General features: G+C 65.4%; 201 protein-coding genes, 4 tRNA genes, 2 rRNA genes, 1 other RNA gene, 2 pseudogenes and 2 riboswitches (2 of these 212 cut by a window edge). Of the genes and pseudogenes, 90 read left to right on the top strand and 120 right to left on the bottom strand.

Annotated features, from left to right (window positions below):
- The 7 genes from KT882_RS23695 to KT882_RS23665 all read left to right on the top strand — a co-directional run.
- A 23S ribosomal RNA gene (locus KT882_RS23695) occupies positions 1-2,390 on the top strand (it extends 483 nt beyond the left edge of the window).
- A gap of 137 nt (positions 2,391-2,527) precedes the next feature.
- Positions 2,528-2,640 (top strand): 5S ribosomal RNA (gene rrf / locus KT882_RS23690).
- 68 nt (positions 2,641-2,708) lie between these two features.
- Positions 2,709-3,398 (top strand): response regulator transcription factor, encoded by a 690-nt coding sequence (locus KT882_RS23685; protein ID WP_161075606.1) that lies wholly within the window; start codon positions 2,709-2,711, stop codon positions 3,396-3,398.
- On the top strand, positions 3,385-4,635 hold the full coding sequence (locus KT882_RS23680) for a sensor histidine kinase (RefSeq protein WP_228893471.1): 1,251 nt from the start codon (positions 3,385-3,387) through the stop codon (positions 4,633-4,635). The genes KT882_RS23685 and KT882_RS23680 overlap by 14 nt, the downstream gene beginning before the upstream one ends.
- A gap of 96 nt (positions 4,636-4,731) precedes the next feature.
- Positions 4,732-6,369: a phosphoethanolamine transferase gene (locus tag KT882_RS23675; protein ID WP_161075604.1), complete on the top strand. Its 1,638-nt coding sequence runs from the start codon at positions 4,732-4,734 to the stop codon at positions 6,367-6,369.
- Complete coding sequence (locus KT882_RS23670; protein ID WP_228893470.1) at positions 6,362-7,123, top strand: phosphatase PAP2 family protein; 762 nt, start codon at positions 6,362-6,364, stop codon at positions 7,121-7,123. The genes KT882_RS23675 and KT882_RS23670 overlap by 8 nt, the downstream gene beginning before the upstream one ends.
- A 97-nt stretch (positions 7,124-7,220) precedes the next feature.
- A complete protein-coding gene (locus KT882_RS23665; RefSeq protein ID WP_161075602.1) occupies positions 7,221-8,159 on the top strand; it encodes an exopolyphosphatase in 939 nt (312 codons plus the stop codon).
- Positions 8,160-8,230: 71 nt separating this feature from the next.
- On the opposite strand, the gene KT882_RS23660 is transcribed toward KT882_RS23665, so the two are convergent.
- Both KT882_RS23660 and KT882_RS23655 read right to left on the bottom strand, forming a co-directional pair.
- Positions 8,231-9,490 carry a nitronate monooxygenase gene (locus KT882_RS23660; RefSeq protein WP_228893469.1) on the bottom strand — a complete coding sequence of 420 codons (1,260 nt, stop codon included), beginning with the start codon at positions 9,488-9,490 and terminating at the stop codon, positions 8,231-8,233.
- Positions 9,491-9,582: 92 nt separating this feature from the next.
- Positions 9,583-10,068, bottom strand: a complete 486-nt coding sequence (locus tag KT882_RS23655) for a YajQ family cyclic di-GMP-binding protein (RefSeq protein WP_025595779.1) — start codon at positions 10,066-10,068, stop codon at positions 9,583-9,585.
- Positions 10,069-10,219: 151 nt separating this feature from the next.
- Between KT882_RS23655 and murB the strand changes: the two genes are divergently transcribed.
- On the top strand, positions 10,220-11,248 hold the full coding sequence (gene murB, locus KT882_RS23650) for a UDP-N-acetylmuramate dehydrogenase (protein WP_161075600.1): 1,029 nt from the start codon (positions 10,220-10,222) through the stop codon (positions 11,246-11,248).
- Positions 11,249-11,358: 110 nt separating this feature from the next.
- On the opposite strand, the gene KT882_RS23645 is transcribed toward murB, so the two are convergent.
- The 17 genes from KT882_RS23645 to KT882_RS23565 form a co-directional block, all read right to left on the bottom strand.
- Positions 11,359-12,372 carry a diguanylate cyclase gene (locus tag KT882_RS23645; protein WP_161075599.1) on the bottom strand — a complete coding sequence of 338 codons (1,014 nt, stop codon included), beginning with the start codon at positions 12,370-12,372 and terminating at the stop codon, positions 11,359-11,361.
- A gap of 17 nt (positions 12,373-12,389) precedes the next feature.
- Positions 12,390-13,412, bottom strand: a complete 1,023-nt coding sequence (gene cheB, locus KT882_RS23640) for a chemotaxis-specific protein-glutamate methyltransferase CheB (RefSeq protein WP_228893468.1) — start codon at positions 13,410-13,412, stop codon at positions 12,390-12,392.
- Positions 13,409-15,712 carry a hybrid sensor histidine kinase/response regulator gene (locus KT882_RS23635; protein WP_228893467.1) on the bottom strand — a complete coding sequence of 768 codons (2,304 nt, stop codon included), beginning with the start codon at positions 15,710-15,712 and terminating at the stop codon, positions 13,409-13,411. Before KT882_RS23635 ends, cheB begins: the two co-directional genes overlap by 4 nt.
- Complete coding sequence (locus tag KT882_RS23630; protein ID WP_228893466.1) at positions 15,709-16,392, bottom strand: chemotaxis protein CheW; 684 nt, start codon at positions 16,390-16,392, stop codon at positions 15,709-15,711. The genes KT882_RS23635 and KT882_RS23630 overlap by 4 nt, the downstream gene beginning before the upstream one ends.
- Positions 16,389-17,696, bottom strand: a complete 1,308-nt coding sequence (locus KT882_RS23625) for a CheR family methyltransferase (protein WP_228893465.1) — start codon at positions 17,694-17,696, stop codon at positions 16,389-16,391. The genes KT882_RS23630 and KT882_RS23625 overlap by 4 nt, the downstream gene beginning before the upstream one ends.
- Positions 17,693-18,157, bottom strand: coding sequence for a chemotaxis protein CheW (locus KT882_RS23620; protein WP_228893464.1), 465 nt, complete (start codon positions 18,155-18,157; stop codon positions 17,693-17,695). Before KT882_RS23620 ends, KT882_RS23625 begins: the two co-directional genes overlap by 4 nt.
- 10 nt (positions 18,158-18,167) lie before the next feature.
- Positions 18,168-19,988, bottom strand: coding sequence for a methyl-accepting chemotaxis protein (locus KT882_RS23615; RefSeq protein ID WP_161074870.1), 1,821 nt, complete (start codon positions 19,986-19,988; stop codon positions 18,168-18,170).
- Between the two features lie 79 nt (positions 19,989-20,067).
- Positions 20,068-21,900 (bottom strand): methyl-accepting chemotaxis protein, encoded by a 1,833-nt coding sequence (locus KT882_RS23610; protein ID WP_187358846.1) that lies wholly within the window; start codon positions 21,898-21,900, stop codon positions 20,068-20,070.
- 47 nt (positions 21,901-21,947) lie between these two features.
- Positions 21,948-23,759 carry a methyl-accepting chemotaxis protein gene (locus tag KT882_RS23605; protein ID WP_228893463.1) on the bottom strand — a complete coding sequence of 604 codons (1,812 nt, stop codon included), beginning with the start codon at positions 23,757-23,759 and terminating at the stop codon, positions 21,948-21,950.
- A 121-nt stretch (positions 23,760-23,880) separates the two neighbouring features.
- Complete coding sequence (locus tag KT882_RS23600; protein WP_161074868.1) at positions 23,881-25,113, bottom strand: argininosuccinate synthase; 1,233 nt, start codon at positions 25,111-25,113, stop codon at positions 23,881-23,883.
- A gap of 43 nt (positions 25,114-25,156) precedes the next feature.
- Positions 25,157-26,083 (bottom strand): ornithine carbamoyltransferase, encoded by a 927-nt coding sequence (gene argF / locus KT882_RS23595; RefSeq protein ID WP_161074867.1) that lies wholly within the window; start codon positions 26,081-26,083, stop codon positions 25,157-25,159.
- A 232-nt stretch (positions 26,084-26,315) separates the two neighbouring features.
- Positions 26,316-26,945, bottom strand: a complete 630-nt coding sequence (locus KT882_RS23590; protein WP_161074866.1) for a PEP-CTERM sorting domain-containing protein — start codon at positions 26,943-26,945, stop codon at positions 26,316-26,318.
- A 9-nt stretch (positions 26,946-26,954) separates the two neighbouring features.
- Positions 26,955-28,400, bottom strand: coding sequence for a pectate lyase family protein (locus tag KT882_RS23585; RefSeq protein WP_161074865.1), 1,446 nt, complete (start codon positions 28,398-28,400; stop codon positions 26,955-26,957).
- Between the two features lie 327 nt (positions 28,401-28,727).
- Entirely contained in the window at positions 28,728-31,568 is a 2,841-nt protein-coding gene (locus KT882_RS23580) for an ATP-binding protein (protein WP_228893462.1), read from the bottom strand.
- Positions 31,569-31,664: 96 nt separating this feature from the next.
- Entirely contained in the window at positions 31,665-32,597 is a 933-nt protein-coding gene (gene rsgA, locus KT882_RS23575) for a ribosome small subunit-dependent GTPase A (RefSeq protein WP_161074863.1), read from the bottom strand.
- Complete coding sequence (locus KT882_RS23570; protein WP_228893461.1) at positions 32,594-32,947, bottom strand: 4a-hydroxytetrahydrobiopterin dehydratase; 354 nt, start codon at positions 32,945-32,947, stop codon at positions 32,594-32,596. Before KT882_RS23570 ends, rsgA begins: the two co-directional genes overlap by 4 nt.
- A 10-nt stretch (positions 32,948-32,957) precedes the next feature.
- Positions 32,958-34,226, bottom strand: a complete 1,269-nt coding sequence (locus tag KT882_RS23565) for a M48 family metallopeptidase (RefSeq protein ID WP_161074861.1) — start codon at positions 34,224-34,226, stop codon at positions 32,958-32,960.
- Between the two features lie 47 nt (positions 34,227-34,273).
- Here KT882_RS23565 and orn point away from each other — a divergent pair, with 47 nt between their 5' ends.
- Entirely contained in the window at positions 34,274-34,858 is a 585-nt protein-coding gene (gene orn, locus KT882_RS23560) for an oligoribonuclease (protein ID WP_161074860.1), read from the top strand.
- A 24-nt stretch (positions 34,859-34,882) separates the two neighbouring features.
- Here the strand turns inward: orn and KT882_RS23555 are convergent, their stop codons facing one another.
- The 6 genes from KT882_RS23555 to KT882_RS23530 form a co-directional block, all read right to left on the bottom strand.
- On the bottom strand, positions 34,883-35,287 hold the full coding sequence (locus KT882_RS23555) for a hypothetical protein (protein WP_228893460.1): 405 nt from the start codon (positions 35,285-35,287) through the stop codon (positions 34,883-34,885).
- 64 nt (positions 35,288-35,351) lie between these two features.
- Positions 35,352-35,783, bottom strand: a complete 432-nt coding sequence (locus KT882_RS23550; RefSeq protein ID WP_161074858.1) for an STY0301 family protein — start codon at positions 35,781-35,783, stop codon at positions 35,352-35,354.
- 8 nt (positions 35,784-35,791) lie between these two features.
- Positions 35,792-36,181, bottom strand: coding sequence for a BPSL0067 family protein (locus KT882_RS23545; RefSeq protein ID WP_228893459.1), 390 nt, complete (start codon positions 36,179-36,181; stop codon positions 35,792-35,794).
- A gap of 111 nt (positions 36,182-36,292) precedes the next feature.
- Complete coding sequence (locus tag KT882_RS23540) at positions 36,293-37,669, bottom strand: DUF1501 domain-containing protein (protein ID WP_228893458.1); 1,377 nt, start codon at positions 37,667-37,669, stop codon at positions 36,293-36,295.
- Positions 37,670-37,683: 14 nt separating this feature from the next.
- On the bottom strand, positions 37,684-39,531 hold the full coding sequence (locus tag KT882_RS23535) for a DUF1800 domain-containing protein (RefSeq protein ID WP_228893457.1): 1,848 nt from the start codon (positions 39,529-39,531) through the stop codon (positions 37,684-37,686).
- 174 nt (positions 39,532-39,705) lie between these two features.
- Entirely contained in the window at positions 39,706-40,404 is a 699-nt protein-coding gene (locus KT882_RS23530; RefSeq protein WP_161074854.1) for a UPF0149 family protein, read from the bottom strand.
- Between the two features lie 81 nt (positions 40,405-40,485).
- Here KT882_RS23530 and KT882_RS23525 point away from each other — a divergent pair, with 81 nt between their 5' ends.
- The 3 genes from KT882_RS23525 to KT882_RS23515 all read left to right on the top strand — a co-directional run bounded on the left by KT882_RS23525 (position 40,486) and on the right by KT882_RS23515 (position 44,868).
- The gene (locus tag KT882_RS23525; protein WP_407682022.1) at positions 40,486-41,490 is read left to right on the top strand and encodes a serine/threonine protein kinase; all 1,005 of its coding nucleotides are present in this window, start codon (positions 40,486-40,488) and stop codon (positions 41,488-41,490) included.
- A gap of 160 nt (positions 41,491-41,650) precedes the next feature.
- Positions 41,651-42,421, top strand: a complete 771-nt coding sequence (locus KT882_RS23520) for an SDR family oxidoreductase (protein WP_228893455.1) — start codon at positions 41,651-41,653, stop codon at positions 42,419-42,421.
- A 116-nt stretch (positions 42,422-42,537) separates the two neighbouring features.
- Positions 42,538-44,868, top strand: a complete 2,331-nt coding sequence (locus tag KT882_RS23515; RefSeq protein ID WP_228896835.1) for a hypothetical protein — start codon at positions 42,538-42,540, stop codon at positions 44,866-44,868.
- 101 nt (positions 44,869-44,969) lie between these two features.
- Here the strand turns inward: KT882_RS23515 and KT882_RS23510 are convergent, their stop codons facing one another.
- On the bottom strand, positions 44,970-45,344 hold the full coding sequence (locus KT882_RS23510; RefSeq protein WP_161074851.1) for a hypothetical protein: 375 nt from the start codon (positions 45,342-45,344) through the stop codon (positions 44,970-44,972).
- 36 nt (positions 45,345-45,380) lie between these two features.
- Positions 45,381-46,412, bottom strand: a complete 1,032-nt coding sequence (locus KT882_RS23505) for a DUF475 domain-containing protein (protein ID WP_161074850.1) — start codon at positions 46,410-46,412, stop codon at positions 45,381-45,383.
- A 101-nt stretch (positions 46,413-46,513) separates the two neighbouring features.
- Here KT882_RS23505 and KT882_RS23500 point away from each other — a divergent pair, with 101 nt between their 5' ends.
- The 4 genes from KT882_RS23500 (at position 46,514) to KT882_RS23485 (ending at position 53,067) form a co-directional block, all read left to right on the top strand.
- Positions 46,514-46,933, top strand: coding sequence for a divergent PAP2 family protein (locus tag KT882_RS23500; RefSeq protein WP_161074849.1), 420 nt, complete (start codon positions 46,514-46,516; stop codon positions 46,931-46,933).
- A 171-nt stretch (positions 46,934-47,104) separates the two neighbouring features.
- Entirely contained in the window at positions 47,105-48,277 is a 1,173-nt protein-coding gene (locus KT882_RS23495; protein ID WP_161074848.1) for an efflux RND transporter periplasmic adaptor subunit, read from the top strand.
- A gap of 3 nt (positions 48,278-48,280) precedes the next feature.
- Entirely contained in the window at positions 48,281-51,493 is a 3,213-nt protein-coding gene (locus KT882_RS23490; protein ID WP_228893454.1) for an efflux RND transporter permease subunit, read from the top strand.
- Positions 51,494-51,654: 161 nt separating this feature from the next.
- Positions 51,655-53,067 (top strand): OmpP1/FadL family transporter, encoded by a 1,413-nt coding sequence (locus KT882_RS23485; protein ID WP_228893453.1) that lies wholly within the window; start codon positions 51,655-51,657, stop codon positions 53,065-53,067.
- Positions 53,068-53,197: 130 nt separating this feature from the next.
- Here KT882_RS23485 and KT882_RS23480 read toward each other — a convergent pair whose 3' ends face one another.
- From KT882_RS23480 to KT882_RS23420, 13 genes are all read right to left on the bottom strand, one after another.
- Positions 53,198-53,515 (bottom strand): hypothetical protein, encoded by a 318-nt coding sequence (locus KT882_RS23480; RefSeq protein ID WP_161074845.1) that lies wholly within the window; start codon positions 53,513-53,515, stop codon positions 53,198-53,200.
- 99 nt (positions 53,516-53,614) lie between these two features.
- Positions 53,615-54,547 (bottom strand): NAD(P)H-hydrate dehydratase, encoded by a 933-nt coding sequence (locus KT882_RS23475; RefSeq protein WP_228893452.1) that lies wholly within the window; start codon positions 54,545-54,547, stop codon positions 53,615-53,617.
- Positions 54,548-54,575: 28 nt separating this feature from the next.
- The gene (locus tag KT882_RS23470; RefSeq protein ID WP_161074843.1) at positions 54,576-55,337 is read right to left on the bottom strand and encodes a histidine phosphatase family protein; all 762 of its coding nucleotides are present in this window, start codon (positions 55,335-55,337) and stop codon (positions 54,576-54,578) included.
- Between the two features lie 68 nt (positions 55,338-55,405).
- Positions 55,406-56,818: an L-cystine transporter gene (locus KT882_RS23465; protein WP_228893451.1), complete on the bottom strand. Its 1,413-nt coding sequence runs from the start codon at positions 56,816-56,818 to the stop codon at positions 55,406-55,408.
- Between the two features lie 132 nt (positions 56,819-56,950).
- Positions 56,951-58,291 (bottom strand): sensor histidine kinase, encoded by a 1,341-nt coding sequence (locus KT882_RS23460; RefSeq protein ID WP_407682057.1) that lies wholly within the window; start codon positions 58,289-58,291, stop codon positions 56,951-56,953.
- Positions 58,291-59,763, bottom strand: coding sequence for a sigma-54-dependent transcriptional regulator (locus KT882_RS23455; RefSeq protein WP_228893449.1), 1,473 nt, complete (start codon positions 59,761-59,763; stop codon positions 58,291-58,293). Before KT882_RS23455 ends, KT882_RS23460 begins: the two co-directional genes overlap by 1 nt.
- A 10-nt stretch (positions 59,764-59,773) precedes the next feature.
- Positions 59,774-60,985, bottom strand: coding sequence for an ABC transporter permease (locus KT882_RS23450; protein WP_228893448.1), 1,212 nt, complete (start codon positions 60,983-60,985; stop codon positions 59,774-59,776).
- Positions 60,985-62,223 (bottom strand): ABC transporter permease, encoded by a 1,239-nt coding sequence (locus tag KT882_RS23445; RefSeq protein ID WP_228893447.1) that lies wholly within the window; start codon positions 62,221-62,223, stop codon positions 60,985-60,987. The genes KT882_RS23450 and KT882_RS23445 overlap by 1 nt, the downstream gene beginning before the upstream one ends.
- Positions 62,224-62,232: 9 nt before the next feature.
- Complete coding sequence (locus KT882_RS23440) at positions 62,233-62,898, bottom strand: ABC transporter ATP-binding protein (protein WP_161074838.1); 666 nt, start codon at positions 62,896-62,898, stop codon at positions 62,233-62,235.
- A gap of 10 nt (positions 62,899-62,908) precedes the next feature.
- Positions 62,909-64,156, bottom strand: a complete 1,248-nt coding sequence (locus tag KT882_RS23435) for an efflux RND transporter periplasmic adaptor subunit (protein ID WP_228893446.1) — start codon at positions 64,154-64,156, stop codon at positions 62,909-62,911.
- Between the two features lie 196 nt (positions 64,157-64,352).
- The gene (locus tag KT882_RS23430; protein ID WP_161074836.1) at positions 64,353-65,924 is read right to left on the bottom strand and encodes an ATP-binding response regulator; all 1,572 of its coding nucleotides are present in this window, start codon (positions 65,922-65,924) and stop codon (positions 64,353-64,355) included.
- Positions 65,921-67,051, bottom strand: coding sequence for a response regulator (locus tag KT882_RS23425; RefSeq protein WP_161074835.1), 1,131 nt, complete (start codon positions 67,049-67,051; stop codon positions 65,921-65,923). Before KT882_RS23425 ends, KT882_RS23430 begins: the two co-directional genes overlap by 4 nt.
- Positions 67,048-70,806, bottom strand: coding sequence for a response regulator (locus tag KT882_RS23420; protein WP_161074834.1), 3,759 nt, complete (start codon positions 70,804-70,806; stop codon positions 67,048-67,050). The genes KT882_RS23425 and KT882_RS23420 overlap by 4 nt, the downstream gene beginning before the upstream one ends.
- 123 nt (positions 70,807-70,929) lie before the next feature.
- Here KT882_RS23420 and KT882_RS23415 point away from each other — a divergent pair, with 123 nt between their 5' ends.
- Positions 70,930-74,010 (top strand): diguanylate cyclase, encoded by a 3,081-nt coding sequence (locus KT882_RS23415; protein WP_228893445.1) that lies wholly within the window; start codon positions 70,930-70,932, stop codon positions 74,008-74,010.
- Between the two features lie 18 nt (positions 74,011-74,028).
- Here the strand turns inward: KT882_RS23415 and sigJ are convergent, their stop codons facing one another.
- Positions 74,029-74,913 (bottom strand): RNA polymerase sigma factor SigJ, encoded by an 885-nt coding sequence (gene sigJ / locus KT882_RS23410; protein WP_228893444.1) that lies wholly within the window; start codon positions 74,911-74,913, stop codon positions 74,029-74,031.
- Positions 74,914-75,077: 164 nt separating this feature from the next.
- On the opposite strand from sigJ, the gene KT882_RS23405 reads away from it, so the two are divergent.
- A complete protein-coding gene (locus KT882_RS23405; RefSeq protein ID WP_228893443.1) occupies positions 75,078-75,977 on the top strand; it encodes a helix-turn-helix transcriptional regulator in 900 nt (299 codons plus the stop codon).
- Between the two features lie 93 nt (positions 75,978-76,070).
- On the top strand, positions 76,071-76,505 hold the full coding sequence (locus KT882_RS23400) for a hypothetical protein (protein ID WP_161074723.1): 435 nt from the start codon (positions 76,071-76,073) through the stop codon (positions 76,503-76,505).
- A gap of 28 nt (positions 76,506-76,533) precedes the next feature.
- Here KT882_RS23400 and ypfJ read toward each other — a convergent pair whose 3' ends face one another.
- Both ypfJ and KT882_RS23390 read right to left on the bottom strand, forming a co-directional pair.
- On the bottom strand, positions 76,534-77,421 hold the full coding sequence (gene ypfJ / locus KT882_RS23395) for a KPN_02809 family neutral zinc metallopeptidase (RefSeq protein WP_161074724.1): 888 nt from the start codon (positions 77,419-77,421) through the stop codon (positions 76,534-76,536).
- A gap of 39 nt (positions 77,422-77,460) precedes the next feature.
- Positions 77,461-78,378 carry a sensor domain-containing diguanylate cyclase gene (locus tag KT882_RS23390; protein WP_228893442.1) on the bottom strand — a complete coding sequence of 306 codons (918 nt, stop codon included), beginning with the start codon at positions 78,376-78,378 and terminating at the stop codon, positions 77,461-77,463.
- A 145-nt stretch (positions 78,379-78,523) separates the two neighbouring features.
- On the opposite strand from KT882_RS23390, the gene KT882_RS23385 reads away from it, so the two are divergent.
- Complete coding sequence (locus tag KT882_RS23385) at positions 78,524-79,063, top strand: PEP-CTERM sorting domain-containing protein (RefSeq protein WP_161074726.1); 540 nt, start codon at positions 78,524-78,526, stop codon at positions 79,061-79,063.
- 8 nt (positions 79,064-79,071) lie between these two features.
- On the opposite strand, the pseudogene KT882_RS23380 reads toward KT882_RS23385, so the two are convergent.
- Positions 79,072-79,206: pseudogene (locus tag KT882_RS23380) on the bottom strand (YciI-like protein); the annotation flags it as partial.
- A 123-nt stretch (positions 79,207-79,329) separates the two neighbouring features.
- Here KT882_RS23380 and KT882_RS23375 point away from each other — a divergent pair.
- The 3 genes from KT882_RS23375 (at position 79,330) to KT882_RS23365 (ending at position 80,805) form a co-directional block, all read left to right on the top strand.
- Positions 79,330-79,620: a type II toxin-antitoxin system Phd/YefM family antitoxin gene (locus tag KT882_RS23375; RefSeq protein ID WP_223149394.1), complete on the top strand. Its 291-nt coding sequence runs from the start codon at positions 79,330-79,332 to the stop codon at positions 79,618-79,620.
- Positions 79,607-80,023 carry a putative toxin-antitoxin system toxin component, PIN family gene (locus KT882_RS23370; RefSeq protein WP_161074728.1) on the top strand — a complete coding sequence of 139 codons (417 nt, stop codon included), beginning with the start codon at positions 79,607-79,609 and terminating at the stop codon, positions 80,021-80,023. Before KT882_RS23375 ends, KT882_RS23370 begins: the two co-directional genes overlap by 14 nt.
- Before the next feature lie 74 nt (positions 80,024-80,097).
- Positions 80,098-80,805, top strand: coding sequence for a DNA alkylation repair protein (locus KT882_RS23365; RefSeq protein WP_161074729.1), 708 nt, complete (start codon positions 80,098-80,100; stop codon positions 80,803-80,805).
- 27 nt (positions 80,806-80,832) lie between these two features.
- Here KT882_RS23365 and KT882_RS23360 read toward each other — a convergent pair whose 3' ends face one another.
- The 5 genes from KT882_RS23360 to KT882_RS23340 form a co-directional block, all read right to left on the bottom strand.
- On the bottom strand, positions 80,833-81,261 hold the full coding sequence (locus KT882_RS23360; RefSeq protein ID WP_228893441.1) for an STY0301 family protein: 429 nt from the start codon (positions 81,259-81,261) through the stop codon (positions 80,833-80,835).
- Positions 81,262-81,264: 3 nt separating this feature from the next.
- Positions 81,265-81,681, bottom strand: coding sequence for a BPSL0067 family protein (locus KT882_RS23355; RefSeq protein WP_161074731.1), 417 nt, complete (start codon positions 81,679-81,681; stop codon positions 81,265-81,267).
- Positions 81,682-81,732: 51 nt separating this feature from the next.
- The gene (locus KT882_RS23350) at positions 81,733-82,224 is read right to left on the bottom strand and encodes an Hcp family type VI secretion system effector (protein WP_161074732.1); all 492 of its coding nucleotides are present in this window, start codon (positions 82,222-82,224) and stop codon (positions 81,733-81,735) included.
- Between the two features lie 200 nt (positions 82,225-82,424).
- A tRNA-Lys gene (locus KT882_RS23345) sits at positions 82,425-82,500 on the bottom strand.
- Between the two features lie 50 nt (positions 82,501-82,550).
- Positions 82,551-83,156, bottom strand: coding sequence for an IMPACT family protein (locus KT882_RS23340; protein WP_161074733.1), 606 nt, complete (start codon positions 83,154-83,156; stop codon positions 82,551-82,553).
- A gap of 55 nt (positions 83,157-83,211) precedes the next feature.
- On the opposite strand from KT882_RS23340, the gene KT882_RS23335 reads away from it, so the two are divergent.
- On the top strand, positions 83,212-85,170 hold the full coding sequence (locus KT882_RS23335; protein ID WP_228893440.1) for a helicase-related protein: 1,959 nt from the start codon (positions 83,212-83,214) through the stop codon (positions 85,168-85,170).
- A gap of 7 nt (positions 85,171-85,177) precedes the next feature.
- Here the strand turns inward: KT882_RS23335 and KT882_RS23330 are convergent, their stop codons facing one another.
- Positions 85,178-88,492, bottom strand: coding sequence for a DUF4450 domain-containing protein (locus KT882_RS23330; RefSeq protein ID WP_228893439.1), 3,315 nt, complete (start codon positions 88,490-88,492; stop codon positions 85,178-85,180).
- 273 nt (positions 88,493-88,765) lie between these two features.
- Between KT882_RS23330 and KT882_RS23325 the strand changes: the two genes are divergently transcribed.
- Positions 88,766-89,206, top strand: a complete 441-nt coding sequence (locus tag KT882_RS23325; RefSeq protein ID WP_228893438.1) for a hypothetical protein — start codon at positions 88,766-88,768, stop codon at positions 89,204-89,206.
- A gap of 2 nt (positions 89,207-89,208) precedes the next feature.
- Here the strand turns inward: KT882_RS23325 and KT882_RS23320 are convergent, their stop codons facing one another.
- Positions 89,209-89,997, bottom strand: a complete 789-nt coding sequence (locus tag KT882_RS23320; RefSeq protein WP_161074735.1) for a substrate-binding periplasmic protein — start codon at positions 89,995-89,997, stop codon at positions 89,209-89,211.
- A 134-nt stretch (positions 89,998-90,131) separates the two neighbouring features.
- Between KT882_RS23320 and KT882_RS23315 the strand changes: the two genes are divergently transcribed.
- A complete protein-coding gene (locus KT882_RS23315; protein WP_228893437.1) occupies positions 90,132-93,092 on the top strand; it encodes a two-component regulator propeller domain-containing protein in 2,961 nt (986 codons plus the stop codon).
- A 4-nt stretch (positions 93,093-93,096) separates the two neighbouring features.
- Here KT882_RS23315 and KT882_RS23310 read toward each other — a convergent pair whose 3' ends face one another.
- Entirely contained in the window at positions 93,097-93,687 is a 591-nt protein-coding gene (locus tag KT882_RS23310) for a hypothetical protein (RefSeq protein ID WP_161074737.1), read from the bottom strand.
- A gap of 133 nt (positions 93,688-93,820) precedes the next feature.
- Between KT882_RS23310 and KT882_RS23305 the strand changes: the two genes are divergently transcribed.
- The 4 genes from KT882_RS23305 to KT882_RS23290 all read left to right on the top strand — a co-directional run bounded on the left by KT882_RS23305 (position 93,821) and on the right by KT882_RS23290 (position 97,147).
- On the top strand, positions 93,821-95,371 hold the full coding sequence (locus KT882_RS23305) for a helicase HerA-like C-terminal domain-containing protein (protein ID WP_228893436.1): 1,551 nt from the start codon (positions 93,821-93,823) through the stop codon (positions 95,369-95,371).
- 76 nt (positions 95,372-95,447) lie between these two features.
- The gene (locus tag KT882_RS23300) at positions 95,448-95,666 is read left to right on the top strand and encodes a hypothetical protein (RefSeq protein ID WP_228893435.1); all 219 of its coding nucleotides are present in this window, start codon (positions 95,448-95,450) and stop codon (positions 95,664-95,666) included.
- Positions 95,659-96,234, top strand: coding sequence for a nucleotidyl transferase AbiEii/AbiGii toxin family protein (locus KT882_RS23295; protein ID WP_228893434.1), 576 nt, complete (start codon positions 95,659-95,661; stop codon positions 96,232-96,234). The genes KT882_RS23300 and KT882_RS23295 overlap by 8 nt, the downstream gene beginning before the upstream one ends.
- Positions 96,235-96,457: 223 nt before the next feature.
- On the top strand, positions 96,458-97,147 hold the full coding sequence (locus KT882_RS23290) for a pentapeptide repeat-containing protein (protein WP_161074741.1): 690 nt from the start codon (positions 96,458-96,460) through the stop codon (positions 97,145-97,147).
- Positions 97,148-97,156: 9 nt separating this feature from the next.
- Here the strand turns inward: KT882_RS23290 and KT882_RS23285 are convergent, their stop codons facing one another.
- Together KT882_RS23285 and KT882_RS23280 are read right to left on the bottom strand one after the other, a co-directional pair.
- Positions 97,157-97,630: a DUF6130 family protein gene (locus KT882_RS23285; protein ID WP_308807778.1), complete on the bottom strand. Its 474-nt coding sequence runs from the start codon at positions 97,628-97,630 to the stop codon at positions 97,157-97,159.
- A 29-nt stretch (positions 97,631-97,659) separates the two neighbouring features.
- Positions 97,660-98,649 (bottom strand): AraC family transcriptional regulator, encoded by a 990-nt coding sequence (locus tag KT882_RS23280; protein WP_228893433.1) that lies wholly within the window; start codon positions 98,647-98,649, stop codon positions 97,660-97,662.
- A gap of 101 nt (positions 98,650-98,750) precedes the next feature.
- Here KT882_RS23280 and KT882_RS23275 point away from each other — a divergent pair, with 101 nt between their 5' ends.
- Positions 98,751-99,497 (top strand): SDR family oxidoreductase, encoded by a 747-nt coding sequence (locus KT882_RS23275; RefSeq protein WP_161074743.1) that lies wholly within the window; start codon positions 98,751-98,753, stop codon positions 99,495-99,497.
- Between the two features lie 46 nt (positions 99,498-99,543).
- Here the strand turns inward: KT882_RS23275 and KT882_RS23270 are convergent, their stop codons facing one another.
- From KT882_RS23270 to KT882_RS23180, 19 genes are all read right to left on the bottom strand, one after another.
- A complete protein-coding gene (locus tag KT882_RS23270) occupies positions 99,544-100,296 on the bottom strand; it encodes an MCP four helix bundle domain-containing protein (protein ID WP_161074744.1) in 753 nt (250 codons plus the stop codon).
- A 200-nt stretch (positions 100,297-100,496) separates the two neighbouring features.
- Positions 100,497-101,831, bottom strand: a complete 1,335-nt coding sequence (locus tag KT882_RS23265; RefSeq protein WP_228893432.1) for a pectate lyase family protein — start codon at positions 101,829-101,831, stop codon at positions 100,497-100,499.
- 11 nt (positions 101,832-101,842) lie between these two features.
- On the bottom strand, positions 101,843-103,405 hold the full coding sequence (locus KT882_RS23260) for a family 43 glycosylhydrolase (RefSeq protein ID WP_228893431.1): 1,563 nt from the start codon (positions 103,403-103,405) through the stop codon (positions 101,843-101,845).
- A 221-nt stretch (positions 103,406-103,626) separates the two neighbouring features.
- Positions 103,627-103,890 (bottom strand): hypothetical protein, encoded by a 264-nt coding sequence (locus KT882_RS23255; protein WP_228893430.1) that lies wholly within the window; start codon positions 103,888-103,890, stop codon positions 103,627-103,629.
- Between the two features lie 89 nt (positions 103,891-103,979).
- Complete coding sequence (locus tag KT882_RS23250) at positions 103,980-105,602, bottom strand: ATP-binding protein (RefSeq protein WP_228893429.1); 1,623 nt, start codon at positions 105,600-105,602, stop codon at positions 103,980-103,982.
- A 2-nt stretch (positions 105,603-105,604) separates the two neighbouring features.
- Complete coding sequence (locus KT882_RS23245) at positions 105,605-106,408, bottom strand: alpha/beta fold hydrolase (protein ID WP_161074749.1); 804 nt, start codon at positions 106,406-106,408, stop codon at positions 105,605-105,607.
- A gap of 109 nt (positions 106,409-106,517) precedes the next feature.
- Entirely contained in the window at positions 106,518-107,303 is a 786-nt protein-coding gene (locus KT882_RS23240; protein ID WP_228893428.1) for a substrate-binding periplasmic protein, read from the bottom strand.
- 158 nt (positions 107,304-107,461) lie between these two features.
- Positions 107,462-108,010 carry a hypothetical protein gene (locus KT882_RS23235; RefSeq protein ID WP_161074751.1) on the bottom strand — a complete coding sequence of 183 codons (549 nt, stop codon included), beginning with the start codon at positions 108,008-108,010 and terminating at the stop codon, positions 107,462-107,464.
- 9 nt (positions 108,011-108,019) lie between these two features.
- Positions 108,020-108,715, bottom strand: a complete 696-nt coding sequence (locus KT882_RS23230; protein WP_161074752.1) for a hypothetical protein — start codon at positions 108,713-108,715, stop codon at positions 108,020-108,022.
- A 341-nt stretch (positions 108,716-109,056) separates the two neighbouring features.
- A tRNA-Lys gene (locus KT882_RS23225) sits at positions 109,057-109,132 on the bottom strand.
- 29 nt (positions 109,133-109,161) lie between these two features.
- Positions 109,162-109,237: transfer RNA gene (locus KT882_RS23220), tRNA-Lys, on the bottom strand.
- A gap of 77 nt (positions 109,238-109,314) precedes the next feature.
- On the bottom strand, positions 109,315-110,085 hold the full coding sequence (ybgF, locus tag KT882_RS23215; protein ID WP_371869393.1) for a tol-pal system protein YbgF: 771 nt from the start codon (positions 110,083-110,085) through the stop codon (positions 109,315-109,317).
- Between the two features lie 87 nt (positions 110,086-110,172).
- Positions 110,173-110,700, bottom strand: a complete 528-nt coding sequence (gene pal, locus KT882_RS23210; protein ID WP_161074754.1) for a peptidoglycan-associated lipoprotein Pal — start codon at positions 110,698-110,700, stop codon at positions 110,173-110,175.
- 37 nt (positions 110,701-110,737) lie between these two features.
- Complete coding sequence (tolB, locus tag KT882_RS23205) at positions 110,738-112,012, bottom strand: Tol-Pal system beta propeller repeat protein TolB (protein ID WP_161074755.1); 1,275 nt, start codon at positions 112,010-112,012, stop codon at positions 110,738-110,740.
- An 8-nt stretch (positions 112,013-112,020) separates the two neighbouring features.
- On the bottom strand, positions 112,021-112,971 hold the full coding sequence (tolA, locus tag KT882_RS23200; RefSeq protein ID WP_321170289.1) for a cell envelope integrity protein TolA: 951 nt from the start codon (positions 112,969-112,971) through the stop codon (positions 112,021-112,023).
- A gap of 3 nt (positions 112,972-112,974) precedes the next feature.
- Positions 112,975-113,415, bottom strand: a complete 441-nt coding sequence (locus KT882_RS23195) for an ExbD/TolR family protein (RefSeq protein WP_228893427.1) — start codon at positions 113,413-113,415, stop codon at positions 112,975-112,977.
- A gap of 15 nt (positions 113,416-113,430) precedes the next feature.
- Complete coding sequence (gene tolQ / locus KT882_RS23190) at positions 113,431-114,120, bottom strand: protein TolQ (RefSeq protein WP_161074756.1); 690 nt, start codon at positions 114,118-114,120, stop codon at positions 113,431-113,433.
- A 4-nt stretch (positions 114,121-114,124) separates the two neighbouring features.
- Positions 114,125-114,580, bottom strand: coding sequence for a tol-pal system-associated acyl-CoA thioesterase (gene ybgC / locus KT882_RS23185; protein ID WP_371869394.1), 456 nt, complete (start codon positions 114,578-114,580; stop codon positions 114,125-114,127).
- Positions 114,581-114,654: 74 nt separating this feature from the next.
- The gene (locus KT882_RS23180) at positions 114,655-115,401 is read right to left on the bottom strand and encodes an SDR family oxidoreductase (RefSeq protein ID WP_228893426.1); all 747 of its coding nucleotides are present in this window, start codon (positions 115,399-115,401) and stop codon (positions 114,655-114,657) included.
- A gap of 85 nt (positions 115,402-115,486) precedes the next feature.
- Positions 115,487-115,606, top strand: a riboswitch (ZMP/ZTP riboswitch).
- Positions 115,607-115,696: 90 nt separating this feature from the next.
- On the opposite strand from KT882_RS23180, the gene glyA reads away from it, so the two are divergent.
- Entirely contained in the window at positions 115,697-116,941 is a 1,245-nt protein-coding gene (gene glyA, locus KT882_RS23175) for a serine hydroxymethyltransferase (protein ID WP_161074758.1), read from the top strand.
- Between the two features lie 77 nt (positions 116,942-117,018).
- The gene (gene nrdR / locus KT882_RS23170) at positions 117,019-117,480 is read left to right on the top strand and encodes a transcriptional regulator NrdR (protein WP_161074759.1); all 462 of its coding nucleotides are present in this window, start codon (positions 117,019-117,021) and stop codon (positions 117,478-117,480) included.
- 6 nt (positions 117,481-117,486) lie between these two features.
- On the opposite strand, the gene KT882_RS23165 is transcribed toward nrdR, so the two are convergent.
- On the bottom strand, positions 117,487-118,197 hold the full coding sequence (locus KT882_RS23165) for a DUF4351 domain-containing protein (RefSeq protein ID WP_228893425.1): 711 nt from the start codon (positions 118,195-118,197) through the stop codon (positions 117,487-117,489).
- A 144-nt stretch (positions 118,198-118,341) separates the two neighbouring features.
- Between KT882_RS23165 and pilV the strand changes: the two genes are divergently transcribed.
- The 8 genes from pilV (at position 118,342) to KT882_RS23125 (ending at position 125,467) form a co-directional block, all read left to right on the top strand.
- Positions 118,342-118,896, top strand: a complete 555-nt coding sequence (pilV, locus tag KT882_RS23160) for a type IV pilus modification protein PilV (protein WP_228893424.1) — start codon at positions 118,342-118,344, stop codon at positions 118,894-118,896.
- Positions 118,893-119,873 carry a PilW family protein gene (locus KT882_RS23155; RefSeq protein ID WP_228893423.1) on the top strand — a complete coding sequence of 327 codons (981 nt, stop codon included), beginning with the start codon at positions 118,893-118,895 and terminating at the stop codon, positions 119,871-119,873. Before pilV ends, KT882_RS23155 begins: the two co-directional genes overlap by 4 nt.
- A complete protein-coding gene (locus KT882_RS23150; RefSeq protein WP_228893422.1) occupies positions 119,873-120,505 on the top strand; it encodes a pilus assembly PilX family protein in 633 nt (210 codons plus the stop codon). The genes KT882_RS23155 and KT882_RS23150 overlap by 1 nt, the downstream gene beginning before the upstream one ends.
- Positions 120,506-120,567: 62 nt before the next feature.
- A complete protein-coding gene (locus KT882_RS23145; protein ID WP_228893421.1) occupies positions 120,568-122,697 on the top strand; it encodes a pilus assembly protein in 2,130 nt (709 codons plus the stop codon).
- 5 nt (positions 122,698-122,702) lie between these two features.
- Complete coding sequence (locus KT882_RS23140) at positions 122,703-123,167, top strand: type IV pilin protein (RefSeq protein WP_228896742.1); 465 nt, start codon at positions 122,703-122,705, stop codon at positions 123,165-123,167.
- Positions 123,095-123,712 (top strand): GspH/FimT family protein, encoded by a 618-nt coding sequence (locus tag KT882_RS23135; RefSeq protein WP_228893420.1) that lies wholly within the window; start codon positions 123,095-123,097, stop codon positions 123,710-123,712. Before KT882_RS23140 ends, KT882_RS23135 begins: the two co-directional genes overlap by 73 nt.
- Positions 123,713-123,733: 21 nt before the next feature.
- Complete coding sequence (gene ribD / locus KT882_RS23130) at positions 123,734-124,831, top strand: bifunctional diaminohydroxyphosphoribosylaminopyrimidine deaminase/5-amino-6-(5-phosphoribosylamino)uracil reductase RibD (protein WP_228893419.1); 1,098 nt, start codon at positions 123,734-123,736, stop codon at positions 124,829-124,831.
- Positions 124,832-124,840: 9 nt separating this feature from the next.
- Positions 124,841-125,467 carry a riboflavin synthase gene (locus tag KT882_RS23125; protein WP_161074766.1) on the top strand — a complete coding sequence of 209 codons (627 nt, stop codon included), beginning with the start codon at positions 124,841-124,843 and terminating at the stop codon, positions 125,465-125,467.
- Between the two features lies 1 nt (position 125,468).
- On the opposite strand, the gene KT882_RS23120 is transcribed toward KT882_RS23125, so the two are convergent.
- Both KT882_RS23120 and KT882_RS23115 read right to left on the bottom strand, forming a co-directional pair.
- A complete protein-coding gene (locus tag KT882_RS23120) occupies positions 125,469-125,891 on the bottom strand; it encodes an OsmC family protein (protein WP_161074767.1) in 423 nt (140 codons plus the stop codon).
- 106 nt (positions 125,892-125,997) lie between these two features.
- Positions 125,998-126,888 carry an SMP-30/gluconolactonase/LRE family protein gene (locus KT882_RS23115; RefSeq protein WP_161074768.1) on the bottom strand — a complete coding sequence of 297 codons (891 nt, stop codon included), beginning with the start codon at positions 126,886-126,888 and terminating at the stop codon, positions 125,998-126,000.
- Positions 126,889-127,064: 176 nt separating this feature from the next.
- Here KT882_RS23115 and ribBA point away from each other — a divergent pair, with 176 nt between their 5' ends.
- The 3 genes from ribBA to nusB are packed head-to-tail and all read left to right on the top strand — an operon-like array spanning position 127,065 to position 129,218.
- On the top strand, positions 127,065-128,174 hold the full coding sequence (gene ribBA / locus KT882_RS23110) for a bifunctional 3,4-dihydroxy-2-butanone-4-phosphate synthase/GTP cyclohydrolase II (protein ID WP_228893418.1): 1,110 nt from the start codon (positions 127,065-127,067) through the stop codon (positions 128,172-128,174).
- A gap of 49 nt (positions 128,175-128,223) precedes the next feature.
- The gene (gene ribH / locus KT882_RS23105) at positions 128,224-128,718 is read left to right on the top strand and encodes a 6,7-dimethyl-8-ribityllumazine synthase (RefSeq protein WP_161074770.1); all 495 of its coding nucleotides are present in this window, start codon (positions 128,224-128,226) and stop codon (positions 128,716-128,718) included.
- Positions 128,719-128,747: 29 nt separating this feature from the next.
- Complete coding sequence (gene nusB / locus KT882_RS23100; protein ID WP_161074771.1) at positions 128,748-129,218, top strand: transcription antitermination factor NusB; 471 nt, start codon at positions 128,748-128,750, stop codon at positions 129,216-129,218.
- Positions 129,219-129,275: 57 nt separating this feature from the next.
- On the opposite strand, the gene KT882_RS23095 is transcribed toward nusB, so the two are convergent.
- Positions 129,276-130,172: a lytic transglycosylase domain-containing protein gene (locus tag KT882_RS23095; RefSeq protein WP_161074772.1), complete on the bottom strand. Its 897-nt coding sequence runs from the start codon at positions 130,170-130,172 to the stop codon at positions 129,276-129,278.
- A 509-nt stretch (positions 130,173-130,681) separates the two neighbouring features.
- Between KT882_RS23095 and ubiD the strand changes: the two genes are divergently transcribed.
- Both ubiD and ffs read left to right on the top strand, forming a co-directional pair.
- Positions 130,682-132,166 carry a 4-hydroxy-3-polyprenylbenzoate decarboxylase gene (ubiD, locus tag KT882_RS23090; protein ID WP_228893417.1) on the top strand — a complete coding sequence of 495 codons (1,485 nt, stop codon included), beginning with the start codon at positions 130,682-130,684 and terminating at the stop codon, positions 132,164-132,166.
- 154 nt (positions 132,167-132,320) lie between these two features.
- An RNA gene (gene ffs, locus KT882_RS23085) (signal recognition particle sRNA small type) lies at positions 132,321-132,419 on the top strand.
- 40 nt (positions 132,420-132,459) lie between these two features.
- Here the strand turns inward: ffs and KT882_RS23080 are convergent.
- The gene (locus KT882_RS23080; RefSeq protein WP_161074774.1) at positions 132,460-133,122 is read right to left on the bottom strand and encodes a hypothetical protein; all 663 of its coding nucleotides are present in this window, start codon (positions 133,120-133,122) and stop codon (positions 132,460-132,462) included.
- Between the two features lie 98 nt (positions 133,123-133,220).
- On the opposite strand from KT882_RS23080, the gene dnaX reads away from it, so the two are divergent.
- Genes dnaX through KT882_RS23055 form a run of 5 tightly spaced genes read left to right on the top strand, consistent with a single transcriptional unit; the run spans position 133,221 to position 138,336 of the window.
- Positions 133,221-135,854 carry a DNA polymerase III subunit gamma/tau gene (gene dnaX, locus KT882_RS23075; protein WP_228893416.1) on the top strand — a complete coding sequence of 878 codons (2,634 nt, stop codon included), beginning with the start codon at positions 133,221-133,223 and terminating at the stop codon, positions 135,852-135,854.
- Positions 135,855-135,885: 31 nt separating this feature from the next.
- The gene (locus KT882_RS23070) at positions 135,886-136,212 is read left to right on the top strand and encodes a YbaB/EbfC family nucleoid-associated protein (protein ID WP_228893415.1); all 327 of its coding nucleotides are present in this window, start codon (positions 135,886-135,888) and stop codon (positions 136,210-136,212) included.
- Between the two features lie 2 nt (positions 136,213-136,214).
- Positions 136,215-136,505, top strand: a complete 291-nt coding sequence (locus tag KT882_RS23065; protein ID WP_161073098.1) for a YciI family protein — start codon at positions 136,215-136,217, stop codon at positions 136,503-136,505.
- 11 nt (positions 136,506-136,516) lie between these two features.
- Complete coding sequence (recR, locus tag KT882_RS23060) at positions 136,517-137,107, top strand: recombination mediator RecR (protein WP_161073097.1); 591 nt, start codon at positions 136,517-136,519, stop codon at positions 137,105-137,107.
- The gene (locus KT882_RS23055) at positions 137,107-138,336 is read left to right on the top strand and encodes a CaiB/BaiF CoA transferase family protein (protein ID WP_228893414.1); all 1,230 of its coding nucleotides are present in this window, start codon (positions 137,107-137,109) and stop codon (positions 138,334-138,336) included. Before recR ends, KT882_RS23055 begins: the two co-directional genes overlap by 1 nt.
- Before the next feature lie 16 nt (positions 138,337-138,352).
- Here KT882_RS23055 and KT882_RS23050 read toward each other — a convergent pair whose 3' ends face one another.
- From KT882_RS23050 to KT882_RS23030, 5 genes are all read right to left on the bottom strand, one after another.
- The gene (locus tag KT882_RS23050; RefSeq protein WP_161073096.1) at positions 138,353-139,108 is read right to left on the bottom strand and encodes a hypothetical protein; all 756 of its coding nucleotides are present in this window, start codon (positions 139,106-139,108) and stop codon (positions 138,353-138,355) included.
- A gap of 126 nt (positions 139,109-139,234) precedes the next feature.
- Positions 139,235-141,343 (bottom strand): putative bifunctional diguanylate cyclase/phosphodiesterase, encoded by a 2,109-nt coding sequence (locus tag KT882_RS23045; RefSeq protein ID WP_161073095.1) that lies wholly within the window; start codon positions 141,341-141,343, stop codon positions 139,235-139,237.
- A 1-nt stretch (position 141,344) separates the two neighbouring features.
- The gene (locus KT882_RS23040) at positions 141,345-144,302 is read right to left on the bottom strand and encodes a hybrid sensor histidine kinase/response regulator (protein WP_228893413.1); all 2,958 of its coding nucleotides are present in this window, start codon (positions 144,300-144,302) and stop codon (positions 141,345-141,347) included.
- 139 nt (positions 144,303-144,441) lie between these two features.
- Positions 144,442-144,642 carry a YbdD/YjiX family protein gene (locus tag KT882_RS23035; RefSeq protein WP_161073093.1) on the bottom strand — a complete coding sequence of 67 codons (201 nt, stop codon included), beginning with the start codon at positions 144,640-144,642 and terminating at the stop codon, positions 144,442-144,444.
- Positions 144,642-146,702 (bottom strand): carbon starvation CstA family protein, encoded by a 2,061-nt coding sequence (locus KT882_RS23030; protein WP_161073092.1) that lies wholly within the window; start codon positions 146,700-146,702, stop codon positions 144,642-144,644. Before KT882_RS23030 ends, KT882_RS23035 begins: the two co-directional genes overlap by 1 nt.
- Before the next feature lie 236 nt (positions 146,703-146,938).
- On the opposite strand from KT882_RS23030, the gene KT882_RS23025 reads away from it, so the two are divergent.
- The 7 genes from KT882_RS23025 (at position 146,939) to KT882_RS22995 (ending at position 154,406) form a co-directional block, all read left to right on the top strand.
- Complete coding sequence (locus KT882_RS23025; RefSeq protein ID WP_161073091.1) at positions 146,939-148,306, top strand: cache domain-containing protein; 1,368 nt, start codon at positions 146,939-146,941, stop codon at positions 148,304-148,306.
- 4 nt (positions 148,307-148,310) lie between these two features.
- Positions 148,311-148,931, top strand: a complete 621-nt coding sequence (locus tag KT882_RS23020; protein WP_161073090.1) for a response regulator — start codon at positions 148,311-148,313, stop codon at positions 148,929-148,931.
- Between the two features lie 305 nt (positions 148,932-149,236).
- Entirely contained in the window at positions 149,237-150,340 is a 1,104-nt protein-coding gene (locus KT882_RS23015) for an EAL and HDOD domain-containing protein (protein ID WP_321170287.1), read from the top strand.
- A 2-nt stretch (positions 150,341-150,342) separates the two neighbouring features.
- Entirely contained in the window at positions 150,343-152,385 is a 2,043-nt protein-coding gene (locus KT882_RS23010; protein WP_161073088.1) for a putative bifunctional diguanylate cyclase/phosphodiesterase, read from the top strand.
- A 22-nt stretch (positions 152,386-152,407) separates the two neighbouring features.
- Positions 152,408-152,497 (top strand) — tRNA-Ser (locus tag KT882_RS23005).
- 319 nt (positions 152,498-152,816) lie between these two features.
- Positions 152,817-153,074, top strand: coding sequence for a helix-turn-helix domain-containing protein (locus tag KT882_RS23000; protein WP_161073087.1), 258 nt, complete (start codon positions 152,817-152,819; stop codon positions 153,072-153,074).
- A 3-nt stretch (positions 153,075-153,077) separates the two neighbouring features.
- Positions 153,078-154,406, top strand: coding sequence for a type II toxin-antitoxin system HipA family toxin (locus KT882_RS22995; RefSeq protein WP_228893412.1), 1,329 nt, complete (start codon positions 153,078-153,080; stop codon positions 154,404-154,406).
- Between the two features lie 81 nt (positions 154,407-154,487).
- Here the strand turns inward: KT882_RS22995 and KT882_RS22990 are convergent, their stop codons facing one another.
- The gene (locus KT882_RS22990; protein WP_161073086.1) at positions 154,488-155,378 is read right to left on the bottom strand and encodes an MBL fold metallo-hydrolase; all 891 of its coding nucleotides are present in this window, start codon (positions 155,376-155,378) and stop codon (positions 154,488-154,490) included.
- 86 nt (positions 155,379-155,464) lie between these two features.
- Here KT882_RS22990 and KT882_RS22985 point away from each other — a divergent pair, with 86 nt between their 5' ends.
- The 5 genes from KT882_RS22985 (at position 155,465) to KT882_RS22965 (ending at position 158,115) form a co-directional block, all read left to right on the top strand.
- Positions 155,465-155,782, top strand: a complete 318-nt coding sequence (locus KT882_RS22985) for an ArsR/SmtB family transcription factor (protein ID WP_161073085.1) — start codon at positions 155,465-155,467, stop codon at positions 155,780-155,782.
- A 2-nt stretch (positions 155,783-155,784) separates the two neighbouring features.
- On the top strand, positions 155,785-156,222 hold the full coding sequence (locus KT882_RS22980) for a YeeE/YedE family protein (protein WP_161073084.1): 438 nt from the start codon (positions 155,785-155,787) through the stop codon (positions 156,220-156,222).
- A 9-nt stretch (positions 156,223-156,231) separates the two neighbouring features.
- A complete protein-coding gene (locus KT882_RS22975) occupies positions 156,232-156,669 on the top strand; it encodes a YeeE/YedE family protein (protein ID WP_161073083.1) in 438 nt (145 codons plus the stop codon).
- A gap of 6 nt (positions 156,670-156,675) precedes the next feature.
- On the top strand, positions 156,676-157,320 hold the full coding sequence (locus tag KT882_RS22970; protein WP_161073082.1) for a DUF599 domain-containing protein: 645 nt from the start codon (positions 156,676-156,678) through the stop codon (positions 157,318-157,320).
- A 117-nt stretch (positions 157,321-157,437) separates the two neighbouring features.
- Entirely contained in the window at positions 157,438-158,115 is a 678-nt protein-coding gene (locus KT882_RS22965) for a substrate-binding periplasmic protein (protein WP_228893411.1), read from the top strand.
- Positions 158,116-158,138: 23 nt separating this feature from the next.
- On the opposite strand, the gene KT882_RS22960 is transcribed toward KT882_RS22965, so the two are convergent.
- Genes KT882_RS22960 through KT882_RS22945 form a run of 4 tightly spaced genes read right to left on the bottom strand, consistent with a single transcriptional unit; the run spans position 158,139 to position 161,120 of the window.
- Entirely contained in the window at positions 158,139-159,413 is a 1,275-nt protein-coding gene (locus KT882_RS22960) for an RNA polymerase sigma factor (protein ID WP_228893410.1), read from the bottom strand.
- Complete coding sequence (locus tag KT882_RS22955) at positions 159,410-160,159, bottom strand: YciI family protein (protein ID WP_228893409.1); 750 nt, start codon at positions 160,157-160,159, stop codon at positions 159,410-159,412. Before KT882_RS22955 ends, KT882_RS22960 begins: the two co-directional genes overlap by 4 nt.
- A 29-nt stretch (positions 160,160-160,188) precedes the next feature.
- Complete coding sequence (locus KT882_RS22950) at positions 160,189-160,623, bottom strand: YciI family protein (RefSeq protein WP_228893408.1); 435 nt, start codon at positions 160,621-160,623, stop codon at positions 160,189-160,191.
- 11 nt (positions 160,624-160,634) lie between these two features.
- On the bottom strand, positions 160,635-161,120 hold the full coding sequence (locus KT882_RS22945; RefSeq protein ID WP_161073077.1) for a VOC family protein: 486 nt from the start codon (positions 161,118-161,120) through the stop codon (positions 160,635-160,637).
- 215 nt (positions 161,121-161,335) lie between these two features.
- Here KT882_RS22945 and KT882_RS22940 point away from each other — a divergent pair, with 215 nt between their 5' ends.
- Together KT882_RS22940 and KT882_RS22935 are read left to right on the top strand one after the other, a co-directional pair.
- Positions 161,336-162,721 (top strand): MFS transporter, encoded by a 1,386-nt coding sequence (locus tag KT882_RS22940; protein ID WP_228893407.1) that lies wholly within the window; start codon positions 161,336-161,338, stop codon positions 162,719-162,721.
- The gene (locus KT882_RS22935; protein WP_228893406.1) at positions 162,721-163,857 is read left to right on the top strand and encodes an aldose epimerase family protein; all 1,137 of its coding nucleotides are present in this window, start codon (positions 162,721-162,723) and stop codon (positions 163,855-163,857) included. Before KT882_RS22940 ends, KT882_RS22935 begins: the two co-directional genes overlap by 1 nt.
- Here KT882_RS22935 and KT882_RS22930 read toward each other — a convergent pair.
- Entirely contained in the window at positions 163,841-164,752 is a 912-nt protein-coding gene (locus KT882_RS22930; RefSeq protein ID WP_228893405.1) for a hypothetical protein, read from the bottom strand. The two genes, KT882_RS22935 and KT882_RS22930, sit on opposite strands and share 17 nt — an antisense overlap.
- Positions 164,753-164,756: 4 nt before the next feature.
- Entirely contained in the window at positions 164,757-165,629 is an 873-nt protein-coding gene (locus KT882_RS22925) for a heparin lyase I family protein (protein WP_228893404.1), read from the bottom strand.
- A 219-nt stretch (positions 165,630-165,848) separates the two neighbouring features.
- Between KT882_RS22925 and KT882_RS22920 the strand changes: the two genes are divergently transcribed.
- Together KT882_RS22920 and KT882_RS22915 are read left to right on the top strand one after the other, a co-directional pair.
- Positions 165,849-167,699 carry a hypothetical protein gene (locus tag KT882_RS22920; RefSeq protein ID WP_228893403.1) on the top strand — a complete coding sequence of 617 codons (1,851 nt, stop codon included), beginning with the start codon at positions 165,849-165,851 and terminating at the stop codon, positions 167,697-167,699.
- A gap of 46 nt (positions 167,700-167,745) precedes the next feature.
- Positions 167,746-170,301, top strand: a complete 2,556-nt coding sequence (locus tag KT882_RS22915; protein ID WP_228893402.1) for a TonB-dependent receptor — start codon at positions 167,746-167,748, stop codon at positions 170,299-170,301.
- 66 nt (positions 170,302-170,367) lie between these two features.
- Here KT882_RS22915 and KT882_RS22910 read toward each other — a convergent pair whose 3' ends face one another.
- Entirely contained in the window at positions 170,368-171,186 is an 819-nt protein-coding gene (locus KT882_RS22910) for an NAD-dependent epimerase/dehydratase family protein (protein WP_161073069.1), read from the bottom strand.
- Between the two features lie 148 nt (positions 171,187-171,334).
- Between KT882_RS22910 and KT882_RS22905 the strand changes: the two genes are divergently transcribed.
- The 3 genes and pseudogenes from KT882_RS22905 to KT882_RS22895 form a co-directional block, all read left to right on the top strand.
- Positions 171,335-172,327, top strand: a complete 993-nt coding sequence (locus KT882_RS22905) for a LacI family DNA-binding transcriptional regulator (RefSeq protein ID WP_161073068.1) — start codon at positions 171,335-171,337, stop codon at positions 172,325-172,327.
- A 32-nt stretch (positions 172,328-172,359) separates the two neighbouring features.
- The gene (locus KT882_RS22900) at positions 172,360-172,743 is read left to right on the top strand and encodes a 5-carboxymethyl-2-hydroxymuconate Delta-isomerase (protein WP_161073067.1); all 384 of its coding nucleotides are present in this window, start codon (positions 172,360-172,362) and stop codon (positions 172,741-172,743) included.
- Between the two features lie 145 nt (positions 172,744-172,888).
- A pseudogene (locus KT882_RS22895) lies at positions 172,889-173,227 on the top strand (flavin reductase family protein); the annotation flags it as partial.
- A gap of 15 nt (positions 173,228-173,242) precedes the next feature.
- Here the strand turns inward: KT882_RS22895 and KT882_RS22890 are convergent.
- From KT882_RS22890 to ompR, 3 genes are read right to left on the bottom strand one after another with little or no spacing between them, the layout of a single operon-like run.
- Complete coding sequence (locus KT882_RS22890; RefSeq protein ID WP_161073066.1) at positions 173,243-174,247, bottom strand: sensor domain-containing diguanylate cyclase; 1,005 nt, start codon at positions 174,245-174,247, stop codon at positions 173,243-173,245.
- A gap of 25 nt (positions 174,248-174,272) precedes the next feature.
- On the bottom strand, positions 174,273-175,631 hold the full coding sequence (locus KT882_RS22885) for an ATP-binding protein (RefSeq protein ID WP_161073065.1): 1,359 nt from the start codon (positions 175,629-175,631) through the stop codon (positions 174,273-174,275).
- Positions 175,632-175,651: 20 nt separating this feature from the next.
- Positions 175,652-176,353, bottom strand: a complete 702-nt coding sequence (gene ompR / locus KT882_RS22880; RefSeq protein WP_228896741.1) for an osmolarity response regulator transcription factor OmpR — start codon at positions 176,351-176,353, stop codon at positions 175,652-175,654.
- 248 nt (positions 176,354-176,601) lie between these two features.
- Between ompR and KT882_RS22875 the strand changes: the two genes are divergently transcribed.
- From KT882_RS22875 to KT882_RS22865, 3 genes are all read left to right on the top strand, one after another.
- Positions 176,602-176,979 carry a hypothetical protein gene (locus KT882_RS22875; protein ID WP_228893401.1) on the top strand — a complete coding sequence of 126 codons (378 nt, stop codon included), beginning with the start codon at positions 176,602-176,604 and terminating at the stop codon, positions 176,977-176,979.
- Positions 176,980-177,136: 157 nt separating this feature from the next.
- A complete protein-coding gene (locus KT882_RS22870; RefSeq protein ID WP_228893400.1) occupies positions 177,137-179,017 on the top strand; it encodes a flagellar assembly protein A in 1,881 nt (626 codons plus the stop codon).
- A gap of 10 nt (positions 179,018-179,027) precedes the next feature.
- Positions 179,028-180,905 carry a flagellar assembly protein A gene (locus KT882_RS22865; protein ID WP_228893399.1) on the top strand — a complete coding sequence of 626 codons (1,878 nt, stop codon included), beginning with the start codon at positions 179,028-179,030 and terminating at the stop codon, positions 180,903-180,905.
- A gap of 102 nt (positions 180,906-181,007) precedes the next feature.
- Here KT882_RS22865 and arfB read toward each other — a convergent pair whose 3' ends face one another.
- Genes arfB through KT882_RS22850 form a run of 3 tightly spaced genes read right to left on the bottom strand, consistent with a single transcriptional unit; the run spans position 181,008 to position 183,474 of the window.
- On the bottom strand, positions 181,008-181,400 hold the full coding sequence (arfB, locus tag KT882_RS22860) for an alternative ribosome rescue aminoacyl-tRNA hydrolase ArfB (RefSeq protein WP_161073062.1): 393 nt from the start codon (positions 181,398-181,400) through the stop codon (positions 181,008-181,010).
- Positions 181,397-182,485 (bottom strand): CaiB/BaiF CoA transferase family protein, encoded by a 1,089-nt coding sequence (locus KT882_RS22855; RefSeq protein ID WP_161073061.1) that lies wholly within the window; start codon positions 182,483-182,485, stop codon positions 181,397-181,399. Before KT882_RS22855 ends, arfB begins: the two co-directional genes overlap by 4 nt.
- Complete coding sequence (locus KT882_RS22850; RefSeq protein ID WP_161073060.1) at positions 182,482-183,474, bottom strand: HDOD domain-containing protein; 993 nt, start codon at positions 183,472-183,474, stop codon at positions 182,482-182,484. Before KT882_RS22850 ends, KT882_RS22855 begins: the two co-directional genes overlap by 4 nt.
- Before the next feature lie 162 nt (positions 183,475-183,636).
- Between KT882_RS22850 and KT882_RS22845 the strand changes: the two genes are divergently transcribed.
- Positions 183,637-184,125, top strand: a complete 489-nt coding sequence (locus KT882_RS22845; RefSeq protein ID WP_228893398.1) for a chemotaxis protein CheW — start codon at positions 183,637-183,639, stop codon at positions 184,123-184,125.
- Between the two features lie 11 nt (positions 184,126-184,136).
- Here the strand turns inward: KT882_RS22845 and KT882_RS22840 are convergent, their stop codons facing one another.
- From KT882_RS22840 to dapC, 10 genes are all read right to left on the bottom strand, one after another.
- Positions 184,137-186,131 (bottom strand): ATP-binding cassette domain-containing protein, encoded by a 1,995-nt coding sequence (locus KT882_RS22840; RefSeq protein ID WP_228893397.1) that lies wholly within the window; start codon positions 186,129-186,131, stop codon positions 184,137-184,139.
- 21 nt (positions 186,132-186,152) lie between these two features.
- Positions 186,153-187,040 (bottom strand): 50S ribosomal protein L3 N(5)-glutamine methyltransferase, encoded by an 888-nt coding sequence (gene prmB / locus KT882_RS22835; protein WP_228893396.1) that lies wholly within the window; start codon positions 187,038-187,040, stop codon positions 186,153-186,155.
- A 29-nt stretch (positions 187,041-187,069) separates the two neighbouring features.
- Positions 187,070-188,215: a succinyl-diaminopimelate desuccinylase gene (gene dapE / locus KT882_RS22830; protein ID WP_228893395.1), complete on the bottom strand. Its 1,146-nt coding sequence runs from the start codon at positions 188,213-188,215 to the stop codon at positions 187,070-187,072.
- Positions 188,212-188,565, bottom strand: a complete 354-nt coding sequence (locus KT882_RS22825) for an ArsC family reductase (protein ID WP_228893394.1) — start codon at positions 188,563-188,565, stop codon at positions 188,212-188,214. The genes dapE and KT882_RS22825 overlap by 4 nt, the downstream gene beginning before the upstream one ends.
- 120 nt (positions 188,566-188,685) lie before the next feature.
- Positions 188,686-189,837 carry an MFS transporter gene (locus KT882_RS22820; protein WP_267478622.1) on the bottom strand — a complete coding sequence of 384 codons (1,152 nt, stop codon included), beginning with the start codon at positions 189,835-189,837 and terminating at the stop codon, positions 188,686-188,688.
- 52 nt (positions 189,838-189,889) lie between these two features.
- The gene (locus tag KT882_RS22815) at positions 189,890-190,276 is read right to left on the bottom strand and encodes a hypothetical protein (protein ID WP_228893392.1); all 387 of its coding nucleotides are present in this window, start codon (positions 190,274-190,276) and stop codon (positions 189,890-189,892) included.
- Positions 190,273-190,629, bottom strand: a complete 357-nt coding sequence (locus KT882_RS22810) for a hypothetical protein (RefSeq protein WP_228893391.1) — start codon at positions 190,627-190,629, stop codon at positions 190,273-190,275. Before KT882_RS22810 ends, KT882_RS22815 begins: the two co-directional genes overlap by 4 nt.
- Positions 190,630-190,694: 65 nt before the next feature.
- Complete coding sequence (locus KT882_RS22805) at positions 190,695-191,831, bottom strand: PilT/PilU family type 4a pilus ATPase (RefSeq protein WP_228893390.1); 1,137 nt, start codon at positions 191,829-191,831, stop codon at positions 190,695-190,697.
- 101 nt (positions 191,832-191,932) lie between these two features.
- Entirely contained in the window at positions 191,933-192,760 is an 828-nt protein-coding gene (gene dapD / locus KT882_RS22800; protein WP_056397036.1) for a 2,3,4,5-tetrahydropyridine-2,6-dicarboxylate N-succinyltransferase, read from the bottom strand.
- Positions 192,761-192,772: 12 nt separating this feature from the next.
- Positions 192,773-193,987, bottom strand: a complete 1,215-nt coding sequence (gene dapC, locus KT882_RS22795) for a succinyldiaminopimelate transaminase (RefSeq protein ID WP_228893389.1) — start codon at positions 193,985-193,987, stop codon at positions 192,773-192,775.
- Between the two features lie 139 nt (positions 193,988-194,126).
- Between dapC and KT882_RS22790 the strand changes: the two genes are divergently transcribed.
- From KT882_RS22790 to KT882_RS22780, 3 genes are all read left to right on the top strand, one after another.
- Positions 194,127-195,980, top strand: coding sequence for a DUF4153 domain-containing protein (locus KT882_RS22790; protein ID WP_228893388.1), 1,854 nt, complete (start codon positions 194,127-194,129; stop codon positions 195,978-195,980).
- Between the two features lie 85 nt (positions 195,981-196,065).
- A complete protein-coding gene (locus tag KT882_RS22785) occupies positions 196,066-196,563 on the top strand; it encodes a VOC family protein (protein ID WP_228893387.1) in 498 nt (165 codons plus the stop codon).
- A 32-nt stretch (positions 196,564-196,595) separates the two neighbouring features.
- Complete coding sequence (locus KT882_RS22780; RefSeq protein WP_228893386.1) at positions 196,596-196,985, top strand: VOC family protein; 390 nt, start codon at positions 196,596-196,598, stop codon at positions 196,983-196,985.
- On the opposite strand, the gene KT882_RS22775 is transcribed toward KT882_RS22780, so the two are convergent.
- A complete protein-coding gene (locus tag KT882_RS22775; RefSeq protein ID WP_161073046.1) occupies positions 196,986-197,876 on the bottom strand; it encodes a LysR family transcriptional regulator in 891 nt (296 codons plus the stop codon).
- Between the two features lie 88 nt (positions 197,877-197,964).
- Here KT882_RS22775 and KT882_RS22770 point away from each other — a divergent pair, with 88 nt between their 5' ends.
- Positions 197,965-199,134, top strand: a complete 1,170-nt coding sequence (locus tag KT882_RS22770) for a mandelate racemase/muconate lactonizing enzyme family protein (protein WP_161073045.1) — start codon at positions 197,965-197,967, stop codon at positions 199,132-199,134.
- A gap of 12 nt (positions 199,135-199,146) precedes the next feature.
- Here KT882_RS22770 and KT882_RS22765 read toward each other — a convergent pair whose 3' ends face one another.
- Genes KT882_RS22765 through KT882_RS22755 form a run of 3 tightly spaced genes read right to left on the bottom strand, consistent with a single transcriptional unit; the run spans position 199,147 to position 202,411 of the window.
- Positions 199,147-200,055, bottom strand: coding sequence for a hypothetical protein (locus tag KT882_RS22765; RefSeq protein ID WP_161073044.1), 909 nt, complete (start codon positions 200,053-200,055; stop codon positions 199,147-199,149).
- The gene (locus KT882_RS22760; protein WP_228893385.1) at positions 200,049-201,431 is read right to left on the bottom strand and encodes a hypothetical protein; all 1,383 of its coding nucleotides are present in this window, start codon (positions 201,429-201,431) and stop codon (positions 200,049-200,051) included. Before KT882_RS22760 ends, KT882_RS22765 begins: the two co-directional genes overlap by 7 nt.
- Positions 201,428-202,411 (bottom strand): dipeptidase, encoded by a 984-nt coding sequence (locus KT882_RS22755; RefSeq protein WP_161073042.1) that lies wholly within the window; start codon positions 202,409-202,411, stop codon positions 201,428-201,430. The genes KT882_RS22760 and KT882_RS22755 overlap by 4 nt, the downstream gene beginning before the upstream one ends.
- A 134-nt stretch (positions 202,412-202,545) precedes the next feature.
- Between KT882_RS22755 and KT882_RS22750 the strand changes: the two genes are divergently transcribed.
- Positions 202,546-203,814: a DEAD/DEAH box helicase gene (locus KT882_RS22750; protein ID WP_228893384.1), complete on the top strand. Its 1,269-nt coding sequence runs from the start codon at positions 202,546-202,548 to the stop codon at positions 203,812-203,814.
- A gap of 24 nt (positions 203,815-203,838) precedes the next feature.
- On the opposite strand, the gene KT882_RS22745 is transcribed toward KT882_RS22750, so the two are convergent.
- Genes KT882_RS22745 through KT882_RS22730 form a run of 4 tightly spaced genes read right to left on the bottom strand, consistent with a single transcriptional unit; the run spans position 203,839 to position 207,163 of the window.
- Positions 203,839-204,513: a hypothetical protein gene (locus tag KT882_RS22745; protein WP_161073040.1), complete on the bottom strand. Its 675-nt coding sequence runs from the start codon at positions 204,511-204,513 to the stop codon at positions 203,839-203,841.
- On the bottom strand, positions 204,510-205,463 hold the full coding sequence (locus KT882_RS22740) for an MlaD family protein (protein WP_228893383.1): 954 nt from the start codon (positions 205,461-205,463) through the stop codon (positions 204,510-204,512). The genes KT882_RS22745 and KT882_RS22740 overlap by 4 nt, the downstream gene beginning before the upstream one ends.
- A gap of 13 nt (positions 205,464-205,476) precedes the next feature.
- A complete protein-coding gene (locus KT882_RS22735; RefSeq protein ID WP_228893382.1) occupies positions 205,477-206,274 on the bottom strand; it encodes an MlaE family ABC transporter permease in 798 nt (265 codons plus the stop codon).
- Between the two features lie 22 nt (positions 206,275-206,296).
- Positions 206,297-207,163, bottom strand: a complete 867-nt coding sequence (locus KT882_RS22730) for a LysR family transcriptional regulator (RefSeq protein WP_161073038.1) — start codon at positions 207,161-207,163, stop codon at positions 206,297-206,299.
- 104 nt (positions 207,164-207,267) lie between these two features.
- Between KT882_RS22730 and KT882_RS22725 the strand changes: the two genes are divergently transcribed.
- Positions 207,268-208,671 (top strand): MFS transporter, encoded by a 1,404-nt coding sequence (locus KT882_RS22725; protein WP_228893381.1) that lies wholly within the window; start codon positions 207,268-207,270, stop codon positions 208,669-208,671.
- A 28-nt stretch (positions 208,672-208,699) separates the two neighbouring features.
- Here KT882_RS22725 and ribB read toward each other — a convergent pair whose 3' ends face one another.
- Positions 208,700-209,356 carry a 3,4-dihydroxy-2-butanone-4-phosphate synthase gene (gene ribB / locus KT882_RS22720; protein WP_161073036.1) on the bottom strand — a complete coding sequence of 219 codons (657 nt, stop codon included), beginning with the start codon at positions 209,354-209,356 and terminating at the stop codon, positions 208,700-208,702.
- Positions 209,357-209,458: 102 nt separating this feature from the next.
- Positions 209,459-209,601, bottom strand: a riboswitch (FMN riboswitch).
- A 103-nt stretch (positions 209,602-209,704) separates the two neighbouring features.
- Between ribB and KT882_RS22715 the strand changes: the two genes are divergently transcribed.
- The 3 genes from KT882_RS22715 (at position 209,705) to KT882_RS22705 (ending at position 215,614) form a co-directional block, all read left to right on the top strand.
- The gene (locus KT882_RS22715) at positions 209,705-212,512 is read left to right on the top strand and encodes a M16 family metallopeptidase (protein WP_228893380.1); all 2,808 of its coding nucleotides are present in this window, start codon (positions 209,705-209,707) and stop codon (positions 212,510-212,512) included.
- Between the two features lie 25 nt (positions 212,513-212,537).
- Positions 212,538-215,348, top strand: a complete 2,811-nt coding sequence (locus tag KT882_RS22710) for a M16 family metallopeptidase (protein WP_308807731.1) — start codon at positions 212,538-212,540, stop codon at positions 215,346-215,348.
- 65 nt (positions 215,349-215,413) lie between these two features.
- A complete protein-coding gene (locus tag KT882_RS22705) occupies positions 215,414-215,614 on the top strand; it encodes a hypothetical protein (protein ID WP_057157919.1) in 201 nt (66 codons plus the stop codon).
- Between the two features lie 9 nt (positions 215,615-215,623).
- On the opposite strand, the gene KT882_RS22700 is transcribed toward KT882_RS22705, so the two are convergent.
- Positions 215,624-216,013: a VOC family protein gene (locus KT882_RS22700; protein WP_228893379.1), complete on the bottom strand. Its 390-nt coding sequence runs from the start codon at positions 216,011-216,013 to the stop codon at positions 215,624-215,626.
- Between the two features lie 66 nt (positions 216,014-216,079).
- Here KT882_RS22700 and KT882_RS22695 point away from each other — a divergent pair, with 66 nt between their 5' ends.
- The 3 genes from KT882_RS22695 (at position 216,080) to KT882_RS22685 (ending at position 218,666) form a co-directional block, all read left to right on the top strand.
- On the top strand, positions 216,080-217,534 hold the full coding sequence (locus tag KT882_RS22695) for a cytochrome P450 (RefSeq protein WP_228893378.1): 1,455 nt from the start codon (positions 216,080-216,082) through the stop codon (positions 217,532-217,534).
- Between the two features lie 102 nt (positions 217,535-217,636).
- Complete coding sequence (locus KT882_RS22690; RefSeq protein WP_228893377.1) at positions 217,637-218,164, top strand: SRPBCC family protein; 528 nt, start codon at positions 217,637-217,639, stop codon at positions 218,162-218,164.
- A gap of 61 nt (positions 218,165-218,225) precedes the next feature.
- Positions 218,226-218,666 (top strand): hypothetical protein, encoded by a 441-nt coding sequence (locus KT882_RS22685; RefSeq protein ID WP_228893376.1) that lies wholly within the window; start codon positions 218,226-218,228, stop codon positions 218,664-218,666.
- Positions 218,667-218,701: 35 nt separating this feature from the next.
- Here the strand turns inward: KT882_RS22685 and KT882_RS22680 are convergent, their stop codons facing one another.
- The gene (locus KT882_RS22680) at positions 218,702-219,742 is read right to left on the bottom strand and encodes an AraC family transcriptional regulator (RefSeq protein ID WP_228893375.1); all 1,041 of its coding nucleotides are present in this window, start codon (positions 219,740-219,742) and stop codon (positions 218,702-218,704) included.
- Positions 219,743-219,829: 87 nt separating this feature from the next.
- Here KT882_RS22680 and KT882_RS22675 point away from each other — a divergent pair, with 87 nt between their 5' ends.
- Genes KT882_RS22675 through KT882_RS22665 form a run of 3 tightly spaced genes read left to right on the top strand, consistent with a single transcriptional unit; the run spans position 219,830 to position 224,599 of the window.
- Positions 219,830-221,434 carry an FAD-binding oxidoreductase gene (locus KT882_RS22675; protein ID WP_228893374.1) on the top strand — a complete coding sequence of 535 codons (1,605 nt, stop codon included), beginning with the start codon at positions 219,830-219,832 and terminating at the stop codon, positions 221,432-221,434.
- The gene (locus KT882_RS22670; protein WP_228893373.1) at positions 221,431-223,035 is read left to right on the top strand and encodes a glycerol-3-phosphate dehydrogenase/oxidase; all 1,605 of its coding nucleotides are present in this window, start codon (positions 221,431-221,433) and stop codon (positions 223,033-223,035) included. The genes KT882_RS22675 and KT882_RS22670 overlap by 4 nt, the downstream gene beginning before the upstream one ends.
- A 1-nt stretch (position 223,036) precedes the next feature.
- Entirely contained in the window at positions 223,037-224,599 is a 1,563-nt protein-coding gene (locus KT882_RS22665) for an FGGY-family carbohydrate kinase (RefSeq protein ID WP_228893372.1), read from the top strand.
- A gap of 144 nt (positions 224,600-224,743) precedes the next feature.
- On the opposite strand, the gene KT882_RS22660 is transcribed toward KT882_RS22665, so the two are convergent.
- Positions 224,744-225,412, bottom strand: coding sequence for a Crp/Fnr family transcriptional regulator (locus tag KT882_RS22660; protein WP_161073027.1), 669 nt, complete (start codon positions 225,410-225,412; stop codon positions 224,744-224,746).
- A gap of 77 nt (positions 225,413-225,489) precedes the next feature.
- Here KT882_RS22660 and KT882_RS22655 point away from each other — a divergent pair, with 77 nt between their 5' ends.
- Positions 225,490-226,245 carry a class II aldolase/adducin family protein gene (locus KT882_RS22655; protein ID WP_161073026.1) on the top strand — a complete coding sequence of 252 codons (756 nt, stop codon included), beginning with the start codon at positions 225,490-225,492 and terminating at the stop codon, positions 226,243-226,245.
- Between the two features lie 155 nt (positions 226,246-226,400).
- Here KT882_RS22655 and KT882_RS22650 read toward each other — a convergent pair whose 3' ends face one another.
- Positions 226,401-226,591: the final stretch of a diguanylate cyclase gene (locus tag KT882_RS22650; RefSeq protein ID WP_228893371.1), read on the bottom strand. Its footprint extends 1,171 nt past the window's final position; 191 of the gene's 1,362 nt are visible here — the last part of the coding sequence; its start codon lies off the right edge, out of view — the gene reads right to left on this strand; the stop codon is at positions 226,401-226,403.

Raw genomic sequence — 226,591 nt, 5'->3', positions numbered from 1 at the left:
CGGGAGGGGAGTGAAATAGATCCTGAAACCGTGTGCATACAAACAGTAGGAGCGGACTTGTTCCGTGACTGCGTACCTTTTGTATAATGGGTCAGCGACTTACATTCAGTGGCAAGGTTAACCAGATTGGGGAGCCGTAGAGAAATCGAGTCCGAACAGGGCGCCAGTCGCTGGGTGTAGACCCGAAACCAAGTGATCTACCCATGGCCAGGTTGAAGGTGCGGTAACACGCACTGGAGGACCGAACCCACTAATGTTGAAAAATTAGGGGATGAGCTGTGGGTAGGGGTGAAAGGCTAAACAAACTTGGAAATAGCTGGTTCTCTCCGAAAACTATTTAGGTAGTGCCTCAAGTATCACCATCGGGGGTAGAGCACTGTTATGGCTAGGGGGTCATCGCGACTTACCAAACCATTGCAAACTCCGAATACCGATGAGTGCGAGCTTGGGAGACAGACGTCGGGTGCTAACGTCCGGCGTCAAGAGGGAAACAACCCAGACCGCCAGCTAAGGTCCCAAAGATTGGCTAAGTGGAAAACGAAGTGGGAAGGCTAAAACAGTCAGGATGTTGGCTTAGAAGCAGCCATCATTTAAAGAAAGCGTAATAGCTCACTGATCGAGTCGTCCTGCGCGGAAGATGTAACGGGGCTAAGCCAGTCACCGAAGCTGCGGATATCCGCAAGGATATGGTAGGAGAGCGTTCTGTAAGCCTGCGAAGGTGTCTTGTAAAGGATGCTGGAGGTATCAGAAGTGCGAATGCTGACATGAGTAGCGATAATGGGGGTGAAAAGCCCCCACGCCGTAAGCCCAAGGTTTCCTGTTCAACGTTCATCGGAGCAGGGTGAGTCGGCCCCTAAGGCGAGGCAGAGATGCGTAGCTGATGGGAAGCAGGTTAATATTCCTGCACCGTCGTATGATGCGATGGGGGGACGGATCGCGGAAGGTTGTCTGACTGTTGGAATAGTCAGTTTCTGCTTCATAGAAGGCGCTTAGGCAAATCCGGGCGCGTAATTCAAGGGAGTGGGACGAGTGAACTTGTTCACGTAGCAATCGGAAGTGGTTCCAAGAAAAGCCTCTAAGCTTCAGTCATACGAGACCGTACCGCAAACCGACACAGGTGGGCGAGATGAGTATTCTAAGGCGCTTGAGAGAACTCGGGAGAAGGAACTCGGCAAATTGGTACCGTAACTTCGGGAAAAGGTACGCCCCGGTAGCTTGGCTGATTTACTTCAGTAGGGCGAAAGGGTTGCAATAAACTGGTGGCTGCGACTGTTTAATAAAAACACAGCACTCTGCAAACACGAAAGTGGACGTATAGGGTGTGACGCCTGCCCGGTGCTGGAAGATTAAATGATGGGGTGCAAGCTCTTGATTGAAGTCCCAGTAAACGGCGGCCGTAACTATAACGGTCCTAAGGTAGCGAAATTCCTTGTCGGGTAAGTTCCGACCTGCACGAATGGCGTAACGATGGCCACACTGTCTCCTCCCGAGACTCAGCGAAGTTGAAGTGTTTGTGATGATGCAATCTACCCGCGGCTAGACGGAAAGACCCCATGAACCTTTACTGTAGCTTTGCATTGGACTTTGAACCAATCTGTGTAGGATAGGTGGGAGGCTTTGAAGCGGGGACGCCAGTTCTCGTGGAGCCAACCTTGAAATACCACCCTGGTTTGTTTGAGGTTCTAACCTTGGTCCGTAATCCGGATCGGGGACAGTGCATGGTAGGCAGTTTGACTGGGGCGGTCTCCTCCTAAAGTGTAACGGAGGAGTTCGAAGGTACGCTAATTACGGTCGGACATCGTGATGATAGTGCAATGGCATAAGCGTGCTTAACTGCGAGACCGACAAGTCGAGCAGGTACGAAAGTAGGACATAGTGATCCGGTGGTTCTGTATGGAAGGGCCATCGCTCAACGGATAAAAGGTACTCTGGGGATAACAGGCTGATTCCTCCCAAGAGTTCATATCGACGGGGGAGTTTGGCACCTCGATGTCGGCTCATCACATCCTGGGGCTGTAGCCGGTCCCAAGGGTATGGCTGTTCGCCATTTAAAGTGGTACGTGAGCTGGGTTTAAAACGTCGTGAGACAGTTTGGTCCCTATCTGCCGTGGGCGTTGGAAATTTGAAGGGGGCTGCTCCTAGTACGAGAGGACCGGAGTGGACGAACCTCTGGTGTACCGGTTGTCACGCCAGTGGCATTGCCGGGTAGCTAAGTTCGGAAGAGATAACCGCTGAAAGCATCTAAGCGGGAAACTTGCCTTGAGATGAGATTTCCCGGAGCTTTAAGCTCCTTGAAGGGTCGTTCGAGACCAGGACGTTGATAGGCTGGGTGTGGAAGTGCAGTAATGCATTAAGCTAACCAGTACTAATTGCCCGTAAGGCTTGTCCCTATAACATTGATGGTTATAGGCGAGAAGTGCGCATGTTGTGCGTATGTTGATACGCAATCGCTACATAATAAATCTGAATTCTTCCAAGTTTTAAAGCTGTTGTGGCGCCCTAGCGCTGCAAAGCTTACAAGTCAAAGCCTGATGACCATAGCAAATCGGTCCCACCCCTTCCCATCCCGAACAGGACCGTGAAACGATTTTGCGCCGATGATAGTGCTGCAACCAGTGTGAAAGTAGGTTATCGTCAGGCTAGTTATAAAGAAAAACCCCGTCAGGTGATCCTGGCGGGGTTTTTCGCATTTGGAAGTAAAATACCGCATGCGCCTGCTCATCATCGAAGACAATCCCGACATTGTCGCCAACCTTTACGAATTCTTTGAGCCCAAGGGCTATGTGCTGGACTCCGCCGTCAACGGTTACGCCGGGCTGGGCCTGGCCTCGCAGAACCGCTACGACGCGGTGGTGCTGGACGTGATGCTGCCGGGCTTGAATGGTGTGGAGCTGTGCCAGAAGCTGCGCGGCGAACTGAACGACCCCACGCCCGTGCTGATGCTGACCGCGCGCGACACCCTGGCCGACAAGGTGGTCGGCTTCGATGCCGGCGCCGATGATTACCTGGTCAAGCCCTTCTCCCTGGTGGAGCTGGACGTGCGCCTGAAGGCGCTGGTGCGGCGCGCCAAGGGCAGCCATGCGGCGGCGCCCGTGCTGCGCGTGGGCGACCTGACTTTCGATACCAGCACCTATACCGCCACGCGCGCCGGCCGCCCGCTGGTGCTGACCAAGACCGGCTACGTGCTGCTGCGTTGCCTGATGCGCGAAGCGCCGCGCCTGGTGCCGCGCGAAACGCTGGAGCAGGAAGTCTGGGGCGAGGACCGGCCCGACAGCGACGCGCTGCGCACCCATTTGCACGCGCTGCGCCAAGCGCTGGACAAACCCTATCCCTTCGCCATGCTGCGCACCGTGCCCGGCATAGGCTACAAACTGGTCAGCCACGATGAAACCGTTTAATTCCCTGCGGCGGCGCATCGTCGTTGCCTACACCACCTACGCCTTCGGCTTCGTGCTGTTTTTTGCGCTGATCGCCGCGTTCGCGGTGGAGGGCATAGAGGAGCACCTGGTCGATAACCGCCTGCGCCAGGTGGCGGCCTGGGCCGCGCCGCGCGCGGCAGGCATGCTGCCGGTGGAAATGCCGGCCGGACTGAGCTTCCACCGCGGCGCGGATATTCCAACGTCGCTGCGCGGCCTGCCGCCCGGCGTGCAGGAAAAAACCGTGGACGGCGTGGGCCTGCATATCCTGGCCGGGCACGACGCCCTGGGCGAGTACGTGGCGGTCGATCATGAAAGCGACTACGAAAAAGTGGAGCTGGCGGTGTATTCCCTGTTCGCCATCGGCTTCCTGGGTTTCCTGCTGTTCTCCTATTTCCTGGGCGGCTATGTGGCGCGCCGCCTGGTCACGCCGATTATGGATATGGCTGAGGCGGTGAGTTCCGACCAGCCCAATGTGTCGCTGGAAGGGCGCCGCGACGAGCTGGGCATACTGGCGCGCGCCTACGCCGCCCATACCGCGCAGCTGCGCGACGTGCTGGAGCGTGAGCGCTTCTTCACCGGTGACGTGAGCCACGAATTGCGCAGTCCGCTCACCGTCATCATGGGCGCAGCGGAAGTGCTGATGGCGCAAGGGAAGGGCAGCGCCAGCTACGCGCCGGCGGCGCGCATCTACCGCGCGGCGCAGGAAGCCGCCGAGTGCGTGACGGTGCTGCTGCTGCTGGCGCGCGCGCCGCAGCTCGACGCGCTGGCCCTGGTCGATGTCGGCCAGGTGGCGCGCGGCGAGACGGAACGCCACCAGCACCTGGTGGCGGCTCGGCCGGTGCGGCTGGAGTTTGCCGGCGGCGAGGACTTTACGGTGCGTGCGCCGCGCGAGCTGTGCATGAGCGCGATAGGCAACCTGGTGCGCAACGCCTGCCAGTACACCGACAGCGGCACGGTGACGGTGCGCATGGGACGCAACAGCGTCAGCGTGGAAGACACGGGGCCGGGCTTGCCCGCCGCTGTGCGCGCCGCGCTGGAAGGGCAGGCGCACGGCGCGGTGCTCGGTTCAGGCGCGGGCGGTTCGTCCGGCACAGGGCTGGGGCTGGCCCTGGTGCGCCGCATTTGCAGTTATCTGGGCGCCAGCCTGGCGCTGGAGGATCGTCCCGGCGGCGGCAGCATCTTTATCATCCGCTTCACTCCCGCAGGCTCAAATTAAGGCGATTTAACGGTTTCCTAACGCGCGGTTGACGCGGCCTTGACCGGCCGCTGGCTATAGTGGCAGCGTGCTATTGCCAATCTGCCTGGAAACCGAGTGACTGTTAAATTTGCCCCGCGCCTGAGTGCGCCCGTATTCACGCTGGCCGCGTCCTTTTTCCTGGTGGCCGCCTATAACTACAGTTTCTGGCAACGCTTCCTGCTGGCCACCGGCGGCTTCAGCGTCGCCAATCTGCCGCTGTTGGCGGCCACCTTCCTGCTGCTGGTACTGGTGTTCAATGCCTGCCTGAGCCTGGTCAATTTCCGCTTGGTCATCAAGCCGGTAGTCATTGCGCTGCTGCTGGCCACGTCGGCCGCCACCTACTTCATGAACCAGTACGGCACGCAGATCGACAAGGCCATGATACAGAACGTGGTGGAGACCGATGTGCGCGAAGCGGGCGAGCTGTTCAGCCTGAAAATGCTGCTGACCATAGGCCTGCTGGGCGTGCTGCCCGCCGTGCTGGTGGCGCGTACCAAGCTGACCTTCGCGCCGCGCGGACGCCACCTGCTCACCAGCGCCGGCATCGTGACCGGCTCGCTGCTGCTGGCAGCCGGCATCCTGATGCTGTTCTTCAAGACCTATGCGCCGGCCATACGCGAACACCGCGAACTGCGCTTCCTGCTCACGCCGACCAACTACATCCAGGCCACCAACGGCTACCTGAAGCAGAAGTGGGCCAAGCCACAGGTGGTGGCGCCGCTGGGCCGCGACGCGGCCAAGGGCGTGACCTGGGCCGGCCAGGCGCGCCGCACCGTCACCGTGCTGGTGGTGGGCGAGACCGCGCGCGCCATGAATTTCTCGCTCAACCGATATGGGCGCAATACCAACCCGCAGCTGTCGCAGCAGGCCGGCCTGATTAACTTCAACAATGTGTCCTCCTGCGGCACGGCCACCGCCGTTTCCGTGCCCTGCGTGTTCTCCGCGCTGGGCCGCGAGAACTATTCCGACACCAAGGCGCAGGGCCAGGAAGGCCTGCTCGACGTGCTCAAGCACGCCGGCTTCGACGTGCTGTGGCGCGACAATAACTCCGGCTGCAAGGGCACTTGCGCGCGGGTGGAGTACGAGGACTGGTCGGAGCCGGTGGCGGGCGATCCGCTGTGCAATAGCGAAGAATGCTACGACGAGAAGCTGCTGGAGCGCTTGCCCGAACTGATACGCAAGCCGGGCAAGGACCTGGTCATCGTGCTGCACCAGAAGGGCAGCCATGGTCCGGCCTATGCCAAGCGCTACCCGGCCAGCTTCGGCAAGTTTGGCCCGGTGTGCAATACCAATGAACTGGAGAAATGCACCCAGGAGCAGATTACCGCCGCCTACGACAACACCATCCTGTACACCGACTACTTCCTGGACAAGCTGATCAAGCTGCTGCAGCAGAGCAACGCGGTGGACGGCGTCGATACCGGCATGGTGTATTTCTCAGACCACGGCGAATCGCTGGGCGAGAAGAATATGTATCTGCACGGCGCGCCCTACATTATTTCGCCGCCTGAGCAGCGCCGCATTCCGATGATGATGTGGTTCTCCGACGCCTACGCGGACCGCTTCAAGATCGACCGCCGCTGCCTGGCCGCCCGCGCCAGCCAGCCCTTCTCGCACGACAATGTGTTCCACTCCGTGCTGGGCATGCTGGACGTGAGCACGGCCGTCTACAACCCCGCGCTTGACATGTTCAACGCCTGCACCCATGGATAAGACCCTCGTCGGCTGGCACGTACTGCGGCGCGCAGCCTGGCTGCTGGCCGCATCGGCGGCGCTGATACTGCTGATCGGCATGGGCGACATCGACCTGTGGCTGGCCGACCTGATGTTCGACTTCCATGTGCACGAATTCCCCTGGCAGCACGTCTGGCTGACCGAGGCCTTTGGCCACGGCACGCTGAAAACCCTGCTGACCGTGCTGGGCGCGCTGCCGCTGGCGGCCTGCGCCTGGGATCTGTGGCGCCTGGCGCGCCGCCGCCGGGCGCTGCCGGACTGGTGGCGCCTGCGCGTGCGGCTGATGTCGCTGTGCGTGATCCTGATCCCGCTCATCACTTCCCTGCTGAAACGCGCCAGCCGCTCGCATTGCCCCTGGGACCTGGAGCGCTACGGCGGCTACCAGCCGTATTACAGGCTGCTCGAGCACATACCGGGCTGGGTGGAGGCGGGCCATTGCCTGCCGGGCGGGCATGCGTCCAGCGCTTTGTGGCTGGTGGGGCTGGCCGTGTTCTGGCTGCCGCACAATCCGCGCAAGGCGGCCGACGTGGCGCTGTCCGCGCTGGCCTTCGGCGCTGCCGTGGGCTGGATGCAACAGATGCGCGGCGCCCACTTCCTCACCCATACGCTGTGGTCGATGTGGGTAGCATGCGCGGTGCTGGCCGCCTTGCTGGCCGCGAACAAAGCCCTGCGCGCGGCACGGCGCGGCGCAGCCGAGACAGAAAATACCGCCTCCGGCCAGGCCCCCGCATAAGTGCTGGGCAAGCCGGGGAGTTGAGTTGTATTATTCATCATTGCATCTTTTCCCATAGGATGCGCTGGTGAATGTCACTCTACGAAAAAGGTATCCCATGTCAGCTGAAGCAAAAAAATTTCGCCTCGTAACCCGCAGCGACTTTGACGGCCTGGTGTGCGCTGTGCTCTTGAAACACCTGGACATGATCGACGATATCCTGTTTGTCCACCCCAAGGACATGCAGGACGGCAAAATTGCGATCAGTGACAAGGACATCACGACCAATCTGCCCTATGTGGCCGGGGCCCATCTGGCTTTCGACCACCACCTGTCCGAAACCATCCGCAACACCGGCGAACGCAGCAACCACATCATCCACCCGGACGCGCCGTCTGCCGCGCGCGTGGTGTATGACTACTACGGCGGCCTGAAAGCCTTCCCGGCCTCGTGGGAGGGCATGATGGCGGCGGTGGACAAGGGCGATTCGGCCCAGTTCAACCGCGAGGAAGTGCTCAATCCGGAAGGCTGGGACCTGCTCAATTTCCTGATGGACGCCCGCACCGGCCTGGGCCGCTTCCGCGAATTCCGCATCTCGAACTACAACCTGATGATGGACCTGATCGACTATTGCAAAAACCATACGATCGAACAGATCATGGAATTGCCGGACGTGAAGGAACGCAAGGACCTGTACTTCGAGCACAGCGAAAAGTGCAAGGACCAGATCAAGCGCTGCTCCACCATCCATAAAAACCTGGTGGTGCTGGACCTGCGCAACGAGGAAACCATCTACGCGGGCAACCGCTTCATCATCTACGCCATGTATCCGGAGACCAATATCTCCATCCATGTGCTGTGGGGCCTGAAGAACCAGAACACGGTATTTGCCACCGGCAAGTCGATCCTGAACCGCACGTCCAAGACCAATATCGGCGCGCTGATGCTGGAATACGGCGGCGGCGGGCATGAGAACGCCGGCACCTGCCAGGTGGACAATGAACGTTCGGAAGATGTGCTGGGCGCGCTGATTGCGCGTATTACGCACGAAGGCTAGTTCTAAAGGGCTGGGGTCAGACCTCACGGGTCTGACCCCAGGTGCGGAAAAGGCGCCTGGGGCGCCTTTTTTTATGCTTCTTTTTCCGGCAGGGCCACTTCGTTGCCCGTGCTGAACTGGTAATCCTTGAAGACGTGCTCGGCGGTGAGCAGCTGGTAGCTGCCGTCTTCCTTCTTGTGCGTGGTGTCCTTCAGGCGGTAGGTGTAGTGGCCGCAGGTCCAGCAGTTGAAGTTGCGCATGTGGGTGCACAAGCAGGTCTTGTCCATCACCGAAATGCCCTTGTCGCTGCCGCCGTTGGCGTTGACTTCGCGGTTGTAGGCATTGATGTAGGAGCAGTTGCCGGTGGCGTCCAGCAGGTAGCCGTAGGACTCGCAGCCGGGACGGATGCCGGCGCCGATGGCGGGCGTGTTCTTCAGCATGCGCATCGGGTAGCCGGTCGGCGACACGCCATTGACGATGATGTCTTCCTCACTGGCCTTGTAGTACTCCTGCTTGACCTTGTCCGGCAGGCCGCATTCCTTGGTCACCGTGAAGCGCGTGGCCACCTGTACGCCGGCCGCGCCCACTTCCAGGAAGGACACGGCGTCGCCGCCGGTGAACACGCCGCCCGCCGCGATGACGGGGATGGCCAGGTTCTCGCCCTTCAGGTACTCCAGCACCTCGGCCACGATGGTGTGCAGGTCATAGTTTTTCCAGTCGTCCATGCCGAAGCCCAGGTGGCCGCCGGCCAGCGGGCCTTCCACGATCACGTAGTCGGGTGCGCGGTCCAGCTTGGCGTTCTTGCGCAGGAAGATCTGCAGCGCGCGCACCGAGGACACGATGATGCCCAGCTTGGCCTCGCGGAAGCGCCGATTGTCCGCCATCAGCGCGAAGGAGCCGAAGTGCAGGCCGGCCGACAGGGTGATGCCGTCGATGCCCGCGTCCAGCGCCGCGTTCAGGCGGGTGCGCAGGGTTTCCTTCGGGCCGTTCATGGTCAGCTTTTCCATGCAGTTCACGAAGATCAGGCCGGGGCCTTTCTTCGCCGCCATGGTGGCGCCGATGTGGCGGCGCTGCGCGTCGGCCAGGCGTTCGAGGTCGAACTGCACCACGGCCTTGTCCATATTGAAGATGTTGTACTTGTAGAGCTTGGTCTTGTCCTTGACGAAGGTGGTGTCGAACTTGCGGTCCGACACGTCTTCCACCATGGCGTCCGAAATATGGCCGATGCCGCCCAGGCGCGCCGCCTCCAGCGCCAGCTCGGACGTGGAAATGTCCACCCCCATGCCGCCTATCATGATGGGTACGTATTCCTTGTCGCCGAAGCGCAGGCGGAAGTCGTCTACTCGTTTCATCTGCAGTCCTTAACTACGTGGCGCCGCAGGGCCGGAGCGGCCCGCGGCAGGGTGCGGCATGCGCACCGGATCGGTATTGATGGCTGGTCCGCTTAGTCGCGGAAGTTGTTGAATTCCAGCGGGGTGTCTTTGACTTCCTTGCGCAGCATGGCCATGGCGGCTTGCAGGTCGTCGCGCTTGGCGCCGGTGACGCGCACGGACTCGCCCTGGATGCTGGCTTGCACCTTCATCTTGCTGTCCTTGATAATGCGGGTGATTTTCTTGGCCGCTTCGGTTTCCAGGCCGTTCTTGATCTTGATGACCTGCTTGACCTTGTCGCCGCCGATTTTCTCGATCTTGCCTTCGTCCAGGAAGCGCACGTCCACGTTGCGCTTGCCCAGCTTGTTGATCAGCACGTCCTTGACCTGGGTCAGCTGGAAGTCCGAATCGGCGTAGGCGGTCAGTTCGGCCTCCTTTTGTTCGACATTGGCGCTGCTGCCCTTGAAGTCGAAACGGGTGGTGATTTCTTTCTTTGCCTGATCGACGGCGTTGCGCACTTCGATCATATCGGCTTCGGAGACTACATCAAACGACGGCATGTTACTTTCCTTTAGTTAGTGCGGTGGGCGCGTGCTGCGGCGCCTCGTAAAAAGATGTGCCATTTTAACGGACAACGGACCGAACGCTCGGTCGTTTTTGACGCGATTTTCCCACTTTCACACTATAATCCCCCAAAATACTTACACGCCTATGCACTCGAACCTAGCCCTCAGCCACGACTACTCCCTCCGTTCGCTTAACACTTTCGGCATAGACGCCAAGGCGGCGAACTATTTGCGGGTGGCGTCGGCGCAGCAGCTGCAGGCCGCGCTGGCCGACCCGGCGCTGGCCGCGCTGCCGCGCCTGGTGCTCGGCGGCGGCAGCAATCTGCTGCTGACGGGCGACTTTCCCGGCCTGGTGCTGCATATCGCCATCCAGGGCCGCAAGGTACTTGAGGGCACGGCCACGCACCACCATGTGCGCGCGGCGGCCGGCGAGAACTGGCACCAGTTCGTGCAGTGGACCCTGTCGCACGGGCTGGACGGGCTGGAAAACCTGTCGCTGATCCCCGGCACGGTGGGCGCCGCGCCCATCCAGAACATCGGCGCTTACGGCGCCGAAACCAAGGATTTTTTCCACAGCCTGACCGCCTACGATCCGGCCAGCGGCGCGCTGCTGGAAATGAGCGCGGCCCACTGCCGCTTCGGCTACCGCGACAGCGTGTTCAAGCAGGAGGCGCAGCGCGGGCTGATTATCGTGGACGTGACCTTCGCGCTGCCGCGCGCCTGGCAGGCCAATCTGCGCTACGCCGAGCTGGCGCAGGCGCTGGCGGAGCAGGGCGTGGACGCGCCCAGCGCGCAGCAGGTGGCCGACGCGGTGATCGCCGTGCGGCGCCGCAAGCTGCCGGACCCGGCCGATATCGGCAATGCGGGCAGTTTTTTCAAGAATCCGGTGGTCAGCGGCGCGCAGTGCGAACGGCTGCTGGAGCAGTTTCCGGCGCTGGTGCACCACCGCCAGGCCGACGGCAGCGAAAAGCTGGCGGCCGGCTGGCTGATCGACCAGTGCGGCTGGAAGGGCCGCAGCCTGGGCGCGGCGGGCGTGTATGAGAAGCAGGCGCTGGTGCTGGTGAACCGGGGCGGCGCCAGCGGCGCCGACGTGCAGCGCCTGGCGCAGGCGATACAGGCGGACGTGGAGGCGCGCTTCGGCGTGCGCCTGGAGCCGGAGCCGGTGTTTGTCTGAGCTTTGGCGGGTTACGCTGCGCTAACCCGCCCTACGATGACGCCGATATTCCGGGATTGGTGAGATTGCGTAGGGCGGGTTAGGCGCGCAGCGCCGTAACCCGCCGAACTTCACGCCGACACGACGCGGTTGCGCCCGGCTTTCTTGGCGGCGTAGAGCGCCTGGTCGGCGCTTTCGATCAGCCGCTCGATGCTGGAGTGCGGCGAGGGCACCACGCTGGCCACGCCGATCGACATGGTCACCACGCCGAACGGCGCCGCTTGCGGATTCTCGATGGCCAGCTTTTCCAGGTGCTGCACGCAGGAGTTGGCCAGCTTGAGCGCCCCTTCCAGCATGGTGTCCGGCAGGACGATGGCGAATTCCTCGCCGCCGTAGCGCGCCGCCAGGTCGGCCGGGCGCTTCAAATGCTCGGTCAGCACGGCGGCCGTCTTCTTCAGGCACAGGTCGCCGCTCAGGTGGCCGAAGGTGTCGTTGTAGATCTTGAAGAAGTCCACGTCGCACAGTAGCAGCGACAGCGGCTGGCGCTCGCGCTGGCCGCGCTGCCATTCCACCGCCATGTATTCGTCGAAGCGGCGCCGGTTGGCGATGCCGGTCAGCCCGTCCAGCGCGGCCAGCTTTTGCAGCTCGATATTGGCGTCGGCCAGGTTCTTCTGGCTCTCGCGCAGGAAGCGGAAGGCCTGGTCGCGCTGCAGGCGGCTGATGTGCGCGTTCGAGTGGTAGCGCACGCGCGCCAGCAGCTCCAGCTTGTCCGGCAGCTTGACCATGTAGTCGTTGGCGCCCACGGCAAAGCTGTGGGCTTTCAGTTTCGGGTCGTCCTTGGCCGACAGCACGATCACCGGCACGTTGCGCACCAGTTCGTCCTCGCGGTAGGCCTGGATCAGCGCAAAGCCGTCCACCGACGGCATCACCAGGTCTTGCAGGATCACGGTGGGCTGCAGCTGGCCGGCGGTCTGTTGCGCCAGCGTGGCGTCGGTCACGTAGTGGAATTCGATGTCCTGCTGGTCGCTCAGCATGCGGCGCACCGCCTCGACGATAATCAGCTGGTCATCGACCAGCAGCACGCGCACCTTGAAGACGGTGAGGGCCGGTTCCAGTTCGGCTGGAACGGAAAAGCTTTCGGACATTGACGCTCTCTTGGTTGCTAGCCCCGGCTGCCGGTGGTATTGCGCAGCATGGGGCCTATTTTATCTAACGGCAGTATCAACTGTGCCGCATCCAGCTCGGCCGCCGCGCGCGGCATGCCGTACACCGCGCTGCTGGCCTGGTCCTGCGCGATGGTGGTGTGGCCCGCGCGGCGCATTTCCAGCAGGCCTTCGGCGCCGTCGCGGCCCATGCCGGTCAGCAGCACGCCCACCGCGTCGCCGCGCCAATGCTGCGCCACGCAGCGGAAAAACACGTCGACCGAAGGCCGGTAGGCATAGTCCTTCGGTGTGGCATCGTACCCCAAGCGGTAGTCTTTATCCAGCACCAGGTGATCGTTGCTCTTGGCGATAAGGACGGTGCCGGGCGCCAGCTCGTCGCCGTGCTCGATGGCGCGCACCGGCATCTCCAGCTGTTCGCCCAGCCACTTGGCGAAGTGCTCGGCGAAGTTTTCGTCGATGTGCTGCACCACCACGATGGCGCAGCCGGGCGGCGGCAGCCAGCCGGCCAGGATCTTGGACACGGCCAGCGGCCCGCCGGTGGACGCGCCTATCGCCACCAGCTTGGTGGTTTTCGCTTCCCGGCGTTCGGGCGCGCTGGCGCTGCGCGGCAGCATGGCCTGGCTGCCGCCGCTGTGGCGTATCAGCTTGTCCATGGTCTTGATCTTGGCCAGCAGTTCCACCGCGCCGTCGGCCTTCCCCTGCAGCATGGGGGTGGCGGTCACGTCGAGCGCGCCGGCGCCCAGCGCGCGGAACACCTGGTTGACGTTGTCCTGCGGGCGCCCGGTCACCACCAGGATGGCGCAGGGGCTTTGTTCCATGATCTGGCGGGTGGCTTCCACGCCGTCCAGTTCCGGCATGTTCAGGTCCATCAGCACCAGGTCGGGCCGGTTCTCGGCGCACATGCGCACGGCCTCGCTGCCGGTGCGGGCGATCCACAGCACCTGGTGCTCGCTGGTGCTGGCCACCACGCGGCGCAGCGCTTCGGCCGCCATGGCGACGTCGTTGGCTATGGCGATTTTCATTTGTGCGCATCCCCTATCAGGTCGGCCACCGCGTCCAGCAGGGTCTCGTCGTGGAAGCTGCCCTTGGTCAGATAGTAGTCCGCTCCGGCGGCCATGCCGCGCGCCCGGTCTTCCGGCCGGTCCTTGTAGGAGACGATCATGACGGGCAGCTTGTGCAGGTGCAGGTCTTTCTTGATCAGGTTGACCAGCTCGATGCCGTCCATGCGCGGCATGTCGACGTCGGTGATGACCAGGTCGTATTCGCCGCTGCGCACCACGTTCCAGCCGTCGATGCCGTCGATAGCGATGTCCACGTCGAAGCCGCGTCCGACCAGCAGCTTGCGCTCCATTTCGCGCACGGTGAGCGAGTCGTCCACCACCAGGATACGCTTCATGCGGCGCTTCTCGCCGCCGGCGCCGCGCGCCAGCTGGTGCAGGCCGCCCTCGTGCAGCAGCTTGTCGATGGACAGCAGCAGGTCGGGCACGTCAAGTATCAGCACCGGTTCGCCGTCGTCGAGCAGGGCGGCGGCGGAAATGTCGCGCATCTTGCCGAAGATGGGGTCGATGGCTTGCACCGCCAGGCTTTGCTCGCCGCGTATCGCGTCCACCACCATGGCGTAGCGGCGCGTGCCGTTGCCGATCAGCACCACGGGCAGCTCGGCGCCGGTGGCGCTGCTGTCGCCCAGCTCCAGCACCTGGGCCGCCGACACCAGTCCCAGGTGCTCGCCGCCGTGCTCGAAGAACTGCTTGTTTTCCAGCGTGTGGATGTCGGCCTGCGCCACCTTGATCACGCGCTCGACCTTGACGATGGGGACGGCGTAGGCCTCGCCCTTGATGTCGACCACCAGCGCGCGCACGATGGATTGCGTCAGCGGCAGCGTGATATAGCTGCGGAAGCCAACGCCCTGTTCGGACTCCAGCCGCACGGTGCCGTTCTGCTGGCGCATGACGTCGTGCACGATGTCCAGGCCCACGCCGCGCCCGGAAATCTCGGTGGTGTTTTCCTTCAGGCTGAAGGCGGGCAGGAACAGGAATTCAAGCAGCTCGGCCTGCGACATGGCGGCGGCCATGGCGGCGCTGGCCATCTTGCGCTCGACCACGGTGCGGCGGATTTTTTCCAGGTCCACGCCGCGCCCGTCGTCGCTGATCTCGATGCTGAGCATGCCTGCGCGGTGGCGTGCTTCGAGTACGATGGAGCCGCAGGCCGGTTTGCCCAGCGCCACGCGCTCGGCGGGCGGTTCCATGCCGTGGTCGATGGCGTTGCGCAGCATGTGGTTGAGCGGGCTTTCGATCTTGGCGAGGATGTCGCGGTCGACCAGCGTGTCTTCGCCGTCGATGCGCAGCTGGACGTCCTTGCCCAGGCTGCGCGCCAGGTCGCGCACCATGCGCGGGAAGTGCTGCACGCCGTCGCGGAAGGGGCGCATGCGCAGCGCCAGCACTTCGTCCACCATGTTTTGCGACACCGTGAGCAGGCGCCGCTCCCAGTTTTCGAAGTCGGTGATCTGCTCCAACACGAACTGCTTGAGCGGCTGGGCCTTTTGCAGGGCCAGCAGGGATTTCTCTTTCAGGCTGGCGTCGGCTGTGCCGGACACCGCTTCGTGCAGCTGCTCGATCACCGTGAACAGGCTGGCCTGGTTGCGCTTGAAGCGCTGCATGGCCTGCAGGAAGGGATGCATCTGGTGCGCGTTGATGCGCGATTCGCTGGCTAGCGACAGCAGGCGGTCGAAGTTCTGCGCGGACTTCATCGGCGCCATGCCGCGCGCGCCGGGCACGGCGACGGCTTCCTCCGGCTCGGCCAGCAGGGCGGCCACGTCGGCCGGCGTCGGAATGGCGGGCGCGGGGACTGCGGCGGCGGCAGGCTGGGACTGCGGCGGTGGCGGGCTGTAGCTGTCCAGCGGCTCCGACAGGAAGGCGATGGTGCCGATGCTGTCCATGGTCTGTTGGATCAGCGACCCGTTGGCGGCCAGCCAGGGCGTCACGCCGTTGTCGTCCAGGCGCGAGACCTGCAGTATCAGGTCCACGCCGGCCAGCAGCACGTCCACGCGGTTGGGCGTGAGTTTCAGCTTGCCGTTCTGGGCGGCGACGAAGGCGTCCTCCATGCCGTGGGCCAGCTGCACCACCACGTCCAGGCCGACAATGGCGGCCGCGCCCTTGATCGAGTGCGCCGCGCGCATCATCGCTTCCACCGCGCCGGCGTCGCCGCCGTGGCGTTCCATGGCCAGCAGGCCGTCGGTCAGGATCACGGTCTGCGCGTCCGCCTCCATGCGGAACAGCTCCTGCATGGAGAACTGGCTCAGATCGCCGTTATGGTCTTGGCTCATCGCAGTGTCCTCGCCAGCTGGTAGCCGAGCAGGCCGGCGTCAAGGCAGCCGATCTGCATGCCGTCGTGGCTGACCACGCCGGTCAGGTAGCGCGACAGACCTTTGTTGATGGTGGCGGCGGGCGCCTGCACGCTGGCCGCCGCGTAGCGCAGCAGGCCGTGCAGGTCCGCCACGGGCAGCGCATAAGGCTGGCCTTCCCACTGCACCAGCAGCAGGCGGGCGAAGGTGTGGCGGCCGGTACGGACCTCGGTTTCCGCCTCGTCGATGTCGAGCAGCGCGCCCAGCGCGATGCAGGGATAGAGCTTGCCGCCCACATTGACCACACCGGCCAAGCCGCGCGCATTGCGGTGCGGCAGGCGATGCGGCTTGGCTTGCGGCGCCACCGACAGGAAGGCGGAAGTGGGCAGCGACAGCCATTCGCGGCCGATGCGGAACACCAGGCAGGAGCTGTCGAGCTGCGCGCCGTCGTCCGCCGGCTTGCGGAAATGGGCGGCCCATTCTTCCTTGTAGGCGGCGTCCACGGGGCGCTGCAGGTTGCGCTGGGCGGCGCCGGCGTAGACGTCGCAGTTGCGGCAGTGGACGAATTGCTGCAGCTTCTCGCAGCTATGGTCGCCGGAGACGCCGATGCGGTTCCAGCAGTCGTGGATGCCCTGGATGGTTGGTGCGGCGGTGGTGGTCATGGTTCAGCTCTCGCGGTGCCGGCGTTTTGCTGGCGCTGGTAGATGCGGGCCGCGCGCGCCTTGAGCGTGGCGGCGCCGCTGCTATTGCCGGACTGCTCGGCCAGCAGGGCCAGGTGGCATAAGGCTTCGTAATGGTCGGGCCGCAGGTAGATGCAGCGGCGCCAGTGTTCTTCCGCTTGCGCGGCCTGTCCGGCGTGCTCGCTCAGCATGCCGAGGATGAAGTAGGCTTCGGCGGTTTCGGGCGCGCGCGCCAGCACGGCGTGGCAGGCTGCGGCGGCGTCCTTGTTCTCGCCGCGGTCAGCCAGCTTGCGCGCCTGCGCCAGCAGCTCGGCCGGGGAGGGCGCGCCGGCGGCGGCCTTGCCTGGTGTGCTGGCTGGCGTTCCGGCCGGCGCGCGCGCGGGAGCGGGAGCTGCGGCGGGCGCCGCAGTGCGGCTGGCCTTGCGCCGTTCGACTTCGAATGCCGGCCGTGCGGGCGGTGGCGCACGCAGAGACATGGGGAGGCGCGGCGGCGCGGGCACGGCCGTGGGCGCGGGCTGGGTATCCTTTTTCAGGCCGAAGGCTTGCCGGTGCTGCAGCGGCGTGAAGCCGTGCTGCGTGAACGATGGCACTTCGGCGTAGCCCGCGAACAGGATGCCGTCGTCCGAGAGCAGCGCGGACAGGCGTTCGATGGCGGCCTTGGTGGTCGGCTTGTCGAAGTAGATCAGCAGGTTGCGGCAGAAAATAATGTCGTACAGGCGTCCGCCCGGATCGAGTTCCAGCAGGTTGCCCTGGTTGAAGCGCACCTGCGCGCGTATGGCTTCGTCTATCAGGTACTCTTCCTTGCCCAGGCTGGTGAAGAAGCGGTCGCGGAAGGCCAGGTCCTGCGCGCGGAAGGCGTTGCGGCCATATACGCCGCTGCGCGCGCGCGCCACGCAGCCGGGGCTCAGGTCATAAGCGTCGATACTGAAGGCGCTGCGCGGCACGCCCGCGTCGCACAAGGCCATGGCCATGGAGTAGGGCTCCTCGCCGCCGGCGCAGGGAATGGACAGGATGCGCACCGGGCGCAGCGGCGCACCCTGGCGCGCCATGCGCGCTTGCACGAACTCCACCGCCACATGAAAAGCCTGCGGGTCGCGGAACAGCCACGACTCCGGCACCACCACCAGTTCAACCAGTTCGGTCAGCTCGTCCGGGCACAGCTTGGCCAGGTACTCTTCGCGGTTGACTTCTCCGGTCAGCGCCATGCGCTCGCGGATGGCGCGGTCGGCCGCCGCCTTGGAGACGGTCAGGCCGGTCACCCGGCGCAGCATGGCTTGGGCGCTCATGGCGCGGCGTCCCCTGACTGTGCCTGGAACAGCGTTGCGCGCAGATCGGGCGGCAGCAAACGGGCCAGCTCGACCAGCTGCACCATGCCGGCGCCGTCGCCCGCCACCTGGCCCAGGAAGGGCGCGGCCTGCACGCCGCTGCCGGCCAGCGCGTGTTCGTCCAGCTCCTGCACGCCCAGCACCCGTTCGGCCAGCAGGCCAAGCGCGTGCACGCCGCCTTCGGGGCTGACATAGTCCACCACCACGATGCGGGTGTCGACGTGTTCAGCGCTGGCGGCGCCGCCGCCCAGGCGGGCCAGGTCGATCACCGGCACCGCGAGGCCGTGCAGATTCATCAGCCCGGCCACGGCCTGCGGCGCCAGCGGCAGGCGCTTGAGTTCCATCAGCGGCAGCACGCGCTGCACCGCGCCCAGGCGCAGCCCGTAGCGGTCCTGGCCGATGTGGAATACCAGCAGTTTCATTGGGGCCGCCTCAGACCGCGACGGCGAAGGTGGCCACGCTGGCCTGCAGGTCGCCGGCCGCGTACTGCAGCTGGTGCACCGCTTCGCTGGTGGCCCTGAGCGATTCCACGGTTTGCTGGGTGGCGTCGTTCAGCTGCATCATGGTCTCGGTGATCTGCTGCGCGCCCACGGCCTGCGACTGCATGCCTTGCAGCACGGCGTCGAACTGCGGCGCCAGTTTCTGCACCTGGTCCATCACGCCCGATAGCTGGTCCGTCACCTGGCGCACCTCGCCCACGCTGCGGCGCACCTCCTCGGAGAATTTGTCCATGCCCATCACGCTGGCCGACACGGCCGACTGCATTTCCTTGAGCATCTGCTCGATGTCCCAGGTCGATACCGAGGTCTGGTCCGCCAGGCGGCGGATCTCGGTGGCCACCACCGAGAAGCCGCGCCCCGCCTCGCCGGCCTTCTCGGCTTCGATGGCCGCGTTCAGCGACAGGATGTTGGTCTGGTCGGCCACCTTGGTGATGGTGGTCAGCACGCTGTTGATATTGCTGGCCTTCTCGGACAGGGCGGCCAGCTTGGCGCTGATCGAGTCGGTGGCCGAGACCATGTGCTGCATGGTTTCGTCCATGCGCTTGAGATTGTCCTGCGCTTCGGCGGTGGCGCTGGTGGTGTAGTCCGCCACGACGGTGGCGCCCTCCATGGTCTTGAGCAGCTGCGAGGTATTGGCGGAGATTTCCTTGGTGGTGCTGAGCACCTCAACGCTGGTCTGGGCCTGCTCCACGCCGGTGGCTTCCTGCTGCTTGGCCGAGGCGGCGATTTCGGTGGCCGAGGTGGTGACCTGGATGCCTGCCTTCTGAATGTTGTTGAGCAGGACGCGCAGATTGTCGAACATCTTCGACAGGCCGTGGCCCAGCTGGCCGATGGCGTCGGTGCCGCCCACCGTCACCTGGGCGGTCAGGTCGCCCGAGGCGGCCTTGCTCACCACTTCCAGCAGCGAGTCCACCTTGGACTTGAGCAGATTGGTGTCGGCCAGCTCCCTGGCCTGGTTGTCCTGGATGGCCTGCGCCATGCGGTTGAATTCCGTGCTGACCTGGCCCAGTTCGTCGCCGGAGATGACCGTCGCGCGCGCCGACTGTTCGCCGGCGGCGATGCGGCCGACCGCCTGGGTCAGGCTGTTGAGCGGCGAGAGCAGGGCGTTCGACAGCATCCAGGCGATTGCCACGCCCAGCGCAATACAGGCGGCGCCGCCCGCCGACAGTACCAGCACCATGGAGCGCTGCAGGTCGGCGGAGTTTTGCGTGCGCGCCGCCAGCAGGCGGTTTTCCTCGGCGGCAGCCTCGGCCAGTTCCTTGTGCACGGCGCTGATCACCGGACTGCCTTGCTTGAGCTGTGACTGCGGCGCGCGGCCGATGGCGTCCGCCGCGCCGGGCGTGTCGCCCAGTTCCTGGCGGCGTATGAGCTGCACCTCCACCACGTCCTTGACCCAGGTGTCGAGCAGGGCGCGCACTTTTTTCAGGCGCTCGAACTGGACCGGATTGTCGGCGATAAGCGCCTGCAGTTTTTGCATGGCGGTGGGCAGGTCGGCCAGCTCCCTTTTAACGCGCTCGAGCCGCGCCGCGTCACCGGTCAGGTAGTAGCCGCGCGTTTCATTCTGCGCTTCCAGAATGTCGTTGCTGACGGCGTCGATGGCCAGCAGCACTTCCATCGTGTGCCTGTCCCAGCCATTGGCCTCGGACAGGCGGGAAAAATTGTTGTACGCCACCAGGAGCAGGGCCACGATGATGGCCAGTATGGCGGCAAAGCCGGAATACAGTTTCTTCTTGATACTCAGGTCTTTGAGCATGTCTGTTCCATGGTTCGGTAGCAATGTGTCATTCTGCCATGCCCGGCTTGCGGATGGCAGGGAAACTGTGGTGAAGCGGTCACGCCGCCTGCGCCGGCCGGGCCGCGACGTCGAAGCGGCTCACACTCGCTTGCAGGTCGCCAGCCGCGTATTGCAGCTGCAGCACCGCCTCGCTGGTGGAGCGCAGCGAGGTCACGCTTTGCTGGGTGGCGTCGTTCAGCTGCATCATGGTCTCGGTGATCTGCTGCGCGCCCACGGCTTGCGACTGCATGCCTTGCAGCACGGCGTCGAACTGCGGCGACAGCTTCTGCACCTGGTCCATCACGCCCGAAAGCTGGTCCGTCACCTGGCGCACCTCGCCCACGCTGCGGCGCACCTCCTCGGAGAATTTGTCCATCCCCATCACGCTGGCCGACACCGCCGACTGCATCTCCTTGAGCATCTGCTCGATGTCCCAGGTCGACACCGAGGTCTGGTCCGCCAGGCGGCGGATCTCGGTGGCCACCACCGAGAAGCCGCGTCCCGCCTCGCCGGCCTTCTCGGCCTCGATGGCCGCGTTCAGCGACAGGATGTTGGTCTGGTCGGCCACCTTGGTGATGGTGGTCAGCACGCTGTTGATATTGCTGGCCTTCTCGGACAGGGCGGCCAGCTTGGCGCTGATCGAGTCCGTGGCGGAGACCATGTGCTGCATGGTGTCGTCCATGCGCTTGAGATTGTCCTGCGCTTCGGCGGTGGCGCTGGTGGTGTAGTCCGCCACGGCGGTGGCGTTTTCCATCGCTTGCAGCAGCTGCGTGGTGTTGGACGAGATTTCCTTGGTGGTGCTGAGCACTTCCACGCTGGTCTGGGCCTGTTCCACGCCGGTGGCTTCCTGCTGGCGCGAAGCGGCCGCGATTTCGGTGGCGGACGTGGTGACCATGATGCCGGCCTTCTGCACATTGCCCAGCAGGGTGCGCAGATCGCCCAGCATGGCTTCCAGGCCGTGGCCCAGGCGGCCGATGGCGTCGTCGCCGCCGACGGTGATGGCGGCGGTCAGGTCGCCGGCGGCGGCCTTCGAGACCACTTCCAGCAGGGAGTCCACTTTCGACTTGAGCAGGCGCGTGTCCGCCAGCTCGCGCGCCGTGTTGTCTTCGATGGCCTGCGCCATGCGGTTGAATTCCAGCGTGACCTGGCCCAGCTCATCGCCGGAGACCACTTCCGCGCGCGCCGACTGCTCGCCCGCCGCGATGCGGCCCACCGCCTGCGACAAGGCGTTCACCGGCGCCATCAGCGTGCGGGTGAGCTGCCAGCCCACGGCCGCCGCCAGCGCAACGCACAGCGCGCCGCCCCCGGCCAGCAGCAGCGCCAGCGTGTGCTGCAGCGACTCGGTGCGCGCCGCGCGTTCGGTTTTCAGGCGCTGTTCCTCGGCGGTGGCGGCGGCGATCAGTTCGCGGATGGCCGCCACCGTGGCGCGGCTGTTGCCCACTTCCGGCTGTTTGGCGGTGGCGTCCGCGCTGCCCAGTTCGCGCCGCTTGGCCACCAGCGGCTCGATGGCGGTGGCGATCCATTGCCGCACCAGCCGGTCCAGCTGCTGCATGCGCTGCTGCTGGTCCGGATTGTTGCGGGTGAGCGCCGCCACTTCGGCAATGTGTTCGTGGATGCCGGCCATGCCGGTTTGCGGCAGCGTGTAGCTGGTGTCGCTGCCGTTCAGCAGGAAGCCGCGCGCCTGGATCTGGATGGTCTGGATGGCTTGCGTAACCTGGTCGATCCGCAGCAGCACTTCCATGGTGTGGTTGTCCAGCTCACTGGCGTGCGACAGCCGCGCGAGGTTGTAATAGGCGCCGCCGAGCAGCAGCAAGATGATGGCGATGATGGCGCTCAGGCCAAGCTGAAGCTTGCGCTTGATACTGGTCCTGGAAATACTGGTCTTGTTCAATCTGGTCTTCCGCAGTGGGGGCTGCGGAATTATAGGCTATCTATATGCTAGAGATTGACCGCGAACGAGGAGACGCTGCTTTGCAGCCCGTCGGCCGCGTATTGCAGCTGCTGCACCGCCTCGCTGGTGCTGCGCAGCGATTCCACGCTTTGCTGGGTGGCGTCGTTCAGCTGCATCATGGTCTCGCTGATCTGCTGCGCGCCCACGGCCTGCGACTGCATGCCCTGCAGCACGGCGTCGAACTGCGGCGACAGCTTCTGCACCTGGTCCATCACACCGGAGAGCTGGTCCGTCACCTGGCGCACCTCGCCCACGCTGCGGCGCACCTCCTCGGAGAATTTGTCCATGCCCATCACGCTGGCCGACACGGCCGACTGCATCTCCTTGAGCATCTGCTCGATGTCCCAGGTCGATACCGAGGTCTGGTCCGCCAGGCGGCGGATCTCGGTGGCCACCACCGAGAAGCCGCGTCCCGCCTCGCCGGCCTTCTCGGCCTCGATGGCCGCGTTCAGCGACAGGATGTTGGTCTGGTCGGCCACCTTGGTGATGGTGGTCAGCACGCTGTTGATATTGCTGGCCTTCTCGGACAGGGCGGCCAGCTTGGCGCTGATGGAATCGGTGGCCGAGACCATGTGCTGCATGGTTTCGTCCATGCGCTTGAGATTGTCCTGCGCTTCGGCGGTGGCGCTGGTGGTGTAGTCCGCCACGGCGGTGGCGTTTTCCATGGTCTTGAGCAGTTGCGAGGTGTTGGCCGAGATTTCCTTGGTGGTGCTGAGCACCTCAACGCTGGTCTGGGCCTGCTCCACGCCGGTGGCTTCCTGCTCCTTGGCCGAGGCGGCGATCTGGGTGGCCGAGGTGGTGACCTGGATGCCGGCTTTCTGCACGTTGTTGAGCAGCGTGCGCAGGTTGTCGAACATGGTGGCCAAACCGTGCGCCAACTGGCCGATGGCGTCGCTGCCGGTCACGGTAACCCTGCCGGTCAGGTCGCCGGAGGCGGCCTTGCTCACCACGGCCAGCAGCGAGTCCACCTTGGACTTGAGCAGATTGGTGTCGGCCAGCTCCCTGGCCTGGCTGTCCTGGATGGCTTGCGCCATGCGGTTGAATTCCGTGCCGACCTGGCCCAGTTCATCGTTCGAGATCACGTCCACCCGGGCCGACTGCTCGCCGGACGCGATGCGGCCTGCGGCCTGCATCAGCAGGTTCAGGGGCGTGAGCAGGGCGCGCAGAAGCAGCCAGGCGACGGCGACGGCCAGCAGCACCACCAGCGCGCCGCCGCCGCCCAGCAGCCAGTTTTGGGCTTGCTGCAGCTCGCGCGCCTCGGTGGAACGCTGCGCCAGCAGGCGGTTTTCGTCTGCGCTCATGTCGGCCAGCAGCTTGCGCACGTCGGCGATGATCTTGGAGCCATTGAGCACGTCCGCCGCCGTCGCCACCTGCTGCGACACGCCGGCCTGCTTGTTCAATTCGCGCCGCTTGTCGAGCAGGGGATGGATGATGTTCTGCACCCAGTCCTCGGCCATGGGGCCGAGCTTTTTCAGGCGCTCCTGCTGAACTGGATTGTCGCCGGTCAGCGCGAGGGCGCGCGCAACGTGGCGGCGCATGGATTCTTCCTCTTGTGGTATGACCTGCACCAGGCTCTCGTTCCCGGTCAGCATGAAGCCGCGCGTGGAATTCTGGACCTGCAGCACCGCGTTGGCGATCTGGTCGGCCTCCAGCAGCACTTCCAGCGTGTGGCGGTCCCACGCGTTGGCCTCGGAGAGCTGGTTGAACTGGCGGTAGGATAGCCCCAGTAGTATCAACAGCACTGCGACGATGGCGGCAAGGCCGCCGGCCAGCTTGGTTTTGATGCGCAAGTCGTTCATGTATGTTCTCCGCTGTCGATATGGCAATGTAGCATTGCAGCCGGAGAAAGCACAACGGGCCGCACAAGGCGGCCCGTTAATTCTGGTACAGCGTGTTGTAACGCTGTACGGCGTTGCGGTATTACTGGCCGCGCTTCAGGCGGGCGTTGGCGGCGATGCGCATGCGCAGCGCGTTCAGCTTGATGAAGCCGCCGGCGTCGGCCTGGTTGTAGGCGCCGCCGTCTTCGTCGAAGGTCGCGATGTTCATGTCGAACAGCGAGTCGGTCTTCGAATCGCGCGACACCACGATCACATTGCCCTTGTACAGCTTGACGCGTACCCAGCCGTTCACGGTGGCCTGGGTGTGGTCGATCAGGGTCTGGATCGCGACGCGCTCGGGCGCCCACCAGTAGCCGTTGTAGATCATGGATGCGTAGCGCGGCATCAGGTCGTCCTTCAGGTGGGCCACTTCGCGGTCCAGCGTGATGGATTCAATGGCGCGGTGGGCCTTGAGCATGATGGTGCCGCCCGGGGTTTCGTAGCAGCCGCGCGACTTCATGCCGACGTAGCGGTTTTCCACCAGGTCCAGGCGGCCGATGCCGTGCTTGCCGCCCAGGCGGTTCAGTTCCGTCAGCACGGTGGCAGGCGACATGCGCACGCCGTTCAGGGCCACGATGTCGCCCTTTTCGTATTCGATGTCCAGGTACTCGGGCTGGTCGGGAGCCGCTTCCGGGCTCACGCTCCAGCGCCACATCGATTCCTCGGCTTCGGCGCTTGGGTTTTCCAGGTGGCGGCCTTCGAAGGAGATGTGCAGCAGGTTGGCGTCCATCGAGTACGGCGCGCCGCCGTTCTTGTGCTTCATGTCGATGGCGATGCCGGCGTCTTCCGCGTACTTCAGCAGTTTTTCACGCGACAGCAGGTCCCACTCGCGCCACGGGGCGATCACTTTGACGCCTGGCTTCAGCGCGTAGGCGCCCAGTTCGAAGCGCACCTGGTCGTTGCCCTTGCCGGTGGCGCCGTGCGAGATGGCGTCGGCGCCAGTCTCGTTGGCGATCTCGATCAGGCGCTTGGCGATCAGCGGACGCGCGATCGAAGTGCCCAGCAGGTATTCGCCTTCGTACACGGTGTTGGCGCGGAACATGGGGAACACGAAGTCGCGCACGAATTCTTCGCGCACGTCGTCGATGTAGATGTTCTCAGGCTTGATGCCGAACTTCAGCGCCTTGGCGCGCGCCGGTTCCAGTTCCTCGCCCTGGCCCAGGTCGGCCGTGAAGGTGACGATTTCGCACTGGTAGTTATCCTGCAGCCACTTCAGGATCACGGAGGTGTCCAGGCCGCCCGAGTAGGCGAGGACTACTTTTTTGATGTCGCTCATGGTCGTTCCATTCTTGGTCAAAATTAGAATTCGTTGTTGCCGCTTACTTGCCGTCCAGGCGGCCCAGCAGCAGGTACTCGATCAGCGCCTTCTGGATATGCAGGCGGTTCTCGGCTTCGTCCCACACCACGGACTGCGGGCCGTCGATCACGTCGGCCGACACTTCTTCGCCGCGGTGCGCCGGCAGGCAGTGCATGAACAGCGCGTCCGGCTTGGCGCGCGCCATCTTGGCCGAGTCGACGATCCAGCCGTCGAAGGCCTTCAGGCGGGCCGCGTTCTCGTCCTCGTAGCCCATGCTGGTCCACACGTCGGTGTTGACCAGGTCCGCGCCTTCGCAGGCGTCGGACGGATTGGCGAAGAAGGTGTAGCGGTCGGTGGAGACCAGCGACATGTCCATGTCGTAGCCCTTGGGCGTGGACACGTTGACGTGGAAGCCGAATACCTCGGCCGCCTGCAGCCAGGAGTACAGCATGTTGTTGGCGTCGCCGACCCAGGCCACGGTCTTGCCGGCGATGGAGCCGCGATGCTCGTAGTAGGTGAAGATGTCGGCGAACACCTGGCAGGGGTGGTGCTCGTTGGTCAGGCCGTTAATCACCGGCACGCGCGAATGGGCGGCGAAACGCTCGATGATGTCCTGGCCGAAGGTGCGCACCATCAGCACGTCGCACATGCGCGACATGACCTGGCCTGCGTCTTCCACCGGTTCGCCGCGGCCCAGCTGGGAATCGCGCGTGTTCAGGTAGATGGCGGCGCCGCCCAGCTGGTGCATGCCGGCCTCGAAGGAGAGGCGGGTGCGAGTGGAGTTCTTGTCGAACACCATCACCAGCGTGCGGTCGACCAGCGGGTGGTAGATCTCGTAGTTCTTGAATTTGCGCTTGATGACGTGGGCGCGTTCGATCACGTATTCGTATTCATCCAACGACAAGTCGGAAAACTGCAGGTAGTGCCGAATCGGTTTTTGGGTAGACATAGTGACAACGATTTGTTGGGCTGGCAGGGGCGGGGGTGCCGGAAACGCCAGCTTAGCAAAACATTATACGGCTAAATTCCGGCTATAGCGATGTGGCTGGCTTAACTGGCCGGCTGCGGGCCGGATGGCGGCGGGTACGGCGCGACACGTCAGCTGCACAGACGCCTTTTGGCCATGGCAGGATGCCGCGCGCAGCCTCAAGGTGCTGGCGCGCGGCATGCCCTGCGGGGCGTCAGTCCTGCTTGCGGCGGCGCAGCGCGCCGGCGGCGACCAGGCCCAGGGTGAACAGCGCGATGCTGCCCGGCTCGGGCACGCTGGCGGCGGCCGCCGCGGCGCTGGCGTTCACGCGCAGGCCCATACCCAGTTCCAGGTCGGCCGCGTCATACCACTGGCCGCCTTGCTGCAGCGCGTAGCGGTTCAGCGGCTGGGCGGCCCAGCCGGGCATGCTGGCCTGGCTGGCGCTGCTGTAGCTGGGGCTGAACACCACCCAGTAGGCGCCAGGTCCCACGGCCCAGTCCAGCGCCGAAGCGCCGGTCCAGGCCAGTGCACCGGCCGCCGTGGCGATGCTGGCCGTGCGCAGCGCGCTGCCGGGGATGAAGCCGCCGTCGCCGTCCTCCACGCTGCTGAACAGGCTGATGCCCACCGTGCCCGCGTCCGTGCTGAAGTAGCCCTGGATGCTGTCTATGGTCATGGCCTCCAGCAGCGAGAACTGGCCGGCGTAGGAGTGGCCGCTGTTGAAGGCCCAGCCCGCGCCCACGGCGTTCGACGGGGTGCCGGTGTTGACCACCACGGTGGCCTGCGCCGTACCTGAGATGAGTGCCAGCATCATTGCCAGCTTGCCTGCCCAATGTTGGAATCGCATGGCTGCTCCTTATTTCAGTTTGCCGGCGCCGGCAGCGGCGGGCACGGCGGTGAGGGTGGAGGTGGCCGTTTGCAGCGCGTACAGATACGGCGGCGTCCACAGGTTGGCGGCGGCGGGCAGGGCGTAGCCGCACTGGCCGTCCACCGCGTTGGTGCCGGCCTTGTCGCTGGTGAAGATGTGGCCGGACGAGCGGAAGCCGATAAAGTCCTTGCCCTTGATGGCCTTGCCGCAGAACTCGCTCAGTTTCAGGCCGGTGATGTTGTAGTAGTTATTCTCCAGCAGCATATTGGAGCGGTAGCGCGCGTCGGTGCCGCTGGCGAACTTGATGTCGGCGTTGGTGGTGGACACGCTGCCGGTGATCAGGTTGTTGAACAGGTGCACCTGGCCGTAGCGGTTCAGCGGCAAACGGGTGGTGGCGCCGTCCCACCAGTTGCCGCTGAAGGTCACGTGCAGGCGGCCTTCGTCGCTCCAGGCGCGGCCGGAATCGCCGTTGCCCACCAGCGTGGTCTTGTGGTGCTTGTTGAACACGCTGTTGGAGATGGTCACGTAGTCGCTGCCGCGCACCACGTCGAGCGCGCCGTCGTGGCGGGTCTTGAAGGTGCCGGTGGCCATGGACTCGGGCGTGTCGCCGTCGCTCATGGTGATGTGGTCCAGGTAGATGTTCTGCGCGCGCGAGACGGTCACGCCGTCCGCATAGGCATTGGCCGAGTCTTCCGGGTTGACGTCCCACGGCGTGTCGATGACGAGGTTGCGCACGATGACGTTGCGGGTCCAGGTCGGATAGTCGTCGCCGTCCTTGCCGGCGGCGATCCAGTTCTTGAAGTCGGTCTCCTCGCTGCCGCCGGGCGTGAGCGCCAGTTCGCCGCCTATCAGCAGCGCAGTGCCGGTGATGCGCGCCGGCCGGCCCTGGGCGTCGTTGATGCCCACCAGCGTGGTGTTGGACGGAATGCTGATGGAGCCGCCGTATTTCTGGTCGGCGTAGCTGGTGTACTCGCGGAACACGGTGTTGTTCTCGCTCCAGCGCAGGTCGATATGGCCGATCACGCGGATGATCTTGGCGTCGTTGCCGGCCTCGTTGATGGCGGCCACCAGCTGCTGGCCGTTGTACACGGTGTAGACGCGGTTGGCGGTGGCGGCGCTGCCGCCGGTCACCAGCACTTTGCCTTTGCGCGACCAGCTGTGCCAGCCGGTGGCGGGGGCGGTCTGGCGCTCGAAGGTGAGCACGCCGCCGGTGGGGTCGCCGCTGGCGAATTGCCAGACCGGCAGCGCGGGCGCGGCCATATAGCTGGCCGGGTCGTGCAGGCCGTCCACCAGCACCGGGGCCGAGTAGTTGCGCACGCCGTATTGGGCGGTTTGCAGCGGGGTGCTGGGGCCGGTCAGGCTGGCGGCGTTGATGGTGGCGGCGTGCGCCGACGAGGCCAGCAGGATGCCGGCAGCGAACAGGGTAGATTTCAAGGTTGGTCTCCGTTTATAAGTATGTACGGTCCGTACCCGCGTGACTGCGCCTTGCCTGGGGCAATAGCAAAAGAAACGGGAGGGTAGGGAAAACTTCCAGCATTGCGGCCGCTTGTCTATGCGAGCGGACCGCCACGCTGATGCAGGCACCTTGCGTACCTGCTGCCTTTGCAAAGAGGGCGGGGAGCCGAGTTTGCTCAGGTTGGAACCGCCGCTCGCGCCGGTGGGCGCATCGCAGTGGTCAGGCCAATCCTACGTTGGCGCGGAAAATTATGCAATAGTCAACGCAAGCACTGTGGTTTGTTTGCCAAGCCCGCCTGCGCGGCGTCAGTGGTAAATGGCCACCGGCCCGGTGTCGTCCGGCAGCGGCGCCGTCAGCGGCAGGTCCAGCGTGAAGCTGGTGCCGGCCGGGCTGCTGTTCACGCTGATCTGGCCGCCCAGCAGCGAGGTGACGATGTTGTAGCTGATCGACAGCCCCAGGCCGCTGCCACCCTGGCCCAGCTTGGTGGTGAAGAAGGGGTCGAAAATGCGCGACTGGTTCTCGGCCGGGATGCCGCCGCCGTTGTCGCTGAACACCACCAGCGCGCGGCCTTCAAACGGCGTGCCGGCGCTGAGCCGCATGCGGCCATGCGAGCGCCCTTCAAAGGCGTGCAGCAGCGCGTTGTTGATGAAGTTGGCCAGCACCTGGCCGAAGGGGCCGGGGTAGCTGTCCATGGCCAGCGCGTCCGGTATGTCGTATTCGATGCTGTGGTTGGCGTTGCGGATGCGGTTCATCATGGTGGCCACCACTTCGTGCACCACCTGCTGCAGGTTGAACATGCGGCGCTGCTCGGTGGTGCGGTCCACCGCCACCTGCTTGAAGCTGTTCACCAGGTCGGCCGCGCTGGTGAGACCGCGCATCACCAGTTCGGACGCCTTCTGCGCGTCGGCCACGTAGGCGGCCAGTTCCGAACGGCGCAGGCCGGGGCCGTTCAGCTGCTGCTCGATCTCGGCGGTCTTCTGCTGCAAGGTGCTGGCGATCAGCAGGCTGTTGCCGATGGGCGTGTTCAGCTCGTGCGCCACGCCCGCCATCAGCGAACCCAGCGCGGCCAGCTTTTCCTGCGACACCAGCTGGGTCTGCGCGTCCTGCAGCTGGCGGTAGGCTTGCGCGTTGTCCAGCGCGATGGCGCCATACGCGCACAGGGTGCGGAAGATCAGCCGTTCGCGTTCACCGAAGGCGTTCACGGCCAGCGACTGCACCGTCATCACGCCCAGCGCGCGCTCTCCCACCAGCAGCGGCACGTACAGCGCGCTGTGGTTGGGGCAGGTGCCGGGGATGACGAAGCTGTTGGCCGTTTTGGCCAGGTCTTCCACGTACACTTCGCGCCGCTCGTTCAGGCTGCGCACCGAGAAGGAATGCGGGTGGGACAGCGGGATCACATTGGTGGGCAGCGCGCGGCCGCCTTCCACGCCGAAGGCGCGCGTGAGCGATTGGGCCGCCGCGTCGTACAGGTAGATGGCGAAGGTGTGCGCGTCCAGCAGCGCCCCAACGTGCCGGTCCAGCGCCTGGAACACGGCCGCCGCGTCCAGGTGGATGGTGATGTCGCGGCCGATGGCGGACAGGCGCTCCAGCATGGCGCTGGTCTGCTGCAGCACTTCCGCGCGGCGCGCTTCGGACGCGGCCAGTTCGCGGTGGTGCAGGCCCTCGGCGCGCGCGTGCTCGGTCTGGTGGTGCACCTGCATGGCCACGGCGCGGTTGGTGGCTTCCTGGCTGTGCGTCTTGTCGCGCGCCGCGCTGGCGGCCACCGCCATCTGGTAGGCCTGCTGGTAGCTGCCGGCGCAGGCGTATTCGCGCGCCAGCGCGTCCAGCAGGTCGCCCGGCACGGTGTACCCGGCGATGGTGGAGGCCAGCGCGAGGGCCTGGTGCAGATAGTGCAGCGTGGCGTTGAGTTCGGTCATGCCCTGCGGGCTGGGCAGCGCGTGGCGGCTGTGCAGCAGCGACAGCACGCGCAGCGCGGTGATCTGGTGGTGCGCGTTGCGCTGTTCGCCGGCCAGGCGCACCGCTTCCTGCGCGGCGCGCAGCGCCTCCTGCGGCCGCTCCAGGCCGGACAGCGCGTGCGCCTGGCCGCGCCGCGCCACGGTCTGGAAGTCCGCCTGCTGCAGCGCGTCGGCGCGGCCCTCCAGGCGGACGAAGGCGTCCAGCGCGGCGGCGTAGTCGCCCCGGTCCAGCGACAGGTCGCCCAGGTATTGCAGGGCGATGGCGTAGCTGCGCGCGCCCGACAGCGGGGCCAGGATGATCAGCGCCTCGTGCAGCAGTTCCTCCGCCGCGTCCAGCCGGCCCAGGCGGCGCATGGTGTCGGCCGTGTGCATCAGGCAGGCGCCCACGCTGCGCGGCCAGCCGGTGGGGCGCGCCAGGTCCAGCGCGCACTGCATCCATTCCAGCGCGGCGTGGTGGTCGTTCAGATTGGTGAAGTCCTCGCCGATATTGGTGGCCGAGGTGATGGCCGCGCGCAGCTGCCCGGTGGCCAGCGCGCTTTCATAGCTGCGGATGTAGTGGCTGGCGGCGCTGCCGAAATCGCTAGACAGGGTGGCCGCCACGCCCAGGTAGTCGTGGCGCCAGGCGGCATAGGCGGCAGGGCAGGCCAGCGGCTCCGGTTCCGGCGCCAGGTGCGTGTTCCAGCCGGCCGCGCTGTGCGGGTCGCGCAGGATGGCCCAGCGCGCGGTGGCGGCCTCGATGATGCGCTGGCGCTGGCGGTCTTGCGCCTTTTCGGCGGCGGCCATGGCCAGCGCCAGTTCGGCGTCGCGCCGTTCGTGGTCGCCCCGGTCGATGGCGATCCAGGCCTGCAGCCAGTGCGCGTCCGCGCAGCCGGCGTGTTCGTCCAGCGCGCACAGCTGTTCGAAAGCCAGGTGGGCCGCCGTTTCCGCCGCGTCCAGCGCGCCGCGCAGCCACAGCACTTCGGCTTGCGCCAGGTGCATGCGGGCGGCCAGGGCGGTACGGGCGGGGGCGTCGAGGGTGGTTTCTGGCAGCAGGGCCAGCGCTTCCGCGGCCAGGGCATCGGCGCGTGCGCTGTCGCGCTGGCGCAGATGCCAGGCCAGCGGCAGCAGGACAGGCAGGCGCGCAACGCCGCGCAGGGGCAGTAGTGCTACCTCCCAATGCGCAACGTCATCCTCGCCTGCGAACATGTCCATGGTCTTGCCCCTGATTTGCCACTACCCGCTAATCATGCTCCAGAGCATCGAAAGGCGCAATCGACTTTTTAGGTAACTGCCAAGTAAATTGTTTTTTTAGTACAGGGTTTGCGCCGATTCGTGCAGCAGCTGGCCGTACAGCTCGTGCCGCAGCTTGGCGATTTCGCCCGCCTTGACCGCGTCCAGCACCGGGCATTGCGGCTCGATCAGGTGGCGGCAGTTGTAGTACTTGCAACCGCCCAGATAGGGCTTGAAGTCGCGGAAGGCGCGCTCCAGCATGCCTTCGCTCAGGTGGTAGAGGCCGAATTCCTGGAAGCCGGGCGAGTCGATGATGGACGTGTCCGGCCCCAGGTCGGGCATGCTGTACAGGCGGGTGAAGGTGGTGGTGTGCTTGCCGGTGTCCAGCGCGGCCGAAATTTCGCGCACGGCGATGTCGGCGCCCGGCACCAGCAGGTTGATCAGCGAGGACTTGCCCATGCCGGACTGGCCGATCAGGATGGACGAGTTGCCTTTCAGTAAAGGCTGCAGGGTGGCCACCGCATGCTCGGGATTGCCCTTGGCCGATACCTCGTGCACGGGGTAGCCCAGCTTGGAATACATCTTCAGGCGCTCGCGGGTGCGCTCCAGCGATTCGGTCACGTCCACCTTGTTCAGTATCAGGTGGATTTCAATGCCGGCCGCCTCGGCCGCCACGGTGGCGCGCGAGACCAGGTCGTCGGTGTAGCCGGGCTCGGTGGCCACCACGATGAACAGCTGGCTCACATTGGCGGCCAGCAGCTTGGACTTGTACTGGTCCGAGCGGTACAGCAGCGTCTTGCGCTCGGTGATCTCGTCGATGACGGCCTGGTCGGCCGAGGTGGCCGTCAGCTTGACGATATCGCCCACGGCCACATTGGTCTTCTTGCCGCGCGTAACGCATTGCACGCGCTCGCCGTTCACCTCGGCCAGGTAATGGCGGCCGTGGGCGGCGATGATCACGCCGGTCATCTGGCCGGGCTTGCTGGCATGCGCCTTGGTCGATTGCTTCATGCGCGCTCCGCCAGTGCGTCCGCCTTGGCGGCGCAGATGAAGTCGTTGAGCGACAGGCCGCCCTGGCCCTGGTTCACGGAGTGGGTGTCGTAGCGGGCGATGCAGCGGTTATAGGTCACAGTCAGTTCCGGGTGGTGGTCTTCGGCGTGCGTGATATAGGCCAGCGCGTTGACGAAGGCCAGCGTTTCATAATAGTCGGCGAAGCGGAACTCGCGCAGCAGCTTGCCGTTTTCCAGGCGCCACTGCGGCAGCAGGGCGGCCAGGCGCTGGGCCTCGGCCGCGTCCAGCGCATCCTTGGCGGGGGCGCTGTGCAGCGCGAGCAGGTCCTGGGCGTTGGCGATGGTGGTCATGATGGTGTCCTCACTGGGCCGCCAGGTTCAGCTGGCGGATGCGCACGCTGGCCGGCGGGTGGGAATCGTAGAACGCCGAGTGCAGCGGGTCGGGCGTCAGGGTGGAGGCGTTGTCCTCGTACATTTTCACCAGCGCCGACACCAGGTCGCGCGCGTCGGTGTGCTTGGCGGCGAAGGCGTCCGCCTCGAACTCGTGCTTGCGCGAGCTGAGCGAGGTGAGCGGGCCGAGCAGGAAGGTGAACACCGGCAGCGCCAGTGCGAACAGCAGCAGCGCCATGGCGTTGTTGCTCTCGCCGGCCAGCAGCAGCGGGTCCACGCCCAGGCCGGTGTAGAACCACAGCTGGTTCTTCAGCCAGCCCAGCAGCGCCAAAAAGGCCAGCGAGATGGCGAACATCATGGCGATGCGCTTGATGATGTGCTTGAGCTTGAAGTGCCCCAGCTCGTGCGCCAGCACCGCCTCGATTTCCTGCGGCGCCAGGCGCGACAGCAAGGTGTCGAAGAACACGATGCGCTTGTTGGCGCCAAAGCCGGAGAAATAGGCGTTGCCGTGCGCGCTGCGCTTGGAACCGTCCATCACGAACAGGCCCTTGGAGGCGAAGCCGACGCGCTGCATCAGGCCCTCGATGCGCGACTTCAGCGACTCGTCCGCCAGCGGGGTGAACTTGTTGAACAGCGGCGCGATCACGGTGGGGAACAGCACCATCATCAGCAGCTGGAAGCCGCTCCACACGCACCAGGCGTACAGCCACCACAGGCCGCCGCTTTTTTCCATCAGCGTGAGCACCACCCACACCAGCGGCAGGCCGATGACGGCGCCCAGCGCGATGCCCTTGACCATGTCGGCAAAGAACAGGCCGCGGCTCATCTTGTTAAAACCGAAACGCTGCTCCAGGCCGAACTGCTTGTAGTAGTCGAAGGGCAGGTCGATCAGGCCGGAAATGGCGGCATAAGCCACCAGCAGGCCGATCTGGTAAGCCATGCCGGGGCCGGCCAGCTTGTACACTTCCACCGACAGCCACTGCAGGCCGCCCAGCAGCGTGAAGCAGACCAGCACGGCGGCGTTGACCGCCACGCCCAGCATGCCGAACTTGGTGCGGGCGATGGTGTAGTCGGCCGCCTTCTGGTGGGCGGCGAGGGGGATTTTTTCGGCGAATTCGGGCGGCACGGCGTTGCGGTGGGCCAGCACGTGGCGGATATGGCGCGAGGCCAGCCAGAAGCGCGCGGCCAGTGTCAGGACGAGGAAAGAAACGAACAAAATCGAAAACGCGTGTGAATACATTCTATGCCTGTGAGAAAATGGCGGATTGTTTAGGCCAAGAGAGAATTATGTCACAAGCGACCGAAATCCCAACTACTACTCCGCAAGAGCGTCCTAATGAGACCAATCTGGTGTGGGTGGACATGGAAATGACGGGCCTGGAGCCGGAAACCGACCGCATTATCGAAGTGGCCATCATCGTCACCGACATGCATCTGAATTTCCTGGCCGAAGGCCCGGTGTTTGCCATCCATCAGACCGATGAAACGCTGGACAAGATGGACAACTGGAACAAGGGCACCCACGGCCGTTCCGGTCTGACCGAGCGCGTGAAGGCGTCCACCATCACCGAAGCGTTCGCCGAAGCCGAGCTGATCGCCTTCCTGAAGAAGTGGGTTCCCGCCGGCAAAGCGCCGATGTGCGGCAACACCATCGGCCAGGACCGCCGCTTCATGGTGAAGTACATGCCCAAGCTGGAGGCGTTCTTCCACTACCGCAATATCGACGTATCCACGCTGAAAGAGCTGTGCAAGCGCTGGAAGCCGGAGATCGTCGGCGGCTTCAAGAAGCACCAGAAGCACACCGCGCTGGCCGACATCGTCGAGTCCATCGAGGAACTGAAGTACTACCGCGAGCACTTCATCAAGCTGTAATGCCGAGGCGGGAGGTCACGGCGCTCAGTCGCTGGAGACCTCCAGCAGCGCCTCGAAGAAGTTATCCTCGTTGAATTCTTCAAGAGCGGGGTATTCGCCCGCCTTGGTGGCGATTTTCCAGTCGGCGGCAAGGTCGGGCAGCACAAAGCGCACGATGCCGCGATGCCCCTCCAGGTCCATGCGGCCGCCGCTGCTGTCGAGCATCACGCCGACAGTGCGCAGCAGCACATGCTGGCGCCCCAGGCTGATGCCCAGGGTGCGGGTGGTGTACGTGCCTAGCATCTCCTCGGTCAGCACCAGCGCGTGCAGGTCATACTTCACCTGGCCTTTCTCCGCATAGCGCGCCAGCCACAGCTGTACCTGGCCATAAAAGCCATCGATACGCGCAAGCCACTGCTGCTTGCGCTGCTGATAGTCGTCATGCCCCATGGCTAGCCCGCTGGAAGTCGCTCCTGATTAATTGTATGCCTTCCCGCGCCGCCCGTGGCGCGCACTACTCGCAAACGAAAGACTCGATGCCATTGCGCCGGCCATTGGACAACAGCTTATCGGTTTGCGTACATCGATGCGTCTCCTTTGGAAGCGGCTTGATCAAAAGGATGCGGGAATTGTCGTACACACAGGCTATCCAGTAGCGCTCCGGGTCATCCGGTAGCTGCCAAGTATGCACTTCCTTACGGCCTATACGGCGGCTGACGGGAATGAGGCTCCCGAGGCGTGACGGATGGCCTGTGTAGACTGCGATATTGGTGAGTGAAGGCTGTGCGAGACCGGCATCTTGCAGGGCCTCCCAACCTTCGTGTGGACTTGTGACTGTCTGATCCACGACCAAGGCATGCGGGCAGTCGAGTGGGATAGGTGTGGCGAATGCCAGGCAGGGGCGGAGCATTGCTGTGAAGACGCCAAGCGAGAGGAGGTATTTCATGAGCCGCTCTATTCGATGACAAAGTAGAATTTGGCGCTGTCCACGCGATGAGTCGCGAGTTTTTTATTGAAAATGGTCCGTTCGCTTACTCGTCCTTTTCTGTTCCACTGATCGAGTACACGTATGCCTCCCGGGCCATGCCCCAGATACACAGCCGCATGTTTTCCTTTGGTATCTGTAGGATATTTTCCGTTGTCGTCAAACGTTGCTATTGCCGTACCTGATGGAATGGTTCCGGGTGTCGCCAAGAGGACGTTGACTCCCTTTCTCCAGGTGCTGGTGCGTGGTGCACCGCAGGCCTGACGGACGAATTCCACGCATTCGGTATTGCCGGCAGCATTCGCAAACTTGCCTGGATCTTGGATTGCGTCTAATGCAGGATTGAGTTGATAAGACATGTCAGCTCCTTAGGGAATTGGAGCTGACAGTTATAAAGATGAAGCGATCCCGATGTATTGACATACCACAAGCTCCCTCCCAAATCAGGGAGGGGCGAGTCCACCCTGGTGTCAACCCATGAAGCCGAGGTCTTTCAGGGCGAAGTTGGCGAGCTCGTTTTTGAACACTTGCGTTTCGAGCATGGCGTCGTCGGCGCCGAACCAGCGGCCCAGGGTGGCGCCGTATTGCTGGTTGGAGATTTGCGGGATCCATACGCCGCGCCCGGTGGCGTCGTCCTTGCCGCCCAGCGTGAAGTCGGGGAACTGGCCGTACAGGCCGCCCTTGACTGCGCCGCCGACGATCAGGTGGTGGTTGCCCCAGCCGTGGTCGGTGCCGCCGCTGTTGGGCTGCAGGCTGCGGCCGAAGTCGGACAAAGTGAACGTCGTCACCTGCTGCTGCGCGCCGATCTCGCCCAGCGCGAGCTGGAACGCCGCCAGCGACTGCGATACCTGGCGCAGCATGCTGAACTGCTGGTAGGCCTGGCCACCGTGCGTGTCGAAACCGCCTTGCGACACGAAATAGACCTGCCGGCCCGGCCCCTGCGTGGCGCGCAGGCGGATCAGCTGCGCCACGGTCTTGAGCTGCTGCGCCAGACCGTAGCCGGGGAAGGTGGTGGCCAGCGCGCCGCCGCCGGTGGCCGCTTTCAGGTCGGACACCAGTTCCATGCCGTTGAGCAGGGTGCGGTTGGCGGTGGCCGCCATCATGTTCGGGTTGTTGGCCGACAGCAGCGCCGTCAGCGCGGCGCGGCGCTTGTCCGCCTCGGCTTGCGGCCAGAAATTCATGCCGGCCAGGTTGAGCTGGCCATTGGCGGGGATGAGGTTGCCGTGCGTCTTGGCGCCTTCGATGAACAGGCCGCCGCCGCCCAGCGCCACCGCGTCCAGGTCGCCGCCCGTGCCGAGCAGGTCGACCAGGCGGCCGCCCCATCCGGTGCCGGCCAGCGATGGCGTGCCGGCCTGGTTCTGCAACTGCTGGTCCGGGTGCGAGAACAGCTGCGGCGGCACCGCCACGCCGGACTGGTATTGCGCCTTGCTCAGCGGCTGGCGCAGGCTGCCCACGTTGAGCACGGCGGCCACCTGGCCCTGGCCGTACAGCGCGTCCAGTTCGGGCATGCCGTAGTGGAAGGCGAACGGCTGCTCCACCGTGTCCGCCACCGCCTGCAGGCGGGCGCTGCGCTCGGACACCAGGGTCTTGCTGGCGACCGACAGAGCCAGGCCGTGGCTGCCGCGTATCGCGTTGTATTTGCCGTAGCGAACGGAGTCCAGCGGCACGATCATATTGTTGCCGTCGTTGCCGCCGAACATATACAAGCACACCAGCGCCTTGTAGTCGCCGACGGCGGCCTGGGCGGGCCGTGCGCTCAGCAGGCCCAGGGTGGACAGGGCGCCCAGCATGCCGGCTTGCGCGCCGAGTCCGAGGAAGCCACGGCGTGACAGGTTGTTATTGTTCATGGTGATGTCCTCGCTTATTGCTGAACTGCGAATTCGGCAGTGATGGCGGTCAGGTAGAGCGCGGTCAGGGCGCGCTGGGTCTTGTCGGTGGTGGCGCTGACGGAGCCGGCGATGGCGCTGCGCGCGGCCGGCGACATGCGCCCTTGCAGCAGCTTGGCGTCCACCAGGTTCATCAGCGCGGTCACGTCGCCCGCCACGCCGACGTAGGGGGCGATGTCGATGGCGACCATGCCCTTGTATTCGCCGGACAGGAAGCGGTACAGGAAGTTGGCGCGCGCCACGGCCAGCGCCGGGGCGTAGACCTGGAACTCGGGGCCGAACTGGCCCGGCGTGCCGGGCAGGCCGGTCATCGGCGAGTAGAAGTTGAACACGCTGGGCGCGTTCAGCAGCTTCTGGCCCAGCTGCGAGTATTCCCAGAAGGCGTTGTTGGGGTTGACCACGGTGGCGTCCAGCGCGTGGAACAGGCTCAGTGAATGCAGCACGGGGTCTTTCAGCTTGCCCTGGCTGGCGCCGGGGGTATCCTGGCGCGCTTCGGCGTCGGTCAGCACGGCGGTCAGCGTGGCTTTCAGGTCGCCGCGTCCGGTCGGGCCGCCGGCGAACACATTGGCTACGCGTTCGATGTAGGCGGGGCTGGGGTTGCTGGTGGTGAAGGCGCGGATCAGCCGCGTGGCGATGAAGGGCGGCAGGTTGGGGTGGGTGAACAGGTTCTCCATCACGGCGTCGAAGTCCTGCACGGTGCTGCGGCCGGCCGGCAGTACGGTGCCTTGCAGCAGCGTCTTGCTGCCCTTGTCGTGCAGGCGGTCGCGCGGCTCCAGCGGGCCGCTGAACTTTTCCCAGTTGGCGCCGGTGGTGCTGGCGCCGGTGTAGGTCCAGCCGCTCAGGGCGCGCGAGATGTCGGCGATGCGCTCCTGGTTGTAGCTGGGGATGGGGTCGCCGTAGCGGTCGGTCTGCACGCTGCCGTCCTGGTTCAGCATGACCGGACCGATGGTGAACAGCTGCATCACTTCGCGCGCGTAGTTTTCGTTCGGCGCGGGCGTCTTGCTGTTGGCCAGGTCCAGGTATTTGCCCATGGACGGGTTGAGCGTCATTTCGCGCAGCAGGGTGTTGAAGTTGCCGAAGGCGTTGGCCGACAGGGTGGCCAGCCAGGGCTGCATTTCGTTGGCGTAGGGGTTTTTGTCGGCGGAAACCACGAACAGCTGGGACAGCGCGAAAATCATGCGCTGGCGCAGCTGGTCCTGGCCGCCCGCCATATTGTTGAACCAGGTGGCGCGCAGCACGTTCATGTCTTCGGTCGCCGGGATGGCGCTGGCCGGCAGGACGAACTGCTGGGCCAGCCAGGCGGCCTGGCCCAGGGATTTGACTTTGGCGATGTCCGCCGCAGTGGGGCCGAAGGTGGCTTGCTCGAGCAGGCGCGCGGCGGCCACGGTGGCCGGGTCGATGGCGGGCTGGGCGCCCAGGGGCGGAACCGGCGTGGGGGTGGGCGTTGGGGCGGGCGTGGGTGTCGGCTTGGGCGCCGTGGCGCCGGTTTTGAGCGTCAGCGTGGTGGTGGCGCTCAGCTTGTCCGCCGTGGCGGTGGTGCCGGTGATGGTGATGACGCGGTTGGCCGGCATGGCGGCGGGCGCCTTGTATTCGCCGTTCTGGGAATTGAGCGTGCCGAATGTGGCATTGCCGCCGGCGATGCCGTTCACGGTGAAGTTCATGAACTTGCCGACGCCATCGACTTTGCCCACGAACCAGACTGTGCTGCCCAGGGCGACTTCGCCCTTGGCCGTGTTTTCCAGGGTGGCGGTGGCGGCCCAGCTGCTGGCAGCCAGGCTGATCAGGCAGGCCGCCGCCCAGCCCCGGCATAGTAATCGCTGCATGGAATTCTCCTTGTTGTTGGATGCTTATTTCCAATCAGCAAGTCGCGTGCCATGCAAAATGTCACGTCGATGTGACAATTTTTGGCCGCCTCCATCATGCCGGGCGACAAAAATTGTCAGTCCAGTGGACGGAGTGGCAAAAAATGTCAGCGCGCCGCAGTGGCGCGCGGGGAATTACTCGGCGCCGTTTTCCGCGCCGTGGCACTTCTTGTACTTCTTGCCGCTGCCGCAAGGGCAGTCGTCGTTGCGGCCGACCTTGGGCTCGTCGCGCACCAGCGTGGCCACCGGCGCTTTGCGGCGCGGCACCCAGAACTTGTGGATGGCCGGCAGGTTGGCTTCCAGCTCCTGGCCCAGCTTGTGCGCCTTGACCGGATCTTCCACCAGCGGCAGCTCGTCTTCTTCGATCTCGTCCGCGCCCAGCAGGTAGATCGGACGCATCAGGTCGCCCACTTCCGAATCCCAGATCGCATCCCACGAGCCCGGACGCAGTTCCATGCCTTCCCAGAAGCCCCAGCACCAGGCTTCGGCGTCGATCAGGGTCTGGCCTTCGACTTCGTGCTCGACGAACAGCGGTTCGAATTCTTTCGGCGCCACTTCGAACGTCACCAGCACTTCGTTCATGAAGCGCATGATGAGGTTGACGATGCGCTCTTCTTCCTTGGCGTTCTTGAACTTGGGCGCGTCCTTGCCGTCCGGGCCCCAGACGCGCGACAGCCACTCGTTGGGCATGATGGGCTCGGGACCGATGGCGATGGCCGTCAGGTAGCCGTGCAGGTGATCCATGGTCATGGAGTCTTCCGGGCTGCGGTCCGACAGCAGGAAGTTGTCCAATTCGTCGAATTCTTTTTCGCTCAGAGGCTGATCGAGTTGCATATGCTTAATCCTTCTTGTTTGAAGCCGCCAGTATACGCTGCGGCGCAATGTTACGGGCGGAAGAATGCTGCGGCGCTTACAATGGCGGCCATGACTACCGATAATCCAGACTCCGTCCATCCCTACGCCGCCCTCGGCCCAGACTGCGTGCTCGACGCGCTCGACAGCATCGGCCTGTATGGCGACGGCCGCCTGCTGGCGCTGAACAGCTATGAAAACCGGGTCTACCAAGTGGGCATAGAGGACAGCCAGCCGCTGGTGGCCAAGTTCTACCGCCCGGGCCGCTGGAGCGACGCCGCCATCCTGGAAGAGCACGCTTTTGTGGCCGAACTGGCGGAGCGCGAGATCCCGGTGGTGCCGGCGCTGGCCGTGAACGGCAAGACCTTGCATGAATACCAGGGCTACCGCTTCTCGGTGTTCCCGCGCCACGGCGGCCGCGCGCCGGAACTCGGCGACCCGGCGGTGCTGGAGTGGACCGGGCGCTTTATCGCCCGCATCCACGAGGCGGGCAAGCTGGCGGCCTACAAGGAGCGCCCGGCGATCGATCCGGCCACCTTCGGCGCGGAGCCGCGCGATTATCTGCTGGCCAACAACTTCATCCCGCCCGAGCTGCTGGCGGCCTGGAGCAGTGTGTCCGAGCAGGCGCTGGACGGCGTGCGGCGCTGCTATGACAGGGCAGGGGACGTGGCCACGCTGCGCCTGCACGGCGATTGCCATGGCGGCAACGTGCTGTGGACCGACGCCGGCCCGCATTTTGTGGACTTCGACGACAGCCGCATGGGTCCGGCCATCCAGGACTTGTGGATGATGCTGTCCGGCGAGCGCCACGAGCAGGTGCGCCAGATGGGCGACATCCTGGCCGGCTACGAGGATTTCTGCGACTTCGACAGCCGCGAAATGCACCTGGTGGAAGCGTTGCGCACGCTGCGCCTGATCCACTACTCGGCCTGGATCGCGCGCCGCTGGGACGATCCGGCCTTCCCGGTCGCCTTCCCCTGGTTTAACACCCAGCGCTACTGGCAGGACCGCATCCTGGAGCTGCGCGAGCAGATCGCGCTGATGGACGAGGCGCCGTTGCCGGTCTAGCAAGGGCGGCGCCGGGCTTGCACTGGCCGTGCCCCCACAGGTCGCGGCCAGCCCACCGTTTTCAAAAAATTCTGTGTGCCTGTCACAAACCGTTTCCTTGCCTCGTCTAATAAGCAAGGGAGCACCCTGGACAGCATCCAACCTCATTGAAAGGCACACTATGAAAATCGTCGTTATCGGTGGCACCGGCCTGATTGGCTCGAAAACCGTCGCCATCCTGCGCCAGGCAGGCCACGAGGCCATTGCCGCTTCGCCGTCCAACGGCATCAACAGCTACACCGGCGAAGGACTGCGCGAGGCCATGGCCGGCGCACAGGTGGTGATCGACGTGGCCAACGCGCCGTCGTGGGAGCCGGCCGCGGTGCTGGACTTCTTCCAGGTCACCAGCCGCCAGCTGCTGGCGGCCGAAGCGGAGGCCGGCGTGCAGCACCACGTGGCGTTGTCCATCGCCGGCACCGACCGCATGCCGGACAACGGCTATTTCCTGGCCAAGGCGGCGCAGGAGCGGGTCATCATGGCCTCCGGCATACCCTACACCGTGGTGCGCGCCACGCAGTTTATGGAATTCCTGGGCGGCATCGCCGACGCGGGCGCTGACGGGGCGGCCGTCAAGCTGGCGCCCGGCCGGTTCCAGCCGATCGCGGCGGACGACGTGGCCGCCATAGTGGCCGATCTGGCGCAGTGCGCGCCGCGCAACGGCACGGTTGACATCGCCGGCCCGGAACGCGCGCCGCTCAGCCAGTTCATCGCCCGCTACCTGAAAGCAGTGCAAGACCCGCGCCAGGTTGTCGGCGACCCGGAGGCGCGCTACTTCGGCGGCCGCGTGGAGGAGCTCTCGCTGGTGCCGCTGGGCGAGGCGCGCCTGGGCAGTATCGGCCTGGACGAATGGCTGCGCCGCCGTTCGACCGTGCCAGGCCGCCCCGCCATGTGATGAAATAACGGGTTTTTCCCGCTCTGCTTGGGGTTCGGCCGGCGGGCAGCCTGTTTGATAATGCTTATTCAGAAGTCCCGGCGGGTGCCGGGGCGCAAGATTAAGCGAGAAATCTCATGCAAGCACAACCGGCACAGTCCTTCGAACCAGTCATTCCGGCCCTCGATGTTCCCGTTCCGCTCCTGCAAGAGTCCGCTGAGCCTGCACCGCGCGGCGCCATGGACATGAACGCCATCAAGGAAGCCATTGCCAGGGTGGAGGCCGAAGCGAAGGCCAATTGCGCCGCCGAGAGCCGCGCCCACGCCGAAGCCCGTGCCCGCGCCCTGGCCGACGACCGCGCCGCCATCGACGCCGCCGCCGCCGCCGCCGCCCAGCAAAGCGCGCAAGTGGCCGAGGAAGCCATTGCCGCCAACCGCGAACGCCTGGAAAGCCTGCGCGCCGCCGCCCAAGCCAGCGTGGCGCGCCTGGAAGCGGTCAAGATGGAAACCGCCGAACTGCGCGCCCGTGCCGAGGCCGACACCCAGATCCGCCTGGCCGCTGAACAGCGCGCCCGCGCCGAAGAGGAAAGCCGCAAGCGCGCCTCCGAACAGATCGCCACCGAATCCGAACTGGCCGAGCAGGCCGCGCGCGCCGCCGACGAGCTGACCGTGCAAACCGAACAGGCCCGCAAGCAGGCCGCCGAGCGCCTGGCCGCCGTGCAGGCCGCCCGCGAAGAAATGGTGGGCATTGCTTCCGCCGACGCCCGCCTGGCCACGCTGGCCCGCGAGCGCGAGCGCCATGCCCACGGCGCCCGCCAGACCGCCGATGCGCTGGCCACCGCCGAAGCCGAAGCGCTGGAACTGACCGTGCAGCGCGAGCGCGCCGACCAGATCGCGCTGGAAGCCGCCTTCAACCGCGCCGCCGCCGAAGCGCGCGCGCTGGAAGAAGCCCGCGCGCTGGCCCACCTGGAGCAGGAGCGCGAAGCCATCGCCCTGGCCAAGGCCGAATCCGAACGCAGCGCCGCGCAGTCGCTGCACCTGCGCCTGCAGACCGAAAAAGAAATCCGCGACGCCGCTATTCAGCGCGAGCGCCTGGAAGCGGTGGCCGCCGCCAGCGCCCAGGCCCGCCGCGACGCGGACGCCAGCATCATCAGCGCCACCGAAGCGCGCATCGAAGTGGACCGCCAGCTGCGCGCCGTGGCGCTGGTCCGCTTCGAAGCCGAACAGCAGGCCGAGATGGAAACGCTGGCCAAGGTGGAGGCCGAATCGCAGGCGCTGGAGCAGGCCCGCCTGCGCCAGATCGCCGAGCAGGCCGCCGCCGAAGCCGCCCGCGCCGACAGCCTGGAGCAGCAGCGCGCCGCGCAGCTGGCCAATGAACGCGCCTCGCTGTCGCGCGCCGCCGTGGAGCTGGCCGCAGCCCAGAACGCCGCCGAGCAGGCGGAAGTGGCCACGCTGACCGCCCATGTGGACGCGCAGCAGACCGCCACCGCCCTGGCCGAGGAAAACGCCGCCCGCGCGGCCGACCTGCTGGCCGCCGAACAGCACCGCGCCTCCGCCGAGCAGCAGGCCATTGCCGCGCTGAAGCAGCGCCTGGAAGCGGAAGAAACCGCCGCCGCCGCCGCCCAGGTGCGCGCGGCCGCCGAACAGCAGCAGGCTGAAGCGCTGCGCCAGCAGCAAGCCGCCGACGAGAGCCTGGCCGCCGCCGCCGGCAAGGAAGCCGCCGCCATGCAGCTGATGGCCGAGCAGACCGCCGTGGAAGCGGAGCAGAAGGCCGCCGCCGCGCAGGCCATCACCGCGCAGGCCCGCCTGGCGGTGGAGCTGAGCTCCGTGCACGTGGAGCGCGCTGCGGTGGAGCAGGAAAAAGCGGCCAAGGCTGCCGAGCTGCTGAAGGCTGAACAGGAATTCGTCGAGACCGAGCGCCAGTCGCTGGCGCTGATCGAGCAGAAGCTGACGCAGCAGCGCCTGGCCAATGCGGCCGAGCAGCGCGCCGCCAAGGCGATCGAAAGCCGCCTGGAGTCGGAGAAGGCCGCCACTGCGGCGCTGCGCGCGCAGGCGGATGCGGAGCAGGAGCTGGCCGAGCTGGCGCGCCAGCATGAACTGGCCGTGCAGGCTGCCGCCAAGGCGGTGCAGGACAAGGCGGATGAACAGAAAGCGCTGGTCGAAGCCGCGCAGGCGCATGCAGCGATGCAGCGCAAGGTGGCCGACACCACGCAGGCCATGACGGCCGCCAAGCACAAGGCGCTGGAGCTGGAAACCCGCCGCCAGCACGCCGCGCAGAACGCGCTGAATGCGATTGAGGAAAAAGTGGCGGCGGAAGTGGTGCAGACCGCGCTGGTGGAAGAGAACGCATTCGCCGCCACGCTGGCCGCAGCCCGCGCCCGCGCCGAGCACGAGCAGTCCGAAACCATGGCGCGCGACGTGATCGGCCGCTTGAAGGATACGGCCGGCGCTGTGTGGCGCGGCCGGTGATGTTCGGCGGGTTACGCGCTGCGCGCTAACCCGCCCTACGCTGTGTCACATTGCGGGGGAATCGTAGGGCGGGTTAGCCGGGACGGCGTAACCCGCCTTTTTTATTGCGCGGGAACTTGCAGCTTTTCCGCGTAGTACTCGGTTTCGCCGAAGCAGGAAGTCGGCACGCCCTTGTGCTGGGCGTAGCTGAGCAGGACGCGCTTGCCGGTGGCTTCGGACATCCGCTTGGCCAGTTCCGGATCGCGCACGCTGAACTGGAACTTTTCAGGGATGGCGCCCGGCATGGACGTCAGCAGCAGCTCGCCTTCCCAGGTCTTGCAGACCCAGCCGCGCTTGGAGAACTTCTGCAAATAGCCGGCCCGCTCGCCTTCCGAGTAGGACACGCTGAGCGTAATCCACACGTAGGCGGCGAACAGCAGTCCGGCGCCCAGCACGAGCGCGACCAGGATGAGTTTGATGCGGGATGAAGTAATCATGTGTTTTGCTGATGTGGTGGCAATCTTGCGATCTTATCATTCCCCGGCCATGCGGCGGCGGTATCGCACCGACGACCACAGCGACACCACGATAAACGCCACCCCGGACAGCCCCGTGAACCATTCCGGGATATGGTATTTCACGCTGGCCAGCATGATCAGCGCCAGGATGCCGATGGCGTAGTGCGCGCCGTGTTCCAGGAACACGAACTCGTCCAGCGTGCCCTTGTGCACCAGATAGACCGTCATGGAGCGAACGAACATGGCGCCGATGGCCAGCCCGAGCATGATGATGACCACGTCCGAGGTGATGGCGAAGGCGCCGATCACGCCGTCGAAGCTGAACGAGGCATCCAGCACTTCCAAATACATAAAGCCGCCTATGCCGCCCTTGGCCAGCGCCACGCCGGTGGACGGGTCGTGTTCCTCGTCTTCCAGCAGGCTGCTGATCCAGTCCACCGCCACATACACGGCCACCCCGATCACGCCCGAGGTCAGCACGCTGAACTTCTTCGCTTCCGGCACCAGCCCCACGCAGGCCAGTATGCCCAGCAGGGCCAGCAGGATGGCCAGGCCGCTGGTGCCCAGCGCGCCCAGCTTTTCCTCGATCCAGCCCAGCCAGTGCAGCTCTTTTTCCTCGTCGAACAGGAAGTTGAGGAAGACCAGCAGCAGGAAGGCGCCGCCGAAGGCCGCCACCTCGGCGTGCACGCCGGTCAGGTAGCGCGAATAGTCGTCCGGGGTGTCCAGCGCCATGGTCCACACATCGCCCAGGCCCAGGCCGGTGGCGAAGGAGACGATCAGCAGCGGGAACAGCAGCCGCATGCCGAACACGGCGACGATGATGCCCACCGTGAGGAAGAGCTTTTGCCAGAACGCGTTCCAGTCCTTGAGCACGGCCGCGTTGACCACCGCGTTGTCGAAGGAGAGCGAGACTTCCATCACGCCCAGCACGGCGGTAATCCATAGCGCGGTCAGCATGCCGCTCGCGCCGCCCCGGCTATACCCCCACCAGCCGGCCAGCGCCATCAGCACGATGCTGACCAGGATGGATATTCTGAAGTGTTTCATGTGGTTCCTTTGCAATGTTGGCGTGCCGATTTTAGCTGGTTTGCTTCCGTCGGCCACGTCCATTCTGCGATAATGGTCGGATTGCCATAAAGGAATTTTCAATGGATCTCGCTTATCTGCTTACTCCCGTCATCACCTGGGCCGCTGTCGGACCGATCAAATTCTTGATCAGCAGCGCGCGCAACCGGCGCTGGGCCTTCAACCTGGTCGGCAATGGCGGCTTTCCGAGCAATCACAGCTCGGTGGTGACGGCGATGGCGACCCTGATCGCGCTGCGCGAGGGCATGGGCCATCCGGCCTTCGGCGTGGCCGTCACGCTGTGCTTTATCGTCATGATCGATGCGAACAGCCTGCGCCAGCACGTGGGACGGCAGGCCAGGGCCATCAACCGCATCGCCAAGGACGACGGCGCCCACACCTGGCTGCGCGAGCGCATGGGCCACACCCTGGTGGAAATCGGCGGCGGCATCGCCACCGGCATCGCCATGGGGCACCTGATGTTTGCCTTGTTCAGCCGTTAATGATCCACCAGGCCATATCGGCCGTTTTTTGCAGTTCGCCCCCGTTATTTGCATTTCAGTCGCGTATTCCGGCGTTCCGTCTTTCACTGATTGACCTGGCAGCGCCGTTATCTGATACTGCGCAGCTTGTAGTTTTGTAAATTCAGCATCCTTTATACTCGGAGACACTTTATGTTGCGCAAAACCATCTTGGCGCTCGCCGTCGCTTCAGCCTTGGTCGCCTGCGGCAAGCCTGGCAAGGAACCTGAAAAAGACGCCAGCGCCTCGGCCACCGCCAAGGCTGGCGACAAGAAGGCGCCTGCCTCGCTGATCGCGGCGCCTGAAGACCTGGTGACGGTGGAAACCAACGCGCTGGCGTCCGGCCCGGTCATCACCGGTTCGGTGCAGCCTGAGCGCAAGGCGGACCTGCGCGCCGAGGTGAGCGCGATTGTGCTCCAGGTAATGAAGGAAAACGGCGAAGCCGTGAAAAAGGGCGATCTGCTGGTGCGCCTGGACGACACCTCGATCCGCGACGGCCTGAATTCGGCCGACGAGGCGATGCGCGCGTCCACCCAGTCGCTGGAGCAGGCCACCCGCATGCTGGAACGCCAGAAAACCCTGCGCGCTTCCGGCATGACCTCGGCCCAGGCGCTGGAGGATGCTGAAATCCGCCGCAACAACGCCCAGAGCGACCTGGCAGCGGCCAAGACGCGCACCGTCACCGCCCGCCAGCAGCTGCACCGCACCGAGGTGCGCGCGCCGTTCGACGGCATCGTCAGCGAGCGCAAGGTGTCGAACGGCGACACGGCCCAGATCGGCAAGGAGCTGATCAAGGTGATCGATCCGACCTCGATGCGCTTCGAAGGCCTGGTCTCGGCCGACAAGATCGGCGTGGTGAAAGTGGGCCAGACGGTGGTGTTCCGCATTAACGGCTATCCGGGCCAGAGCTTCAACGGCAAGGTTAAGCGCGTCGATCCGGCCGCCAATCCGGTCACCCGCCAGGTGGAAGTGCTGGTGGACTTCGCCGAGAAATCGCAGTCGCGCGTGGCCGGCCTGTACGCCGAAGGCCGCGTTGAAGCTGAATCGACCTCCACCCTGATGATGCCAAGCTCGGCCCTGGTGCTGAACGGCGACAACAGCTACACCTGGCGCGTCAAGGACCGGACCCTGGTGAAAACCCCGGTCACGCTGGGCGTGCGCGACGATCGCAGCGGCAACTGGCAGGTCAAATCCGGCCTGGCCAGCGGCGACGTGGTGATGCGCACGCCGGGCTCGAACTTCAAGGATGGCCAGAAAGTGGAGCTGTCGGCGCCGAAAGCGGTCGCCTCGGCTTCGACGCCTGCGGCTGGCAACAAAGGAAACTAATCCATGTTCTTATCCGATTTCAGTATCAAGCGGCCCATTGCCACCATCGTGATCATTATCGCGCTGATGTGCGTGGGCCTGATGGCCCTGTCCAAGCTGCGCGTCAACCAGCGTCCGGACGTGGAAGTGCCGATGATCTTCGTCACCGTGCCGTACCCGGGCGCCTCGCCCGAGACGGTGGAGCGCGAGATTATCAACCGCCTGGAAAAATCGCTGCAAAGCATCACCGGCGTGACGGAAACGGTCAGCACCGCGTCCGAAGGCCAGGCGCGCATCCAGATGAAGTTTACCTTCAGCAAGAACCTGATCGAAGCGACCGACGAGATCCGCAACTCCATCGCCTCGGTGCGCTACAAGCTGCCGACCGAGATGCGCGAGCCGGTGGTGCAGCGGCTGGACCTGTCGGCCGAGCCCATCATGCAGATGTCGGTGTCGTCCAAGACCCAAAGCCATGCCGTGATTTCGCGCCTGGCCGAAGACCAGCTGGCGGACCGCTTCCGCGCCATCGACGGCGTGTCCACCGTGACTGTCAACGGTTCGCTGCGGCGCGAGCTGAGCGTGCTGCTGCGCGCCGAGAAGTTGCGTGAATACAATGTGTCGGTGGGCGACGTCACCAATGCGCTGCGCATGCAGAACACCAATGCGCCGGTGGGCAAGGTGCGCGGCTCGCTGGACGAGAAGAGCATCCGCCTGGTCGGCCGCATCGAGCGTCCGGAAGACTTCCAGGCCGTGGTGGTCAAGCGCCGCGGCGACGAGATCATCCGCCTGGGCCAGCTCGCTACCATTGAAGACGGCTTCGCGGAAATCAACAACGTCAGCCAGCGTTCCGGCAAGCCCAATGTGGGCATCTCGGTCACCCGCTCGCGCGACGCGTCCACCGTCAAGGTGGCCAACGCGATCCGCGAGATGGTCAAGACCGTCAACAAGGAACTGCCGCAGGGCACGGAAATCGAAGTCACGCAGGACGGTGGCGAAGAGTCCGAAAGCAATCTGAACAACGTGATCGAATCGCTGGTGTTCGGCGCCGTGCTGACCATTTTCGTGGTCTACGCCTTCCTGAACTCCTGGCGCTCGACGCTGATCACCGCGCTGTCGCTGCCCACCTCCGTGATCGCGGCCTTTATCGCGGTCTGGCTGTGCGGCTTCACGCTGAACTTCATGACGCTGCTCGGCCTGTCGCTGGCGATCGGCGTGCTGATCGACGACGCCATCGTGGTGCGGGAAAACATCGTGCGCCACATGCAGATGGGCTCCGACCGCCGCAAGGCCGCGCTGGAAGGCACGGCCGAGATCGGCCTGGCCGTGGCGGCCACCACCTTCTCCATCATGGCCGTGTTCATTCCGGTGGCGGTGATGCCGGGCGTGTCGGGCGAATGGTTCCGTCCGTTCGCGCTGACCGTGACCTGCTCGGTGATGGTGTCGCTGTTCATCTCCTTCACGCTGGACCCCATGCTGTCGGCCTTCTGGGGCGACCCGCCCGACCACCACACCGCGCCGAAGAAGGGCCTGAGCAAGGTGCTGGCCCGCTTCAACGACTGGTTCGACCACCAGGCCGACCGTTACGGCAAAGTGATCGGCTGGGCGCTGCACCACCGCCGCTGGATGACCGCGATCGCGCTGCTGACCTTTGTCGGCGCCATCGTGCTGCACGCCAAGTTCGGCGGCTCGAGCTTCCTGCCGCAGTCGGACTACGGCACCATCATGATCGACGTGCGCACGCCGTCTTCGAGCAGCCTGGACTACTCGCGCCTGAAATTGGAAAAAGCGGCGGAAATCGCGCGCAGCCTGCCTGAGAATCCGAAGACCAATGCCTATATCAACCTGAGCGGCGGCCGCGTGTATGTGGACCTGGGCAAGAAAAAGGAGCGCAAGCGTTCCGCCGCCGAGGCGGCAGCCGAGCTGCGCACCAAGCTGAGCGGCCTGGTGGGCGCCGAGTTCGTGGTGCTGGACGATTTGAGCAACGGCAACCGCAAGCCCATCCAGGTGGAGTTCACCGGCGCGGACACCCGCAAGCTGATGGCCATCACCAGCGCCTATATGGACAAGCTGCGCCAGGTGCCTGGCGCGGTGGACGTGGGCCTGTCCGAACAGGATCCGAAGGACGAGCTGCAGATCGAGCTGGACCGCGGCCTAGCCAACTCCATGGGCATTTCGGCGGGCGACGCGGCGCAAGCGCTGCGGGTGGCGTTCGCCGGCATCGAAGTGGGCGACTGGGTCGATCCGACCGGCGAGTCGCGCGACGTGGCGGTGCGCCTGCATCCTGAAGACCGCACCGGCTCCGAGAACATCGAGCGCCTGCCGATCGCCGTCACCGGCACGGCCCAGATGGTGCCGCTGGACCAGATCGCCCGCGTCACCATGGGCAAAGGCCCGGCCACCATTACCCACAAGGACGGCAAGCGCCTGATTTCGGTGTCGGCCAATGCGCAGGGCCGCTCGGTGGGCGAAGTGACCACCGACGCCATGAAGCTGGCCAAGGAAATCGACTTCCCGCCAGGCTACGGCCTGTCGCTGGGCGGCGCCGGCAAGGACCAGAAAGAGCTGTTCACGGAAATGACCATCGCGCTGGTCGCGGGTATCGGCCTGATGTATCTGATCCTGGTGATGCAGTTCGGCTCCTTCACCGCGCCTATCGCCGTGATGCTGTCGCTGCCGCTGTCGCTGATCGGCGTGGTGCTGGCGCTGCTGCTCACCAAGGGCACGCTGAACCTGATGAGCTTTATCGGCATCATCATGCTGATGGGCCTGGTGGCCAAGAACGCCATCCTGCTGCTGGATGCGGCCCGCAAGCGCGAGGAAGAGGGCTACGGCCGCGAAGACGCGCTGATGCACGCCGGCCGCATGCGCCTGCGCCCCATCCTGATGACCACCTTCGCGCTGATCGCGGGCATGTTCCCGGTCGCGCTGGGCCTGGGAGAGGGCGGCGAGTTCTACCGTCCGCTGGCGGTCGCCATTATCGGCGGCACCATCACCTCGACCATCCTGACGCTGCTGGTGGTGCCAACCTTCTACGACAGCATCGAGATCGCGCGCGACCGCGCCGTGGCCAAGTACGGCCGCCGCGCACTGCGCTGGCCTACGCTGGTGGCCTTCCTGGTGACCTTCGTGGAAGCGCTGCTGACCCTGACCTTCATCCGCCTGGTCTACCGGCTGCTGAAATGGGTGGTGCTCAAGCTGACGGGCCGTGGCGGCCCCAGCCTGAAACCGGCCGCATAAGGCCTTGGCTTCTCCGGAAAAGGGACCCCGAGCGGGTCCCTTTTCTATTGGCGCGCCTTATTGTTGCTTCACAAATGTAGTATGCTACGCCCCCGCCCGGCGCCGGCTGGCCGCTGCCGGGATATGACCAGCAACTACATAGCAAAAAGCAGAGACTCACATTGAAATCTAAACACCTGACCCTGATCGTGGCCGCCGCCCTGGCCGCCCTGTCCACCTCCGCCATGGCATCCGGCTACCGCTTTGGTTCCCAGAGCGTGGCCGCGCAAGGCACGGCCGACGCCAACGCCGCCGAAGCCGACGACGCGAGCGCGCTGTACTACAACCCGGCCGGCATGAGCCGCCTGCAAGGCCAGAACTTCAGCGCCGGCGCCACCGCCGTGGTGCCGCATTCGACCTACAGCGACACCGGCTCCAAGCGTTTCACCGGCACCAGCAGCGGCGGCACCGCCACCGACGGCTACGCGCCGGACGTGGTCGTCGCCCCGTCGCTGTACTACACCAGGCAGATCAACAGCCAGTGGAGCGCCGGCCTGGGCATGTTCGTGCCATACGGCACCAAGCTGAACTACGGCGACAACTGGACCGGCCGCTACGCGCTGACCAATATCAAGCTGGAAGCCATCGCGCTCAACCCGTCGGCCTCGTTCAAGCTGAATGAGCAGCACTCCTTCGGTTTCGGCCTGACGGCAGAGTACATGAAGGCCGAGCTGGGCCAGGCCGTGGACGTGCCGGGCACCGTGGCCGCGCTGGCGGGCACCCCGAACAGCGCTGCACTGGTCAAGCAGATCATGGCGCTGGGCGGCAACCCCGCCGCGCTGGCTGCGGTCAAGGACGGCCGTGGCGAGAACGACGGCAAGGACTGGGGCTTTGGCTTCAACCTGGGCTATATGTTCCAGCTGGACAAGGACACCCGCTTCGGCATCGCCTACCGTTCGTCGATCTCGCACAAGCTGAAAGGCTCGACCGTGTGGGACTTCTCCAACGTGACCACGGACGCGGTAGTGAACAAGGTGCTGGCCGCCAGCTCGCGCAAGGTGAACTCGGCCGCCCTGGTGGCGCTGCGCACGCCGGAAACGCTGTCGGTGAACGGCTTCCACCAGATCAACGCGCGCTGGGCCGCCATGGGCGACGTCACCTGGACCCGCCATGACCGCATGGGCGACCTGCACATCCAGTTCCCGGGCACGGACGAGGGCGACGAAGTGATCCGCCAGCAGTGGAAGAACAGCGTGCGCGTATCGCTGGGCGCCAACTACAAGTACGACGACAAGCTGACCCTGCGCGGCGGCGTGGCCTACGACCAGACCCCGGTGAACAGCGACGAGCTGCGCCACCCGGCGCTGCCGGACAGCGACCGCAAGCAGTTCTCGGTTGGCGCCAACTACAAGCTGTCGCCGCGTTCGTCGATCGACCTGGCGTACAGCTTCCTGGACTTCAAGGACGCCAACACCAACTACCGCAACAACTGCTCGCCGCTGACCGCAGGCTGCACCGGCAACGGTGAAACCACGCGCGGCACGTACCAGACCCATTTGCAATTGCTGGGTGTGGCGTACAACTACCAGTTCTAAGCTGGTCCGCCAGCACGGCGGGTTAGCGGGGCTGCGCCCCGCTAACCCGCCCTACACTTGTATCGATATCGTAGGGCGGGTTAGCGGCGCAGCCGCGTAACCCGCCATGCGCAGCCGCGCAAGCTCCCCTTTATTGCTGTTTCGCCGGCGGCGTTTCCTTGCTGCCGCTGCCCGTGGCGCCCGTCGTCCCCGACGTGCCGCTGCTGGGCGGCTGGGTGGTGGCGGGCGGCGTGGCGTTCGGGTCGGTTGGCGTGGTGGGCGCAGGCATGGTGGTGTCAGGTGCAGGCGTGGTCGCAGGTGCTGCCGGCGGCGGCGTCGTGGCCGGCGTCGTGGCGCTGTCCGTGGTGCCTGTGCTCGTGCCGGTGTCTGTGGTGCGGTTTTTGCAACCAGCCAGCGTGCCGGCGGCGAGGATCGCGCTCAGCAGCAGCGCGGTGCTTGAAGCTTTCATGGTGTTTCCTTTCACGGTGAGTAAAGTGTTTTTACGAATGCTCGCCAGAGTAAGTCCCATTGCTTTGATACGTATGCGGCACAAAGGTTCCAGCTTGTTTTACGCCGGCGCCAGCGTGCGCAGCAGCGCCGGCACTTCCGCCGAGATTTCCCGCGCCAGATAGCCCAGAATGCCGTAGCGCAGCGCCAGTTGCTCGCCGGCCGCCGCGTGCAGCGCCACGCCCCAGGCCGCCGCCTGCTCCAGCACGCAGCCGCGCGCCGCCAGCCCGGCGATGATGCCGGCCAGCGCGTCGCCCGAGCCGGAAATGGCCAGGCCGATATTGCCGCCCATGTGTTCCCACAGCTGCCCGTCCGGCGCGGCGATCACCGTCAGCGGCCCCTTCAGCGCCACTACCGCGTTCCAGCGCGCCGCGCAGCGCTGCGCCACGCTGTGCGGCTCGGCCTGCACCGCTTGCCGCGACAGGCCGCACAGATGGGCCAGCTCCCCCGCGTGCGGCGTCAGCAGCACCGGCTCGCTGAAACGGAAGTGTTCGCTCTCCACCGGCTCGGCCAGCAAGTGCGGTTCGGCGGGCGGGCGCAGCAGTTCCATGGCGCCGGCGTCCAGTATCACCTTGCGGCCCGCGCAGCGCGGCAGCAGCGCCCGCACCAGCTCGGCGCTGGCCGTCTCGTCCTGCATGCCGGGGCCGATCAGCACCGCGTCCGCCCGGTGCGCCGGTTCCCCCAGCTTGCGCGCCGCTTCGATGGAGAAGCCGCCGCCGGCCGTTTCCGCCAGCGCGATCACGCGCGCCTCGGGCAGGGCTGCGGCCACGTGGGCCGCCGTGCCGGCGGCGGTGGCCAGCGTGAGCTTGCCCGCGCCGGCGCGCAGCGCCGCCGTGCCCGCCAGCAGGGCGGCGCCCGGCATCTCGCGCGAGCCGGCCACGATCAGCATGTGGCCGCGCACTTCCTTGTCGCTGTCGAAAGTGGGCATGGGCAGCGGCCATTCGCGCAGCGTGCGCAGGCTGATGTCGATGGCGTCGCGGTGGCTGCTGGGCATGCTGGCTCCCGGTATGGCTCTGCGGCGCTCAGGACTTGGGCGCGGCCGGCATGTCCGGCTTGGCCGTCACCGGCGTGCCGCTGTCTTCCAGCGGCGCCACGAAGTTGGCCGCCTGCAGCACCAGCTTGCCGTGCTTGCCCGCCGCCGGGTCGAACAGATAGGAGGTCACGCCGCAGTTGGGCACGTCCGCATCGCGGTCCACCGCCAGGATCTCGGCCTCGTCCATGCGTTCCAGCAGGTAGCGGAAGCAGTTCACAATGACCTGGTGGCCGACGATGAGCACGCGTTCGCCCCGGTACTCGCGCGTGATGGTGTCGAGCACGCTGCGCAGGCGCAGGATGACGTCGCACCAGCTTTCGCCGCCCGGCGGACGGAAATAGAATTTGCCCACGTGCCGGCGTTGCTCGGCCAGTTCGGGGAATTTGTCGGCAATGCCCAGCGGCGTGAGCCGGTCCAGTATGCCGAACTCTTTTTCGCGCAGGCGCTCGTCGGCGATCACGGTCAGGCGCGCGCGGCCCAGCTGTTCAATCACGGCGGCGGCGGTGCCGCTGGCGCGCACATAGGGGGAGTGCAGCACCACCTCGGGCTGCTGATCGGCGGGCAGGGCGCCGAACCAGGCCGCCAGTGCGCGCGACTGGCGCTGGCCCAGTTCGGACAGCGGCACGTCGACATCCCGGTGGGCTATGTCGATCAGGAACTGCGAGGCCGCTTCGGCGGCTTCGCGCGCCACATTGCCTGCGCTCTGTCCATGCCGCACCAGCCAGATCTGCTGGGGCCACTTTTGTTCCATGCCGGCCGCTCCCGTAACGTCGTGCAGCCCATGCTAGACGAATTTACAAAAGCGCGGCGCAAGCGTGCTTAGGCGGCTTTGCTGTCCTGCCCGGCGTCGGCTTCCTCGCCCAGTTCGGCGTTGCTGTTGAACACGGCCATATCGGTTTCGCCCAGCACGCGGCTGGTGAGGGCGCCGGCCGTGACGGAGCCGCTGACGTTGAGCGCGGTGCGGCCCATGTCGATCAGCGGTTCGATGGAAATGAGCAAGCCCGCCAGCGCCACCGGCAGGTTCATGGAGGACAGCACGATCAGCGCCGCGAAGGTGGCGCCGCCGCCCACGCCGGCCACGCCCACCGAGCCGATGGCGATAATGGCCAGCAGCGGCGCGATAAAGGCGGCCGTGAACGGATCCACGCCCACGGTGGGGGCGATCATCACCGCCAGCATGGCCGGGTAGATGCCGGCGCAGCCGTTCTGGCCTATGGTGGCGCCGAACGAGGCCGCAAAGTTGGCGATGCCTTCGGAGGTGCCGAGGCGGCGCGTTTGCGTCTGCACGCTCATGGGAATGGCGCCGGCGCTGCTGCGCGAGGTGAAGGCGAAGGCCAGCAGCGGGAAGATCTTCTGCACATAGCGCAGCGGATGCAGGCCGGCCGCCGACACCAGCGCCAGGTGCACGCAGAACATGAGGATGAGCGCACTGTACGAGGCCAGCACGAAGCTGATCAGCTTGAGGATGTCGGCATAGCTGGAGCTGGCCACCAGGACCGCCATCAGCGCGTACACGCCGTAGGGTGTCAGGCGCAGCACCAGCGTGACCATGCGCATGACGATGGCGTGCGCCACCTTGATGAAGTGGTCGAAGGAGGCGAACAGCTCCGGCTTCTTGTCGTGGATGCCGATGGCCGAGATGCCGATAAAGATGGAGAAGATCACCACCGCGATGGTGGAGGTCTTGCGCCCGCCGGTCAGGTCGAGGAAGGGATTGGCGGGAATAAAGCTGATGAGCATGCCGGGCAGGTTGATGGCCTGCGCATCGCCCAGCTTGCCTTGCAGATAGGCACCGCGCGCCGCTTCGGCCGCGTTGGCGGTGATGCCGACCGCGCTCAGGCCGTACACCTTGGCCATCAGGATGCCGATGCCGGCCGCCACGATGGTGGTGGCGATCAGCGTGCCTATGGTCAGCGCACTGATCTTGCCCAGCGAGGACGCGTTCCTGAGCTTGAGTATGGCGCCGATGATGGACACCATAATCAGCGGCATGATAATCATCTGCAGCAGCTTCACGTAGCCGGTGCCGATAATGTCCAGGTAGTCGGTGGTGGTTTTCAGCTCCGGGCTGGCCGCGCCGTAGATGGCTTGCAGGCCGGCGCCCAGCAGCACGCCCAGGCCGAGGCCGCTGAATACGCGCACGGTGAAGCTGGCGTTCTTGCGCTGCTGGGTAATCATGAAGGCGAGCAGCGCGAGCGTCACCGCCAGGTTGAGGATTACATTGATTGCCATGGGCCGGCCTTATAAGGAAAAACAATAAGCCGGGCCATTTTAATGGGAAATCCCGAGGCTTGTGCGGCAGGGGCCGGTTGCCCTATGGAATATTTGCGTATTTCCATATCTGTTTTTTGTTGGAAAAATGCTTCAGGCAGGCGCAAGCCAGATATCGAAACTGGTTTCGCCCGCGCCGGTGGAGGCCAGCTTGTGCGCGTAGCCGTGCCGGTTCAGCACTTCGCGCGCGAACAGCAGGCCTATGCCCTGGCCGCCTTTCTTGGTGGTGAAGAAGGGCGTGAACAGCTGGCTGGCCGGCACGCCGCCCAGGCGGTCGCCCGAGTCGGCGATGCTCAGGCGCGCGCCGCGTCCATCGCCGGCCGCCGTAAGCGACAGGTGGACGTGGCCGCTTTGCAGGCCCTGTTCCTGCATGGCCGCTTCCACCGCCTCCATGGCGTTCTTGACGAGGTTGAGCAGGGCTTGCTCCATGAGCTGGCTGTCCATGGGCAGCAGCGGCACCTCGTCGCGGCGCGTCCACGCCAGCGTTATGCCACGGCTGCGGCAGGGCTCGCGGTACAGGCCCACGATGTCGTCCAGGATGGCGCCGATCGCGGCGGGGCGCAGCTCGGGCGCCGGCATCTTCACCACGCGGGTAAAGCGCTCGATGAACTCGCCCAGCCGCACATTGCGTTTCTTGACCGCCACGATGGCGGTGCTGAAGTCCTCCGCGTCGCGCTCGGCCAGCTGGCTGCGGTAGTACAGCAGCGATTCCAGCACGGACGCGGTGGCGGCCACGGTGTTGTTCACCTCGTGGCCCAGCACGCGTATCATTTTTTCATAGGTGGCGTGTTCGGAGTCCGCCAGCTCGGCCGTCAGTTCGTCTATCAGCAGGAAGTGGCGCGCGAAGCCACGGTCGTAGAACTGGCCGCGCTGGCCCCGGTAGCGGCGGCCGTCCTGGTCGCTCAACAAGCGGCTTTCGCCCAGCGGCAGCGCGTCCAGCTGCTCCAGCAGGCTGTGGCTGCGCAGCGTGCTGCCTTCGGGCGCGTTGAGGCCGAGCAGGGCGCTGGCGCTGGCGTTGGCCAGGCTGATGCGGCCGTCGAAGTCGTACACCACCACCGCGCTGGGCGTGGCTTCCAGCAGGCGGTCGAGGAAGCCTTGCTGTTCGCCCACGCGCAGGCGCTCCTGGTAGAGCGCGTCCAGCATGCCGTTGAACAGCTTGAGCAGTTCGCCCAGCTCGCCCTGTTCCGTGCTGGCGGAGCTGCGCAGGCGCGCGGCGTAGTCCTGGTCTTGCAGCAGGCCCTGGAAGCGCTGGGTGTAGGCCAGCGGCTCGAGCGCCTGGCGTATCAGGCGCAAACCCAGCGCCCAGCTGGCCAGCAGCGCGGCCTCCAGGCCGATAAAGACCAGCGGCTGCGCGCGGTAGTGCAGCAGCACCAGGGCCAACAGCAGCAGGTGCAGGGTGGCGAGGTAGAGCTGCAGGCGGCGCCGCAAGCCCATCATGTTCCCGCGCCTGCGCTTCCGCCGTCCGCGTCGCCCGGCGCGCTGCCCATGCCGTGGCGTTCGAGCCGGCGGTACAGGGCGTTGCGGCTCAGTCCCAGCGTCTTGGATACGCGCGAGATATTGCCCTGGTGCTGCTCCATCGCCTTTTCTATCATGTGGCGTTCGACCTGTTCCAGCGTCATGCCGTCCACGTCCAGGCCCGAGCCGCGCGCGGCGGCGGCGTCGCGCTGTTCGGCGTCCACGAAGTCCGCCTGCGCCAGCATGCGCTTGCCGGACAACAGCATGGTGCGCTCCAGCGTCTGCTTCAGCTGGCGGATATTGCCGGGCCAGGGCTGCGCGCCCAGCCAGTCCAGCGCGGACTGCGCCAGGCTGACGTCGGCCAGGCCGTAGCTGGCCGCCACCTCGGCCGTGATATGGCGCGCCAGCAGCGCAATGTCGCTGCGGCGTTCGCGCAGCGGCGGCAAGCGCAGCGTGATGAGGTTGAGCCGGTAGTACAGGTCTTCGCGGAACTCGCCGGACGCCACCTGTTCCGCCAGTTCGCGGTTGGTGGCGGAGACCACGCGCATGTCCGCCTGCTCGCTGCGGCTGGCGCCCACGGGCAGGTAGCTCTGGTCCTGCAGCACGCGCAACAGCTTCACCTGGCCGGCCCGGTCCAGCTCGCCGATTTCGTCCATGAACAGCGTGCTGCCGTGCGCCGCCGCCACGTGGCCCTTGCGGTCGGCCTTGGCGTCGGTGAAGGCGCCGCGCACGTGGCCGAACATTTCGCTCTCGAACAGCGAGGGCGTGATGGCGCCCATATTGATCTTCACCGGCGCCTGCGCGGCGCGCGGGCTGTTGCGGTGGATGGCGTCGGCAATGAGCTCCTTGCCGCAGCCGCTTTCGCCCAGGATCAGCACCGGCGCGCGCGTGGCCGCCACCTGGCCCACAGTGGCCAGCAGCTTGAGCAGGGCAGGGTGCTCGCCGATGATGCCGCTAAAGTCGAACTGGCGGTCCAGCGCGGCGCGCGTGAGGGCGGGCTGCGCGCCCGCATAACCCGCATCGCCCGCCGCATCCGCTGCTGCATCGCTTGCGGCATTGCGCTGTCCCAGCTCCAGCGTGGCGCGTATCAGCTCCACCAGCTGCGCGTTGTCCCACGGCTTGGTGAAGAAGTTGGCCGCGCCGGCCTGCATGCCTTTCACCGCCAGCGCAATCGAGCCCCAGGCCGTCATCAGCAGCACCGGCATTGCGGGGTGCTGCTGGCGGATGCGGCCCAGCAGCGCCAGGCCTTCCTCGCCGCTGGTCTGCAGCGAGAAGTTCATGTCCTGCAGCACCAGGTCAAACGGTTCGGCGGCCAGCAGCGCCAGTGCCTGGCGCGGGTCGTCGCAGCTGTGCGGGTCCAGGCCGGACTGCTTGAGCAGCAGGGCCAGGGAGACCAGCACGGCGCTGTCGTCGTCGATGATGAGGATGCGGGGCTTGCGTGATGATTCCATTGATATCGTTCTATTCGTAATGCAGTGCGTCGGTGGGGCTCAGGCGGCTGGCGCGCCAGCCGGGGTATAGCGAGCAAAGCAAGGATAGCAGATAGATAATCAGCATCGCCAGCGCAGCGGCCACAAAAAACACCGGCCAGTTCAGGCTGGCGCCCAGCGCGCCGGTGAGCGGCAGCTGCACCAGCAGCGCCAGGCCGGCCAGCATGGCCACGCTGCTGAGCAGGAACTGTTCGGCGATGATCTGGCGGCAGATGTCGCCCGCGCTGGCGCCCACGGCGCGGCGCAGGCCGATTTCGGGGATGCGCCGCGTGGTGTTCTGCCACAGCACGCCGAACAGGCCGAAGGCCACCATCAGCAGCAGGAAGGCCGCCACCACCGACAGCACCATCAGCGGCGCCATGTCCATCTTGTGCTTGCTGGCGCGCAGGTCGCTCAGCGGCGCCACCGTGTACGACCAGTTGCCGCGCACGCCCTTGAGCTGGCGCTGCAAGGCAGCCTCGAAGGCGCGCGGCGTATCCGGCTTCAGGCGCAGCAGGATGGTGCGCAGGCCATGCACGGTGCCGCTCGGGCTGTAGCGCAGGAACATGAAATTGGACGGCGTGCCGAACTCGCCGCCGCGCCGGTAGTCCTCCACCACGCCGCGCACGCGGTAGCGCTCCGGCTCGGCCGAGCTGCTGGTGCTGGTGATGAAGGTCTTGCCTACTGCCGCGCGCACGGCGTCCGGCCCCGGGAACAGCGCCTCGGCGAAGCGGCGGTTGATCACCACCGCGCCAGCGGCGGCGCCATCGTCCGCCGCCGAGTACCAGTCGCCCGCTTCGAGCGACATGCCCAGCACGGAGAAGGCCTCGTCGCTCGCCTCAATGAAGGAGGCGGGCATGGTGGGGCCGCCCGGCACCTGGAAGGTGCTGCGCATGTCCGAGTTCTGGAAGGGCGCGAAGGTGGTGAAGGCCGCCTGTTCCACTTCCGGCATGGCTTCCAGCACACGCCGGAACTGGCCGCGCAGCGGCTCGTCGTCCTTCTGCGCCTCGTCCTTGCCGGTCTGGATGGTGACCGCCCATACGGTGGCGTGCTGGAAGCCCAGCGGCATGCGGTAGAGCTGCCAGCTGCGCGCGGCGAAGGCGGCGATGGCGAACACCAGCACGAAGGCCAGCAGGATTTCCAGCGTCAGCATCAGGTTGCGCGATTTGCGCTTCCAGATCAGTTTAAGCAGGTGGCGCAGCATCAGGCGGCTCCCTTCAGGGCGTGGACAGGATCGAGGCGGGACATTTTCCAGGCCGGCGCCACGCCGGACAGCAGCCCGAACACGATGGTGACCAGCAGGCCGTAGGCAAACACGGTGAAGTTCAATTGCACTTTCAAGTAGGGGATGAGGGCGGACGCTTCCAGCCACGCCAGCACGCCCCAGGTGCACAGCAGGCTAAGCGCGCCGCCTGCAAGGCACAGCAGCACGTTCTCCAGCAGCAGCTGGCCGGCCAGCTGGGCGCTGGTGGCGCCGAAGGCCTTGCGCACGCCGATCTCGCTGCTGCGCTCCATGATGCGGCCCATGTTGAGGTTCACCAGGTTCAGCGCGGGCAGCAGCATGAACAGCAGCATCAGCACGCTGATGACCGCCAGCACCATGGCCGAGCCGGAGTCGGCGCCTTCGCTTTGCGTCACCATGCGCGAGAACAGTCCCAGCTTGGTGTCGGCCCAGAAGCGGGCCGAGTTCCACTCGCGCGGGTCGTCGAACTGCACGCTGCGGGCGATGCGTTCCACTTCCTGCTGGATCAGCGGCAGGTCGGCTTCGGTGCGGCCCAGCAGCAGGGCGGTGAACTCGCCAGACATCTGCGTGCGGTATTCGCTGGAAGGGAAGGTGGTGATGGGCGCCCAGATGTCGGATAGTGCGTTCAGTTGCAGCGCGTCCTCCACCACCCCCACCACCTCGAACACCTGGCCGCCGGCGTTGATCTTTTGGCCCACGGCGGCGGTACCCGGGAACAGCTTGCGCGCGCTCGATTCGTTGATGACCGCCGCCATGCGGCCTTGCGCCATATCGTCCGCGTTCAGCACGCGGCCGGCCAGCACCTTGAAGTCCAGGATCTGCCAGTATTCGGCGTCGGCGCGGCGCAGCAGCAGCTGGCTGACGCGGTCGCCCTGGTAGACCGAAACATCCTCCGGGCCGGTGACGGCGGCCACCAGCTGGGCGGTCTTCATCGGCTTCAGGTATTTTTCGATCAGCTTGTAGCCCAGCGGGCTGCGGCGCACCTTGTGTTCGCCCGCGAGGCGAGACTCCAGCATGTGCACCTGCAGGTAGCGGTTGCTGCGGCCTTCCACGCCGCTGGGCTGGAAAGCGTTTTGCAGCAGCGCCGTCACCACCAGCAGCACCACCAGCGTGAGCATGATGCAGGCCAGGTTGATGGCGGTGAACAGCTTGCGCCGCATGAAGACCTTGAAGGCCGTGAGCAGATAGTTGCGCAGCATGCGGCCTCCTTACGCGACCAGCTGGCCGTCGAACACGCGCACGATGCGGTTGGCGCGGCGCGCTTCCGTTTCGTCGTGCGTCACCATCACCACGGTGGTGCCTTCGGCGTTCAGCTTGAGCAGGATGTCCATCACCTCCGCGCCCATTTTGCTATCGAGGTTGCCGGTCGGTTCGTCGGCCAGCAGCACCTGCGGACGGCCCACGATGGCGCGCGCGATCGCCACGCGCTGCTGCTGTCCGCCGGAGAGCTGGTTGGGGTAGTGTTCCATGCGCGCGCCCAGACCCACCTTTTCCAGCGCCTCGCGCGCCAGGCGCTTGCGCTCGGCCGCCGTGATGTTGGCGCGGTAGAGCAGGGGCAGTTCCACGTTGTCGATCACGCGCAGGTCGCTTATCAGGTGGAAGTTCTGGAAGATGAAGCCGAAGGTGCGGTTGCGCAGCGTGGCCACGTCCTTGTCGCGGTAGGATTTCACCGGCGCGCCGCCCACGCGGATGGCGCCCGCGCCGGGGCGGTCCAGCAGGCCGATCAGGTTGAGCAGGGTGCTCTTGCCGCAGCCGCTAGGTCCCATGATGCAGACGAATTCGGCCTCCTTCACGTGTAGGTCGATATCCTTCAGCGCCAGCGTTTCCACCTTGTCGGTCTGGTAGGTCTTGCTTACTTTTTCCAGCTGTATCATGGTTTTTCCCTTATTGTTGAATGCGTATGCTGTCGAGTTCCTTGTAGCGGCTGACGTCGGAAATGATGACGCGCTCGCCCGCCTGCGCGCCGCCGGCGATCTCCACCGCCTTGCCGTCGCTGGCGCCGATGTCGAGCATGGCCTTGTGCGCCGTGCCCCCGCGCAGCACGAACACGGCCTGCCGTCCCTTGCCGTTGAAGGCCGGGCCGCTGTCGGCCACCAGTACGTTGGTTTTTTGTTCGGTGACGATGTTCACGTCCACGCGCAGCTTGTTGCGCAGCAGGGCGTGGCTGGGCTGCTCCAGCGCCACCAGCAGCTTGACGGTGCCGTTCTGGATCTCGGGCAGGATGGTGTGCACGCGGCCCGCCAGCACCTGCTTGCCCTGTTCCACGCGCACGGCCTGGCCGGGGCTGAGCAAACGGGTGTGGAAGTCGGACAGCGTGGCCTCCACGCGGTAGTTGCCCAGGTCGGACACCTTGGCCACCAGCTGGCCCACGGCGACGGCGGCGCCTTCCTCGGCGGCGAGGGAGGTCAGCATGCCGGCGAAGGGTGCGCACACCTGGGTCTGCGCCAGCAGGATCCGCTGCTGGTCCAGCTGCTTTTGCAGGATGGACTTCTGCAGCCGCGCGCCTTCGACGCCGCTGGCGGTGCTGCGGCGGTTGTCCTCTATCAGTTCCTTCTGCTGGCGCAGCTGCACCTCGGTGCGCTGCACGTTCAGTTCCGCCGTCAGCATGTCCTCGCCGGAGACGGCGCCCACGGCGCGCAGCGTGGCGTAGCGTTCGCGCTTGGCGCGCGTGCTTTGCAGGTCCAGCTCCAGCAGCTCGATGGCGCTGGCGTACTGCTTGCGCTTCTGGTCCATGTCCAGCGTCAGCCCGAGGATGCGGTTGTCCTGCTGCGCAATCTGCTCGCGGATGCCGTCCAGCGCCAGGCGCACGTTGCGGTCGTCCAGTTCCAGCAGCAGTTCGCCGGCCGCCACCTGCTGCCCCAGCTTGGCGTGCACCTTGGCCACGCGGCTCTGGATGGGGCTGGGCACCAGTTCCTCGTGTTCCGGCACCACCACGCCGGCCGCGCTGACGGTGTTGGCGATGCTGCCGCGCCGGATCTCGGCCACGGCGATATCGCTCAGGCTCACGCTGGGACCGGCCGCACGGTTGATGCCCCACGCGGCGGCGCAGGCCAGTGCCAGCGCGGCGGCGGCTGCAGCCAGCGTGCGGCGCCGGCGGCGGCGGATGATGTCGGGGGCGAGGGCAGTGTCCATGTGGCGGCGTTCAGCAAAAGAATGCAGCTTCCATTGCAAAGGCCGTGCCAAGGACGGGGCGGCGGAGAATCCGCCGTGGAATCAAGGGCTTGCATGCGCAGCATGGGGCTGCGCGGGGGCGCGCTGCCGTCGCGGATTGCCCGCCTCGGGGCAGCACTGCCCGGATCCGGGCAGTGGCTTTGCCGAACCGCTTCGGTCAGGCGGGGGCTACTGCGCGCGGCAGCGTTACCGTCAGGGTGGTGCTGTTCCGGCCGTCGTCCGTGCTCATGGCGAGGCTGCCGCCTTGCGCTTCGGCCAGCAAGCGGGCCGAGTAGGTGCCGATGCCGCTGCCGCCTTGCTTGCCGAAGGAGGCGTAGCGCTCGAAGAAGCGCTCGCGCATGGCGGCGGGCACGGCGCCGCTGTTGTCTATCGTGACCACCAGCGGGCCGCCGTCGTGCAGCTTGATGGCCACCTGGCCGCCCGGCACGGCGGCGGCGGCTTCGCAGGCGTTCTTCACCAGGTTGTGCAAAATGGCCTGGCACAGCGTGGCGTCGCCCAGCGCGTGGCCGGCGCCGGCGGGGGCGTCCACGGTAATGGCGACGTTGCTGCCTGCGCAGGCGGCGCGCACGGCGTGCGCCACCTTGTGCAGCGCTGCGGACAGGTCCAGCGGCTCGGCCACCAGCTGGAAGGTGCCGGTTTCTATCATGAACAGGTCGGCCGAGAGCTTGACGGTGTCCAGCGCCTGCTGCGCCGTGGCGGCGATGAGCTGGGCTTGCTGCGCGTGGTCCGCAGCGGTTTGGGCGGCGGACGGGTTGGCGAGCTGCTGCGCCAGTTGCTGCGCCAGCCCGAGCACGCCGGCCAGCGGGCCTTTGATGTCGTGCCGCAGCATGCGTTCCACGTCTTCCCGCAGGCGGGCCGTTTCCAGCAGCGCGTCGTATTCGGCCTGGCGCTGCAGGTGCACGGCGATGTAGCGCATGAAGTTGTTGACGCGCAGCTGCAGCACGTCCGGGTCCACCGGTTTGCTGACGAAATCGACCGCGCCCAGGGTCAGGCCGCGCCGCCGCGCCGCCTCGTCGGTCAGCGCGGTGACGAAGATGATGGGGATGTGTGCGCTGCCCGGATGCTCGCGCATGCGCTGCGCCACTTCGAAGCCGTCCATGCCGGGCATCATCACGTCCAGCAGCACCAGGTCGGGCGGGTTGTCCGAGCTGCACATGGCCAGCGCCTTGGGGCCGTTGTGCGCCACGCGCACGCGGTACTGGCCTTCGAACAGGTCTGCGATCAGGCGCAGGTTTTCCGGCGTGTCGTCCACCACCAGCAGGGTGGGCTGCGGGGCGGCCGCCTGGCTTTGCGGACGCGCCGCTGCGGCGGCGGAGGCTGCGGCTGGTGCTGCGCCGGGCACGCGCACGCGGCGGCTGAGCGCACCGGCGATCTTGTCTTCCAGGCGCTGGCGCGTGTAGGGCTTGACCAGCAGGTCGGACACGCCGCTGGTAATGGCTTGCGCAATGCGGTCGCGGTCCGCTTCCGCCGTGACCATCACCATGGGGATGCCGGCCAGCTTTTCGTCGGCGCGGATATGGCGCAGCAGTTCCAGGCCGTCCATCAGCGGCATGTTCCAGTCCGACAGCACCAGGTCGATGGGGCGGCTTTGCAGCAGGCGCAAGGCGTCCGCGCCGTTGCTGGCGGTCTGCACGTCGAGCGCGCCCAGCGCGCGCAGCTGGTTGGCCGTGATCTGGCACATGGCGGGGACGTCGTCCACCACCAGGAAGTTGAATTTTTCGAGGTTCATTGCGTGCGTGGCTTCAGGTCTTCATCGCTGTCGATGTAGCGGTCGGCGATGGCTTTGCATTCGGCTTCCAAGGCCACGAAGGCGTCCAGGATGTCGGGGTCGAAGTGGCTGCCGCGTCCTTCCCGCATCAGCGCCACGGCCTGCGCGTGCGGCATCGCTTCCTTGTAGACGCGGCGCGAGATCAGCGCATCGTACACGTCGGCCACCGCCATCAGCCTGGCGGACAAGGGGATGGCGTCGCCGGCCAGGCCTTCTGGATAGCCGCTGCCGTCCCACTTTTCCTGGTGCGAGTAGGCGATCTCCTTGGCGCAGCTGAGGAAGGGCACGTCCACGCCCAGGCGGTGTTCGGCGTGTACGATGGCGTTGCGCCCCAGCGCGCAGTGGGTCTTCATGATTTCCCATTCGTCCGGCTCGAAGCGGCCGGGCTTGAGCAGGATGCGGTCCGGTATGCCGACCTTGCCGATGTCGTGCAGCGGCGCGGACTTGAACAGCACGTCGATGTAGGCGGGTGTGAGTTCGGCGGCAAAGCGCGGGTGGTGGCGCAGGTGGTCGGCCAGCAGCTTCACGTACCACTGCGTGCGCAGGATGTGGTTGCCGGTGTCGTTGTCGCGCGTCTCTGCCAGCGAGGCCATGGTGAGGATGGTGACGTCCTGCAGCGCGCGCACTTCACCGGTGCGGCGCTCCACTTCCTGCTCCAGGTAGGCGTTTTTGTCGCGCAGGAAGTCGGACGAGGCTTTCAGCGTCAGGTGGGTGCGCACGCGCGCCAGCACGATGGGCGGGCTGATAGGTTTGGTGATGTAGTCCACCGCGCCCAGCTTGAAGCCGAGCTGCTCGTCCCGGGTTTCGGATTTCGCTGTCAGGAAGATGATGGGGATGGCGGCGGTGAGCGGGTCGGCCTTGAGCTGGCGGCAGACTTCGTAGCCGTCCATTTCCGGCATCATGATGTCGAGCAGGATCAGGTCGGGCTGGGTGTCGCCGTGCGCAATCTTCAGCGCCTTGGCGCCGTTCGGGGCCACCTTGACGGTGTAGTCGCCCGACAGCAGGCCGCTCATCAGCGAGAGATTGTCGGGGGTGTCGTCCACCACGAGGATGACGGGTTTGCGCGGGAAACCGGTAGATTGGGTCATGGTTGCACTTCCTCAAGAACGGCCAGCGCCGTTTCAAAGTCGAACTGGCCGATAGCTTGCTGAAGGCGGCGGATGTGGTGGGGGTAGGCGCTGGCGAGCAGCGCCTGGTGTTCTAGCAGTACGCGTTCGGCCTGGGCGTCGTCGTCGGCCAGCAGGCGGACCAGCTGGGCGTGGACGTCGTCGCGCAGGGCGGTGTCGATGGCGGGCGGCGTACCCGCTGCATTTGCTGCATCTGTTGCGGCGCCCGATTCCGGGGGCAGGGCGGCGGCGATGGCGGCCAGTTGGACTGCCAGCTCCTGCGCCAGTGCGGCTTGCAGTTCGCCGGTGGCGCCGCCCGCGTTGATGGCGTGCTCCAGCGCCGCAGCGGCTTGCTGCAGGGCGTCCGCGCCGATATTGCCGGCCAGGCCTTTGAGGGTGTGGGCCAGGCGTTCAGCGTCGCCGTTGTCGCCCACGGCAATGGCGGCGGCGATGCGCGCGTCCGCGCCGGACTGGTTGGCGACAAAGCCGCGCAGCATGGCCAGGTAGCGTGGCCGCTTGCCCAGCACGCGGCGCAGGCCGGCCTGCATGTCCAGCCCGGGAATGGCGGCGGGCAGGCCGCAGTCGTCTTCGGCCGCCGCTGCTGCTGCCCCCGCTCCCACCGCTTCATTGCCTGCCGCATGGCGCGGCGGTATCCAGCGCAGCAGGGCGCGCCACAGTTCGTCCGGCTCGATAGGCTTGCTGACGAAATCGACCATGCCGGCCTCCAGGCACTGTGCGCGGTCGCTTTGCATGGCGTTGGCCGTCATGGCGACGACGGGCAGTGCGTCCAGCTCGGGCATGGCGCGCAGCCTGCGGGTGGCTTCGATGCCGTCCATTTCCGGCATCTGCATATCCATCAGCACGATGTCGTAGCGCTCCTTGCGCACCATGTCCAGCACCGCCAGTCCGTTGCCGGCCACGTCCACCAGCAGCCCGGCGTCGAGCAGCAGTTCGGTGGCCACCTGCTGGTTCAGTTCATTGTCCTCCGCCAGCAGCACGCGCGCGCCGGCGATGGTGCTCAGCGCCTCGGCGGTGGACTGCAGCAGCGGCAGTCCCACCAGGCTTGCGTTGTCCGCAGCGTTTTCGTACTCGCCGCCGAGCAGGCGTATCAGGGTGTTCAGCAGCACCGAGGCGTTGACCGGCTTGATCAGCACGTCCTCGATGCCGGCGGCGCGCGCCTGCGCCATCACTTCCTCTCGGCCGAAAGCGGTCACCATGGCCAGGCGCGGCGGGCGTTCCAGTTGCAGTTCGCGTGCCAGCGCCTGCAGCGCGGCGGCGGTTTCCGGGCCGTTCATGCCGGGCATCTGCCAGTCCAGCAGCACCACGTCGAACGCTTCCGGCGTGCCGGCCGTGGCGCGCACCCGCTCCAGCGCTTCCGCGCCCGAGGCCACGGCGCTGGCGGCGAAGCGCATCGACTCCAGTATGCCCGTCAGTACGGCGCGCGCGCTGTCGTTGTCGTCCACCACCAGGATGCGGCGCCCGCGCAGGTCCGGATGCGGCAGCAGCAGGCGGCGCTCGCCGGCGCCTATCGCCAGGCTGGCGGTGAACCAGAAGGTGGAGCCCTTGCCATGCTCGCTCTCCACGCCCACCGCGCCGCCCATCAGCTCCGCCAGTTTCTTGGAGATTGCCAGGCCCAGGCCGGTGCCGCCGTACTTGCGGGTGGTGGAGGAGTCGGCCTGCTGGAAGCTCTGGAACAGCTGCGCCATCTGCTGCTGCGTGAGGCCTATGCCGGTGTCGCGCACGGCGAAGCGCAGCAGCACCTTGCCGGCGGAGCTGGCCTGCACGCGCACGATGATGTCCACCTCGCCGCGCTCGGTGAACTTGACGGCGTTGTTGGCGTAGTTGATGAGGATCTGGCCCAGGCGCAGCGGGTCGCCCACCAGGCTGTCCGGCACGTCGCTGGCGACGTCGAACACCAGCTCCAGGCCTTTGGCGGCTATCTTGTCCGCGATGACCGTGCTGACGTTCTCCAGCACCTGGCCCAGCTCGAAGGGCGTGTGCTCCACCTGCAGCTTGTCGGCCTCGATCTTGGAGAAGTCCAGGATGTCGTTGATGATGCCCAGCAGATGCTGGCCGGCGCGCTGGATCTTCTGCACATAGTCGTGCTGGCGTGGCGTGAGACCGGTTTTCAGCGCCAGGTGGCTCATGCCGATGATGGCGTTCATCGGCGTGCGGATCTCGTGGCTCATATTGGCCAGGAACATGGACTTGCTGCGCGTGGCGTCTTCCGCCGCCTGCTTGGCCGCGCCCAGCGCCTGCGCCGCAATGTGTTCGGCGGTGACGTCGGCCAGGTAGCCGTTCCATACGTCCTGGCCGTCCGGCTGGCGCGCGCAGCTGCAGTGCAGCTCCACCCAGCGCGTGCCCAGATGGCCGTTGCCGCCGCCCGCGTGGCCGCCGCCAAAGGCCAGCCGGCGGTGCAGCGGCAACTGGTGCAGCGCCGCTTCGGACACTTGCGACAGCAGTCCGCCCGCGCCGTCCCGGCTGTCCGGGTCCAGCAGCGAGAACAGCACGCTGCCATTGGCCAGCACGTCGTTGGCCTGCAGTCCGGTGATGGCGGTAATGGCCGGGCTCATGAAGTTGAACACGGGCTTGCCGTCCAGACCCACGCGGAACTGGTACACGGCCACCGGCAGGTTGTTGGTGATTTCACGCATGCGCTTCTCGTTCTCGAAGCGCAGCCGGCGGGTGGTTTCCTGCTGGCGCTGGCGGCCGGTGACCACCAGTGCCAGCAGCCACATGGCCAGCAGCGCCGCGGCGGCTGCGGCCAGGTCGCGCCACAGCGGCAGCCAGGCGTTGCGGTCCTGCAGGCGCAGCACGCGCCAGTGGCCGCCGCTGTCGTCCGGCCAGTTCAGCTGCGCCGAGGCGACCGCGTGGAAGGAGCCGTTCAGCCATACCGCGCCGCTGTCCAGGTTGAAGGGCAGGTGCTCGGGGCCGTCGTCGTCGAACAGGGCGCCGAACTGCTTGCCGCGCACCAGCTCCTCGCGCCGCTCCACGCTCACTTGCCCGGCCAGCTTGAGCAGCCAGGGCGCGCGGTTGCTGGCGAAGACCACGCCGTCGGGCGACAGCAGCAGCACCGGGTCGTCGGTGCTGTCGAGCAGGCGGTCGATGTCGGCCACCGGCATCTTGACGGCGTAGGCACCGGTGATGGGGGTGTCGCGGCTGTTGCCGCCGTGGACAGGGGCGGCGAAATACAGGCCGCGCTCGTGCGAGGTGCCGCCGATGGCGGGGTAGACCGTGGCCTGGCCTGCCAGCGCGCGCCGCACGTAGGGGCGGAACGCCAGGTTGCGCCCCAGGCCGGTGGCCTTGCCTTCCCGGTTCAGATAGGCCAGCGTGGTGCCGTCGCCGGAGACCACGAAGACGTTGTCGGCGCCGTACTGGTCGATGATGGCGGCGAAGTCGGCGTGGATCTCGTTGGAGTCGAAGGCCAGTTCGCCGTTCAGCAACTGCTTGATGCTGGATTCGACCAGGCCCATCAGGATAGCCCCGCCGATGACCTTGTTCTCGCTGCTTTCGCCCTGCACGCGGGCGGCCAGTTCGGTGGTGGCGGCGGCCAGTTCGCTGCGGTGCTGCTGGAACACCAGCTGGCGCTGCGCCAGCACGCACGCCGCCGCCATGCCGACCGCCAGCGCGGCCCAGCGCAGCGTGGCGTTGCGCGGCCGCAGCGCGCGCTGCAGCAGCTTGCGGGCGCTGGCGCGCGGTTCTTGCGCCGGTGACGGGGACGGATGATGAACGTTCATTGCGGCCGGATTTGCTTTACTTGAGGAAAGTATAACGAAAATTCAACGCCGTGGGCGGATGGCGATATTTATATGTCGGGCTGTTGCTTGACTGAAAGCTCTGTGCTTATACTGGCTGCGACCATGAAACTCGCGCCGACCCTTCTTGCCTTCCTGCTGGCCGCCGCCGGCCCGCCACCTGCCGCCGCCGCGCCGCAGGCGCTGGCTTTCAAGCGCATCGACACGCTGGGCTCCGACGCGCAGTCCATCGTCTCCATGCTGCAGGACCGGCAGGGTTTCGTGTGGATAGGCACCATCGAGGGCGGCTTGTTCCGCTACGACGGCCGCCAGTCGGTACACTACCAGAATGACCCGCTCGACCCGCGCAGCCTGCCGGGCGGGCGCATCGCCGCGCTGTACAACGACGAGCAGGGCCGCATCTGGGCCGGCACCGACGAGGGCCTGGTGCGCTACGACCCGGCCACCAACGGCTTTATCCGCTACGTGCCGGACTCGGGGCCGAAGAACTACCGCATCGTGCGCCGCATTATCAGCGACGGTGCCGGCGGCATGTGGCTGGCCACCTGGGGCGGCTTGCAGCGCTTCGACCCGAAAACGGGCCGTTTCAAGATCTACCAGCACGACCCGGCGCGGCCGGACAGCCTGGCGCACAACGACATCAACGCGCTGGCCATGGACGCCAAGGGCGGCGTCTGGGCCGGCACCTGGCCGGGCGGCCTGGACTACCTGGCGCCGGGCAGCGAGAGCTTTGTGCACTACCGCGTGGACGACGAGGCCGCGCCCAGCGTGAAGGGCAACGACGTGCGCTCGCTGCACGCGGACAGCGCCGGCAAGCTGTGGATAGGCACGGACGACGGCCTGGTGGTCTGGAAGGCCGGCGAACCGTGGCAAACGCGGCGCCGCCTGCCGCAGCAGACCGGCCGCGTGACCCATATGGACGAGGACCTGAGCGGCGACCTGTGGATCAGCACCCGCACCGCCGGCGTGTGGCGCTGGGACCGCGAAACCGGGGACTTCCAGGTCTACCAGCGGCGCGCCGAGGACAGCCACAGCCTGTCCACCAACGCCATCAACCTGACCATGCACGACCGCACAGGCACGCTGTGGGTGGGCAGCTTCACCGACGGCGTGAGCCGCGCCAACCTGGGCTACCACGGCTTTGAGCGCATCGTGCCGCGCGACGTGGCGCCGGACGTGTTCAAGGCCAGCAATTTCGTGCGCAGCCTGGGCGCGGCGCCGCAGGGCAGGCTGTGGCTGGGCGTGGACGACGGCCTGGTGCTGTTCGATCCCGCCGAGCGCAAGCTGCTGCGCCACTACGCGGCCGATGCGAAGCGGCCCGGCACACTGAGCAACAACGTCATCTACAGCCTGTACCAGCAGCCGGGCGGTCCGCTGTGGGCGGGCACCTCGCGCGGCCTGAACCGGCTGGACAAGCTGGACGGCCCCTTCCAGGCCATCCATTTCGGCAGCGGCGCCATCGACTTCATCAACCGCATCGCGCCCGGGCGCGGCGGCCTGCTGTGGCTGGGCACCAGCGCCGGCCTGGTGCGCTACGATATTGCCAGCGGCGCGCACACCGTGCACGCGCATGACCCGGCCGACCCCGGCAGCCGCAGCGTGGACGGCGTGACCACCTTGATGGAGGACAGCGCGGGCCGGGTCTGGACCGGGGAATTCTTCCGTGGCGGGCTGGACGTGCGCGACCCGGAAACCGGCAAGTTCACCCGCGTGCGCAGCGACCCGGCGCGCGCCGACACGCTGAGCAGCGACCGCATCAGCTGCCTGCACGAGGACGCCAGCGGCGCCATCTGGGTGGGCACCGCGCGCGGCCTGAACCGCATCCGCATCCGCGACGGCAAGCTGGAGGTGAAGCGCTACAGCCACAAAGGCAGCGTGGGCACGCAAATGGTGGAAGCGATACAGTCCGACCGTGCCGGCATGCTGTGGGTGACGACTGTTGCCGGCATGTCCAAGCTGGAGCCGCTGAGCGAGAACGTGACCAACTACTCGGTGGAGGACGGCCTGACCGAGGGCTTCTACCTGGACGCGTCGGTGCGCGGCAGCGACGGCAGGCTGTATTTCGGCAGCACCAGCGGCATCACCAGCGTCAACCCTGCGATACACAGCAGCGTATCGCGCCCGCCGCAACTGGCCATTACCGGCATCAGCCTGTTCAACAAGCCGCTCCGGCCGGGCGCGGCGCCGCCGGGCGTGACGCTGGAAGGCAGCCTGACGGCGCCGCAGTCGCTCACCTTGCCGTGGAACGCGGACGTGCTCACCATCGAGTTCGCGGCGCTGCATTACGCCGAGCCCAAACGCAACGGCTACCGCTACAAGCTGGAGGGCTTCGACCAGGACTGGGTGCAGGCCGACGCCAGCCGTCCCGCCGCCACCTACACCAATCTGAACCCGGGCAGCTACCGCTTCCGCCTGATGGGCAGCAACAACAAAGGCGTGGAGAGCAAGGCCGAGGTGACGCTGCCGATCACCATTACGCCGCCGCTGTGGCAAACCTGGTGGTTCCGCGCGGCGGCTGCCGTGGCGGCCGTGTCGCTGCTGGCGCTGCTGTACCGCTGGCGCGTGCGCAGCCTGACCTCGCGCGCCACCCGGCTGGAAAGCATCGTGGCCGAACGTACCCGCGCGCTGCAGGAGTCCAACCAGAAGCTGGCGGCGCTGTCGGCCACGGACGCGCTGACCGGCATTGCCAACCGGCGCAGCTTCGACGACGCGCTGGCGCGCGAGTGGCGGCGCGCGGCGCGGCGCGGCGAGCCGCTGGCGGTGGCCATGTTCGATGTGGATTTCTTCAAGCCCTATAACGACCACTACGGCCACGCCGCCGGTGACGACACCCTGCGCCGCGTGGCGCAGGCGCTGGCGGGTGGCCTGCACCGCGCGGGCGACCTGGTGGCGCGCTACGGCGGCGAGGAGTTCGTCTTTATCGCGCCCGGCGTGTCGCCCGAGGAAGCGCTGCGCATGGCGGACGGCCTGCGGCTGGCCGTGGAGGCGCTGGCGCTGCCGCACGCGCTGTCATCCTTCGGCCGGGTGACGGCCAGCGTGGGCGTGGCGTCCATCGTGCCGGCGCAAGGAGCTGCGGTGGACGGCGCCAAGGAGGGCGCAGGCGGCGCGGCGGCGCTGATGCACGCGGCCGACCAGGCGCTGTACCGCGCCAAGGCGGACGGCCGCAACCGCTGCGTGCTGGCCTGAGCTACCAGGCCGGCCTGCTTAGATGGTCTGCGGCACGCCGGTCAGCTTGTCCGGATTGCGCACCGCGTAGATGCCGGCGATAAGACCGTCCACCACCAGGATGGCCTGCGCCGATTCCAGCTTGCCGCCGATGTAGCGCAGGAAGCCCGGCTCGCCGTTCAGCATGGCGGTGCGGTATTCCACCTGGCCTGGATACTTGTCCAGCGTGCGGCAGAACAGGCGCGTCACGGCGCCCATGCCGTGGATAATGCGCGGGAAGGACGGCACTTTGCCGCCGCCGTCGCTCACCAGCTCCACATTTGCCGCCAGCAGCGCCTGGATGGCGGCGGCCTGCCCGGTGTGCGCCGCGTCCAGGAATTTGCCCAGCAGGCTGCGGTGTGCTTCGTTGTTTACCCCATAACGCTTCTTGTCCTGCTGCACGCGCTCTTGCGCCCGGTGCACCATCTGGCGGCAGGCCGCTTCGCTTTTGCCCAGCAGCGCCGCCACTTCGCCGTAGTCGTAGTCGAACACTTGGCGCAGCAGGAAGGCGGCGCGCTCGTCCGGCGACAGGCGTTCCAGCACCCACATGAAGGCTACGCCCAGTTCGCCGGCCATTTCCGCCTGTGTTTCCGGTGTGCGCTCGTCCATTTCCACCAGCGGTTCCGGCAGCCACCAGCCGGCATAGGATTCGCGCTCGGCCTTGGCCACGCGCAGGCGGTCGAGCGCAAGCCGGGTGACGATGGTGACCAGCCAGGCCTCGGGCGATTGCAGCGCGGCCTGGTCGCTGCCGTCCCAGCGCAGCCAGGCGTCCTGCACCACGTCCTCTGCGTCGGCGCGCACGCCCAGCATGCGGTAGGCGATCGAGAACAGGCGCGGACGCAGCGCGGAGAAGGCGAGGGCGGAAGGGGTGGCGGCTTGTGGCATGGCGGGACGGTGAAAAAGCGATACAGCTATTGTGACATATACGTTTCCAGTGTAACTGGCAGCGCCGCCATCATCGATAAAAATACCGATTGTTACCTTTGTCGTGGAAATTTCAGGTGCTGCGTCCTAAGCTGCTAGGTGCGGAAGCAGTAGTAGGAGGCACCATGCAAGAAAAAGAACTGGCTTTGCAATATGACTTGATCGGCCGTTTGTATGAAGCGGCCCTGCACGAAGAACATTGGCCCGCCCTGTGCGAGGATATCGCCGCCGCCATCGGGGCCAATGGCGCCAATGGCGCCGGCAGCGCCGCAGCAATGCTGCAGGCCAGCGCCGGCGCCGTGGCCGCCGTCGCCAGCGAGGACAACGGCTGGATGGGTGTGCTGAAGCCCCACCTGGAACGCGCGCTGAAATTGCGCAGCCGCCTGGCCCATAACGACCTGGCGGAGCATTGCAGCGTGGCCGCGCTGGACGCGCTGGCCACGGCGGTGGTGCTGCTGGACAGCGGCCTGACGGTGCTGTACGCGAACGGCGCTGCCGGCTTGCTGTTCGGCGCCGAGTCGCCGCTGCAGCTGCGCGGCGCGCGGCTGGCGCAGACCGCCTCGCGCGGCGCGCAAACGCTGGCGCACATGGTGCGGCGCGCGGTGCGCTGCCTGGAGCCGGACAACCTGGGCGGGCCGGCGCAGGGCACGCAGTCGCTGTGCCTGCCGCGCGGCGGCCGCCTGCCGCTGACGCTGTCCGTGGCGCCGTTCATGCTGGCGGGCGGCGCCGCCGGCGGGCGCGCCTGCGCCATCGTCATGGCGCGCGATCCGGAGGCGGTGACCGCATCGGCCGCCGTACTGCAGCAGCTGTTCGAGCTGACGCCGGCCGAGGCGGCGGTCAGCTGCGCGCTGGCGGCGGGCGCTTCGCTGGAGGACATTGCGGCGGCCAGCAGCGTGAGCGTGAACACCGTGAAGACCCATTTGCACCGGGTCTACGGCAAGACGTCCACGCGGCGGCAGGGCGAACTGATCGCGCTGATCCACGGTTCCACGGCGACTTTGCTGCCGCCTCATTCAGTCGGATGACGCCAGCACCAGCATGCCTGCCTACAATGGGTTCGACCGGTGCACACAGGCCGGCGCGAACCTTAATCCAGTTATCCAGGGATGGTGCATATCATGAAAAAATTACTATTGGCGGCATTGATGGGCGCAGCATGCGTGGGCGCGGTAGCGCAGCAGAGCGAAACGGTGACCATCCCGGCGCCGGCGCAGACAATCTCGGCGATCGAGGCGCCCACGCAGCGCGTGTACCTGACAGATATGGAATTCGGCAGCTACAAAGGCGGCTATGACTTGTCGAACGGGCAGGTGCTGACGCTGACGAAAAAAGGCAGCCGCATGTACGCCCAGGTGGGCGACATGGACGAGCACCAAGTGGTGGCCGTGGCGCACAATACCTTTGTGGCGCTGGACCAGAAACTGAAAGTGCGCATCGACCTGGATACGGGCATCGGCAGCGGCATCGGCGGCGAGCTGCTGATGGTGGTGCCTGGCCGCAGCATAGCCGGCATGCCTGCGCAGGATACGCTGATGCGGGTGGCCTTCCGCTAACAAGGGCGCGCGGCGGCGCCCGGGTGGCTTACAGCTGCTGCTGGGCGTCGAAGGTGTTGCAGCGGCCGGTGTCGCCGCTTTCCAGGCCGCGCTTGAACCAGCGCACGCGCTGCTCCGAGCTGCCGTGCGTGAAGGAGTCCGGCACCACGCGGCCCTGGGACTGGCGCTGCAGCGCGTCGTCGCCGATGGCGGTGGCGGCGCTCAGCGCCGTTTCCACGTCGCCCTGCTCCAGTATGCTGCGTGAGCGGTTGGCGTGGAAGGCCCACACGCCGGCGAAGCAGTCGGCCTGCAATTCCAGCCGCACCGACAGCGCATTGGCCTGCCGCTCGGAAGCGCGGCGGCGCTGCTGGTCCACCTTGTCCGAAATGCCGGTCACGTGCTGCACGTGGTGGCCCACTTCGTGCGCGATCACATAGGCTTGCGCGAACTCGCCGTTGACGTGGAAGCGTTCCTGCATCAGCCGGTAGAAGCTCAGGTCGATATACACTTGCTGGTCGCCGGGGCAGTAGAAGGGGCCGGTGGCGGACTGGCCGGTGCCGCAGGCGGTATCGGTGCTGCCGCTGAACAGGATCAGCCTGGGCTTGACGTAGCTGCCGCCCTTGGCGCGGAACAGCTCGGTCCACACGTCCTCCGTGTCGGCCAGCACCACCCTGACGAACTTGCTTTGCCGGTCGGACGCGGGAGGCGTGTGCGACGGCGCCTGCTGCTGCACCTGGGCCGGACCGCCGCCACCGCCGCTGAGCAGGCTGAGCATCGTGAGCGGATTCACGCCGAACACATACGAGCCGATGAGCGCCAGCACCACGGTGCCGATGCCGATGGAGCGGCCGCCCAGGCCAAAGCCGCCACCGCCGCCGCCGCCATCGCCGCGCCGGTCTTCAACGTTGTCGCTCTCGCGGTTGCCTTCCCATTTCATGGCGTGCTCCTGTTCTGCAGTCTTATAGGTTTGTAGCCACTATACGCTAGCAATGCGGTTGCGGCCGCCGCGCTTGGCGCGGTACAGTGCGTCGTCCGCACGCTTGAGCACGTCCTCGGCGTGGGCGTCGCCCGCAAGGAACTCGCTCAGGCCGCCGCTGATGGTGGCGCCGCCGCCCACCGCGCCCAGGCGCAGCAAGGCCTCCGCCACGCGCAGGCGCAGCCTTTCGGCGATGGGGGCGGCCTGGTCGCGGTTGGTGTGCGGCATGAGCACCACGAATTCGTCGCCGCCGAGGCGGGCCGGGAAGTCGGTGCTGCGCAGCTCGTCGCGGCAGACGTCGGCGGCGGCGCGGATGGCCTTGTCGCCGAACAGATGGCCGAACTGGTCGTTGATATTTTTAAAGTGGTCGATGTCGAAGATCAGCAGCGTGGTCGGGGTGCCGTAGCGTGCGAACACTTGATAATGTTCGGTCAGCGATCCCATCAGCTTGCGCCGGTTGTACAGGCCGGACAGCTCGTCGATCTCGCTGTGCAGGCGCAGCTGGGCTTCCAGCTGGTGGCGCGCGGTGATATTGCTGGCCACCCACAGCACCGCGTCCTCGCCGTCCACCTGGAATTCGAGCGCCTGCGCGCGGCCCTCGAACCAGCTGGCTTTCAGCGGCGGCCGGTTGCCCTTGTACAGGATGTCGCCGCTGTCCAGGCCGTATTCGACCACGTGCAGGCTGCGCGTGGCCAGCGCCTTGTGGATTTCGCCCACAAACCACTCGGCCTTGGCCGGCACCAGCAACTCGGCCATGGTTCTACCCGCGAGAAAGCCGATCTCGTCGTAATAACGCACGTCCGCCCCGCCGAAAATGGCCGCGTAGCGGCCGCTGCGGGTGAGCAGGAAGGCCGGGTCGGGCAGGGCTTTCAGGACCGAGGCAATCTCTTGGCTCGACAGGGCAGGCAGGTGCGGCATGGAAAATCCGGGGTCTTGTTTAACTAGCATTCAATTTTTGTGCAGCGCCGCAACGGTAGCAGAGGTATGGCCTTAAGGCAAGATAGCGCCGCCTGCGGCCGGGTTCGCATAGCATGCAGGTTGAGCTTGTATCGGGAGGCTGGCCATGTTGATTTTACTGAAACGCGCGCTGTGCATGCTGTTGCTGGCCTGCGGCGCCGGCGCATCCGCCGGCACGGTGGGGGACCGCGTGGCGCTGCAATATTTTTACCCTGACCTCGACACGCCCACACGCAGCTACGCGGCCCAGCTGGTGGACGGCGACGGTGCGCTGTTCCGCAATGTGGCAGGCGTGTTCGACCTCACCATTACCGACACGCAAGTTATCGCCAGCAACTTCAACACCCGCGCCATGTGGCTGGGCGGCGCCTTCAACGGTTTCGCCCTGACCGACCTGGACCATGGATTTCATCCCTTTGCGGCGCTGGGACGGGAAACCAATATGGCGGGCTTCTCGCCGGCCAACGTGACCTTCAGCGGGAACGTGGCCTATGTCAATTGGCAGGGGCTGTCCTTTGACGAGGACACGCGGGTGGTACTCTACCTGAGCGCCGTGCCGGAACCTGCCGCCTACGTGCTGATGCTGGCGGGCGGCCTGATCCTGCTGCTGGCGCTGCGCCGGGGCCGGGCGGTTCAGGCCGGGTAGGCGGGCGCGTCGGCCAGCACGCCGGCCAGCTGAAGCTCGCCGCGCGCATGCGGCTCCCACGCCAGCTTCAAGTGCGCATCCCGGAACTGCCCCCGGCGCTCCATATAGTCTGCTGCGTAGTCGTAGAACAGTACATAGTGCATATCGTCCCTTTGTAGCCATGGCCGAGCAGGAATGCTAACATTTTGCTTGGCTAGGTGCCGGGGCTCGCGGGTGATCCCGCTATAATGAGCCTATTTGCTGCCAAGGATCTGGACATGCGAACCATGACATCCCTCGAAGCGCAAAACCACTTCGGCGAAATGATCGACACTTCTCAACGGGAACCTGTCCTCATTACCAGGCGAGGTCGTCCGGTCTCCATCGTAATATCTTCGAACGGAGACTCCAGCGACTCCCTCTTTCAGTACATGAAGGCGGTACGGGAATTGGCTCCTCTGCAAGGCAAGGAAGCTTCCGATGCCCTCGCTGATGTGCTGTCTCGCATGGGAGCCCAGGCGGAAATAGACGGCTTGACGGAAGCAGACATAAGTAAATTGATTAATGACGCAGAGTGATTTGCGTCGTATCGTTTTCGATACCAATGTACTTGTCAGTGCGGCGATCCTTCCGGTCTCGGTTAGCCGGAAAGCACTGTTGCATGCTGTCGAGCACTTTCAGCTTGTCCACTCCGATCAAACGTGGGCTGAGTTCACTGAAGTTATTTGCCGGAAGAAATTTGATCGATATTTCCCAGACTTGAGCCGCCACGAATTCCTTCTTGTCGTAGCCAGAGCCAGCGAGTTCTTGAACGTCTCTACAATTGTTTCCGACTGTCGAGACCCCAAGGACAACAGGTTCCTTGCTTTGGCAATCGATGCCGGAGCGGCCGCGATAGTCAGCGGTGACAGCGACCTTTTGATGCTGAATCCTTATCGCGGAATTCGAGTGATGTCGCCATCCGATTTTCTGGGGATTTGATCAGCGCGAGTAGAATTGCCGTGCTCCATATCTACGCCGCGCTGGGGCGGCGAAACTAATACAGGGAGAGCCGCGTGACTGCCGACGAGATCATCGAACAACTCAGGCCCTTGGGCCGCGATTCCTATAAAAACGTGATGTTCAAGCATGGCGTGCCGGAACCGCTGCTGGGCGTGAAGATCGAGGATTTGAAAGTCTTCCAGAAGAAAATCAAGAAGGACTACCAGCTGGCGCTGGAGCTGTACGACAGCGGCATCTACGACGCGCGCTACCTGGCCGGCCTGATCGCCGACGACCGCGCCATGAGCCGCGCCGACCTGCAGCACTGGGCGGACACCTCCAGCTGCCTGGCCACCAGCGAATACACCGTGGCCTGGGTGGCGAGCGAAAGCCTACACGGGCGCGAACTGGCGCTGGCCTGGATAGACTCCGGCGAAGAAAAAATCGCCACCGCCGGCTGGGCCACCCTGAGTGGGCTGGTGGCGATCACCGACGACGGCAAGCTGGACCTGGAGGAGCTCAGGTATCTGCTGCTGCGTGTGCAGGAAACCATCCACCGGCAGCCGAACCGTGTGCGCTACGTAATGAATGGTTTCGTGATTGCCGTGGGCTGCTACGTGGCCCCGTTGACCGCGCTGGCCGAGCAAGTGGGCAGGGCGCTCGGCGCCGTCACCGTCGACATGGGCGACACCGCCTGCAAAGTGCCGCCGGCGGTGGATTACATCGACAAAGTCCGGCAGCGCGGCACGCTGGGCAAGAAGCGCAAGACCATTAAGTGTTGAACCGATGTGGGAATTTGGGCGCAGGACTTACCAAATGCAGCTTATCTCCAGACGCTTAACGCCTTGCTTGTCTTTTTTGGAAACAACTGTGCATGCCAAAGTGTTGTCAGCTATGCGCTTGGCGAGAATGACCTCGCCGCGTTCGCCATAGCGGCAAGCGATCCACTTTCCGCCCTCGATCATGCCTTCAAGCTCCTCCCAAACATCGCCTGACGCCGTCGAACGGCTTGGCTTGAGAAATCCTTTTGCGGCTGGCGGACCGAACATGGGCTCGGCGTAACTCAGGCGCAGGCTGGTTCGGGCGAACGGGGTCCAGCCGGTGGGAGGATTAGTGATGTACACAGAGTCTTGAGGTATCTCCGGTGGGCATTCGATCAAGTGCTGCGTAGCGGCTGAAGCCATCAGCGTTACTGAAGTGCCGAGCGCCGCAGCGAGGTAGAGGTGATAGTGAGCCATATCTCACCTCATCTCAATAACGCTGTAGGCGTCGGCATTATTGCTGGCATTTGGCCATGCCCCACTTTTGCGTTGCTTGAGGCCTCTGGAGGGGATGAAGCGAGAGGAAATTGTCGGTTTGTTGTTCTGGTCGGCGGGACGGTCATCTTTCCATTGGTCCATTACCCAGATTCCCTTGATGCCGTGCCGAAGGAAGAGTGCCGCGTGGTTGCCCTTAGAGTGGCTAAGATAATGGCCGTTGACGAACGTGGCGATGGCTGTGCCGGGTTGGATATCCTTGTTGTTCATGACGGCCGCACCGGCTTTCCAGCCTCTATGGTTAGGGGCTCCACCGTAGAACTGAACTAGTGCAACGCATTGAGTTGTCCCTACTTTTGCTTTTCCTTCCAAATCAGACACTTTTGAATAGACGTATGCCATTTCAGTCTCCATGCGTGGGGATGTGGTCGAACTGGTGGAACGGGAGATGATTCAGGCGATTCGGTTACTCGAGAGATCCCAGCCGCCTACGGTATTGCCAGCGATGCCGCCGCCTATTCGCTGCTGCACGTATTTCCAGTTCACCCTGGAGAACTTCAGGCCGACGTGCTCAGTAAGGATTTCGCCTTCCTCGATGCCTGGCGTGACATGGCCGATCAGGACGTCTTCGAGGTCGATCTCGAAATACTTGATCCGTTCACCCTGTCCATCCGCACGCATGAATTCGAGCTTGGCCTTAGGAATGGTTTTTCCTGCCGAGCACGTCTGCAGCAGTAGCGGAGAGGAAAGGTCCGCTAGCTTGGTTAAGCTGATTTCTGAATGTTCACAGCGCTCTGCCGTATGACCACCGCCTGTGGATGCGGTTGCGCTCTTGGGTTGCGCAATGCCCCAGTGGACTGAGGTGCATTCAATCCAGCTGCGGTGTTTGTCGTCGTTCGATTCGCCGTTGATGCCGTCGATTTGCAGGTATACATCGATTGCCATGGTTCTCTCCTGGGTAAGCAATAGGACGAGGCCTATTGTTACTTGATGGTGAGAAATATTCTGTGCGGAGGATCAAAGAGATAGCAGGCCGATACTGCGTCACAGCAAGGTCTATTCCGTTTTTGAGTCGGATGTTTTGCGAAGCGGCCGGAAACAAAAAAGCCCACGAACCGAAATTCGTGGGCTTCCTTGAGTATTCGTGGTAGGCCGTGCGGGATTCGAACCTGCGACCAACGGATTAAAAGTCCGCTGCTCTACCAGCTGAGCTAACGACCCGAAAGAGGCAGCATTATAGGGCGGCTTGCGCGTTTCTGCAAGCGCGGTTTTTATTCTTCGCTTTCTTCCGGCACGTCCAGCCAGGCGATGCGGCCGCCTCCGGTTTCGGCCAGGCGCGCCGTCAGCGCCACGGCGGCGCTGTCCGGCAGGCTGAAGTCGAAGCGCACCAGGTCCGCGTGCTGCACGCCGTCCAGCCGTGCCTCGGCCAGTTCGATTTCGCGCCGCATCAGCCCTTCCAGCGCATACGGCACCTCGCAGCGCAGCGCGCGCAGTTTGACGATGGCGATCTTCTCCGCCCCCAGCAACGCTTGCGCCACGCTGTCGGTGTAGGCGCGCACCAGGCCGCCCGCGCCCAGTTTCACGCCGCCGAAGTAGCGCACCACGGTGGCTTGCACGCCTTCCAGGTCCTGGTGGCGCAGCACGTCCAGCATGGGGCGGCCGGCGGTGCCGCTGGGTTCGCCGTCGTCCACGGCGGCGGACTGGCCGCCTGCCAGCAGCGCCCAGCAGACGTGGGCCGCGCCCGGATGTTGCGCCCATAACTCCGCCACCACTTTTTGCGCCGATGCGCGGTCCGCCATCGGCTGCACGCAGGCGATGAAGCGGCTCTTTTTGATGATCAATTCGTGATGGACGGCGGTGGTAATGGTCTGCGGCATGGTGCGATTGTACAGGCTTGCTATACTCGCCCTCAACTCAACCTAGCGACACGATATGACCAGCACCACCGAAGAACACGACCTGGGCGACGACGATCTCCTGTGCCAGCAACTGGGCTTGCCCGCACGGGGCGTGAGCCTGGTGAAGATGGAGGGGCGGGTGTTCCTGCGCATCGCCGGCGAGGTGAAGGCCGAGGGCCTGACCGTGCCTTACCAGCTGGTGCCCGCGCAGGGCGTACTGGCCAAGCCGTCCAAGTGGCGCAAGATGGACACCGAGGCGCGCAGCGCGCTGCTGCGCGAACGCAGCGGCGACAAGGCGATCCACGACCTGCATGAACAGGCGACCGGCTTTGTGCACGAAATCGCCGCCGCAGCCGAGGACTACGATTTCGACGCGATGAGCTTCCTGCACACGCTGGACGACTTGCAGACATCCCTGATGGCCGGCGAGGTGTTCGACCGCATCCGCCAGCGCCTGGACCACGCCATCGAGCGCCAGACCGAGGAGCGCTACGCCGAGCGTACCAAGCAGAGCATCAACCTGGCCGAATACCCGGATTCCTTCGAGGTGGCGCGCCGCCTGCCGCGCCGCTTTGTCGCGCTGCTGGGGCCGACCAATTCGGGCAAGACGCACCGCGCCATCGAGGCGCTGGCAAAGGCGCCGAGCGGCATCTACCTGGCGCCGCTGCGCTTGCTGGCGCTGGAGAACTACGAGCGCCTGCAGGAGTTCAAGCAGCACGGCAAGCCGCTGGCTGTGAGCCTGGTGACGGGCGAGGAGCGCCGCCTGGCCGAAGGGGCAACCCACGTGGCGAGCACGGTGGAAATGCTGGATACGCGCACGCCGGTGGACGTGGCCGTGATCGACGAGATCCAGATGCTGGCGGACCGCGACCGTGGCGCCGCCTGGACCGCCGCCGTGTGCGGCGCGCCGGCGCGGACCGTGTACCTGGTGGGCGCACCGGAAGCGCGCCGCGCCATCGAGGCGCTGGCCGAGCGGCTGGAGTGTCCATTGGAAGTGCATATCCTGAAACGCAAGGCGCCGCTGTCGATGGAGGCCACCTCGGTGCGCAAGGTGCGCAACCTGCGCAAGGGCGACGCGGTGATCGCCTTCTCGCGCCGCGAAGTGCTGATGTGGCGCGACATGGTGACCGAAGCCGGGCTGTCGGTGGCCACCGTGTACGGCAACCTGTCGCCCGAGGTGCGGCGCGCGCAGGCGCAGCGCTTCCGCGAAGGGCAGGCCGACGTGGTGGTAGGCACGGATGCCATCGCCATGGGCCTGAACATGCCGATCTCGCGCATAGTGATGACCACCAGCGTGAAGTACAACGGCTACGAGGAAGAGGAAATCCCGGCCGCGCTGGCGCGCCAGATCGCGGGCAGGGCGGGGCGCTACGGCATCCACGAGGAAGGCCTGGTGGCGGGCTTTGACGACGATACGCACCAGGTGATGCGCTCGCTGCTGAAGGAGAAGCTGGCGCCGCTGAACACCAGCGGCTTCTCGGTGGCGCCCACGCTGGAGCATTTGCACCGCATCGCCTCGGTCACCAGCGAGACCTCGCTGGCCAAGCTGCTCAAGCGCTTCGTGCACAATATCGACGTGCCGGACGGCTTCTTCTATCCGCGCATTACGGAAGACCAGACCAGCCGCGCCGAATGGCTGGACAGCCTGCCGCTGTCGGTGGCGGACAAGTTCACGCTGTCGCTGGTGCCGGTGTCGAGCAAGGTGATGTCCTTGCAGCGCGCCTGGGAGCACTGGGCCTTGTCGCTGTCGCGCGCCAAGCCCACGCGGCTGAAGGCGGACGACTTTGCGCTTTCCTATCTGTCGCTGCAGGAGGTGGAGGATACCTGCCGCCTGTATTCCGCCTACGCCTGGCTGGGCTACCGCTTGCCCGAGTTCTTCCCGGACATCGAACTGGCGCAGGAGTTGTCGCGCCGCGCTTCCGAACGCGTGGACTCCGTGCTGCAGGACCAGAACGCCGTCAGCCGAAAGCGCCATCCCAAGCGCTGGCGCTGACTTCTGTTTATGGACGTTCCAGCGTCACGCTCATCAGGCCGATCACGCTGTCGTTGCTGAGCGTGCGCAGGGTCAGGCTGCGCAAGGGTTTCTTCGGATCGAGCGCGATGGCGAGCGCCGTCGCCGCGCCGCCGGGCACCACGCCGCCGCTGCTTTGCAGGCGCACCGCGCCGGTCTTCAGGTCCACGCGCGGCGGTACGGGCTGCGGGCGGCTGAACTGGTAGTCGTCGATAAAGTAGTCCTGCTCGATGGGCCACCAGTTGACCGGGTTGTGCAGCGCCAGCCGCGCGGTGGTGCCGTCCGCGTAATGCACCAGCACTTCGCCGTTGTCGATGCGGCTCTGCATGAAGTTGGTGGAGCCGGCCATCAGCAGCCAGGCCTGCCGCGCCTTGCCCGCCAGCGGGATCTCCACTGATTTTGGATAGTTGTCCCACTGCGAGGTGAAGACGATGTTGCGCGCCTGCCCGCCGGCCGGTGTGGCGAAGGGCACGCCGTTGGGCATGCGCAGCAAGCCGCCGTTGGCTGCGGCCACCGCGCGCAGGCCGCTGTCGTCAATCTCCGCCGTGGCGTTGACGTGGCCGGCCCATGCGCCTATGCCTTGCGCCGGCAGCGACAGCGAAACATGGGGCGAGCGCGGGGACTGGTATTTGCCGGGCGCGAAGATGTCCTGCACCTTGTCGTTGAAATAGGGCGCAAGGCTGACGGTTTCCAGTGTTGCGCCGCGCTTGTCGGTATTCCAGTCCGTTGCGGGCGGCAGCGCGGCGGCGCGCGGCGCGCCTGCGGCCGCAGCGTTGGCCGTAGCCGCTGCCACGGTCCTTGCGCCCGCCCATTCGATGGCGATGGCCGTCTCGCGCGCCATGGGCGCTTCGATCAGCAGCGCGGCCTGGCCCACGGATGCGGGATCGCGCCGCCACGCTGCGGGTGCGCCGTTGACGGTGACGCGCTGCACGCGCTGGTAGGCTTGCGGAATGCGCAGCGTGACGGTGCGGAAGCGCTGCGCGGACTGCGTGACCGTCCAGCGTTCGGCCTTGCCGCTGCGGGTGAAGTCCAGCCCCAGGTCTGGATGCGCAAGGCGCGCATGGTTCCATGACGCGGGGAAGCCAGGACGCACGGTGAGCGTGCCGGCCAGCGCGTCCGGCGCCACGCCGAACAGGCCTTCCACCATGGCGCGCGACATGACGCCCGCGCCGTCGGCGAAGTCGCGCTGCGATTCGCGGCGGTACGCGTCCAGGTAGTTCATGCTGCCCACGTTTCCGGGCGAGATGCCCATATACATGCTGGCCAGCAGGGCGCTTTTCGCCAGCAGGAAGGCCTCGCCGGCGCTGCCGGCCTGCCACAGCGCCAGTGCAGTATGCAGGTTCTCGCCCATCACCACGTTGTTGATGGACCAGGAGTAGGGCATCCAGTCGCTGGTGGGCAGCACATGGTAGGCCGCGTCGGCGGGCACGCCCGGCCCGCTGACCGGGATGGGCTTCAGGCGCCGCTTGAGCGCGGCGGCCATGCGCTGCGCCTCCTGCGGCGTGGGCACGCCGGAATCGATGGTGTGATAGAAGCTCCACAGGCCGTAGCTGGGGTGCAGCAGCTGCGCGCCCAGCAGGTCTTTGTATTCGGCGAAAGCGCCTTCCTCCGGCATCCACAGGTGGGCGCGCATGGCTTGCGCTATCAGCTCCGCTTCGCGCTCATAGGGCTGCGCGTCCTTGCCCAGCAGGCGGGCGATGCGTGCCGCGCTGCGGTTGGCGTACACATTGTAGGCCGATGCGTGGCTGGCGCCGCCGCCGTTGTAGTACAGGTCGTCGCTGGCCCAGATGTTGGCGTAGCCTTCGTACAGCGGCAGCTTGGCGGGGCCGAATTCGCGCCGGAACAGGCGGCGCTCCCAGGCCAGGTGGCTTTCTATCACGGGCCATGCGCTGCGCGCGTACTCCACGTCGCCTGTCCACAGCAGATGCCGGAACAGCGCGTCCATGAAGACCATATTCATGTCGTAGTGCGAGTTGGACAGGTCGCCGTTGGAATGCAGGCCGGCCTCGTTGCGCGCCAGGTTGGAAACGGTGTCCGCGCCGGGCAGCCGGTCCGGGATGGGCTGCGTGTTCTGGCGCGGCGTCCACGCGCCCAGGTTGCTGCGCGCGCGGGCGTGCCAGCCCAGCACATCCAGCGCATACGGGCCGCGCCAGCCGAGCAGCTTGGTGCGCCAGGCGATGGCGCCGTGCATGATGGCCTGGTCGGCTTCGTCCCACAGCGCGTCGGCGGCGACGTTGAGCGCGCCCACGGCGGCGTTCAGATAAGGGTCGGGCGTATCGATGCTGACCGTGCGGCGCAGCGCGGCGAAGTGCTGCTGCGTTTCGGCGAACAGCGCGGGCAGCTGGCTGCGCGCATATTGCGGGTCGAGCGGGATGATTTTTTTCGGCGCGGCGGCGGGCTTGCCTGCGGTGACGGCCTTGTACTGGTCGAGGTCCTGCGCGGGCGCACCGCCGGGCAGGCGTTGCAGGGACAGCAGCAAGGGCGCGTCGTTTTGCAGCGGCACGCGGCCAAGGACGATGGGCGAGGCAGTTTTTTCCGCAGCCGCTTCGGCGGATTGTGGTGCAAGCAGCGCGGGCAGGTCGTTCCACTGCGCGCCGTCGGCTATGCGCAGCGTGCTGCCGGCCGGCGCCACGCCTGCGATAAGGCCGGCGCGGCTGGCCAGGGTGTAGCCGTCGCCGTCCAGCGTGATGCGGTTGCCGCTGGCGTGTTCGGGTTGGAACTGGAAGTATTCGCTGATGGGAACCTTCTCGGTGCCGATGTCGCCGTCGCGCACGCCGCGCGCGCCGTTCACGCCGCCGTAGGCCCATACCAGTTCGGCCCCTGCGCCCAGTCCTTGGGCTTCGGTGCGCACGATCAGTCCCTCAGTGCGCGCATAGGCCAGCGCCACGATGCTGACGACGCCGCTGGGGCCGAAGGCAGGGTCGCGGATCTCGTAGCGCAGTTCGCCGGGCCGGTAGCGCGTGGTGATGGCGGCGGCCTGGTGCAGCCACACCGCGCCGGCGGCGGTGCGCACGGCCAGGCGCAGGTTGCCGCCACGGCCGGGCAGGTAGAGCAGGAACTCGGGCTTGTCGCCGCCGTCGGCGCGGAAGGCTGTGTTGCCGCCATAAAGCGAGCGGTTGAAGAACTCGGCGCCGTTGTCGATGACGAAGTCTTGTCCGTCCGGCCGATAACGCAGCGCCTGCTGCACGCGGCCCTCCAGGTTGGGCCGCAGCCCTCCGGTGGCGGAGGGACCGGCCCCGGCGGCAAGCCCGGCGGCCTGCGCCAGCATGGCTGCGGCGAGCGCGCGGCGCACAAAACTTTTCATTGCAACCCCAGCAGTGGATATGCACCAGATGATAGCGGCAGGCGCTTCAGCTGTGGCCGTCCGCCGGATCATCTTTGTGATTGTTGACGCTGAGGCCGCTGAGCAAACCATGCCCGCTTAACTGCATTTCATCCCCGCGAAAATGCCGTTTATCCCAAGTCCGTTGTCTGGTTTGCACGCATTGCATACAGTGTTTGAACCGGCCACAAAACAAGTGTTGGCTGGCCTTGCAACCTTTTTCGAACCGAACGAATACTAAGGATGGGCCTCATCATGAAAAAAATTATTCTGGCAGTGCTGCTGGGGGCAGCGTCGCTGGCCGCCGTTGCCCAAAACATGCAAACCGACGAGTCGGTGCAGGTTCCCGGCCGTGCGCTGAAGATAGAACTGCCAGCCCTGCCGCTGCATATGGACCGTGACCAGAGCGGCGCCTTCCGTGGCAGCTACACGCTGTCCAATGGCCAGATGCTGCACCTGCGCCAGTACGGCATCGCCGGTACGGCTTTGTACGCCGAAATCGATCAGCAAGGCCCGCGCAAGCTGGTTGCCGCTTCGCCCAATTCCTTCGTTGCGGTGGACCGTAGCCTGAAGGTGACGCTGGAACTGAAGCCGGACGGCGACGCCGGCGGCGAAGTGCTGATGCGGGTGCCCGCGCAGCGCATGGCGGACGGCACGCTGAGCCAGGCGAAAGTGATCTCGGCGACGGTGCGCTAAACCTAGGGCGCGCTGGCCTGGGGCATGGGCAGCCCGTAGCTGCGGTAGATGCGGAGCAGGGCGCCGTCCTTGGCCATGGCCTCGTAGGCCAATCGCCACGCGCCCGCTTCATGCTCGCCGAAGTCCTTGCCGCCGGCCAGCCACATGTCGGCCGATTCCACCAGCATGCCGGTCTGGAAGCTGGCGGGATTGCGGCCGGTCGCGCGTATCTTTTCCATATTGATGACGTTGCCGCCGTACAGCGCGTCGACGATGCCGCGCTCGACCATGCGCACCATGTCCTCGAGCTTGGTAGCCTGCACGATCTGCGCTTCGTTGAACTGGCGGCCGAGCAGCTGCGCCAGGTTGGGTGAGCCGCGCAGCACCACGATGCGCAGCTTGCGGGCCTGCTCCAGCGTGGTAATGGGCTTGTCGCCTTGGCGGTTGATAAAGACGAAATGCTGGGTGTCCAGCTTCACCAGCCAGGTGTACTGCGCTTCGCGTTCCGGTGTGCGGGTCAGCGGCAGGATGGCCGTGTGCGGCCCATGCTGGGCCAGCGCGATGGCGCGCGCCCAGGGGTAGAACGATACCTTGACCGGGTTGCCGGTGCGCTTGAGCAATTGCTCCACCACTTCCACGTGCAGGCCGGGGTGCTGAGGCTGGCCTTCGATGGCGTAGGGCGGCAGGTCGCCGGTGACGATGCTCAGGCGCGCGGCCTCGTCCGCCTGCGCGGGCAGCGTTCCCAGCAGCAGCGGCAGCAATAACCACATCGCCAGCACAGTACGGCCGAGGGAGTGGCGGCCCACCATCATTCTTTCACTTTCAGTATCTCCGGCATTGATACTTCCCATTCTACCTGTAGCCGTGCGGCAATGCACCCTGGCATTGTTTTTGTCTCCGCAGCCACGGTACGGTATGATCTTGCGCAATCGACAAAGGAGTTGGTTTGCGTTTCTTATTGGCATGGATTTACATGGTGGCGCTGCTGGGCGCAGGGCTGGCCGGCGCCGCCGTGGCGGCGCAGCCGGCGGTGGTGCCCGCCACGCTGCCGGCCGTGCTGATGCCGTCCGCGCCGGACAAGGCACTCAGCCAGTTCCGCCTGGACGGCTGGCAGATAGAGCAGGGCTTGCCGCAGAACGCCGTGTCGGCGCTGGCCCATACCAGCGACGGCTATCTGTGGGTGGGCACGCTGGGCGGGCTGGCCCGCTTCGACGGCGCCCGCTTCACCACCTTCGATGCCTCCGAATTCGCCGACTTGGCGTCCCAGCCGGTGCTGGGCCTGATGCAGGACGCGCAGAAAAATCTGTGGATAGGACACAACAAGGGCGCGGCCATCTACCGCGACGGCAAGTTCAAACCCATGTTTTCCGCCGGGCAACTCGGCGACCAGCGCGTGTGGGCGTTTGCCCAGGCGCCGGACGGCGCCGTGTGGGCCGCCACCAGCAATGGGCTGGTGCGCTGGGCCAAAGGCGTGACCAGGTATTACCGCGAGGCCGACGGCCTGCCCACCGACCGCCTGCGCGCGCTGGCCTTTGACCGCGACGGCGTGCTGTGGATCGCCAGTTCGGGCGGCGGCCTGGTGTCGTTCTCGGGCGGGCGCTTCACGGTGCTGAACCCGGCCAGCGGCTTCCCCCATCTGCAAGTGCGCTCGGTGCTGGCCGACCCGGCCGGCGGCGTGTGGGCCGCCACGGCGGGCGGCGGGCTGGCGCGCGTGAAGGACGGCAAGATCAAGGTGTACACCGTGGCCGACGGCCTACCCACCGACCAGCTGACAGGCATCACGCGCGACCAGCACGGCACGCTATGGATAGGCACCTGGGGCAGCGGCGTGGTGCGCATGGTGGGCGAGCATTTCAGCGCCATCGCCAGCGGCGGCGGCCTGGCGGGCGACCATATCTGGTCCATCCATACCGACCACGAGGGCAGCGTGTGGGTCGGCACCTGGGTCAGCGGCCTGGTGCGGCTGCGCGACCGCGCTTTCGGCGTGCTGGGCGTGCCGGAAGGGCTGTCGCATGACAATGTGCGCTCGGTGCTGCACGGGCGCAACGGCGTGACCTGGCTGGCCACCGCCGGCGGCGGCCTGAACCGCGTCGACGCGGCCGGCATCACCGTGCTGGGCAAGAAGGACGGCCTGCCCAGCGAGGAAATCTCCAGCCTGATGGAAGACCGCGACGGCGCGCTGTGGATAGGCAGCTACACCGGCGGCGCCGCGCGCCTGCTGCAAGGCAAGGTCACCGTGTACGGCACGGCGCAGGGCATGCCCAGTTCGGAAGTGCGGGTGCTGTACCAGGACCGGCAGGGCGTGGTCTGGGCCGGCACCCAGTCCGGCATCGCGCGGCTGGACGGCAAGGTCTTTGCGCCGCTGCGCACGCCGGGCGCGCCGTCCGGCGGCGTGTCGTCCATCCTGCAGGACAAGGACGGCAACTTGTGGTTCGGCACCACCGGCGAAGGCCTGGCGCGCTACCGCGACGGCGTCTTCAAGACACTGACGGCGGCCGACGGCCTGCTGTCGAACTGGATCATGTCGCTGTACGAGGACAAGGCCGGCACCCTGTGGATAGGCAGCAATGGCGACGGCCTGAATCGTATGCGCGGCCAGCAACTGAGCAGCATCCGCCCCGCCGACGGCCTGTGGGACGGCACCTGCCTGAGCATACTGGAGGACGGCCAGGGCTATTTCTGGATCAGCGGCAACCGCGGCTTCCACCGCGTGGCGCGCAGCGAGCTGGATGCGTTTGCGGAAGGGCGGCTGGCCAGGGTGAGTTCGGCCGGTTTCGGCCCCGGCGATTCCCTGCGCAGCACCACGTTTGCGGGCGGGCTGCAGCCGACCAGCGCCATGGATGGCGCGGGCAACCTGCTGCTGCCGTCGGCCAAGGGACTGGTGCTGGTGGATCCGCGCCATCTGCCGGAAAGCGGCCAGCCGCCCGCCGTGCGCCTGGAACGCGTGACGGTGAACGGCGCCGTTCAGCCGCTGGCGGCGCAGCTGGCCCTGCCGCCGGGGCCAGTCACGCTGGCCATCCAGTACCGCGCCGAGACGCTGCTCAACGCCGAGCGGGCGCGCTTCCGCTACCAGATGGAGGGACTGGCGCCGCGCTGGATCGACGCCGGCGAGAACCGGGAAGTGTCGTTCCCTGCGCTGGCGCACGGCAGCTACCGCTTGCGCGTCGCCGCCAGCATAGACGGCAAGAGCTGGAGCGAGGGCGGCCCTGTGCTGGCCATTACGGTGCAGCCCTTCTTCTACGAGACGTTCTGGTTCGCGGGGCTGATGCTGAGTGCCCTGGCGGCCGGCGTGTATCTGCTGTTCCGTCTGCGCGTGCGCCATCTGCGCATCCGCCACGCGGAAATGCAGCGCCTGGTGGCCGAGAAGACCGAGGCGCTGAAGCAGGCCAACGAGCATTTGTCGCGCCTGTCCTTTGTCGATGCGCTGACCGGGCTGGCGAACCGGCGCCGCTTCGACGAGGTGCTGAACGACGAGTGGAACCGCGCCGGCCGCAACAACGCGCCGCTGGCGCTGGTGATCGCCGACATCGACAGCTTCAAATCCTATAACGATGCGCTGGGCCACCAGGAAGGCGACCGCTGCCTGGCGGCCGTGGCGGCCGTGTTCGCCAGCCAGGCCCGGCGCGCGGGCGATCTGGCCGCGCGCTACGGCGGCGAGGAATTCGTGCTGCTGATGCCGGGGATGGCGCAGGCGGCCGCGCTGGCCGTCGCCGAAGAACTGCGCGCCGCCTGCGAGGCGCTGGCCATCAGCCATCCCGCCTCGCCGGTCAGCCCGGTGGTGACGCTGAGCCTGGGCGTGACGGTGTGCGTTCCTGCGGAAGGCAAGTCGATCAACGGCTTCATCCTTGAGGCGGACACGGCGCTCTACCGTGCCAAGAATGAGGGCCGCAACCGCGTGTGCGCGTGAGCGGTCAGGTTTGTTCCAGGTAGGATCTGCCGAACACGCCGATCAGCGTGAACAGCCACAGCACCGCGCCTATCACGCACCAGACGATGTTGGCGGTGGTGAGCTGGTCGTTGCCCTGGCCCTGGGCATCGCCGCAGGCTGCGTTGATGTGTTCCTGGGCGGCCAGGTAGCAAAAGCTCATCGGTGCAAGGATCAGCAGCGAGCACAGGCCTGCGATAGTGCTGCCTACGCTGGACTTGATCAGCTGCTCCAGCACCGCGCTTGCCAGCAGCAGCACAACCAGCTGCCAGGCGGTGCTGCGGTAATTCCATGGCGCCGCGCCCAGGTCTTCGGCGCGGGACGCTACCTTGCGCAGCAGCGCATGCACAAAAAAGACCGAGAAAATGGCGCGCGGCACCGGCCACACGCTGTCTGCGCTGGCGCGGCGATACTGGTTCCAGTTCTTGAAATGCCAGAACAGCTGGTAAATGCCGACGGTGGCGAAAAACAGGATCAGGAACTTGCGCTGCGAAACCACGTAAAACGGATGGCCGGCGGTGCTGTCGTGAATAGGGCTAAGTTCGGCTTTGGGCGGGGCGTAAACGTTGTCGGTCATAGGATGGGCAGATGAGGTTTGCGAATGGAAAAAGTTTCCATGTGGATATTAGCCTCTTGCGTAAAGCGCAAAACTATTCAATTGTCACGGCGGGGCGGTATGATAGTTATTCCAATCACTTGCGAGAATGATCATGCCGACGTCCCTTTTGCTTGCGAAGAATGACCAGCTGGGGCTGGAAATGCTGTCCAGCCTGGTGAACCGCCACGGCTGCATCACCGGCGCCACCGGCACCGGCAAGACGGTCACGCTGCAAAAGATGGCGCAGTCGCTGTCCGACATCGGGGTGCCGGTGTTCATGGCGGACGTGAAGGGCGACCTGTCCGGCATCGCCAAGCCCGGCGCGCTGAGCGAGAAGATGGGCAAGCGGCTGGCGGCGCTGAAGCTGGACGCGCCGCAGTGGGCAGGCTGCCCGGTGACGTTCTGGGATGTGTTCGGCCAGCAGGGCCATCCGGTGCGCGCCACCGTGTCCGACCTGGGGCCGCTGCTGCTGGCGCGCATGCTGAACCTGAACGACACCCAGGAAGGCGTGCTGCAGCTGGTGTTCCGCATTGCCGACGACAACGGCCTGCTGCTGCTCGACACCAAGGACCTGCGCGCCATGCTGCAGCACGTGGGCGACAACGCGGCCGATTACAAGACCAGCTACGGCAACATCAGCGCCGCCAGCATAGGCGCGATCCAGCGCGGGCTGATCGCCATCGAGGAGCAGGGCGGCGACCAGTTCTTCGGCGAGCCCATGCTCAATATCGACGACCTGCTGCAAACCGATGCGGCCGGCAAGGGCGTGGTCAACATCCTGTGCGCGGACAAGCTGATGAATGCGCCGCGCCTGTACGCGGTGTTCCTGCTGTGGATGCTGTCCGAGCTGTTCGAGCAGCTGCCGGAAGTGGGCGACCTGGACAAGCCCAAGCTGGTGTTCTTCTTCGACGAGGCGCACCTGCTGTTCGCCGAGGCGCCCAAGGCGCTGCTGCAGAAGATAGAGCAGGTGGTGCGGCTGATACGCTCCAAGGGCGTGGGGGTGTTCTTCATCACGCAGAACCCGCTCGACATTCCGGACACGGTGCTGGGCCAGCTTGGCAACCGCGTGCAGCACGCGCTGCGCGCCTACACGCCGCGCGACCAGAAGGCGGTGAAGGCCGCCGCCGAGACCTTCCGCCCGAATCCCGCGCTGGACGTGGCGCAGGTGATTACCGAACTGGGCGTGGGCGAGGCGCTGGTGTCCTTCCTGGACGAGAAGGGCACGCCGCAGATCGTGCAGCGCGCCTTCATCCTGCCACCGGCCAGCCAGCTTGGCCCCATCGACGCCGCCGAGCGCAAGGCCGCCATCGACGGTTCCGTGGTGGCGGGCGTCTACGAAAAAACGGTGGACCGGGAGTCGGCCTACGAACAGCTGAACAGCCGCTTGGCCAGCACGGCGCGCGCGGGCGACGACCGCCCGGCCGCCGCCGGACGCGGCAATGCGCCGCCGCAATATCAGCCGCAGTCCCAGCCCCAGGCTCAGCCAGCCCCGGCCGACGACAGCTCCATCTTCGGCGACGTGCTGGGCGGCCTGTTCGGCAAATCCGGCAAGCGCGACACTGCCGTGCAAGCGATGGTGAAATCGGCCGCCCGCAGCATAGGTTCGCAAGTGGGCCGCGAGATCATCCGTGGCGTGCTGGGCTCCATCCTGAAGAAGCGCTAGACGCGGCTGCCGACCCCAGCGGACTGATGAGAAGGGTTCGTTTGAAAACACTCATTGCATGGTGCATAATTGGTCAATGAAAGCCGCAGCTGACACCTTTGTCATTGGGGATTTGCCCCAGCTCCGACTGATCGCATGGAACCGCAATCCACATGATGCGATCACCGGAGAGGAGGCGTTCGATCTCTACGAAAGGAACTGGCGTTTTGTTGACGAAGCTGCCATGCCTGCTCGCGAGCGCGCCGTCGTTGAGTGGCTGATTCGCGAATACGGCCATGGCATCTTGCATGTTTGACCGGCCTCATCACCAACGTGTCGCCAAATTCCTCGCCTGCCTGGACGCAGAGTTCCTTGCCCAGTCCGATTGCTATTTCGGTGGCGGAACGGCTATCACCCTGTCTTTGGGCGAGTACAGGGAATCGGCGGATGTTGACTTCCTGTGCAGCTCGATTGATGGATATCGAGCCTTGCGCAATACGATCAGCAATACCTCTCTGGGGACCATTCTTGCCGGGCCTGTGGAATTGGCGCGTGAAGTACGCGCAGACCGCTATGGGATTCTAACCTTTGTTCGGGTTGATGGCGTGCCGATAAAATTTGAGATTGTTAGCGAGGGCCGAATCAATATTAGCGGCAGCATGGATCTCTTGCTTGGTGTTCCGACGCTGGCGCGTGAGGATATGTACGCTGAAAAGTTGCTTGCCAACGCTGACCGGCATGGCGATCTTTCCGCGCTGAGCCGCGATGCCATTGATTTGGCAATGCTTATTCAGCACTGGGGAGCGATCCCCGACGAGGCTTGGGCCAAGGCACGTGTGCCATACGGCCAAAGCATCGATACTGCCTACAGCCAAGCTATCTAGCTGGTGAGCGATTCTGGCTACTTGGCGTCCTGCTTGAAGAAGATGCATATGGCCCCAGCCTTTGCCGAGAGTATCCCCGAGTTGTTGCTTGGTTCTTTGCCGGACGTCTAAGGCGGCGCAAGCCGGATTTGTTCAGAAATCCGGCGTTCTGGCTAGACTGGTTAATTTTGCGTGAGGCGCGCATACTCGGCCGCTCCATCTTGCCGTCCGACCAGAACGCCTTATGAATCTGCACGCCCCTGCCACCACGATATCCGATGCCAGCCTGAGCCGCGAGGAGCTGGAACAGCACCTGGCGCTCTCCGTCCGCCATTTCTCCAACTGCGACTTCAGCGATGCGGACCTGTCGCGCCTGGACCTGCAATCCTGCACCTTTGAGCGTTGCGCGTTCGGCGAGGCGGTGCTGTATGCCTGCAAGCTGTCGCATTCCAAATGGCTGCGCTGCCGCGCCGGCGGGGCCGACTTCGAGGCGGCCGACCTGGTGGACGCGCAATTCCAGGGCTGCGACCTGAACAACACGAAGTGGCGCAGGGCCAAGCTGGCCTCGGCCAGCTATCGCGGCTGCAAGCTGACCGGCGCGTCCTTCGAGGAAGTGTCCCATCTCGGCGCGTCGTTCGAGGATTGCTTGCTGGTGGGCGCCGACCTGCGCGGCTTCTCTTTCCGCAAGGCCGAACTGAAGAACCTGGACTTCTCGGACGCCGACCTGTCCGGCTGCGACTTCCGCGACGCCGTCTTTGAAGGCGGCAGCCTGCGCGACGCCATCCTCAAGCTGTCCCGCTTCGACAACGCCGACCTGCGCAGCGCGGAGATCGGCGGCCTGAAACTGAACGACGCCAAAATGTTCCGCGGCGCCGTCATCTCCCACGCGCAGGCCGCCGCCGTGCTGAGGGAGATGGGCCTGATCGTTGCATGAACAAGGGGATTAATGCGCGTGCTCGCTGGGGCCTTGCTTCGGCGGCACGGTGAAGCTGACGGTCTGGCTGCCGAGGATTTTGTGGCTGGGGTCCGCAATCTCGAGCAGCACCTTGTGCGGGCCGGGCGTGAGGCCGACCAGGATCAGGGGATCGGTGCTGGTGTGCGCCCAGGTGCCTTTCCAGTCGTCCACCGTGACGTGGATGTGGCCGAGGTGGGGCGATACGGCCACCGCTTCCTTGCCGAACACCGGCAGCACGCGCAGGTTCTCGGTGCGGTGCTGGATGATGACCACGCCCCGGGCCAGCGCGTCCGGCAGCGGCGCGTAAGCGATCAGCTTGGGCGCCGGCTCGGATGCGAGCGGAATCACGGCGGCGGGACGGCCCGCTTCGGAAGCGGTTTGCGCTCCGGCCATGGTGCAGAGCGACGCGCCTGCGATGACGGCGGCCGCCGCTGCCAGGTGTTTCAGTAAGCTTGGCATCATGATTCCTTCGTTGTGGGCTGGGGATTCCATTAGACGCCGCTGGTGTAGCTGCCGTTTGTCCGGTTTGCGGCGGGGGGGACGGATTTTGTGTCTGCGCGCCGTGTGGACACAGAGCGATACAATCGGGCGAACCGGCTGGGCGCCAGGCCCACGTGGCGGCTGAACGCCGTGCTGAAGGTGCTGGCCGAGCTGTAGCCGACGCGCTCGGCAACCGTGGCCAGGCGCAGGTCCTGCCGGCGCAGCATGTCCTTGGCCAGCGCCATGCGCCAGGCCAGCAGATATTCCATGGGCGGCAGCCCCACCGCCTGTGAGAAGCGTTCGAAAAAGGCCGAGCGCGACAGCGCGGCGGCTTTCGCCAGCTGCGCCATCGTCCATGCGCGCGAGGGCTCGCCGTGCATGGAGCGCATGGCCGCCGCCAGCCTGTCGTCGGCCAGTCCGCGCAGCAGTCCGGGCGGTGCTTGCGCTGTGGAGGCCAGCCGCAGCGCTTCGATCAGCAGCACTTCCACAAAGCGTGTCAGCACCACGCTGCGGCCCGGCCGGTCCGCCTCGGACTCCTCGCGCACCAGCCGCACCAGCACCGCCAGCCGTTCCACACCGCGCACATGCACCAGCGGCGGCAGCAGGGACACCAGCAAGGCCGCATCCGGCGAATCGAAGGCGAAGGCGCCGCCCAGCAGGCGCACATCGGGCGCGCCGTCCTGCGTGCCGTGGCGCATGTCGGGCTGCGCCGTGTCGGCTGCATCGGCCGCGGCGGGTTCGATTTGCACGGGCAACGCGGGTTCGAAGCCGGACATGGTGAAGCCTGGCGTTTCCGGTAGTAGCACAAAGTCTCCTGCTTCCAGTGTGACGGTGTCCTGGCCGTCGACAGCGAGCAGGCAGCTCCCTTCCAGCACCGCGCAAAAACCCGGTTGGCCGAATGCCGCATAACGCACCGCCCACGCGCCAGCGCCGCTGATGCCTTTCGACAGCACCGCGCGCGGCTGTAACAGGGAAATGAGTTGGGACAGGGGATCGCTCATCGCTGGACGCTAGCAAATGAAATGTGGACTCTTTATTGTAGTTCGTCCTGCGGCGCTCCGCTATCGTTATGGCTGTCCCAACCCACACTGAAATACACACCATGAAAACCGTACTGATTACCGGATGCTCCTCGGGCTATGGCCTGGAAACCGCGCGCCATTTCCACGCCCAGGGCTGGAACGTTATCGCCACCATGCGCACGCCGCGCGAGGACTTGCTGCCGCGCAGCGAACGCATGCGGGTGCTGGCGCTGGACGTTACCAGCGCCGACAGCATTGCTGCGGCGCTTGAAGCGAGCGGGCCGATCGATGTGCTGGTGAACAACGCGGGCATCGGCTTGTTCGGCGCATTCGAGGCCACGCCGATGGCTACGGTGCGCGAGGTGTTCGACACCAATACCTTTGGCACGATGGCGATGACGCAGGCCGTGCTGCCGCAGTTCCGCACCCGCCGGTCGGGCGTGGTGGTGAATGTGACTTCCAGCGCCGTACTGGCGCCCATGCCGCTGGTGGCGGCCTACACCGCCAGCAAGATGGCGGTGGAAGGCTTTACCGCGTCGCTGGCGTTTGAGCTGGAAGGCTTTGGCCTGCAAGTCAAGCTGGTGCAGCCGGGCTATGGCCCCAGCACCGCATTCACCGCGAACACCGGCGCGCGCCTGGAGGGATTGATACCGGAAGCCTACGCGCCGTATGCGCAGAGCGTTTTCGCCGCGTTCACGCAGCCGGCCGCTGTCACCACGGAGGGGGATGTGGCGCAGCAGGTCTGGCGCGCTGCGAATGATACGTCCGGCCGGCTGCGCTTTGCTGCGGGCGCAGATGCGGTGGCGCTGGCAGGAGCCCAAGCCTAGCTTGCGCGCAGGGACTGGGGCGGGCGCATCCCGCCGCTGCCGGGTCTTATGGACCCAGGCCTTTTCCCGGGAGCGAGGCGTCTTCGCTGCGCCAGCGTGCGGCGTCGCTCATGACGCTGCCCAGCAGGACCGAGATGGGGCGGGCGATGCTGCGCGTGATGGCCCAGGCCAGCAGTATGCCGCCCAGCACCGACAGGCCGGCCAGTGCGCCCAACATCAGCCGCGCGTGCGTGGCCGCCTCTTTGCTGGCGGCCACCACCATTTCGTTCTGCTGGGTCTGGATTTGCGCCAGCCGGGACAGCGCCGCGTTCCAGCGCGCCTGTATCGGCGCCAACTGCGTGACGATGAGCGTGGTGGCTTTGCTGCTGGCGTGCTGCTGGGCGGCGCTGATGATGTCTTCGATTAGCGTTTCCGAGGCGCTGGCCGCGTTGTCGGCATCGCGCAGCGCCTGCAGCTCATCCTCGCTGGCGGACGACTCCGCCAGCATATTCTTCAGGGCGGCCTGCTCCGTTGAATACGCCTTGTCGGCCAGGTCAATCTGGCGGATTTCGGCGCTGATGTCGTTGTCCTTGCTCAGCAGGACGGCATTGCGCAGCGCGACCATGCGCTCGGCCAGGGCCATCTGCATGGCCGACGCCAGGGCTGCCTCGCGCTGGTTGACGCGGGTGATCTCGTCGAGGTTGGCCTGCATCAGGTCCATGCGGTTCAGGCCGTAGGCGGCGGTGGCCGCCAGCAGGGCGATCTGGATGGTAAAGGCCAGGGCCAGCTTGGTACCAATGCGTAAATGTGCGGTTTTCATGGCTTCCCTTCCTGCGCCGGTGCGCAGTACTGAACTAAGGTATTAGCTCGGCGAGGGTGGGGCCGGATGGAGAAAGGCAGCGCAGGCGCTGCCGTGTCGTGACAGAAGTCGGGAAACGACGGAATTCTGGTGAGGCAATGCAGCCATCGTAGCACAATTTTCTGTACGGAAACGAGAGGGCTGTGGCTGCCTGCCGACACTCAGGGGCGCTTGACCGCCAGCGACTGCCAGCCGGCCTTGGGCGACATGTCCGCCAGATTCCAATCGTCCGCCACGAAGGCTTTGCGTGTGGGCGCGTAGGCCGGATAGCCGGACGACTGCGCTTCGCTGTCGACAATGTTGCCGCGCCCTTCGGCCACGTCGGACAGGATTTTGAAGTCGATGGCGTCGCGCTGCCAAGAGCGCATGCCGGCGCTGGCGTAGATCACGCTTTCCAGGCCCTGGGCCGGCAGCGGCGCCAGGCCGGGCGGCAGGTAGGGCTGGTCCGCCTGGATCACCCGGGCGGTGTCGGCGGTGTAGCGGCCCATCATGGGCAGCGGCTCGCCGTTGGCATCAACGGCAATATTGTCCTGCATGAACAGGCTGACGTCGCCCGAGCCGCCCAGGCTGAACAGCGGCGTCTTGGGGCTGGTGTCCGGCCCGCCGCGCAGCACGTTGCCCACCATCGTCACGGCGCCGGTGCGCGGCGCGCGCTCGCCCCACTCGTGGGCGATCAGATTGTAGTGAACCGCGCGCTTGCCCGGGTTGTGGATCAGGTTGTTGACCACGGCGACCTTGGCGCCGCCCTTCACCAGCGGGTTGCGTTCGACGTTGGACGAATACAGATTGCCGTACAGGAGGATCTGCTCGGCGTTGTCGTGGATCAGCGTGCCTTTGGAATGTTCACCCTTGCCGTGGGCGGAATTGCGCAGGCCTTCGGCGATGATGTTGTGGCTGTAGGTGACGCGGTGCGAGGTGCCGTTCGGCCAGTCTTCCGGCGTCTTGCCGTTGAAGCGCGCGCCGGAGGCGGACAGGTTTTCGTCGGTGGCCCAGCTGAAGCTGCAATGGTCGACGATGACGTTGCTGGCGCCGCTGGTGGACAGGCCGTCGACCTCCCAGCCGCTCTTTTTCGGCTTGCCGTTTTCGCCGGGGCGCACGGCGATGTGCTGCACGATCACGTCGCTCGCCGAGACCGACAGGCCGCCCCGGATCAGCGTAATGCCGGGATGGGGCGCGGTCTGGCCGGCCACCGTGACGTGGGGCTTGCGGATGTTCAGGCTGGCGCCTTGCAGGTCGATCACGCCGCCCACTTCGAACACGATGATGCGGGCGCCGTCGGTGGCCAGCGCGGCGGCCAGGGAGCCTTCGCCGCCGGCGTTCAGATTGGTCACGCGCACGATAGCGCCGCCGGCGCCGCCCTTGGTGTCGGCGGCCCAGCCGCGCACGTCTATCGCGGCCCGGTCCATGCCGCTTGCCGAGGCGGAGGGATGGGCGGTCAGGGAGCAGGCGCCCATGGCAAGGGCGAGGGCGATCTTACGGATGGCGGGCAGCTTCATGGTTCTCCAGTTCAAGGCAGGGCACGGTAGACGAGGTTGGTGAAACGGACTTTGCCCTTCCCGGCGGCGTAGATGGCGGGACGCAGGCTCATGAAGCCGTAAGCGGTGTTGTGGTTGTAGCCGGACACTTCCATCTGCACGCCGTATTTGTGCCAGGTCTTGCCCTGGTCGGTGCTGGTGTGGATGGTCAGGATGTGGCGGTCGTTGGTGACGCGCATGCGCAGCTTGTTGGCCATGCCGGCCGGCTTGCCGCCGCGCGGCTGGTCCATGCCGTAGCGGTGCAGGATGAAGCCGTCCTTGTTCACGCCGACGCCGGCGTACAGCTTGTCGTTGTAGAACAGCAGGGCGCCCGCCTGCGCGCCGGGGTCGAAATCGATGTCCACCTCGAACTGGTAAGCCTGGTCGCCGGCAAGGAAGGTGAGCGGCGAGCTGTCGGCTGGCGAGCCGCCTTTCGCGTCCAGTTCCAGCAGGCCGTCGCGGTAGCGCACGCGCTTGTTTTCGTCCACGCCGCCACGGAAGAAGCTCCATTGCAGGCCGAATTTATTGCTGCTGAAATCGTCCGACAGCGCCATGCCGTGCGGGAGCGCGCTGCCGCCTGCGGGTTTGGGGATGGGCTTGCCGGCGTCAAAGGCGGCGGCCTTGAACCAGCCGTCGCTGGTCCATTCGATAGGTGCCAGCAAGGCCTGGCGGCCGAGGGCGTGGAAGCCGTTCTCGTAGCCGTGGTACATCATGTACCAGCCGGACTTGCCCGGCCCTTCGACCAGCGTTGCGTGCCCCTTGGACCACCATTTTTCCGCCGCCGATTCGGTGCGGATGATGGGGTTGTAGGGCGAGTTCTCCCAAGGCCCGTGGATGGACCTGGAGCGCGCCGACACCACCATGTGGCCGGTGGGCGGACCGGCGGTGCCGCCCAGGGCCAGCGTCATGTAGAAGTACTCGCCGTGGCGCGTCATCTTCGGGCCTTCCTGGGCGTAGCCTTCCACGTCCCACTCTTCCGGGTATTTCCAGCCGTCGTAGACGTGCTGCACCGGCCCGGCGATTTTCAGGCCGTCGTCGGACAGCTGGACGCGGTCGCCGTGCGACAGGAACAGGTAGCGCTTGCCGTCCTCGCCGACGATGTGGCCGGGGTCGATGCGGGCATTGTTCAGCGCCACGGGCTCCGACCAGGGGCCGCGTATATTGTCGGCGTGGATGACATAGATATTGTTGTTGCCGGGCAGTTTGGCCGGAATGTAGAGGTAGTAGCGGCCGTTGTGCCTGGTCAGCTCGGGCGCCCAGACGCTGCCCACGTATTGCTTCAGCGCGCTGCCTATCGGTTCCCAGTTCACCAGGTCGCGCGAATGCCAGATCGTCAGGCCGGGGTAGGCCTCGAACGAGGAGAAGGTCATGTAATAGTCGTCGCCGTCCTTGAGCACGCTGGGATCGGGGTGGTCGCCGGCCATGATGGGGTTCAGGTAGCTGCCATTGCCCAGGTCCGCCTTGCGCTGCTGTTCAACGCCCCTGGCCCAGTCCTGGCAGTGGCGCAGGAAGGGATTGCCCAGCTCGCTGGTGCAGGGCGCGCCGAGAGCTGGCAAGGACAATGAACAAGACAATAAGACGGCTGCTAGACGCATGACGTTGGTTCCATTGTGAACTGGTTGGACCAATATGCAAACATTGCTAATTGGTCAGGCCAAAATGGATCATCGCACAAAACCGGTGCAGCGTGTGCTCACAGTCAGTGAGTTTTTTGCTGCCCGAAAAAAGAGCCAACCCGAAGGCTGGCTTGCTGGCGCGGCTAGCCGAGATTGGCGGCTTAGCTCGCCATGCCCTTTTGCAGCAGGGCTGTCACGACGGTGCCGACATCGCTGCCCTGCTCAGTGGCCAAGGCGTTGAGCTGAGCCACCAGGTCGGCGTTCAGTTTGGTGGCGAACGGCACCAGGCCCAGCGCCTGGTCGCGGCGGCGCTGCTCGCGGCGGTCGACCACTTCAGCAACTTTGCCGAATTCGGCAGCGCCGGGCGCGGTCATTTTGCCCATCAGCTTTTTGGCGTCGCTTTTTGCCATTCCGGTTTTTTTCATGGTGTTTCTTTCGTAGTGTGTAAGGTGGAGGAGGGCAGTGAAAAACGCTAAGCCGTGCGATCTGTGGAATATCCCGCAACGGCCGGATTTCAGTGCGGGGTGCGGCCTTTGTTGATCACTTCCCCCAGTTCGGTAAAATCGAGCGGCTTGACCATATGCGCGTCGAATCCTGCAGCCGTTGTGGCTTCCATATCGCGCTGCTGCCCCCATCCGGTGGCAGCGATCAGCAAGGTTTGTTCTCCCCATGGCTGTGAACGAATGTGGCGCGCAACTGTGTAGCCATCCATCCCCGGCAGTCCGATGTCGAGGATGACCACGTCCGGTTGAAATGCCGGGCCGGCCGACAGCGCCGAGGAACCGTCGTAATACTGCGTAACGGAGAATCCCTGCATGGTGAGGGCCATGCCCAGCAAATCGGCGGCGTCGCGGTTATCGTCAACCACCAGTATGCGCTTTGCCTTGTCGGTCGGAGAAACGGACTGCGGGGTGCTTGCAGCATTTTGCGCTGAACCGGTGGGGTTGTTCAGGATTTCCGCAGCCAGCGGCAAGCGTAAAACGAACTCGCTGCCGCAGCCTACTCCCTCGCTGAAAACATCGATCGTGCCGCCATGCAGTGTGACCAATCCCTTGACCAGGGCCAGCCCGATACCAAGTCCTCCCTGGGAGCGCGCAAGTGCGGGCTCAAGCTGCGAAAACATGGTGAACACATTGGCCAGATGATAGGCCGCGATACCGATGCCGGAGTCGCGGACACGGACGGCCGCCTGGCCATTTTCTTCCGCCGCGTCGAACCAGATGGATCCGCCCTCCGGCGTGTATTTGGCGGCATTGTTGAGCAAGTTGGTCATGATCTGTGTCAAGCGCGTGGGATCCGCATCCACCAGCAAGGGATGGTCCGGCAGCGTCATGTACAGCCGGTGCGCGCCGGCATCGATCAGCGCCTGCGAAGCTTCAGCCGCCTGGCGCATCAGCTCAGCAATATTGATGCGCTCGCGCCGCAGCTCGACCCGTCCTTGCGTAATGCGCGAAATGTCCATCAGGTCGTCGACCAGGTGCGACATCTGCTGCATCTGGCGCTCGAACACTGCTCGTGCCCTGAGCAGCTGAGGATCGTCGAGTGGCTTGAGCTTGAAGATTTCCAGCACGTTGCGCAGTGGCGCCAGCGGATTGCGCAGTTCGTGCGCGAGCGTGGCGAGGAATTCATCTTTCTGGCGATCCGCGCGCGCCAGTTCAGCATTGGCGCGCCCAAGCTCATCCCGATTTTCCTGCAGCGCCTTCTGCGTTTCCTCCAGCGCGAGCAGCGACGCCTCGGCGTGGCGCCGCGCATGCAGCAACTCCCGCTCATACGCCCGCCGGTCAGTGGCAATGAAGACGGCAAGCTCATCGACAATGCGATCGCCTTCCTTGCGCCGGAAGATATTGATCAGGGTAGGCAGCACCGATTTATCGGCATGGCGGATGTCGATCTGTACTTCAGCGACCGACCCTTGCATTTGCAGCAGTGGCAGCAAATGGGTTTGATGAAATACCTTGCCGCCCATCGTGAACATGTCCTGGATGCGGCGTTTACCCACCAGCTCGTTTTCCGGCAAGCCCACCCAGCCGCAGAACGTTTGATTGCAGCGGCATATCAGCCCATTCTCGTCGGTCAGCAGCAGTCCGCACGCCGCTCTGTCGTAAAGTCGCTCGTCAGTGAGGTGAGGACGTTCCACCTCTAGCGTGCCAAGGATGCGAGGAAGCTTTCCATGGCCGCGCTGCTGGCGCTCGGCGAGCTCAAGTGTGGACAGTGGCCGACATTGTCGATCACGGACAAGGTGCTGCGTGGCAGGACACGATGCATGTATTCGCCTACCGCCAGCGGGGCGATCAGGTCGTCGCTGCACTGGACTATCAGTGCCGGCACCGCCGACTTTGGCAGGTCGGCGCGATGGTCGGACAGGAAAGTGACGCGGGCGAAGTGTTTGGCAATGGCGGGATCGGTGCGGCAGAAGCTGTTCGTCAATTCGGCGCCCAGTTCCGGCTGTTCCGGCGCACCCATGATCGCCGGCGCCATGGCGCTCGACCAGCCCAAATAATTGCTTTCGACGGTGGCCAGCAGGTCATCGATGTCTTCCCGTTCGAAGCCGCCGACGTAGTCGCCATCGTTCACATAGCACGGCGAGGGACCAATCATGAGCTGGGCCAGGAAGCGCTGCGGCGCTTCGATGGTGGCCAGCAGGCCGATCATGGCACTGACGGAGTGGCCGACAAAGATGACCGGTCCCGAGGCGTACTGGTCCAATATCTCCAGCAGGTCAGCCGCGTAGCCGTGCAAGACGCCATATTTGCTTTCGTCGTAAGCCGACAGATCGGATCCGCCGCTGCCAACGAGGTCGAATGTCACGACGCGAAAGCGCTGCTCGAAGTGCGGCACAAGAAGGCGCCACATATTCTGGTCGCAGCCAAAACCGTGCGCGAACACCATCGTGACGTCGCCGCTACCACTGACGCGCACGTTATTCCTCTTTTGAATGTCCATTGCGCTTTCGGGGTCGTTGAATCAATAGGAAGCAATCGGGGGATTGTACAGGTAGAGGACGCAACGCCGGGTCCGTTTGCTGCAAGCCCGAAATATTTAACGCTGAGGACTAACGCTTTGCTGCGTGATGCTCGGTTTCGTCGAAGGGCACGCGATATTTCTTCATGATTTGCGCGTAGCTACCGTCTTTTTGCATGGAGCCAAACGCCGCCTTCCATTTCTCTCCTTGCCGGGCGTCGAAGTTGTGCGAGCTGGCCAGGTACAGCCCGATTTTCCCGACTGGCTTGCCAATGCGCAGCGTCGCCAGTGAGCGGCCAAGTTCCGCTTCCGTGGCCTTGAGCACCAGCGGCGCGGCGATCCAGATGTCGATGCGTCCCAGTTCCAGTTTGCCCAGGTTGGCCGCAGCGTTGTTGGCGGTTTGGATATTGCGGAAGCCGCTGCGGCGGGCCATATCCTCGGCAGGCGAGCCGAGGATAACGCCCACGCGCAAGTCCTTGGCCGCCTCAATCGATGAAATGTCGGCGCTGCTGCCCGGCGCCGCCACCATGACGAAGCTGAATTCGAACAGCTTGCACCACCACCGGTATTTGTCTTCATTGTCCGCCATGCGCCAAATGGTGCCTATCGCATCGTCATGGCTGCTGATCAGGAAGCGCTGACGCAGCAAGGGCATGGGCGTAATCGCGCCAGTGTATTGTGCGCGGCGCGCCATTTCGGACATCAAGTCATGGAGCAGACCTTGCTGCACGCCGTTCACGCTGTAGGCGAGGGGCGCAACACGATCAATATAAACCCGTGGTTCGCTGCGAGCGGCGCTGGCGGCGAGCAGCAATAAGCCGCACAGCGCTGCGCACTTGAAAATCGAAGCACTGGGGACGTTACGCACGCTGGTCATCACTCATCCCGGTAACAGGTTGTTTGTTGACTCTCATTTTGCGGAGATATTTCGCAATGCACTAGCTGCGTGAGTGCAAGAGACTATTTCGCCGAAAGTAATGAATGATGTAAATCTTCGATGAAAGTGCTCTTATATCTCACCGTAGCCGTGTAGGCTCACGATTTTCGCGAAGCGCGGTGCGATGCCGATGCGGTAGGCTGCCTGCGTGCCGTTTCTGCGCTGTCGGACGCGCCAGGCAGACTTTCGGGCAGCGGCTCGCCTTCAATCCGGAAGTGCCGGAAGAATTTGAACGTTCGGCTCACGCCACGCGGGTCGGAAAGGAAGGGAAGGGCAAATTCCCGTTCGGCGAGCAGCACCGCGCGCCAAACGGTGCCGGCGAAGAAGCGAAACGCTAGCGTATTTGGAGGTTGGAGATGCAGGTCAGTAAAGGCGCCGGTGGAATACATACCGCCAAGCACAGCCGCATCGAGCAACGCCAAATTGGCGTCGAACATATAAATTCGCAGCATGTCTTCAAACGGAATGTCATCGGTGAAGAAGGCGATTCGACAGTCTTGCCAATCGACAGCTGCTTCCAGTATGGCGCCGTCGACGACCACCCCGGTGGGTTTGCCGTCAACCAGCAGTTCGGAAGACGCCAGCGCGGTATCCGTGTTGTGTGATACCAGCCGTGCTGCGAATTCCGAGTTCGAAAGTAGTCTCACGAGCTTGCTCTACCATATGAAGCCAGCGCCGAAGGCTGCCAGAGCACCTCCGACAAACGCACCTATTGTTACACATACAGGCGCCCCAGGACCGCACGCCAAACCCGCGAGGGCGCCAGCGGCGATACTTCCGCCAATTCCCGCAGTGGTGGTCGCCAGTTCGCGCTTGATCGCGGTAGTTCTATTGCGAGCGGTGAGCACGTTGTATGTCGATATTGCCAATGACAGCAGAATGACGCCACGACCCAGGTATGACAAGCGCATCATATTGCGGGTGATGGAAGGTTGAGACCTCCCGGAGGAGGCCACGATTTCCGCAAATACGCGGCTCTGCTTTGCCGGCGAGAGATTTGAGAAGACAGCATTTCCCCCAAACAACTGCGTGGTCTTTTTTGCGACGAGTGCGTTTAGTCCGCGACCCTCTGCCTTGTAGTGCTCGGCGAAAGCCCGGGCGACGGGAGTGGTGCGGGATCTGGTTAGCTGCATGACGACGTTCCTCGTATTTTGGGCCTGTTCTGCCGCTTGTACCCAAGTCAACTGGCCTCTGGCTACTTGCCTGCGCAGGTTGTCCGACATCGCCTTAATCTCGCGCGCGTAAATGCTGCGTGCAGCGGAGTCAATTTCCAGGTGCATCCCTGCGCTGGCTGCTGTCGCTTCCAGTGACTTGATCGTATTTTCGAATGTTTCTTCGTTGGACCGCTGCATGTTGGGCTCCCTGTCGATGGTGTTTGATGAGCGTACTGGGTCCGGGAACCACGGGATTTGATTCGGCGCAAGATTGTTTGATGCTGGTAGTTCTGCACTGGAAGGCCTCTGATGAACTGGCCGCAGTGCTTAGGTCTGCGGGGGGAGCTTTCGCTTATGCTGCAGCGAAATAGCGGCGTATGGAAGCTGAATTTGCCTATCGGGCGTGTTAGAGTGCAGAACGCAGTATCAGGCCTCTGTCGATACTGTCACGCGGTAGAGGTTGCAGCGTAAGCGACCAGAGAGCGACCAGAAACAAAAAAGCCCACGAACGTAAATTCGTGGGCTTCCTTGATTATTCTTGGTAGGCCGTGCGGGATTCGAACCTGCGACCAACGGATTAAAAGTCCGCTGCTCTACCAGCTGAGCTAACGACCCAAGGTAATGAAACCTTAGCTTCTTTCGAGTGGTAGGCCGTGCGGGATTCGAACCTGCGACCAACGGATTAAAAGTCCGCTGCTCTACCAGCTGAGCTAACGACCCCCGAAAGAAGCAAGATTATAGGGGTGTCCCGCCGTCCTGTCAAATGCTCTTGAGCATCAACTGTCGCCGCAGGCCGCTTATTTGGCTTTCAGGCGTTCGCGGGCCGTGGCGGCGGACTCGCTGTCCGGGTACTTGCTCAGCAGCTCGGTCAGCGTCTTCTTGGCGTTGGCGACCGCTTTCAGCTCGGTCTGGCAGCTGGCGATGTTGAGCATGGCTTCCGGCGCGCGCGGGCTGTCCGGGTAGGCTTTCACCACCACTTGCTGCGCCAGGATGGCGGCCTTGCAGTCCTTCTGCGCGTAGTAGGTGGTGCCCAGGTAGTACTGCGCGTTGGCCGCGTAGCCCGATTCCGGGTACTGGCGCACGAATTCGGCCAGCGCCACGGTGGCGGTCTTGAAGTCGCCGGCCTTGAACAGCAGCATGGCCGCGTCGTAGGCTTTTTGCTCGGCCGGGTCCACGGCGGCGGTCTTGCCGTCGATGGTCACCTGGCGCGGCTCGAGCTTGCGCAGGCGGGCGTCGAGGTCGACGTAGAAATCTTTCTGGCGCTTTTGCGTGTTGGCCAGTTCGTTGGCCAGCACTTCCAGCGAGCCGCGCAACTTGGCGATTTCGCTCATGGTCTGCTCGTGCTGGTTGTTGATGTCCAGCGCGATGGACTTGTCGGCCTTGGAGTCGATGCGGCCGTTCAGCTCGGCGCGCATGGCTTCCACCTTGGCGCGCAGGTCGAGGATGGCTTTGCGGGCTTCGTCGTCGTCGAACAGGGCGGCGCTGGCGTGCAGCGGCAGGAAGGTGGCGGCGGCCAGCAGGGCGGCGGCGGTGGCGGAACGCAGGCGGAATTTGGTCAGTGTCGTCATGTGCATTGCGCTTTCAAAATAGAAACGGGGCAGGGCGCAGTATAAACTGCGCGCCGCCCCGTGTGTTGCCATACTAAGACTACAGAATTACTTGTAGACGATATCGGCACGGCGGTTTTGCGCCCATGCTTCTTCCGTGTGGCCTTCGGCTTTTGGCTTTTCTTTGCCCAGCGATACGGCTTCGATCTGGCCTTCTGGCACGCCCAGGGCGGTCATGGCTTTACGGACGGCTTCAGCGCGCTTCTGGCCCAGGGCCAGGTTGTATTCTGCGCCGCCGCGTTCGTCGGTGTTGCCTTGGATCAGGATCGAGCGCTTGGCGTTCTTGGTCAGGTAGCCGGAGTGATTCTGCACCACTGGCTTGCCGTCTTCACGCACAACGTAGCTGTCGAAGTCGAAGTACACGGAACGCTGAGCCAGCACGCCTTTAGGATCGTCCAGCGGGTCGATCGAAGCGGTTTGTACTGGGGCAACTGGGCGGGTGTCGGCAACTGGCTTGGCCGCTTCAACTGGCTTTTCCACCACTGGTGCTGGTTCTGCCACTTTTACTGGGGTCGAGCAAGCCGACAGCAGGGCTGCGGTGCTGAGGATGAAGGCTACGCTTTTAACGTTACGCATGGTTAGTTCTCCTGGTCGTTGATGAAAGGACTGCTTTTTACTTCATGAAAGGACCCCAGGTGGGCTCCTTGATATTGCCCGCTTGAATCGTCAAGCGTTGCTTTACGCGGCCGTCGACCGACACCACAGCCAGCGATTTGCGGCCGCCCGAAACGGTCGCGTACAACAGGTACTTGCCGTTCGGGGCGAAGCTAGGCGATTCGTCGCTGGTGGTGTCGGACAGGCGTTGTTCCTGGCCGGAGGCGAGATCCAGTACAAAGAGCTGGAAGTTGCCGCCGTCGCGCCGGGAGATGTAAGCCAGCGTGTTTCCGTCCGAGGAAATACGCGGGCTGATGTTGTAGCTGCCGCTGAAGGTGACGCGCTTGGCTTCGCCGCCGTTGGCGCTCATGCGGTAGATCTGCGGGCCGCCGCTGCGGTCGCTGGTGAAGTAGATGTACTGGCCGTCGGCCGAGAACTGCGGCTCGGTGTCGATGCCGGAGCTGTTCGAGATGCGGCGGATGCCGCTGCCGTCGGCGTTGGCGATGAAGATCTGGGTGTTGCCGGTCTTGGACAGGGCCACGGCCACCTTGCTGCCGTCCGGCGACCACGACGGCGCCGAGTTGCTGCCTTTTTCATTGGCCACCACGGTGCGCGCGCGCGTCACCAGGTTCTGCACGTAGACCACGGGTTTTTTCTGCTCGAAGGAGACGTAGGCCACCTTGTTGCCGTCCGGCGACCAGGACGGCGAAATGATGGGCTCGTTCGAGATCAGCGCCGGCAGTTCGTTCTCGCCGTCCGAGTCCGCCACCACCAGGCGGTACTGGCGGCCCTGCTGGGTGACGTAGGCGACGCGGGTGGCGAAGGCGCCGCGCACGCCGGTCAGTTTTTCGTAGACGTCGTCGGCGATCTTGTGGGCCGACAGGCGCACTTCGTTGACCGAGGTGGTCTGGTCCATCTGTGACAGCTTGGTGGCCTTGATGGTGTCGTGCAGCTTGTAGCGCACGTCGAAGCCGCCGTTGGCCAGCTTGCTGACGGTGCCGACCACGATGGCGTTGGCGCCGCGCGATTTCCATTGGCTGTAGTCGACGTCGTTCGGGTTGTTGATCACGCCGGCGTCGATGATCTTGAACATGCCGCTGCGTTCCAGGTCGGCCTTGATGACGGCCGACACCTGGGCAGGCGCCACGCCTTCGTCGGCAAAGGCGGCCACGGCGACCGGGATCTGGTTGCTGCCGACACCGGAGATTTCCACCTTCAGCTGCGCGTAGGCGTTCAGGCTGGCCAGCAGGCTGGCGGCGGCGAGTGCATTGGTCAGGCTAGTCATTTTTTTCATATTGGTTCTCAAGGCAAATCTTTCATGTTGAATCCTGCGGTAATCTCGCGTTCGACCGTGCCGTCTTTCTTCTTCGGCAAAGGCGAGGACTTGGCGATGGCTGCTTCCACCGCCAGGTCGTAGGCGGGAATGCCGCTACTCTTGATCTTCCGGACCGAAATAATTTCCCCAGTTGGCAGTTGCTCGATCTTGAACTCGGCGCGCGGGTTGCCGGCGACGTCGCTGCCGGCATACGCGATGTTGCTCTTGATCTTGGCGGTAATGGCTGCCACGTAGCCGCTGTCCAGGCGCGGCGCGGTCGCTTTCGCGGCCGTGCCGGTGGTGCCTGCGCCAACGGCGCCCGTGATGCGCGCCATTTCCGCCGCACGCTGTTTATCCAGCTTTTTCTGCTCTGCTTCCGCTTTGGCCTTGGCTGCCTTTTCGGCGGCTTTCTTGTCTTCCTTGGCCTGATCCAGCTTGGCCTTTTCCTCGGCCAGTTTCTGCTCTTCCAGCTTTTTCTTCTCGTCGAGTTTCTTCTTCTCGTCGAGCTTCTTCTGTTCGAGTTCCTTGGCCTTTTGTTCGGCTACTTTTTTTGCCTTCTCTTCTTCAACGCGTTCCTTCTCGGCCTTTTCCTTGGCCTTGCGCTTTTGCAGCGCAATCTCGGGGTCGACGGCCGGCGGCGGCGCTTCCACTGGTGGCGCTACCACCTTGGGCGGCGGCGTGGGCGCGGGCTCCGGTTCCGGCTCGGGCTCAGGTTTCGCTTCCGGCGGCTGCGGCGCCGGCGGGGCGGCGGTCTGGGTGCTCATGTCCCACACTTCCGCTTCCACCGCCACCGGCTCGTTGTTCTGCCATGCCACGCCCACCCACAGGAAGAACAGCAGGCCCGCGTGCATGGCAGCGGCCAGGCCGATCGAGCTCCAGCGGTCGTCGCGTTTCGGCACCCGGTACGGGCCGCCTGCGGTGGCGTGTTTCATCGTCATACTTTACTTCGTGGCCAGGCCAACGCGGCTGATGCCCATCTTTTTCGATTCCGAAATCAGCTGGATCACGTCGTCGTACTTGCTTTCCTTGTCGCCGGCGATCATCACCGGATACTCAGGGTGCGCCTCATGCAGCTTGCGCAGCTTGCGCACCAGGGCGTCGCGGTTGGGCTCGGTCTCCGGCGCGTCCGCGTTCTTGCCCTGCACGCCGATCGACAGCGCGCCGTTGGGCTTGATAATGATCTGGATATAGTCGTCCGGCGGGCGGGTGGAGCGCTCGGCCTGCGGCAGGTCCACCTGCGACGGGTTGTTGGACGAGGGCATGACCATGAAAATAATGAGCAGCACCAGCATCACGTCGATGTAAGGTACGACGTTGATTTCGGACTTCAGCTTGCGGCCGCCTCGGCTGCCGCGCATGCCGCTGGAGAAGGAAGATGCCATGGTTATGCTCCCCGGTTAGCGCGACTGGCGCTGCAGGATGTTGGAGAACTCTTCCACGAAGCTCTCGAAGCGGATGGCCAGGCGGTCGATATCGTGCGAGAAGCGGTTGTAGGCGACCACGGCGGGGATGGCGGCGAACAGGCCGATGGCGGTGGCGATCAGCGCTTCGGCAATACCGGGCGCGACGGCGGCCAGCGTGGCTTGCTGCACATTGGCCAGGCCGCGGAAGGCGTTCATGATGCCCCAGACGGTGCCCAGCAGGCCGATGTAGGGCGAGACCGAGCCGACCGAGGCCAGGAAGGCCAGGTGCGATTCGAGCGCGTCCATTTCGCGCTGGAAGGCGGCGCGCATGGCGCGGCGGGCGCCGTCCAGCACGGCGCCGGCGTCCAGCTCGCGGCTGGCCGCGTGCGCGGCCTTGCCCTTGATGAATTCGCCCATGCCCGCTTCGAAGATGCGCGCCAGCGCGCCGCTCTGTTCACGGTTGCTGCCGGCGCTCTGGTGCAGCGCGTGCAGGTTGCCGCCGGCCCAGAAGGTTTTCTCGAAGTCGATGGTCTGGCGGCGCGCGGCGCGCACGGCGAACATCTTGCGGAAGATATAGGTCCAGCTGGTGAGGGAAATGCCGAGCAGCAGCGCCATGATCAGCTGAACGATCAGGTGCGCGTTGGAAATCAGGGCGATGAAGGAGAGGTCTTGAGTGACGTTCATTGTTTCAGTCTGAGTTTGGGGATGACACGGCGCCGCGCATGCGTGCCGCTACCACATCGGGCACCGCGCGCGGGCGCAGCGCGGAATCGACGCAACCAACTTTCACGCGCGCCGTGTTAAGCAACTGATCGCCGTTCCAGGCTTGCTGCACAAATTGCAGCGAGGCGCGGCCCAGTTTTTCGATACTTAAGGTTAATTTTAGTACATCGTCGAGTTTAGCTGGCGCATGATACTCGGCAGCGACGCTTTTCACGACGAACATGGCGTCGTGCTGCTGCAGCAGGGCGTGCTGGTCAACGCCGATGGCGCGCAGCCATTCGGTCCGCGCGCGTTCGAAGAATTTGAGGTAATTTGCGTAATAGACAATGCCGCCGGCATCGGTGTCTTCGTAATAGACACGGACATTCCAGGTAAACTCTGAAGGCATGTTGTTCTGACTACTAATGAGATTGGGCAACATTCTACGCGATTTTGCAAGCGAGTTTGGCCCTCTTGTAACACTCGCTTACGTTTTTTTCGGCGAAAAGATGGATTTTATCCCCGTTTGATCGTGAAAGGGGAGAAACCCTGACAAGTCGGCATCAGTTCAATCTGGTTCACATTCATGTGCGGCGGCAGCGTGGCGATCCAGTAGGCGGTGTTGGCGATGTCCTGCGGCGCCAGCGGCACCGTGCCCTCGTAGACCTTGGCGGCGGCCGCGTCGTCGCCCTTCATGCGCACATTGGAGAACTCGGTGCCGCCGCACAGGCCGGGCGCCAGATTGGTGGCGCGCACGCCGGTGCCCACCAGGTCGGCGCGCAGGTTGAGGGTGAACTGCTCGACGAAGGCCTTGGTGGCGCCGTACACATTGCCGCCCGGATAAGGATAGGCGCCGGCGGTGGAGCCGATGTTGATAATCGTGCCGGCGCCGCGCGCCACCATGGCGGGCAGCACGGCGTGGGTCATGGTGACCAGGCCTTTGCAATTGGTGTCTATCATGGTTTCCCAGTCGTCCAGCGAGGATTCGTGGGCCGGCTTGACGCCCAGGGCCAGGCCTGCATTGTTGACCAGCACGTCGATCTGGCGCCATGCGGCCGGCAGGCCGTCCAGCGCGGCGCGGATGGCGGCCTTGTCGGTCACGTCCAGCGCGATAGGCAGGACTTGGTCTCCCAGTTCGGCAGCCAGGGCCTGCAGGCGGTCGATGCGGCGGGCGGCGATGATGGCTTTGTGGCCGTTGGCGGTGAACACGCGGGCCATGGCGGCGCCGAAACCGGCGCTGGCGCCGGTGATGAAGACGATCATATTGCTTCCTTACTAATAGATGACATGGTGGAGTAGGGCAAGTGTAGCGTAATTGCCTGAGTTGATAGTACAATCTGGCTTCCATTACGTCTCACGTGACTGGCGAAAAGCCGGGTCTGCGCTTGCGCGATCTATCGGCGAAAGGTGGGCATCCACCGGGGAACGTGAGATTTCAAATCAACAGCCGTTCGCCTGGGCAGCCACCGATGGAAAGCACGAAGAGGCTGCTCCTCGCTTATTGGCGTTCCTCATTCGATCCACCTGCCAGATTTACTCTCTCACTTGGAGTTTTTTCATGTTTGCAAAAGATCACACCCTGTCCTCCGTCGATCCAGACCTGTTCGCCGCGATCCAGAAGGAAAACACCCGCCAGCACGACCATATCGAGCTGATCGCTTCGGAGAACTACACTTCGCCAGCGGTGATGGAAGCCCAGGGCTCCCAGCTGACCAATAAATACGCCGAAGGCTACCCGGGCAAGCGCTACTACGGCGGCTGCGAATACGTGGACGTGGTCGAGCAGCTGGCGATCGACCGCGTGAAGAAACTGTTCGGCGCGGAAGCGGCCAACGTGCAGCCGAACTCGGGCTCGCAAGCCAACCAGGGCGTGTTCTTCGCCGTGCTGAAGCCGGGCGACACCATCATGGGCATGTCGCTGGCAGAAGGCGGCCACCTGACCCACGGCATGGCGCTGAATATGTCCGGCAAATGGTTCAATGTGGTTTCCTACGGCCTGACGCCGGAAGAGGACATCGACTACGCCGCCATGGAAGCGCTGGCCAAGGAACACAAGCCCAAGCTGATCATCGCCGGCGCGTCCGCCTTCTCCAAGAAAATCGACTTCGAGCGTTTCGCCGCCGTGGCGAAAGCCGTGGGCGCCTACTTCATGGTGGACATGGCCCACTACGCCGGCCTGATCGCCGCCGGCCTGTACCCTAACCCTGTGCCGCACGCCGACTTCGTCACCTCGACCACGCACAAATCGCTGCGCGGCCCGCGCGGCGGCATCATCCTGATGAAGGCCGAGCACGAGAAGATCATCAACTCGGCCATCTTCCCAGGCATCCAGGGCGGCCCGCTGATGCACGTGATCGCCGGCAAGGCCGTGGCCTTCCAGGAAGCGCTGCAGCCAGCGTTCAAGGAATACCAGCAGCAAGTGGTGAAGAACGCCGACGTGCTGGCCAAGACGCTGATCAAGCGCGGCCTGCGCATCGTGTCGGGCGGCACCGAGTCGCACGTGTTCCTGGTCGACCTGCGCGCCAAGAACCTGACCGGCAAGGAAGCGGAAGCCATCCTGGGCCAGGCGCACATCACCTGCAACAAGAACGGCATCCCGAACGACCCGCAGAAACCGTTCGTGACCTCGGGCATCCGCCTGGGTTCGCCGGCCATGACCACCCGCGGTTTCAAGGAAGCCGAAGCGGAACAAGTGGGCAACCTGATCGCCGACGTGCTGGACAATCCGCATGACGCCGCCACCATCGAGCGCGTGAAAGCGGCCGTGAAGGTGCTGGCTGACGCGCATCCGGTTTACGCTTAAACATTGTCTTGGTAACATCAGGGCGCCGTGACCGTGTTGGTCCGGCGCTCTTTTAATATTCGAAAGCCCGGCGCCAGATGAAATGTCCGTTCTGTCAGCATGAAGAAATCCACGTCCTTGACACCCGCGTGTCGGAGGAGGGGGACGCGATCCGCCGCCGCCGCCGCTGCGGCAAGTGCGACAAGCGCTTCACGACATACGAGCGCATTGAACTCGTGATGCCGTTCGTGGTCAAAAAGAACGGCAGCCGCACGGAGTACGCTGCGGCCAAGTTGCGCGGCTCCCTGACGCTGGCCTTGCGCAAGCGGCCCGTGGCGGCTGCCTCGCTGGACATGGCGGTGCAGGCGATCGAAGAAAAACTGCTCACCAGCGGCAAGCGCGAAGTCGATACGCACTATATCGGCGAGCTGGTGATGCAGGAGCTGAAGCGGCTGGACAAGGTGGCCTACATCCGCTTCGCTTCCGTCTACAAGAATTTCGAGGACCTCGCCGAGTTCCAGGACGCCATCGAAGAAGTCGGTCAGGCGCCGAAAACCTAGTTCGCCTCAATGGCGGGCGAAGATCTGGTCCAGCGTGGGCGCGTCGATGACCGCTTTGGCCCAGTCTTGCAGCTGGCTCAGGCTGGCTGTGGACAGCATGGAGGTGATGTCGTCTGGCAGGGTGCCGAAACGCTGGCTTAGCTGCAGGGCGAGCAGGGCGGCTTGGCCTTGCTGTATTCCCTCCTGCCTTCCTTCCTGCCTTCCTTCCTGCCTCCCTTGCAGCATCCCTTCTTGCCTTCCTTCTAGCGCAGCTTTGACCTTCGCCTCAGCCAACTCGCGCCGCATCACGATTCTGGCGCCGCGCGGAATGTAATTTTCCATGGTGGGTCTCCCTTGAATTTGGGCCATGTCCTGCCAGAGCTGGGCTTCCAGCTCGGTGGGCAGGAGCATGATCCAGTCGATGACGTGGAATAAGTTTACGATACGTTGATGGTCCCAGTCACGCGCCAGCAGCAATCGTGTCAGCTTCCATTTTGCAGCAAGCCGTTGCTCGGGCAGTCCATGCGTTTCCTGAGTCAGCAGATGAGCGGCGGTAAGCAAGGCGAAGGGGGTGTGATGCTCCAACAATGCGCCGGTATGCTCGGCAAGATCCTGTAGTTTAGTGGTGCGGAACCTCAATTCCAGCGTGCAGCCGAACAGCAGTCTAGCCCTCGGTGTGCTGACGCGTTTCGATCTGGCGCAAGGCCGCTGCCGAAGGTTGGCGCTGGCACACTTCATTCCTGCTTGCAATGACGATAGGCAATCGCTAGTGGGATTTTAAGGCTGAGTTATATGAGCTTTGATCTGCGTCAAAGCGGCTTGCGCATGGGCTGCTAACTTGCAATCAGGGTGTCTCTCAAGCGGCTTGTGCGGAGGTGGCGTATGGCATCGCAACGGCGGATTCACGGCTTCGCGCTGATCGAAGTGCTGGTGGCGGTGGTGGTGCTGGCCGTCGGCGTGCTGGGAGCCGCCGGCATGCAGCTGGTGGCGCTGCGTGTGCGCTACGAATCGCAATTGCTGAGCAATGCAGCGCAAATGGCCTTCGCCATGGCCGAACGCTTGCGCGCCAATCCGGGCCAGATCGCCACCGCCTATCTCTCTCTGGACTATGACGCGCATGCCGAGCCGGTTCCCGCCGCGCCCGGCCGCCAGTGCTGGGCCGGACCGTGCGACAGCGCCGCCATGGCGCAGGCGGATATGTATGATTTGAAGCGGCAAATCGCTTTGCAACTGCCCGGCGGCCGGGTGCGCATCTGCCGAGACACGGGCATGTGGAGCAGTGGCCGGCTGCGTTGGCCCTGCGCGGGCGGCCCTGCGGCGCCGGTAGTCGTCAAGGTTGGCTGGCGCGGCAAGAATCCGGACGGTACGGCGGCCAGCGATGTGGACGGCGATTATGCGCCCGGTGTGGCGCTGGTGCTGGCGGGAGTGGCGCCATGAAAAAGGCCGTCTGCAATGGTGATGCAGGCCGCAGCCGCGAGCGCGGTCTCGGCCTGGTTGAGATGGTGATCGCGATCGCGGTGGGCTCGCTGGTGACGTTGGTGGCCAGCGCGCTGCTGGTGAATGCCAGCGCCAATTATGCGTTTCACACTGAAAGCGCCCGGCTCAATGACAGCGGCCGCTACGCGCTGTCCATCATCAGCCAGTCCGTGCGGCAAGCCGCGTTTGTGAACTGGGATGATGCTAGCGTGCCGCCGGCAACCACGCCGGAAAGCAGCGCCAACATCAGCGGACTGGATGACGCCAGTATTTCCCGCAACAGCAACGGCATTGAGGATCCGCTGCCCGCAACCGTGAATGGCAGCGATGTGCTGGCCTTGCGCTATGCCGGCTCCGGCTCGCCCGAGGCGGACGGCTCCGTGCTGAATTGCGCCGGCTTTGGCATTGCGGCGGCGGGCAGCGAAGCGCAGCGCGGCTGGAGTATTTTCTACGTTGCGAAGGGTAGCGACGGTGTCGCCGAACTGCGGTGCAAATATAAAAGCGCGCACAGTTGGGGCGCCGACGCCATCGTCCGCGGCGTGGACAGTTTCCAGGTGCTATACGGAATCGACACCGACACGCCGGCGGACGGCATTCCCAACCGCTACCTGAGCGCGAGCGCCATCAACTTAATGGATGGAGATCTGGTGCTGGAGGGCGCTACCGCCGCTGCACGCGCACAGGACTTCAACCGTAAAACGTGGTGGAAGCGTGTGGCCAGCATCAAAGCGGCCTTGTTGCTGCATGGCGATGCTTACTCCCGCGTTGGCGCCGTGCCGCTGAAGTACGACCTGCTCGGCGGCGCGTACACCGGCAGCATGGCCGATGGCGACCGTGGCGTGCACATAGATGAGCAGTTGCTGCCCGATGGCGAACGCCAGCGCGTTCGGCGCGTGTTCGAAACATCGATCGCGCTGCGTAACGCCGGGGGCGGGTGATGGCCGCCATCCGGCAAATCAGCGCGGTCCCCATGCTCGCGGAGCAAGGGATTGCTCTGCTCCTCACGTTGCTGATGCTGATTGCCGTGCTGCTGCTGGGCGCATCCGCCGCCCGCATGGCCATGCTGGGCGAGAAGGCGGCGCGGGCCGAACGCGACCGCTACGTGGCATTGCAAGCAGCGGAGGATGCGCTGGCCGACGCGGAAAAGGAGATTAACGGCGGCGCCGCCAGCACGCCGGCGCGTGCCGCGCTGCTGGCTCCGGGCAGCGGCCTGGGCTTTGTGCAAGGCTGCGGCATGGGCGCCGACAACCCCGGGCTTGGACTGTGCGCGCCTGCGGATGGCGATGTGCCGGTGTGGGAGAGCGTCGACATCGGCGACGACGGCGCCGCCTCGCGCTCCGTGCCGTTTGGACGGTTCACCGGCGCGCTGATGGAGACTGGCCAAGGTCTGCTGCCATTCCGGCGCCCGCGCTACATCATCGAGCGCATGCCTTACCACCCGCCTGGCGCAGATGCCGGAAGCACGCAGTACCTGTACCGCGTCACCGCCATCGGTTTTGGTGCGCGCGAATCCACCGAGGCCGTGCTGCAAGGAAGCTATCGCAAAGCAGACGAGGGAGGGACGCCATGAAACTGCCATGGACGGACCGCTGTGCGCGTTGGCTCGGCGCCAGCCGGCGAATGGCGCGTGCAGTGTGCACAGTATTGGCTGCAGTGCTGGCCGCCGCGCAAGCTGCCGCTGTGCAGCCGCTGGTGGAGCTGAGCACCGAGCCGCTGGGCGCCAGTTGCGTGCCGCATCCGGACTTGCTGCGCGGCGCCGCAGCGGTGGCGTCCACGCCTTCCGGTATGGCGGTGTTCCAGGCAGGCGCGCGGCCCGGCAGCTGGAGCGGGGTGTTCACGCGCTCGGCCGTGAGCGTGGACGCATCCGGCGCGCCGCAGATTTCGGCCCCTCTGTGGGACGCCGCTGCTTTGCTGGACGCCTTGCCCGAGCCGGACCGAAGCCGCCGCATCTACACCTCCAGGCTGGAGCAGGGCAGGCGGGTGACGATAGCCTTCGAGTGGGACGCGCTGTCCGCCGCGCAACGCACCGCCCTGAACCGCCCGCCGCCGCCCGCCCGTCCAGTGTCCGACCGCAAAGGCGAAAAGCGCCTGGACTGGCTGCGCGGGGACCGCAGCGAAGAAGGGCGCTTGTTCCGCCGCCGCGCCAGCATACTTGGCGACGCCGTCAACGGCATCCCGGTGTACGCCGGGCCACCGTCCGCCGCAGGCAATGGCGACGGCTACCGCGCTTTTTACGACAGCATGCAGGCGCGCACCACAGCGGCCTACCTGGGCGCCAACGACGGCATGCTGCATGCCTTCGATGCGGTGAGCGGGGCCGAGCTGTTTGCCTACGTGCCGGAGGCCTTGTTCTCCCTGCTTAGCCGCCTGCCCGACCGCAACTATGTGCATGGCGCTTATGTCGACGGCCCGGCCAGCGTGGCCGAAGCGCAGCTGGACGGGAACTGGCGGACGGTGCTGGTATCCGCCATGGGGGCCGGCGCGCAGGGCGTATTCGCGCTGGACGTCACGAATCCGTCCGCCTTCCCCCAGATCGGCGGCGCGCTGTGGGAGTTCACCGACCGCGATGACGCGGCGATGGGCAATGTCACGTCCCTGCCGCAGATTGCGCGCTTGCGTCTGCGCAGCGGTGCCAATGCCTACCGCTATTTTGCGCTCGTGAGCAGCGGCGTCAACAGCCAGGCCAGCGACGGCAATGCCGACCCGGCCAATGCCAGCGCCTTGTTCCTGCTGGCGCTGGACAAGCCGGCAGGCGAGGCATGGCGGCTGAACCGGAACTACTATCGCCTGCAAGCGCCGGGCGGGGAGCCCGGCCGCGCCAATGCCCTGAGCGCGCCGGCGCTGGTGCTGGACGGCGACGGCGCCGTGCTTTATGCCTACGCCGGGGATTTGCAGGGCAATCTGTGGCGTTTCAGTTTTACGGGCGGCGAGCCGTGGCGGGATGCGGCGGAAGGCCCTGTGTTTGTCGCGCGCGACGCTCGGCGCGTGCGGCAGCCCATCACGATGCAGCCCCGTGTTGCCAATGCTCCCGGCGGTGGCTATCTGATCCTGTTCGGGACCGGGAAATTGCTGGAGGCGGCAGACCGCGATCCGGCCCGTTATGGCCAGCAATCCTTCTACGCGGTGCTGGACGACAGCGTGAACGGCCGAGGCGGAACGCGCGCGGACTGGCCCCTGGGACGTGGCGATCTGGCCCAGCGCGAACTGGAGGGCGCGCCGGATGCCGCAGTGCTGGCGCTGCGCGGGCGCAGCTTCACTTACGGCGGCGCCGGCGGTGCGCATGGCTGGTATGTCGACTTCAATGGCGCAGGAAGGGGAGAGCGCAGCGTCGGCGGCGCTGCGTTAGCCGATGGACAGATTTTCTTCAACACGGTCTTGACCGGCGCCAGCGCCTGCGCGTCCATCGCCAGCCGCAGCTACGCGCTCGATGTGCTGAGCGGGCTGGCGCCGGACAGCGCCGGTGTACCGCTCTCCGGAGAGGCGGCCGGCACCCTGGTCGCGGACTTTCTGCCCGGGCCGGCGGCTGTGATCGTGACCGAGGCGGCGCAGGCGGTGCGCCAGGCTGGCGGCCGGATGCTGGTCAGCAAGCGCATCGCCGCCGTCAATGCGGGCGCCAGGGAAGCTGGTGCGCTGCCGTCGGCGCGGGCCAAGGCGGTGCTTGCTGCCGGCAGGCTGGGCTGGCGAGAGCTGGCCAACTGGCGCGAGCTGTATCAGGCAGCACAGGGGCGGACGCCGCAACGGCGGGACAGGGAGCAGCCGTGAAGTCCATGAACGCCATTTGCGCCCGGCGCTGCCGGGGCTGGACCATGCTGGAGGCCTTGGTCGTGCTGGTGATTGCCGTGGTGCTGGCCGCGTTCTCCTATCCTTCCTACAGCCAGTTCGTGATCCGCAGCAAGCGCGTGGAAGGGCAGGCTGCCTTGCTGCTGCTGATGCAGCAGCAGGAGCGCTACTTCAGCGCCCACAACAGCTACATTGCCTTCTCGTCCGGCTCCAACGATCCCGCCGAGCGCGAATTCAAATGGTGGTCCGGCGCCAGCGCCGCCGGAAGCGCATATGAGATCGAAGCAAAGGCCTGCGACGATGAAGCGATCTCGAGCTGCGTGCAGCTGATTGCCACGCCGGGCACGGCCAAGGTGGATGCGCACTACGAGGACAGGGAATGCGGAAAATTGATACTGACCAGCGCCGGGCTGCGGCTGGCAAGCGGGCAGGGCGTGCGCTGCTGGCGCTGAGCCGCGCCACGGCGGGCCTTACGCTGATCGAATTGCTGGTCGCGCTGGCGCTGGCAGCCATTCTGGCCGGCGCCGCCGCGCCCAGCCTGCAATCCCTGCTGCAAAAGCAGCTGTTGCGCGCAGCCCTGAACGATGTGCAGGGCGCCATCGCCCTGACTCGTTCACTGGCCATCGCGCGCGGCGGCGTGGTGCTGATGGCGCCGCACGACGCCAGCGGCGATGCGTGGGAGCGGGGCTGGACCGTCTTCGCCGACCGCAACGGCAACCGCCGTCCGGATCCCGGCGAGGAACGCTACGCTGTCCAGCAGCCCATGGCGGACGGCATACATCTCGGCGCGCAATTCACTTCCGGCACGGGACCGGCTTATCTTGCCTATAATGCTGCTGGGCGCAGCTGCCAGGCGGGCAACAGCCAGGCGGCGCGCTGGGGCACGCTGACGCTGGAGGCCGGCCAGCACAAGCGCCTCGTCAAGATCAATATGCTGGGCCGGGTTAGGGTGTGCGATCCCGTCGCGCAGCCGGCGCTCTGCACCAGCGCAGACTAAACAAACCGAGTAAGCGATCCTGTGGACATCAACAACGACACCGAAGGCATGAAGCTGGCCCTGGAATGGGCCGCCAAGGGGCTGTACACCACCTCGCCCAATCCGCGCATAGGCTGCGTGATCGTGCGGGACGGCCGCGTGATCGGCGCCGGCGTGACCCAGCCCGCCGGGCAGGACCACGCCGAAATCCAGGCCATGAAGGACGCGCAGGCGCGCGGCCATGATGTGCGCGGCGCCACCGCCTACGTCACGCTGGAGCCGTGCAACCACCATGGCCGCACGCCGCCCTGTTCGGACGCGCTGGTGCGCGCCGGCCTGGGCCGCGTGGTGGCGGCGATGGAAGACCCCAATCCGCTGGTGGCCGGCCAGGGCCTGGCCAAGCTGGCGGCGGCCGGCATCGAGGTCTCCAGCGGCTTGCTGGCCGAGCAGGCCTACGAGCTGAACATCGGATTTTTCTCGCGCATGACGCGCGGCCTGCCCTGGGTGCGCATGAAAACCGCCGCCAGCCTGGACGGCATGACGGCACTGCACAATGGCGCCAGCCAGTGGATCACCGGCCCCGAAGCGCGTGCCGACGGCCACGCCTGGCGCGCCCGCGCCTGCGCCATCCTGACCGGCATCGGCACCGTGAAAGCGGACGATCCGCAGCTGACGGTGCGCTCGGTGGACACGCCGCGCCAGCCGCGCCGCATCGTGGTGGACAGCCGCCTGGACATCAGCCCCTCGGCGCGCGTGCTCGAAGGCGGCGGAACCTGGATTGTGGCCGCCGTCAGCCATCCGGAAAAGGAGGCCGCGCTGCGCGCCGTGGGCGCCGAGATCATCACGCTGCCCAACCCGCACGGCAAGGTCGACCTGCCGGAACTGATGCGCGAACTGGGCCGCCGCCAGATCAACGAGCTGCACATCGAAGCTGGCGGCAAGCTGAACGGTTCACTGATACGCGAGGGCTGCGTGGACGAACTGCTGGTCTACCTGGCGCCCATGCTGCTGGGCGACGCCCAGGGCATGTTCGCCTTGCCCGCGCTGACGGAACTGAGCGGGCGCAAGAGCCTGAAATTCCACCAGGTTCAGCAGACCGGCGCGGATTTGCGTATCCTTGCCAGATTCACTTCACAATGAGATAGCACCATGTTTACTGGAATTGTTGCCGCAGTCGGCAAAATCACTTCGGTCCAGCCGCTGGAAGGCGGCCATGACGCAGGCGTGCGCCTGGAAATCGACGCCGGCGGCCTGCCGCTGGCCGACGTCGCCCTGGGCGACTCCATCGCCCTGAACGGCGCCTGCATGACCGTCATCGAAAAGACCGCCACCACCTTCAAGGTGGACGTCTCGCGCGAAAGCCTGAACTGCACGGTGGGTCTGGACGGCACGTCCGAAGTCAACCTGGAAAAAGCGCTGACCCTGTCCGAGCGCCTGGGCGGCCACCTGGTGTCCGGCCACGTCGACGGCCTGGGCGTGGTGCGCAAATTCGAGCCGGTGGGCGAGTCCTGGGAGCTGGTGATCGAGGCGCCGCGCGAGCTGGCCAAATTCCTGGCCTTCAAGGGTTCGGTGGTGGTCAATGGCGTGTCGCTGACCGTCAACCGCGTGCACGATATCGGCAGCGGCGACGCGCTGGTGTGCCAGTTCTCCATCAACCTGATCCCGCACACCATTTCCGTGACCACGCTCAAGCATCTGACGGTGGGCGGCAAGGTCAATCTGGAGATTGACCTGATCGCCCGCTACGTCGAGCGCATGCTGTCGGTCGGCAAGTAAGTCAGAGCAGCGTCGCGTCCAGCGTAATGCTGGCGTTCAGCAGCTTGGACACCGGGCAGCCGGCCTTGGCCTTGGCGGTCAGTTCGTCAAAGGTGGCCTTGTCGGCGCCCGGGATCTTTGCCTGCAAGGTCAGGTGCACGGCCGTGATGGAGAAGCCGTCGGCTACCTTGTCCAGCGTGACCTCGGCCTTGGTTTCCATTTTCTCCGCAGTCAGCCCCGCTTCGCCCAGGATCAGTGACAGCGCCATGGTGAAGCAGCCCGCGTGCGCGGCGCCGATCAATTCTTCCGGGTTGGTGCCCGGCTTGCCCTCGAAGCGGCTGGCGAAGCCGTAAGGGTAGTCCTTCATGGCGCCGCTCTGGGTGCTGATGGCGCCTTTGCCATCCTTGATGCCGCCCGACCAGACGGCCGATCCGTTAGTTTTCATCGCTGCTCCTTTGTTTGCGTTGCAAGGGGAGCAGCTATCGTATGCCGATTGCTTGAAGCGCGCCGCTCACTTAAGGGAGAGGGCGCGCAGGGGAGAGGCGCTGGGTTCAGCCGTAGCGCGCCGGCGGCAGGCCGCCCACATCCAATTGCACGCTGAACAGCGAACCGGCCAGCGGCTCGGCGGCGCGCTGGGCCTCGCTCATGCCTTCAAAAGCGGTGGTGATGTACAGCGTCTTCAGGTCCGGCCCGCCAAACGCCACGGAGGCCGGTTGCGACACCGGCATGGCGATGGTGGCCAGCAGTTCGCCGTCCGCGCTGTAGCGGCACACCCGGCTGCCGCCCCATTGCGCGATCCACACGCAGCCTTCTGCATCGACCGTCATGCCGTCCGGCGAGCCTTCGCCTTCGCCGAACTGGCGCCACAGGCGGGCCGGTCCCAGGCTGCCGTCGGCGCCCACGCTGTAGGCGTAAGTGCGGCCCAGCAGGCTGTCGCTGTGGTACATCACGCTGCCGTCCAGGCTGAAGGCCGGTCCGTTGCAGATATGGACGCCGTCCTGCGCCACGCTCAGTTCGCCGTCCGTGGCCAGGCGGAATAGCTGCCCGTCCGGGCTGTGCACGTCGGCCGCGTTCATGCTGCCGAACCACAGGCGGCCCTGCGGGTCGGCCTTGGCGTCGTTCAGGCGCACGCCGGGCTTGCCCTCGGTGGGGCGCATCAGGTATTCCACGCGCAGTTCCGGCTCCAGCCACAGGCGCACCACGCCGTCGCGCAGGCCGGCCATAAAGCCGTCGCCGTCGCGGCGCGGCACGATCCAGCAGATATATTCAGGCAGCCGCCAGGCGTGCCGGCCGCCGTCCGCGTCCAGCGCGTGCAGCGTGCTGCCCTTCAGGTTGACGAAATACAGGCGCTGCTGTTCAGGCAGCCACAGCGGGCCTTCGCCCAGTTCGGCGCCCAGTTGCCAGAGCAGGCGGGGCGCGAGGTCGGTCTTGTGTGCGGTCACGATGGCAATTCGGTAAGTGGTGGACGCATTACCTTACCCGAAAAGCGCAAGCGTGTGTAGCGCTATCATTTGCTTAACTTCGGGACTTTCCGGGGCGTTCGAGGCGGAGTTCCAGATTAGTTTCTCCAAATCCTTTAAAATAGAGGGTTAAAGAAACCTGAACCGAAGGAATTGAAATGTCTATCTCCAGCACCGAAGAAATCGTCGCCGAGTTGCGCGCTGGCCGCATGGTGATCCTGGTCGACGAAGAAGACCGGGAAAACGAAGGCGACCTGGTGCTCGCGGCCGACTTCGTCACGCCGGAAGCGATCAATTTCATGATCAAGCACGCGCGCGGCCTGGTCTGCCTGACCCTGACCGAGGAACGCTGCAAGCAGCTCGACCTGTCCATGATGACGGCCCGCAACGGCACCTCCTTCGGCACCAACTTCACGGTGTCGATCGAAGCGGCCGAAGGCGTGACCACCGGCATCTCGGCGGCCGACCGCGCCAAGACCATCCAGGTGGCCGTGGCCAAGAACGCCGTGCCGATGGACATCGTGCAGCCGGGCCACATCTTCCCGCTGAAAGCCCAGAAGGGCGGCGTGCTGATGCGCGCCGGCCATACCGAAGCGGGCTGCGACCTGACCGCCATGGCGGGCCTGACCCCGGCCTCGGTGATCTGCGAGATCGTCAAGGACGACGGCACCATGGCGCGCCTGCCGGACCTGCTGGAGTTCGCCCAGGAGCACGGCCTGAAGATCGGCACCATCGCCGACCTGATCCACTACCGCAGCCAGAACGAATGCATCGTCGAGCGCGTGGCCGAGCGTCCGCTGAAGACCGCCTACGGCGACTTCCGCATGATCGCCTTCCGCGACACGCCGACCGGCTCGGCCCACCTGGCGCTGGTGCATGGCGACATGGCCGCCGGCAAGGAATCGCTGGTGCGCGTGCACCAGCCGGTGTCCATCCTGGACCTGCTGGAATCGGAAGCGACCACGCACTCGTGGAACATCTCCTCGTCCATGCAGGCGGTGCAGGCGGCCGAGCAGGGCGTGATCGTGCTGCTTAACTGCGAAGAAACGGCCGACCAGCTGTTCAGCCAGTTCAGCGCGCTGGCCAAGGACGCCAAGCCGCAGGGCCGCGCCGCCAGCATGGGCCTGCGCGACTACGGCATCGGCGCGCAAATCCTGCGCGCGGTTGGCGTGCGCCAGATGAAGTTGCTGGCCAGCCCGCGTAAAATGCCTTCCATGGCAGGTTTCGACCTCGAAGTCACGGGCTACGTTGCCAAGCCGGCCGCGTAAGCCCGTCCACAACACTCATTAATATACACATACAGAAAAGAGGCATGCCATGACCGTAGGAAGCTACGAAACCAATCTGTCCGGCGACGGCTTGCGCGTCGGTATCGTTCAAGCGCGTTTCAACGAAGACGTCTGCCACGGCCTGCTGTCGGCCTGTCTGGCCGAGCTCAAGCACCTGGGCGTTGCCGACGAAGACGTGCTGCACGTGACCGTGCCCGGCGCGCTGGAAATCCCCTTCGTGCTGCAAAAGCTGGCCGAATCGCAGCAGTTCGACGCGCTGATCGCGCTGGGCGCCGTCATCCGTGGCGAAACCTACCACTTCGAACTGGTGTCGAATGAATCGGGCGCGGGCATCACCCGCATCGGCCTGGACTTCGGCATCCCTATCGCCAACGCCGTGCTGACCACCGAAAACGACGAGCAAGCCGAAGTGCGCATGGCCGTCAAAGGCGCGGACGCCGCCCGCGTGGCCGTGGAAATGGCCAATCTGTCGATCGCGCTGGAAGAACTCCAGCAAGACGGCGGCTACGACGAAGAAGAATAATCAGTACTTATAAGAACAGGCAGGAAATCATGACCGACAAATCTACGCACGCCAACCCGAGCAAGAACCGCACGCCGCGCCACCGCGCGCGCGAGTTCGCGCTGCAGGGCCTGTACCAGTGGCTGCTGAACAATGAAGACGCGAAAACCGTCGTCAACCACATCCGCGCCGCGCACGGCTTCGACAAGGCCGACGCCGAGCACTTCACCACGCTGCTGTACGGCACCATCAAGGAATCCGAAGCGCTGCGCGAGACCTTCGCCACGCTGGTGGACCGTGGCGTGGCCGAGCTGTCGCCCATCGAGCACGCCGTGCTGCTGATCGGCGCCTTCGAGCTGAAGAACAACCTGGAAATCCCATACCGCGTCGTCATCAACGAAGCGGTGGAGCTGACCAAATCCTTCGGCGGCATCGACGGCCACAAATACGTGAACGGCGTGCTGGACAAGCTGGCCGGCAAAATGCGCCCGGAAGAAGTCGAGAACGACAAAAAGCGTTGAGATGCAAGGACGTAAAAAAAGCCGCAATCTGCGGCTTTTTTTACGTCTGGAGCAGGCTTACAGGCCGGCCAGCTGGGCGTCCGGCAGTTTGGCCACGGCATTGGCCGCGACGGCGCTTTCCACCTGCTTGGTGGTGGCAGGGGCTGCCGCGATCACCGGATTGGTCGTAGGCACCTTCTTGCCCGCGGAAACGCGCTTCAGCAGCTGGTACTCGTTGAGCACCTTGTTGCCGTAGCCATAATCGGTTTCAAAGGCCGCCGCGCCCACATAGGTCTTCAGGCCGGCTTCGACGGAGCCGCCGCGGGTCACATAATCCTTCAGGATCAGCGAGCCGACGCGGATATTGGCCACCGGGTTCAGCGCAGCCTGCACGCCGCCCATCTCCTGGAACTTCTCATGGTGCACCTTGGACATCACCTGCATCAGGCCCTGCGCGCCCATAGGGCTCTCCGCGAAGGGATTCAGGCCCGACTCGATGGCCATCACGGCCAGGATCAGCAGCGGGTCCAGCTTGATCTCGCGCGCGGTCAGGTAGGCGGTGGAGACCAGCATATTGGTGGCGTCGCCCGCCACGCGGTAGCGCTTGGACAGCCAGGAGGTTACCCATTCCTGCTGCTTGCGGGTGCCCATGATGGCCTTTTCCTCGGCCGTCAGCGGCGCGTCGGCGGCCGCATAGCCGCCGGCAGGCGCTTCCATCAGTTCGTGCAGCGGCGGGGCCGTGACGGCGGCCACGGCGGCAGGTTCTTGCGCCAGGCTCTTGCTCAGGGCATGGGCCAGGTCGGGACGGGCGTACAGGACGGCGATCATGACCAAGGCGCTCACGCCAAAAACGGTCAAAGTGTGTTGCGCGGTAGTCAGCACGCTGCGCACGCTGACGCGCGAGCTTGCCAGGCCAGTAGCGCCACGCGCCAACTGACGGGTAGCATCGGCTACCGAGATGAAACGATTAGTCATTCAGAACTCCCCTGAAATGTCCGTAACGAGCGCACCCCCGCCGCGTCGAAAAACGCAGTCGTATCGATGTGCCAATGCCGTGCATCAGAAATATCATTCGTCCGTAGCCGCACCGTGGGTGCGCGCCGAACGCCATCATTGCTTGCCTGAGCTGTTACTACCTGGAGCGTATGCTGGAGGCGTATGTGTAAACAGTCGCAATACAACTTTTTTCGGGGGTAAGGCAGACGCCTTTTGAAAACACTCCTTAAAATGTCATGTGGAGCCCCGACTCCGTGAATGAATGAGCGACTGGTCGTTAGCGATAAAAGTTGGCTAACAGGCCATGTCCTCTTCAAGTAGGGCAAATTGTAGAAGCCGTTTTATATCACGTCAATACTAACACGGTCGTTCTTTATAACTTTTGAATCTAGATATTTGCCTTGCAAACTAGCAAAAACCAATAAAATCAACCACTTGACTTAAAAACCTCGTCCAGCGCGTCTGGAGCGAAAAAAAAGTAAAAAAGTATGAAATATTCTGATTTGCGAGATTTTATTGCCCAACTGCAAAAAATGGGCGAGCTTAAGCCTGTTTTGACGGCAGTTTCCCCCCATTTAGAGATGACCGAGGTGTGCGACCGCGTTTTGCGGGCCGGCGGGCCGGCGCTGCTGTTCCAGAATCCCACCGGCCACAGCATGCCGGTGCTGGGCAATCTGTTCGGCACCCAGCGCCGCGTGGCGCTCGGCATGGGCGCCCAGGACACCAGCGAGCTGCGCAAGATCGGCCACGTGCTGGCGCGCCTGAAAGAGCCGGAGCCGCCCAAGGGCTTCAAGGATTTGATGGAACTGGGCTCGCTGGTGAAAGCCGTGTGGGACATGTCGCCGAAGGAAATGAAGGGCGCGCCCTGCCAGGACGTCGTCTGGGAAGGCAGCGACGTCGACCTGTCGCGCCTGCCCATCCAGCACTGCTGGCCGGGCGACGTGGCGCCGCTGATCACCTGGGGCCTGGTGATCACCAAGGGGCCGAACAAGAAGCGCCAGAACCTGGGCATCTACCGCCAGCAGGTACTGGGGCGCAACAAGGTCATCATGCGCTGGCTGGCGCACCGGGGCGGCGCGCTGGACTTCCGCGAGCACGCCATCCAGACCAAGGGCAAGCCCTATCCGATCGCGGTGGCGCTGGGCGCCGACCCGGCCACCATCCTGGGCGCGGTGACGCCGGTGCCGGACACCTTGTCCGAATACCAGTTCGCCGGCCTGCTGCGCGGCAGCCGCACCGAGTTGGTGAAAGCCATCGGCAGCGAGCTGCGCGTGCCGGCCTCGGCCGAGATCGTGCTGGAAGGGCATATCTACCCGGACGAGAACCACCCGAGCGGCTACGAGCATGCGCTGGAAGGGCCGTACGGCGACCACACCGGCTACTATAATGAGCAGGACAGCTTCCCGGTGTTCACCATCGACCGCATCACCATGCGGCGCGACCCCATCTACCACTCCACTTACACGGGCAAGCCGCCGGACGAGCCGGCCATGCTGGGCCTGGCGCTGAACGAAGTCTTCGTGCCGCTGCTGCAAAAGCAGTTCAGTGAAATCACCGACTTCCATCTGCCGGCAGAAGGCTGCAGCTACCGCATGGCGGTGGTGCAGATCCGCAAGCAGTACGCCGGCCACGCCAAGCGCGTGATGCTGGGCGTATGGAGCTTCCTGCGCCAGTTCATGTACACCAAGTTCATTGTGGTGGTGGACGAAGACGTCAACATCCGCGACTGGAACGAAGTCATCTGGGCCATCACCACGCGCGTCGACCCCACGCGCGACACCACGCTGGTGGACCACACGCCGATCGACTACCTGGACTTCGCCTCCCCGGTGAGCGGCCTGGGCAGCAAGATGGGCATCGACGCCACCAACAAATGGCCGGGCGAAACCACGCGCGAATGGGGCACCGCCATCGTCATGGCGCCCGAAGTCAAAACCCGCGTCGACCAGATCTGGCAAGAACTCGGCCTATAAGCCCCCGGCAAGTAATCCTAACGTTTCGGACGCTTCCTATAAGCAGCCTCAGCCGCACGTCCTACACCCGGGGTCAGACCCCGAATGTAGGACGTGCGGCTCAGCTCGGTTGGGGGATTAGGCAGATTCGCCGGGAGCGGGTATAATTGCCGTCGGCGGGCCCCTGCGCATTGCGGCATGGCCAACCTGGTCAGGTCGGGAACGAAGCAGCCACAGCTATTCACCGCAAGTGCCGCAGATCAGGCTCGCCTCTTTAGATCAAAAAGCTGCTGATGCAGCTTTTTTTTCGTCCCTTATTCGCCGTCCACTTCCGCCTCGAACGGCTGTTCGCTCACCGTCACCAGCGGGTTTTCCGCCAGCAGCGCCTTGTCCAGCTTGAGCCGGATCTGCTGCCTGCCGTCGGTGACGTAGCGCTTCTCGCCGCCCTTGGCCTGCACCACCAGGTAGGCCGGCTTGTGGAACTTGAAGATCACCACCTTCATCGTCGGCGCCAGCAGGCTCAGCGCACCGGCCACCTTGTCGATGGCGGCGTTGGACTGCGGCACGCTGCCCATCACCGTGGCGTAGTTCCATTGCGCCGCCTCCGGCAGCACCGCCACGATGTCGAAACCGACGCTGGCCTTCTCGCCCTTGGGCTGGTTGGTCCAGATCTTGGCGTCCTCGGCCATCCATTTCTCGTTCGGCACCAGCACCGTGCGGCCCAGCTCGTCCAGCACCAGCGGGGATTTGCCGCCGGCGTGCACCACCGTCAGCTTCAGGCTGCCCGGGGCGATGGCTTTGTTGGCCGGCGTGAAGCGGGCGTACACTTTCAGCTTGTCCCGCTCGGCGGCCGGCAGGCTGTAGAATTTATCCAGCTTCACCGTTTCCACGATTTTCTTGTACGGCGCCCATTCGCGGTCTTCGGCGTGGGCCAGCAGGGGCAGGGCGCACAGCAGGGTTAAAGCCAGTTTTTTCATTTTCTCAATTGTTAAATGGAAAGCAAGAGTGTAAGCGATGTCATGTACAACGTCTAATGTTGACCGCAGCACCGGCTATCTACGGTAAAATCGCTGCCATGTCCTATCAAGTCCTCGCCCGCAAATACCGTCCCCGGAACTTTGAAACGCTCGTCGGCCAAGAGCACGTCGTGCGCGCGCTGACGCACGCGCTGCACAGTGGCCGCCTGCATCATGCTTATCTCTTTACCGGCACGCGGGGCGTCGGCAAGACCACGCTATCGCGCATCCTGGCCAAATCGCTCAATTGCATCGGCCCGGACGGCAGCGGCGGCATCACCGCCACCCCGTGCGGCGTCTGCGAAGCCTGCACCGCCATCGATAGCGGCCGCTTTGTCGACTATATAGAGATGGATGCAGCGTCCAACCGCGGCGTCGACGAGATGGCGCAGTTGCTGGAGCAGGCGGTGTACGCGCCGTCGAATGCGCGCTTCAAGGTCTATATGATCGACGAGGTGCACATGCTGACCAACCACGCCTTCAACTCCATGCTGAAGACGCTGGAGGAGCCGCCGGAGCACGTGAAGTTCATCCTGGCGACCACCGATCCGCAAAAAATCCCGGTCACCGTGCTGTCGCGCTGCCTGCAGTTCAATCTGAAACAGATGCCGCCGGGCCATATCATCAGCCACCTGGACAATATCCTGGGCCAGGAGGGCATCAGCTTTGAACAGCCGGCGCTGCGTTTGCTGGCGCAGGGCGCGCACGGCTCCATGCGCGACGCGCTTTCGCTGACCGACCAGGCCATCGCCTACGCGGCGGGCGAAGTGACGCTGGACGCGGTGCAGGGCATGCTGGGCGCGCTGGACCAGTCCTATCTGATCCGCCTGCTCGACGCGCTGGCCAACCAGGACGGCGCGGACTTGCTGGCCGTGGCCGACGAGATGGCTTCGCGCAGCCTGTCCTACAACGGCGCCTTGCAGGATCTGGGCACCTTGCTGCACCGGATCGCGCTGGCGCAGACGGTGCCGGCGGCGGTGCCGTCCGATCTGCCCGAGTACGCCGACATCGTGCGCCTGGCCTCGGCCTTCGACGCCGAGGAAGTGCAGCTGTATTACCAGATTGCCGTGCATGGCCGCAATGAACTGGGCCTGGCGCCGGATGAGTACGCCGGGTTCTCGATGACCCTGCTGCGCATGCTGGCCTTTCGCCCCGGCGCCGGCGGCGCTGAAGGCGTGCCGGCCGCCGCGCCTGCGGTAGCGCGCGGTCCGGGCGCTGCCCGTGCCGCTGCGGCTGCGGCCGGTTTGAACGTGGGCGGCGCGGCCGCCGGCGCGCAGCAGGGCGGCATGCCTGCGCGCGCCGCGTCGGTGTCCGCCGCCAGCCATTTGTCCGTGCCGCCGCCGTCGGTCGTGGCCGGCGCCGCCGCCATGGCGCGCGCCGATGCTGCCCAGTCCGCTCAAGCGGCTGTGCCGGCGCCGGTGCAGATGGCTGCGCCGGCACAGGCTGCGGCGTATGCATCGCCCGCCCCAGTCCAGCAAGCCCCTGTGCCTGCGCCGACGGCGCCGGCTCCGCAGGCATCGGCCCCGGCACCCATGCCGATGGCGTCCGCGCCAGCCCAGCACGCTCCGGCACCGGCCGCGCCTGGCCAGCCAGCATCTGCGCCCGCGCGCGCGCCTGCATCCGCCGCGCCGCTCAGCCCGGCGCGTGCGGCGATTCAGGCCGCGCTTGAGGCAGCCCGCGCTGCGTCCGGCCAGAAGCCTGTCAGCAGTCGTCCGGCCTTGACGCCGCCAGTGCCCGCAGCGTCCGCTCCGGAGCAGACGCCGGCACAGATCCAGCCTCAAGCCCAGCCCCCGGTGCAGACCCAAGCCTCGGCCCAGGCCGTTGCCGCACCGCTGCGCGAAGCTGCGCCGGCGCCTGTCCGTCCGCCAGCGCCATGGGAAGATGCACCTGCACCGCCAGCGTCTGCCCGCCCGGTCCCGGCCCCGCCGCCTTCCGCGCCTTGGGACGACGCGCCCGCCGCATCTGCCCGCCCCGCGCCCGCTGCCGCGCCCTGGGATGACGGCCGTCCAGCCATGGGCGCAGCCGTAATGGAAGCACCTGCCCAGCAGATGCAGCCGGCGCCACGCCCGGTTCCGCCAGCCGCGCCGCGCCAGGCCGCTCCGGAAGACGATCTGCCGCCCTGGGTCACCGAATTCTCCGACGACAGCGCCATGCCGGCCGACGGCCAGGCCGACGCCGCCCCGCAGGACTACAACCAGCCCGCCCAGCAGCCGACCTTCGCGCCGCGTCCCGCACCGGCGCCGGCCAAGGCGCCGCACGCCTACGTGGTCACCCCGGTTCCCGAGCTGGACTGGGACGGCAACTGGCCCGCGCTGTCGGCCCGCTTGCCGCTGCGCGGCGTGGCCCAGCAGCTGGCCACGCAGGCCGAGCTGATCGCCTGCGCGCCGGACGGCAGCCACAGCGCCGTCTTCCATCTGCGGGTGCCGATTGAAACCTGGCGCACCGCACCCAATGTGGAGAAGCTGGCAGCGGCGCTGACCGAGCGTTTCGCCCGCCCGGTGCGCGTGGAAACCGAACTCGGCCCGACCTGGTACACCGCCAGCGCCGAAGCGCAGGCCCACCGCGCCGCAGTCCAGCGCGCCGCCGAGGAGACCGTGGCGAACGACCCGTTCATCCAAAGCATGATCCGCGAGTTCGGCGCCTTCGTGGTGCCGGGTTCCATCGTGCCGCCGCCGGCGCCGCCCGCGCATTAATTTATACTCACCCGATACGGAGAACACCATCATGATGAAAAACCAACTGGCCGGCCTGATGAAACAGGCGCAAGCAATGCAGGACAATATGAAAAAAGCCCAGGAAGCGCTGGGTTCGATCGAGGTGGAAGGCCAGTCCGGCGCCGGCCTGGTGAAAATCGTCATGACCTGCAAGAACGACGTCAAGCGCGTCTCCATCGACCCGTCGCTGCTGGCCGACGACAAGGACATGCTGGAAGACCTGGTCGCCGCCGCCTTCAACGACGCCGTGCGCAAGGCCGAAGCCACCTCCGCCGAGAAAATGGCCGGCCTGACCTCCGGCATGAACCTGCCGGCCGGCTTCAAGATGCCTTTCTAAACATGTTTATCATCTCGCTCACGTATTTGAAGCCGGCCGAGGAGATCGACGCCCTGCTGGCCGCGCACCGCGAGTACCTGCGCGAGCAGTATGACAACGGCATGTTCCTCATGTCCGGCCGCATGGTGCCGCGCACCGGCGGCATCATCATCGCCACGGCCGACAGCCGCGCCGACATTGAAGCGGTGATCGAGCTCGATCCCTTCAACGAGGCCGGCGCCGCCAGCTACGCCATCACCGAATTCGTGCCGACCATGACGGCCGATATCCTGAGCGCCTTCCAGCAAGGCTGAGAAACCACGCCATGTCGAAATCGCTGGAATTGTTGACGGAGGCCTTGCGCCGCCTGCCCGGCGTGGGGCCGAAATCGGCGCAGCGCATGGCCTACCATTTGCTGCAGCACGACCGCGACGGCGCGGCCATGCTGTCGCGCGCGCTGTACCAGGCGGTGGAGGCCGTGCACCACTGCGCGCTGTGCAATACCTTTACCGAGGACGAAGTCTGCGGCACCTGCCGCGACGAGCAGCGCGACCGCAAGATGCTGTGCGTGGTCGAAACCCCGGCCGACCAGATGATGATAGAGCAGACCCTGACCTACAAGGGACTGTACTTCGTGCTGATGGGCCGGCTGTCGCCGCTGGACGGCATCGGTCCCAAGGATATCCATCTGGAAAAGCTGGTCGAGCGCGCGCAGGACGGCGTGGTCGGCGAGGTGGTGCTGGCCACCAATTTCACCAACGAAGGCGAAGCCACCGCGCACTACATCAGCGAGATGCTGAAGGCGCGCGGCCTGAAGGTGAGCCGTCTGGCGCGCGGCGTGCCGGTCGGCGGCGAGCTTGAATATGTGGACGCGGGCACCATCGCGCGCGCCATGCTAGACAGGCGCGCAACCTAGTGGAAAATACTCCGGCACCCAAACCCACCTCCGGCCCATTGAAGGGCGTCAAAGTCCTTGAACTGGGCACCCTGATCGCGGGGCCGTTCTGCGCCCGCATGCTGGCCGAATTCGGCGCCGAAGTGATCAAGGTGGAGGCGCCCGGCGAGGGCGACCCCATCCGCAAATGGCGGGTGCTGAAGGACGGCACGTCGCTGTGGTGGTCGGTGCAGTCGCGCAACAAGAAAAGCATCACCCTGAATATGAAGGACGCGCGCGCCCGCGCCATTGCGCGGCAGCTGGCGCTGGAAGCGGACATCATCATCGAGAACTACCGCCCCGGCGTGCTGGAGAAGTGGGAGCTGGGCTACGAGCAGCTGAAGGCGCTCAAGCCCTCGCTCATCATGGTGCGCCTGTCCGGCTTCGGGCAGACCGGGCCGATGAAGGACTTGCCCGGCTTCGGCGCCATCGGCGAATCGATGGGCGGGCTGCGCTACGTGTCCGGCCACGCGGACCGGCCGCCGGTGCGGGTGGGCGTGTCCATCGGCGATTCGGTGGCCGCGCTGCACGGCGTGATCGGCGCCATGATGGCGCTGCGCCACCGCGACGCCACCGGCGGCCGCGACGCGGGCCAGGGCCAGATGGTGGACGTGGCGCTGTACGAGTCGGTGTTCAACCTGATGGAATCGCTGGTGCCGGAGTACGACCACGCCGGCGTGGTGCGCGAGCGCACCGGCGGTTCGCTGCCCGGCATCGTGCCGTCCAACACCTACACCACCGGGGACGGCGAGAATATCGTCATTGCCGGCAACGGCGACGCCATTTTCAAGCGCCTGATGCTGGCCATGGGCCGCATCGACATGGCGGGCGACCCGCAGCTCGAGCGCAACGACGGCCGCGTGCAGCGCACGGAGGAGATCGACGGCGCCATCCAGGCCTGGTGCGCCACCCGCACCATAGACGAGGCGCTGGCCGTGCTGAAGGCGGCCGACGTGCCGGCCGGGAAAATCTACTCGGTGCGCGACATGATGAGCGACCCGCAGTTCCTCGCGCGCGGCATGTTCGAGCAGCACCAGTTCGCCGACGGCACGCCGGTCAAGCTGCCGGCCATCTCGCCCAAGCTGTCCGAAACGCCGGGCCATACCAACTGGCTCGGCCCCGCGCTGGGCCAGCACAACGAGGAAGTGCTGCGCACGCTGGGCTACAGCGACGCGGACATCGCCGCGCTGCGCGGCGACGGCGTGCTGTAGCCGGGCGCGCCAGCTTCTACATGCCGTAGCGGTAGGGCACCACCGCGTAATCCTCCACCACCGGCCCGGGGCCGTGGGCCGCCTGGTCCCAGGCGGCCAGCGTGCTGAGCGTGGCCTCCGAGCGGGTGTGCGGGCTCATCAGCTGGAAGCCGCTGGCCGAGCGCCCGGGCGCGATGCGGCCGGCCGCGCCCTGGTCCTGCGCCAGCACCGACCAGCGCACAAAGCTGAGCGAGTCGGTTTCCATGGTCCAGCCCAGCGGAATGCCCGTCACCGTAATGGGCGCGGCCATGCCGAGCGTAAAGCTGACGATGTCCAGCCCGCTGCCCGCGTCTTCCTCATTGATCAGTTCGTAGTTCCAGAAGTCGGTGCAGACCGCGCTGGCCACCCGCGCGCGCAGGCGGCGCGGCGCGTCCGCCGTTGGCGCCGGCAGCTGCACATAGCGGGTGAGCGCCAGCGGGAAGCTGATGCCGTCGACCGTGTAGCTGCCGCGCAGCGTGAGCAGATACTGCGCGCCGGCCAGCATGCCCACGCCGGCGAAGGTGGCCCGGATGCGCGCCACGCCGCTGCGCTCGAGGTCGCCCAGCACCACCGGATAGCCGTGCGGCGGCCCCAGGCGGCGGGCGCAGCCCAGCGTAATGTCGTGGCACATCAAATGGTGGATCGCGGCGCCGCCCGCGTTGATAATTTCAGGAATGACGACCAGTTCGCCGCCCAGGTTTTCGACGATGGGCAGCCCCAGCACCACCTGCATTGCGCTTGGCCAGATTGCCATGATGATCTCCCGAGTATGCTTCTATCACAGCATATTCGGTGCCAGCGCGGCGCAGTCTGATCCAGATCAAGTACTTATGCGGCGCGCCCGCTTAATTCCGCCAGAACTGTCAAAGAAGCTGACGCTTCATGGCGGCGCGGGCGAGGCCGGGGCGCGCTGCGCGGCCAGCATCCGGGTGATGGCGTCCTGCGGCGCGGGGCGGCCGAGGAAATAGCCCTGGGCCATGTCGCAGCCGTACTGTTCCAGCAGCAGGAGCTGCTCGCCGGTTTCCACGCCCTCGGCCACCACGATCATCTTCAGCCCGTGCGCCATGGCGATGATGGCGCGCGTGATGGCGGCGTTTTCGCTGTCCTGCGGCAGGCCGACGATAAAGCTCTTGTCGATTTTCAGCGCGCGCACGTCGAAGCGCTTCAGATAGCTCATGGACGAATAGCCGGTGCCGAAGTCGTCGATCGACAGCAGCACGCCGATGCCGCGCAGCTGCTCCAGCATGATCATGGTGGCGCGCGCGTCGTCCATCAGCGTGCCTTCGGTCAGCTCCAGCTCCAGCAGGCGCGGCTCCAGGCCGGTGTCGCCCAGCGCGGACAGCACGATTTGCGTCAGGTTCTCGTCCTTGAACTGGCGCGCCGACAAATTCACCGCCATGCGGATGGCGCGCCGGCAAGTCTGCTGCCAGGCCTTGGCCTGGGTGCACGCGGTGCGCAGCACCCATTCGCCTATCGGCACGATCAGCCCGGTTTCCTCGGCCAGCGGAATGAAGTCGTTGGGCGGAATAATGCCGTGCTCGGGATGGCGCCAGCGCACCAGCGCCTCCACGCCCACGATCTGCGCGCTGGACACGTCGATCTGCGGCTGGTACAGCAGGTACAGCTCGTTGTTCTGCAGCGCCTTGCGCAGGCCCACCTCCAGTTTCACATGGCTCATGATCTGCATGGTCAGCGAGGAACTGTAGAGCTTGGCGTTGTTCTTGCCGCAGTTCTTGGCGTGGTACATGGCCGTGTCCGCATACTTGAGCAGCGACTCACTGTCCTCGCCGTCGGCCGGGTACAGCGAAATGCCGATGCTGGCGGTGACGAAGATTTCGTTGCCGTCCAGCTGGAAGGGGCGCCGCATGGCGTCCTTCACCCGCTGCGCCACGGCCAGCGCGTTTTCCACCCGCTCCAGGTCGGGGATCAATATGGTGAATTCGTCGCCGCCCAGGCGGGCCAGATGGCTGTGGCTCACCACGTCGCTCGGGCGTATGGTCTCGCGCAGGCGCTCGGACACGGTTTGCAGCAGCAGGTCGCCGACGTTGTGGCCCAGCGTGTCGTTGATGCGCTTGAAGGCGTCCAGGTCCATGAACAGCACGGCGAACTTCTTGCCGGCCTGGCGCGAATGGGCCAGCTCGCGCTCCAGCAATTCCAGGAAGGCCTGCCGGTTGGGAATGCCGGTCAGGCTGTCGCAATAGGCCAGGCGGCGGATCTGCTCCTCGGCGCGCTTGCGTTCGCTGATGTCGCGCACCAGGCCCAGCACGTCGCCGGCGCCGGTGCTGACCAGGCGCGCCTCGAAATGGCGCTGCTGCTGGCCTTGCTGCAATTCATAGTCGAAGGAGCGGATGTGCTGGGTGGCCAGCACCGCCTGGGTCTGCTCCAGCAGCTGGCCCGCGATATGCTCCGGCAGCACCTCGCTCACGTGGCGGCCCACGCAGTGCTCCTGCGGGAAGGCGCTGTTGGCCTCGTGGCCCTGTTCATAGTCGAGGTAGACGCCGTCGCGGTTCAGGCGGAAAAACGTGTCGGGGATGGCGGCCAGCACGGCGCGGTTGTGCGCGTCCGCCACCCGCAGCCGGGCGATGGCGTCGCTGGCGCGCAGCACGTACAGCACGCGGTGGCCGAGGATGGGCCAGTTGATCGGCTTGGACACGAAATCGGTGGCGCCCGCTTCATAGGCGTGGGTCACCGCTTCCAGGTCGTCGCCGCCGGTGACCATAATGATGGGCACGGTGGCGGCCGCCGCATGCGTCTCCAGCGCGCGGATGGCGCTGCAGACTTCGAAACCGTCCATATTCGGCATGTCCACGTCCAGCAGCACCAGGTCGGGCGGCTGGCGCTGGAAGCTGGCGATGGCGGCGGGACCGTCCTCGGCCTCCACCGCGTCCAGGCCCACCTGGGCCAGCATTTCCAGCATCAGCAGGCGCATGACGGGATCGTCGTCGGCCACCAGCACGGTGCCGCGTTTGGGGGATGGGTGCACTGCCATGTCATGCTTCCTTCTCTAGGATGGCGCGGAGCGAGAGCCGCACTGCGTCGAATTCCCGCTCCATGCAGGCCAGCAGGGGGAGGGCGCCATCGGGAAGGCCGGCGCTGGCCAGTTGTTCCAGTTCCCTGCACAGCGCGGCCAGGGCGTCCGCCCCGACGTTGGCGCTGCCCGATTTCAGGCTGTGCGCGGTGCGGCGCACGGTGTCGGGAGCGCTGGCGGCGGCCGGGCTGTGCAAGGCCGAGCGCAGCGCCGCCAGGTGGCGCGGCGTGTCGGCCAGGAAGGCCTGCAGCACGCGCTGGAGCAGGGCGCCGCCCTGGCCGGGGCGCAGCGCGCGGATATTGTCCAGCGCTTGCTGGTTGATGACGGCCGGCAGGTCCGGCAGCAGGGGGGCGTCGGGCGCGCCGACCGGATCGGGGTAGGCGTCGATGTCGGCGCCGGCGTCGGCATCGCGCGCCATGCTGGCCGCCAGCGGCAGCGTGATCCAGTGCGCCAGCGTGTCGCCCAGGCCTTGCTGGGTGAAGGGCTTGCTCAGATAGTCGTCCATGCCGGCCGCCAGGCAGTTTTCGCGGTCGCCCGGCATGGCGTTGGCCGTGATGGCCACCACCGGCAAATGCTGCGCGGCGCCGCGCTGCTGCTCGTGGCGGCGGATTTCGGCCGTGGCCGCCATGCCGTCCATCACCGGCATCTGGCAGTCCATCAGCACCAGGTCGAAGTGGTTGTCGCGCACCGCGTCCAGCGCCTCGGCGCCGTTGGCCGCCAGGCTGACCTCCAGGCCCAGGCCTTGCAGCATGGCCGATGCCACCTCCACGTTGACCGGATTGTCCTCGGCCAGCAGCACCTTGTTGCGCTGGCGGGAGCGCGGCTTGGCGCCGCTGGAAGGGGCTCCTGGCGTGGCCGGGCCTGCCGGCGCCGCGTGTGCTGCGGCGTAGGGGGAGGCCGATGCGAATGCGCCGGCCGGTGCCAGCGGCGCAGGGACCGACGCGGGGGGCGGCTGGCGTGCCCCGTCGCCGGCGCGCACCGGCGTCACGATGCAGTCGTACAAATCGCAGGCGCGTGGCGGCTTGATCAGCTGGAAGGCCACGCCCGCCTCGCGCCGCTGGCGGGTGTCCGCCGCGTTGCGCTCGTCGCTCAGCAGCAGTACGCGCACGGGCGCAATGGCCGGATCGGCCTTGATATCGGCCGCCAGCATCAGGCCGCTGCCCATGCGCTGGTCCATATTGATCAGCGCCACGTCGTAGGGCTGGCCGCGCGCGGCGGCCTCGTGCAGCATGCGCAGCGCCGCGTCCGCGCTGGCGGCGCTGTCGCAGTGCATTTGCCAGCGCGCCAGCTGGCGCTCCAGCAGCAGGCGGCTGTCGCTATGTTGATCGACGATCACGGCACGCATCCCCAAAGTGGCGTTCGGATTGAGCGCCGCGTCCTCCGGCTCGACGCGGCGCTTGTCGAACTGTACGGTGAACCAGAAGATCGAACCTTGCGCTAAAGCATGGTCTATGCCGATAGTGCCGCCCATCAGCTCCACCAGTTGCTTGGAGATCGCCAGCCCCAGGCCGGTGCCGCCGTGCTTGCGCGTGGTGGAACCGTCGGCCTGCGAAAAGGAGTCGAAGATGCGCGCGCGCGCCTCGCGCGATACGCCGATGCCGGTGTCCTGCACCTCGAAGCGCAGGCCCACGGTTTGCGCGTCCTCCGCCGTGACATCGACCTTGACCGTGATCTTGCCGGTCTCGGTGAACTTGATGGCGTTGCCCAGCAGATTGAACAGCACCTGGCGCAGCCGGTTCGGATCGCCGCAGATGGCCACCGGGATATCGTTGGCAATGGCGAACTCCAGCACAATGCGCTTGGCCTGCGCCTGCGGCGAAAAGACGTTGTCGATATCGTCCAGCAGCTCGCGGAAATTGAAGTGGATATATTCCACCGTCAGCTTGCCCGCCTCGATCTTGGAGAAGTCCAGGATGTCGTTAATGATGAACAGCAAATGCTCGCCGGAACGCTTGACCATGCTGGTGTAGTGGCGCTGCTGCGGGCTGAGCGGCGAGGCCAGCAGCAGCTCGGTCATGCCCAGCACGCCGTTCATGGGCGTGCGGATCTCGTGGCTCATGGTCGCCAGGAAATTGCTTTTCGCCCGGCTGGCCGCCTCGGCCGCGTTCTTGGCCTTCTCCAGCTGCTCGGTGCGCACGCCCACCTGGCGCTCGAGCTGGTCGCGGTACTGCGCCAGCTTGGCGTCGCGGCTGGCGATCTGCACCAGCATGTCGTTAAAGCTGTCGATCAGCGCGCCCAGCTCGTCGCTGCGCGCGTGCAGCACCGGCGCGCCCGGCTGGCCGTCCGCCGTCTGCCGCGCCGCCGCGATCAGGCTGGCGATAGGCTCGGCGATATTGTCGCGGAAGCGGCGCGCCAGGAACAGCGCGGTAAAGAAGGACAGCAGCGCCGCCGCCGCCCCCGCCAGCAGATTCTGCAGCACGCCGCGCCACATGCGCGGCAGGCCGGCCTCCACCATCACGGCGCCCACCTGGTCCTGCTGAAAATGCACGGCGCGGAACTGGCGCAGCCCCGGCGCCCAGGGCGGCCCGCACAGCTCGGACGCGCCCGCCTTGCCCAGCTCCGCCAGCGCGCGCGGCGTCAAATCCGGCGGCGGCGGGCTGTCCCGGCCCGGCGCGCTGCGCGACAGCAGCTTGCCGTCGCGGTCAAACAGCGCCACTTGACGAATATCATCGCGGCCGTCGAACGCGGCCAGCGCCAGCACCTGGTCGCCCTGCGCCGGGTCCACATACAGCAGCGCAATCTCGCTGCCGGCCGCCAGCGTGCCGGCCAGCGCGAACAGCTGGCGGCGCTCCTGCTCCAGCTGGCTCATCACATGCGTGCCGGCAAACACCGCAAACGCCAGCAGCAAAGCGCAGCCGGTCGACATGGCGCTGATCAAAGTGAGTTTCCGGCCCAGGCCGGAGCGTTCGAAGCTGAACATATGCCGATCCTGGCAATTTCCGTTAGGAAAAATATAACTGCCAGGAAATCCAGCATCTTGATATGCGTCTAACTTCCTTAAAGCAGGGTCAGGGTTAATTAAATAATTAACCCTGACCCCTTTTTGGTGTGGAGAAAGCTTAGCAGCAGCCGCCGCGCTTGCCGGCGCCGCCGTAGCGCGCTTCCTGGCGCTCGCGGAAGAACTCCTCGTAGCTCATCATGGGCTGATCCGGGTGGGTCTTTTCATGATGGGCCACGTAGGTGTCGTATTCGGGCAGACCGACCATCAGGCGCATGCTTTGCCCGAGGTAGCGGCCGGCCTGGACCAGTTCCTGTAGCATTATTGCACCGCAGGCATGATTTGCATCGGGCTTTCCTGCACGGTCGGCTTGGCGTTGGCGCGGGCGATCAGCGCGGTGCGCACACCGAAGATCAGCACGCTCAGCACCACCACCATGAAGAAGCCGGCCAGCGAGGCGTCCAGATAGTCGTTGAAGACGATCTGCTGCATCTGCGCCATGGACTTGGCCGGGGCCAGCACCTTGTCTTCGGCGATCGCGGCCGAGTACTTGGCGGCGTGGGCCAGGAAGCCGATCTTGGGATTGGCGTCGAAAATCTTCTGCCAGCCGGCGGTCAGCGTGCACAGCAGCAGCCAGACGGTGGGCACCATGGTGACCCAGGCGAAGCGGGCGCGCTTCATCTTGAACAGCACGCAGGTGGCCAGGATCAGCGCAATGCCGGCCAGCATCTGGTTGGCGATGCCGAACAGCGGCCACAGCGTGTTGATGCCGCCCAGCGGGTCGACCACGCCCTGGTACAGGAAGTAGCCCCAGGCCGCCACGCACAGCGCGGTGGCCAGCAGGCCGGCGACCATGTTCTTGGAGTCCTTCATCGACGGCACCATGGCGCCCAGCAGGTCCTGCAGCATGTAGCGGCCGGCGCGGGTGCCCGCGTCCACGGCGGTCAGGATGAACAGCGCTTCGAACAGGATGGCGAAGTGGTACCAGAAGGCCATCATGGCCTTGCCGCCGATCACGTTCGACAGGATGTGGGCCATGCCCACCGCCAGCGTCGGCGCGCCGCCGGCGCGCGAGATGATGGAGTGCTCGCCCACGTCCTTGGCGGTCTGCACCAGCACGTCCGGCGTGATGTGGAAGCCCCAGCCGGAGATGACGGCGGCGGCCGCTTCCGGCGTGGTGCCCAGCAGCGCGGCCGGCGCGTTCATGGCGAAGTAGATGCCCGGATCAATGGTGGACGCGGCCACCAGCGCCATGATGGCGACGAAGGATTCCATCAGCATGGCGCCGTAGCCGATAAAGCGGGCATGCGCTTCGTTTTCGATCATCTTCGGCGTGGTGCCCGAGGAAATCAGCGCGTGGAAGCCGGACACGGCGCCGCAGGCGATGGTGATGAACAGGAAGGGGAACAGATTGCCCGACCACACAGGGCCGGTGCCGTCGATAAACTTGGTCACCGATGGCATTTGCAGCATGGGCGCCACGATCACGATGCCCAGCGCCAGGCCGACGATGGTGCCGATCTTGAGGAAGGTGGACAGGTAGTCGCGCGGCGCCAGCAGCAGCCAGACCGGCAGCACGGAGGCGATGAAGCCGTAGCCGATCAGCATCCAGGTCAGCTCGGTGCCGGTGTAGTTGAACATCGGCGACAGGGCCGGGTTTTCCTGCACGTACTGGCCGCCGACGATGGCCAGCATCAGCAGCACGAAGCCGATAATCGACACTTCGCCGATGCGGCCCACGCGGATATAGCGCGAATACACGCCCATGAACAGCGCGATGGGAATGGTGGCCATGACGGTGAAGCTGCCCCACGGCGAGCCGGTCAGCGCCTTGACCACGATCAGCGCCAGCACCGCCAGGATGATGACCATGATCATGAAAGTGCCCAGCAGCGCGATATTGCCCGGGATCGGACCCAGTTCGGACTTGATCAGGTCGCCCAGCGAGCGGCCGTCGCGGCGCATGGAGATGAACAGCACCATGAAGTCCTGCACGGCGCCGGCGAACACCACGCCGGCCAGGATCCACAGCATGCCGGGCAGGTAGCCCATCTGCGCGGCCAGCACGGGGCCGACCAGGGGACCGGCGCCGGCGATGGCGGCGAAGTGGTGGCCGAACAGCACGTATTTATTGGTGGGAACGTGGTCCAGGCCGTCGTTGAACTTGTAGGCCGGGGTCATGCGGTTCTTGTCCAGGCCCATCACCTCTTTGGCGATGAACAGGCTGTAGAAGCGGTAGGCGATCAGGTAGACGCAGACCGCCGCGATGACGATCCAGATGGCGCTGATGGCTTCGCCGCGCTTGAGCGCGATCACGCCCAGGGCGCCCGCGCCGGCCAGCGACAACGCCGCCCAGCCTGCCTTGCGTAGCATTGCTTGCATGGTATTCCTCCAAGAGAAAGCTATATTTTTCGTAGGGCGGGTTAGGCGGGACGCCGTAACCCGCCATGAGCCGCCATGAACCGCGACAAATGGCGGCTTCCAGCTTATGCCCAGTATTCACCAAGCAAATATCTGCCACAAGCGCAGCACTACGCAGATAGACTACGTACTACTACTGAACGCAGGCGCGCGCCAGCGACGTACAATGCGCGCCATCCTCACCCGGAAGCTCCCACATGAAGCTGCGCCAAAAAGTCATCTTCCTGGCCATCACCCCGCTGATCCTGGCGCTGTGCGCCATGGCGCTGGCCGTGCGCCACCAGGCCAACGTGCTGGCCCAGCAGCAGCGCGACACCATCCAGCAGGCCTACCTGGCCAGCAAGGAGGCCGAGCTGGAGCACTACGTCACCCTGGCCACGCATTCCATCCAGCGCCTCTACCAATCCGGCCGCAAGGACCAGGCCGCCATGGACGAGGCCAAGCGCATCCTGCAGTCGCTCAGCTTTGGCGACGACGGCTATTTCTTCATCTACGACCTGCAGGGCAACGCCCTGATGCACCCGCGCCAGCCCGAGCTGGTGGGGCAGAACCTGTGGGAGCTCAAGGACCAGAACGGCACGCCCACCATCCAGCGCCTGCTGAAGCGCGCCCAGTCCGGCGGCGGCTACGAGCGCTACTACTGGGTCAAGCCGTCCAGCCACCAGCCCGCGCCCAAGCTGGGCTACGTGGTGCTGCTGAAGGACTGGGGCTGGATGATGGGCACCGGCATCTACCTGGACGACGTGGACCGCGCGCTGGCCAAGGTGGACACCCAGCAGCGCGCCAATATCCAGAGCACCATGCTGTGGATTACCGGCATCGCCATCGCCGCCGCGCTGGTGGTGGCGGGCGCCGGGGTGGCGCTCAACATCAGCGAGCTGCGCGTGGCCGACGCCAAGCTCAAGGCGCTGGCGCAGCGCGTGGTGGAGTCGCAGGAGGAGGAGAGGGCGCGCCTGTCGCGCGACCTGCATGACGGCATCTCGCAGTGGCTGGTGTCGATCAAGCTGCAGATCGAGGCCGGCATCATCCGCCTGGGCAACGTCCAGGCCCGCCCGGACCAGTGCGGCGCCGCGCAGGGCGTGTTCGAGCACGCCGCCGAACAGCTCAACAACGTGCTGGGCGAGGTGCGCCGCATCTCCCACAATCTGCGCCCGGCGCTGCTGGATGACCTGGGCCTGGCCGCCGCGCTCAGCCACCTGGCCGAGGAGTTCCGCCTTAGCAGCGCCGTGCCCATCGTCTTCAGCGCCGAGGGCAGCACCGACGACCTGCCCGAGGTGGCCAACACGGTGCTGTTCCGCATCGCCCAGGAAGCGCTGACCAATATCGAGCGCCACGCCGGCGCCGGTCATATCGAGATCAGCCTGACGGGCGCCGACCGCGCCGTCACCCTGCGCATCAGCGACGACGGCCACGGCTTTGACGCCGACAGTATCGCCGTCCACCCCAAGCGCGGCATCGGCCTGCGCAATATGATGGAGCGCATGGAGGCCATAGGCGGCGAGTTCTCCATTTCATCTTCACCGGCCGGCACCGTGCTGCTGGCCCATGTTTCCAACGAAAGCTGACGCCATGACGATCAAAATCCTGCTGGTGGACGACCACCCCCTGGTGCGCGACGGCCTGCGCGCCCGCCTGGAAGCCGTGCCGCAATTCGCCGTGGTGGCCGAGGCGGGCGGGGCGCAGGAAGCGCTGGAGCAGGCGCGTCACTGTGCCGTAGACCTGGTGTTGATGGATATAAACATGCGCGGCGGCAACGGCATCGAAGCCACCGCGCAGTTCCGCGAGCAGTTCCCGGACATCGCCGTGCTCATCCTGTCCATGCACGACAAGCTGGAATACGTGTCGCAAGCCATCCAGGCCGGCGCGCGCGGCTACGTGCTCAAGGACGCGCCCGGCAAGGACATCGTGGTGGCCATCGAGACCGTGATGTCCGGCGGCATCTACTACAGCGCCGCGCTGGCCCGCCAGTTGGCCAAGCCTCAGAACCAGGACGCCCAGCTCACCTCGCGCGAGCACGAGGTGCTGCTGCACATCGCCAACGGCCAGTCCAACAAGCAGATCGCGCGCGACCTGGACCTGTCGGTGCGCACCGTGGAAACCCACCGCCTCAACATCAAGCGCAAGCTCAATATAGAAGGCCAGGCCGAGCTGATACGCTACGCCGTCCAGTTTGCCAACGGCACGCCCTAGCGCACACCGCCGGGCCGGCTGGCAACCCTTATTTTTTGGCCGTCGGGCGGGTGCAACAATGTCACATTTTGAGCGCGCACTCTAGCGCGCGGAACCTGTCCAATCAGCAATTTCTGCTATATTCCTGCTCCCGGAGCCTGGGACATGTGAACTGTTGTTATTTGTCGTTCAAAGAATTGCCTTGAATCAATATTTGCTCTACCATTGCAAGCACTACCCACACCGAGATACTGATGTCTTTGTCTGAAACAAGCCCATTTCCTCTGGTGGGTCTTACAGCGGTGTCCAACGCTCAAAACGAGTGGGTGGCCCTGTCATTCCAAATTTCCGCCGTCCCCGACGAAAGCCAGCTGACCACGCTGCAAACCGTGTTCGGCTATCCCGACATGGACGCCGCGCTGGCGCCGCTGGACTACATCGTCACCATTGCCGGCCTGCAGCAATATGACGTGAGCCAGCTGGCCTTCCTGCAGCCGGCCCGCACCATCTTGCGCGTGCCCGCGCAGGACTGCGGCGAGCCCGCCATGCAGGCCAAGTGCAAGCAGCTGGCCGAGGCCGGCTACCGCCTGATGGTGGACGGCGAAGTGGGCGTTAACGCCGGCAAATGCGCCATCCGCAGCCTGGCCTTCAACTGCCGCGAGGCCCTGCCCAGCGAACTGACCATGCTCACCATGGCCGGCCCGCACCTGGCGCTGCAGGTCGACACGCCGGCCCGCCTGGCCGAATGCAGCGCAGCCGGCTTTACCCTGTTCAGCGGCGACTACGTGCGCCATCCGCAGCGCGAAAGCAGCACGGCGGACGGCACCTCGCGCAAGCGCCTGCTGGCGCTGCTCGGCCTGCTGGCGCGCGACGCCGACTCGCGCGAACTGGAAATCCTGCTCAAGCAAGACCCGGCCCTGGCCTATCATCTGTTAAAAGTGGTGAATTCGGCCGCTTTCGCGCCCAAGTCGCCCATCCACAGCTTCGGCCAGGCCATCAATGTGCTGGGCCGGCGCCAGTTGCAGCGCTGGCTGCAATTGCTGCTGTACGCGCGCCAGCAGGACGACGGCGGCGCCAACGCGCTGCTGCCGCTGGCGGCGGTGCGCGCGGCGCGCATGGAGGCGCTGGCCAAATTGCGCGGCGGCGACCGCGACCAGCAGGACATGGCCTTCGTGGCCGGCGTGTTCTCGCTGCTCGACGTGCTGCTGGACATGCCGATGACGGAAATCGTCAGCGCCCTCAGCCTGGACCTGGACGTGGTCATGGCCCTGCTGGACCGCGCCGGCCCCATGGGCGACATGCTCACCCTGGTGGAGCAGGACATGCCCGACAGCAGCGCCCTGCGCGACGCCGGCATCGACAACGAGGCCAACTGGCGCAGCCTGCTGCAAGCCTGCCACTGGGCCATCCAGGTGAGCAGGAACCTCTAGCCATGCTGGCCCACCCGGTATCCGACTTCCTGGGCAGCAGCGCGGCACTGTGCGACGCCGTACTGCGCTTGCGCGGTGCAGCCCTGGCGGAAGAGCTGGGCCGCATCGCCTGCGGCGTGGTGCACGCCCCGCGCGGCCGCTACCTGCCCGCCGGTACGGAAGGGCAGGACGCCGACCCCGCCTACGTGGACAGCCTGGTGCAGGAAGTGCGCTTCGACAAGCAATACTTCGGCCGCTTCGAGCTGGCCGGCCGCGGCAGCTACAGCGACACCGAGCGCCAGCACCTGGCCAGCCTGGCCGCGCTGGCCGCCAGCGTGTTGCAAGTGCACTGCATCGCCCAGCGCAGCACGCACGCCTACGTGCAGGTGGAAGCGCAGCTGCAGCACCAGTCCCAGATCCTCGACCAGATCCACGAATCCGTGCTGACGATGGACATGAACGGCTTCATCACCAGCTGGAACAAGGGCGCCGAGCGGTTGTTCGGCTACACCCCGGTGGAAGCGGTGGGGCGCAACATCCTGTTCCTGTACGACGACGAAGACATGGGCTTCAGCGACCCCTTCCTGGAGCACGGCGGCCGCCTGATGGAAGTGCGGCGCAAGAAAAAATCCGGCGAAGTGTTCTGGGCCAGCCTGTCGCTGTCCACGCTGCACGACATGGACGGCAAGCCCACCGGCATGATCGCCTACCTGACCGACATCACCGAGCGCAAGCTGGCCGAAGAACGCATCCACCACCTGGCCTACTACGACGCGCTGACCGGCCTGCCCAACCGCACCCTGCTGACCAAGCTGGTGGACCAGGCGCTGACCGTGGCCCAGCGCAGCAAGCTGCACGGCTGCGTGCTATTCATCGACCTGAACCGCTTCAAGCTCATCAACGACACCCTGGGCCGGCGCATCGGCGACGCCCTGCTGAAAGAAGCCGCCGCGCGCTTCCGCTTGGTGCTGCGCGACCAGGACCTGGTGGCGCGGCTGGGCGGCGACGAATTTGCCGTTGGCCTGTTCGACATTGGCCAGCACTACGAAGCGAGCCGCGTGGCGCACAAGCTGCTGGCCGCGCTGAACGAACCCTTCCTGGTCGAAGGGCACGACTTGCGCGTGGGCGCCAGCATCGGCATCAGCGTCTACCCGCAGGACGGCAGCGACGCCGAAACCCTGCTGCGGCTGGCCGACATCGCCATGTACCGCGCCAAGCAGGGCGGCGATTCCGACGCCGAGCACGTCGCCTTCTACAGCCGCGACATGAACCAGGGCATGCAGGAGCGCATGCGCATCGAAACCGGGCTGCGCCAGGCGCTGGGCAGCGGCCAGCTCGAGCTGCACTACCAGCCCAAGTTCTCCATCGCCGACAGCAAGATCATCGGCGCCGAAGCGCTGGTGCGCTGGCGCCACCCCGAGCGCGGTCTGGTGCCGCCGGCCGAATTCATCCCGCTGGCCGAAGCCACCGGCCTGGTGGTGCAAGTGGGCGAATGGGTGCTCGAAGCGGCCTGCGCGCAAGCGCAAACCTGGAAAGACGCCGGCCTGCCGCCGATCCGCCTGGCGGTCAACGTCTCCGCGCGCGAATTCACCTCCGCCTTGCCGGGCCGGGTGAAAGAGACGCTGGAGCGCTACGGGCTGGAGCCGTGCTGGCTGGAGCTGGAAATCACCGAAAGCACGCTGATGCACAACATCGACCGCGTGATCGGCATCATGGACCGCATCACGGCCTTGGGCGTGACGCTGTCGCTGGACGACTTCGGCACCGGCTACTCCAGTTTGTCGTACCTGAAGCGCTTCCCGATCGACACCCTGAAGATAGACCGCTCCTTCACCACCGGCATCCCGAGCGACGCCAGCGACTGCGCGATAGCCAGCACCATCATCAGCATTGCCCAGCAGCTCAACCACAAAGTGATAGCCGAAGGGGTGGAGACGGTAGAGCAGCTAGCCTTCCTGAAAGACAGCGGCTGCGACGAAGTGCAAGGCTACCTGTTCTCCAAACCATTGCCCGCCAGCGAATTTGAGAAGGCCTTGAGGGAAGACTGGCTGGCGGACGGGCGCTAAGCCTGTATAATGCTGCTCGCTAGGAAGCGTGGCCGAGTGGTTGAAGGCAGCAGTCTTGAAAACTGCCGACGGTGTGAGCCGTTCGTGAGTTCGAATCTCACCGCTTCCGCCAAGAAAACGACAAAACCGCCCACTGGGCGGTTTTGTCGTTTTCGGACGGAAGCGGTGAGATTCGAAGGGCCGGGCCTACCAGCCCGGCCCTCTCCGAATCGCCCATCTGCTGGCCGCTGCGCGGCCAGCTTCGCGCGCCGAGGGCGCGCGCTCGTATCCTCAATTCAGGTTCTCGACGACTAGACGGTCCGCCCCTAGCCCGCGTGCCCAATGCATATGCCAGGAACATCAGCTACCTGTATAGCAGGTATTTGACGAATATTTGTATTGAGCGTAGTCTGCAAATACTCCTTACGCAGCTAGACGTCACACGTGACATCATGAAGCAAATCCTATCGCTCTCCAAACAGCTGGGGCCGTTGCTTCAGTCGGCTCGAAAATCCGCAGGGCTTTCGCAGACCGAGCTGGCGCAACGCCTGGGCATTAGCCAAAGCCGTATTTCTGCGATGGAACTGGACCCGGGATCCATCAATGTCGAACAGTTGCTGGCGCTGCTCGCGGCATTGAATCACGAGGTGCTGGTGCAGCCGAAGAACAGCGCCAGCCCAGAACGTGGGATAGCCAGGCCGGACTGGTAAGCCATGGGCCGCAAATCGCACTCTCGGTCGCTGTCGGTCTGGTGCAATGGCGAGCGAGTAGGAAGCTGGACTATCCCCACCCGTGGCGAAACACAATTTCTTTACGATAAGGCGTGGCGGGAGTCGGACGTCGGGCGGCCGTTGTCGCTGTCGTTGCCATACACCGGCGATCAGCCCTTGCGGGGTGATGTCGTGCGCAACTTCTTCGACAACCTGCTGCCTGATAGCGCACTTATCCGTCATCGCTTGGCCTCGCATTACAAGCTGGCGTCCATCGAAGCGTTTGATTTGCTGCAGGAAATCGGCAGAGATTGCGTTGGCGCGGTGCAGCTGTTGAAAGAGGGCGAGATACCTGACGGGCTCCAGCGTATCGACGGTACTCCGATGTCCGAGGAGGACGTCGAGCGCCACCTCATTCAGCTCACGCAGTCGGGACCGGGAGGGCATGGCGATTCCCTCGGCGACCTGCGTATCTCGCTTGCGGGCGCGCAGGAAAAGACCGCGCTCCTATGGCATAAGGGCAACTGGATGCTGCCACACGGTTCCACGCCCACCACCCACATACTCAAATTGCCGCTGGGGCTGGTCGGCCAGCGCAAAGCCGACTTGACCGCGTCGGTGGAAAACGAATGGCTGTGCATGAACCTGCTGGCGGAATTCGGTTTGCCGGTCGTCAAGACCGCCATCCTGAATTTTGGCAGCCAAAAGGTGCTCGGTGTCGAGCGCTTCGACCGGAGATTGCACCCATCTGGAAAATGGATCATGCGCCTGCCTCAGGAAGACTTCTGTCAAGCACTTGGCGTGCCGCCGCATTTGAAGTACGAAAGTGACGGCGGCCCCGGTCTATCCGATTTGGCCGCGGTGCTGCGCGGCTCGGAGCGTGCGGAGGAAGACTTGACGACGCTGCTGACCAGCCAAGTGCTGTTCTGGCTGATGGCTGCGCCGGACGGCCATGCCAAGAACTTCAGCATCCACTTGTTGCCAGGTGGCCGCTACACGCTCACTCCGCTTTACGACGTCATGTCGATTTGGCCAATTGAGGGTGGCTGCGCGAATCAATATTCTCTGCACAGAGCCAAGCTGGCTATGGCCATATTGGGTAAGAACAAGCACTACCGTTTTTCGGAGATACAGAGGCGGCACTTCAACAGTGTCGCAGCCCGGTGCTTCCTGCGTGCCGATGCGGAAGATGTGATCGAAAGATTGCTGGCGCGGATAGACGGTGCGGTCGCGGCGGTCGCTGAGCGCTTGCCATCGGGATTTCCGGAGCGGGTCGCAGGCCCCATCTTTGCCGGCGTCGAGCGGTTTGCAAAACAACTGAACGCGGGCTGAATCACGCCGCGATATTTTTCATCCGCAACAATTCTAGCGTATTTTGATGATGCTCTTGCGTATCCCGCTGCTCAGCAGTTCCTACTGATCCATTCCGGCCACGGGCAATGCATTAATCGGGATCCGCAAGTAGGCGATGCCATTGTCATCGGCAGGGGGCATGGCTCCCGCGCGAATATTGACTTGCATGGCTGGCAGGATAAGGGTCGGCACCTCCAAGGTGGCGTCGCGCGCGGTGCGCATTTTCACGAATTCGGCTTCCGTGACGCCGTCCCGCACATGGATGTTGCGCGCGCGTTGATTGGCGACGGTCGTCTGCCACTGTGCCGGCCTGCTCGATGGCGGGTAGTCGTGGCAGACGTACAGGACGGTGTCCGCTGGAAGCGCGAGAATGCGGCGCATCGATGCATACAGCTGGCGTGCGCAGCCGCCGGGGAAGTCCGCCCTGGCGCTCCCAACGTCGGGCATAAAGAGCGTGTCGCCTACAAACACCGCGCCGTCCATGAGATACGCCATGTCGGCCGGCGTGTGGCCCGGAACCAGCATGGCGGTGACCTCGATGCTTCCAATCTTGAAGGTCTCGCCGTCCCGGAACAGGTGGTCAAACTGGCTTCCGTCGGGAAGGAAGCCGCGCTCGAGGTTGTACAGCTTCTTGAACGTCGCCTGGACGGTCCGGATGTTCTCGCCGATGGCAATGCGGCCGCCGGCCTGCGCCTGCAGGTAGCGGGCTGCGGAGAGGTGGTCCGCATGCGCATGGGTCTCCAATATCCACTCCACCGTCAAGTTGTGTACGCTGATGTAGGCCAGGATATCGTCCGCCGAGGCGGTCGCGGTGTGCCCGGACTTGAAGTCATAGTCCAGGACCGGGTCGATTATCGCCGCGCATCGCGTGGCGGGGTCCCACACTACGTAGGAAATGGTCCAGGTATTCGGGTCAAAGAACCCGCGCGTTGTCATGGTCGCGTTCGGCATGCCGCTTCCTCTCTAAAACAATATATTGACTCATATTATGTTGAAAGATATTATGTGTCAATCGTAAGAAAACACGGCCTCTGCTTATGCAAAAAAAACAAATGATTGATGTCAATGCGCTGCGTGTGGGAGCGGATCGAGCGGTTGGGGCGCTTAAATTGCTTGCGAATGAGGAGCGGCTTTTATTGCTCTGCCAGCTTTCCCAAGGGGAGATGTGCGTCAGCGAACTGGAGGAGGTGCTGGGAATCCGCCAGCCTACGCTCTCCCAGCAACTCGGGGTATTGCGCAACGAGGGCGTGATAGTCCCGCGCCGCGAGGGCAAGAAGATTTTCTATAGCGTCGCCTCGCCGGACTTGCTGGAAATCCTGGCGGTGCTGTATCGTCTCTACTGTCCCAAGGAGTAGCAATGAGTATCGATTGGAATCATTTCACGCCGTATGCCGCCCTGGCCGGCGGGGCGCTGATAGGCGCGGCGGCGGCCATGCTGCTGCTCTTGAACGGCCGCATAGCGGGCATCAGTGGCATCGTCGGCGGCCTGCTGGCGCCGGCAGGGAGGGGCGAACTAGCCTGGCGGCTGGCCTTCGTGGCCGGCATTGTCGCCGCCCCCATGGCCTATTCGTGGTTCGCCTCGCTGCCGGAAGTGCACATCGATGCCGGATACGGCGCCCTGGTCATCGCTGGCCTGCTCGTCGGGATAGGGACGCGCTATGGCTCGGGGTGTACCAGCGGACATGGCGTGTGCGGCTTGTCCCGCTTGTCGCTCCGCTCGGCGGTGGCGACCGGCATCTTTATGGCGGCGGGATTCATCACCGTCTTCCTGGCCCGTCATGTATTGAGTATGTAAGGACACACCATGCTGATATTTACCTCTCTGCTTGCCGGCCTGACCTTCGGCGTCGGACTGATTGTTTCCGGCATGGCCAATCCAGCCAAGGTCTTGGGATTCCTCGATCTGGCCGGCCAATGGGATCCTTCGCTGGCATTCGTGATGGGAGGCGCCATTGCAATCGGCTTGGTGTCGTTCGCCCTTGCCCGGCGCAGGACGACTTCATTCTTGGGCGAGCGCTTGCGCATGCCGGCGAGCCGCGTTGTCGACCGTCGATTGGTGGCCGGTAGCGCCTTGTTTGGTATCGGCTGGGGGATAGCGGGCTTTTGTCCGGGGCCGGCGCTGGCGTCGCTGGGAACGGGCAGTCCCAAAGCGCTTCTGTTCGTCGTCTCCATGGTCGCCGGCATGGGCATTTTCGAGCTTCTGGAGCGGCGAAAAAGTGCCCGCGCATCGCAGGGAGCGTAGGAGGCTATGCTGATCTCCCCGGCCTGGCTGGCTGCGGTGGCGACCGTCGCCATCCTCTTGTCGTACGAGGTGGCGTTGGCCGTGCGGCAGAGGCGTTCCCCGCAGCGGATGGCCAAGACGGCGCACGCCATCTTGCGACGCGAATGGTTTGAGGCGGTAGCGGCCGAGAAGGGAACGGAGATCCTGGCGGTGCAGGCTGTGCGGAACGCGATGATGTCGGCGACGATGACCTCGTCAATCGCCGCGCTTGGCCTGATGGGGACGGTAACCTTGGCCCTGCCGTCTTTGCACGAAAGCCTTGGTGACAAGATGGCGCTGGCCGGGTTCAGCCCGCGCTTGCTGCTCGGCCTGGTCCTGTTGGCGCTCCTGTTTGCGTCGCTGGTCTCATCGGTGATGGCCGTGCGCTTCTATAACCATTGCGGCTTTATATGCGCGATGCCGGTCGGCTCACATGCGAGGAAGCGCTGGCATGCGCTTGGCGCGGGATACATCCAGCGCGCCGGGATGCTGTACAGTTGGGGAGTCAAGCACCTGATTTTAGTCGCGCCTATCCTGGCGTCGCTTCTGCAGCCCTATGCGGGGCCGGTCGCCGCGCTGCTGGTAGTGGCTGCGCTGCTTGGCTTTGATGGACTGAAAATCCGGATAGAGTGAAAATTGAAAACATTGCGTCCCCGGTGTATTTCTCAGCTTAAACGGCGGTGTTGCGGCATATTCGGCGGCTTGTTACTCGCGATCGGCTTATCAGGACACAGTTCCCAGGCAAAGGAATTGCGTATTGTCACCATCGAGTCGGCGCCTTTTGGTTTCTATGGCGGGGATGGCCAAGCCTCGGGCATGATGTATGAAATCGGCAACCTGATTGCGCAGGAAGCGGGACTGCCTCATGTCAATAGAATCGTTCCCTACCCACGCACAGTCGCGATGATCGCCAGTGGCGACGCGGATGTTGTACTGAGGTATACCAACCCTGAATTGAGCGCGGCAGCCTTGCAGGTGGCCGAGGTGCTTAGCCTGCCGACCATTGTGGTGGGCAGGCCTGCGCTGAAGTTGACCTCGCTTAGCGACTTGCGGGGCAAATTCGTCGGGGTCCCCAGAAGCGGTCGATTCGACGAAGCGTTTGACGAGCGTGACGACATTATAAAATATCCGCTCGCCGGCTATTCTCAAATGTTGAAAATGTTGATGGCGGGAAGAATTGACGCGGGAATCGGATCATCCGTCGGCATCTACTACAACGCGCATATCCTGGGGATATCCAAGGAGCGGCTCGGCAAGCCGTTGATGCTCGGGACGAGAAAATTTGAACTGCATTTTTCAAAGAAGACGGCCACGGCTGAAACTGTCTCTGCCATTAAGATTGCGGTGCAACGATTGCAGAGTCGCGGCGCAATCAATGAAATCGTTGAAAAATATTATCGGACTTTTGATCTCGACCAAAAAAAATGACCGGGGCGACGCCGGGCGCGCGGCTAAGGCGCCGGCAGTTCAGCGCACGCGGCCGCGCGGGTGAGGAGGAGGTCGCGTTCGCGCTCGTTTTGCGTCATGGCTGCCGCGCGCTCGAATTCGGCGCGGGCTTCGGCTTTGCGGCCCAGCTTGAACAGGAAGTCGCCGCGCACGCTGGGCAGCAGGTGGTAGTTTCTCAGCGCCGGTTCGTCCAGCAGCGCATCCGCCACTTCCAGGCCGGTCTCCGGCCCGAAGGCCATGGACAGCGCCACCGCGCGGTTCAGTTCCACCACGGGCGAGGGCGCCAGCTGCGCCAGGCCGTCGTATAGCGCGGCGATGCGGCCCCAGTCCGTGTCCTCGGCGCGGCGCGCGCGGGCGTGGCAGGCGGCAATCGCCGCTTGCAGCGCGTAAGGCCCCAGGCCCTGGCCGATCTGCTCGGCGCGCGCCAGCGCGGCCAGGCCGCGCCGTATCAGCAGCTGGTCCCAGCGCGAGCGGTCCTGCTCGAGCAGCAGCACCGGGGCGCCGCGCGCGTCGGTGCGGGCGCGGGCGCGCGAGGACTGGATTTCCATCAGCGCCACCAGGCCGTGCACCTCGGGCTCCTGCGGCGCCAGCTCGGCCAGCACGCGCCCCAGCCGCAGCGCTTCCTCGCATAGCGCCGGGCGCATCCAGTCCGCGCCGGCGCTGGCGGAATAGCCTTCGTTGTAAATCAGGTAGATCACTTGCAGCACCGACGCCAGCCGCTTCACCAGCTCGCGCCCGCGCGGCGCTTCAAACGGCACCTTGGCTTCGGCCAGGGTGCGCTTGGCGCGCACGATGCGCTGCGCCACGGTCGCTTCCGGCACGAAGAAGGCGCGCGCGATTTCCTCGGTGGTGAGACCGCCCAGCAGGCGCAGCGTGAGCGCCACGCGGCCTTCGGTGGACAGCACCGGGTGGCAGGCCACAAACACCAGCCGCAGCAGGTCGTCGCCGATGTTGTCGTCCAGCGCGCGTTCCAGGTCGGGCGCGGCGTCCTGCAGCAGGCCTTCGATTTCGTAGGTGAGTTCGGTTTCCTTGTCCTGCGTTAGCTTGCGGTGGCGGAGCAGGTCGAGGGCGCGGTTTTTTGCCACGGTCATCAGCCAGCCCGCAGGATTGTCCGGCGTGCCGCTGTCCGGCCAGCGCTCCAGCGCGCTCACCAGCGCGTCCTGCGCGATTTCCTCGGCCTGGCCGACGTCGCGCAGCATGCGCGCCAGCACGGCGATGATCTTGGCGGACTCGATGCGCCAGACTGCTTCTATGGCGCGGTGTATGCCCTGCTGGTTCATGAGCCCAGGTGCACGCCGCGCAGTTCCACCACCACGTCCATGTCCGGCGGATGCGGGTAGGGATAGTTCCTCACCCATTCCATCGCGCCTTCGATGGACTCGGCCTGCACCAGCCAGTAGCCCGCGATCAGCTCCTTCACTTCCGCATACGGCCCGTCGATGATGGAAGCCTTGCCGCCGCTGAACTTCACGCGCACCCCCTTGGACGAGGCGCGCAGCCCTTCGCCCGCCAGCGCGATGCCGGCGCGGATGCCGGCCTGATTGGCGCGGTTCATGGTGTCGATGACGGCGGCGGGCGGCTCCAGGTCCGCCTCGCTGCCCGCGTCCGAGCGCAGCAGTACGGCGTAGGGCTTGCAGCCGGGCTTGAGCGCGGCAGGCTGCAGGTCCGCCGGTGCACCTTGCGGCAGCGCGCCCATGCCGAAGCCCACGCAGCCGCCCGGGCAGCCGGCCTGCCGCACCTCCAGCTCGGCCTGGCCCTCGGCGTCGGCCAGCGGCCACTGGCTGGCCAGCTGCGCCGCTTCCTCGCGGCTGGCCGCCTCGACAAAGGTGTAGCCCGCCACCAGTTCGCGCGCGTCGAACGGGCCTTCGCCGCTCACGCGCCACTGGCCGGCGCTGCGCGTCATGCGCAGGCCGCTGGCGCTGGGATGCAGCCATTGCGCGGACGGCACGGCGTGCACCAGTTCAGCCGACGGAAAGCCGGCCGTCTCCGACACCGTGTCGCTCCTGCGCAAGATCATGAATTGCATCGCGGGCTCCTGTGCGTGTTAACGCTGTGTTATTGCTGCTTCTGCAGTTCCGCCGCCTTGGCCATCACGCGCTGTTCCTGCTCGCGCAGCTCGGGCGTGAATTCGGCGCCGAAATCGTCCATTTCGAACACCTGGCGGATCTCGATATCGGAATCGCTTTCCATCGGGTTGGGGCAGCGCTTCACCCATTCAATCGCTTCTTCCAGCGACTTTACCTGAACCAGCCAGAAGCCCGCAATCAGCTCCTTGGTTTCGGAAAACGGGCCGTCGATGACGGTGCGGTTCTTGCCCGAGAAATGCACGCGCACGCCGCGCGAACTCGGGTGCAGGCCTTCGCCCGCCAGCAGCACGCCGGCGTTGACCAGCTCCTCGTTGAACTTGCCCATGGCGGTCAGCAGTTCCTGGCTGGGCATCTTGCCGGCTTCGGACTCGGCGCTGGCCTTCACAATAATCATGAATCGCATGGCGCTTCCTTTCAGGCTTCCGAGCCGGGGCAGTTTTCGGACATGGACTTCTGCATCTCGGCTTGCATTTCCTCCGGCGTCATGTCGCGCTTGTGGGTGGCGATGGACCAGGTGTGGCCGAACGGATCCACCACCATGCCGTAGCGGTCGCCCCAGAACATGTCGGCCGGCGGCATCTTGGCGGTGCCGCCGGCGGCCACGGCCTGGTTGTAGACCGCGTCCACGTCTTCCACATACATATGCAGCACCACGGGCGAGCCTTTCAGCGCTTTCGGGCCGACGCTGCCCCAGTCGGGGAAGTCGTCCACCAGCATCACCATGGCGGTGCCTATCTTCACCTGGGCGTGCATGAGCTTGCCGCCGGGGCCGGGCATGCGCGCCATTTCCACGGCGTTGAAGGCCTTTTTATAGAACTCAATTGCGTCGGCGGCGCCTTCGCAGACCAGGTGCGGTGTTACGGTCTGGAAACCTTGTGGGATGGGGGCGACATTGCTCATGGTAATCTCCTTGATAAGTTGATGGAATATGAACGCAACTGCGGCGCCCATACTCACACGACGGCCGGGGAAACGCCAGATCGACACCTTATAAATATATATTTTTGTCTGATTTTTTCCTTGCCTGTCGCACCTCAAGGTTGTACGATGACATACAACTTAGCGGTCCTGTCGAGACAGGGACCGGAACGTACAACCAGAATAAGTGATTCCTTATGAACCTGAGTGAACCTGTCAGCCAGCAAGTTGTTGGCAAATACCGGTGGACCATCTGCGCGCTGCTGTTCTTCGCCACCACCGTCAACTATCTGGACCGCCAGGTACTCAGCCTGCTGGCGCCCGACCTGTCCAAGGAATTCGGCTGGTCCAATAGCGACTACGCCAACATCACCGCCGTATTCCAGTTCGTGTACGCCATCGCCATGCTGTTCGCCGGCCGCGTGGTGGACAAGATCGGCACCAAGCAGGCCTACATCCTGGCCATCGTCATCTGGTCGATAGGCGCCATCATGCACGCCTACTCGGTGCCGATGGGCGAGGGCATCGCCAAGGTGCTGGGCGCCTTCGGCTTCGCGGCCATTCCGGTATCGATCGCCGGCTTCATGCTGTCGCGCGCGGTGCTGGCGGTCGGCGAGGCGGGCAACTTCCCGGCGGCCATCAAGACCACGGCCGAGTACTTCCCGCGCAAGGAACGCTCCTTCGCCACCGGCATCTTCAACTCCGGCGCCAACGTGGGCGCCATCCTGGCGCCGCTGACCGTGCCCTGGATCGCCATCAACTGGGGCTGGCAGTCGGCCTTTATCGTCATCGGCGCGGTCGGCTTCCTGTGGATGCTGGCGTGGCAGTTCTTCTACGACGCACCGGACCAGCAGCGCCGCCTGTCGGCCGGCGAACTGGCCTACATCCGCAGCGACGCCGTGGCTGCCGCGCCTGCCGCGCCTGCTGCGCCGGTCGGCAAGACTTCCTGGTTCAAGCTGCTGGGCTACCGCCAGACCTGGGCCTTCGTGTTCGGCAAATTCATGACCGACGGCGTGTGGTGGTTCTTCCTGTTCTGGCTGCCTAAATACTTGTCGGTGCAGTACGGCATGGGCAAGGAGGCCATCGTCGTGCCGCTGGCCGTGCTGTACAGCATGACCATGGTGGGCAGTATCGGCGGCGGCTGGTTCCCGGCCTACTTCATGAACAAGGGCATGCACGCCTACGACGGCCGCATGAAAGCCATGCTGGTGATTGCGCTGTTCCCGCTGGTGGTGCTGCTGGCGCAGCCGCTGGGCTACATCAGCTTCTGGGTGCCGGTGCTGCTGATCGGCGTGGGCGCCTCGGCGCACCAGGCATGGTCGGCCAACATCTTCACCACCGTGTCCGACATGTTCCCGCAGAAGTCGGTGGCCTCGGTGGTCGGCATCGGCGGCATGGCCGGCGGCCTGGGCGGCGTGGCCGTGTCCAAAATGGGCGGCTGGCTGTTCGACTACTACGGCGCGCTGGGCCAGATCCAGACCGGCTACATGATCATGTTCACCTTCTGCGCACTGGCCTACCTGGCGGCGTGGACCGTGATGAAGGCCCTGGTGCCCAAGCACAAGGAAATCACGGACCTGTGATGCACAATCCGATGCGTCCCGTTCTGCTGGCGGTATTGCTGGCGGCGGCGGGGCAGGGCGGCTGCACCGGTATCTCGGTGCAGCCGTTTGGCATTCTGGCCGGCGGCCAGGCGGTGCAGCGTGTGACGCTGGAAAACGACAGCGGCATGCGCCTGTCCTATATCGACTACGGCGCCACGCTGGTGTCGGCCGACGTGGCCGGCAAGGGCGGCGAGCGCCGCAACGTCATACTCAGCCTTCCGGATCTTGATGCCTATGTGCGCACCAAGCGGCGCTTCGCTTCGGTGATAGGGCGCTACGCGGGCCGCATCGGCGGCGCGCGCTACACGCTGGACGGGCGCACCGTGCAGCTACCCGCCAATGCGAAGGGCATCGCCATTCACGGCGAGCCGAACGGCTACGAAAAGCGCCTGTGGCAGCGGCAGGACTTCGCCGACGCCGCCTCCATCGGCTCCATCTACCGGCTGGTGAGCGAGGATGGCGACCAGGGCTTCCCCGGCCGCCTGGAAATCAGCGTGACCTACCGGCTGATGCGGCGCAGCGACGAGTTCCGCATCGAGTACGCCGCCACGGCCGATGCGCCCACCGTGCTGAACCTGACCAACCACGCCTACTTCAACCTGGCCGGGGCGGGCAGCGCGGGCATGGCCTCGCACCGCTTCCGTATCGCCGCCGACCGCTATGCCGTCACCGACGAGAAGAAGGTGCCTACCGGGGAGCTGGCCAGCGTGGCGGGCACGCCGCTGGACTTCCGGCGGCAGGCCGGTGTGATGCAGTGGCTGGCCGGCGGCGCGTCCTCCGCGCTGCTGGGCACACCGCCGGGATTTGACCACGCGCTGCTGTTTACGAAGAAGCAGGGCGCCTACGGCCTGGTGGCGGTGGTGGACGAACTGGAAAGTGGCCGCCGCATGGAAATCCGCAGCACGGAACCGTCGGTGCTGTTCAACAGCGGCAACGGTTTCGACGGCACGGAAGCGGGCAGCGAAGGGCGTTCCTACGCGCGCTACGACGGCTTCGCATTCGAGACGCAAGGCTTGCCGGATGCGCCCAACCAGCCGCATTTTCCGAGCACTGTGCTGCGTCCCGGCGCGGTTTTCCGTTCGGTGACCGGCTTCCGCTTTACTGCCGGCCGTTGACGGCGGCTGCCGCTTCGCCCAGTTTGCGCGCCTCGAAACGCTTGCGGAAGTTTTCCGCGATGCGGCCGGCCTCCGCGTCCGCAGCGGCGATCTGCTCCGGCGTCAGCCCCTCCTTGAGGAAGGAAAACAACTGGGAGTCGTAGGGGCCGCCATTGGCGTCCGGCGCCTGCATGCGGAAGATGCGTTCCATTGCAGCGTTGTAGGTGTAGGCCAGGCGCGCATCTTTGGGGACGGCGGGCGTGCCGGTCATGTGGCTGGTCCACAGCGTATTCAAACTGCTCAAATCGCCCTGCGCGGCTTCGCGGTTCAACTGCTCCATGGCCTGCTGCTTCCATTGCAGCACCAGGGGATCGTCCGGCCGCGTTTGCAGCGCGCTGGGGTCCCCGAACGGGCCTTCCATCAGGAAGCGGCTGCTCGCTCCCTGCACGCCGGCCCTGGCGGCCAGCGTCAGATAGTCGATGCGCGAACGCTTCATCTGTTCCGTCAGGCTGGCGCAGACCTTGGCCTCGGCTTGCTTCTCCGCCTCGGACATCTCGCGCTGCTCCGGGAAATGAAAATACGGAATCACGCCGAGCTTCTGGAAAGTGATGCAGTCGCCGATCAGGTTGTGGGCCTGGTAGGCGTCTTCCGGCTTGCCGGTGGCGATCAATGCGTCCACCTGCCGCGCCAGGGGCTCGGGGGCGCTGCTGCCTGCCGTGCTGGCGGGCGGACCGCCGACGGCGCTGAACCAGCCTGGCGCGCCGCGTGCCGCCGGCTGTGCTTCGCTGTGCGCTTGCGTGGCCACGCCGCGCGCCGGGCGCCAGTCGCCCAGGCCCCATACCGCTGCGGCTGCGGCAATTGCGGCGGCGGCTGCGCCCAGTACGAGTTTCAGGTTTGAACGGCTTATTTCTGGCATGCGCCTAGCGTAGCACGCCGGCGGCTTCCTCGCGCGTGATGCACATATTGCTGAAGTAGACCTTATCGGCGCGGTGCTGGTTCAGCTGCGGGCTGTGCTTGCGGTAGATGCCCCACTTGGGCCGCATGTGGTCCGCGCCGCTGCGCCACATCTGCAGGCCGCCCTGGTCGATGGCTAGCTGCTGCACCCCTTCCATGTCGCGTATCGCCAGCTGGTAGCGGCCGCGCGTGTTGGAGTAGGTGATGGTCTCCGTCGCCACCAGCCACTTGCCTTGGTTGCCGGCCAGCGGCATTGCGCCCAGCACGGTCTGTTTCGATTCCGTCAGCTGGTCCGCCACATGGCGCACTTCCATTTTGCCGTTTGCCAGCGGCGTGAAAGTGATCAGGGGCGGCTCGGCGTAGCGGCCGCCGTTGGCCTTGATCTGGTGGATGTGGGTGAAGCTGGACGCGAAGCGCATGTCCTCGGCGATGCGGAAGCGCCAGGCGTAGGTGAAGGTGTCGCCCTCGCGCGCCTTGAACACCTCGTGCGGCCCTTTGGACGGCGCCAGCTTGATCTCGGTGCGCGAGCGGTCGCCGCCGGCTTCCATGGCAACGCGGTCCAGGTTGTAGTCGGTGGGCTCAATCGCCTGGATGGCGTAGTGCGGACCGGTCACGCCGTCGTCCGGCATCACCAGTATGTGCGGACGCGGCGGCGTGTAAGCGTCGTCGCTGGGCGACTCGACCGCGCCGGCGCCCAGCACGCTCTCGATATGGCGGTAGCTGTCCTGGCCCGGAGCAGGGTTCAGGCACATGGTGCCGCCGGCGGATGCGCCGGCGGCGTACACCGCCAGGCAGGCGCCCGCGCAGCGCTGGACAAGAGGCAAGAACGGCTTGTGCATCAATCTGTTCCCTGTGAAGTTAAACGATTACCTTCCGCGCCCGACTGCGGTTTGCGCGACGCTGATTATGGCATCGGGCAGCGCCGGACGCCTGCTGGTATGCGTCTATCAGATGCTTTTGCAACACCCTTGGCAAAAAAACCGCGCAAACATTTACCGCAATTCGAAATTGCCATATGATCCAGTTAAACGTTTTCCCACCATTATAAAAGAGACCGCATGACCACCCTGATACGCCCCCTGGCAAGCCTGCTGCTGGCAGTGCCGGCGTTGTGCGCCGCCGCTCCGGCCAGCGCGCCCGAGTCGCCGATGAACAGCACCGTCCAGCAGCAGCTGTATCCGCAGCTGGACTACTTCTTCTCCAAGCTGGCGGCGGAGAAGGAGAACACCGTCATCGACGGCCAGAAGCCCTTTACCAGCAAGGACAAATTCCTGCCCGGGAAAATCGCCATCGGATTGTCCTATGTTTTGCTCAACAAGGACAAGGACGACCCCACGCTGGAAGCGCGCCTGCGCGAATACCGCAGCATCGCCGACATGACGGTGGGCATGGACAACCACACCTGGGGCATCTACTACTACCTGTCCGCGCTGGTCAGCCTGAAAAAAGCGGGCCTGCTGGAGGGCGCCGTCAGCCCGGAAACGCTGGAGAAGCTGCGCGTGCAGCTGGACTGGCGCACCTTCGTCACGCAGCCCGGCTTTGAGCTGATCAAGCTGCCGACCAATTACTTCGGCGTGGCCTTCAGCGTGGCGCGGCTGCGCATGCTGCTGGGCTGGGAGGATGACAGCGCAGGCAAGGTGCTGATGGAGAAAATGCTGCAGCACTACGACGCCTATTCCGGCGCCTACGGCTTCTCCGACGAGACCAGCGGGGAAGGGCGCTTCGACCGCTACAGCATCCTGCTGATTGCCGAGATCTGCGAACGCTATCTGGAAACCGGGCTGGAAGTCACGCCGCAGCTCAAGGACAAGCTGCGCAAGGCCGCCACGCTGACGCTCAATCTGCTCAAGGCCGACGGCACCGGCTTCACCTTCGGCCGCAGCCTGGGGCCGTATGGCGAGACCGCGATGCTGGAGATCCTGTCGGTGGCGGCCTACCTGGACGTGCTGACGGCGGAAGAAAAAACCTACGCCTACGCCTACTCCTCGCGCGTGGCGGCGCGCTACAACAGCTTCTGGTACGACCCGCAAATGAAGTCGGTCGACATGTGGGGCAAGGGCCGCCGCACCGACACCTATCGCGGCAAGCATCGCATCCTGGGCGAGAACTTCTCGCTGCTGCACCAGCTCATTTTCACGAACGCGTTCTGGAACCAGACCGGCTTCAAGGACAAGCCGGTCAATCCGGGCCTGGCGGCGTGGCTGGACAAGACGCAGCCGCGCTTCAGCCTGACCCGCTTCGCCGCCGGCGAGTATGACCGGGCGCTCGGCGTCTACCGCGACCGTGGCCACGTCTTCAGCCTGCTGATGGTGAACGGCGGCGCCAGCCAGCACGACAACAGCCCTTACTACCCACTGCCGTTTGCCGGCGACGTGGTGGCCGGCGTGGCCGACAGCGGCGCGGCCCACCCGCAGCTGCTGCCCAAGTTCACGCTGGAGGACGGCTCCGAGCTGATAGGCGCGGCCTACCTGAAGGACATCCGCAGCGCGCAGCAGGGCAAGACCTGGAGCGTCAGCTACCGCCAGGACGAGCTGGATAAAGTGGGCGCCAACGCGCCCGCCAAGGACGGCCGCATTGCGCTGCGCACCGAGTACACCTTTGCGCCGGGCGCCATCACCCGCACCGACACCTACACGCCGCGCGGCGCCGTGCCGGTGCGCTCGCTGACGCTGGACTTCGCGTCCTTCTCCGGCGCCGCCAGCATCCAGGGCCGCAAGGTGAGCTTTGGCGAAGGCAGCGTGACCAGCTTCGAGGTCAGCGGCCTGGAGGCGTGCCGGGTTGCGCCCGCCGCCGGCAATCCGGATTACCAGTCGCCGAATGGCCCCATGCGCAGCGTGGTGAGTTGCGCGACGCCAGCCTTCCAGTTTGAACGCCCGCTCGTGATCAAGTGGGTGATGAAGTATCGCTAGACCGTATTACCTGAATGACCAAAACAACTACAACGGAGGAGATCCAATGAAACACCAGAACACAAGCATGCCGGGGCTCGGCATGCGCCTGACACCAATCGCATCGGCCGTGGCGCTTGCCATGCTGGCCGGCCTGCCTGCGCATGCGCAGCAGGCCGCCGCCCCGAGCGAGGGGCTGGAGCGCGTGGTGGTAACCGCCAACAAGCGCGTGGAAAAACTGGAAAGCGTGCCCAGTGCGATTTCGGTCGTCAACGAGGCCATTATCGAGCGCACCAATATCCGCGAGATAGAAGACCTGGTGGCCAACACGCCGGCGCTGACCGTCACCGCCGGCTCGACCAGCGCCAACAACACCATCAATATGCGCGGCATCGGCACCGCCACGGTCACCATCGGCATCGAGGCCGACGTGGCCGTCATCGTCGACGACATCCCCATCGCCCAGCAGTTCCAGGCCTTCAAGGACCTGGCGGACGTGCAGCGCATCGAAGTGCTCAAAGGTCCGCAAAGCACGCTGTTCGGCAAGTCCGCCGTGGCGGGCGCGGTCAACATCGTCACCAAGCCCATCTCCGGGCCGCTGGCGGGCAAGGCCAGCTTCTACCTGACCGACGACGACGAGTGGCGCTACGCCGTCTCCTACGGCGGCGAAATCAGCGACACGCTGGGCGTGCGCATCGCGGCCAGCCGCACGCGCTACGAAGGCAATATCAACAACCTGACCACGGGCGGCAAGCTCAATGGCGCCGGCGGCAAAACGCTGATGGCCAAGCTCGCGTGGCACCCGCTGCGCAACCTCGACGTGACGCTGTCGCCGAACTTCAACGCCCAGGAAAACACCAAGGGCGCCAACGCGCTGCGCGGCCTGGTGGTGAATTCGCCCAACGGCCCGGTGGCCGTGGGCCTGGCCGGCGCCAACCCGGTCAACCCGCTGTACCTGATTCCGTCCGGCGCGGCCACCCCGGCCAATGCCAGCACGCTGAACGCCATTCCCGCCTCGGTGGCGCTGGCCGGCATTACGCCGGGCCCGAACAACGTGGACGTGCGCCGCGACGGCCCCACCGGCATGAACTCCACCGACCGCAGCGTGGGCCTGCGCGTGGCCTACGAGCTGGATAACGGCGCCTCGCTGGTGTCCATCACCTCCTTCTCGCACTACAAGTCGGACGACTTCCGCGACCAGGACTTCGTGGACGTGCCCACCGTGGCGCTGCCGGGATCGACCAAGTACGCGGTGCCCAACGACCAGGGCGGCACCTACGACATCAAGTCGCGCACCCAGGAGCTGCGCTATGTTTCGCCGGACGCCGGCACGCTGCGCTACGTGGCAGGCCTGTGGTACGCCAAGAACGAGACCGACCGCTTCTTCAAGCGCGGCGACTGCCGCCTGGCCACCTGCAACGGTTCCTCCATCACCAGCCCGGTGGTGTACAACACCGACGTCTACAACATCAACAAGGCGGTGTTCGGCCAGGCGTCGTGGGACTTCCTGCCCACCTACACGCTGCTGGCCGGCGCGCGCTACAACACCGAAACCTCGGGCTACCACTTCGGCCGCAACTACAACACCACCGTCACTCCGGAAACCTTCGTGGCCGGCGCGCGTGGCGTGGACTACTTTGAAAGCCTGGGCAACAAGGAAAACAAGCTGACCGGGAAACTGAGCCTGTCCAAGCAGATCAACAACGACTGGATGGCCTACGCCACCGCAGCCACCGGCTACAAAGGCCTGGCCTACGGCCTGCTCAGCACCATCAACACCTCGAGCGCGGACCCGGTGCGTTCCGAAACCTCGCGCACCATGGAAGTGGGCGTGAAGGCCAATCTGTTCCAGAACCGCATGACGGTCAACGCGACCGCCTTCCAGACCCGCTTCTTCAACTACCAGTCGTCCTCGACCTACACGCTGCCGGAGAGCACCGTCATCTTGACCCAGATCAGCAGCGTGCCGGAAGTCGCGACCAAGGGCCTGGAACTGGACGTGAATGCGCTGGTCACGCGCGACCTGAGCGTCAACGCGGCCGTGGCCTACACCGACGCCACCGTGCGCAACTGGGCCGGCGGCCCGTGCTACAACGACGGCCTGAACGTGGCGGCCAGTCCCGGCGCCAAGTATGCGGCCAACGGTTCCATCATCGGCCGCAACGCCAGCTGCTTCCCGATCACCCCGGGTTCGACGGTGGGTGTGCAGAACCTGGCCGGCGCGCGCATGCAGTCGTCGCCGAAGGTGCGGGTTGCGCTGAGCGGCCAGTATGACTGGCGCCTGGCGTCAATGCCGTTCGACGCCTTCTTCACCGGGAACTACAAGTACCAGAGCGACATGATGACGGTGATTACCCAGGATCCGGGCTTCTACGTGCCGAAGTACAGCATCACCGACCTCGGCTTCGGCGTGCGCGACAAGCAAAGCCGCTACAAGATCAGCTTCCTGGTCAACAACGTCTTCGACAAGCACTACGCCACCACCGGCTTCTCGGGCGCGCCGACCTTCCGTGGCGCCACGTCGGCTCCGGTATCGACGGTGACCAACACCGGCATTTCGACCTGGGTTCCTGCGCGTGATGCGTTCCGCTTCGTGTCGGTCCGCCTCGACGTGAAGTTCTAAAAACGCGGCACGTTAAAAAGGCCAGGCCGGATATTCCGGCCTGGCCTTTTTTTTATTTGACGGTGTTTAGTACTGCGGGCCGTTGGTGACGAAAGGTCCGCCCTGGTAGATGGTGGGCAGGTCGTCCGGGGCGGGGCGCTCGCCGGTGTCCGGGAAGTTGTGCGCGAAGACGCGCGAGCTTTGCTTGGGCTTGTAGCCGATATGGCCGGCGTGGCGGTTGTCCCACCAGCGGATGTCGTTGTCCGATGCGCCGAAGGTGATGGTGTGGCCCACGCGCGGCGTGAACAGCGCGCAGCGTATCAGCTCCACCAGGTCGTCATAGCCCAGGTAGGTCACCATCATGCGCGGGTTGCGCGGCTCGGGGAAGGAGGAACCGATGCGCAGGCAAACGGTCTCGGTGCCGAAGCGGTCGTAGTAGTAGCGCGACAGCGCCTCGCCGAAGCATTTGCTCAGGCCATAGAAGCCGTCCGGGCGCAGCGGCATGCTGGCGTCCACCAGTTCGGTGGTGGGGTAGAAGCCCACCACGTGGCTGGAGCTGGCGTAGATGACGCGCTTCACGCCGCACTTGTGCACCGCTTCGTACAGATGGTGCAGGCCGAGGATGTTGGCGTTCATGATGGGCTCGAACTTGTCCTCCACCGAAATGCCGCCGAAGTGCAGCACCGCGTCCACGCCCTCCATCATTCCAAGCACGGCGGCGCGGTCGGCCAGGTCGCAGCGGACGATTTCTTCGCCTTCGCGCGCGGGGCCAAGATCGCCGATATCGCTCAGGCGCACCACGTCCGCCCAGGGCTTGATGCGGTCGCGCAGCATGGTGCCGAGGCCGCCGCCGGCGCCGGTGAGCAGCAGGCGTTTGAAGGGTTTGGTGCTGGATGCTTGGTTCATGGTTGTCCGTTAAGTAAAAAACATGGAAAAAGAAGAGTAAGTTAAACGTTTAACTTGAGTATAGCGGATTTCCCGGCAACGTCAATTGCCCATAGCGCATGGTAAGATCGGCATCCTTGTACTGCTCCGTTATGCGACTAAACGCCACATGAAGAAAAGTGTCCCCACCATCCGCGATGTGGCCGCAGCCGCAGGCGTATCGACCGCAACGGTGTCCAAATTCGTCAACGGCGCGCAGCGCTTTTCGCCGCCGGTGGAGGACACCATCAAGCGCGTGATCGCGGAACTGGGATACCGGTCGAATCCGCTGGCGCAGTCCATGATCACCGGCCGCACCAAGACCGTGGGCCTGTCGATACTGGACATTACGAATCCGCACTTCACCAGCATCGTCAAGGGCGCCAACCGCGTGGCGCAGGCGCACGGCTATACCGTGCTGCTGGTGGATACCGAAGAAAACCCGGAACGCGAGCGCCCCCTGCTGGAGGCGCTGAGCCGCCGCGTGGACGGCATGATCGTGTTCTCGCGCATGCAGGAAAAAGACATCGGCTGGCTGACGGAAATGGACCGCCCGCTGGTGTTCTTCGGCCGGCTGAGCCAGCTCGAGCTGCCCACCGTGGCCAGCGACGACCATCGCGGCGCCTATATGCTGACGCGCCACCTGATCACGCAGGGCCACCGCCGCATAGCCTACCTGGGCTTTTCCAAGTCGCGCCGCGACGAGGAGCGCATGGGCGGCATCAAGGAATGCCTGGCCGCGCATGGCCTGGAGCTGTGCGTGTACGACGGCAGCGCGCCGTCCGCCATCGAAGGGGAGCGCATGTGCTCCTCCATCATGCTGGGCGCCGAGCATCCCGAAGCGCTGATCTGCTACAACGACCTGATGGCGCTGGGTTTCATGAAGGCCGCGCAGACGCTGGGCTTCCGCCTGCCGGCGGATATTTCGGTGGCCGGCTTCGACAATATCCAGTTCGGTAATTACACCTCGCCTGCGCTCACCACGGTGGACCTGCAGAGTGAACGCATGGGCGTGGCGGCGATGGAAAAGCTGCTGGCCACCATCGACGGTACGCCAACCGACCGCCTGACGCGGATCGAGCCGCAGCTGATACTGCGCGCATCCACCGCCAACCGGAACTGAATTTTTTCCCTTAACTCATTAAACGTTTTCCTATGCCCCACTTACACATAGACTATTGCGGCACGCTGGACGCGCACAGCGACATGCAGTTGCTGTGCACGCGCCTGGCGCGCACCCTGGTGCAGATGGAAGACGACGGCGGCCATGCCGTCTTCCCGCTGAACGGCACGCGCGTGCTGGCCTACCCGGCGCCGCACCACGCGGTGGCGGACGGCGCGGCGGACAAGGTTTTCGTCTACCTGAACCTGCGCATCACGCCGGGCCGCAACGCGGCGCTGGTGGAGCGGGTGGGCAAGGCGCTGCTGGCGCAGGTGGACGCCCACTTCGCGCCGCTCAGCGGCAAGCTGCCGGTCCGCATCACGCTGCATATCGACGAAGGCCATCCCGTGTACGAAGGGAAGTGGGCCTCGGCCTGATCTTGCAGCTGGCCGTCGCGCCAGCCTTTGCCGCCGCATCCCAAGCTGTTCGCGCCGCTGACGCATGTGCGTCCGGGGCTGATCGGCGGGCCGCGCCCGGCGTCCATGTGGTGGCGTCGGACCGCCTGGTTTGAAAGGAGTGAAGTTGGATAAGCATATCGCCCAGGTGGCGCTGGAAAAAGCCTACCGCCTGATCAACCACGGCCCGACCGTGCTGGTGTCCGCGCGCCATGGCGGCGTGGACAACGTGATGGCCGCAGCGTGGGCCTGCGCGCTGGATTTCTCGCCGCCCAAGCTGACGGTGGTGCTGGACAAGACCGCCGCCACGCGCGCGCTGGTGGATGGGAGCGGCATGTTCGCCATCCAGGTGCCCACCGTGGCGCAACTGCGCCTGACGCATGCGGTGGGCACGCACAGCATGGCCGACACGCCCGACAAACTGGCGCGCGCCAGCGCAAACCTGTTCGCCATTCCCGGACATGACTGCAACAGGCGAAGCTTACGCCGCCGGCGGCGAGGGCTGATCCGGCGGCGTGCCGACGATGACGCAGTTGCGGCCGGCCTTCTTGGCCACGTAGAGCGCGCGGTCGGCCGCGCCCAGCATGGCGGCCGCGTCGTTCAGCTGCGTCTTGTCGAAGGTGGCCACGCCGATGCTGAGCGTGACGTTGGGGTGCACGGCCGCCGGCGCGTGCGGCACGTCGAGCGCGGCCACGCGCGCGCGGATGGCTTCGGCCACGATCTGCGCCTGCGCCAGATCGGTGTCCGGCAGCACCGCCGCGAATTCCTCGCCGCCGTAGCGCGCCGCCAGGTCGGCCGGGCGCTGCAGGGTGGCCGCGAAGGCTTCCGCCACCAGGGTCAAACAGGCGTCGCCCTGCTGGTGGCCGAAGTGGTCGTTATAGGCTTTGAAGGAATCGATGTCCATCAATAGCAGCGACAGCGGCGCGTCGTTGCGGCTGGCGCGTTTCAGTTCGCGGCTGAGCGCCACGTCGAAGTGGCGGCGGTTGGCGATGCCGGTCAGGCCGTCCACATAGGATTGCGCGCGCAGCGCCTCGGCCTGCACCCGCAGCTGGCGTTCGCGGCCCATGGTGCTGCTCACGTTGCTCACTTCGATCAGGCAGTATTTTTCCTTGCCCTCGGTGAACGGCGTGACCGACACCGCCTGCTCCATGCGCTCGCCGCCCCAGGTGCCGGCGGGGTAGAGCGGGAAGGGCGCGCGGTTCAGGCCGTGCGGCAGGCTGGCGGCGGTGCCGTTTTGCAGCGCGCTGTGGATGGCCTGCTCGATGCGCTGGCCGCGCAAGTCCTCGAACAGCTCAAACAGCTCGCTGCCCTGCACGCGGCTGGCGGACAGGCCGGAATGGCTGGCCATCCACTGGTTCCACAGCACGATGCGGTGTTTGGAGTCGATCACCGCCAGGCCCAGGTTGGCCAGGCCGAGTACCCGGCTGGATAAAGTGGACAGCGACGCGGCGGGCTGCGATGGGCGGGGGAGGATATTTTCTTGCATGCCGAATTATATCTACTCGCCGTTTTTAGGCCATCACTTTCATCGTGATCTGGAACAGCAGGCCGCCGCCTTCGCGGTTGCGCACCTGCAGCTCGGCGCCGTGGCGCAGCAGCACGCGGTCGACGATGGCCAGTCCCAGGCCGGCGCCGTTGGCCTGGCCGCGCGCGCTGTCCAGGCGCGTGAAGGGCTTGAGCAGGGACTGGATCTGCTCGTCCGGCACGCCGGGGCCGTGGTCCTGCACTTCTATCGTCACGCGCTTGAAGGTGTGCATGCCCTTCACGCTGCACTTGATGTCGATCTCGGTGTAGTCGGCGCCCGGCGTCTTGCCGTAGCGGCGCGCGTTTTCCACCAGGTTGTTCAGCACCCGCTTCAGGTCCGTCGGGTTGCCCAGCACGGTGGCGTTGTCGGTGATGTCGGTGTGGATGCGCACATCCGGCATGCGCCCGGCCTCGTGCGCGGTCTCGGCCAGCAGCGCCGTCATGTCCACCGTGGTGAAGGTGGACGATTCGGTCGGCTTGGCGTAGTCCAGGAACTGGCCGATGATGGCGTCCATCTGCGCGATGTCGGACTGGATGCCCTCGCGCGCCTCGTCCGACAGCTTGGCCATCTCCACTTCCAGCTGCATGCGCGCCAGCGGCGTGCGCAGGTCGTGCGAAATGCCGGCCAGGATCACGGCGCGGTCGGACTCCACCTGCTGCAGGTCCTCCACCATCTGGTTGAAACTGCGGTTGGCCTGGATGATTTCGGCCGGGCCTTTTTCCGGCAGCTTGTCCGGACGGCGGCCTTCGGCCAGCTCGCGCGTGGCCACGGTCAGGCGCGCCAGCGGGCGGTTGATCAGGCCGGAGATCAGCGCCGCGCCCAGCAGCGAGGCGACCGACACCACGCTGGCCCAGCCCAGCCACTGCACCCCGGACATGCCGTGGATGCGTTCGCGCTCCAGCATCAGCCAGTAGCGGTCCTCGCCGATGTTGAAGCTGACCCAGAAGCCGGGCATGCCGTTCACGCTGCGCGAAAAGCGCGTGTCGGCGCCCAGCTTGGCTTTCACCAGCGCTTCGATATCGGGCATCAGGGCATTGGCGGGCGGCGGCTCCACGTCGTCGTCGTCCTCCAGCGTGAACACGCGGATGCCCTCGTTGGACACCAGCTCGAACAGCAGTTCGCGCCGCAGTTCCGGCGCCGAGTGGGTGAGGGCGGCGTGGGTGATGGTGACGACCGAGATGACCTGGGCCGAGATCTGCTGCACCTGCGGCTCGCGCTGCAGCATGCTCACCAGGCCTACCCAGGCCGAGATGCTGAGCGTGGTGAGCACGCCCATCAGCAGAAAGGTGCGCCAGAACAGCCCGCTCTTGAGCGAGGCCAGTTGGAAGGGGCGTAGCAATTTCATGCGGCGCTACCGGGCGCGGGCTAGCGTGGCTGGCCCTCCGGAATGAAGACATAGCCCAGGCCCCACACGGTCTGGATGTACAGCGGGCTGGAAGGGTCGGGTTCGATCAGCTTGCGCAGGCGCGAAATCTGCACGTCCAGGCTGCGGTCGAACACTTCGTACTCGCGGCCGCGCGCCAGTTCCATCAGCTTCTCGCGCGAGAGCGGCTGGCGCGCATGGCGCGCAAATACCTTGAGCACCGAGAACTCGCCGGTGGTCAGCGGCACGGTCTCGCCGCTCTTTTTCAGCGTGCGCGTGCCCAGGTCCAGCACGAACTGGCCGAACTCGAAGGTCTGCGGGGTTTCGGACGGCGCGCCCGGAATTTCGTCGGGCTGCTTGCGGCGCAGCACGGCGCCGATGCGGGCCACCAGTTCGCGCGGGTTGAAGGGCTTGGGCAGGTAGTCGTCCGCGCCCATTTCCAGGCCGACGATGCGGTCCACGTCCTCGCCTTTTGCGGTCAGCATGATGATGGGCGTCTGGTCCCCGGCGCCGCGCAGGCGGCGGCAGATCGACAGGCCGTCCTCGCCCGGCAGCATCAGGTCGAGCACCAGCAGGTCGTAGCGCTCGCGCAGCCACAGCTTGTTCATCGCCGTGGCGTTTTCCGCCGTGAAGACGTTGAAGCCTTGCTCCGTCAGGTAGCGGCGCAGCAGGTCGCGCAGGCGGACGTCGTCGTCCACCACCATGATCTTGGCCTGGTGGCCGCCGCTGTTCGCGCCGCTGTTCGAGGTGTTGCTGTTTTCGGTCGAAGTCATAGTTGTCATGCTGTCAGAATTGTCTTAATTATGTTGCTATGGTAACGTCATATTCGCCGTAGGCAAATGTCATTGCCAACCCATTACAAACTGTTACAAACTTTACCCAATTGGTCTTACCTCCTGGGAGAAATGTCCATACACTGGTTGCCATGGCAGTAAAGCTACAGAGGAATTCCATGAACAAGCATCCCGACAAACTGAAGGCGGCGTCCCTGGCGTCCAGGCTGGTCCGCGCTTCCGTGGGAGCGCTGGCCGCCTGTACGCTGCTGGGTTCGGTGTTGCCCGCCTGGGCTTCCGGCCCTGAAAACAATCCTCCCCAACGCAAGGAAGAGCGCGCGCGCGGCGAAGGCCAGAACCGTGATCAAAGCCGGGAGCGCGACGAGCGCGGTTTCGGCCAGCGCGAAGAAGCGCATCGCCGTATCCTGCAGGATAGCACCAACAACGCTGAGGCGACGCGCCGTGTGGGACGCATGACGGCCGACGAGCGCCGCGACTTGCGCCGCCAGATCAACGAAGCCGGCGCCGAAGTCTACGCGATACCACCGCGCCGTTGATCTGGCGCAATGTTACGCACAGGCGTAGCATAGACGCATCACTGCACCGAAAATTCCCTGTTATTCTTGGCTTGCGTGTAACATTGGTTACTTGCAAGAATGCCGGCAGCCGTGTTCCCCATGGCGCCGGCATTTGCCGTATGTCGGGAGGAAGTTTGTGGTAGACAAAGCAGATCAAGCCGCTTCAGCACTGCCCCATGGCGTTATCCAGCGCCCGGACGGCGTGTATCTGGACGCCTCCTTGCAAGGGCCGGTGTTCGTGGTGGCGATCAACCAGATTTTCCAGGCCGGCGCCTTCCTCTCCGGGCTGGACTACGCCGTCTTCATCAAGGCCCTGTTCAATATCGGCCCGCCGCTGCCGCCCGGTCCGCCGGGCGAAGCGCTGATACGCATCGCCGACGTGGTGCGCATGTTCGATCCCCAGCGCCGCGCGCTGTACCGCGCCGTCAAAATGGGCAAGGAGATCGCCGAGTACGTGTTCGAGCCGCTGTTCATTGAGGAGATGGTTCTGCCGGACGGCACCGTTATTCCTGAGCGGCCCGTCAAGCTGGACTTCGACGAATTCGTGGCCGACATGTGGGTCAAGGGTATCCGCTTCGGCATCGACGCCAATAACGTGAAGGCCGCCATCGCCGCCGCGCGTGGAGACCGCAGCACGGTGGCGCGTCGCCTGGAGCCGGGCAAGAGCATCGACGCGCACGTGATCGAGGTGTCGCAGGATTTGCGCCGCAGCGACGCGCCGCGCGAAAAGGCGGACGGGCGCGTGGACCTGCACAGTTTCCAGAACCGCTTCCCGCAAATCCGCAAGGGCATGCGCCTGCTGAAGAAGGTGCCGGGCGAGACCGGCGCGCAGGGCCTGGAAATGGGCGGCACGGCGCTGCTGCCGCAGCCGCCGGGCGACCTGGACTTCCGCCGCTGGGTGGGCGAGGGCACCGAAATCGAACGCACGCCGGAAGGTGAATTCCTGGTGGCGGTGGAGGACGGTTTCCTCGATGTGGACACCAAGAGCGGCAAGATCGCCGTGCGCGACAAAATCGTCAGCCGCGAAGGCGTGAGCGGGCGCACCACGGGCAACCTGGCGCTGGCCGGCGCCTTCGAGGAGTTCGGCGACGTGCAGGAAATGCGCGCGGTGGATGGCAGCGACATCACCATACGCGGCAATGTGTTCGGCCACATCAACTCCACCGGCGGCACCATCGTGCTCGGCGCCAACCTGGTGGGCGGCAGCGCCTACAACGTCAAGGGCGACATCCGCGTCAAGGGCGTCGCCTCCGGCTCCACGCTGCACACGCGCGACGGCGAAATCAAGATCGCGGGACGGGCCGAGAGCTGCGTTATTGTCGGCACCCGCGTCATTATCGAGGAAGCGTCGAACTGCGAGATCCTGGCCGACGAAGTGAAGATAGGCCTGGCGGAAGGCTGCGCCGTGGCCGCGCGCTCCGTCGTGATTGAAAGCGCCGGCCCGCGCAAGCAGAGCGAAATGCTGGTGCTGGTGCAGGTGCCGGACATGGGGCCGATCAACGGCGAGATCGCGGAGCTGAACGCCAAGATCGACGCGCTGGAACACCTGCGCCAGCAGTTCAAGGAGGAAGCGGAGCAGATCACCTCCATCCCGCAGGTGCGCGGCTACATGACCCTGACCGCGCAGATGCGCAAGGGCGAGCTGACGCTGACGCCGGAGCAGGCCCCGCAGCTCAAGAAGATGGCCGCCGCAGTGGAGCCGCAGCTCAAGACGGTGGGCCACCTGCTACAGAAGATGAAGGCGGCCGAATCGCAGCAGCTGGTGCGGCGCGCGCAGATCGACGAGCTGCGCAAGCAGAAGCTGGCCGCGAACGGCCTGGCCGCCTGCAAGATCGAGATGGTCTCGGGCGAGACGCTGGTGCGCAGCATGCCGCTGAAAGAAGGCGCGCCGCCGGCCAGCCAGATGGCGCCCAAGGACGGCAAGGCCTTCCTGCGCGGACCGCATGTGGGCTACGAGAGCTTGTTCTCCGACTCGCTCGGGTCGCTGGACTGGACCTACAGCGCCGAGCCGGACTAAGGAGATGCAGGTGCAGAACGACGCTCCGGCCGCGGAGCCAGCAGCGGAAGGCGAGCTGCCGCCGGCCATCGTCAAGCGCTCGGATGGCGTCTACTTCAAGGGTGGCGCCACGGGGGCGGCTTGCCAGGCCGGCGTGAACCAGTTCTTCCTGGCGGGCGCGTATTTCGCGGAGCTGGACTACGCCGTGTTTATCCGCATGCTGTACGGCGTTGGCCCCGAGCTGCCGCAAAACCTCAAGGACCAGCCGCTGATACGCTTTGCCGACCGGGTGGAGCCCTTCCACGCGCAGCGGCGCGAACTGTATAAATCGGTGCGCATCGTCGACGGCGAAGCGGAGTACTACTTCGAGCCGGTGTTCTTCACCGTGCCGGACCTGCCGCCGCAGCCGGCGCGCCTGAACTTCGACGAATTCGTGGCCGACATGTGGGTCAAGGGCATCCGCTTCGGCATCGACGCGCCGGCCGTCAAGGCCACCATCGCCACCGGGCGGGTGGTGCGCCTGATCGCCGCGCGCAAGCTCAATCCCACGCCGGGGCGCGACGCCGCCATCGTCGAGGTATCGCAAAGCATCCACCGCAGCAATGCGCCGCGCGAGATGGCCAACGGCCGCTTCGACCTGCACACCTTCCAGAACCGCTTCCCGCAGGTGCAGCCCAACGTCAAGCTGCTGCGCAAGGTGCCGCGCTCGCCGGGCCTGCGCGGCTACGAGCTGTCCGGCATACCGCTGGAGCCGGCCGAACCGCGCGACGTGGAGTTGAGCAGCGTGGCCGGCGCCGGCACGCTGCTGGAACAGTCGGGCGGGGTGGAATACCTGGTGTCGGCGCTGGAAGGCTTTATCAGCATCGACGGCAGCAAGAAGATTTCCATCGGCCCCAAGATCATCAGCCGCGAAGGCGTGAGCGTGCGCACCACCGGCAACCTGCAGCTGACAGGCGAGTACGAGGAATTCGGCGAAGTGCAGGAACAGCGCGTGGTCGAAGGCGGCAACATCACCATCCATGGGGACGTGTTCGGCAACATTGTTTCGCGCGGCGGCAATATCGCGCTGCAGCGCAACCTGGTGGGCGGCAGCACCGTCAACGCGGGCGGCAATATCGTGGTGAAGGGCGTGGCCTCCGGATCGGTGATCCAGACCAAGCTGGGAGAGGTGGTGCTGGGGCGGGCCGAGAGCTGCATTATCTCCGGCACGCGGGTGGTGATAGGCGAAGCGAGCAACTGCGAGATCATCGCAGACGAAGTGCTGATCAAAAGCGCCGCAGGCTGCGCCATCGCCGCGCGCCGCATGGAAGTGGGCCGCGCCGGGCCGCGCCGGCAGACCGAGATGCTGCTGTTCCCGCTGGTGCCGGTGACCACCAAATACGACCTGGCCATAGCTGAACATACCGAACGCGCGGGCCGCTTTGGCGCGCAGGCGCAGCGCTTCAAGGCGGAGCTGGATGCGATTGCGGGCGAGCCGGAGCTGCGCAACTACCTCACGCTGGCCACGCGCGTGCGCAAGCAGGAAGTCACGCTGACGCCGGATCAGCTGGCGCTGTTCCAGAAGATGGCTGTGTCGGTGGGCCCGTCGCTGCGCGCTGTGGGCAAGCTGTCGCTCAGCGTGAAGGAGGCCAAGGCGCAGGAGACGGTGGCGCTGGAACAGGCCGCGCTGGTGCGCAAGCAGCGCGAGACCGTGATCGGGCACGGGCGCTGCACGGTGCAGGAAGTGGCCGGCGACACCATCGTGCGCGAGATGAAGTTCAACCCGGACCTCGGCGCGGCCTACGACCGCCCGCCCAAGGAAATCAAGACCCGGCTGCGGGGCAGCACATCGGGCGTGGCGGCCATCTTCAGCGGCAGCAGCGGCACGGTGGATTGGGCCGCCAACTCGCCGTCGCTGCCGCCGGTGTGAATGGCGGGTTACGCTTCGCTAACCCGCCCTACATGCCAATCAACCATCGCCCCGTAGGGCGGGTTAGGCGTAGCCGTAACCCGCCGAGCGCCGCCTGCGGCCTCACATCTCCACTTTTCCACGCAGCTTCTTGACTGCGGCATCCTTGGTCTTCCCATCCAGCCGTTTGCGCTGCGAGCTGCGCGTGGGCCGCGTGGCGCGGCGCGGCTTGGCCAGCACCGCCACGCTGTCGACCAGCTCCTGCAAGCGCCGCAGCGCCTCCTCCTTGTTCGCCTCCAGGCTGCGCGCCTGCTGCGCCTTGAGCACCACCACGCCCTCCTTGGTGATGCGCGTATCCCTCAGCGCGAGCAAGCGCTCCTTGATCGCCTCCGGCAGCGACGAAGCGCCGATATCAAAACGCGCATGCACCGCGTTCGACACCTTGTTGACGTTTTGCCCGCCCGGTCCCTGCGCGCGGATCGCGCTGAACTCCACCTCGTTGGGATCGATGTTCATGTCTTGAACTTGAGCGGACAGCCCGCCGCCCAGTACTCGCCCTCGGTGGCGTGCGCGGCGCGCGCCGCCGTGCCGCGCGCCAGGAACAGCGGATGCGCCAGCGCCTCGCTGGTGCGCAGTATGGGCGACACGCAGCAGTCGCTGCCCGCAAACGCCTCCGTCCACTCGGCCTGCGTGCGCTGCGCAAAAATGGCGTCCAGCTCCGCCTGCACCGCCAGCGCGTCCTCGCCCGCCACCTGCTGCCCCAGCTGCCAGTGGCGCGCCTTCAGGTCCGGGCGCTGCAGCACGTCGCAGCAGCCCTGCCAGAACTTCAGCTCCAGCGCGCCCACCGCCATGTAGCGGCCGTCGCTGGTGCGGTAGACGTTGTAGCACGGTACGCCGCCGGTCAGCAGGTCGCGCCCGGGCGCGGCGTCGCCGCCGTTGTTGACGGCCACCAGCGGCATGATGTTGTTGGCGAATACCGCGTCCGTCATCGACACGTCCACAAAGCGGCCCATGCCGCCCATCTTCACCGCCACCAGCGCGGCCAGTATGCCTTGCAGCGCGGCCTGCGCGCCGCCGAGCAGGTCGCCCACCTGCAGGTTAGGCAGGGTGGGGCGGCCGTCCGGGCCGGCGTTCTGGTCCAGCATGCCGGCGTAGCCGATGTAGTTGATGTCGTGCCCGGCCAGCATGGCGTAGGGGCCGTCCTGGCCGTAGCCGGAAATGGCGCACATCACCAGCTTGGGATTGCGCGCGCGCAGCACCTCCCAGCCCAGGCCCAGCTTGTCCATCACGCCGGGGCGGAAGCTTTCCACCAGCACGTCCGCCTGCGCCACCATGGCCAGCAGCTGTTCGCGCTGGGCGGCGTCCTTCAGGTCCAGCCGCAGGAAGGACTTGCCCCGGTTGACGGCCACGAAGAACTGCGACACTTCCTTGCGCACCGGCCCCATGAGGCGGGCATAGTCGCCCGGTCCCGGGTCTTCTATCTTGATGATTTCCGCGCCCAGGTCGGCCAGCTGCATGGTGGCGGCGGGGCCGGGCAGCAGGCGCGTCAGGTCGAGTACCCGGATGCCGGCCAGCGGCAGCGATGGATCGGATGGCGTCATGGCGTGTTTTCGTATTCGGAGAGGATGGCGATTTTACTTTGATGGTCGCCCAGTGCCAGCAGGCGGCCCATGGGCGACAGCTGCGCGCCCTTCTGCAGCGTGTCCAGTTCGCGTATGGCCTGCGTAATGGCGGGCGGGAAGTGCCACTCCTGCGCGATGCCGGCGGACACCTGGCGCGCGCTGCGCAGCAGCTGGGCGCAGAACATGGGGCGGCCCAGGTCCGTGGCGCCGCCGGCCGTTTGGTCCATCAGGCGCAGCGACGCGAGCAGGCCCGCGTTTTGCACCAGGCCCGCCAGGAAGGCCTCGAACGGCGGCACGCCGAGCTGCTCGGCCAGCGCCCGGTTGGCGCTGGCGCAGCGCTCGGACTGCGCCCAGATGCGCGGCGCCAGCAGCTTGGTGTAGTGGCCGGAATTGAGGTCGATGATGGGCTTGAACGCCACCGTGGTGATGAGCTGGCGCAGGCCTTCCTGGCCGATCACGATGACGGCGTGCTCCACGCTGCTGATGGGCGGCGCGCCGGGCAGCATGGCGCCGTTGGCCAGCCGTATCACGGCCGCCACCAGCACCACGTCGTTGGAGATCTTGCGGGCGATGTCGGCGCCGGAGAAATGTTCGCTGCGCAGGCTTTGCAGCAGCTGCGGAATCAGGCCGGGCATGCGGCGCATCAGCTCCGCGCCGGAGGTGGGCGAGCTGGCGATGCCCGTCAGCGTGTGCAGGATGCGTTGTTCGGCGTCGCTGGTTTCCAGCGTGTCCTCGTGCAGGGCGCCGAACAGCCAGCGGTTGTAGCGGGTGTTGAGCTGGTCCTTTTGTTCGAAGGAGGGCGCGGCCGGGGCAGGCGAGGGGGCTGCGGTGGCCTGCGCGGAGGCAGGCGCCGGTGCGGCGGGCGGCTGAGCTGCCGGCACGATCGGATCCGGGGTGGCCGGTGCGGGCGCAGGCGGTGCGCTGCGCGGCCCGGCGCCGCCGATTAAACGCTTGAGCCACTGGAACATAGAGAGCCTTGAAATCGGAATGGGGAGCGCGTCCCATTGTAGCGGGTTGGCTCTCATTTGCAATCAGCCAATGTTGCGCCGAAAACGTTGACTCCAATCAACACTTGCATGGTCCGTGCCGGGTAGGATGGTGAACGCGTTATCCACCGTGAAAGGGTCATCATGCATTCCTCTACCTTGCAGGGCGCTGCCGATACCGGGCTGCGCCAGTACCTGAGCTTTCGCTTGGGCGGATTGGAATATGCGCTGGACTACGGCAATGTGCAGGAATTGCGCCCGCTGACGGAGCTGGAGCGCTTTTCGGCGGACGGCGAGATCATCAGCGGAGTGGCCTTGTCGCGCGGCGTGATCATGCCCATCGTGGACATGCGCATCGCCTTCGGCCCGCGTCCGCCGGTGCACGATCCGCGCACGGACGTGATTATCCTCAAGCTGACGGACTGTGTGATGGGCATGGTGACCGATGGCGTGACCGACGTGGTCACGCTGGACGAGGCCTGCATTCAGCCGATGCCGGGGATGGCCAGGGAGGTGGATTACCTGCTCGGGGTGGGGACCACGCAGGCGGGCAGGCGCCTGATCGTGGTCGATATAGACAAGCTGATGTCGATACGGCGCGTGAACTTCGGCGGGTTACGCGTTGCACGCTAGCCCGCCAAGCCTCAGGCCAGCGCTTCCAGCTGTTCCTGCAGCTCCAGCCATTCGCCTTCCAGCTGGCCCAGATCCTTGGTGTAGAAGGCCTGGTCGGTCAGCAGCGTTTTCAGCTTGGCCTTGTTGGCCGCGTCGTAGATGGCGCTGTCGCCCAGGGCCGCATCCACTTCCGCCTTCTGCGCATTGCGCTTGGCGATCTGCTCTTCCAGGCGCTTGATCTTGTTCTCGATCGGCTTGCGCTGCGCGGACAGCTTCTGGCGCTGTTCGGCGTCCAGGCGCTTCTGGTCCTTGCTGTTGACCGCGGGCGCGGCGGACGGCGCCACCGGCGAAGCCACCGGGAAGTCGGTCTTGTTGCCCTTGCCCGCAGCCGGCAGCACGTCGGTGCCCTTGCCCAGCTTGGTCTGGAACAGCCAGTCCTTGTAGTCGTCCAGGTCGCCGTCGAAAGGCTGCAGCTTGCCGTCGGCCACGATGATGAACTGGTCGGTGGTCGCGCGCAGCAGATGCCTATCGTGCGATACCACCACCAGCGTGCCCTCGAACTGCGCCAGCGCCTCGGTCAGCGCTTCGCGCGTTTCCAGGTCCAGGTGATTGGTCGGTTCATCGAGCAGCAGCAGATTGGGGCGCTGCCACACGATCAGCGCCAGCGCCAGGCGGGCCTTCTCGCCGCCGGAGAACGGCGCGATCGAGCTGGTGACCATGGTGCCGGGGAAGTTGAAGCCGCCCAGGAAGTTGCGCAGCTCCTGCTCGCGCACGGTAGGCGCGATCTTGGCCAGGTGCCACAGCGGCGATTCGTCGTGCCGCAGCATCTCCACCTGGTGCTGGGCGAAGTAGCCGATGTTCAGGCCCTTGCCCATGGTGGCGTCGCCGGTCAGCGGCGACAGCTCGCCCGCGATGGTCTTGATCAGCGTGGACTTACCCGCGCCGTTCACGCCCAGCAGGCCGATGCGCTGGCCGATCTGCAGAGAGAAATTGATGCCGTGGACGATGCTCTTGGTGGTGATGTCGCCGGTCTTCTCGTCCTCCATCTTGTAGCCCGCATCCACGTCTTCCATCACCAGCAGCGGATTCGGTGCGCTCAGCGGCTCGCGGAACTCGAAGGAGAACTCGGCGGCTGCGCGCAGCGGCGCCAGTTCTTCCATCTTGGCCAGCGCCTTCATGCGGCTCTGCGCCTGGCGGGCCTTGGAGGCCTGCGCCTTGAAGCGGTTCACGAACGACTCCAGGTGGGCGCGCTTGCGCTGCTGCTTTTCCAGCGCGCCGGCGGCCAGTATCATCTGCGCTGCGCGCTGGCGTTCGAAGGACGAGTAGTTGCCCGAGTAGCGCTTCAGCTTGCGCTCGTCGATGTGCACCACCACGTTCACCACTTCATCCAGGAAGTCGCGGTCGTGGGAGATGATGATCAGCGTGCCGGCATAGCGTTTCAGCCAGTCTTCCAGCCAGATGATGGCGTCCAGGTCCAGGTGGTTGGTCGGTTCATCGAGCAGCAGCAGGTCGGAAGGGCACATCAGCGCCTGCGCCAGGTTCAGGCGCATGCGCCAGCCGCCGGAGAAGCTGGCCACGGGCAGCTGCATCTGGTCCAGCGTGAAGCCCAGGCCCAGCAGCAGCTGTTCGCCGCGCGACTGCACGGTGTAGGCGTCGGCGTCGGCCAGCGCGCTATAGACTTCGCCGATGGCGATGCCGTTTTCGGACGATTCCGGTTCCGATTCCAGGCGCGCCAGTTCCGCTTCCAGCTTGCGCAGGTTCACGTCGCCGTCGATGGCGTAATCGAGGGCGCAGCGTTCCAGCGGCGGGGTTTCCTGCGCAACGTAAGCCACGCGCCATTTGGCCGGGAAGTCGATTTCGCCCTGGTCCGGATGCAGCTCGCCGCGCATCATCGCGAACAGGCTGGATTTGCCGGCGCCGTTCGCGCCGATCAGGCCGATCTTGTCGCCGGGATTGAGGGTGACATCAACCTGTTCCAGCAGCGGCTTTACGCCGCGCATCAGGCTTACTTGAATAAAGCGGATCATTGTTGTTCTTCTTGGATGAGGTTACAGCTTCAGCTGGTCTGCGGTCAGCAGGAATACCATGTCGTCGCCGGCGCTGGTGGTGAGCCAGGTCAGGCCCAGGTCGCCGAAGGCCTTCTCGGCGAATTCGCGCTCGTTGCCGATTTCAACGATCAGCAGGCCTTCGTCGGTCAGGCGCTCGGCGGCGCCGGCCACGATCTTGCGCACCAGGTCCATGCCGTCCGCGCCGCCTTCCAGGGCGATCTGCGGTTCGGCCAGGTATTCCGGCGGCAGCTTGGCCATCGAACCGGAGTTCACATACGGCGGGTTGGTGATGATCAGGTCATACTTCTTGTTCGGCACATTGGTGTACAGGTCGGACTCGATCAGCGTCAGGCGGTCCTGCAGCTTGTAGGTGTCCACGTTGATGCGGGCCACGTCCAGCGCGTCCTTCGAGATGTCCACCGCGTCCACGTGCGCGTTCGGGAACGCTTCGGCCAGCATGATGGCCAGGCAGCCGGAGCCCGTGCACAGTTCCAGCACGTTGGTGGTGGCTTCAGGATCGACCATCCACGGCGAGAAGTAGTCGGGGATCAGCTCCGCGATGAAGGAACGCGGCACCAGCGCGCGCTCGTCCACGAAGAAGCTGTAAGGACCCAGCCACGCTTCCTTGGTGATGTAGGCGGCCGGCACGCGGTCGGTGGCGCGGCGCTCGATCACCGCCAGCACGGCGTCGATCTCCTGCGGCAGCAGGCGCGCGTCCAGGAACGGGTCCAGCTTGTCCAGCGGCAGCTTGAGCGTGTGCAGGATCAGGTAGGCCGCTTCGTCCAGCGCTTCCACGCTGCCGTGGCCGAAGAACAGCTTGGCGGTGTTGAAGCGGGTGACGGCGTAGCGCAGCAGGTCGCGCGGGGTGGTGAACAGGGAGGTGGTCATGATTATTCTCGCAAAGGGAGCGGCCGCGCTCAGCGCAGCAGGTTCTCAAGGGTACGGCGGTAGATATTCTTCAGCGGATCGATGTAGCGCAGTTCGATGTGCTCGTCGATCTTGTGGATGCTGGCGTTGGGAGGGCCGAATTCTATCACCTGGGGGCAGATCTGCGCGATAAAGCGGCCGTCCGAGGTGCCGCCGGTGGTCGACAGCTCGGTCTCAATGCCGGTTTCGGCGCGGATCGCGTCGCTCAGCGCGGTGCTCAGCGTGCCGCGCGGGGTGAGGAAGGGCAGGCCGCTCAGGGTCCATTTCAGCTCGTATTCCAGGCCATGCTTGTCGAGGATGGCGTGCACGCGCGCGCGCAGCTCCTCGTGCGTGCTGGCGGTGGAGAAGCGGAAGTTGAAGTCGATCTCCAGCACGCCGGGAATGACGTTGTTGGCGCCGGTGCCTGCCTTGATGTTGGACATCTGCCAGGACGTGGGCAGGTAGTACTCGTTGCCATGGTCCCAGACCTCTGCCACCAGGTCCGCCAGCGCTGGCGCGGCCTGGTGGATGGGATTGCGCGCCAGCTGCGGGTAGGCGATGTGGCCCTGGATGCCCTTGATGGCGAGGTGGCCGGACAGCGAGCCTCGGCGGCCGTTCTTGATCATGTCGCCCAGGGTCTTGTCCGAGGTCGGCTCGCCGACGATGCAGTAGTCGATGCTCTCGCCGCGCGCCTTCAGTTTTTCCACCACCACCACGGTGCCGTCGGTGGCCGGGCCTTCCTCGTCGCTGGTGATCAGGAAGGCGATCGAGCCCTTGTGGTCCGCATTGGCGGCCACGAACTCCTCGCAGGCCACCACGAAGGCGGCGATGGAGGTCTTCATGTCGGCCGCGCCGCGTCCATACAGCTTGCCGTCGCGGTGGGTGGGGTAGAAGGGCTCGGAGCTCCACTGCTCGACCGGGCCGGTGGGCACCACGTCGGTGTGGCCGGCGAACACCAGCACCGGGCTGGCCGTACCGCGCCGCGCCCACAGATTGGTGACCTCGCCCGAGACGATGGTCTCGCACTTGAAGCCGAGTGGCTCCAGCAGCGCGATCAGCTGGTCCTGGCAGCCTTTGTCTTCCGGCGTGACGGAGGCGCGGCCGAGCAGCTTCTCGGTCAGGGCGAGGGTACGGGAATGTGGGGCGGAGGCGGTCATTTGGCGAAGATCTGGCGGTAGGCGTCCGGCGAGAAGCCGACGTGGCAGGCCTCGTCCGCGCCTTGCAGCACCGGGCGCTTGATCACGGACGGGAACTCCAGCATCAGCGCGGTGGCGCTGGCGGCGTCGGTGACGGCGGCCTTGCGCTCGTCCGGCAGGCCGCGCCAGGTGGTGCCCTTCTTGTTGACCAGGATTTCCCAGCCCAGCGTCTGCAGCCAGCCGTTGACGGTCTGCGCGTCGAGGCCCTGCTTTTTAAAGTCGTGGAAGTTGAATTCGTACTGCTGGTCAGCCAGCCAGACGCGGGCCTTCTTCACCGTGTCGCAGTTGGGGATGCCGTAGAGAGTAATCATGGGATGCGTATGTTCAGGAGCGTGGCCGCGCCGGGCGGCGGCCGAAGTGCAGCATTATAGCGTGACTGGCGTCCGGCCCCGGGCGTTCCCTCGCCGGCGCTCAGGTGGCGGCAGCCCGGTTCATGCCGCGATGCGCGAGCGCGAGCTGGCGGCCACCAGCAGCATGGCGCAGCCCAGGCCGGCGAAGGCCATCTGCAGGCTGGAGGCGTGGGCGATGAAGCCGATCAGCGCGGGGCCGGCCAGGATGCCGGCGTAGCCTATGGTGGTGATGGCGCCCACGGCCAGGCCGGCCGGCATGTCCTGCTGGCGGCCCGCCGCCGTGAACAGGATGGGCACGATGTTGGACGCACCCAGCCCCACCAGCACGAAGCCGAGCAGCGCGGCGGCGGGCGAGGGCGCCAGCACGGCGGTGAAGAAGCCTGCGGCGGCGCACAGACCGCCCGCCAGCAGCACGCGCTGGCCGCCGAAGCGCGCCACGATCTTGTCGCCGCTGAAGCGGCCCAGCGTCATCGCGACCGCGAAGGCGGCGTATCCGAGGCCGCCCTGGTCCGCACTGGCGCCGACGCCGGTGGTGAGCAGCAGCGCGCTCCAGTCCAGCACCGCGCCTTCGGCCATGAAGCAGGCGAAGCACAGCAGGCCTATGACCACGACCGCGCCGCGCGGCGCCACGAACAGGCGCTTGTCCTCTGCGCCGTCCGCGTCCGCGTGCGCGGCCGGATCGGCGGGCAGCAGCTTGGGCGCCGCCACGGCCAGGACCGCTGCGGCGACGGCGGCGGTCAGCACGGCGGCCATCAGCGTATCCATGCCAGCCCACAGCAGCAGCGCCATGCCGCCCGCGCCGGCGATGCCGCCCACGCTGAACATGCCGTGGAAGCCGGACATCAGCGCGCGTCCGCTTTCCTTCTCCACCTGCACCGCCTGCACATTGATGGCCACGTCCAGCGTGCCGATGGTGGCGCCGAACAGGAACAGGGTCACGCCCAGCAGCAGCGGCGTGGGGGCGACGGCGAGGAAGGGCAGCACCGCGCACACCAGCGCGCCGGACACCAGCACCACCGGACGGCAGCCAAAGCGCGACGTCAGCGTGCCCGTGACGGGCATGGCGAGCAGCGAGCCGATGCCGAGGCACAGCAGCAGCATGCCGAGCTGCGAAGCCTCCAGGTGCAGGCGCTCCTTCGCATACGGCACCAGCGGCGCCCAGGCGGCCATGGTGATGCCAGCGGTTAAAAATCCAAGGCGGGTGGAGAGTCGGTGTGCTGCTGAGTTGTTCATGAGTGCGGGTCGGGTTAGCGCTAACGTGGGGTCCGCAATTGTACCCACAGGACTAGGAGTTTGCTGAAATCGCTCCGGTTTCGCGAACGCTGCCACTGTGTCTGATCGTGGCGGCGAGTGAGCACAGATGCCCCCAGCTTAACGTCCATTTATCTAACTTCCGCAGACGCTGCCCGTCTTCAAGAACGAGCAACTCATACTCATGCACGTCTGACATGCCGAAAAGCGGGTGCAGCCTTTCTCTGTGCTTCTTTTCGATAAACAGCAAAATCCAGGTTTCTCCCTGACGAGGCCAAAGCGCTTCAAATTGTTCGCACACTCGTTCTGGATGCAGCATTGCGTCGCTGTGAGCAGATCTGCTGATCTGGTGCCACCTCAGCTGGCCGGTTTTGGTAAGGGCGAGAATCTCGTTGAACAGTGCTTCTGTTGGAGTCATCATTCCTCCAAGTAGGCTCGTAAGTCTTTAAATGCTTCCAGTAGCGCTGGCTTTCCTGCATCTGCTGTCATGCGGAAAATGTCTATAAGCAGCCGCTTTTTGGCGCCAAAGGTCATCCATGGGCTAGGCAAATTTCGCTGGAGCGCGTGAAGTTTGGCTTGATCTTCGGGCTGCCACGGCGCCTTGCTGCTGCATATATCCTCTAGCTCATCCAGCAGTCCGCGAACCCGCTGCTTGCGCTGAAATTTGATTATATTCGCTTTGATGCTGCGCACGTAGGCGAGGGACGCGAGCGAGACGGCCAAGCCGAGAATCGATGCCCAGCCGGAATAGAAGGCGAGCTGATCTGGTGACATGGGACCTCCAGCCAGAGGTAAATTCCAAGTTTACGGCGGCTGGGGCGGGCGTGCGTTGCGGTGGGTCAGGTGTTGAGGGTGAACTCGGTGAAGGAGGTCTCCGCTACCGGCGCCTTTTGCTCCGGTTCTTCGTGCTTGCTGTCCGGGCCGTTGTTGAGCAGCCAGAGCAGGTTGGTGGCCGAGTCGGCGTTGGCGAGTGCTTCTTCCTGGCTGATCAGGCCTTGCTGCACCAGCTGGAACAAGGCCATCTCGAACGATTGCGAGCCGGACGACAGGCTCTTTTCCAGCGCTTCCTTGATCTGGCTGATTTCGCCTTTTTCGATCAGGTCCGCGATGTGGCGGGTGTTCAGCATCACCTCCACTGCCGCCGTGCGCGTACCGCCGCTGACCGAGCGTATCAGGCGCTGCGAGACAATGGCTTTCACCGTCGACGACAAGTCCTGCAGCAGCGCCGCGCGGTTCTCGATCGGGTAGAAGCTGATGATGCGGTTCAGCGCGTTGTAGCTGTTGTTGGCGTGCAGCGTGGCCAGCACCAGGTGGCCCGACTGCGCGTAGGCCAGCGCGGCGGCCATGGTTTCGCGGTCGCGGATCTCGCCGATCAGGATGCAGTCCGGCGCCTGCCGCATGGAGTTGCGCAGCGCGGTGTAGAAGTCCTTGGCGTCGCTGCCGATCTCGCGCTGGTTGACGATGGATTTCTTGTTCTTGAACAGATACTCGATGGGATCTTCGAGCGTGAGGATGTGACCCGAGCGCAGTTCGTTGCGGTGGTCCAGCATGGAGGCGATGGTGGTGGACTTGCCCGAACCGGTGGCGCCCACCAGCAGCAGCAGGCCGCGCTTTTCCATGATCAGGTCCGCCAGGATGGGCGGCAGGGCCAGCTCCGCCAGCACCGGGATATTGGCCGGCACAAAGCGGAACACGGCCGAGATGCTGCCGCGCTGGCGGAAGGCCGACAGGCGGAAGCGTCCCAGGTTGGGCACCGAATAGCCCATGTTCAGCTCATTCTCGCGCTCCAGTTCCGCCATCTGCTCGGGCGAGCAGATTTCGGCCAGCAGCGCGTGGATGTTTTCCGGCTCCAGCTTCTGCTGGTTGATCGGAATCAGGTTGCCGTTGATCTTGATGTGTACCGGCGAATTGACCGCGAAGAACATGTCCGACGCGTTTTTTTCCTTCATCAGCTGGAACAGGCGGTCCATTGCCATGGTGCTCTCCCTGTGGCGGGTTACGGCGCCTTGCGCCTAACCCGCCCTACATTGGTAGACATTGCGTAGGGCGGGTTAGCGAAGCGTAACCCGCCATGGCATCAGATACCGCGCAGCAGTTCGTTGATGCCGGTCTTGGAGCGGGTCTGCGCGTCGACGCGCTTGACGATCACCGCGCAGTACAGGCTGTACTTGCCGTCGTCCGAAGGCAGCGAGCCCGATACCACCACCGAGCCCGAAGGGATGCGGCCGTAGGTTACTTCGCCGGTGGCGCGGTCGTAGATCTTGGTCGACTGGCCGATGTACACGCCCATCGAGATCACCGAGTTCTCTTCCACGATCACGCCTTCCACGATCTCCGAACGCGCGCCGATGAAGCAGTTGTCTTCGATGATGGTCGGATTGGCCTGCATCGGCTCCAGCACGCCGCCGATGCCCACGCCGCCGGACAGGTGGACGTTCTTGCCGATCTGCGCGCAGGAACCCACGGTGGCCCAGGTGTCGACCATCGCGCCTTCATCGACGTAAGCGCCGATGTTGACGTAGGAAGGCATCAGCACCACGTTCTTGGCGATGAAGGAGCCGCGGCGCGCAACGGCCGGCGGCACCACGCGGAAACCGCCGGCCTGGAAGTCGGCTTCGGTGTAGTTGGCGAACTTGGTCGGTACCTTGTCGTAGAACTGCATGGTGCCGTCGGACGGCAGCACCACGTTGTTCTCCAGGCGGAACGACAGCAGCACGGCCTTCTTGATCCACTGGTTCACCACCCAGGTGCCGGTGTCTTTTTGCGCCACGCGCAGGGAGCCGTTGTCCAGGCCTGCCAGCACGTGCGAGACGGCGTCGCGCAGTTCGGCGCTGCCGTTGGCTGGGTTGATCTCGGCGCGGTTGTCCCAGGCTTGTTCGATGATGTTTTGCAGTTGTTGGGTCATGATGCTTCTCTTTTATTTAGACAGGTTGGTGCAGAATTGAACGATGCGGCGCGCCGCTTCCAGGCCTTCTTCGGTCTCGGCGACCAGCGCCATGCGGATGCGGTTGCGGCCCGGGTTGATGCCGTGCGCTTCGCGCGCCAGGTAGCTGCCGGGCAGTACGGTGACATTATATTCGGCGTACAGGCGCTGGGCGAACTCGGTGTCCGACAGGCCGGTGCGGCTGACGTCGGCCCACAGATAGAAGCCGGCGTCCGGCAGCGCCACGTCCATCACCTGCTGCAGCAGCGGGGTGATGGCGGCGAACTTGGCGCGGTACTGGGTGCGGTTGGCTTCGACGTGGGTCTCGTCGTTCCAGGCCGCCACCGACGCAGCCTGCACGGAAGGGCTCATGGCTCCGCCGTGGTAGGTGCGGTACAACAGGAATTTTTTCAGCACTTCGGCGTCGCCGGCCACGAAGCCCGAGCGCATGCCCGGCACGTTGGAGCGCTTGGAGAGGCTGGAGAACACCACCAGGCGCGCGTAAGGGCGCTCCACGGTGGACAGGCCCAGCATGTGGGCCGCTTGCAGCGCGCCCAGGGGCGCTTCGTCGCCGTGGTAGATCTCGGAGTAGCACTCGTCGGCGGCGATCACGAAGTTGTAGCGCTCGGACAGGGCGAACAGGTTTTCCCAGTCCGTCAGCGACAGCACGGCGCCGGTAGGATTGCCGGGCGAGCACAGGAACAGCAGCTGCACGCGCTCCCACACCGAGGCGGGAATGCTGTCGTAGTCGCAGCCGAAGTTGCGGGCAGGGTCGGAGTTGACGAAATACGGCTCGGCGCCGGCCAGGTAGGCCGCGCCTTCATAGATCTGGTAGAACGGGTTGGGCGACACCACCAGCGCCTTGGCGGCCGGGTCGATCACGGTCTGCGCCAGCGCGAACAGCGCCTCGCGCGAGCCGTTCACCGGCAGCACCTGGGTGGCCGGGTTCAGCGCGGGCAGTCCGTAGCGGCGCTCCAGCCAGCCGCAGATGGCGCCGCGCAGCGCTTCCGAGCCGATGGTCGTGGGGTAGGTGGCCAGGCCGCTGATATTGTCCACCAGCGCCTGCTGGATAAACGGCGGCGTGGGGTGTTTCGGCTCGCCCATGCCCAGGCTGATGGCGGAATAGTCGGGGTTCGGCTTCACCTGGGCAAACAGCTGGCGCAGCTTTTCGAACGGATATGGTTGCAGCTTATCGAGATGTGGATTCACAGGCGGACCAAAGAGCGGAAATCGGAACCAGCCATTATAGCGCCAGCGGCGCGGCATTGTGCGGCGCAGCGCTGCGGCTGGTTTATTAAAAGACAACATCATGCAATAATGGCCGTTCCTTATACAGCGAAACGCCAGCATGCAAGCCGACACCGCGCAAACCGTACTGGAATCGTCCACCAACCTCAGCACCGGCTATGCGCGCATCGCGGCCGGCTTGCTGCAGGGGCTGGGCGTGTACCTGCTCCATCTGGCCGTCGTCAGCAAGGCCTGGCCCGCCACCTCCCCCTTGCTGTTCTTGCCGCTGCTGATGGCCTGCGTGCTGCTGCCGGTCCTGCTGATTTCGGGCCTGGGTCACCTCCAGGGCCGCAAGCTGGCGGCCTGGCTGGCGCTGGCCGCGCTCGCCGTCGTCGCCTTCGCGCTGCATGACGCGTGGCGCAACGCGGGCGCGCCGGGCTACGCCGGGCCGGAAGGGCAGGTGCGCTTGCCGTCGGCGCTGGTATCGGTTTTCAGCGCGGCGTTCTGCTTTATTGCGCATTCCATGGTCAAGGCGGGCGCGCAGGATGAGCGCTGGCTGGCCAGCTACGCCACGTATTTTGAAACCGCCTGGAAGCTGTTCATCCAGTGCGCGTTTTCCGCCATGTTTGTAGGCGCCACCTGGGCCATGCTGGCGCTGGGCTCCGAACTGTTCATGCTCGTCAAGCTGAGCTTCCTGCACACGCTGCTTGGCAAAGCCTGGTTCATTGCGCCGGTAATGTGCTTCGCGTTCGCCTGCGCCATGCACATTACCGACGTGCGGCCCGCCATCGTGCGCGGCATCCGCACGCTGCTGCTGGTGCTCATGTCCTGGCTGCTGCCGGTGACCGTGCTGCTGCTGGGCGGCTTCTTGTGCACGCTGCCGTTCACGGGGCTGGACGCGCTGTGGAAAACCGGCCACGCCACCGCCGTGCTGCTGGGCGCGGACGCCATGCTGGTAGTGCTCATCAACGCCGCGTACCAGAACGGCGAGGTGGAGCGCAGCGTGGCGCCCTTGGTGCGCCTGGCCGCGCGCGTTGGCGCCATGCTGCTGTTGCCGGTGATGGCGATCGCCGTGTATGCGCTGGCGCTGCGGGTGGGCGACTACGGCTGGAGTTCGGACCGCATCATCGCGGCCGCCTGCCTGCTGGTGGGCACGTTCTACGCCGTCGGCTACGCCGTCGGCTACGCCTTCGGCGCCTGGCGGCGGGACGCCTGGCTGCCCACCCTGGCCACGACCAATGTGGGCGCTGCTTGCCTGGTGCTGGCCGTGCTGTTCGCCCTGTTCACGCCGCTGGCCGATCCGGCCCGCATCTCGGTCAATAGCCAGATGGCGCGCCTGGAAAGCGGCGCAGTGAAGGCGGACAAGTTCGACTATGAATACCTGAGATTCGAAGGCGCGCGCTATGGCCGCGCCGCGCTGGAAAGCCTCAAGCTGGCCGGCGGTCCGGACGGGCCGCAAAAGCGCGCAGGCGCCGCCGCCGCGCTGGCCACGGATTACCGCAGCTGGCGCGCCCCGGCCGAGATGGCGGTGGCGGTCGACATCAGCACCAACCTGGCCGTGTGGCCGCAAGGCAGCCGCCTGCCGGACGGCTTCCCGCTGCGCAGCTGGACCGCGCGCAACCTGCACGGCGCCCTCGCGCCGCGCTGCCTGCGCGAGCAGGGCGCGCATTGCGACGCCTTTTTGCTGGACCTGACCGGCGACGGCAAGCCCGAGGTCGTGGTGGTGGGCACGGAACTGTCCGACAGCTCGGCGGTGCTGGGCGAGCAGGGCGGCAAGTGGGAGCAGGTCGGCAGCCTGCCATACGCCCTGGCCGGCTGCGCACCCTTGCTGGCCAAGCTCAAGGCGGGCGAAGTCCGGGCGGTGGCCAAGCCCATGATGGACCTGGAAGTGGGTGGCCAGCGCATCGTGGCCAACCCAACCAGGCTGGAACGCACGAAACTCTGCAGCGCAACCCCAGAACCGCTGCCGCATTGATACGCTGAACCGGTGCGCGCCGGCCGTGCGCACCGCCGCCGCGCATAGGCGTAATATGGATAGCCCCGCTACCTGAGGAGGCAATATGGCCAGCATCCAGCAAATCGTACCTTGCCTGTGGTTTGACTCGCAGGCGGAAGACGCCGCCAACTTCTATATTGGCATCTTCGATAATTCCAAAATCACGCAGATTACGCACTACACCGAGGCCGGCAAGGATATCCACGGCCGCCAGCCCGGGTCCGTGCTGACGGTGTCGTTCTCGCTCAACGGCACGGAATTCACCGCCATGAACGGCGGTCCGATGTTCAAGTTCAGTGAAGCCATTTCGTTCCAGGTGATGTGCGAGAGCCAGCAGGAAGTGGACCGCTACTGGCTGCACCTGGGCGAGGGCGGCGACCCGGCCGCGCAGCAGTGCGGCTGGCTGAAGGATAAATTCGGCTTGTCCTGGCAGGTGGTGCCGCGCGTGATGATGGAAATGATACGGGAGCATGGCTCCGCCAAAACCGAGCGCGTCATGGCCGCCATGATGCAAATGAAAAAGCTCGACATCGCCGCGCTACAGCGCGCCTACGCGGGCTGATATTGACCGCACTATCCTGGAGGAGACACGCCATGCAAGCGCAACCCCTGATCGCGGTGAGCGACGTGGAAGCCAGCAGCCGCTGGTATCAAACCGTGCTTGGCGCGCGCAGCGCCCACGGCGGCAAGGACTACGAACAACTGATGTTCGGCGAGCGCCTTATCCTGCAGCTGCACCGCTGGGAGGCGCACGGCCATGCCCACATGGGCGACCCGGAGAAGCGGCCCTACGGCAACGGCGTGCTGCTGTGGTTCCACACCGAAGACTTCGACGAAGCGGTGGAGCGCGCCGCCTCCATCGCCGCCGTGGTGCTGGACGGCCCGCGTGAAAACACCAACGCCTCCCACCGCGAAATCTGGCTGCGCGACCCCGACGGCTACGTGGTCGTCATCGCCGGTCCGTATGGCGACACGGGCATGTAGTCAGCTTTTGAACTGGGCGGCCAGGAAGTCGATGAAGGCGCGCAGTTTGGCGGGCTGGTGCTGGCGGCTGGGGTAGTAGGCGTACAGGTCGGCCGAGGGCAGGGCGTAGTCGGGCAGCACCACTTGCAGGCGGCCGCTGTCCAGGTATTTGGCCAGGTCCCACTCGGAGCGCAGCAGGATGCCGTGGCCGTCCAGCGCCCAGCCCAGCACCACGTCGCCGTCGTTGCTGGACAGCCCGCCGCGCACCTTCACCGATTCGGTCTTGCGGCCTTTGCTCAGGCGCCAGGTGGCGTAGGCGTCGTCGTTCTGGCGGTGCAGGATGCAGCGGTGCTGCGCCAGGTCCTGCGGCGCGGCGGGCGCGCCGGCTCGCTTCAGATAGGCCGGCGAGGCGCACAGGAAGCGCCGGTTGGACATGATCTTGCGCGCGCTCAGCCGCGTGTCGGGCAGCTCGCCGAAGCGGATGCCGAGGTCATATGCTTCCTCCACCAGGTTGATGGCGCGGTCCGTCAGCTGCAGTTGCACGTCCACCTCCGGATACGCCTGCGCAAAGGCGGACACCAGCGGCGCGATGGCGGTGCGGCCGAAGCCCAGCGTGGCGTTCACGCGCAGCAGGCCTTTCGGCGCGGCGCGGCTGCTGGACACCGACTCCTCCATGGCACGGATGTCGGCCAGGATCTGCGTGGCCTGCGCCAGATAGGTCTCGCCCTCGCTGGTCAGGCTGACGCGGCGCGTGGTGCGGTTCACCAGCCGCACGCCGAGGCGCTGCTCCATCAGCATCAACCGCTTGGTGGCGGCCGGCGGCGTGATGGCCAGCTCGCGCGCCGTGGCCGACAGGCTGCCCAGCTTGGCCAGCAGCACGAAAAAACCCAGTTCGGACGTGTCGCTTTTCACTTTAAGTAAATAATCATGTAAATAGTGATGAATTATAGCGCCGCTGTTTAAGGCTATGCTGGTGTCATTCCCAACCAGGAGACTTAGCATGAAAATCGTCAGCATCCTCGAAAAGACCCTGCCCATCAGCTCCCCGATCCGCAACGCCTACATCGACTTCAGCAAAATGACCTTGAGCCTGGTGGCCGTGGTCACGGACGTGGTCCGCGACGGCAAGCCGGTAGTCGGCTACGGCTTCAACTCCAACGGCCGCTACGGCCAGGGCATGCTGATGCGCGAGCGCTTCATCCCGCGCATCCTGGAGGCCGATCCGGCCACGCTGGTCAGCGACGACGGCAGCAACCTCGATCCGCACAAGATCTGGAACTGCATGTACACCAACGAAAAGCCGGGCGGCCACGGCGAGCGCTCCGTGGCCATCGGCACCATCGACATGGCGATCTGGGACGCGGTGGCCAAGATCGCCAACAAGCCCTTGTACCAGCTGCTGGCCGAGCGCTACGGCAACGGCACGCCGGACAAGAAGGTGTTTGTGTACGCGGCGGGCGGCTACTACTATCCCGGCCAAAGCCACGACGCGCTGAAGGACGAGATGCGCAGCTATATCGACCGCGGCTACACGGTGGTGAAGAAGAAGATCGGCGGCGCCTCGCTGGACGAAGACCTGCGCCGCATCGACTCCATCCTGAGCGTGCTGGGCGACGGCCAGAAGCTGGCGGTGGACGCCAACGGCCGCTTCGACCTGGACACCGCCATCGCCTACGCGAAGGCACTCAAGCAGTACGACCTGTTCTGGTACGAGGAAGCGGGCGACCCGCTGGACTTCGAGCTGCAGGCCACGCTGCGCAGCTACTACGACAAGCCCATGGCCACCGGCGAGAACCTGTTCTCGATGCAGGATGCGCGCAACCTGATCCGCTACGGCGGCATGCGCCCGGACCGCGACTGGCTGCAGTTCGACTGCGCGCTGAGCTACGGCCTGGTGGAATATCTGCGCACGCTGGACATGCTGCACGAACACGGCTGGTCGCGCACGCGCTGCATTCCGCACGGCGGGCACCAGATGTCGCTGAATATCGCGGCGGGCCTGGGCCTGGGCGGCAACGAGTCTTATCCGGATTTGTTCCAGCCCTTCGGCGGCTTCCCGGACGGCGTGAGCGTGGACAACGGCTACATCACCATGCCCAATCTGCCGGGCATCGGCTTCGAAGGCAAGTCCAACCTGTACGCGGAGATGCGCGCGCTGAGCGGGCAGTGAGCCGCTGCCGCTTCAATTGCGGCGGATGGACATGCAGTGCGGCCCGGGCGCAGTGGCCACCAGCTTCCACGTGCCTGAGACGCGCTGCAAAAGACGGAAGCTGGAGCTGTCCCCGGTGTAGTCGGTGATGGCGATTTCGTCCTGGCCGTCGCCGTCGAGATCGGCGTTGCTCATGAAGGCGCTGGCGAACAGCACTTTCTTGGCGCGCGCCATCTGGTTCAGACGGTGGAACACCATGCCATATTTGCCGCTCTGGTCCGGCTCGGCGATCAGCGTCAGCGTGTAAGTATGTTTGGGGCCGTCGTCGCCGCCCAGGTTGGCAAGCAGCAGCGGCTTGCTGCTGCCAAGCAGGGGCAGGGCGACGGCTGTTTGCAGGCTCTCGTTCTCGCTGCGCATTTGCGCCAGCGCGCGGGCGATCTCCGTGGAAGAGATGCCTGCCGCGCGCAGCACAGGCGTCGCCAGCTCGTCCAGCACTGCGTAGTCGGCCGGGCGAGGCGCGGTCGGGTCGGCGCTCAGGGCGAAGTAATTTGTGGCCAGGGTGGCGAACGGCAGCTCGCCTTCATGGTTGGCGACGCCCCACGTTACCGGGCAGTTTGCCACGGTATCGTCGCGGTCGAATTCTCCCGCCGGCCCCATGCTGCCGGTGGTGGTTTTTTCGCCGGCCAGCACGTAGAGGGTCTGGCTCTCGTTGAAGTAGTGCTGATTCAGATAGCTTTGCTGCTGCTCGACATTGCCGGGCGCGTTGAAGTCGACAATGTGGCGGTTTGCCAGCCGCGCCAGCGGCATCAGCGTGGAGCCCTGCTTTGCGAAGATGGCGCCGTTTTCATCGGGAGGGCGTGGCCGCTTCAGCGGCGCCGCCTGCAGCGCGCCATGCAGGGCGAGCGCACCGCACATGCCGAGTATGCGCAGGCGGCTCAGCATCCGTACGACGCCCCGTGAACCGTCTTGCTCCATTTTCCTGCCACTTTCTGGATCACGAAATAACTTCCCCATTCATAGCCTCTGCTCGACAGGATCAATTCGTCTATGCCGTCGCCGTCCAGGTCCGCGTTGTAGTTGAAAGTGTCGGCATACATGCCGGCTTCGCCGCCGCCGCTGCCGATATTGAAGTCTTCGTACGCCAGCCTATACTTGCCGGTCTTGTCGGCTTCCGCGATGACGGTCAGCGAGTAGCTGGGGCCGGAATCATTGTCTTCCACGGACACGCTGGCAATCAGCAAAGGGTTGGCGCCGCCGCGTACCGGTACTGCCGCAAAGCCTTCCAGTGCATTTCGGCCCTTCGACGGGCGCAGCAGCATGCGTTCGCGGTAGGCGGGATGGACGCCGTTGCGGCGCAGGATGTTGGCGATGATGGTGTTCATCGTTCCATAGGCGGCAGGGACGGGTACCTCGTACGCCGGGCTGGGGCGCAATGGGTAGTTGGTGGCGATACCCTGGGTCTCGCCGCCGTCAAACGGGCGGACCGCCGCAGTCTGCGCGTCGCAATAGCTCTGGGCCATGCCCGTTACCTGGATTTTTCGCGAGACGCCGCCCGCATGCACATGCAAAATGCGGCCGGGCTGAAAGGCCATGTCCAGCAGCTTACCGGGTAGCGGCTCGTCCGATCCGCTGCCGGGCATTCCCAGCAGCTTCCCATTGCGTAGCATGGCGAACATCTTCACGCCTTCAGTGGTACTGATGAAGATCAGTTGCGGCTCGCCCTGCTGGCGCACCACCGCGCCGCTGGCCATGGCGTCCAGCCTGGCGCGCGCGGCGGCGAGCGCACGTTTGTCGCCCCCGGCTTCCAGCACCTGGATCATGGCGTGGTGCGTGGCGGGGTTGAGCGGTTCCAGTTCGAGCGCACGCTCTGCCAGGCCGCGCCGCCGTCTGACGTCGTCCGCAGGCAGCGCAGCCAGCTCCGCGAGCAGCCGGCCGGCTTGCGGCCGGGCGGATTCAAATTGTCCGTTTTTCACCCAACCCTGCGGCCCGTCTTCAGTGCGTGCCTGGACAAGCACGCTGCTGCCGGAACGACACAGAAGCAGTAGTTCCACGCCCATGGGAATGCGCCGCAGTTCCGGCGACGCGGAGCCGGCATTGTCCTTGCCGTTCGCCAGATAGACAGCCAGTTGCGATACGTAGCCGAGGTGGTCCTTGTCCCGTTTGTCCGGCGGTTTTCCTTGCGCGTCGCACACAGGTATGGACGGCGGCGCGGGCTTGGCGGGCGCAGCAAGCGCAGGAGGCGCATGGCCGAGCAGAAGCGCCGGTACAAGCGCGAGCCCGGCCAGCGCAGCGGGTGTGCAGGCGTGCGGGCGCGTCATTCAGGCTGGTCGGCCGGGCCGCTCCACACCTGCTGCGCCACGCGCATCATGTTGCGGCCCATGACCATTTCGATTTCGCTGACGGACATGCCCAGTTTGCGCAGCTCCGGCGCGATGGTGCGCCATACGCTGGGTGGCGTGAAGGTGGGCGGCGAGTCGGCGCGGTAGCCGGCGGAGGCGGGCCACCAGTGCGAGGGATCGAAGCCGCCGGGCGGCGTGTCGTCCAGATCCTTTTGCTGGAAGCAGATATCGGTCCCTATGCCCACGTGCGCCACACCGGCCAGTTCGGCGATGTAGGCCACGTGGCGCGCCACGTCCGCCGCGCCTGGGCTGGCGCTGCCGAGGAACCAGGACAGGCCGGACACGCACACCACGCCGCCGGTGCCGGCGCAGGCGAGTATCTGCTCGTCGGTCACGTTGCGGCCGTGCGGCACCAGGCCGTAGGCGTTGGCGTGGCTGAAGATCACCGGCTTGGACGAGGCGGCCATGATGTCCAGCGTGCTGCGCAAGCCCGTGTGCGCGCAGTCCATCAGCACGCCCGCGTCGTTCACCGCCTGCACCATGCGGTGGCCCAGCTGCGTGAGGCCGTAGGCCGTGTCGTGGCAGCCGCCGGCCACGCTGTTGTTGCGGTTGTAGGCGAAGTGGATCTGGCGCACGCCCAGCTGCGCGTACAGCGCCACCATGTCCGGCTGGTCCAGCAGCGGCATGGAGCCTTCCAGGTCGAAGGAGATGGCCATCTTGCCGTCGGCGGCGGCCTGGATGATGTCGTCCACGGTGGACACCAGCACATAGCGCTCCGGTTCGGAGGCAATGGTGGCGCGGTAGCCGGCGATGACGGACATCACCTGCGAGACCGGATTCATGTCGGCGCCCACGTTCAGCGACACGTAATTGACGCCTGCGGAGCGCAGCTGCGCCACCGGCGCGAAGTCGGCTTGCGGATGCTGCGGCAGGCAAATGTGGGCGTCCCAGTTGATCATTGAAGGTGCGGGTAAGTGTTTTTAACTTGGTAATATTCCCATGAATACAAGTTCGCGGCAACCGGCAAATTGGCGCGTGCCGCAGCGGATGGCGTATACTGTCCGGTTCTCCACGCCATTCACTCCAGGTATACATGTCCTTTTCCTCGCTAGGCCTCGCGCCTTCGCTGCTCAACGCCGTCACTGAAATTGGCTACACCGAGCCGACCGCCATCCAGTCCGCCGCCATTCCCGCCGCCCTGCGCGGCGAAGACGTGCTGGGTTCCGCGCAGACCGGCTCCGGCAAGACCGCCGCTTTCGCGCTGCCGATGCTGAATGCGCTGCTGGCGAAGCGGAACGCGCCTGGCGGCAAGGACGGCGCGCGCGGCCTGCACGGCCTGGTGCTGGTGCCCACGCGCGAGCTGGCGGCCCAGGTGGGCGAGGCGATCCGCGTGCTGGTGCAGCATCTGCCGGTGCCGTTGAAGGTGTCCATCGTGTTTGGCGGCGTGTCCATCAACCCGCAGATGATGGCGCTGCGCGGCGGCGCGGACATCGTGGTGGCCACGCCGGGCCGCCTGCTGGACCTGATCGAGCACAACGCGCTGGATATTTCTTCCACCGCCACGCTGGTGCTGGACGAGGCGGACCGCCTGCTGGACATGGGCTTTACCGAGGAGATAGGCCGCATCCTGGCGCTGCTGCCTGCGCGCCGCCAGAACCTGTTTTTCTCGGCCACCTTCCCGAGCGCGGTGCAGACGCTGGCGCACCACCTGCTGCGGAATCCTGTGCGGGTGGAGGCGGCGTCCGCGCCGCAGCACGAGCCGGATATCGCGCAGCGCGCCATCGAGGTGGACGCGGTGCGCCGCCAGGTGCTGCTCAAGCATCTGATCAAGGAGAACAAGTGGAGCCGGGTGCTGGTGTTCGTGGCGACCAAGTACGCCTCCGAACACGTGTCGGAGAAACTGCGCCGCAACGGCATCCGCGCCGAAGCCTTCCACGGCGATTTCAGCCAGGGCGCGCGCACGGAGGTGCTGGCGGACTTCAAGAACGCACGCTTGCAGGTGCTGGTGGCCACGGACGTGGCGGCGCGCGGGATTGATATCGCGGAGCTGCCGGTGGTGGTGAACTTTGATTTGCCGCGCGCGCCGGCGGAGTACACGCACCGGATCGGCCGCACCGGCCGCGCGGGCAAGAGCGGCGTTGCGGTGAGCTTCGTGAGCGCGGATACGGAGGCGCATTTCCGGCTGATCGAAAACAGGCTGGGCATACGCGTGCCGCGCGAGCAGGTGGAAGGTTTTGAACCGGTCGAGGCGGCGCCCGTGCCGCATCCGGCCACCGACACCGTCAACGGCGGCATCAAGGGCAAGCGCAAGAGCAAGAAGGACAAGTTGCGCGAAGCGGCGGCAGCGGCTGCTTCGGAGTAGTCCCCGCCGGGCGCCGCCGGCAATTTATTCGGAGGCGAGGGCGATGCGCCTGCGCAGCCGCGCTGCTTCGGCCGCGTCTCCGGCCTTTTCGGCGCGCATGGCCTGCACATTGAGCCAGGCCAGCAGCGGCCGCCGCCATCCCTGTTCCGACGCGGTATCCACCGCCGCCGCTATCACCTGCGGCGTTGCGCGGTTGGCGCGGAACACCGCTCCCGCTGCCACCAGCCGTGACAGGGGATCCTTGATCGCCACCACCGCCGCGCCAGCCGCCGCGTCGTCCGCTGCGCCGGCCACGGCGCGGTGCTGTTCCGGCAAGCGTGCCGCATCGGACGGCGCCAGGCGCCCCGCAAGATAGGCCGCGTACTCGATATCCGCCCCCGACGCATCATGCGCATACTTCTGGAAGCCGGCGCATTCCTCCAGCACCAGTGACGCCAACCGCGTAGCGCAGCGCGCCAGCTCAACCCGCGCGGCCAGCTCAATATCCCCGGTGCTGGCGATCTGGCTGCGCACGCGCGCGAACTCGCTTTCCTCCACGCTGTCCTTGCCGCTCAGGTAGGCCGACTCGGCGCGTTCCAGCGAACCGTGCGCGTTCATTTTCCAGTCCGGCACCGGCGGCGCGCTGCCGCAGGCCGCCAGCAGCAAGGTGGCCGAGGCAATGGCGGCGGCGCGCAGGCGCGCTGTAGTCGTCTTCTTCATGGCAGCTTGATCTCCGTATCGCGCTTGAACGGCCATTTGCGGTTGATTTCATTGACCAGCTGCTCGATCTTGCGCAGGTTGGCGTCCACGTCGGCGCGCAGCGCGCCCAGGTCCTGCGTGGCGACGCGCGCGTTCGCGCCCACCGCCTGCGCCTCGGCCAGCACCGCGTCGAGCTTCTTCAGGCTGGCGCGCGCGTCCGACAGCAGGCCGTTCATCTGCACCACGGCCGCTTGCGTGTCGGTCATCACGCCATCCTTGCCGAAAACGCGCGCATCCGCATTGCCCACCAGCCGGTCGGCCTTGACGATCAGCGAATTGGCGTTCCGCAGCAGCTCCTGCGCCTTCTTGTCCTCGCCCGCGATCAAGCCCATCGCCCCGCCCGGGCCGTTCAGCCGTTCCGTCACGCCGCGCACGTTTTCCAGGCTGGCGCCCAGCGCCGAATCGGCTGCGGTGAGGTTGGTCACGTTCTGCAGCAGCTCCTTGGCCGCGTTCAGCAGGCGCGGGATCTCGGCCGCCACGTCGCCCACCAGCATTTCGCGTTCCGCGCCGTCCGGCAGTGGCGGGTCGGCAGGGATGCCGCTGAAGGCGCGCAGCTTGGCGCCGCCCACCAGGCCGCGCTCCAGCGTGAAGATGCTGCTGGTGCGCAGCCAGTGCGCGTCCTTGGTCGGGATGTCGATCAGCACGCGCGCCTTGGCGTCCTTGCCCAGTTCTATGCGCTGTACGCGGCCAACCGGGAAGCCCGCAAAGGTCACGTCCATGCCCACGCTCACGCCTTCCGAATCGTCTGCGGTCAGCACCAGCCGCTGCGTGGCTTCGAACGCGCCGCGCGCGTACAGCAGGTAGACGGCGGTGCCCGCCACCAGCACAAACATGAGTATCAGCAGCAGGGCTGCTTTCAGCTCGGCGTTGCGGACGGGGGAGGCTTCTGGAGCCGGTGTGGGTTCGGTCATGATGGTTCGGGGTTCAGTAGTAGTTGCCCACCAGGGAGGCGGCTTCGATCAGCAGCAGCACGGAGAACATGCGCACCATGTCCGACAGGCCGTGCACATGGCGCAGCCGGCGCGAGCCGATATGGAAGGACGAGGCCAGCGGGATCAGGCCCACGGCCAGGCTGAAGAAGAAAATCTTGAGCACCAGGATCAGCGCGACGGCGGGGTTGAAGATCTGGCCCACCACGCGGGTGTAGCCTTGCAGCGCATACGGCGTGAAGCCGTAGATGGCGAGATAGGCCAGCACCAGCGTGAGCACGCAGCTCACGGCGCCCAGCAGCCATACCGAGAACACGCCCGCCACCGCGCGCGGAAAGAATTCATCGCGCAGGCCGGCCATGCCGTTCAGCGCGTTCCTGCCGCTGGCCGCCGTGCGCATCTGCGCCAATTCCACGCCGGCCGGCAGGGTGCTGCGCAAGGCCACGAACAGCGCCGCGATGAGCGGGATCAGCTCCAGCACCAGCACTCGCACCACCATCTCGAGCGCGTAGCGCGACAGGCCGTAGCTCTGCGACGTCACCACCACGATGCGGATGATGACCAGGCTGATCAGCGCGGACAGCAGCGTGAACCAGGGCAGGTGGGGCGCGCTGCCGAGCACCAACTGGCGCGCCAGGGCAGGACGGTGGCGCGCGTTATAGCTGGACGGTGTGAGCGCGAGCGCGGCCACCAGCACGCTGAAGTGCAGCAGCTGCCACCAGCTCGCGATCCAGTCCGTGGCCCAGCGCTGCATGTCGCGCAGCAGGGCCAGCAAAGATGCCTGTGTAGTCATCTTGCCATCTTAGCATTCGGCGCTATTTGGAGGGGAACGATTCGATAATCGCGTCCGCCGCCGCGCGCACGCGGGCGGTGCGGTTCAAATCGCTGTGCATCACCAGGTAGACCTCGTAGCTTTGCTCGCGCTCGGGCCAGATGCGCACCAGCTCCGGCGTGGTGGCGGCAATGTGGGTGGCCAGTTCGCCTATGCCCAGGCCGGCCTTCACGGCTTCGTGCAGCACCAGGCCGGTGTTCACCTCCATCGCCACGCGCGCGTTGGCCACCGGCTCGCCGCACAGCTTCTCCGCATGGCGCGGCGCTACGCTGTGCTGGTAGATCACGATGTCGTGCCCGGCCAGCGCGTTGCCCGGCGTGGGCATGCCGTGTTTTTTCAGGTAGGCCTTGGAGGCGTACAGGCCCAGCGTGCGGCGCGTGAGGTGGCGCGAGATCAGGTCCGGGCTGTCCGGCCGCACGGTGCGGATGGCCAGGTCGGCTTCGCGCCGCGTCAGGCTGGAGAGCTGGGTGGCGGCGGTGAGCACAATGCGGATGTCCGGGTGGCGCTGGTGCAGGCGCTGCATGGCTTCCACCACGAAGTGCGCCGCCATGGTGTCCGAGGTCGCCACGCGGATGGTGCCGGACAGGCGATTGTCTATGCCCTGCATTTCGCGCTGCAGGCGGTCGGCGGCGGTTTCCATCTGCTCGGCGGCGCTGGCGGCCAGGTCGCCGGCCGGCGTGGCCACATAGCCGCCGGGCGTGCGCAGGAACAGCCTGGCGTTGAGCGACTTCTCCATGGCGGCCAGGCGCCTGCCCACCGTGGCCTGGTCGATGTCGAGCTGCGCAGCCGCGCCGCGCAGCGTGCCGGCGCGGTGGATGGCGAGGAAGATGCGTGCGTTGTCCCAGTCCATGATGTCAGTGAATGCATTTTTGCATTGGAGTGCTGATGTTATGCGTGTTTACTGCATCATGCAAGCGGCCTACGATGCGGGAGAATCTGTAAATGGAGTGCATCATGACGAATTATTCAAGCAGGGCAGCATCCCCCATGCCCCAGGCGCAAGCGGCCATACAGCCCGCAGGCACGCTGACGTTGCTTACCCTGGCCATCGGTTTTGTGATGGCGATGGTGGACCTCACGGCCGTGAATACGGCGCTGTCCGACATTGCGCGCGACCTGGCGGTGCCGGTATCCGGCCTGGTGTGGGTGGTGGACGGCTACACGCTGACCTTTGCCGCCTTGCTGCTGGCGGGCGGCGCGCTGGGGGACAGCATGGGCGCGCGCCGCGCCTATATCACCGGCCTGGCGGTATTCCTGTTCGGCTCCATCCTGTGCGCGGTTGCGCCCGGCGGCGGCGCCCTGACGGCAGCGCGGCTGCTGCAGGGAGCGGGCGCCGCGCTGTTCCTGCCCAATTCCCTCAGCCTGCTGACCCACACCTTCGAGGACGACAAGGTGCGCGCGCGCATGGTGGGTACGTGGTCGGCCATGGTGGGCGCATCGTCCGCCATCGGCCCGCTGGTGGGCGGCATACTGGTGCACGAATTCGGCTGGCGCAGCGTGTTCTGGGTGAACGTGCCATTGGGCTTGCTGGGTATGGCGCTGGCGTACCGGCTGATCCCCGTGGTGCAGCCGCAGCCACGGCCGCTGTCCTTCATCAGCCACGGGCTGGGCGTGCTGGCGCTGGCAGCGCTGAGTTTTGTGCTGATCGAAGGCCCGGTGCTGGGCTGGACCTCGGCGCCGCTGCTGGCGGGCATGGCGGCCACGCTGGCCGCTGCCGCGCTGCTGGTGCGGCGCGAACGGCGCATAGAACATCCCATCCTGCCGCGCGCCTTGCTGGCCAACGGCAGCTTCACGGCGGCCAACGCCACCGGCTTCCTGATCAATATGGCGGCCTTCGGCCAGTTGTTCCTGCTCAGCCTTTACGTACAGGCGCGCGGCGCCGACGCGCTGCACACCGGCTACACGCTGCTGCCCATGATGGCGGCGTTCACGATAGGGAATTTCTCCTCCGGGCGCATTTCGGCGCGGGTGGGTTTGCGCTTGCCGCTGCTGGGAGGGTTGGCCGTGGGTGCTGCCATGGGCGCGGTGCTGCTGGCGCTGGCCTGGTGGCTGCCGGCCATGCCGATGGCGCTGATGCTGGCGGTGATCGTGCTGATGAACGTGGCGGTCGGCGTGGCGATACCGGCCATGACGGCGACCGTGATGCAGGTGGCGGGCAAGGCGTATTCCAACAGCGCCGCCGCCGCGCTGAACGCCAACCGGCAGATAGGCGCGCTGGTGGGCGTGGCGCTGATGGGCACTGTGATCCACGCGCTGCCCGCCTGGAGCGCGCGCCTGCCGGTGGCGTTCGGCGTGGCGGCGCTGGCGTTTGCCGCCGCCGCCACGCTGGTGCACCGCCAAGTGCACCTCCCGCGCTAAAATTCGCAAAGGCAGGGTTGGCCGTGGATCAGCCTTGCCTGGTGCGCCACTCGATCATCTCGGCGATGGTCAGAATGGGCATGCCGTGCAATTCGGCGAAGCGTTCGATGTCCGCGCCGCGCATCATGGTGCCGTCCGGGTTCATCAGCTCGCACAGCACGGCCGACGGGTTCAGGCCCGCCATGATGGCCAGGTCCACCGAGCCTTCGGTGTGGCCTTTGCGCGCCAGTACGCCCCCCGGCGTGGCGCGCAGCGGGAAGACATGGCCGGGCCGCACCACGTCCGCCGGCCTGGCGCCCGCCGCCGTGGCGGCGCGGATGGTGGTCACGCGGTCGGCGGCGGACACGCCCGTGGTCACGCCGTGGCGCGCTTCGATCGATACCGTGAACGGCGTGCCGTAGCGGCTGCCGTTGTCCGGCGCCATGGGCGGCAGCTCCAGTTCCCGCACCTTGTCCGCGGTCAGGCACAGGCAGACGATGCCGCTGCACTCCCTTATCATCAGCGCCATGGTTTCCACGGTGAGCTTGTCGGCCGCCACGATCAGGTCCGCTTCGTTTTCACGGTCGAAATCGTCCAGCAGGATGACGGGCACGCCCGCGCGCATGGCCGCCAGCGCGGACTGGATGCGGCCTTCGAGATCTGGACTGGAGAGGGTGTATGGGTTGACTTCTTGATTGACTAGCATGGGTGAAACGCTCCTCGCATAAGTTGGCGAAAAACGCATCAGGGCAAGCGACGACGCGCGGCTGCCCGTCTCGATCGCTCGATAGGGAAGCCGCGTTGCAGCGCACATCTTCTTTCATCCGGACTATGACCGTCGGCCCTGGAATTGCACCAGATCTGCTGACCTTGCGTGAGCAAGCGCTCGCGGGCTTGACCGTTGCCGGTTTTACCGCCGGTGGGGAATTTCACCCCGCCCCGAAGACGTATTGGTTAATGCCTCTACAATGAGACGCAGCGATTGTAGCCCAATCGCGCAGACTTCGTGTATTGTGGCAACTTATTTAATATCATCCTGCTAAGCATGGCTATTATGAAATTGCGCGCCGCAGCGGCCGCCGCTGTTATCCTGCTGGTCTCCGCGCTGCCCGCACTGGCCGAAATCGATCCTGCCGCGCCCCTGCCGATGGCGCGCGACATCAAGGTTGGCAAGCTGGCCAATGGCTTTACCTACTACATCAAGCAGAACGCCAAGCCGGAGAAGCGGCTGGAGCTGCGCCTGGTGGTGAAAGCCGGTTCGATGCTGGAAGACGACGACCAGCGCGGCCTGGCCCACGTCACCGAGCACATGGCCTTCAACGGTTCCAACCATTTCAAGCGCCACGAACTGGTCTCCTATCTGCAGTCCATCGGCGTGAAATTCGGCGCGGACCTGAACGCCTACACCGGCTTTGACGAAACGGTTTACATCCTCCCGCTGCCCCTCGGTAAAAAAGAAGACCTGGACAAGGGTTTCCAGGTGCTGGAGGACTGGGCGCACGGCCTGGTGCTCAACGACGCGGACATTGAAAGCGAGCGCGCCATCGTGCTGGAGGAGCTGCGCCTGCGCGGCGGCACCAGGAACACCAAGGACTTGTACGCCAAGCGCTTCAACAACGAACGTTATGGCGACCGGCTGCCCAGCGGCACCGTCGAGTCGCTGCACGCCTTCGCGCCGGAGGCGGTCAAACGCTTTTACCGCGACTGGTACAGGCCGGACCTGATGGCCGTGATCGTGGTGGGTGATATCGATCCGGCCGAAGCGGAACAGCTGGTGAACAAGCACTTCGGCAAGATGGCCGGACCGGCCGCGCCGCGCCCCCGCATCTACGCCGAGATTCCGCCCTATGCCGCCAACGACGCCCTGGTGCAGCGCTACAATGAAGCCCCCAGCAATACGGTGACGATCACCTATCCGGCCGAGCCCCACCGTCCGGACAACACCATGGCCGGCTACCGCGCGCAGCTTATCGAGCGGCTGTACACGTCCATGCTGTCGCTGCGGCTGGCGGAACTGGCGCAAAGCGCCAATCCCCCCTTCATCCAGGGCAGCAGCGCGCGCAGTACGATAGCCCCCGGCTACCGCATGTTCCAGTCGAATGCGGTGCTGGGCAAGGGCGGCGCCCAGCCGGCGGTGACCGCGCTGATACAGGAGAACGAACGCGCGCGCCGCCATGGTTTCACGGCGGCGGAACTGGAGCGTGCCCGCAAGAGTTTGATGAGCGCGGCGGAAGTGCGCTACCGGGAACGCGACACCATCAACTCGGCCAGCGTGGCCGTGCCGCTGATACGCTCCTTCCTGCTGGGCGAAGCCTTGCCCGGGCCGGCCTATGAGTATGAATTCCTGAAAGAGCTGCTGCCCGCCGTCACGCTGGAGGAGGTGAACGGCGCTGCGGCCAAGGCGCTGCCGTCGGGCCAGCCCAAGCTGGCGGTCTACGGCGGCAGCGATCGCGGAGAAGTGCGGGCACCGTCGCGCGACGCGCTGCTGGCCGCAGCCGCAGCGGCCGAGGCAACGCCGCTGCCGCCGCTGGTGGAAAAAGTCTACGGCGCCAGCCTGATGGACACGCTGCCCAAGCCGGGCAGCATCGTCAAGGAAAGCGTGAACCAGGCGCTGGGTATCACCGAGCTAAGCTTGAGCAACGGCGTGCGCGTGGTCCTCAAGCCGACCAGCTTCAAGACCCAGCAAGTGCTGATGGGCGGCTTCCGCCCCGGCGGCCAGTCGCTGTACGACGCCGCCGACCTGCACAGCGCGCGCCTGGCCAGCAGCATTGTCGCGGGTATGGGATTGATGGATTACGCGCCGCTGGAACTGGGCAAAGTCCTGGCGGGCAAATCCGTGCAGGCGGCCGTGAACATCAGCGAGCTGTATGAAAATGTGAACGCCAGCGCCGGCACGGCGGAAGTGGAAACCATGCTGCAGCTGGTGCACCTGCGTTTCACCCGCCCGCGCAAGGACGAGAACCTGTTCGCCTCCTACATCGCCAAGCAGCGCGAACTGGCGACGGCCAGGGCCGCCACGTCCGATGCGGTGTTCGGCGACAAGATCACCGGCGCCATGTATAACGACCATCCGCTGCTGCCGCGCCTGATGCAGCCGGCGGACTACGACAAGCTCAAACTGGACCGCGTGGCCGAGATCTACCGGGAGCGTTTTTCCAGCGCCAAGGACTTCACGTTTGTGCTGGTGGGCAGCTTCGAGGTGGACAAGCTCAAGCCGCTGCTGGCCACCTACCTGGGCAGCCTGCCTGTGGCCGACATTCCCACCGCTTTCCGCGACCGTGGCGTGCGCCCGGCGACAGGCTTGATCAAGACCGACATCTACCGTGGCTCCGAGAAATCAAGCCGGATCAACCTGCGCTTCACCAGCGAGGCGCCGTATTCGGAGGACGAGGCGATGCGCGTGCGCGCGCTGGCCGAAGTACTCAACATCAAGCTGGTCGACGTGCTGCGCGACGAGAAGGGGCTGCTCTACACCGGCAGCTTCACCGGCAAATTGAGCAAGCAGCCCTACGGCCAGGTTGCCTTCAGCGCCAATCTGCCATGTGCATCCGGCAGCGTGCCCAAGGTGATCGCCGCCACCATGGACTTGCTGAAGAAGATGCAGGAGCAGGGGCCGGACCCGGCGGACCTGGCCAAGGTAAAGACCAACTGGATTTTGTCCTACCGCAGGGCCTTGCAGGACAACGGCTTCTGGCTCAACGGCCTGCAGGGCGCGTATGCCAACGGCAGCGATCCCGCCATCCTGCTGCGCGACGAGCAGCGCATCGCGGCGATCACGCCGGAAAGCCTGCGGGAGGTGGCCAAGCGCTACATCAAGTTCGACAATTACGTGCAAGCGGTTCTGCACCCGGAAACCAAGTAAGGAAAGCGGAAATACCATGAGTGTGATGACTATGCGAGTCCTGTCCGCCGCCGTGCTGCTCAGCTGCGCGCTGATGGCCCAGGCCGAAATCAACCTGTCGGCCCAACTGCCGATGGCGCCGGAAGTCAAGGTCGGCAAGCTGGCCAACGGCCTGACCTACTACATCAAGAAGAACGCCAAGCCGGAGCAGAAGCTGGAGCTGCGCCTGGTGGTGAAAGCCGGTTCCATCCTGGAGGATGACGACCAGCGCGGCCTGGCGCACTTCACCGAACACATGGCTTTCAACGGCTCCACCAATTTCAAGCGCCACGAGCTGGTCTCCTATCTGCAGTCGATAGGCGTGAAGTTCGGCGCCGACCTGAACGCCTACACCAGCTTCGACGAAACCGTCTACATGCTGCCCATCCCCACCGCGAAGAAGGAGAACATCGAGACCGGCTTCAAGGTGCTGCAGGACTGGGCCGGCGGCCTGTCGCTGAACGAGGCCGACATCGACAGCGAACGCGGCATCGTGCTGGAGGAGATGCGCATCGGGAAGGGCCTGGGCGACCGCATGAACAAGGTGCTCATGCCCAAGCTGTTCAACGGCTCGCGCTACGCCGAGCGGCTGCCTATCGGGCTGGAAGACACGCTGAAGAACTTCAAGCCGGAAGCCATCAAGCGCTTCTACCGCGACTGGTACCGCCCGGACCTGATGGCCGTGATCGTGGTGGGCGATATCGAGCCTGCGGAAGCGGAAAAGCTGGTGCAGAGCCATTTCGGCCAGCTGAAAAATCCCGAGCAGCCGCGCCCGCGCGCCTACGCGCCCATCCAGTCGCGCGCCTATTCCGAATCGCTGGTGTTCCTGGACAAGGAGTCGCCGGCCAATATGCTCTACATCCGCTACGCCATCGAGCCGTACAAGGAGCACACCGACTTTGCCGGTTATCGCCAGAAGCTGGTGGAGGGCATGGTGATGTCCATGCTGGGCCAGCGCATGAACGAGCTGACGCAGCAGGCCGAACCGCCCTTTATCCAGGGCGGCGGCGCGATGGGCAAGGTGGCGCACGGCTACCAGTCCTTCAGCGCGCTGGCCGTGCTGGGCAAGGGCGGTCCGCAGCCGGCCATCAGCGCGCTGGTGCAGGAGAGCGAGCGCGCGCGCCAGTTCGGCTTTACCGCGTCGGAACTGGAGCGCATCAAGAAGGGCATGCTGCGCCAGGTGGAACGCGTGTACAACGAGCGCGACAAGTCCGAATCGGCCACCTTCGCGGCCGAGTACTCGCGCAACTTCCTGGTGAACGAATCCATGCCCGGCATCGCCAACGAGTATGCCTACACCACCGAGCTGGTGCCGGGCATTACGCTGGATGAAGTGAACGCCGCCGCGCGCAAGCTGCTGCCGGCCGACCAGCACAAGCTGGTGGTCTACATGGGCAATGAGAAGTCCGACCAGCCGGCGCCGAAAGGCGAGGAGCTGCTGGCCGCCGTCAACGCGGCCGAGATGGTGGCGGTGCAGGCGCAGGCGGAGAAGGTGTACGCCACCAGCCTGATGGCCAAGCCGCCCAAGGCCGGAACCATCGTCAAGGAGACCGTCAACAAGGCGCTGGGCCTGACCGAGCTCACGCTGGGCAACGGCGTGAAGGTCGTGCTCAAGCCCACCGACTTCAAGAACGACCAGGTGCTGATGGGCGCGCACCGCTTCGGCGGGCAGTCGCTGTACGATGCCAAGGACATGTTCAACGCCCGCTACGCCAGCACCATCGTGGCGCAAATGGGCCTGCTTGGCTATACGCCCACCGACATGCAGAAGATCCTGGCCGGGAAGACCGCCGTCTCCGGCGCCAGCATTGCCACCCTGTCCGAAGGCCTGCGCGGCAGCTCCGGCAGCAACGACGTGGAAACCATGCTGCAGCTGGCGCACCTGGAATTCACGCAGCCGCGCAAGGACGAGGCGCTGTACGCGTCCTTTATCGGCAAGCAGCGCGAGCTGGCGCGCAATGCGCTGCTGACGCCGGAAGCGGTGTTCGGCGACACGCTGACCGCCACGCTGTACAACAATCATCCGCTGGCGCCGCGCGCGCCGCGCGTGGAGGACTTCGACCAGATTCAGCTCGACCGCGTGATGGAGATCTACAAGGAACGCTTCGCCAGCGCCAAGGGTTTCACCTTCTACCTGGTGGGAAGTTTCGACGTGGCCAGGATCAAGCCGCTGATCGCCACCTACCTGGCCAGCCTGCCGGCGCCGGCCATCGTGGCCGACTACAAGGATCCGGGCATCCGTCCCGTGAAGGGCGTGGTCAAGCAGGAGGTGTACAAGGGCTCGGAGCAAAAGAGCACCGTGGCGCTGGTGTTCACCGGCGAAGCGAAGTACACGGAAGAAGCGCAGATGCAGATGCAGGCCATGCTGGAAGTGCTCAACATCAAGCTGATTGAAACCCTGCGCGAGAAAATGGGCGTGATCTACGGCGGCCAGATCGGCGGCGGCCTGAGCAAGCGTCCGTATGGCTCCTACCAGATCCAGACTTCGCTGCCATGCGCGCCGCAGAACACCGGCAAGGTGATCGCCGCCACCATGGAATTGATACGCAAGATGCAGGACGAAGGCCCGGACCCGGCCGACCTGGCCAAGGTGAAGGAGAACTGGAACACCAGCTACCGCAAGGCGCTGCGCGAGAACGGCTACTGGCTGAGCCGCCTGCAGGGCGCGGCCGTGAACGGCACCGATCCGGCCAACAGCATCCTGAAGTACGAGCAGCGCGTGGCGGCCATCAAGCCGTCGGACCTGCAGGCTGCGGCCAAACGCTACTTCAATATGGAGAACTATCTGCAGATGGTGCTGTACCCGGAAGCGAAGTAAGCGCGCTCCATGCTGCTACACTGTAGGCTGGCATTCAATACCGTAACAGTGAAGGTGTAGCAAGCATGGCAAAGAAAAAAGAAGAGCTGGACGAAGAAACCCTGGCGCTGATTCACTGGTGCATAGAAGTGGAGGGCTTTCTGGTGCAGGGTGGCGCCACCGTGGAACAGGCGCAGGAACACATCGAGGAACAGATCGAATGGTTCACCGACCAGTTCTATGACGGCCTGACGCCGGAAGAAGCTGCCAAGGAAGCGCTGGCCTAGGCCGGATCTTCATTCCTCGTGATGGCAGCAGACGCACAGTTTATTGCCATCCGGGTCGCGCACATAGGCGCCGTAGTAGTTGGCGTGGTATTCCGGCCGCAAGCCGGGCTGCCCCGCGCAGCTGCCGCCGTGCGCCAGCGCAGCGGCGTGGGCGCGTTCCACCGCAGCGCGCGACGGCGCCAGCAGCGCCACCATCTGGCCGTTGCCGCAAACGGCCTCGCCTTCAAACGGCTTGCCGATCAAGAACAGCGGGCGCGGCGCATCTGCCGCCATCCAGCCCGCCCACGGCCGGCTGTCATCCCTGAATTTCTGCACCAGCCCCAGCTCGGCCAGCAGCGCCGCGTAGAACGCATGCGCGCGTCCGAACTCCGTCACTCCCACAAAAACATGCGACAACATAGGCACTCCCTCATGCAAAACGTGGCGTAAAATATAACAGATAATCTGCCCACCCCAGGATGAGAGATGGCTGACACTGCAAACACGGCAGGCACGGCGGAGATGCGCTGCGTCGCGGATCTGCCCGGCCCCAAAGGCCTGCCGCTGCTGGGTAACTTGCGCCAGATCCAGCCTGGCCGCTTCCACCGCAATATGGAGGACTGGGCGCGCGAGTTCGGTCCCATCTACCGTTTCACCATGGTGCGCCGCAGCTTCGTGGTGGTGGCGGACCGCGGCCTGATCGCCAGCATCCTGCGCGACCGGCCGGACACCTTCCGCCGCTCCACGCGAACCGCGCGCATGCTGGAAGAGGCCGGCACGCGCGGCCTGTTCACCGCCGAGGGCGAGGAGTGGCGCCGCCAGCGCAAGCTGGCCATGCGCGCGTTGACGCCGGAAGTGGTGCACCGCTTCTTTCCCACGCTGGCCATGATGACCGAGCGCCTGTGCCTGCGCTGGAAGGCCGCGCTCGCCGCCGGTCGCGCTGTGGACGTGCTGCGCGACCTGAAAGCCTACACGCTGGACGTGACCATAGGCCTGGCCATGGGGCAGGACATCAACACGCTCGAGCACGAGGACAACCCGCTGCAGCGCGATATCGAATTCATCTTCAAGCGCGTGGCGCGCCGCCTGGTCACGCCGGTGGAATACTGGAAGCTGTTCAAGCTGCCGGTGGACCGCGAGGCAGACGCCGCCGCCGCGCGCATCCACAGCGCCATTGAGGGCTTCATCGCGCAGACCCGCGCGCGCATGGAGGCCGATCCCGCCTTGCGGGCCAAGCCTTCCAATATGCTGGAAGCGCTGGTGGCCGCGCGCGACGAAGCCGGCTCCGGCTTCACCGACAGCGCCGTGATCGGCAACGCCATCACCATGGTGTTCGCCGGCGAGGACACCACCTCCAACACGGTGGCCTGGCTGCTCAACCTGCTGCCGCAGTCGCCCGCCGCCGTGGCCCGCGCCGCAGCGGAGGCGGACAGCCTGCTCGGCACGGACACCGTGGCGCGCGACCCCCATCTGCTCGAGCGCATGGCCTACCTGGACGCGGCCACGCAGGAGGCCATGCGGCTGAAGCCGGTGGCGCCCTTCATGGCTGCCGAGAGCAATGTGGAAACGCTGATAGGCGGCGTGCAGATTCCGCCCGGTACGGTGGTCTTCCTGTTGCTGCGCCAGGCGGCGGAACGCGACGGCGGCTTTGCCGAGCCGGACGCCTTCCTGCCCGAGCGCTGGCTGGCCGGCGCCGAAGGCGGCGCGGATTCCGCCGCCTCCGTCTCCGACCCGGCGCGCAAGATATTCCCCTTTGGCGGCGGGCCACGCTTCTGCCCCGGGCGCTACCTGGCGATGGCTGAGATCAAAATGGCCATGTCCATGATCCTGCATAACTTCGATTTCACGCTGCGGGAAGGCGCGCCGCCGGTGGAGGAATGCTTCACCTTCACGATGACGCCGAGCGCCTTGCCGCTGCTGTTGCGCGCACGCGGCGCGTGAACGGCCGAGCCGCATTTTTTTGACAACGTAGCCAAAAAACCATGCTAGGCTTGCGCATTCGGCAACAGCCGGCCTATAAAAACCATGACAGCAGGAGACCCCATGCTCAAGAAAATCGCCATCGCCATTACCGCCATCATCGTCATCATCCTCGGCCTGGCCCTGGCGCAGCCCAACAGCTTCACCGTCACGCGCAGCATCACCATCAAAGCCGCGCCGGACAAGATTTACCCCATGATCAGCGACTTCCACAACTGGAGCACCTGGTCGCCGTGGGAGCACCTGGACCCGAAAATGGTGCGCACCTTCAGCGGCGCCCCCACCGGCGTGGGCGCCGTGTACGGCTGGGAAGGCAACGACCAGGTGGGCGCAGGCCGCATGGAGATCACCGGCGCCGCTGCGCCAAGCAAGATCGACATCAAGCTCGACTTCCTGAAACCGTTCGAGTCGCACAACACCACCGTGTTCGCGCTGGAACCCAAGGGCGACAGCACCACCGTGGTGTGGACCATGTCCGGCCCCAGCGCCTTCATCACCAAGCTGATGGGCGTGTTCGTCAGCATGGACAAAATGGTAGGTCCGGATTTTGAAAAAGGCCTGGCCAGCATGAAGGCGGTGGCGGAGAAGTAAAACGCGCTTTGCCGGGCCGGGATATACTGGGCGCATCCAACGCCAAACGCGGAGGTTCGCCATGTATATCCTGAGCCGGCTTGTACGCCTGATGATAGTGGCCTGCGCCCTATGCTGCGCGGCGCCCGGCAACGCCGGCCCCGTGCGCGACAACCACCCCATCGTCGGCACCTGGCGCTTCGTGCTGCCGGACGGCTCCTGCCAGGAAATCTACCGCATGCGCGCCGACGGCACGGCGCTGATCACCAGCGCGTCCGAAGTGGCCGAAACCGAATTCCTCATCGACGACCAGCCCGACAAGAACGGCTTCTACAAGACCTCCGACAAGATCGTCAAAGACAACGGCAAGAAAGATTGTTCCGGGCAAGTGGCCGAAGTAGGGCAGGCGGTATCGAGCTTCATCCTGTTCCACCATTCCGGCAATATGTTCCTCATGTGCTTGCAAGCCAGCATGGACGCCTGCCTCGGCCCCTTCGTCCGCGTGCGCGGCGCGGAAACCTGAAAAATGCCGCTTGGCGTCGAACCGCGTAGGGCGGGTTAGGCGCTCTGCGCCGTAACCCGCCAAGCCCCCGGATTCACCCCCGCCCATTCCCTGAAGGCGTGATTGAAAGCGCTCTGCTCCTGATACCCCAGCAAAAACGCAATATCCACCAAGCCCAGCCCCGGCTGCCGCAAGTACTCCCTGGCCAGCGCGAAGCGCGTCTGGTCCAGCACCTGCTGAAAATTCACGCCCGCATCGCTCAGCTTGCGCTGCAAGGTGCGCGGCGACAGCCCCAGCTCCTGCGCCACCGGCGCCAGCCGCGCCTGCCCCTGCGGCAGGCCGCGCACGATCGCCTCCCGCACCTGCGCCGCGATGCCCGCATCGGCCTGCGCGCGCTGCAGCAGCAACTGCTCCGCGTGCTGCCGCAGCACCGGATACATGCCCACATCCGCATTCGGCACCGGCCACGCCAGCAGCTGCGCATCAAAGCTCGCCACATGAGCCGGCGCGCCGAACTGCGGCAGCTCACCAAACACGCGCAAATATTCGCCATGCAGCGCTGTGCCGCCGCCGTCATGCATCAGCTCCAGCCGCGCCGGCGGTAGCGGTGCGCCCGCCAGCCAGTTCCCGAACACGCGGATGCCCGCAAATACACTGTCCGCCAAATGCCGCGTGGCGCCCGGAAAGCGGCTATGCCAGGTGTAGCGCGCCAGGCCACCTTCGACCTCCAGGCTGGAGCGGCCCAGGTCGTGCGCCAGCTGCTCATAGCGTATGGTCTGCTCGAAAGCGTGGCCGAAATCGCGGCAGCTCAGCAGGATCAGCCCGTACACGCTGTAGGTGCCCAGCTTGACGCGCTCGCCCACGTGCAGCCCGAAATGCGGATCGTCCGCCAGCGCGGCGGCGGTGTCCAGCAGGCGCACATAGTCTGCGGCCGGCAGGGAATCCGGCAGCGGCTCCAGCGCGCCCGCCGCCAGGCCGGCCGCCTGCTCCAGCGCCTGCGCAGCCACGCCGCGCGCCGCCGCAGCCTCCAGCAGCGGCTGCAGAGAGGAGCCAGCTACGCGGCCGTGCTTGGCATAATCGAACAAGGCGTGTGTCATGAAAGCGCAATACCTGAGGCGGGTTTAGTCTTATTCTCTAGTCATCATTTGGCCAGGTGCGCCAGTATAGCAAGCGGAGAAAAAAACATGAGACGTTGGAACGGCTGGGGCGATGACGCGGTGAACTTTGCGCTGGAGGCCGACGCGCTAGCCTTCCTGGCCCAGCGCATAGGCGCGGGCAAGGGCAGGGAGGACGCCACGTTCGAGCAAGCCTGCAATGCCCTGGCGCCGCCGCGCCTGCCCTACCACCGGCTGATAGAGACCAGCGCGCCGGTCCGCCTGCGCAACGCGCTTGGGCAAAGCCTGCCGGACTGGCTTAAGCTGCGCTATGGCCGCATCGGCGCCGCGCCCGATGGCGTGGCCTTTCCGGAAAGCGCGGAAGACGTGCGCGAGCTGCTGGACTACGCGCAGCGCTACGGCGCGGCCGTTGTGCCGCACGGCGGCGGCACCAGCGTGGCAGGCCATCTGACGGCGGGCGAGGGCGGGCAGGCCACGCTGGCCGTGAACCTCACGCGCCTGTGCCGCATGGCGCATCTGGACCGCGTCTCGCAGCTGGCCACCTTCGGCGCGGGCGTGTACGGTCCGGACCTCGAAGCGCAGCTGCGCGCGCACGGCTACACGCTGGGCCACTATCCGCAGTCCTTCGAGTACTCCACGCTGGGCGGCTGGATCGTCACGCGCTCCTCGGGCCAGCAGTCGCTGCGCTACGGGCGCATAGAGCAGATGTTCGCCGGCGGCACGGTGGAAACGCCGGTGGGCCGGCTGGAAGTTCCCACCTTCCCCGCGTCGGCGGCAGGCACGGACCTGCGCGAGATTGTGCTGGGATCGGAAGGCCGTATCGGCATCCTGACCGAAGCGGTGGTGCGCGTGTCGCCGCTGCCCGCGTACGAAGCTTTCCATGCCGTGTTCTTCCCTGACTGGGCGAGCGCGGAGACGGCGGTGCGCGAGCTGGCGCAGGCAAAACTCGGCTTGTCCATGCTGCGCTTGTCGAACGCACTGGAGACCACCACCATGCTGGCGCTGGCCGGCCACAAGAAGCTGATAGGACTGCTGGAAGGCTGGCTGTCGCTGCGCGGCTGCAAGGACGGCAAGTGCATGCTGATGCTGGGCGCCAGCGGCGCCAGGCCGCAGGCCAAGGCCGCCATAGCCGCCGCGCTGCGTTTGGCGCGCGGTCACGGCGGCGTGCATGTGGGCCGCAAGATGGGCGACAAGTGGAAGCAGAACCGCTTCCGCAACGTCTACCTGCGCAACGCGGCATGGGAGCACGGCTATGTGATCGACACGGTGGAGACGGCGGTGGACTGGCCGCTGGTGGAGCCCACCATGCATGCGGTGGAAGCCGCCGCCGCCAAGGCGCTTGCGCAGCATGGCGAGCAAGTGCACGCCTATACCCACCTGTCGCACCTGTACGCGCAGGGCGCCAGCGTGTACACCACGTTTGTGTACCGGCTGGCGGGCGACTACGAGGAGGACATGGCGCGCTGGCGCTCACTCAAGCAGGCGGTCAGCCTGGCGATCGTGAACAGCGGCGGCACCATCAGCCACCAGCACGGCGTGGGCAGCGACCATGCGCCTTACCTGGCGGCGGAAAAAGGCGCGGCGGGCATCGCTGCCATGGAGGCGATCTTCCGCCACTTCGACCCGCAGGGCATGATGAACCCCGGCAAGCTGCTGCCGGCGGCGAAGCCATGAGCGCGGCCGCGAGCGAGACAACGCCGGCGCCGCACTGGCAGCCCGGCGGGCGCGCGGCGCTTGCCGAACTGCTTGCGCGCGACTGGGACTTGCTGATTATCGGCGGCGGCATCACCGGCGCGGGCATCCTGCTGGAAGCCTCGCGGCGCGGCCTGAAAGCGCTGCTGGTGGAGCAGCGCGACTTTGCATGGGGCACGTCCAGCCGCTCGTCCAAGCTGGTGCACGGCGGCTTGCGCTATCTGAAGGAAGGCAAATTCTCGCTCACCCGCGAGTCCGTGCACGAGCGCGAAAGCCTGCTGCGCGAAGCGGCCGGACTGGTGGAGCCGCAAAGCTTTGCCTTCGGCGACTACGAAGGCCGCAAGCCCGGCCGCCGCGCGTTTCTCGCCGGGCTGGCCATCTACGATTACATGGCAGGCCAGCGCGCCCGCCACTACTACCCGCGCGCCGAATTCCTGGCCATCGCCCCGCACATCAGCACCGAAGGCCTGCGCGGCGGCATGTGCTACAGCGACGCCAAGACGGATGACGCCCGCCTTGTCATGCGCGTGGTGCAGGAAGCCCAGTCGCTGGGCGGAACAGCGTTCAACTATCTGTGCGTGCAAAGCCTGCTGCGCAGCGCAGACGGCAAAGTATGCGGCGCGCGCCTGCTCGACGCGCCCACCGGCGCGGCGCATGAAGTGCGCGCGCGTGTCGTCGTCAGCGCCACCGGCGCCTGGGCGGACGCGCTGCGCGCCAGCGGCGGCAAACGATTGCGTCCGCTGCGCGGCAGCCACCTGGTGCTGCCCGCATGGCGCCTGCCGCTGGCGCAAGCCGTCAGCCTGATGCACCCGGCCGACGGCCGCCCCGTATTCGCCTTCCCCTGGGAGGGTGTCACCCTGGCCGGCACTACGGACGTGGACCACAGCGAAGACATGAACTTCGAAGCCGCCATCACGCGCGGCGAAGTGGACTACCTGATGGCCGCGCTGCGCAGCCAGTTCCCGGAACTGGACCTGCAGGAAAGCGACATCCTCGCCACCTATGCCGGCGTGCGCCCCGTGATCGACAGCGGCCAGGCAGACCCGTCCAAGGAAACCCGCGAGCATGCGCTCTGGCTGGAAGACGGCCTGCTCACGGTCACCGGAGGCAAGCTCACCACCTTCCGCGTGATCGCGCTGGACGCGCTGCGCGCCGCCGCACCCATGCTGCCCGGCTGGCACGCGGACCTTGCGCCGCAGTCCATTTTCGCGTCCACCGCTGCGCTCCGTCGCGGACAAGGCCTGCCCGCCGGCCAGGCCGAACGCCTGCAAGGCCGCTACGGCGCCAGCGCGCAGGCGCTGATCGGCTGCGCGCACGAGGGCGAACTCGATCTGATCCCGGGCACCGCCAGTATCTGGGCGCAGCTGCGCTGGGCCGCGCGGCACGAATCCGTGCAGCGCCTGGAAGACCTGCTGCTGCGCCGCCTGCGTATCGGCCTGCAGCTCAGGGCCGGCGGCGCCGCCATCCTGCCGCGCGCGCGCGCCATCTGCCAGCCCGAATTGGGCTGGGACGACGCCCGCTGGGATGCCGAACAGGCCGCCTATCTGGCATTATTGAACACTCATTACAGCTTGCCCGCATAACATGCCCGGACCTTACATCCTCTCCATCGACAACGGCACCCAAAGCGTGCGCGCCTTGCTGTTCGACCTGGCGGGCAACCTCGCCGCCAAGACCCAGGTCCACCTCCAGCCCTATTACTCCGACCACCCCGGCTGGGCCGAGCACAAGGCGGAAGGCTACTGGAACGCGGTCTGCATCGCCTGCCAGCGGCTGTGGGAAGATTCGGGCATCCGCCGCGAGGAGGTCAAAGGCGTGGCCGTCACCACGCAGCGCGGCACCGTCATCAACGTGGACAAGGACGGCAAGCCGCTGCGGCCCGCCATCACCTGGCTGGACCAGCGCCGCACTAGCACCGTGCCGCCCATCGGCCCCTTGTGGAAGGCCGCCTTCAAGCTGGCGCGCGTGGAAGGCACCATCAACTACTTCCGCCGCGAGGCCGAAGTGAACTGGATCGCCGCCCACCAGCCTGACATCTGGGCCAGGACGCACAAGGTGCTGCTGCTGTCCGGCTATCTGAACCATCGCCTGTGCGGCAGCTACGTGGACTCGACCGGCTCGCAGGTGGCCTACCTGCCGTTCGACTACAAGAAGCACCGCTGGGCCGGCGCGCGCGACTGGAAATGGCAGGCGCTGGCCGTGCGTCCCGAGATGCTGCCCGAACTGGTGCAGCCCGGCACGGTGATCGGCGCCATCACGGCCGAAGCGGCGCAGGCCACCGGCATCCCGCAAGGCACGCCGCTGGTGGCCGCCGCCGCCGACAAGGCCTGCGAAGTGATAGGGGCGGGCTGCCTGGAGCCGCACATAGGCTGCCTCAGTTTCGGCACCACGGCCACCATCAACACCACCAACAGCAAGTACATCGAAGTCACGCCCTTCATTCCGCCATACCCTTCGGCGGTGCCGGGCGCCTACAGCACCGAAGTGCAGATCTTCCGCGGCTACTGGATGGTGAACTGGTTCAAGGAGCAGTTCGGCCACCTGGAGCAGGCCACCGCCACCGAAAAAGGCACCTCGCCCGAGGCCCAGTTCGACAAGCTGGTGAACGCCGTGCCGCCCGGCTCCATGGGCCTGATGCTGCAGCCCTACTGGAGTCCGGGCATCAAGGTGCCCGGTCCGGAAGCGAAGGGCGCGATGATAGGTTTTGGCGACGTGCACACGCGCGCCCATATGTACCGGGCGATACTGGAAGGCCTGGCCTACGCGCTGCGCGAAGGCACGGAGCGGATACAGAAACGCAGCGGCGTGCGGGTGACGGAACTGCGCATCGCCGGCGGCGGCTCGCAAAGCGACGCGGCCATGCAGCTCTCGGCCGACATCTTCGGCCTGCCCGCCGCGCGCGCCCACCTGTATGAAACCTCCGGCCTGGGCGCCGCCATCTGCGCGGCGGCGGGCCTGGGCCTGCATGCGGACTTCGCCGCCGCCATCCGGGCCATGACGCGGCCAGGCCGCGTGTTCCAGCCGTCGGAGGCCAGCCGCAAGACGTATGAGCAGCTCTACCAGCGCGTCTACCTGAAAATGTACAAGCGCTTGCAGCCCATGTACGCGGAGATCGCCGACATTACCGGCTACCCAGAAGCGCCGTAGTGCCCGTGCCTCGCCTGTGAATAACTCCCGCTGCTGAAAAAATGTGCGGGATAACTTTTCTCTTTTTAAACAGCCACTTAGGCGGCCGTTGTCCGGCTTGTTAACATGCTTATCCACAGAATCTGTTAACAAAGTCGAGCTTGCTTAAGCGGCATCCCGCAGCGCCGTCCCGGACAACAGTTCTATGCACCGGTAGCCGATGTGGATGGCGCCCAGCGCCTCCAGCTGCTTCAGTTCCTTGGACAAGGTCTGGCGCGAAATGCCCAGCATCATGGCCAGCGCCTCCTGCGACACCGGTATGCGCGGCCGCACCGCGCTCGCCATGGCCGCGTCGCCGCGCGCCAGCAGCAGCAGGCGGCGCACCACGCGGGCGCGGGTGCTGCGCAGCGTGGCGTCCTCCATCATGCTGTACATCATGCGCAGCCGCGTGGCCAGCAGCGAGGCCACGGCGCGCGCGAACACCGGGCGCTCCATCAGCGCATGGAAAGCCTCGTGCGGCAGCACCAGCAGCTCGGACGCGCCGATGGCCGTGGCGTCGTGCGTGCGCGGCAGGCTGTCGATCAGCGAAATCTCGCCGAACCAGGTGCCCGGTTCGATCACGCCCAGGATGGCCTCGCGCCCGTCCTCGCGCAGCGTGGACACCTTCAGCGAACCGCGCAGCACCGCATACAGGCCGCCGGGCGCGTCGCCCTGGCGGAACAGCATCTCGCCGCGCCGCAGCCTGACCGGCTCAGCGCCGTCCAGCATGGCCGCGCGCACGTCGGCGGGCAGGGCGGCGTACCAGGGATTGGCGAGCAGGATGGCGGAAGGCATGCGGCAATTGTAAGGAAATTGACAGTCTCAAGTCCAGCGCGCCGCGATACTAGATTAAAACTACACAGGAGACTCCCATGAACATCCCATCCGTACAACACCTCGTCAGCCCGGAAGAGTGGCAGCTGCGGGTCGACCTCGCCGCCTGCTACCGGCTGGTGGCCCTGCATGGCTGGAGCGACCTGGTGTTCACCCACATCAGCGCCCGCATTCCCGGTCCCGAGCACCACTTCCTGATCAATCCCTACGGGCTGATGTTCGACGAGATCACCGCGTCCTCGCTGGTGAAAGTGGACCAGGACTGCAACAAGCTGATCGACAGTGCCTTCCCGGTGAACCCGGCCGGCTTCGTCATCCACAGCGCGGTGCACGCCGCGCGCGAGGACGCGCAGTGCGTGATCCACACCCACACGCGGGCCGGCGTGGCGGTGAGCGCGCAGAAATGCGGCGTGCTGCCGATCTCGCAGCAATCGACCTTCGTGCTGGCCTCGCTGGCTTACCACGACTACGAAGGCGTGGCCTTCCGCGACGAAGAAAAGCCGCGCCTGCAGGACGACCTGGGCCGCGCCAACTTCCTCATGCTGCGCAACCACGGCCTGCTCACCTGCGGCGGCAGCATCGCCGACGCCTTCCTCGCCATGTACATCTTCGAATCCACCTGCCAGATCCAGCTGGCGGCGCAGGCCGGCGGCGAACTGGTGCAAGTGCATCCGCAGATCGTGCAAGGCGTGGCCGAAGCCATGCGCGTGCAGACCAGCGGCCTGGGCGGCGCCTTCGCCTGGCCCGCGCTGATACGCAAGCTCGACAAGCTCGACGCCAGCTACCGCACCTAAGCCGTCCATCCAGCGCTCGCCAGCGCGAATCAGCGGGACTTGTCACCCGTGTCACCCGGGGTCAGTTCTGTCATCGCTCCATGAGCTTGGCTGTTACGTACTGTTATGGATGAGGCCGTGACGCGATGACAGAACTGACCCCGGGGTGGGGCACGCTAGAGGGCGGCGGTTTTCAGGGCTTCGCTGGCGGTGGAGGGGCTGGCGCTCTTGCTGGACTGGACCTGGTTGCGGCCGCTTTCCTTGGCGGTGTACATGGCGCGGTCGGCGGCGACGAACAGGGCTTCGGTGTTTTCCATCTGGTGCGGGTAGATGGTGGCCACGCCGACGCTGAGCGTGATCCACGGCG

This window comes from Pseudoduganella aquatica, assembly GCF_020865585.1.
GTDB classification, from domain to species: Bacteria; Pseudomonadota; Gammaproteobacteria; order Burkholderiales; family Burkholderiaceae_D; genus Rugamonas; species Rugamonas aquatica_A.
Note: the sequence above shows the minus strand (reverse complement) of the source record. Positions and strands in the feature narration are given on the sequence as shown.

What these genes read in the sequence shown, in the direction of transcription:
- KT882_RS22930 (WP_228893405.1), bottom strand. Translation starts at nt 164,752, where the DNA reads ATGCCAGAAATAAGCCGTTCAAACCTGAAACTCGTACTGGGCGCAGCC.
- KT882_RS23370 (WP_161074728.1), top strand. Translation starts at nt 79,607, where the DNA reads ATGACGCAGAGTGATTTGCGTCGTATCGTTTTCGATACCAATGTACTT.
- KT882_RS23300 (WP_228893435.1), top strand. Translation starts at nt 95,448, where the DNA reads ATGAAAGCCGCAGCTGACACCTTTGTCATTGGGGATTTGCCCCAGCTC.
- KT882_RS23010 (WP_161073088.1), top strand. Translation starts at nt 150,343, where the DNA reads ATGCTGGCCCACCCGGTATCCGACTTCCTGGGCAGCAGCGCGGCACTG.
- KT882_RS23290 (WP_161074741.1), top strand. Translation starts at nt 96,458, where the DNA reads ATGAATCTGCACGCCCCTGCCACCACGATATCCGATGCCAGCCTGAGC.
- ompR (WP_228896741.1), bottom strand. Translation starts at nt 176,353, where the DNA reads ATGGTGGTGGACGACGACGTCCGCCTGCGCGACCTGCTGCGCCGCTAC.
- KT882_RS22990 (WP_161073086.1), bottom strand. Translation starts at nt 155,378, where the DNA reads ATGCCGAACGCGACCATGACAACGCGCGGGTTCTTTGACCCGAATACC.
- KT882_RS22910 (WP_161073069.1), bottom strand. Translation starts at nt 171,186, where the DNA reads ATGAACCAAGCATCCAGCACCAAACCCTTCAAACGCCTGCTGCTCACC.
- KT882_RS23515 (WP_228896835.1), top strand. Translation starts at nt 42,538, where the DNA reads ATGCAAGCACAACCGGCACAGTCCTTCGAACCAGTCATTCCGGCCCTC.
- tolA (WP_321170289.1), bottom strand. Translation starts at nt 112,971, where the DNA reads ATGACGATGAAACACGCCACCGCAGGCGGCCCGTACCGGGTGCCGAAA.
- KT882_RS23385 (WP_161074726.1), top strand. Translation starts at nt 78,524, where the DNA reads ATGTTGATTTTACTGAAACGCGCGCTGTGCATGCTGTTGCTGGCCTGC.
- KT882_RS22725 (WP_228893381.1), top strand. Translation starts at nt 207,268, where the DNA reads ATGACGAATTATTCAAGCAGGGCAGCATCCCCCATGCCCCAGGCGCAA.
- KT882_RS23050 (WP_161073096.1), bottom strand. Translation starts at nt 139,108, where the DNA reads ATGGCAATCTGGCCAAGCGCAATGCAGGTGGTGCTGGGGCTGCCCATC.
- KT882_RS23390 (WP_228893442.1), bottom strand. Translation starts at nt 78,378, where the DNA reads ATGCCGCACCTGCCTGCCCTGTCGAGCCAAGAGATTGCCTCGGTCCTG.
- KT882_RS23480 (WP_161074845.1), bottom strand. Translation starts at nt 53,515, where the DNA reads ATGAAAGCTTCAAGCACCGCGCTGCTGCTGAGCGCGATCCTCGCCGCC.
- KT882_RS22900 (WP_161073067.1), top strand. Translation starts at nt 172,360, where the DNA reads ATGCCCCACTTACACATAGACTATTGCGGCACGCTGGACGCGCACAGC.
- tolQ (WP_161074756.1), bottom strand. Translation starts at nt 114,120, where the DNA reads ATGAACGTCACTCAAGACCTCTCCTTCATCGCCCTGATTTCCAACGCG.
- KT882_RS22845 (WP_228893398.1), top strand. Translation starts at nt 183,637, where the DNA reads ATGCATTCCTCTACCTTGCAGGGCGCTGCCGATACCGGGCTGCGCCAG.
- dnaX (WP_228893416.1), top strand. Translation starts at nt 133,221, where the DNA reads ATGTCCTATCAAGTCCTCGCCCGCAAATACCGTCCCCGGAACTTTGAA.
- KT882_RS22985 (WP_161073085.1), top strand. Translation starts at nt 155,465, where the DNA reads ATGCAAAAAAAACAAATGATTGATGTCAATGCGCTGCGTGTGGGAGCG.
- KT882_RS23470 (WP_161074843.1), bottom strand. Translation starts at nt 55,337, where the DNA reads ATGGAACAAAAGTGGCCCCAGCAGATCTGGCTGGTGCGGCATGGACAG.
- KT882_RS22820 (WP_267478622.1), bottom strand. Translation starts at nt 189,837, where the DNA reads ATGAACAACTCAGCAGCACACCGACTCTCCACCCGCCTTGGATTTTTA.
- KT882_RS22710 (WP_308807731.1), top strand. Translation starts at nt 212,538, where the DNA reads ATGACTATGCGAGTCCTGTCCGCCGCCGTGCTGCTCAGCTGCGCGCTG.
- KT882_RS23275 (WP_161074743.1), top strand. Translation starts at nt 98,751, where the DNA reads ATGAAAACCGTACTGATTACCGGATGCTCCTCGGGCTATGGCCTGGAA.
- KT882_RS23540 (WP_228893458.1), bottom strand. Translation starts at nt 37,669, where the DNA reads ATGAACAATAACAACCTGTCACGCCGTGGCTTCCTCGGACTCGGCGCG.
- KT882_RS23230 (WP_161074752.1), bottom strand. Translation starts at nt 108,715, where the DNA reads ATGCAGCGGTCCAACGAAGAAACATTCGAAAATACGATCAAGTCACTG.
- KT882_RS22885 (WP_161073065.1), bottom strand. Translation starts at nt 175,631, where the DNA reads ATGAAATTGCTACGCCCCTTCCAACTGGCCTCGCTCAAGAGCGGGCTG.
- glyA (WP_161074758.1), top strand. Translation starts at nt 115,697, where the DNA reads ATGTTTGCAAAAGATCACACCCTGTCCTCCGTCGATCCAGACCTGTTC.
- KT882_RS23460 (WP_407682057.1), bottom strand. Translation starts at nt 58,291, where the DNA reads ATGGGCTTGCGGCGCCGCCTGCAGCTCTACCTCGCCACCCTGCACCTG.
- KT882_RS23330 (WP_228893439.1), bottom strand. Translation starts at nt 88,492, where the DNA reads ATGAAAAGTTTTGTGCGCCGCGCGCTCGCCGCAGCCATGCTGGCGCAG.
- nrdR (WP_161074759.1), top strand. Translation starts at nt 117,019, where the DNA reads ATGAAATGTCCGTTCTGTCAGCATGAAGAAATCCACGTCCTTGACACC.
- KT882_RS22760 (WP_228893385.1), bottom strand. Translation starts at nt 201,431, where the DNA reads ATGACGCGCCCGCACGCCTGCACACCCGCTGCGCTGGCCGGGCTCGCG.
- KT882_RS22695 (WP_228893378.1), top strand. Translation starts at nt 216,080, where the DNA reads ATGGCTGACACTGCAAACACGGCAGGCACGGCGGAGATGCGCTGCGTC.
- KT882_RS22685 (WP_228893376.1), top strand. Translation starts at nt 218,226, where the DNA reads ATGTATATCCTGAGCCGGCTTGTACGCCTGATGATAGTGGCCTGCGCC.
- KT882_RS23245 (WP_161074749.1), bottom strand. Translation starts at nt 106,408, where the DNA reads ATGGACATTCAAAAGAGGAATAACGTGCGCGTCAGTGGTAGCGGCGAC.
- KT882_RS23550 (WP_161074858.1), bottom strand. Translation starts at nt 35,783, where the DNA reads ATGAAATACCTCCTCTCGCTTGGCGTCTTCACAGCAATGCTCCGCCCC.
- KT882_RS22890 (WP_161073066.1), bottom strand. Translation starts at nt 174,247, where the DNA reads ATGCAAGAAAATATCCTCCCCCGCCCATCGCAGCCCGCCGCGTCGCTG.
- KT882_RS23285 (WP_308807778.1), bottom strand. Translation starts at nt 97,630, where the DNA reads ATGATGCCAAGCTTACTGAAACACCTGGCAGCGGCGGCCGCCGTCATC.
- KT882_RS22940 (WP_228893407.1), top strand. Translation starts at nt 161,336, where the DNA reads ATGAACCTGAGTGAACCTGTCAGCCAGCAAGTTGTTGGCAAATACCGG.
- KT882_RS22850 (WP_161073060.1), bottom strand. Translation starts at nt 183,474, where the DNA reads ATGTTCCAGTGGCTCAAGCGTTTAATCGGCGGCGCCGGGCCGCGCAGC.
- KT882_RS23630 (WP_228893466.1), bottom strand. Translation starts at nt 16,392, where the DNA reads ATGACCACCACCGCCGCACCAACCATCCAGGGCATCCACGACTGCTGG.
- KT882_RS23450 (WP_228893448.1), bottom strand. Translation starts at nt 60,985, where the DNA reads ATGCTGCGCCACCTGCTTAAACTGATCTGGAAGCGCAAATCGCGCAAC.
- KT882_RS23165 (WP_228893425.1), bottom strand. Translation starts at nt 118,197, where the DNA reads ATGAAGTGTGCCAGCGCCAACCTTCGGCAGCGGCCTTGCGCCAGATCG.
- KT882_RS23430 (WP_161074836.1), bottom strand. Translation starts at nt 65,924, where the DNA reads ATGAACCTCGAAAAATTCAACTTCCTGGTGGTGGACGACGTCCCCGCC.
- ribH (WP_161074770.1), top strand. Translation starts at nt 128,224, where the DNA reads ATGACCGTAGGAAGCTACGAAACCAATCTGTCCGGCGACGGCTTGCGC.
- KT882_RS22670 (WP_228893373.1), top strand. Translation starts at nt 221,431, where the DNA reads ATGAGCGCGGCCGCGAGCGAGACAACGCCGGCGCCGCACTGGCAGCCC.
- KT882_RS22960 (WP_228893410.1), bottom strand. Translation starts at nt 159,413, where the DNA reads ATGAACCAGCAGGGCATACACCGCGCCATAGAAGCAGTCTGGCGCATC.
- KT882_RS22715 (WP_228893380.1), top strand. Translation starts at nt 209,705, where the DNA reads ATGAAATTGCGCGCCGCAGCGGCCGCCGCTGTTATCCTGCTGGTCTCC.
- KT882_RS23420 (WP_161074834.1), bottom strand. Translation starts at nt 70,806, where the DNA reads ATGAACGTTCATCATCCGTCCCCGTCACCGGCGCAAGAACCGCGCGCC.
- KT882_RS23065 (WP_161073098.1), top strand. Translation starts at nt 136,215, where the DNA reads ATGTTTATCATCTCGCTCACGTATTTGAAGCCGGCCGAGGAGATCGAC.
- KT882_RS23600 (WP_161074868.1), bottom strand. Translation starts at nt 25,113, where the DNA reads ATGAGCGACATCAAAAAAGTAGTCCTCGCCTACTCGGGCGGCCTGGAC.
- KT882_RS23135 (WP_228893420.1), top strand. Translation starts at nt 123,095, where the DNA reads ATGCGGAAAATTGATACTGACCAGCGCCGGGCTGCGGCTGGCAAGCGG.
- KT882_RS23120 (WP_161074767.1), bottom strand. Translation starts at nt 125,891, where the DNA reads ATGAAAACTAACGGATCGGCCGTCTGGTCGGGCGGCATCAAGGATGGC.
- sigJ (WP_228893444.1), bottom strand. Translation starts at nt 74,913, where the DNA reads ATGCCACAAGCCGCCACCCCTTCCGCCCTCGCCTTCTCCGCGCTGCGT.
- KT882_RS22995 (WP_228893412.1), top strand. Translation starts at nt 153,078, where the DNA reads ATGGGCCGCAAATCGCACTCTCGGTCGCTGTCGGTCTGGTGCAATGGC.
- cheB (WP_228893468.1), bottom strand. Translation starts at nt 13,412, where the DNA reads ATGAAAATCGCCATAGCCAACGACGTCGCCATGGCGGCCGAAGCGCTG.
- KT882_RS23270 (WP_161074744.1), bottom strand. Translation starts at nt 100,296, where the DNA reads ATGAAAACCGCACATTTACGCATTGGTACCAAGCTGGCCCTGGCCTTT.
- KT882_RS22920 (WP_228893403.1), top strand. Translation starts at nt 165,849, where the DNA reads ATGACCACCCTGATACGCCCCCTGGCAAGCCTGCTGCTGGCAGTGCCG.
- KT882_RS22840 (WP_228893397.1), bottom strand. Translation starts at nt 186,131, where the DNA reads ATGATCCGCTTTATTCAAGTAAGCCTGATGCGCGGCGTAAAGCCGCTG.
- KT882_RS22855 (WP_161073061.1), bottom strand. Translation starts at nt 182,485, where the DNA reads ATGACGCCATCCGATCCATCGCTGCCGCTGGCCGGCATCCGGGTACTC.
- KT882_RS23025 (WP_161073091.1), top strand. Translation starts at nt 146,939, where the DNA reads ATGAAGCTGCGCCAAAAAGTCATCTTCCTGGCCATCACCCCGCTGATC.
- KT882_RS23350 (WP_161074732.1), bottom strand. Translation starts at nt 82,224, where the DNA reads ATGGCAATCGATGTATACCTGCAAATCGACGGCATCAACGGCGAATCG.
- KT882_RS22765 (WP_161073044.1), bottom strand. Translation starts at nt 200,055, where the DNA reads ATGCTGAGCCGCCTGCGCATACTCGGCATGTGCGGTGCGCTCGCCCTG.
- argF (WP_161074867.1), bottom strand. Translation starts at nt 26,083, where the DNA reads ATGTCTACCCAAAAACCGATTCGGCACTACCTGCAGTTTTCCGACTTG.
- KT882_RS22770 (WP_161073045.1), top strand. Translation starts at nt 197,965, where the DNA reads ATGAAAATCGTCAGCATCCTCGAAAAGACCCTGCCCATCAGCTCCCCG.
- KT882_RS23030 (WP_161073092.1), bottom strand. Translation starts at nt 146,702, where the DNA reads ATGCAAGCAATGCTACGCAAGGCAGGCTGGGCGGCGTTGTCGCTGGCC.
- nusB (WP_161074771.1), top strand. Translation starts at nt 128,748, where the DNA reads ATGACCGACAAATCTACGCACGCCAACCCGAGCAAGAACCGCACGCCG.
- KT882_RS23570 (WP_228893461.1), bottom strand. Translation starts at nt 32,947, where the DNA reads ATGACCACCATCGCCAACGCCCAGGACCTGCTCGCGCTGCACAGCGCC.
- KT882_RS23340 (WP_161074733.1), bottom strand. Translation starts at nt 83,156, where the DNA reads ATGCCGCAGACCATTACCACCGCCGTCCATCACGAATTGATCATCAAA.
- KT882_RS23545 (WP_228893459.1), bottom strand. Translation starts at nt 36,181, where the DNA reads ATGTCTTATCAACTCAATCCTGCATTAGACGCAATCCAAGATCCAGGC.
- KT882_RS22935 (WP_228893406.1), top strand. Translation starts at nt 162,721, where the DNA reads ATGCACAATCCGATGCGTCCCGTTCTGCTGGCGGTATTGCTGGCGGCG.
- KT882_RS22785 (WP_228893387.1), top strand. Translation starts at nt 196,066, where the DNA reads ATGGCCAGCATCCAGCAAATCGTACCTTGCCTGTGGTTTGACTCGCAG.
- KT882_RS23520 (WP_228893455.1), top strand. Translation starts at nt 41,651, where the DNA reads ATGAAAATCGTCGTTATCGGTGGCACCGGCCTGATTGGCTCGAAAACC.
- KT882_RS23195 (WP_228893427.1), bottom strand. Translation starts at nt 113,415, where the DNA reads ATGGCATCTTCCTTCTCCAGCGGCATGCGCGGCAGCCGAGGCGGCCGC.
- KT882_RS22950 (WP_228893408.1), bottom strand. Translation starts at nt 160,623, where the DNA reads ATGCGATTCATGATTATTGTGAAGGCCAGCGCCGAGTCCGAAGCCGGC.
- KT882_RS23605 (WP_228893463.1), bottom strand. Translation starts at nt 23,759, where the DNA reads ATGAACGACTTGCGCATCAAAACCAAGCTGGCCGGCGGCCTTGCCGCC.
- KT882_RS22805 (WP_228893390.1), bottom strand. Translation starts at nt 191,831, where the DNA reads ATGGCAATGGACCGCCTGTTCCAGCTGATGAAGGAAAAAAACGCGTCG.
- arfB (WP_161073062.1), bottom strand. Translation starts at nt 181,400, where the DNA reads ATGAACATCGATCCCAACGAGGTGGAGTTCAGCGCGATCCGCGCGCAG.
- KT882_RS22735 (WP_228893382.1), bottom strand. Translation starts at nt 206,274, where the DNA reads ATGACTACACAGGCATCTTTGCTGGCCCTGCTGCGCGACATGCAGCGC.
- KT882_RS23425 (WP_161074835.1), bottom strand. Translation starts at nt 67,051, where the DNA reads ATGACCCAATCTACCGGTTTCCCGCGCAAACCCGTCATCCTCGTGGTG.
- KT882_RS22790 (WP_228893388.1), top strand. Translation starts at nt 194,127, where the DNA reads ATGCAAGCCGACACCGCGCAAACCGTACTGGAATCGTCCACCAACCTC.
- KT882_RS23325 (WP_228893438.1), top strand. Translation starts at nt 88,766, where the DNA reads ATGAAAAAAATTATTCTGGCAGTGCTGCTGGGGGCAGCGTCGCTGGCC.
- KT882_RS22810 (WP_228893391.1), bottom strand. Translation starts at nt 190,629, where the DNA reads ATGTCACCAGATCAGCTCGCCTTCTATTCCGGCTGGGCATCGATTCTC.
- KT882_RS23020 (WP_161073090.1), top strand. Translation starts at nt 148,311, where the DNA reads ATGACGATCAAAATCCTGCTGGTGGACGACCACCCCCTGGTGCGCGAC.
- KT882_RS22680 (WP_228893375.1), bottom strand. Translation starts at nt 219,742, where the DNA reads ATGACACACGCCTTGTTCGATTATGCCAAGCACGGCCGCGTAGCTGGC.
- KT882_RS23455 (WP_228893449.1), bottom strand. Translation starts at nt 59,763, where the DNA reads ATGGAATCATCACGCAAGCCCCGCATCCTCATCATCGACGACGACAGC.
- KT882_RS23310 (WP_161074737.1), bottom strand. Translation starts at nt 93,687, where the DNA reads ATGACCGACAACGTTTACGCCCCGCCCAAAGCCGAACTTAGCCCTATT.
- KT882_RS23320 (WP_161074735.1), bottom strand. Translation starts at nt 89,997, where the DNA reads ATGATGGTGGGCCGCCACTCCCTCGGCCGTACTGTGCTGGCGATGTGG.
- KT882_RS23400 (WP_161074723.1), top strand. Translation starts at nt 76,071, where the DNA reads ATGAAAAAATTACTATTGGCGGCATTGATGGGCGCAGCATGCGTGGGC.
- KT882_RS23505 (WP_161074850.1), bottom strand. Translation starts at nt 46,412, where the DNA reads ATGAAACACTTCAGAATATCCATCCTGGTCAGCATCGTGCTGATGGCG.
- KT882_RS23140 (WP_228896742.1), top strand. Translation starts at nt 122,703, where the DNA reads ATGAACGCCATTTGCGCCCGGCGCTGCCGGGGCTGGACCATGCTGGAG.
- ypfJ (WP_161074724.1), bottom strand. Translation starts at nt 77,421, where the DNA reads ATGAAATGGGAAGGCAACCGCGAGAGCGACAACGTTGAAGACCGGCGC.
- KT882_RS23080 (WP_161074774.1), bottom strand. Translation starts at nt 133,122, where the DNA reads ATGAAAAAACTGGCTTTAACCCTGCTGTGCGCCCTGCCCCTGCTGGCC.
- KT882_RS23670 (WP_228893470.1), top strand. Translation starts at nt 6,362, where the DNA reads ATGGATAAGACCCTCGTCGGCTGGCACGTACTGCGGCGCGCAGCCTGG.
- KT882_RS23510 (WP_161074851.1), bottom strand. Translation starts at nt 45,344, where the DNA reads ATGATTACTTCATCCCGCATCAAACTCATCCTGGTCGCGCTCGTGCTG.
- KT882_RS22815 (WP_228893392.1), bottom strand. Translation starts at nt 190,276, where the DNA reads ATGATGACTCCAACAGAAGCACTGTTCAACGAGATTCTCGCCCTTACC.
- KT882_RS22655 (WP_161073026.1), top strand. Translation starts at nt 225,490, where the DNA reads ATGAACATCCCATCCGTACAACACCTCGTCAGCCCGGAAGAGTGGCAG.
- ubiD (WP_228893417.1), top strand. Translation starts at nt 130,682, where the DNA reads ATGAAATATTCTGATTTGCGAGATTTTATTGCCCAACTGCAAAAAATG.
- KT882_RS23255 (WP_228893430.1), bottom strand. Translation starts at nt 103,890, where the DNA reads ATGAAAAAAACCGGAATGGCAAAAAGCGACGCCAAAAAGCTGATGGGC.
- KT882_RS22925 (WP_228893404.1), bottom strand. Translation starts at nt 165,629, where the DNA reads ATGCACAAGCCGTTCTTGCCTCTTGTCCAGCGCTGCGCGGGCGCCTGC.
- KT882_RS22905 (WP_161073068.1), top strand. Translation starts at nt 171,335, where the DNA reads ATGAAGAAAAGTGTCCCCACCATCCGCGATGTGGCCGCAGCCGCAGGC.
- KT882_RS23405 (WP_228893443.1), top strand. Translation starts at nt 75,078, where the DNA reads ATGCAAGAAAAAGAACTGGCTTTGCAATATGACTTGATCGGCCGTTTG.
- KT882_RS22665 (WP_228893372.1), top strand. Translation starts at nt 223,037, where the DNA reads ATGCCCGGACCTTACATCCTCTCCATCGACAACGGCACCCAAAGCGTG.
- KT882_RS22660 (WP_161073027.1), bottom strand. Translation starts at nt 225,412, where the DNA reads ATGCCTTCCGCCATCCTGCTCGCCAATCCCTGGTACGCCGCCCTGCCC.
- KT882_RS22730 (WP_161073038.1), bottom strand. Translation starts at nt 207,163, where the DNA reads ATGGACTGGGACAACGCACGCATCTTCCTCGCCATCCACCGCGCCGGC.
- KT882_RS23435 (WP_228893446.1), bottom strand. Translation starts at nt 64,156, where the DNA reads ATGGACACTGCCCTCGCCCCCGACATCATCCGCCGCCGCCGGCGCCGC.
- prmB (WP_228893396.1), bottom strand. Translation starts at nt 187,040, where the DNA reads ATGACCACCTCCCTGTTCACCACCCCGCGCGACCTGCTGCGCTACGCC.
- KT882_RS23525 (WP_407682022.1), top strand. Translation starts at nt 40,486, where the DNA reads ATGGCGGCCATGACTACCGATAATCCAGACTCCGTCCATCCCTACGCC.
- KT882_RS23150 (WP_228893422.1), top strand. Translation starts at nt 119,873, where the DNA reads ATGGCCGCCATCCGGCAAATCAGCGCGGTCCCCATGCTCGCGGAGCAA.
- KT882_RS23445 (WP_228893447.1), bottom strand. Translation starts at nt 62,223, where the DNA reads ATGCTGCGCAACTATCTGCTCACGGCCTTCAAGGTCTTCATGCGGCGC.
- KT882_RS23495 (WP_161074848.1), top strand. Translation starts at nt 47,105, where the DNA reads ATGTTGCGCAAAACCATCTTGGCGCTCGCCGTCGCTTCAGCCTTGGTC.
- KT882_RS23655 (WP_025595779.1), bottom strand. Translation starts at nt 10,068, where the DNA reads ATGCCGTCGTTTGATGTAGTCTCCGAAGCCGATATGATCGAAGTGCGC.
- dapD (WP_056397036.1), bottom strand. Translation starts at nt 192,760, where the DNA reads ATGACCCAACAACTGCAAAACATCATCGAACAAGCCTGGGACAACCGC.
- KT882_RS23240 (WP_228893428.1), bottom strand. Translation starts at nt 107,303, where the DNA reads ATGACCAGCGTGCGTAACGTCCCCAGTGCTTCGATTTTCAAGTGCGCA.
- KT882_RS23095 (WP_161074772.1), bottom strand. Translation starts at nt 130,172, where the DNA reads ATGACTAATCGTTTCATCTCGGTAGCCGATGCTACCCGTCAGTTGGCG.
- KT882_RS23555 (WP_228893460.1), bottom strand. Translation starts at nt 35,287, where the DNA reads ATGGGGCATGACGACTATCAGCAGCGCAAGCAGCAGTGGCTTGCGCGT.
- KT882_RS23645 (WP_161075599.1), bottom strand. Translation starts at nt 12,372, where the DNA reads ATGTCCGAAAGCTTTTCCGTTCCAGCCGAACTGGAACCGGCCCTCACC.
- KT882_RS23305 (WP_228893436.1), top strand. Translation starts at nt 93,821, where the DNA reads ATGCCGACGTCCCTTTTGCTTGCGAAGAATGACCAGCTGGGGCTGGAA.
- KT882_RS22740 (WP_228893383.1), bottom strand. Translation starts at nt 205,463, where the DNA reads ATGACCGAACCCACACCGGCTCCAGAAGCCTCCCCCGTCCGCAACGCC.
- KT882_RS23530 (WP_161074854.1), bottom strand. Translation starts at nt 40,404, where the DNA reads ATGCAACTCGATCAGCCTCTGAGCGAAAAAGAATTCGACGAATTGGAC.
- KT882_RS23415 (WP_228893445.1), top strand. Translation starts at nt 70,930, where the DNA reads ATGAAACTCGCGCCGACCCTTCTTGCCTTCCTGCTGGCCGCCGCCGGC.
- KT882_RS22675 (WP_228893374.1), top strand. Translation starts at nt 219,830, where the DNA reads ATGAGACGTTGGAACGGCTGGGGCGATGACGCGGTGAACTTTGCGCTG.
- KT882_RS23465 (WP_228893451.1), bottom strand. Translation starts at nt 56,818, where the DNA reads ATGGCAATCAATGTAATCCTCAACCTGGCGGTGACGCTCGCGCTGCTC.
- KT882_RS22745 (WP_161073040.1), bottom strand. Translation starts at nt 204,513, where the DNA reads ATGAAGAAGACGACTACAGCGCGCCTGCGCGCCGCCGCCATTGCCTCG.
- KT882_RS22750 (WP_228893384.1), top strand. Translation starts at nt 202,546, where the DNA reads ATGTCCTTTTCCTCGCTAGGCCTCGCGCCTTCGCTGCTCAACGCCGTC.
- KT882_RS22945 (WP_161073077.1), bottom strand. Translation starts at nt 161,120, where the DNA reads ATGAGCAATGTCGCCCCCATCCCACAAGGTTTCCAGACCGTAACACCG.
- KT882_RS23580 (WP_228893462.1), bottom strand. Translation starts at nt 31,568, where the DNA reads ATGGACATGTTCGCAGGCGAGGATGACGTTGCGCATTGGGAGGTAGCA.
- KT882_RS23375 (WP_223149394.1), top strand. Translation starts at nt 79,330, where the DNA reads ATGACATCCCTCGAAGCGCAAAACCACTTCGGCGAAATGATCGACACT.
- KT882_RS23625 (WP_228893465.1), bottom strand. Translation starts at nt 17,696, where the DNA reads ATGAGCGCCCAAGCCATGCTGCGCCGGGTGACCGGCCTGACCGTCTCC.
- KT882_RS23295 (WP_228893434.1), top strand. Translation starts at nt 95,659, where the DNA reads ATGTTTGACCGGCCTCATCACCAACGTGTCGCCAAATTCCTCGCCTGC.
- KT882_RS22970 (WP_161073082.1), top strand. Translation starts at nt 156,676, where the DNA reads ATGCTGATCTCCCCGGCCTGGCTGGCTGCGGTGGCGACCGTCGCCATC.
- KT882_RS23490 (WP_228893454.1), top strand. Translation starts at nt 48,281, where the DNA reads ATGTTCTTATCCGATTTCAGTATCAAGCGGCCCATTGCCACCATCGTG.
- KT882_RS23070 (WP_228893415.1), top strand. Translation starts at nt 135,886, where the DNA reads ATGATGAAAAACCAACTGGCCGGCCTGATGAAACAGGCGCAAGCAATG.
- KT882_RS22705 (WP_057157919.1), top strand. Translation starts at nt 215,414, where the DNA reads ATGGCAAAGAAAAAAGAAGAGCTGGACGAAGAAACCCTGGCGCTGATT.
- KT882_RS23660 (WP_228893469.1), bottom strand. Translation starts at nt 9,490, where the DNA reads ATGAAACGAGTAGACGACTTCCGCCTGCGCTTCGGCGACAAGGAATAC.
- ribBA (WP_228893418.1), top strand. Translation starts at nt 127,065, where the DNA reads ATGTCTATCTCCAGCACCGAAGAAATCGTCGCCGAGTTGCGCGCTGGC.
- ybgF (WP_371869393.1), bottom strand. Translation starts at nt 110,085, where the DNA reads ATGACGACACTGACCAAATTCCGCCTGCGTTCCGCCACCGCCGCCGCC.
- KT882_RS22825 (WP_228893394.1), bottom strand. Translation starts at nt 188,565, where the DNA reads ATGATTACTCTCTACGGCATCCCCAACTGCGACACGGTGAAGAAGGCC.
- KT882_RS23665 (WP_161075602.1), top strand. Translation starts at nt 7,221, where the DNA reads ATGTCAGCTGAAGCAAAAAAATTTCGCCTCGTAACCCGCAGCGACTTT.
- orn (WP_161074860.1), top strand. Translation starts at nt 34,274, where the DNA reads ATGTCACAAGCGACCGAAATCCCAACTACTACTCCGCAAGAGCGTCCT.
- ybgC (WP_371869394.1), bottom strand. Translation starts at nt 114,580, where the DNA reads ATGTTGCCCAATCTCATTAGTAGTCAGAACAACATGCCTTCAGAGTTT.
- murB (WP_161075600.1), top strand. Translation starts at nt 10,220, where the DNA reads ATGCACTCGAACCTAGCCCTCAGCCACGACTACTCCCTCCGTTCGCTT.
- KT882_RS23475 (WP_228893452.1), bottom strand. Translation starts at nt 54,547, where the DNA reads ATGCCCAGCAGCCACCGCGACGCCATCGACATCAGCCTGCGCACGCTG.
- KT882_RS23045 (WP_161073095.1), bottom strand. Translation starts at nt 141,343, where the DNA reads ATGGCAGTGCACCCATCCCCCAAACGCGGCACCGTGCTGGTGGCCGAC.
- KT882_RS23680 (WP_228893471.1), top strand. Translation starts at nt 3,385, where the DNA reads ATGAAACCGTTTAATTCCCTGCGGCGGCGCATCGTCGTTGCCTACACC.
- KT882_RS23035 (WP_161073093.1), bottom strand. Translation starts at nt 144,642, where the DNA reads ATGCTACAGGAACTGGTCCAGGCCGGCCGCTACCTCGGGCAAAGCATG.
- KT882_RS23355 (WP_161074731.1), bottom strand. Translation starts at nt 81,681, where the DNA reads ATGGCATACGTCTATTCAAAAGTGTCTGATTTGGAAGGAAAAGCAAAA.
- KT882_RS22755 (WP_161073042.1), bottom strand. Translation starts at nt 202,411, where the DNA reads ATGATCAACTGGGACGCCCACATTTGCCTGCCGCAGCATCCGCAAGCC.
- dapE (WP_228893395.1), bottom strand. Translation starts at nt 188,215, where the DNA reads ATGACCGCCTCCGCCCCACATTCCCGTACCCTCGCCCTGACCGAGAAG.
- KT882_RS22955 (WP_228893409.1), bottom strand. Translation starts at nt 160,159, where the DNA reads ATGCAATTCATGATCTTGCGCAGGAGCGACACGGTGTCGGAGACGGCC.
- ribB (WP_161073036.1), bottom strand. Translation starts at nt 209,356, where the DNA reads ATGCTAGTCAATCAAGAAGTCAACCCATACACCCTCTCCAGTCCAGAT.
- KT882_RS23500 (WP_161074849.1), top strand. Translation starts at nt 46,514, where the DNA reads ATGGATCTCGCTTATCTGCTTACTCCCGTCATCACCTGGGCCGCTGTC.
- KT882_RS22700 (WP_228893379.1), bottom strand. Translation starts at nt 216,013, where the DNA reads ATGTTGTCGCATGTTTTTGTGGGAGTGACGGAGTTCGGACGCGCGCAT.
- KT882_RS23590 (WP_161074866.1), bottom strand. Translation starts at nt 26,945, where the DNA reads ATGCGATTCCAACATTGGGCAGGCAAGCTGGCAATGATGCTGGCACTC.
- KT882_RS23265 (WP_228893432.1), bottom strand. Translation starts at nt 101,831, where the DNA reads ATGAAGCTGCCCGCCATCCGTAAGATCGCCCTCGCCCTTGCCATGGGC.
- KT882_RS23360 (WP_228893441.1), bottom strand. Translation starts at nt 81,261, where the DNA reads ATGGCTCACTATCACCTCTACCTCGCTGCGGCGCTCGGCACTTCAGTA.
- KT882_RS22975 (WP_161073083.1), top strand. Translation starts at nt 156,232, where the DNA reads ATGCTGATATTTACCTCTCTGCTTGCCGGCCTGACCTTCGGCGTCGGA.
- KT882_RS23125 (WP_161074766.1), top strand. Translation starts at nt 124,841, where the DNA reads ATGTTTACTGGAATTGTTGCCGCAGTCGGCAAAATCACTTCGGTCCAG.
- KT882_RS23155 (WP_228893423.1), top strand. Translation starts at nt 118,893, where the DNA reads ATGAAAAAGGCCGTCTGCAATGGTGATGCAGGCCGCAGCCGCGAGCGC.
- KT882_RS22915 (WP_228893402.1), top strand. Translation starts at nt 167,746, where the DNA reads ATGAAACACCAGAACACAAGCATGCCGGGGCTCGGCATGCGCCTGACA.
- KT882_RS23535 (WP_228893457.1), bottom strand. Translation starts at nt 39,531, where the DNA reads ATGCAGCGATTACTATGCCGGGGCTGGGCGGCGGCCTGCCTGATCAGC.
- rsgA (WP_161074863.1), bottom strand. Translation starts at nt 32,597, where the DNA reads ATGAAGCAATCGACCAAGGCGCATGCCAGCAAGCCCGGCCAGATGACC.
- pilV (WP_228893424.1), top strand. Translation starts at nt 118,342, where the DNA reads ATGGCATCGCAACGGCGGATTCACGGCTTCGCGCTGATCGAAGTGCTG.
- KT882_RS23280 (WP_228893433.1), bottom strand. Translation starts at nt 98,649, where the DNA reads ATGAGCGATCCCCTGTCCCAACTCATTTCCCTGTTACAGCCGCGCGCG.
- KT882_RS23615 (WP_161074870.1), bottom strand. Translation starts at nt 19,988, where the DNA reads ATGCTCAAAGACCTGAGTATCAAGAAGAAACTGTATTCCGGCTTTGCC.
- recR (WP_161073097.1), top strand. Translation starts at nt 136,517, where the DNA reads ATGTCGAAATCGCTGGAATTGTTGACGGAGGCCTTGCGCCGCCTGCCC.
- KT882_RS22690 (WP_228893377.1), top strand. Translation starts at nt 217,637, where the DNA reads ATGCTCAAGAAAATCGCCATCGCCATTACCGCCATCATCGTCATCATC.
- KT882_RS22780 (WP_228893386.1), top strand. Translation starts at nt 196,596, where the DNA reads ATGCAAGCGCAACCCCTGATCGCGGTGAGCGACGTGGAAGCCAGCAGC.
- KT882_RS23620 (WP_228893464.1), bottom strand. Translation starts at nt 18,157, where the DNA reads ATGAAACTGCTGGTATTCCACATCGGCCAGGACCGCTACGGGCTGCGC.
- KT882_RS23635 (WP_228893467.1), bottom strand. Translation starts at nt 15,712, where the DNA reads ATGAGCCAAGACCATAACGGCGATCTGAGCCAGTTCTCCATGCAGGAG.
- KT882_RS23565 (WP_161074861.1), bottom strand. Translation starts at nt 34,226, where the DNA reads ATGTATTCACACGCGTTTTCGATTTTGTTCGTTTCTTTCCTCGTCCTG.
- tolB (WP_161074755.1), bottom strand. Translation starts at nt 112,012, where the DNA reads ATGAAAAAAATGACTAGCCTGACCAATGCACTCGCCGCCGCCAGCCTG.
- KT882_RS23440 (WP_161074838.1), bottom strand. Translation starts at nt 62,898, where the DNA reads ATGATACAGCTGGAAAAAGTAAGCAAGACCTACCAGACCGACAAGGTG.
- KT882_RS23040 (WP_228893413.1), bottom strand. Translation starts at nt 144,302, where the DNA reads ATGTTCAGCTTCGAACGCTCCGGCCTGGGCCGGAAACTCACTTTGATC.
- KT882_RS22875 (WP_228893401.1), top strand. Translation starts at nt 176,602, where the DNA reads ATGAACAAGCATCCCGACAAACTGAAGGCGGCGTCCCTGGCGTCCAGG.
- KT882_RS23685 (WP_161075606.1), top strand. Translation starts at nt 2,709, where the DNA reads ATGCGCCTGCTCATCATCGAAGACAATCCCGACATTGTCGCCAACCTT.
- KT882_RS23000 (WP_161073087.1), top strand. Translation starts at nt 152,817, where the DNA reads ATGAAGCAAATCCTATCGCTCTCCAAACAGCTGGGGCCGTTGCTTCAG.
- KT882_RS23335 (WP_228893440.1), top strand. Translation starts at nt 83,212, where the DNA reads ATGACCAGCACCACCGAAGAACACGACCTGGGCGACGACGATCTCCTG.
- KT882_RS22980 (WP_161073084.1), top strand. Translation starts at nt 155,785, where the DNA reads ATGAGTATCGATTGGAATCATTTCACGCCGTATGCCGCCCTGGCCGGC.
- pal (WP_161074754.1), bottom strand. Translation starts at nt 110,700, where the DNA reads ATGCGTAACGTTAAAAGCGTAGCCTTCATCCTCAGCACCGCAGCCCTG.
- KT882_RS23180 (WP_228893426.1), bottom strand. Translation starts at nt 115,401, where the DNA reads ATGATCGTCTTCATCACCGGCGCCAGCGCCGGTTTCGGCGCCGCCATG.